Annotated in this window: 212 protein-coding genes, 4 tRNA genes, 2 pseudogenes and 1 riboswitch (2 of these 219 only partly in view); of the genes and pseudogenes, 109 read left to right on the top strand and 109 right to left on the bottom strand. The window is 75.6% G+C overall.

The window, feature by feature from the left end:
* The 7 genes from K5O09_RS16305 to cydC all read left to right on the top strand — a co-directional run.
* On the top strand, window positions 1-847 hold the 3' portion of the coding sequence (locus K5O09_RS16305; RefSeq protein ID WP_222170495.1) for a hemin ABC transporter substrate-binding protein. The gene continues 299 nt to the left of window position 1, outside the view; the window shows 847 of its 1,146 coding nt (coding positions 300-1,146); its start codon lies beyond the left edge, outside the window; the stop codon is at window positions 845-847.
* A 5-nt stretch (window positions 848-852) separates the two neighbouring features.
* The gene (locus K5O09_RS16300; RefSeq protein ID WP_222170493.1) at window positions 853-1,944 is read left to right on the top strand and encodes an iron ABC transporter permease; all 1,092 of its coding nucleotides are present in this window, start codon (window positions 853-855) and stop codon (window positions 1,942-1,944) included.
* Between the two features lie 80 nt (window positions 1,945-2,024).
* Window positions 2,025-2,810 carry a heme ABC transporter ATP-binding protein gene (locus K5O09_RS16295; RefSeq protein ID WP_370635582.1) on the top strand — a complete coding sequence of 262 codons (786 nt, stop codon included), beginning with the start codon at window positions 2,025-2,027 and terminating at the stop codon, window positions 2,808-2,810.
* Window positions 2,807-3,679 (top strand): hypothetical protein, encoded by an 873-nt coding sequence (locus K5O09_RS16290; protein WP_222170492.1) that lies wholly within the window; start codon window positions 2,807-2,809, stop codon window positions 3,677-3,679. The genes K5O09_RS16295 and K5O09_RS16290 overlap by 4 nt, the downstream gene beginning before the upstream one ends.
* 104 nt (window positions 3,680-3,783) lie before the next feature.
* Entirely contained in the window at window positions 3,784-6,516 is a 2,733-nt protein-coding gene (locus K5O09_RS16285; protein ID WP_222170491.1) for an HtaA domain-containing protein, read from the top strand.
* A gap of 398 nt (window positions 6,517-6,914) precedes the next feature.
* Window positions 6,915-8,696: an ABC transporter ATP-binding protein/permease gene (locus K5O09_RS16280; protein WP_222170490.1), complete on the top strand. Its 1,782-nt coding sequence runs from the start codon at window positions 6,915-6,917 to the stop codon at window positions 8,694-8,696.
* On the top strand, window positions 8,693-10,432 hold the full coding sequence (cydC, locus tag K5O09_RS16275) for a thiol reductant ABC exporter subunit CydC (RefSeq protein ID WP_222170489.1): 1,740 nt from the start codon (window positions 8,693-8,695) through the stop codon (window positions 10,430-10,432). Before K5O09_RS16280 ends, cydC begins: the two co-directional genes overlap by 4 nt.
* Window positions 10,433-10,448: 16 nt before the next feature.
* Here cydC and trmB read toward each other — a convergent pair whose 3' ends face one another.
* From trmB to K5O09_RS16250, 5 genes are all read right to left on the bottom strand, one after another.
* The gene (gene trmB / locus K5O09_RS16270) at window positions 10,449-11,234 is read right to left on the bottom strand and encodes a tRNA (guanosine(46)-N7)-methyltransferase TrmB (protein WP_222170488.1); all 786 of its coding nucleotides are present in this window, start codon (window positions 11,232-11,234) and stop codon (window positions 10,449-10,451) included.
* Window positions 11,235-11,288: 54 nt separating this feature from the next.
* Window positions 11,289-12,068, bottom strand: a complete 780-nt coding sequence (locus tag K5O09_RS16265; RefSeq protein WP_222170487.1) for a VOC family protein — start codon at window positions 12,066-12,068, stop codon at window positions 11,289-11,291.
* A 150-nt stretch (window positions 12,069-12,218) separates the two neighbouring features.
* Window positions 12,219-13,484 (bottom strand): UDP-glucose/GDP-mannose dehydrogenase family protein, encoded by a 1,266-nt coding sequence (locus K5O09_RS16260; protein WP_370635581.1) that lies wholly within the window; start codon window positions 13,482-13,484, stop codon window positions 12,219-12,221.
* Window positions 13,485-13,678: 194 nt separating this feature from the next.
* Complete coding sequence (locus K5O09_RS16255; protein ID WP_222170485.1) at window positions 13,679-15,469, bottom strand: glycoside hydrolase family 26 protein; 1,791 nt, start codon at window positions 15,467-15,469, stop codon at window positions 13,679-13,681.
* Window positions 15,462-17,114, bottom strand: a complete 1,653-nt coding sequence (locus K5O09_RS16250) for a glycosyltransferase family 2 protein (protein ID WP_222170484.1) — start codon at window positions 17,112-17,114, stop codon at window positions 15,462-15,464. Before K5O09_RS16250 ends, K5O09_RS16255 begins: the two co-directional genes overlap by 8 nt.
* Before the next feature lie 664 nt (window positions 17,115-17,778).
* On the opposite strand from K5O09_RS16250, the gene clpB reads away from it, so the two are divergent.
* Window positions 17,779-20,379: an ATP-dependent chaperone ClpB gene (clpB, locus tag K5O09_RS16245; RefSeq protein ID WP_222170483.1), complete on the top strand. Its 2,601-nt coding sequence runs from the start codon at window positions 17,779-17,781 to the stop codon at window positions 20,377-20,379.
* Between the two features lie 95 nt (window positions 20,380-20,474).
* Window positions 20,475-21,143 (top strand): DedA family protein, encoded by a 669-nt coding sequence (locus tag K5O09_RS16240; protein ID WP_222170482.1) that lies wholly within the window; start codon window positions 20,475-20,477, stop codon window positions 21,141-21,143.
* Between the two features lie 22 nt (window positions 21,144-21,165).
* Here the strand turns inward: K5O09_RS16240 and K5O09_RS16235 are convergent, their stop codons facing one another.
* Complete coding sequence (locus tag K5O09_RS16235) at window positions 21,166-22,257, bottom strand: FAD-dependent oxidoreductase (RefSeq protein ID WP_222170480.1); 1,092 nt, start codon at window positions 22,255-22,257, stop codon at window positions 21,166-21,168.
* Window positions 22,258-22,485: 228 nt separating this feature from the next.
* Here K5O09_RS16235 and K5O09_RS16230 point away from each other — a divergent pair, with 228 nt between their 5' ends.
* Window positions 22,486-23,085, top strand: a complete 600-nt coding sequence (locus tag K5O09_RS16230) for a TetR/AcrR family transcriptional regulator (protein ID WP_222170478.1) — start codon at window positions 22,486-22,488, stop codon at window positions 23,083-23,085.
* Window positions 23,086-23,108: 23 nt separating this feature from the next.
* Here K5O09_RS16230 and K5O09_RS16225 read toward each other — a convergent pair whose 3' ends face one another.
* The 3 genes from K5O09_RS16225 to K5O09_RS16215 form a co-directional block, all read right to left on the bottom strand.
* Window positions 23,109-23,759, bottom strand: a complete 651-nt coding sequence (locus K5O09_RS16225) for a DUF4190 domain-containing protein (protein ID WP_255595801.1) — start codon at window positions 23,757-23,759, stop codon at window positions 23,109-23,111.
* Window position 23,760: 1 nt separating this feature from the next.
* Window positions 23,761-24,522 (bottom strand): DUF4190 domain-containing protein, encoded by a 762-nt coding sequence (locus K5O09_RS16220; protein WP_222170477.1) that lies wholly within the window; start codon window positions 24,520-24,522, stop codon window positions 23,761-23,763.
* Window positions 24,523-24,634: 112 nt separating this feature from the next.
* A complete protein-coding gene (locus K5O09_RS16215; RefSeq protein ID WP_222170476.1) occupies window positions 24,635-25,432 on the bottom strand; it encodes an exodeoxyribonuclease III in 798 nt (265 codons plus the stop codon).
* A 94-nt stretch (window positions 25,433-25,526) separates the two neighbouring features.
* On the opposite strand from K5O09_RS16215, the gene K5O09_RS16210 reads away from it, so the two are divergent.
* Both K5O09_RS16210 and pyrE read left to right on the top strand, forming a co-directional pair.
* Window positions 25,527-26,294: an SDR family oxidoreductase gene (locus K5O09_RS16210; protein WP_222170474.1), complete on the top strand. Its 768-nt coding sequence runs from the start codon at window positions 25,527-25,529 to the stop codon at window positions 26,292-26,294.
* A 76-nt stretch (window positions 26,295-26,370) separates the two neighbouring features.
* Window positions 26,371-26,934, top strand: a complete 564-nt coding sequence (gene pyrE, locus K5O09_RS16205) for an orotate phosphoribosyltransferase (protein ID WP_222172858.1) — start codon at window positions 26,371-26,373, stop codon at window positions 26,932-26,934.
* Window positions 26,935-26,958: 24 nt separating this feature from the next.
* Here the strand turns inward: pyrE and K5O09_RS16200 are convergent, their stop codons facing one another.
* From K5O09_RS16200 to K5O09_RS16190, 3 genes are read right to left on the bottom strand one after another with little or no spacing between them, the layout of a single operon-like run.
* A complete protein-coding gene (locus K5O09_RS16200) occupies window positions 26,959-27,768 on the bottom strand; it encodes a YwiC-like family protein (protein ID WP_255595799.1) in 810 nt (269 codons plus the stop codon).
* Between the two features lie 13 nt (window positions 27,769-27,781).
* The gene (locus tag K5O09_RS16195) at window positions 27,782-28,579 is read right to left on the bottom strand and encodes an HAD-IIA family hydrolase (protein WP_222170473.1); all 798 of its coding nucleotides are present in this window, start codon (window positions 28,577-28,579) and stop codon (window positions 27,782-27,784) included.
* On the bottom strand, window positions 28,576-29,331 hold the full coding sequence (locus K5O09_RS16190; protein WP_222170472.1) for a VTT domain-containing protein: 756 nt from the start codon (window positions 29,329-29,331) through the stop codon (window positions 28,576-28,578). Before K5O09_RS16190 ends, K5O09_RS16195 begins: the two co-directional genes overlap by 4 nt.
* A 104-nt stretch (window positions 29,332-29,435) precedes the next feature.
* On the opposite strand from K5O09_RS16190, the gene purT reads away from it, so the two are divergent.
* On the top strand, window positions 29,436-30,668 hold the full coding sequence (purT, locus tag K5O09_RS16185) for a formate-dependent phosphoribosylglycinamide formyltransferase (protein WP_255595797.1): 1,233 nt from the start codon (window positions 29,436-29,438) through the stop codon (window positions 30,666-30,668).
* Here purT and K5O09_RS16180 read toward each other — a convergent pair.
* Entirely contained in the window at window positions 30,655-31,482 is an 828-nt protein-coding gene (locus K5O09_RS16180) for a hypothetical protein (RefSeq protein WP_222170469.1), read from the bottom strand. The two genes, purT and K5O09_RS16180, sit on opposite strands and share 14 nt — an antisense overlap.
* A 63-nt stretch (window positions 31,483-31,545) precedes the next feature.
* Between K5O09_RS16180 and K5O09_RS16175 the strand changes: the two genes are divergently transcribed.
* A complete protein-coding gene (locus tag K5O09_RS16175) occupies window positions 31,546-32,286 on the top strand; it encodes a TrmH family RNA methyltransferase (RefSeq protein WP_222170468.1) in 741 nt (246 codons plus the stop codon).
* 28 nt (window positions 32,287-32,314) lie between these two features.
* Here the strand turns inward: K5O09_RS16175 and K5O09_RS16170 are convergent, their stop codons facing one another.
* From K5O09_RS16170 to K5O09_RS16140, 7 genes are all read right to left on the bottom strand, one after another.
* Entirely contained in the window at window positions 32,315-34,675 is a 2,361-nt protein-coding gene (locus K5O09_RS16170; protein ID WP_222170467.1) for a glycoside hydrolase family 3 N-terminal domain-containing protein, read from the bottom strand.
* A gap of 18 nt (window positions 34,676-34,693) precedes the next feature.
* The gene (locus K5O09_RS16165; protein ID WP_222170466.1) at window positions 34,694-35,719 is read right to left on the bottom strand and encodes a hypothetical protein; all 1,026 of its coding nucleotides are present in this window, start codon (window positions 35,717-35,719) and stop codon (window positions 34,694-34,696) included.
* Window positions 35,716-37,017: a hypothetical protein gene (locus tag K5O09_RS16160; RefSeq protein WP_222170464.1), complete on the bottom strand. Its 1,302-nt coding sequence runs from the start codon at window positions 37,015-37,017 to the stop codon at window positions 35,716-35,718. Before K5O09_RS16160 ends, K5O09_RS16165 begins: the two co-directional genes overlap by 4 nt.
* A gap of 87 nt (window positions 37,018-37,104) precedes the next feature.
* Complete coding sequence (locus K5O09_RS16155) at window positions 37,105-37,929, bottom strand: 6-phosphogluconolactonase (protein ID WP_222170463.1); 825 nt, start codon at window positions 37,927-37,929, stop codon at window positions 37,105-37,107.
* Window positions 37,930-37,994: 65 nt separating this feature from the next.
* The gene (locus tag K5O09_RS16150; protein WP_222170462.1) at window positions 37,995-38,804 is read right to left on the bottom strand and encodes a carbohydrate ABC transporter permease; all 810 of its coding nucleotides are present in this window, start codon (window positions 38,802-38,804) and stop codon (window positions 37,995-37,997) included.
* A 10-nt stretch (window positions 38,805-38,814) separates the two neighbouring features.
* Window positions 38,815-39,777: a carbohydrate ABC transporter permease gene (locus tag K5O09_RS16145; RefSeq protein ID WP_255595796.1), complete on the bottom strand. Its 963-nt coding sequence runs from the start codon at window positions 39,775-39,777 to the stop codon at window positions 38,815-38,817.
* Window positions 39,774-41,129 (bottom strand): ABC transporter substrate-binding protein, encoded by a 1,356-nt coding sequence (locus tag K5O09_RS16140; RefSeq protein ID WP_222170461.1) that lies wholly within the window; start codon window positions 41,127-41,129, stop codon window positions 39,774-39,776. The genes K5O09_RS16145 and K5O09_RS16140 overlap by 4 nt, the downstream gene beginning before the upstream one ends.
* 169 nt (window positions 41,130-41,298) lie before the next feature.
* Here K5O09_RS16140 and K5O09_RS16135 point away from each other — a divergent pair, with 169 nt between their 5' ends.
* Together K5O09_RS16135 and fbaA are read left to right on the top strand one after the other, a co-directional pair.
* Window positions 41,299-42,021 carry a GntR family transcriptional regulator gene (locus tag K5O09_RS16135; RefSeq protein WP_222170460.1) on the top strand — a complete coding sequence of 241 codons (723 nt, stop codon included), beginning with the start codon at window positions 41,299-41,301 and terminating at the stop codon, window positions 42,019-42,021.
* 127 nt (window positions 42,022-42,148) lie between these two features.
* Window positions 42,149-43,171 (top strand): class II fructose-bisphosphate aldolase, encoded by a 1,023-nt coding sequence (gene fbaA, locus K5O09_RS16130; protein ID WP_222170459.1) that lies wholly within the window; start codon window positions 42,149-42,151, stop codon window positions 43,169-43,171.
* Between the two features lie 98 nt (window positions 43,172-43,269).
* Here the strand turns inward: fbaA and K5O09_RS16125 are convergent, their stop codons facing one another.
* Window positions 43,270-43,689 carry an STAS domain-containing protein gene (locus K5O09_RS16125; protein WP_222170456.1) on the bottom strand — a complete coding sequence of 140 codons (420 nt, stop codon included), beginning with the start codon at window positions 43,687-43,689 and terminating at the stop codon, window positions 43,270-43,272.
* A gap of 107 nt (window positions 43,690-43,796) precedes the next feature.
* Here K5O09_RS16125 and K5O09_RS16120 point away from each other — a divergent pair, with 107 nt between their 5' ends.
* Window positions 43,797-45,998, top strand: a complete 2,202-nt coding sequence (locus tag K5O09_RS16120; protein ID WP_255595795.1) for a SpoIIE family protein phosphatase — start codon at window positions 43,797-43,799, stop codon at window positions 45,996-45,998.
* Between the two features lie 85 nt (window positions 45,999-46,083).
* Entirely contained in the window at window positions 46,084-46,257 is a 174-nt protein-coding gene (locus tag K5O09_RS16115; protein WP_255595794.1) for a hypothetical protein, read from the top strand.
* A 202-nt stretch (window positions 46,258-46,459) separates the two neighbouring features.
* Here K5O09_RS16115 and K5O09_RS16110 read toward each other — a convergent pair whose 3' ends face one another.
* The gene (locus K5O09_RS16110) at window positions 46,460-46,822 is read right to left on the bottom strand and encodes an STAS domain-containing protein (protein ID WP_222170453.1); all 363 of its coding nucleotides are present in this window, start codon (window positions 46,820-46,822) and stop codon (window positions 46,460-46,462) included.
* Window positions 46,823-46,915: 93 nt separating this feature from the next.
* On the opposite strand from K5O09_RS16110, the gene K5O09_RS16105 reads away from it, so the two are divergent.
* The 8 genes from K5O09_RS16105 (at window position 46,916) to K5O09_RS16070 (ending at window position 55,439) form a co-directional block, all read left to right on the top strand.
* Entirely contained in the window at window positions 46,916-47,338 is a 423-nt protein-coding gene (locus tag K5O09_RS16105) for a DUF3151 domain-containing protein (RefSeq protein WP_222170451.1), read from the top strand.
* Between the two features lie 280 nt (window positions 47,339-47,618).
* Window positions 47,619-48,905: an adenylosuccinate synthase gene (locus tag K5O09_RS16100; protein WP_222172854.1), complete on the top strand. Its 1,287-nt coding sequence runs from the start codon at window positions 47,619-47,621 to the stop codon at window positions 48,903-48,905.
* Between the two features lie 121 nt (window positions 48,906-49,026).
* Window positions 49,027-50,289 carry a phosphoribosylamine--glycine ligase gene (purD, locus tag K5O09_RS16095; RefSeq protein ID WP_222170450.1) on the top strand — a complete coding sequence of 421 codons (1,263 nt, stop codon included), beginning with the start codon at window positions 49,027-49,029 and terminating at the stop codon, window positions 50,287-50,289.
* A gap of 48 nt (window positions 50,290-50,337) precedes the next feature.
* A complete protein-coding gene (locus K5O09_RS16090; protein ID WP_222170449.1) occupies window positions 50,338-51,261 on the top strand; it encodes a phosphoribosylaminoimidazolesuccinocarboxamide synthase in 924 nt (307 codons plus the stop codon).
* A gap of 108 nt (window positions 51,262-51,369) precedes the next feature.
* Window positions 51,370-52,446 carry an iron-siderophore ABC transporter substrate-binding protein gene (locus K5O09_RS16085; RefSeq protein WP_222170448.1) on the top strand — a complete coding sequence of 359 codons (1,077 nt, stop codon included), beginning with the start codon at window positions 51,370-51,372 and terminating at the stop codon, window positions 52,444-52,446.
* A gap of 43 nt (window positions 52,447-52,489) precedes the next feature.
* Window positions 52,490-53,539, top strand: coding sequence for an iron ABC transporter permease (locus K5O09_RS16080; RefSeq protein WP_222170447.1), 1,050 nt, complete (start codon window positions 52,490-52,492; stop codon window positions 53,537-53,539).
* Window positions 53,536-54,615: an iron chelate uptake ABC transporter family permease subunit gene (locus K5O09_RS16075; protein ID WP_222170446.1), complete on the top strand. Its 1,080-nt coding sequence runs from the start codon at window positions 53,536-53,538 to the stop codon at window positions 54,613-54,615. The genes K5O09_RS16080 and K5O09_RS16075 overlap by 4 nt, the downstream gene beginning before the upstream one ends.
* Window positions 54,612-55,439 carry an ABC transporter ATP-binding protein gene (locus K5O09_RS16070; protein WP_222170445.1) on the top strand — a complete coding sequence of 276 codons (828 nt, stop codon included), beginning with the start codon at window positions 54,612-54,614 and terminating at the stop codon, window positions 55,437-55,439. Before K5O09_RS16075 ends, K5O09_RS16070 begins: the two co-directional genes overlap by 4 nt.
* Before the next feature lie 50 nt (window positions 55,440-55,489).
* Here K5O09_RS16070 and K5O09_RS16065 read toward each other — a convergent pair whose 3' ends face one another.
* The 11 genes from K5O09_RS16065 to K5O09_RS16015 form a co-directional block, all read right to left on the bottom strand.
* Window positions 55,490-56,491: an anti-sigma factor gene (locus K5O09_RS16065; protein WP_222170444.1), complete on the bottom strand. Its 1,002-nt coding sequence runs from the start codon at window positions 56,489-56,491 to the stop codon at window positions 55,490-55,492.
* The gene (sigK, locus tag K5O09_RS16060; protein ID WP_255595792.1) at window positions 56,488-57,063 is read right to left on the bottom strand and encodes an ECF RNA polymerase sigma factor SigK; all 576 of its coding nucleotides are present in this window, start codon (window positions 57,061-57,063) and stop codon (window positions 56,488-56,490) included. Before sigK ends, K5O09_RS16065 begins: the two co-directional genes overlap by 4 nt.
* 104 nt (window positions 57,064-57,167) lie before the next feature.
* On the bottom strand, window positions 57,168-58,478 hold the full coding sequence (locus K5O09_RS16055) for a hypothetical protein (protein WP_222170443.1): 1,311 nt from the start codon (window positions 58,476-58,478) through the stop codon (window positions 57,168-57,170).
* A 110-nt stretch (window positions 58,479-58,588) separates the two neighbouring features.
* The gene (locus tag K5O09_RS16050; RefSeq protein WP_222170442.1) at window positions 58,589-58,780 is read right to left on the bottom strand and encodes a hypothetical protein; all 192 of its coding nucleotides are present in this window, start codon (window positions 58,778-58,780) and stop codon (window positions 58,589-58,591) included.
* A 254-nt stretch (window positions 58,781-59,034) separates the two neighbouring features.
* Complete coding sequence (locus tag K5O09_RS16045) at window positions 59,035-60,687, bottom strand: ABC transporter ATP-binding protein (RefSeq protein ID WP_222170441.1); 1,653 nt, start codon at window positions 60,685-60,687, stop codon at window positions 59,035-59,037.
* Complete coding sequence (locus K5O09_RS16040; RefSeq protein ID WP_222170440.1) at window positions 60,684-61,316, bottom strand: GbsR/MarR family transcriptional regulator; 633 nt, start codon at window positions 61,314-61,316, stop codon at window positions 60,684-60,686. The genes K5O09_RS16045 and K5O09_RS16040 overlap by 4 nt, the downstream gene beginning before the upstream one ends.
* A complete protein-coding gene (locus K5O09_RS16035; protein ID WP_222170439.1) occupies window positions 61,313-62,761 on the bottom strand; it encodes a serine hydrolase in 1,449 nt (482 codons plus the stop codon). Before K5O09_RS16035 ends, K5O09_RS16040 begins: the two co-directional genes overlap by 4 nt.
* 75 nt (window positions 62,762-62,836) lie before the next feature.
* Window positions 62,837-63,742: an ABC transporter permease gene (locus K5O09_RS16030; protein ID WP_222170438.1), complete on the bottom strand. Its 906-nt coding sequence runs from the start codon at window positions 63,740-63,742 to the stop codon at window positions 62,837-62,839.
* Window positions 63,735-64,661: an ABC transporter permease gene (locus K5O09_RS16025; protein WP_222170437.1), complete on the bottom strand. Its 927-nt coding sequence runs from the start codon at window positions 64,659-64,661 to the stop codon at window positions 63,735-63,737. The genes K5O09_RS16030 and K5O09_RS16025 overlap by 8 nt, the downstream gene beginning before the upstream one ends.
* Window positions 64,658-66,097 (bottom strand): M14 family zinc carboxypeptidase, encoded by a 1,440-nt coding sequence (locus K5O09_RS16020; RefSeq protein ID WP_222170436.1) that lies wholly within the window; start codon window positions 66,095-66,097, stop codon window positions 64,658-64,660. The genes K5O09_RS16025 and K5O09_RS16020 overlap by 4 nt, the downstream gene beginning before the upstream one ends.
* Window positions 66,094-67,707, bottom strand: coding sequence for an ABC transporter substrate-binding protein (locus tag K5O09_RS16015; RefSeq protein WP_255595778.1), 1,614 nt, complete (start codon window positions 67,705-67,707; stop codon window positions 66,094-66,096). The genes K5O09_RS16020 and K5O09_RS16015 overlap by 4 nt, the downstream gene beginning before the upstream one ends.
* A gap of 160 nt (window positions 67,708-67,867) precedes the next feature.
* On the opposite strand from K5O09_RS16015, the gene K5O09_RS16010 reads away from it, so the two are divergent.
* The 6 genes from K5O09_RS16010 (at window position 67,868) to K5O09_RS15985 (ending at window position 72,644) form a co-directional block, all read left to right on the top strand.
* Entirely contained in the window at window positions 67,868-68,671 is an 804-nt protein-coding gene (locus K5O09_RS16010; RefSeq protein WP_222170434.1) for an FMN-binding negative transcriptional regulator, read from the top strand.
* Between the two features lie 40 nt (window positions 68,672-68,711).
* The gene (locus tag K5O09_RS16005) at window positions 68,712-70,193 is read left to right on the top strand and encodes an amidohydrolase (protein WP_222170433.1); all 1,482 of its coding nucleotides are present in this window, start codon (window positions 68,712-68,714) and stop codon (window positions 70,191-70,193) included.
* Window positions 70,194-70,342: 149 nt separating this feature from the next.
* Window positions 70,343-70,780: a hypothetical protein gene (locus K5O09_RS16000; RefSeq protein ID WP_222170432.1), complete on the top strand. Its 438-nt coding sequence runs from the start codon at window positions 70,343-70,345 to the stop codon at window positions 70,778-70,780.
* A 123-nt stretch (window positions 70,781-70,903) separates the two neighbouring features.
* Entirely contained in the window at window positions 70,904-71,191 is a 288-nt protein-coding gene (gene purS / locus K5O09_RS15995; protein WP_222170431.1) for a phosphoribosylformylglycinamidine synthase subunit PurS, read from the top strand.
* Window positions 71,191-71,886: a phosphoribosylformylglycinamidine synthase subunit PurQ gene (gene purQ, locus K5O09_RS15990; RefSeq protein WP_222170430.1), complete on the top strand. Its 696-nt coding sequence runs from the start codon at window positions 71,191-71,193 to the stop codon at window positions 71,884-71,886. Before purS ends, purQ begins: the two co-directional genes overlap by 1 nt.
* A gap of 215 nt (window positions 71,887-72,101) precedes the next feature.
* On the top strand, window positions 72,102-72,644 hold the full coding sequence (locus tag K5O09_RS15985) for a hypothetical protein (protein WP_222170429.1): 543 nt from the start codon (window positions 72,102-72,104) through the stop codon (window positions 72,642-72,644).
* A gap of 15 nt (window positions 72,645-72,659) precedes the next feature.
* Here K5O09_RS15985 and K5O09_RS15980 read toward each other — a convergent pair whose 3' ends face one another.
* Genes K5O09_RS15980 through K5O09_RS15970 form a run of 3 tightly spaced genes read right to left on the bottom strand, consistent with a single transcriptional unit; the run spans window position 72,660 to window position 74,541 of the window.
* Window positions 72,660-73,913 carry an O-succinylhomoserine sulfhydrylase gene (locus tag K5O09_RS15980; RefSeq protein ID WP_255595774.1) on the bottom strand — a complete coding sequence of 418 codons (1,254 nt, stop codon included), beginning with the start codon at window positions 73,911-73,913 and terminating at the stop codon, window positions 72,660-72,662.
* Window positions 73,910-74,341 carry a rhodanese-like domain-containing protein gene (locus K5O09_RS15975; RefSeq protein ID WP_222170427.1) on the bottom strand — a complete coding sequence of 144 codons (432 nt, stop codon included), beginning with the start codon at window positions 74,339-74,341 and terminating at the stop codon, window positions 73,910-73,912. Before K5O09_RS15975 ends, K5O09_RS15980 begins: the two co-directional genes overlap by 4 nt.
* Entirely contained in the window at window positions 74,338-74,541 is a 204-nt protein-coding gene (locus K5O09_RS15970) for a DUF1737 domain-containing protein (protein WP_222170426.1), read from the bottom strand. Before K5O09_RS15970 ends, K5O09_RS15975 begins: the two co-directional genes overlap by 4 nt.
* A gap of 216 nt (window positions 74,542-74,757) precedes the next feature.
* Window positions 74,758-74,873: riboswitch (SAM riboswitch) on the top strand.
* A 49-nt stretch (window positions 74,874-74,922) separates the two neighbouring features.
* Here K5O09_RS15970 and K5O09_RS15965 point away from each other — a divergent pair.
* The gene (locus tag K5O09_RS15965) at window positions 74,923-76,296 is read left to right on the top strand and encodes an aminotransferase class V-fold PLP-dependent enzyme (RefSeq protein ID WP_222170425.1); all 1,374 of its coding nucleotides are present in this window, start codon (window positions 74,923-74,925) and stop codon (window positions 76,294-76,296) included.
* A 151-nt stretch (window positions 76,297-76,447) separates the two neighbouring features.
* Here K5O09_RS15965 and K5O09_RS19455 read toward each other — a convergent pair whose 3' ends face one another.
* The 4 genes from K5O09_RS19455 to K5O09_RS15945 all read right to left on the bottom strand — a co-directional run bounded on the left by K5O09_RS19455 (window position 76,448) and on the right by K5O09_RS15945 (window position 81,367).
* Window positions 76,448-77,071: a pentapeptide repeat-containing protein gene (locus K5O09_RS19455; protein ID WP_222170424.1), complete on the bottom strand. Its 624-nt coding sequence runs from the start codon at window positions 77,069-77,071 to the stop codon at window positions 76,448-76,450.
* A 572-nt stretch (window positions 77,072-77,643) separates the two neighbouring features.
* Window positions 77,644-78,663 (bottom strand): MaoC/PaaZ C-terminal domain-containing protein, encoded by a 1,020-nt coding sequence (locus K5O09_RS15955; protein WP_255595769.1) that lies wholly within the window; start codon window positions 78,661-78,663, stop codon window positions 77,644-77,646.
* On the bottom strand, window positions 78,660-80,024 hold the full coding sequence (locus K5O09_RS15950; RefSeq protein WP_222170423.1) for a 3-oxoacyl-ACP reductase: 1,365 nt from the start codon (window positions 80,022-80,024) through the stop codon (window positions 78,660-78,662). Before K5O09_RS15950 ends, K5O09_RS15955 begins: the two co-directional genes overlap by 4 nt.
* A complete protein-coding gene (locus K5O09_RS15945) occupies window positions 80,024-81,367 on the bottom strand; it encodes an acetyl-CoA C-acetyltransferase (RefSeq protein ID WP_222170422.1) in 1,344 nt (447 codons plus the stop codon). The genes K5O09_RS15950 and K5O09_RS15945 overlap by 1 nt, the downstream gene beginning before the upstream one ends.
* A 114-nt stretch (window positions 81,368-81,481) precedes the next feature.
* Here K5O09_RS15945 and K5O09_RS15940 point away from each other — a divergent pair, with 114 nt between their 5' ends.
* The 9 genes from K5O09_RS15940 (at window position 81,482) to K5O09_RS15900 (ending at window position 89,661) form a co-directional block, all read left to right on the top strand.
* Window positions 81,482-82,354 carry a TetR/AcrR family transcriptional regulator gene (locus K5O09_RS15940; protein WP_222170421.1) on the top strand — a complete coding sequence of 291 codons (873 nt, stop codon included), beginning with the start codon at window positions 81,482-81,484 and terminating at the stop codon, window positions 82,352-82,354.
* Window positions 82,351-84,474, top strand: coding sequence for an acyl-CoA dehydrogenase (locus K5O09_RS15935; RefSeq protein WP_222170420.1), 2,124 nt, complete (start codon window positions 82,351-82,353; stop codon window positions 84,472-84,474). The genes K5O09_RS15940 and K5O09_RS15935 overlap by 4 nt, the downstream gene beginning before the upstream one ends.
* Window positions 84,475-84,525: 51 nt before the next feature.
* Window positions 84,526-85,029 carry a chloride channel protein gene (locus K5O09_RS19610; protein WP_370635480.1) on the top strand — a complete coding sequence of 168 codons (504 nt, stop codon included), beginning with the start codon at window positions 84,526-84,528 and terminating at the stop codon, window positions 85,027-85,029.
* Between the two features lie 154 nt (window positions 85,030-85,183).
* Window positions 85,184-85,579 (top strand): hypothetical protein, encoded by a 396-nt coding sequence (locus K5O09_RS15925; RefSeq protein WP_222170418.1) that lies wholly within the window; start codon window positions 85,184-85,186, stop codon window positions 85,577-85,579.
* Window positions 85,579-86,157 (top strand): hypothetical protein, encoded by a 579-nt coding sequence (locus K5O09_RS15920; protein ID WP_222170417.1) that lies wholly within the window; start codon window positions 85,579-85,581, stop codon window positions 86,155-86,157. Before K5O09_RS15925 ends, K5O09_RS15920 begins: the two co-directional genes overlap by 1 nt.
* Window positions 86,154-87,206, top strand: a complete 1,053-nt coding sequence (locus K5O09_RS15915) for a peptidoglycan-binding protein (protein ID WP_222170416.1) — start codon at window positions 86,154-86,156, stop codon at window positions 87,204-87,206. Before K5O09_RS15920 ends, K5O09_RS15915 begins: the two co-directional genes overlap by 4 nt.
* On the top strand, window positions 87,191-87,847 hold the full coding sequence (locus K5O09_RS15910) for an ABC transporter ATP-binding protein (protein ID WP_255595764.1): 657 nt from the start codon (window positions 87,191-87,193) through the stop codon (window positions 87,845-87,847). Before K5O09_RS15915 ends, K5O09_RS15910 begins: the two co-directional genes overlap by 16 nt.
* The gene (locus K5O09_RS15905; RefSeq protein ID WP_222170415.1) at window positions 87,834-88,892 is read left to right on the top strand and encodes an FtsX-like permease family protein; all 1,059 of its coding nucleotides are present in this window, start codon (window positions 87,834-87,836) and stop codon (window positions 88,890-88,892) included. Before K5O09_RS15910 ends, K5O09_RS15905 begins: the two co-directional genes overlap by 14 nt.
* 193 nt (window positions 88,893-89,085) lie before the next feature.
* Complete coding sequence (locus tag K5O09_RS15900) at window positions 89,086-89,661, top strand: alpha/beta hydrolase (protein ID WP_222170414.1); 576 nt, start codon at window positions 89,086-89,088, stop codon at window positions 89,659-89,661.
* 200 nt (window positions 89,662-89,861) lie between these two features.
* On the opposite strand, the gene K5O09_RS15895 is transcribed toward K5O09_RS15900, so the two are convergent.
* The 7 genes and pseudogenes from K5O09_RS15895 to K5O09_RS15870 form a co-directional block, all read right to left on the bottom strand.
* Complete coding sequence (locus K5O09_RS15895; RefSeq protein ID WP_222170413.1) at window positions 89,862-90,620, bottom strand: ABC transporter ATP-binding protein; 759 nt, start codon at window positions 90,618-90,620, stop codon at window positions 89,862-89,864.
* Window positions 90,617-91,513 carry an ABC transporter ATP-binding protein gene (locus tag K5O09_RS15890; RefSeq protein WP_222170412.1) on the bottom strand — a complete coding sequence of 299 codons (897 nt, stop codon included), beginning with the start codon at window positions 91,511-91,513 and terminating at the stop codon, window positions 90,617-90,619. Before K5O09_RS15890 ends, K5O09_RS15895 begins: the two co-directional genes overlap by 4 nt.
* Window positions 91,510-92,400 carry an ABC transporter permease gene (locus K5O09_RS15885; RefSeq protein ID WP_222170411.1) on the bottom strand — a complete coding sequence of 297 codons (891 nt, stop codon included), beginning with the start codon at window positions 92,398-92,400 and terminating at the stop codon, window positions 91,510-91,512. The genes K5O09_RS15890 and K5O09_RS15885 overlap by 4 nt, the downstream gene beginning before the upstream one ends.
* Window positions 92,397-93,065 carry an ABC transporter permease gene (locus K5O09_RS15880; protein ID WP_370635580.1) on the bottom strand — a complete coding sequence of 223 codons (669 nt, stop codon included), beginning with the start codon at window positions 93,063-93,065 and terminating at the stop codon, window positions 92,397-92,399. The genes K5O09_RS15885 and K5O09_RS15880 overlap by 4 nt, the downstream gene beginning before the upstream one ends.
* Window positions 93,066-93,068: 3 nt before the next feature.
* Window positions 93,069-93,356: pseudogene (locus tag K5O09_RS19605) on the bottom strand (ABC transporter permease); the annotation flags it as partial.
* Window positions 93,357-93,360: 4 nt separating this feature from the next.
* Entirely contained in the window at window positions 93,361-94,887 is a 1,527-nt protein-coding gene (locus K5O09_RS15875) for an ABC transporter substrate-binding protein (protein ID WP_222170409.1), read from the bottom strand.
* A 597-nt stretch (window positions 94,888-95,484) separates the two neighbouring features.
* On the bottom strand, window positions 95,485-96,345 hold the full coding sequence (locus tag K5O09_RS15870) for a DUF2599 domain-containing protein (RefSeq protein ID WP_222170408.1): 861 nt from the start codon (window positions 96,343-96,345) through the stop codon (window positions 95,485-95,487).
* Between the two features lie 182 nt (window positions 96,346-96,527).
* On the opposite strand from K5O09_RS15870, the gene purL reads away from it, so the two are divergent.
* From purL to K5O09_RS15855, 3 genes are all read left to right on the top strand, one after another.
* Complete coding sequence (gene purL / locus K5O09_RS15865; protein WP_222170407.1) at window positions 96,528-98,960, top strand: phosphoribosylformylglycinamidine synthase subunit PurL; 2,433 nt, start codon at window positions 96,528-96,530, stop codon at window positions 98,958-98,960.
* 433 nt (window positions 98,961-99,393) lie between these two features.
* Window positions 99,394-100,518: a ribosome small subunit-dependent GTPase A gene (gene rsgA / locus K5O09_RS15860; protein WP_222170406.1), complete on the top strand. Its 1,125-nt coding sequence runs from the start codon at window positions 99,394-99,396 to the stop codon at window positions 100,516-100,518.
* Between the two features lie 226 nt (window positions 100,519-100,744).
* A complete protein-coding gene (locus K5O09_RS15855; RefSeq protein WP_222170405.1) occupies window positions 100,745-101,116 on the top strand; it encodes a sterol carrier family protein in 372 nt (123 codons plus the stop codon).
* Between the two features lie 287 nt (window positions 101,117-101,403).
* On the opposite strand, the gene K5O09_RS15850 is transcribed toward K5O09_RS15855, so the two are convergent.
* The gene (locus K5O09_RS15850; RefSeq protein ID WP_222170404.1) at window positions 101,404-102,063 is read right to left on the bottom strand and encodes a YigZ family protein; all 660 of its coding nucleotides are present in this window, start codon (window positions 102,061-102,063) and stop codon (window positions 101,404-101,406) included.
* A gap of 44 nt (window positions 102,064-102,107) precedes the next feature.
* On the opposite strand from K5O09_RS15850, the gene K5O09_RS15845 reads away from it, so the two are divergent.
* The 3 genes from K5O09_RS15845 to purM all read left to right on the top strand — a co-directional run bounded on the left by K5O09_RS15845 (window position 102,108) and on the right by purM (window position 105,495).
* On the top strand, window positions 102,108-102,725 hold the full coding sequence (locus tag K5O09_RS15845) for a hypothetical protein (RefSeq protein WP_222170403.1): 618 nt from the start codon (window positions 102,108-102,110) through the stop codon (window positions 102,723-102,725).
* A gap of 101 nt (window positions 102,726-102,826) precedes the next feature.
* Window positions 102,827-104,377, top strand: a complete 1,551-nt coding sequence (purF, locus tag K5O09_RS15840; protein ID WP_222170402.1) for an amidophosphoribosyltransferase — start codon at window positions 102,827-102,829, stop codon at window positions 104,375-104,377.
* Window positions 104,374-105,495, top strand: a complete 1,122-nt coding sequence (purM, locus tag K5O09_RS15835) for a phosphoribosylformylglycinamidine cyclo-ligase (RefSeq protein WP_222170401.1) — start codon at window positions 104,374-104,376, stop codon at window positions 105,493-105,495. The genes purF and purM overlap by 4 nt, the downstream gene beginning before the upstream one ends.
* A gap of 270 nt (window positions 105,496-105,765) precedes the next feature.
* On the opposite strand, the gene K5O09_RS15830 is transcribed toward purM, so the two are convergent.
* On the bottom strand, window positions 105,766-105,954 hold the full coding sequence (locus K5O09_RS15830; RefSeq protein ID WP_222170400.1) for a DUF3073 domain-containing protein: 189 nt from the start codon (window positions 105,952-105,954) through the stop codon (window positions 105,766-105,768).
* Window positions 105,955-106,659: 705 nt separating this feature from the next.
* On the opposite strand from K5O09_RS15830, the gene K5O09_RS15825 reads away from it, so the two are divergent.
* From K5O09_RS15825 to K5O09_RS15815, 3 genes are all read left to right on the top strand, one after another.
* Entirely contained in the window at window positions 106,660-106,869 is a 210-nt protein-coding gene (locus tag K5O09_RS15825; RefSeq protein ID WP_222170399.1) for a BldC family transcriptional regulator, read from the top strand.
* A 103-nt stretch (window positions 106,870-106,972) separates the two neighbouring features.
* A complete protein-coding gene (locus K5O09_RS19600; RefSeq protein WP_222170398.1) occupies window positions 106,973-108,610 on the top strand; it encodes a DNA-3-methyladenine glycosylase 2 family protein in 1,638 nt (545 codons plus the stop codon).
* 49 nt (window positions 108,611-108,659) lie between these two features.
* A complete protein-coding gene (locus K5O09_RS15815) occupies window positions 108,660-109,277 on the top strand; it encodes a methylated-DNA--[protein]-cysteine S-methyltransferase (RefSeq protein WP_255595755.1) in 618 nt (205 codons plus the stop codon).
* 67 nt (window positions 109,278-109,344) lie between these two features.
* On the opposite strand, the gene K5O09_RS15810 is transcribed toward K5O09_RS15815, so the two are convergent.
* From K5O09_RS15810 to K5O09_RS15800, 3 genes are all read right to left on the bottom strand, one after another.
* Entirely contained in the window at window positions 109,345-109,620 is a 276-nt protein-coding gene (locus K5O09_RS15810; RefSeq protein ID WP_222170397.1) for a DUF3618 domain-containing protein, read from the bottom strand.
* Entirely contained in the window at window positions 109,617-110,045 is a 429-nt protein-coding gene (locus K5O09_RS15805) for a phage holin family protein (protein ID WP_222170396.1), read from the bottom strand. Before K5O09_RS15805 ends, K5O09_RS15810 begins: the two co-directional genes overlap by 4 nt.
* Window positions 110,046-110,133: 88 nt before the next feature.
* A complete protein-coding gene (locus tag K5O09_RS15800) occupies window positions 110,134-110,571 on the bottom strand; it encodes a phage holin family protein (RefSeq protein WP_222170395.1) in 438 nt (145 codons plus the stop codon).
* A gap of 79 nt (window positions 110,572-110,650) precedes the next feature.
* On the opposite strand from K5O09_RS15800, the gene K5O09_RS15795 reads away from it, so the two are divergent.
* The 3 genes from K5O09_RS15795 (at window position 110,651) to K5O09_RS15785 (ending at window position 113,974) form a co-directional block, all read left to right on the top strand.
* Window positions 110,651-111,235, top strand: coding sequence for a CrcB family protein (locus K5O09_RS15795; protein ID WP_255595752.1), 585 nt, complete (start codon window positions 110,651-110,653; stop codon window positions 111,233-111,235).
* Window positions 111,232-111,609 carry a fluoride efflux transporter CrcB gene (crcB, locus tag K5O09_RS15790; RefSeq protein WP_222170393.1) on the top strand — a complete coding sequence of 126 codons (378 nt, stop codon included), beginning with the start codon at window positions 111,232-111,234 and terminating at the stop codon, window positions 111,607-111,609. The genes K5O09_RS15795 and crcB overlap by 4 nt, the downstream gene beginning before the upstream one ends.
* 106 nt (window positions 111,610-111,715) lie before the next feature.
* Entirely contained in the window at window positions 111,716-113,974 is a 2,259-nt protein-coding gene (locus tag K5O09_RS15785) for a SpoIIE family protein phosphatase (protein ID WP_255595749.1), read from the top strand.
* 49 nt (window positions 113,975-114,023) lie between these two features.
* Here the strand turns inward: K5O09_RS15785 and K5O09_RS15780 are convergent, their stop codons facing one another.
* Window positions 114,024-114,644 (bottom strand): FMN reductase, encoded by a 621-nt coding sequence (locus K5O09_RS15780; RefSeq protein ID WP_222170391.1) that lies wholly within the window; start codon window positions 114,642-114,644, stop codon window positions 114,024-114,026.
* Window positions 114,645-114,776: 132 nt separating this feature from the next.
* Entirely contained in the window at window positions 114,777-115,976 is a 1,200-nt protein-coding gene (locus tag K5O09_RS15775; RefSeq protein WP_222170390.1) for an LLM class flavin-dependent oxidoreductase, read from the bottom strand.
* 194 nt (window positions 115,977-116,170) lie between these two features.
* On the opposite strand from K5O09_RS15775, the gene K5O09_RS15770 reads away from it, so the two are divergent.
* Entirely contained in the window at window positions 116,171-116,614 is a 444-nt protein-coding gene (locus K5O09_RS15770; RefSeq protein WP_255595746.1) for a helix-turn-helix transcriptional regulator, read from the top strand.
* Window positions 116,615-116,624: 10 nt separating this feature from the next.
* On the opposite strand, the gene K5O09_RS15765 is transcribed toward K5O09_RS15770, so the two are convergent.
* Window positions 116,625-117,248, bottom strand: coding sequence for a D-alanyl-D-alanine carboxypeptidase family protein (locus K5O09_RS15765; RefSeq protein WP_255595743.1), 624 nt, complete (start codon window positions 117,246-117,248; stop codon window positions 116,625-116,627).
* Window positions 117,249-117,405: 157 nt separating this feature from the next.
* Between K5O09_RS15765 and K5O09_RS15760 the strand changes: the two genes are divergently transcribed.
* Window positions 117,406-117,567 (top strand): hypothetical protein, encoded by a 162-nt coding sequence (locus K5O09_RS15760; RefSeq protein WP_222170388.1) that lies wholly within the window; start codon window positions 117,406-117,408, stop codon window positions 117,565-117,567.
* Between the two features lie 43 nt (window positions 117,568-117,610).
* On the opposite strand, the gene K5O09_RS15755 is transcribed toward K5O09_RS15760, so the two are convergent.
* A complete protein-coding gene (locus tag K5O09_RS15755; protein WP_222170387.1) occupies window positions 117,611-119,980 on the bottom strand; it encodes a transglycosylase domain-containing protein in 2,370 nt (789 codons plus the stop codon).
* Window positions 119,981-120,073: 93 nt separating this feature from the next.
* On the opposite strand from K5O09_RS15755, the gene K5O09_RS15750 reads away from it, so the two are divergent.
* On the top strand, window positions 120,074-120,460 hold the full coding sequence (locus K5O09_RS15750) for a DUF2087 domain-containing protein (RefSeq protein WP_255595742.1): 387 nt from the start codon (window positions 120,074-120,076) through the stop codon (window positions 120,458-120,460).
* Window positions 120,461-120,517: 57 nt separating this feature from the next.
* On the opposite strand, the gene K5O09_RS15745 is transcribed toward K5O09_RS15750, so the two are convergent.
* From K5O09_RS15745 to K5O09_RS15735, 3 genes are all read right to left on the bottom strand, one after another.
* A tRNA-Phe gene (locus tag K5O09_RS15745) sits at window positions 120,518-120,593 on the bottom strand.
* A 41-nt stretch (window positions 120,594-120,634) separates the two neighbouring features.
* Window positions 120,635-120,708: transfer RNA gene (locus K5O09_RS15740), tRNA-Asp, on the bottom strand.
* 37 nt (window positions 120,709-120,745) lie between these two features.
* A tRNA-Glu gene (locus tag K5O09_RS15735) sits at window positions 120,746-120,818 on the bottom strand.
* 79 nt (window positions 120,819-120,897) lie between these two features.
* On the opposite strand from K5O09_RS15735, the gene K5O09_RS15730 reads away from it, so the two are divergent.
* Together K5O09_RS15730 and K5O09_RS15725 are read left to right on the top strand one after the other, a co-directional pair.
* A complete protein-coding gene (locus tag K5O09_RS15730; RefSeq protein ID WP_222170386.1) occupies window positions 120,898-121,260 on the top strand; it encodes a metallopeptidase family protein in 363 nt (120 codons plus the stop codon).
* Between the two features lie 42 nt (window positions 121,261-121,302).
* A complete protein-coding gene (locus K5O09_RS15725; protein ID WP_222170385.1) occupies window positions 121,303-122,220 on the top strand; it encodes an LLM class flavin-dependent oxidoreductase in 918 nt (305 codons plus the stop codon).
* 31 nt (window positions 122,221-122,251) lie between these two features.
* On the opposite strand, the gene galE is transcribed toward K5O09_RS15725, so the two are convergent.
* Window positions 122,252-123,211, bottom strand: a complete 960-nt coding sequence (gene galE, locus K5O09_RS15720; protein WP_222170384.1) for a UDP-glucose 4-epimerase GalE — start codon at window positions 123,209-123,211, stop codon at window positions 122,252-122,254.
* A gap of 194 nt (window positions 123,212-123,405) precedes the next feature.
* On the opposite strand from galE, the gene K5O09_RS15715 reads away from it, so the two are divergent.
* From K5O09_RS15715 to K5O09_RS15690, 6 genes are read left to right on the top strand one after another with little or no spacing between them, the layout of a single operon-like run.
* Window positions 123,406-124,608, top strand: a complete 1,203-nt coding sequence (locus K5O09_RS15715; RefSeq protein ID WP_222170383.1) for a polyprenyl synthetase family protein — start codon at window positions 123,406-123,408, stop codon at window positions 124,606-124,608.
* Entirely contained in the window at window positions 124,605-125,594 is a 990-nt protein-coding gene (locus K5O09_RS15710) for a phytoene/squalene synthase family protein (protein ID WP_222170382.1), read from the top strand. The genes K5O09_RS15715 and K5O09_RS15710 overlap by 4 nt, the downstream gene beginning before the upstream one ends.
* Complete coding sequence (gene crtI, locus K5O09_RS15705) at window positions 125,591-127,303, top strand: phytoene desaturase family protein (RefSeq protein WP_222170381.1); 1,713 nt, start codon at window positions 125,591-125,593, stop codon at window positions 127,301-127,303. The genes K5O09_RS15710 and crtI overlap by 4 nt, the downstream gene beginning before the upstream one ends.
* Window positions 127,300-127,656, top strand: a complete 357-nt coding sequence (locus tag K5O09_RS15700) for a lycopene cyclase domain-containing protein (RefSeq protein WP_255595734.1) — start codon at window positions 127,300-127,302, stop codon at window positions 127,654-127,656. Before crtI ends, K5O09_RS15700 begins: the two co-directional genes overlap by 4 nt.
* Entirely contained in the window at window positions 127,653-127,988 is a 336-nt protein-coding gene (locus K5O09_RS15695; RefSeq protein ID WP_222170379.1) for a lycopene cyclase domain-containing protein, read from the top strand. Before K5O09_RS15700 ends, K5O09_RS15695 begins: the two co-directional genes overlap by 4 nt.
* Entirely contained in the window at window positions 127,985-128,857 is an 873-nt protein-coding gene (locus K5O09_RS15690) for a prenyltransferase (protein ID WP_222170378.1), read from the top strand. The genes K5O09_RS15695 and K5O09_RS15690 overlap by 4 nt, the downstream gene beginning before the upstream one ends.
* Here the strand turns inward: K5O09_RS15690 and surE are convergent.
* Window positions 128,847-129,641 (bottom strand): 5'/3'-nucleotidase SurE, encoded by a 795-nt coding sequence (gene surE, locus K5O09_RS15685; protein ID WP_222170377.1) that lies wholly within the window; start codon window positions 129,639-129,641, stop codon window positions 128,847-128,849. The two genes, K5O09_RS15690 and surE, sit on opposite strands and share 11 nt — an antisense overlap.
* Before the next feature lie 13 nt (window positions 129,642-129,654).
* Window positions 129,655-130,641 carry a PfkB family carbohydrate kinase gene (locus K5O09_RS15680; RefSeq protein WP_255595731.1) on the bottom strand — a complete coding sequence of 329 codons (987 nt, stop codon included), beginning with the start codon at window positions 130,639-130,641 and terminating at the stop codon, window positions 129,655-129,657.
* Between the two features lie 184 nt (window positions 130,642-130,825).
* On the opposite strand from K5O09_RS15680, the gene K5O09_RS15675 reads away from it, so the two are divergent.
* Both K5O09_RS15675 and K5O09_RS15670 read left to right on the top strand, forming a co-directional pair.
* Window positions 130,826-132,691, top strand: a complete 1,866-nt coding sequence (locus K5O09_RS15675; protein ID WP_222172911.1) for a mechanosensitive ion channel domain-containing protein — start codon at window positions 130,826-130,828, stop codon at window positions 132,689-132,691.
* Between the two features lie 382 nt (window positions 132,692-133,073).
* Window positions 133,074-133,358, top strand: coding sequence for an adhesin (locus K5O09_RS15670; protein ID WP_222170375.1), 285 nt, complete (start codon window positions 133,074-133,076; stop codon window positions 133,356-133,358).
* A 174-nt stretch (window positions 133,359-133,532) separates the two neighbouring features.
* Here K5O09_RS15670 and K5O09_RS15665 read toward each other — a convergent pair whose 3' ends face one another.
* Window positions 133,533-133,802, bottom strand: a complete 270-nt coding sequence (locus tag K5O09_RS15665; RefSeq protein WP_222170374.1) for a GlsB/YeaQ/YmgE family stress response membrane protein — start codon at window positions 133,800-133,802, stop codon at window positions 133,533-133,535.
* A gap of 100 nt (window positions 133,803-133,902) precedes the next feature.
* The gene (locus tag K5O09_RS15660) at window positions 133,903-134,250 is read right to left on the bottom strand and encodes a VOC family protein (RefSeq protein ID WP_222170373.1); all 348 of its coding nucleotides are present in this window, start codon (window positions 134,248-134,250) and stop codon (window positions 133,903-133,905) included.
* A gap of 188 nt (window positions 134,251-134,438) precedes the next feature.
* Between K5O09_RS15660 and K5O09_RS15655 the strand changes: the two genes are divergently transcribed.
* Window positions 134,439-135,029 (top strand): TetR/AcrR family transcriptional regulator, encoded by a 591-nt coding sequence (locus tag K5O09_RS15655; RefSeq protein WP_222170372.1) that lies wholly within the window; start codon window positions 134,439-134,441, stop codon window positions 135,027-135,029.
* A gap of 192 nt (window positions 135,030-135,221) precedes the next feature.
* On the opposite strand, the gene K5O09_RS15650 is transcribed toward K5O09_RS15655, so the two are convergent.
* The gene (locus K5O09_RS15650; RefSeq protein WP_222170371.1) at window positions 135,222-135,677 is read right to left on the bottom strand and encodes a DUF4383 domain-containing protein; all 456 of its coding nucleotides are present in this window, start codon (window positions 135,675-135,677) and stop codon (window positions 135,222-135,224) included.
* Between the two features lie 244 nt (window positions 135,678-135,921).
* Between K5O09_RS15650 and K5O09_RS15645 the strand changes: the two genes are divergently transcribed.
* Window positions 135,922-136,521, top strand: a complete 600-nt coding sequence (locus K5O09_RS15645; protein ID WP_222170370.1) for a DUF2231 domain-containing protein — start codon at window positions 135,922-135,924, stop codon at window positions 136,519-136,521.
* 39 nt (window positions 136,522-136,560) lie between these two features.
* On the opposite strand, the gene K5O09_RS15640 is transcribed toward K5O09_RS15645, so the two are convergent.
* A complete protein-coding gene (locus tag K5O09_RS15640; RefSeq protein WP_222170369.1) occupies window positions 136,561-137,127 on the bottom strand; it encodes a TetR/AcrR family transcriptional regulator in 567 nt (188 codons plus the stop codon).
* 93 nt (window positions 137,128-137,220) lie between these two features.
* Here K5O09_RS15640 and K5O09_RS15635 point away from each other — a divergent pair, with 93 nt between their 5' ends.
* The gene (locus K5O09_RS15635) at window positions 137,221-138,099 is read left to right on the top strand and encodes an SDR family oxidoreductase (protein ID WP_222170368.1); all 879 of its coding nucleotides are present in this window, start codon (window positions 137,221-137,223) and stop codon (window positions 138,097-138,099) included.
* A 60-nt stretch (window positions 138,100-138,159) separates the two neighbouring features.
* On the opposite strand, the gene K5O09_RS15630 is transcribed toward K5O09_RS15635, so the two are convergent.
* Complete coding sequence (locus tag K5O09_RS15630) at window positions 138,160-138,819, bottom strand: TetR/AcrR family transcriptional regulator (protein ID WP_222170367.1); 660 nt, start codon at window positions 138,817-138,819, stop codon at window positions 138,160-138,162.
* Between the two features lie 77 nt (window positions 138,820-138,896).
* Between K5O09_RS15630 and K5O09_RS15625 the strand changes: the two genes are divergently transcribed.
* Entirely contained in the window at window positions 138,897-139,820 is a 924-nt protein-coding gene (locus K5O09_RS15625) for an ABC transporter ATP-binding protein (protein WP_222170366.1), read from the top strand.
* 1 nt (window position 139,821) lies between these two features.
* Window positions 139,822-140,577 (top strand): ABC transporter permease, encoded by a 756-nt coding sequence (locus K5O09_RS15620; RefSeq protein ID WP_222170365.1) that lies wholly within the window; start codon window positions 139,822-139,824, stop codon window positions 140,575-140,577.
* Between the two features lie 72 nt (window positions 140,578-140,649).
* Here the strand turns inward: K5O09_RS15620 and K5O09_RS15615 are convergent, their stop codons facing one another.
* From K5O09_RS15615 to K5O09_RS15540, 16 genes are all read right to left on the bottom strand, one after another.
* The gene (locus K5O09_RS15615; RefSeq protein ID WP_222170364.1) at window positions 140,650-141,891 is read right to left on the bottom strand and encodes a type II toxin-antitoxin system HipA family toxin; all 1,242 of its coding nucleotides are present in this window, start codon (window positions 141,889-141,891) and stop codon (window positions 140,650-140,652) included.
* Window positions 141,888-142,175 (bottom strand): helix-turn-helix domain-containing protein, encoded by a 288-nt coding sequence (locus K5O09_RS15610; protein WP_222170363.1) that lies wholly within the window; start codon window positions 142,173-142,175, stop codon window positions 141,888-141,890. The genes K5O09_RS15615 and K5O09_RS15610 overlap by 4 nt, the downstream gene beginning before the upstream one ends.
* 68 nt (window positions 142,176-142,243) lie before the next feature.
* A complete protein-coding gene (locus tag K5O09_RS15605) occupies window positions 142,244-142,939 on the bottom strand; it encodes an ABC transporter ATP-binding protein (protein WP_370635477.1) in 696 nt (231 codons plus the stop codon).
* On the bottom strand, window positions 142,936-143,862 hold the full coding sequence (locus K5O09_RS15600; protein WP_222170362.1) for an ABC transporter ATP-binding protein: 927 nt from the start codon (window positions 143,860-143,862) through the stop codon (window positions 142,936-142,938). Before K5O09_RS15600 ends, K5O09_RS15605 begins: the two co-directional genes overlap by 4 nt.
* The gene (locus tag K5O09_RS15595; RefSeq protein ID WP_222170361.1) at window positions 143,859-146,519 is read right to left on the bottom strand and encodes a hypothetical protein; all 2,661 of its coding nucleotides are present in this window, start codon (window positions 146,517-146,519) and stop codon (window positions 143,859-143,861) included. Before K5O09_RS15595 ends, K5O09_RS15600 begins: the two co-directional genes overlap by 4 nt.
* On the bottom strand, window positions 146,516-149,572 hold the full coding sequence (locus tag K5O09_RS15590; protein ID WP_222170360.1) for a hypothetical protein: 3,057 nt from the start codon (window positions 149,570-149,572) through the stop codon (window positions 146,516-146,518). Before K5O09_RS15590 ends, K5O09_RS15595 begins: the two co-directional genes overlap by 4 nt.
* A 166-nt stretch (window positions 149,573-149,738) precedes the next feature.
* Window positions 149,739-149,933, bottom strand: coding sequence for a hypothetical protein (locus tag K5O09_RS15585; RefSeq protein ID WP_222170359.1), 195 nt, complete (start codon window positions 149,931-149,933; stop codon window positions 149,739-149,741).
* A 239-nt stretch (window positions 149,934-150,172) separates the two neighbouring features.
* Complete coding sequence (locus K5O09_RS15580) at window positions 150,173-150,358, bottom strand: hypothetical protein (protein WP_222170358.1); 186 nt, start codon at window positions 150,356-150,358, stop codon at window positions 150,173-150,175.
* A 1-nt stretch (window position 150,359) separates the two neighbouring features.
* Complete coding sequence (locus K5O09_RS15575; RefSeq protein ID WP_222170357.1) at window positions 150,360-150,962, bottom strand: RHS repeat-associated core domain-containing protein; 603 nt, start codon at window positions 150,960-150,962, stop codon at window positions 150,360-150,362.
* A gap of 225 nt (window positions 150,963-151,187) precedes the next feature.
* Window positions 151,188-151,260: transfer RNA gene (locus tag K5O09_RS15570), tRNA-Lys, on the bottom strand.
* 309 nt (window positions 151,261-151,569) lie between these two features.
* Complete coding sequence (locus K5O09_RS15565) at window positions 151,570-152,688, bottom strand: hypothetical protein (RefSeq protein WP_222170356.1); 1,119 nt, start codon at window positions 152,686-152,688, stop codon at window positions 151,570-151,572.
* Window positions 152,685-153,317: an ABC transporter ATP-binding protein gene (locus K5O09_RS15560; RefSeq protein WP_222170355.1), complete on the bottom strand. Its 633-nt coding sequence runs from the start codon at window positions 153,315-153,317 to the stop codon at window positions 152,685-152,687. The genes K5O09_RS15565 and K5O09_RS15560 overlap by 4 nt, the downstream gene beginning before the upstream one ends.
* Window positions 153,305-154,336 (bottom strand): peptidoglycan-binding protein, encoded by a 1,032-nt coding sequence (locus K5O09_RS15555; protein WP_222170354.1) that lies wholly within the window; start codon window positions 154,334-154,336, stop codon window positions 153,305-153,307. The genes K5O09_RS15560 and K5O09_RS15555 overlap by 13 nt, the downstream gene beginning before the upstream one ends.
* A complete protein-coding gene (locus tag K5O09_RS15550; protein WP_222170353.1) occupies window positions 154,336-154,647 on the bottom strand; it encodes a hypothetical protein in 312 nt (103 codons plus the stop codon). The genes K5O09_RS15555 and K5O09_RS15550 overlap by 1 nt, the downstream gene beginning before the upstream one ends.
* Window positions 154,644-155,159: a hypothetical protein gene (locus K5O09_RS15545; RefSeq protein WP_222170352.1), complete on the bottom strand. Its 516-nt coding sequence runs from the start codon at window positions 155,157-155,159 to the stop codon at window positions 154,644-154,646. The genes K5O09_RS15550 and K5O09_RS15545 overlap by 4 nt, the downstream gene beginning before the upstream one ends.
* A 98-nt stretch (window positions 155,160-155,257) precedes the next feature.
* Window positions 155,258-155,416, bottom strand: a complete 159-nt coding sequence (locus K5O09_RS15540) for a hypothetical protein (RefSeq protein ID WP_222170351.1) — start codon at window positions 155,414-155,416, stop codon at window positions 155,258-155,260.
* 308 nt (window positions 155,417-155,724) lie between these two features.
* Here K5O09_RS15540 and K5O09_RS15535 point away from each other — a divergent pair, with 308 nt between their 5' ends.
* From K5O09_RS15535 to K5O09_RS15510, 6 genes are all read left to right on the top strand, one after another.
* Window positions 155,725-155,883, top strand: coding sequence for a transposase (locus tag K5O09_RS15535; RefSeq protein WP_222170350.1), 159 nt, complete (start codon window positions 155,725-155,727; stop codon window positions 155,881-155,883).
* A 17-nt stretch (window positions 155,884-155,900) separates the two neighbouring features.
* Entirely contained in the window at window positions 155,901-156,089 is a 189-nt protein-coding gene (locus K5O09_RS15530; RefSeq protein WP_222170349.1) for a hypothetical protein, read from the top strand.
* A gap of 92 nt (window positions 156,090-156,181) precedes the next feature.
* Window positions 156,182-156,562 (top strand): helix-turn-helix transcriptional regulator, encoded by a 381-nt coding sequence (locus K5O09_RS15525; protein WP_255595721.1) that lies wholly within the window; start codon window positions 156,182-156,184, stop codon window positions 156,560-156,562.
* Complete coding sequence (locus tag K5O09_RS15520; protein ID WP_222170348.1) at window positions 156,559-157,497, top strand: cation diffusion facilitator family transporter; 939 nt, start codon at window positions 156,559-156,561, stop codon at window positions 157,495-157,497. Before K5O09_RS15525 ends, K5O09_RS15520 begins: the two co-directional genes overlap by 4 nt.
* On the top strand, window positions 157,494-157,991 hold the full coding sequence (locus K5O09_RS15515) for an isoprenylcysteine carboxylmethyltransferase family protein (RefSeq protein ID WP_222170347.1): 498 nt from the start codon (window positions 157,494-157,496) through the stop codon (window positions 157,989-157,991). The genes K5O09_RS15520 and K5O09_RS15515 overlap by 4 nt, the downstream gene beginning before the upstream one ends.
* A 206-nt stretch (window positions 157,992-158,197) precedes the next feature.
* Window positions 158,198-160,153, top strand: a complete 1,956-nt coding sequence (locus K5O09_RS15510) for a BCCT family transporter (RefSeq protein ID WP_255595718.1) — start codon at window positions 158,198-158,200, stop codon at window positions 160,151-160,153.
* A 28-nt stretch (window positions 160,154-160,181) separates the two neighbouring features.
* On the opposite strand, the gene K5O09_RS15505 is transcribed toward K5O09_RS15510, so the two are convergent.
* Window positions 160,182-160,994, bottom strand: a complete 813-nt coding sequence (locus K5O09_RS15505) for a MerR family transcriptional regulator (RefSeq protein ID WP_222170346.1) — start codon at window positions 160,992-160,994, stop codon at window positions 160,182-160,184.
* A gap of 78 nt (window positions 160,995-161,072) precedes the next feature.
* On the opposite strand from K5O09_RS15505, the gene K5O09_RS15500 reads away from it, so the two are divergent.
* The gene (locus tag K5O09_RS15500; RefSeq protein WP_222170345.1) at window positions 161,073-161,426 is read left to right on the top strand and encodes a nuclear transport factor 2 family protein; all 354 of its coding nucleotides are present in this window, start codon (window positions 161,073-161,075) and stop codon (window positions 161,424-161,426) included.
* A 7-nt stretch (window positions 161,427-161,433) separates the two neighbouring features.
* On the opposite strand, the gene K5O09_RS15495 is transcribed toward K5O09_RS15500, so the two are convergent.
* From K5O09_RS15495 to K5O09_RS15480, 4 genes are read right to left on the bottom strand one after another with little or no spacing between them, the layout of a single operon-like run.
* Window positions 161,434-162,234, bottom strand: coding sequence for an ABC transporter ATP-binding protein (locus tag K5O09_RS15495; RefSeq protein ID WP_255595715.1), 801 nt, complete (start codon window positions 162,232-162,234; stop codon window positions 161,434-161,436).
* A complete protein-coding gene (locus K5O09_RS15490) occupies window positions 162,231-163,268 on the bottom strand; it encodes an iron ABC transporter permease (RefSeq protein WP_222170344.1) in 1,038 nt (345 codons plus the stop codon). Before K5O09_RS15490 ends, K5O09_RS15495 begins: the two co-directional genes overlap by 4 nt.
* Window positions 163,240-164,004 (bottom strand): trans-aconitate 2-methyltransferase, encoded by a 765-nt coding sequence (locus tag K5O09_RS15485; RefSeq protein ID WP_222170343.1) that lies wholly within the window; start codon window positions 164,002-164,004, stop codon window positions 163,240-163,242. Before K5O09_RS15485 ends, K5O09_RS15490 begins: the two co-directional genes overlap by 29 nt.
* Window positions 164,001-165,026 carry an ABC transporter substrate-binding protein gene (locus tag K5O09_RS15480; RefSeq protein ID WP_222170342.1) on the bottom strand — a complete coding sequence of 342 codons (1,026 nt, stop codon included), beginning with the start codon at window positions 165,024-165,026 and terminating at the stop codon, window positions 164,001-164,003. The genes K5O09_RS15485 and K5O09_RS15480 overlap by 4 nt, the downstream gene beginning before the upstream one ends.
* Before the next feature lie 75 nt (window positions 165,027-165,101).
* Between K5O09_RS15480 and K5O09_RS15475 the strand changes: the two genes are divergently transcribed.
* Entirely contained in the window at window positions 165,102-165,677 is a 576-nt protein-coding gene (locus tag K5O09_RS15475; RefSeq protein WP_222170341.1) for a helix-turn-helix domain-containing protein, read from the top strand.
* A gap of 6 nt (window positions 165,678-165,683) precedes the next feature.
* Here K5O09_RS15475 and K5O09_RS15470 read toward each other — a convergent pair whose 3' ends face one another.
* Window positions 165,684-166,394 carry a DUF1028 domain-containing protein gene (locus K5O09_RS15470; protein ID WP_255596397.1) on the bottom strand — a complete coding sequence of 237 codons (711 nt, stop codon included), beginning with the start codon at window positions 166,392-166,394 and terminating at the stop codon, window positions 165,684-165,686.
* Between the two features lie 169 nt (window positions 166,395-166,563).
* Between K5O09_RS15470 and K5O09_RS15465 the strand changes: the two genes are divergently transcribed.
* Genes K5O09_RS15465 through K5O09_RS15450 form a run of 4 tightly spaced genes read left to right on the top strand, consistent with a single transcriptional unit; the run spans window position 166,564 to window position 171,704 of the window.
* A complete protein-coding gene (locus K5O09_RS15465) occupies window positions 166,564-168,129 on the top strand; it encodes an ABC transporter substrate-binding protein (RefSeq protein WP_222170340.1) in 1,566 nt (521 codons plus the stop codon).
* Between the two features lie 31 nt (window positions 168,130-168,160).
* Complete coding sequence (locus tag K5O09_RS15460) at window positions 168,161-169,120, top strand: ABC transporter permease (protein WP_255595712.1); 960 nt, start codon at window positions 168,161-168,163, stop codon at window positions 169,118-169,120.
* Complete coding sequence (locus tag K5O09_RS15455; RefSeq protein ID WP_222170339.1) at window positions 169,117-170,058, top strand: ABC transporter permease; 942 nt, start codon at window positions 169,117-169,119, stop codon at window positions 170,056-170,058. The genes K5O09_RS15460 and K5O09_RS15455 overlap by 4 nt, the downstream gene beginning before the upstream one ends.
* Complete coding sequence (locus tag K5O09_RS15450) at window positions 170,055-171,704, top strand: ABC transporter ATP-binding protein (protein WP_222170338.1); 1,650 nt, start codon at window positions 170,055-170,057, stop codon at window positions 171,702-171,704. The genes K5O09_RS15455 and K5O09_RS15450 overlap by 4 nt, the downstream gene beginning before the upstream one ends.
* A 7-nt stretch (window positions 171,705-171,711) precedes the next feature.
* Here the strand turns inward: K5O09_RS15450 and K5O09_RS15445 are convergent, their stop codons facing one another.
* Entirely contained in the window at window positions 171,712-172,548 is an 837-nt protein-coding gene (locus K5O09_RS15445; protein WP_222170337.1) for an HAD hydrolase family protein, read from the bottom strand.
* A gap of 180 nt (window positions 172,549-172,728) precedes the next feature.
* Between K5O09_RS15445 and K5O09_RS15440 the strand changes: the two genes are divergently transcribed.
* Window positions 172,729-173,877, top strand: coding sequence for a GNAT family N-acetyltransferase (locus tag K5O09_RS15440; RefSeq protein WP_222170336.1), 1,149 nt, complete (start codon window positions 172,729-172,731; stop codon window positions 173,875-173,877).
* 38 nt (window positions 173,878-173,915) lie between these two features.
* Window positions 173,916-174,338 carry a hypothetical protein gene (locus K5O09_RS15435; protein WP_222170335.1) on the top strand — a complete coding sequence of 141 codons (423 nt, stop codon included), beginning with the start codon at window positions 173,916-173,918 and terminating at the stop codon, window positions 174,336-174,338.
* Between the two features lie 43 nt (window positions 174,339-174,381).
* On the opposite strand, the gene K5O09_RS15430 is transcribed toward K5O09_RS15435, so the two are convergent.
* Window positions 174,382-175,515: a helix-turn-helix transcriptional regulator gene (locus tag K5O09_RS15430; protein WP_255595709.1), complete on the bottom strand. Its 1,134-nt coding sequence runs from the start codon at window positions 175,513-175,515 to the stop codon at window positions 174,382-174,384.
* A 137-nt stretch (window positions 175,516-175,652) separates the two neighbouring features.
* Between K5O09_RS15430 and K5O09_RS15425 the strand changes: the two genes are divergently transcribed.
* The 6 genes from K5O09_RS15425 (at window position 175,653) to K5O09_RS15400 (ending at window position 182,268) form a co-directional block, all read left to right on the top strand.
* On the top strand, window positions 175,653-177,047 hold the full coding sequence (locus tag K5O09_RS15425; RefSeq protein ID WP_222170333.1) for an FAD-binding oxidoreductase: 1,395 nt from the start codon (window positions 175,653-175,655) through the stop codon (window positions 177,045-177,047).
* 220 nt (window positions 177,048-177,267) lie between these two features.
* Window positions 177,268-177,537, top strand: a complete 270-nt coding sequence (locus tag K5O09_RS15420) for an acylphosphatase (protein ID WP_222170332.1) — start codon at window positions 177,268-177,270, stop codon at window positions 177,535-177,537.
* A 254-nt stretch (window positions 177,538-177,791) separates the two neighbouring features.
* Complete coding sequence (locus K5O09_RS15415; RefSeq protein WP_222170331.1) at window positions 177,792-178,526, top strand: alpha/beta fold hydrolase; 735 nt, start codon at window positions 177,792-177,794, stop codon at window positions 178,524-178,526.
* Between the two features lie 70 nt (window positions 178,527-178,596).
* Window positions 178,597-180,024 (top strand): ATP-binding protein, encoded by a 1,428-nt coding sequence (locus K5O09_RS15410; RefSeq protein ID WP_222170330.1) that lies wholly within the window; start codon window positions 178,597-178,599, stop codon window positions 180,022-180,024.
* A gap of 178 nt (window positions 180,025-180,202) precedes the next feature.
* Window positions 180,203-180,916, top strand: a complete 714-nt coding sequence (locus K5O09_RS15405) for a LytTR family DNA-binding domain-containing protein (RefSeq protein WP_222170329.1) — start codon at window positions 180,203-180,205, stop codon at window positions 180,914-180,916.
* Window positions 180,917-180,918: 2 nt separating this feature from the next.
* Window positions 180,919-182,268: an ATP-binding protein gene (locus tag K5O09_RS15400; protein WP_222170328.1), complete on the top strand. Its 1,350-nt coding sequence runs from the start codon at window positions 180,919-180,921 to the stop codon at window positions 182,266-182,268.
* 10 nt (window positions 182,269-182,278) lie between these two features.
* Here K5O09_RS15400 and glf read toward each other — a convergent pair whose 3' ends face one another.
* Window positions 182,279-183,427 (bottom strand): UDP-galactopyranose mutase, encoded by a 1,149-nt coding sequence (glf, locus tag K5O09_RS15395; RefSeq protein WP_222170327.1) that lies wholly within the window; start codon window positions 183,425-183,427, stop codon window positions 182,279-182,281.
* A gap of 371 nt (window positions 183,428-183,798) precedes the next feature.
* Here glf and K5O09_RS15390 point away from each other — a divergent pair, with 371 nt between their 5' ends.
* The 6 genes from K5O09_RS15390 (at window position 183,799) to K5O09_RS15365 (ending at window position 194,377) form a co-directional block, all read left to right on the top strand.
* Entirely contained in the window at window positions 183,799-186,177 is a 2,379-nt protein-coding gene (locus K5O09_RS15390) for a glycoside hydrolase family 3 N-terminal domain-containing protein (protein WP_222170326.1), read from the top strand.
* 101 nt (window positions 186,178-186,278) lie between these two features.
* Window positions 186,279-186,698, top strand: coding sequence for a hypothetical protein (locus tag K5O09_RS15385; protein WP_222170325.1), 420 nt, complete (start codon window positions 186,279-186,281; stop codon window positions 186,696-186,698).
* A gap of 164 nt (window positions 186,699-186,862) precedes the next feature.
* Window positions 186,863-189,859: a glycoside hydrolase family 3 C-terminal domain-containing protein gene (locus tag K5O09_RS15380; protein WP_255595704.1), complete on the top strand. Its 2,997-nt coding sequence runs from the start codon at window positions 186,863-186,865 to the stop codon at window positions 189,857-189,859.
* Window positions 189,860-190,210: 351 nt separating this feature from the next.
* Window positions 190,211-192,679, top strand: a complete 2,469-nt coding sequence (locus K5O09_RS15375; protein WP_255595702.1) for a glycoside hydrolase family 3 C-terminal domain-containing protein — start codon at window positions 190,211-190,213, stop codon at window positions 192,677-192,679.
* A gap of 37 nt (window positions 192,680-192,716) precedes the next feature.
* Window positions 192,717-193,361, top strand: a complete 645-nt coding sequence (locus K5O09_RS15370; RefSeq protein WP_222170324.1) for a hypothetical protein — start codon at window positions 192,717-192,719, stop codon at window positions 193,359-193,361.
* Complete coding sequence (locus K5O09_RS15365; RefSeq protein ID WP_222170323.1) at window positions 193,358-194,377, top strand: glycosyltransferase family 2 protein; 1,020 nt, start codon at window positions 193,358-193,360, stop codon at window positions 194,375-194,377. The genes K5O09_RS15370 and K5O09_RS15365 overlap by 4 nt, the downstream gene beginning before the upstream one ends.
* Here the strand turns inward: K5O09_RS15365 and K5O09_RS15360 are convergent.
* The 6 genes and pseudogenes from K5O09_RS15360 to K5O09_RS15335 all read right to left on the bottom strand — a co-directional run.
* A pseudogene (locus K5O09_RS15360) lies at window positions 194,374-194,823 on the bottom strand (transposase); the annotation flags it as partial. The gene K5O09_RS15365 and the pseudogene K5O09_RS15360 sit on opposite strands and share 4 nt — an antisense overlap.
* A gap of 702 nt (window positions 194,824-195,525) precedes the next feature.
* Entirely contained in the window at window positions 195,526-196,401 is an 876-nt protein-coding gene (locus K5O09_RS15355) for a phosphoribosyltransferase (RefSeq protein WP_222170321.1), read from the bottom strand.
* A gap of 270 nt (window positions 196,402-196,671) precedes the next feature.
* Window positions 196,672-196,950, bottom strand: a complete 279-nt coding sequence (locus tag K5O09_RS15350) for a hypothetical protein (protein ID WP_222170320.1) — start codon at window positions 196,948-196,950, stop codon at window positions 196,672-196,674.
* Window positions 196,931-197,668 (bottom strand): signal peptidase I, encoded by a 738-nt coding sequence (locus K5O09_RS15345; RefSeq protein WP_222170319.1) that lies wholly within the window; start codon window positions 197,666-197,668, stop codon window positions 196,931-196,933. The genes K5O09_RS15350 and K5O09_RS15345 overlap by 20 nt, the downstream gene beginning before the upstream one ends.
* Window positions 197,669-197,693: 25 nt before the next feature.
* On the bottom strand, window positions 197,694-198,329 hold the full coding sequence (locus tag K5O09_RS15340) for a M73 family metallopeptidase (protein ID WP_222170318.1): 636 nt from the start codon (window positions 198,327-198,329) through the stop codon (window positions 197,694-197,696).
* A gap of 83 nt (window positions 198,330-198,412) precedes the next feature.
* Window positions 198,413-200,317, bottom strand: coding sequence for a bifunctional diguanylate cyclase/phosphodiesterase (locus K5O09_RS15335; protein WP_222170317.1), 1,905 nt, complete (start codon window positions 200,315-200,317; stop codon window positions 198,413-198,415).
* Window positions 200,318-200,648: 331 nt separating this feature from the next.
* Here K5O09_RS15335 and K5O09_RS15330 point away from each other — a divergent pair, with 331 nt between their 5' ends.
* The 4 genes from K5O09_RS15330 (at window position 200,649) to K5O09_RS15315 (ending at window position 204,689) form a co-directional block, all read left to right on the top strand.
* Complete coding sequence (locus K5O09_RS15330) at window positions 200,649-201,296, top strand: PilZ domain-containing protein (RefSeq protein WP_222170316.1); 648 nt, start codon at window positions 200,649-200,651, stop codon at window positions 201,294-201,296.
* 76 nt (window positions 201,297-201,372) lie between these two features.
* A complete protein-coding gene (locus K5O09_RS15325; RefSeq protein WP_222170315.1) occupies window positions 201,373-203,037 on the top strand; it encodes a DEAD/DEAH box helicase in 1,665 nt (554 codons plus the stop codon).
* 218 nt (window positions 203,038-203,255) lie between these two features.
* The gene (msrB, locus tag K5O09_RS15320) at window positions 203,256-203,672 is read left to right on the top strand and encodes a peptide-methionine (R)-S-oxide reductase MsrB (RefSeq protein ID WP_222170314.1); all 417 of its coding nucleotides are present in this window, start codon (window positions 203,256-203,258) and stop codon (window positions 203,670-203,672) included.
* A 66-nt stretch (window positions 203,673-203,738) separates the two neighbouring features.
* Window positions 203,739-204,689, top strand: a complete 951-nt coding sequence (locus tag K5O09_RS15315; protein WP_222170313.1) for an NERD domain-containing protein — start codon at window positions 203,739-203,741, stop codon at window positions 204,687-204,689.
* A 45-nt stretch (window positions 204,690-204,734) separates the two neighbouring features.
* Here the strand turns inward: K5O09_RS15315 and K5O09_RS15310 are convergent, their stop codons facing one another.
* The 7 genes from K5O09_RS15310 to K5O09_RS15280 form a co-directional block, all read right to left on the bottom strand.
* Entirely contained in the window at window positions 204,735-205,199 is a 465-nt protein-coding gene (locus K5O09_RS15310; protein WP_222170312.1) for a MarR family winged helix-turn-helix transcriptional regulator, read from the bottom strand.
* 88 nt (window positions 205,200-205,287) lie between these two features.
* Window positions 205,288-207,012 carry an MFS transporter gene (locus K5O09_RS15305; RefSeq protein ID WP_222170311.1) on the bottom strand — a complete coding sequence of 575 codons (1,725 nt, stop codon included), beginning with the start codon at window positions 207,010-207,012 and terminating at the stop codon, window positions 205,288-205,290.
* A gap of 122 nt (window positions 207,013-207,134) precedes the next feature.
* Window positions 207,135-207,641: a MarR family winged helix-turn-helix transcriptional regulator gene (locus K5O09_RS15300; RefSeq protein ID WP_222170310.1), complete on the bottom strand. Its 507-nt coding sequence runs from the start codon at window positions 207,639-207,641 to the stop codon at window positions 207,135-207,137.
* Between the two features lie 266 nt (window positions 207,642-207,907).
* Complete coding sequence (locus tag K5O09_RS15295) at window positions 207,908-209,737, bottom strand: gamma-glutamyltransferase family protein (RefSeq protein ID WP_222172840.1); 1,830 nt, start codon at window positions 209,735-209,737, stop codon at window positions 207,908-207,910.
* A 267-nt stretch (window positions 209,738-210,004) separates the two neighbouring features.
* Entirely contained in the window at window positions 210,005-210,523 is a 519-nt protein-coding gene (locus K5O09_RS15290; RefSeq protein WP_222170309.1) for a hypothetical protein, read from the bottom strand.
* Between the two features lie 78 nt (window positions 210,524-210,601).
* Window positions 210,602-212,122 (bottom strand): amino acid permease, encoded by a 1,521-nt coding sequence (locus tag K5O09_RS15285; protein WP_222170308.1) that lies wholly within the window; start codon window positions 212,120-212,122, stop codon window positions 210,602-210,604.
* A gap of 105 nt (window positions 212,123-212,227) precedes the next feature.
* A complete protein-coding gene (locus K5O09_RS15280; protein WP_222170307.1) occupies window positions 212,228-212,692 on the bottom strand; it encodes a tRNA (cytidine(34)-2'-O)-methyltransferase in 465 nt (154 codons plus the stop codon).
* A 97-nt stretch (window positions 212,693-212,789) separates the two neighbouring features.
* Between K5O09_RS15280 and mgrA the strand changes: the two genes are divergently transcribed.
* Together mgrA and K5O09_RS15270 are read left to right on the top strand one after the other, a co-directional pair.
* Complete coding sequence (gene mgrA / locus K5O09_RS15275) at window positions 212,790-213,830, top strand: L-glyceraldehyde 3-phosphate reductase (protein ID WP_222170306.1); 1,041 nt, start codon at window positions 212,790-212,792, stop codon at window positions 213,828-213,830.
* The gene (locus K5O09_RS15270) at window positions 213,827-214,747 is read left to right on the top strand and encodes an alpha/beta fold hydrolase (RefSeq protein WP_222170305.1); all 921 of its coding nucleotides are present in this window, start codon (window positions 213,827-213,829) and stop codon (window positions 214,745-214,747) included. Before mgrA ends, K5O09_RS15270 begins: the two co-directional genes overlap by 4 nt.
* 237 nt (window positions 214,748-214,984) lie before the next feature.
* Here K5O09_RS15270 and recQ read toward each other — a convergent pair whose 3' ends face one another.
* Complete coding sequence (gene recQ, locus K5O09_RS15265) at window positions 214,985-217,081, bottom strand: DNA helicase RecQ (protein WP_370635468.1); 2,097 nt, start codon at window positions 217,079-217,081, stop codon at window positions 214,985-214,987.
* Between the two features lie 71 nt (window positions 217,082-217,152).
* On the opposite strand from recQ, the gene K5O09_RS15260 reads away from it, so the two are divergent.
* From K5O09_RS15260 to K5O09_RS15250, 3 genes are all read left to right on the top strand, one after another.
* Complete coding sequence (locus tag K5O09_RS15260) at window positions 217,153-217,938, top strand: IclR family transcriptional regulator (RefSeq protein WP_222170304.1); 786 nt, start codon at window positions 217,153-217,155, stop codon at window positions 217,936-217,938.
* Window positions 217,939-218,391: 453 nt separating this feature from the next.
* On the top strand, window positions 218,392-219,027 hold the full coding sequence (eda, locus tag K5O09_RS15255) for a bifunctional 4-hydroxy-2-oxoglutarate aldolase/2-dehydro-3-deoxy-phosphogluconate aldolase (RefSeq protein ID WP_222170303.1): 636 nt from the start codon (window positions 218,392-218,394) through the stop codon (window positions 219,025-219,027).
* A 187-nt stretch (window positions 219,028-219,214) separates the two neighbouring features.
* On the top strand, window positions 219,215-220,315 hold the full coding sequence (locus K5O09_RS15250; RefSeq protein WP_222170302.1) for a sugar kinase: 1,101 nt from the start codon (window positions 219,215-219,217) through the stop codon (window positions 220,313-220,315).
* A gap of 66 nt (window positions 220,316-220,381) precedes the next feature.
* Here K5O09_RS15250 and glpK read toward each other — a convergent pair whose 3' ends face one another.
* From glpK to K5O09_RS15235, 3 genes are all read right to left on the bottom strand, one after another.
* Window positions 220,382-221,902: a glycerol kinase GlpK gene (gene glpK, locus K5O09_RS15245; protein ID WP_222170301.1), complete on the bottom strand. Its 1,521-nt coding sequence runs from the start codon at window positions 221,900-221,902 to the stop codon at window positions 220,382-220,384.
* A 185-nt stretch (window positions 221,903-222,087) separates the two neighbouring features.
* The gene (locus tag K5O09_RS15240; RefSeq protein WP_370635579.1) at window positions 222,088-222,807 is read right to left on the bottom strand and encodes an MIP/aquaporin family protein; all 720 of its coding nucleotides are present in this window, start codon (window positions 222,805-222,807) and stop codon (window positions 222,088-222,090) included.
* 127 nt (window positions 222,808-222,934) lie between these two features.
* A complete protein-coding gene (locus K5O09_RS15235; RefSeq protein ID WP_222170300.1) occupies window positions 222,935-224,752 on the bottom strand; it encodes a glycerol-3-phosphate dehydrogenase/oxidase in 1,818 nt (605 codons plus the stop codon).
* 169 nt (window positions 224,753-224,921) lie between these two features.
* Here K5O09_RS15235 and K5O09_RS15230 point away from each other — a divergent pair, with 169 nt between their 5' ends.
* Together K5O09_RS15230 and K5O09_RS15225 are read left to right on the top strand one after the other, a co-directional pair.
* Window positions 224,922-225,872: a sugar-binding transcriptional regulator gene (locus K5O09_RS15230; RefSeq protein ID WP_222170299.1), complete on the top strand. Its 951-nt coding sequence runs from the start codon at window positions 224,922-224,924 to the stop codon at window positions 225,870-225,872.
* Between the two features lie 69 nt (window positions 225,873-225,941).
* Window positions 225,942-226,093, top strand: partial view of an amino-acid N-acetyltransferase gene (locus K5O09_RS15225; RefSeq protein WP_222170298.1) — the beginning only. 406 nt of this gene lie beyond the right edge of the window; only the first 152 of its 558 coding nucleotides appear in the window; it begins with the start codon at window positions 225,942-225,944; its stop codon lies off the right edge, out of view.

Here is a 226,093-nt window from a genome sequence, read left to right as displayed (position 1 = left end):
CGCCCAGGGCACCGAGGTCACGGTCACCGACACCAGCCGGGTGCTGGCGCTCGACCTGTACGGCTCGACGTCGCGGATCCTGTTCGAGCTGGGGCTCGGGGGCAGCGTCGTCGGGCGGGACGCGTCCTCGGACTTCCCGGAGGCCGGGGGCCTGCCCCTCGTGACGCGGGACGGCCACGACCTCAACGGCGAGGCGATCCTGGACCTCGCGCCGACGCTCATCATCACCGACACCACGCTCGGCCCGTGGGACACCGTGCTCCAGATGCGGGACGCGGGGATCCCGGTGGTCGTCGTCGACTCCCGGCGCGACCTGGAGTCGGTGGACGACCTCATCACCTCCGTCGCCGCCGCCGTCGGGCTGCCGCGGGAGGGTGAGGCGCTCGCCGCGCGGACGCAGGCGGAGATCGACGCGGTGGTCGCCGACATCGAGCGGCTCGCGCCCGACGACCCCGCGGACCGGCTGCGCGTCGCGTTCCTCTACCTGCGCGGGCAGGCCGGGGTCTTCTACCTGTTCGGCGAGGGCTCCGGCGCGGAGGCGCTCGTCACCGCGCTGGGGGGCGTGGACGTCGCCGCGGAGATCGGGTGGCAGGGCATGCGCCCGGTCACGGACGAGGCCCTGGTCGCCGCCGCGCCCGACCTCCTGCTGGTCATGACCGCCGGTCTCGAGTCGGTCGGGGGCGTCGACGGGCTGCTCGAGCAGCTCCCCGCCGTGGCGCAGACCCCCGCCGGAGAGCACCGGCGCGTCGTGGACATGGCGGACTCCCAGGTGCTGTCGTTCGGCCCGACGTCCGCGCAGACGCTCGACGCCCTGGCCCGCGCGTTCTACGCGCCCGACGCGTCGTGACGGCGGTGGGCACGCGGCCCGCGGCCACCGCGCGCGCGACCGCCCCGGCGGCCCCACCGGCCCGCCGCAGCCGGGTCGCGCTCCTGGCGGCGGGGCTCGCGGTCGCGCTGGCGGTGCTGGTGGTCGTCGCCGCGGGGACCGGGCAGCTGCGCATCCCGCCCGGTGAGGTGCTCGGCTCCGTGCTGCACCGGCTCGGCGTCGACGCCGGCCCGCTCCCGACGCACCCGAACGGCGACGCCGCCCTGTGGACCATCCGGTTCCCGCGGGTCGCGATGGCGGTGCTCGCCGGTGCCGCGCTCGCCGCCGCCGGCGCCGTGATGCAGGGCGTGTTCGGCAACCCCCTGGCCGACCCCGGCGTGGTCGGGGTGTCGTCGGGTGCGGCGCTCGCGGCGTGCACCGGGATCGTCCTCGGGCTCGGGTTCCTCGGGCCGTTCACGTCCGCCGCGCTGGCCTTCGCGGGCGGGCTCGTCACGACGCTGGTCGTGTACCTGCTCGCGCGGTCCGGCGGGCGGACGGAGGTCGTCACGCTCGTGCTCACCGGCGTGGCGGTGAACGCCGTGTGCGGCGCGGGCATCGCGTTCCTCACGTTCCTGGCCGACACCCAGGCGCGCGAGCAGATCGTGTTCTGGCAGCTCGGCAGCCTCAACGGCACGCGCTGGCAGTACGTCGCGGTGGTCGCGCCGTTCGTGGCCGCGGGGCTCGCGGTCGCCCTGCTCGTGGCCCGCCGCCTGGACCTGCTCGCCCTCGGGGAGCGCGCGGCGCGGCACGTCGGGGTGGACGTCGAGCGGCTGCGGGTCGTGAGCATCGTCGCCGTCGCGCTGCTGACCGCCGCGGCCGTCGCGTTCTGCGGGATCATCGCGTTCGTCGGGCTGGTCGTCCCGCACCTGGTGCGGATGGCCGTCGGTCCCGGGCACCGCGCGCTCGTGCCGCTCAGCGCGCTCGGCGGCGCGGTGCTGCTGCTCGCGGCCGATCTGGTCGCGCGGACTGCCGTCGCCTCGGCGGACCTCCCGATCGGCATGCTGACCGCCCTGGTCGGCGGGCCGTTCTTCTTCTGGCTCATCCGCCGGACCCGGCGCCAGGCGGGGGGCTGGGCGTGACCGCCCGCACGGGAGCCGGGCCCGCCGCCCCGGTCGCCCCCGCCGCCCCCGTCGACCCTGTGCCGCCGGGCGGGGCCGCGGTGGCGGTGCGGCTCGAGGCGGCGGGCTACGACGTCGACGGGGTCACGCTGCTCGACGCGGTGGACCTGGAGGTGCGCCGGCACGAGCTGCTCGCCGTCGTCGGGCCCAACGGCGCGGGCAAGTCCACCTTGCTCGGCCTGCTCGCGGGCGACCTGCGTCCGACGCGCGGCAGCGTCACGGACGACGGCGCGCCCGTCGCGTCGCTGCGCCCGGCCGAGCTCGCGCGGCGCCGCGCCGTCCTGCTCCAGGAGCACCGGCTCAGCTTCCCGTTCACGGTCGCGGACGTCGTGCGCATGGGGCGTGCGCCCTGGCGCGGGACGGCCGCCGAGGACGACGACGACCGGGTGGTCGCGGAGGCTGCCGCCGCCGGCGAGGTCGTGCACCTGGGCGACCGCCGGTTCCCGACGCTCTCCGGCGGCGAGAGGGCCCGCACCGCCTACGCGCGCGCCCGGGCCCAGGCCACGCCGCTGCTGCTGCTCGACGAGCCGACCGCGGCCCTCGACATCCGGCACCAGGAGATGGTGCTGGCGCAGGCCCGGGACCTCGCGCGGCGCGGGCACGCCGTCGTGGCCGTCCTGCACGACCTCAGCCTCGCCGCCGCGTACGCCGACCGCGTGCTGCTGCTCGGCGACGGCCGCCCCCGGGCGCTCGGCACGCCCGCCGACGTGCTGCGGCCCGACCTGCTCGGCGACGTCTACCGGCACCCCGTCGAGGTGCTCGTCCACCCCCGCACCGGCGACCTCGTCGTGCTGCCCGACCGCACCACCCCGGAGGACTCCCGATGACCCCGCCCCCGGCGCTCCGGCGCCTGACGGCCGCCGCAGCACTCGCGTGCGTGACCACGCTCGGCGCCGCCGGCCCCGCTCTCGCGGCGTCGCAGGTCGACGTCGCGGACCAGGACGGCGGGCCGGCGGTGCTCGACCCCGCCGCCGCGACGACCCTGCGGGTCTCGGGCACCGGGTTCCAGTCGGTCCCCGGCGGGTTCGGCGGCCTGTACGTGCTGTTCGGCTGGGTCGACCCGGCGGCCGGTGACGGCTGGCGTCCCAGCGCGGGCGGGGCGTCGGGCGTCCAGTACCGCTACGCCGTCGACGCGCAGAGCCAGGAGAACGCCGGGTACCAGCGCTTCGTCGCGTTCCCCGGGTCGCGGACGTCGGCCGAGGCCAACGGCGGCCAGCTCGCCGAGGACGGCACCTGGGCCACCGAGCTGACCGTCCCCGGGCCGGTGCTCGAGACGCTCGGCGCGGACGGCGGGACCGTCGAGGTGGACTGCCGCGAGGTGACGTGCGGCGTGATCACGATCGGGGCGCACGGCGTCGCGAACGCGACGAACGAGACGTTCACGCCGGTGCCGTCCGCCGCGTCCGGCGCGGCGGCGACCACCGGCGCGGACGCCGTGGCGCCGGCCGACCCGGCGGCAGCGCCGACCGCGACAGCGCCGGCCCCGACGCCCGGCCACGGGTCCACCACCCCGAGCGCCGACGCCGTCGCGGCACCGGAGCCGTCCGACCCGGGGGCGGCGGTCCCGTGGCCGGCCGTCGTCGCCGGGGGGCTCGCCGCCGTGGCCGCCGTCGGGCTCGTGGCCCTGCGGCGGCGTGCGTCCGGGCGGACGGCCACCGACGACGTCGGCGACGGCGACGCACCCGACCAGCACTGACAGGGGAGGACCGCGACCCACCCGGTCGCGGTCCGACGAGAGCCCGGGCAGCCGGGCCGGAGAGGGAGACGATGCACCGAGGAACGAGGACCCGCGCGTGGCGCGTGGTCACCAGCGCGGTCGTCGCGCTGGTCGTGGGGGCGGGCACGACGCTCGCCGCCGGGACGGCCGGGGCCGCCGAAGCCGACGACCCCGCGGGCGGTGCGCCGAGCTGCGTCGGCATCGCCGGTGCGACGTTCGAGTGGGGGGTGAAGGAGTCCTTCCGGACGTACATCTCCGGCCCGATCGCGCACGGCTCCGTCACCCCGGCCGACGTCACCGGGACGGGGCCGTGGACGTGGTCCGGCGGCACGGGTGAGATCGGCGAGGACGGCCTCGCGGCGGCCTCGTGGGGGAGCGGGTCGGTGCGCTTCGAGGGGCACGACGGCGCGCTCGACCTGACGTTCTCGGCGCCGGAGGTCACGGTCACGGGTGCCACGACGGCGACCCTCACGACGACCGTCGACCCCGGGACGGCCGAGCCCTCGCGGGTGGAGCTCGCGACGCTCGACCTCGCGGGCGGCACGTCGTCGACGGACGCGACGCAGGTCGCCTGGTCCGGGGTGCCCGCCACTCTGACGGAGGCCGGCGCGGTCGCGTTCGCCGGGTTCTACGGCGCGGGGACGGCGCTCGACCCGGTGGCGTTCACGCTGCCCGCGGGCGCCGCGCTCGACGGGTGCGGGACGCCCCCGGTCGACCCGGAGCCCGAGCCGGAGCCGGAGCCCGAGCCGGAACCCGAGCCGGAGCCGGCCACGCCGACGCTGCGCGTGTCGCAGACCGAGGGCCTCGACCCCGACGGGGCGACGATCACCGTCACCGGCGAGGGCTACGACACCAGCGCCCTGGGCACCCACCCGCCGGTGCTGAACCAGCCCGCCGGCGTGTACGCGCAGATCGGGTGGCTCGCCGAGTCGTGGCGGCCGTCGGAGGGCGCGCCGTCCGCCGCGCGGAGCGGCGCCTACACCCGCTGGGTGCAGGGGGTGAACGACACCCCGCCGTACCTGCGGTGGACCGTGCAGCCCGACGGCACGGCGGACTTCACGTGGACCGTCGAGGTGGACCAGGCGACGCTGGACGAGAAGCGGATCGAGGGCGGCACGCTGGCGGTGTTCACCGTGGGAGCCTCCGTCGCGCAGGCCGCGAACGAGCAGGCCGTCGCGATCGCCTTCGCCGGCTCCGGTGGTGACACCGGTGGCGGCGACACGGGCGGTGGTGACACCGGTGGCGGTGACACGGGTGGCGGTGACACGGGTGGCGGTGACAACGGCGGCGGGACGCCGGCCCCGACGTGCGTCGCCGTGACGGGCGGCACCCTGGACTGGGGCGTGCGCGCGTCCTTCCGCACCTACATCACCGGCCCGGTCGCGGGCGGCACCGTCTCCGCCACCGGCGTGACGGGAACCGGCCCGTGGACCTGGTCCGCGGGCTCCGGGCAGGTCGACGAGGACGGGCTGGCGACGGCCGCCTGGTCCGGCGGCGTGCGCTTCGTGGGGCACGGCGGTGAGCTCGACCTGACCTTCGCCAGCCCGGAGGTCCGCGTCACCGGTGCCGGCACGGCCGACCTGCGGGTGACCGTCACCACCCCGGACGGCTCGCAGCGGGTCCGGCTGGCGACGCTCGACCTGGCCGCGGGCACGGCCGCGTCCGACGCCTCCCGCCTCGCGTGGGCGGGCGTCCCCGCCACGCTGACCGCCGCGGGCAGCGAGGCGTTCGCCGGGTTCTACCCGGCCGGCGCGGCGCTCGACCCCGTGTCGTTCACGCTCCCGCTGGGTGCTGCGACGTCCTGCGGCACCCCGGGCGTGCCGACCACGCCGACGGTCCCCGTCACGCCGGTGACCCCCACGCCCCCGGGTGAGGTCACGCCGGTGCGCGAGGTCCAGGGTCTGTCCGCCGCCGGCTCGGTCGTCGCGGGCGGTGCCGTCACGGTGACCGCGAACGGCTTCGGGGCGGGCGAGACGGGTATCCGCCTCGAGCTGCACTCCGACCCGGTGCTCCTCGCGGGCGGCCTGGTGGCGGACGCCGCCGGGTCGGTCACGGTCACGGCGACCATCCCCGCCTCGACGCCGGCCGGGCCGCACACGCTCGTCCTCGTCGGCGCCGGGCAGACGCTGGAGCTCCCGATCACGGTCGAGGCCGCGGCGCCGGTGTGCGTCGCGCGGGCCGTCTCGGGAGCCACGCTGACGTGGGGCGTGCGGGAGTCGTTCCGCAGCTACGTCACCGGCCCGATCGCCCAGGGCTCGGTCACCGCGGACGGCGTCTCCGGCACCGGTCCGTGGACGTGGTCCGGCGGGACCGGCCGCTACAACGCGGACGCCGGTCTCGGTGCCGCCTCGTGGTCCGGGGGCGTGCACTTCACGGGGCACGGCGGGCAGCTCGACCTGACGTTCTCCGACCCGCAGGTGCGGCTCACGGGCGCCACGTCGGCCACGTTGACCCTCACGGTCGCCGGGCCGTCCGGGTCGTCCCGCGTCGCGGTGGCCACGCTCGACCTCGGCGCCGGCACCGCGTCCCGCGGGGCCGCACAGGTGGCCTGGTCCGGCGTGCCCGCCACGCTGACCGCGGCCGGCGCCGGCGTGTTCGAGGGGTTCTACCAGGCGGGCGAGGCGCTCGACCCGGTGGCCTTCACGCTGCCGCTCGGTGCCGAGGTCGAGTGCGACGCGACCTCCGGCAGCCTCGCCACCACGGGTGCCGAGCCCGGTGACGCGGTCGGCTACGCCGTCGCGCTGCTGCTGTTCGGCGGCCTGCTGACGGCGGCGGTCCGCCGTGGTCGACGCCGGGCCCACGGCCTGACGGCCTGACGGCTCGCGGGGGTGGGGCGGCGCGCGCCGCCCTACCCCCGCCTCACTCCCCGGACCCCATCTCCGCCACCACGCCGCACGGTGTCGCGCACGGCGTCGCCGCGTGGCACCGTGTGCGGCGCACCCCTGTCCCTGCCGTCCCCGAGGACCACCGCATGACCTCCCCGCACCCGGGCCCCGCCACCGGCCGGCCCGGTCACCGTCCCGCCGGCCGCCCCGGTCCCTCCGGAACCCCCGCGGGCGGGCACCCCCGCCCCGGCCGCGGAGCCGGTGGGCCTGCCGCCGGCCGCCCGGGCGGTCACCCCGGCGGGCACCCGGGTCCCCGTCCCGCCGGTCCGCCGGTCGAGCGCCCCGCCGGTGCCCCGAGCACCCCCGACGCGCCCCGCGCGGTCGTGCTCGTGCCGGCCCTCCTGACGTGGGTGGCCGCCGCCGCCACGACCGCGGCCTACCTCGCGCTCGGCGCCGTGCTGGACGCGGCGCGCACCGGTGACGGCGTGCCCGGCGCCGCCGTGGCGGTGCTCGTGGCCGCGGTCGTCGTCCTCGGGGTGGCCGCGTTCGCCGGCCCGCGGACCAGCCTCGCCGCGGTCGGCCCGCGGGAGTCGGTGCGCCGGGACGTGCTGCTCGACCAGGCGCTGCGGCTCGGTGTCGCGTTCCGCACGCAGGAGCGCTCCGGCCGGTTCGTGTCGACCGCCACCGACGGCGTCGAGCGGGCTGCGTCCCACGAGGTGACGTTCCGCTACCCGATCATCGCGTCGATGACGGTCCCGGTGGTCGCGCTGCTGCTGCTCGGGGCGGCCGTCGACTGGGTGGTCGCGGGCTGGCTCGCGCTCGCCCTGCCCGCGATCCCGCTGGTGGTCGGCGGCTTCCAGCGGGCGTTCCGCGGCGTCTCCGTGCAGTACCGGATGACCGCGCGCCGGTTCGCGGGGCAGTTCCTCGACGCGATCCAGGGGCTGCCCACGTCGACCGCGTTCAACCGCGCGGCCGCCAAGGGTGCGGAGCTCGCCCGCTCCGCCGAGCAGCTGCGCCGCATGGTGATGCGCCTGCTCACGCGCAACCAGCTGGTGCTGCTGGTCATCGACTCCTCCTTCTCGCTGGTGATGGTGACGGCCGCGGCGGCGCTGGCGGTGCTGCGGCTGCGGGACGGCGCGATCACCCCGGGGCAGGCCGTGGCGGTGGTGCTCGTCTCCACGGTGCTGCTGGAGCCGCTCGACCGGGTCGGCCAGTTCTTCTACGTCGGGCTCGGCGGGCGGGCCGCGGTGCGCGAGATCGAGTCGGTGCTCGACCAGGTGCCGGCGGCGCTCGACGCCCCCGGCGTGCAGGCGCCGGCCGGCTGGGCGACGCCCGCCACGGCGCCGGACCCCGACCCGGGCACGGAGGTCCCGGAGGCGCTCGCGCTCGAGCACGTCTCGTTCGCGTACCCCGGCGGGTCCCCGGTGCTGGACGACGTGTCGTTCACCGTCCCGCGGGGCGCGCGCGTCGCGCTCATCGGCCCGTCCGGGTCGGGCAAGAGCACGGTGGCCGCCCTCCTGCAGGCGCACCTGCGCCCCGGCAGCGGCGTGGTGCGGGTGGGCGGGCACGACGCGACGGTCGTGCCGCTCGCGTGGGTGCGCGCGCAGACCGCCGTGGTCGCGCAGTCGACGTACCTGTTCACCGGAACCCTCGCGGACAACCTGCGCCTCGCCGACGCCGACGCGGACGACGAGGCGCTGTGGCACGCGCTCGCGCAGGCCAACCTGGCCGACGAGGTCCGGCGGTTCCCGGACGGGCTCGCGACCCGGGTCGGGGAGCGGGGCCTGTCGCTGTCCGGCGGCCAGGCGCAGCGGCTCGCGGTGGCGCGCGCCCTGCTCAAGGACGCCCCCGTGCTGCTGCTCGACGAGCCGACCAGCCAGGTGGACGCCGCCTCGGAATCCGCCCTGGTGGAGGCGCTCGACCGCGCCGGCGAGGGGCGCACCGTGCTGGTCGTCGCGCACCGGCTGAGCACGGTCCGCGGCGCGGACGAGGTGCTGGTGCTCGCCGAGGGGCGGGTGGTCGAGCAGGGACCGCCGGACCGGCTCGGCGGCATCGACTCGTACTACGCCCGCGCGATGGACCTGTCCGGCCTGGCCGGGACGCCCGGCACGACCGGCCCGACCGGCACGACCGGAACCGCCCGCGCCGACGCCACGGAGGCGACCCGATGAGCACCGTGCTCGACCCCGCCGCGGCCCCCGCGCCCGCCCCGCTGTCCCGGGCCGCGATCTCCCGCCGGCTGGTCCGGTTCGGCCGCCCCGTGCTGCCGCCGCTCGCGGCGTCGCTGGTCTGCCGGGTGGTCGGCCAGCTGCTCGGCATCGCCCTGCTCGCGGTGGCGGCGGCCGGGGCCGCCCGGGTGGCGGACGACCCCGCTGCCCCGCTCGCCCCGACGGTGTGGACGCTCGTCGCGCTGTCGCTGCTCAAGGGCGTGCTCCGCTACCTGGAGCAGCTGACCGGCCACGCCGTGGCGTTCCGGGCGCTCGCGATGCTGCGCGTCGACTTCTACGACCGGCTCGCGCCGCAGGCTCCCGCCGGCGTCCTGTCGCGCCGCACCGGCGACCTGGTCAACCGCGCGACCAAGGACGTCGACCGCGTCGAGGTGTTCTTCGCGCACACGCTCGTGCCCGCGGTGAGCGCCGTCGTCGTGCCGGTGGTCGTCCTGGTGGTGCTGGCCGTCCGGTACGACCCGGTGCTCGCGCTCGTGCTGCTGCCGTTCCTCGTGCTCGTCGGGGCGGTCGTCCCGGCGTGGGGCCGCGAGCCCAGCGCCGTCGCGGCGACGCGCGTGCGGGCCGCCCGGGGGCGGATCGCCCAGCTCGTCACCGAGTCGCTCCAGGGCGTCCGCGAGGTGCTGGCGTTCGGGGCGGAGACGCGGCGGCGGGCCCAGGCGCGCGCGCTCGCGGACGACGTCGGGCTGGGCCTCGACGGGCTGGCGGCCTGGACGGCCCGCCGTCGCGCGGCGAACGCGGTGCTGCTGGTCGCGGCGGTCGCGACGGTGGCGCTCGTCGGGGCGGCGCGCGTGTCCTCCGGCGCGCTGACCTGGGCGGACTACGCCGTCGCGGTCGTGCTGGCGCTCGCGGTCTTCACGCCCGTGCTCGCCGTGGAGGACGTGGCGCCGGACCTCGAGCAGGCGTTCGCCGCCGCGCGCCGCATCTGGCGGGTCACCGACGCGCCGCCGGCCACCACCTCGCCCGCCCACCCGGTGCCGCTGCCGGACGGGCCGCTCGACGTGCGGTTCGAGGGCGTGACGTTCGCCTACCCCGCGTCGCAGGACGACGACGCCGACGGTGTCCCACAGGCGCCGCGGCGCCGGGTGCTCGACGGCGTGGACCTGCACGTGCCCGCCGGCGCCACCACGGCCGTCGTCGGGTCGTCGGGCTCCGGCAAGTCGACGCTGGTCAACCTGCTCACCCGCGCGTGGGACCCGGACGAGGGGCGGGTGCTGCTCGGCGGGGTCGACGTGCGGGACGTCGCGCTGGAGGACCTGCGGCGGCACGTCGCCGTCGTCGGGCAGAGCACCTACCTGTTCAACGACACCCTCGCGGCCAACCTCCGGCTCGCGGCGCCCGACGCCACCGATGAGCAGCTCGAGGACGCGTGCCGCCGGGCGGCGCTGCACGACGCGATCGTCGCGATGCCCGACGGCTACGCCACCCGGGTCGGCGAGATGGGCGAGCGGCTGTCCGGTGGGCAGCGCCAGCGCGTGGCGATCGCCCGCGCGCTGCTGCTCGACGCGCCCGTGCTGGTGCTGGACGAGGCGACCAGCCAGCTGGACGTGGCCACGGAGGCGGAGATCCAGGACGCGCTCGCCGAGGCGGCTCGGGGCCGCACCGTGCTCGTGATCGCGCACCGCCCGGGGGCGGTCCGCACCGCGGACCGCGTCGTCCACCTGGGGCGGCCCGGCACCTGAGGCCGGCCGGCCGCGCTCAGGACGTGCGCGTCGCGACCACGTCCCGCGGGGTCCGCCCGGCCGCGAGGGCCCGCCGCTCGAACCGCGTGACCGGGCGGTGCTCCGGCCGCGGGGCGTAGCCGCCGAGCTCGTTGGTCAGGCCCGGGTCGGCGGCGACGACGTCCAGCATCTGCTCCGCGTACGGCTCCCAGTCGGTCGCGCAGTGCAGCACGCCGCCGATCGCCAGCCGGCTCCGCAGCAGCGCGACGTGCTCGGGCGCGACGATCCGGCGCTTGTGGTGCCGGGCCTTCGGCCACGGGTCGGGGAAGAACACGTGCACCGCGGCGAGCGACCCGGGCGCGACGACCCGGCGTACCAGGTCGAGAGCGTCGCCGTGCGCCACCCGGACGTTGGTGAGGCCCTGCTCCTCCAGCAGCACGAGCAGGTTCGCGACCCCGGGCAGGTGCACCTCGACGGCGAGGTAGTCGCGGTCGGGGTCGGCGGCCGCCATCGCGGCCGTGGCGTCGCCCATGCCGGAGCCGATCTCCAGGACCAGCGGGGCGGTGCGGCCGAACAGCGCGGGGGCGTCGAGGGCCCCCGCGGCCGTCGTGGGCGGCAGGCCGAGCACCGGGTCGTGCACGGAGACGCCGTACCGGGGCCAGAGCCGCTCGAGCGCGTCCGCGCGCCGCTCCCCGAGCGTCGCCCGGCGGGGGTGGAACGTGCGCACGGGCTGCCCGGCGACCTTCTTCGCCTGCCGGAACGCGTCGGCCGCCCGGTCCGCGGCGGGCGGCCCGGCGGAGGACGGGGTCGGATCGGTCGGCACGGCGTCGAGGGTAGCCGCGCCCGCCGGACGTGGCGTCCCGCGGGTCGGCGGCCCTCACGCGGCGGGCGCGCTGGGCTCCTCGTCGGTCGACATGAGCCAGAACCGCTCCCCGAACGGTCCCGTGACCCCGGCGAGCCGCCCGTACGGCGTGTCCGAGGCCGGGGACACGACGGCGCCGCCGAGCCGCACGGCCCGCTCGGTCGCCGCGTCCGTGTCCGTCACGGCGAAGTACACCTCCCAGGACGCGGCGTCGGCGCCGCCCCCGATGCCGCCGACGGCGCGGCCGTCGACCTCGACGGTCGTGTAGCCGAAGCCGGGCGCGCCCATGTCGGTGACCCCGTAGCCGAACACCGCCCGGTAGAACGCGCGGGCCTCGGCGGGGCGCGCCGACAGGTGCTCGTTCCAGATCATCGCGCCGGGTTCGTTCACGACGGTCGCCCCGAGGGTCCGGCCGGCCTGCCAGAGCGCGACGGTCGCCCCCGCGGGGTCCGTCAGCACCGCCATCGAGCCGAAGTCCATGACGGGCGCCACCGGCACCTGCACCCGGGCGCCCGCCGCCACGGCCCGCTCCTGGGTGGCGGCGGCGTCCGCCGCCGCGAGGAAGGTCAGCCACGCGACCGGCTCGTCCTCGCCGCCCGGCATGACGCCGCCCAGCGCCGCCGCGGGCCGTCCGCCCACGAGGCCCTGGCTGTAGAAGCCCGTCCCGGCCGGGCCGACGTCGAACGTCCAGCCGAGCAGGTCGCCGTAGAACCGGCGCCCCGCCTCGAGGTCGGGGACCGTCAGCTGCGCCCAGCAGGGGGTGCCGTCCGCCCAGGGCCGCTCGTGCACGCTCATGTCGTCCTCCGCGAGGCTCGGGGGCGGCGCGGCGTCGCCCCGACGGGACCATCGAAGCAGCCGGCGCCCACACGCGCGACGGGCGCCCCGGCGGCCCGGCGCGCCCTCCCGCGCCGCGGCCGCCGGGGCGCCCCCGCCGGACCCCGCCCGTCAGGCGGCGGTCCGCCCGAGGCCGGCGAACTCCCAGCCGGCACCGCGCCACCGCGCGGGGTCGAGCTTGCCGCGGGCGTCGATGACGCGCGGCGTCGAGGTGAGCCCGGCGAGGTGCCCGGCGTCGGCCTGCACGAACTGGTCCCACTCGGTGAGCACCAGCACGACGTCCGTGCCCTCGACGGCCTCGTCCACCGAGGTGGCGTAGGACAGCGTCGGGAACGACCGCCGGGCGGTGTCCCCGGCCTCCGGGTCGTACACGGTGACCTGGGCGCCGCGCAGGTGCAGCGCCGCCGCGACGTTGAGGGCGGGCGAGTCCCGCACGTCGTCGGTGTGGGGCTTGAACGCCGCGCCCAGCACGCCGATCCGGCGGTTGAGGACGGAGCCGCCGCAGGCCTGCACGGTCATGTCCAGCACCCGCTCGCGCTGGCCCATGTTGATCTCGTCGACCTGCTGCAGCAGGGCGGACGCCCGGTACGCCCCGAGCTCGTTCGCCCGGTGCATGAGGGCGCGGATGTCCTTCGGCAGGCAGCCGCCGCCGAACCCGAGCCCGGCGTCGAGGAACTGGCGGCCGATGCGCACGTCGTGGCCGAGCGCGTCCGCCAGCACGGTGACGTCGGCCCCCGCCGCCTCGCACACGGAGGAGATCGCGTTGATGAACGAGATCTTGGTGGCGAGGAACGCGTTCGCGCTGACCTTCACGAGCTCCGCGGTCGGCAGGTCCGTGACGACGACGGGCGTGCCCTCGGCGACCGGCCCGGCGTAGACCTGCCGCAGCGTGGCCTCGGCCCGGGCGGACGGCCCGCCGAGCACGATGCGGTCCGGGTGCAGCGTGTCCTCGACGGCCTTGCCCTCGCGCAGGAACTCCGGGTTCCACACCAGCTCGACCGGCACACCGGCGGGGGCCTCCTCGGACACGAGCGTGCGCAGCCGGGCGGCGGTGCCGACCGGGACGGTCGACTTGCCGACGATCAGCGCCGGGCGCGTGAGGTTGCGGGCGATCGTCGTGGCGGCGGACTCCACGTAGGCGAGGTTCGCCGCGTGGCTGGTGCGCATCTGCGGGGTGCCGACGCAGATGAAGTGCACGTCGCCCCACGCCGCGGCGGCGGCCAGGTCGGTGGTGAACCGCAGGCGCCCGGTCGCAAGGTGCTTCTCGAGCAGCGGGTCGAGCCCGGGCTCGTAGAACGGCACCTTGCCGGCGGCCAGCGCCTCGACCTTGCCGGGGTCGGTGTCGGCGCCCAGCACCTCGAACCCGAGCTCGGCCATGGCGACCGCGTGGGTGGCACCGAGGTACCCGGTGCCGAAGACGCTGATGCGCAGCGGGGAGTCGCCGGCGGGCTCGGCGGGCAGGCCGTCGGCGTCGGTGGCGGCGGAGAGGGCGGCGGCGGAGAGGGCGGACTCGTGCATGGCGGTGCTCCTCACGGTGGGGCGCTGCGGGCGGGTGCGGGCGGTGCGGCGGGTCACGGGGTCGCCGCCGGGGCGGGCGTGCTGCTGGGCGTGGGCTCCGGTGCCGGCTCGGGCCCGGGGGTCGGCGCAGGCCCGGTGGTCGGCTCGGGCCGGGTGGTCGGCTCCGGGGTGGGGCCGGGCTCCGGCTCCGCGGTCGGCGAGGGCGTCGCCGCCGGCTCCGCGGTCGCGGTCCGGGGTGGTGCGTCGGGTGACGCCGTGGCGGACGCCGCCGCGGCGGTCGGTTCGCCGCCGAACCGGCGCGCCGGGTCGGCGATCCCGGTCCGGAACGCCTCGAGGCTGTTGGCCCGGGAGTCCACGCGCCAGTCGTTCGTCGCGAGCTGGCCGTCCACGTACGTGGTGACGGCGAGGTTGAACCAGGCGAAGCCGATCACGTCGTCGTTGCGCCCGGGGTCGAACCCCTCGAAGAACGACCGCACCCACGCGGGCTTGGTGCCGCCGATCTCGGAGGCGCCGACCTCGGCGAGCAGGATCTTCTTGTCGGTGATCGAGCGGAGCTGGTCGAGCGTCCGGTCGAACGTGTAGGAGAACGTCGAGTCGTTCTCGTCCTTGTAGGGCGGTCGCTGGTAGCCGGAGACGCCGACCCAGTCGACGTAGTCGTCGCCGGGGTACAGGGCCTCGAGGAACGCCGCGGACTGGTTCGCGGTGGGGAGGTTGTTGACGATGTTCGGCGCCCACACCCAGATCACGTAGTCGTTGGCGCCGTTGGCCTCGAAGATGTCGTGCACGTGCTGCCACATGCGCACGTAGTCCCCGACGCCGTTGCCGTTGATCGGCGCCCCGGACCCGGTCTGCTCGGACCACGGGTACCAGACGCCGTTCATCTCGTGGTCGAGGCGGATCGCCAGCGGCAACCCGGTGGCCGCGACGTCGCGGGCGTACTGCGTGAGGTAGGCGTCGAAGCCGCCGTCGATGATCGTCGGCAGGCTGTACTCCGGCTCCTCGACCACGTCGTTCTTCGACCCGATCGGCCGGGACTCCCACGTGAGCATCGGCAGCATCCCGCGCTCCCAGGCGCGGGTCACCGCGTTGGCGCGGAAGTCCTCGTCCCAGCCCCCGAAGTACCCGACCATGTCCTGCGTACGGCCGATGTCCTGCGCGGCGTCGTCGAACGTCGCCCAGTTGAACGGCGCCTGCTCGGTGTACATCCCGACGTAGCGCTCGTCCGGGTCGAGCAGCGCGGCACGGCTCGGGGCGGTCGGCTTGGTGGGCTTCTCCGGCGGAGCGGCGGGGTTCTCCGGCCGGGGTGCCGCGGGGTTGGCGGGCTGCTCGCCCGCGGGCCCGGAGGCCGGCGCGGCCGCGGCCCCGCCGGCTGCTGCGCTCCCGCCGGAGCGACCCGACGAGCCGGACGACCCCGACGACCCCGACGACCCGGAGCGCGACGAGCCCCCCGAGCCGGAGCCGCCGTCGGCGGAGTCGCCCTGGGCGTCCCGCTCGGCCTGGGCGGCGGCGCGGTCCTGCTCGCCCTTCTTGCGGGCGGCCTGCTCGTCGGACAGCACGTCGCGCAGGGCGTCGGACTGCGAGCGGCTGGTCTCGAGCTGCGCCTCGAGCTCGGCGTTGCGCCGCTGGAGCGCGAGCTCGGCGGCGGTGGGCTCGGCGGCGTCCGACTCGTCGGCGCCCACGAGCGAGGACACGGCGGGCGTGTTCCACACCACGAGCGTCACGGCGAGCAGGCCGGCGACGACGGCCGCGGTGGCGAGGCGGGCGCGGACGGTCATCCGGCCCATGGTCGGTGCCCACCAGGCGGCGCCCGAGGACGCGGCGGGGGTGGTCGGTGCGTCAGACATAGAGCAGCGCCTCCAGGGCGAACAGGACCACGGCGATGCCGTACGGGATCGCCGCGAGCGGGTTGAGCCGCCGGCGGGCGGGTGCGGGCGGGGTGGCACGTGCCTCGCGCCGGCCGGCCGCGACCGGCGCGGCCGTGGGCGCCGCCGACGGGGCGGCGTGCCGTGCGGGTGCCGGTGCGGCGACGGCGGTGAGCGGGGTCGTCGCGTCGGCCTCGGCGAGCAGACCGCCGTGACCGGCGACGGCGGGCACCGGGGCGCCCGGACCGGAACCGTGGTCGCGCTGGGTGGGCAGCCCGCCCCGGTCCACCACGTCGACGGGCGCCGGCTGCGACATCAGGCCGAGCTCCGCCTCGAGCGACGGGCGGTGGTCGCCGTCGTCCTCGGCGGTACCGGGGTCGCCGCCGGCGTAGGCACCGGCACGCGTGCCCCACCCGGACGCGTGCGCCATGCGCAGGAACCCGAGCAGCCGCACCGGCATGAGGAAGAACGTCGAGACGATGATGAAGACCGGGAGCCGGAAGAAGTCGCTCGGGACCTCCTGCAGGTGCCGGATCTGCCGGATCGCCATGGACAGCACCGACGACACGACCATCAGGGCGATGACCCAGAACCAGCCCGCCTGCGCGCCGTAGGTCTCCAGCATGGCCTCGTAGAGGTTGACCCCGGTGCCGCTGACGGCCCGGTAGACCCAGCCCGCGATGGTGCCGACCAGGAGGAACGGCAGCACGATGTCCGCCAGGAAGAACACGGCGAGCACCGGGGCGTGCCCGAGCATCCACGGCAGCATCCGCAGGGTGTTGTACTGGCTGCCGCGCGCCCAGCGGAGCTGCTGCTTGAACAGCTTCTTCACCTGGAGCGGGGCGTCGGTGTAGACGAGGCTGGTGTGCTGGTAGACCGTCCGGTAGCCCTGCTTGAGCGTGAGGTTGGTCAGCGTGCGGTCGTCGGACACCTCCAGGAACACGCCCATGAACCGCTGGGTCATGAAGTCGTGCATGACCTCCATGAGGATGTGCCGGCGGAACGCGATGGTGCGACCGGGCAGGCAGCCGACCTGGCCGAGGACGGACTGCGCGGGCATCGAGTAGAGCGAGCGCGAGTTCTCGAGCCAGTCGGCCCAGCGGGTGATCCAGGAGCGCGTGGGTTCGAGGATGCGCTGCCGCGTCGTCACGCCTCCGACGTTGGGGTCGGCGAAGGGCTTGAGCAGCTCCGACAGCGTGCCGGGCGTCCAGACCGTGTCCGAGTCGAGCAGGACGGTGACGTCGTGGCGCGAGAGCTCGGTGCCGATCTTCACGGCGTTGCGCTTGCCCGGGATCGGGGTGTGGACCCACCGGACGAGCGGTGCGAACTCCTCGCAGACCTGCTCGAGACCGGGGTTGGGCCTGCCGTTGATGACGACGATGACCTCGTCGGGGTGCTGCTCGGTCACGCGCGTCAGCACGTCCCGGAACAGGTCGAGCGGCTCGTCGACGACGGGGACGACGACGCTGGTGGTCTCGTGGTGCTCCGCGAACCACGGGCGGTACCGACGGGACAGGCCGACCTTGAGCAGCCAGAGCGCCCACACCAGGGCGGAGAACACGGTGAAGAGGTACAGCTCGGCCTGGTCGTCGAGCATGTGCCGGATCTGCAGGATGAAGATGAACATCGCTCACCTCGGCGCTGGAGGGTGTGGAGCCAGCGGCGACGGTGACGCGGCGGAGGGACGGGGGCAGCGGGGGCGGGGAGGCCTCGGCTGTGACTGGGGACGGCGGCTGGGCGTGACGGGAGTCACCCGTTCGGACGGGTGGCGACGTGGCGTCGGGGTCGTTCCGTGAGTCGGAGGGTGCCCCTCGGGGCGTGGAACCAGCCTGTGGCGCTGCGGCGGCCGAACGCAACTCGCGCGACCGCATTCGGCCCTCGAATGTGATGTGGATCACGCATCGATCGGCCGGTATGTCCCGAAATGCGCAGATCAGAGGTCCGGCAGATCCGACATCGCGGATCTTCCGGACGACCGGTGGACGTCCTGGTCGCGACCGGTGGCGACCGCGTCGGCCGGACGACCCGCGGACGACCGTGGCGTGAACGTCGTCACAACGTCCTCTGACGGCTGTCAGCGTCATGACATGAGATGACAGGGGTCACGAGACGCCGCGCCGCCGGTGCCGCCGCGCCCGTGCCGGGTCCGGTGCAGGCCTGCGCCGGGCGTCGGTGACCGCTCGACGCACAGAGTTGAGCGGAATAGGCTCAACTTCATCCGGGTTGCACCGGACGGATCTGCACGCGGCGACCTGCCCGGGTCGTCCGGACGCCACGCACGGAGGGGAACGTTGGACGCGAAGCTCACCACCAAGTCGCAGGAGGCCATCGGCGACGCCATCCAGCAGGCGTCCGCCGCGGGGAACCCCCAGCTCGAGCCGGCCCACCTGCTGAACGCGCTGCTCGCCCAGGAGGGCGGGGTCGCGAACGGGCTGCTCGACGCGGTCGGTGCCGACCGCCAGGCGCTCGGCCGCGCCGTGCGCGCGATCCTCGTCGGCCTGCCCGCCGCGAGCGGGTCCTCGGTCGCGCAGCCGACCGCCTCCCGCGCCACCGCGACCGCGATCGAGGCCGCCTCCGCCGAGGCCCGCACGCTCGGGGACGACTACGTGTCCACCGAGCACCTGCTGCTCGGCCTGGCCGCCGGGCAGACCGGCGTGGCCGACGCCCTGCGCGCCCAGGGGGCCTCCCGCGACGCGCTGGCCGCCGCGCTGCCCTCGGTCCGCGGGTCGGCGCGCGTGACGAGCCCGAACCCCGAGGGGACGTACAAGGCGCTCGAGCAGTACGGCGTCGACCTGACGCAGCGCGCCCGCGACGGCAAGCTCGACCCGGTCATCGGCCGCGACGCCGAGATCCGCCGTGTCATCCAGGTGCTGTCCCGCCGGACCAAGAACAACCCGGTGCTGATCGGCGAGCCCGGCGTCGGCAAGACGGCCGTCGTCGAGGGCCTCGCCCAGCGCATCGTGGCCGGCGACGTGCCGGAGTCGCTGCGCGGCAAGCGCCTGGTCTCGCTCGACCTCGCGGCGATGGTCGCCGGGGCGAAGTACCGCGGCGAGTTCGAGGAGCGGCTCAAGGCCGTCCTGGAGGAGATCACGTCGTCCGAGGGCGAGGTCGTCACCTTCATCGACGAGCTGCACACCGTCGTCGGCGCGGGCGCCGGGGGCGAGGGCGCGATGGACGCGGGCAACATGCTCAAGCCGATGCTGGCCCGCGGCGAGCTGCGCCTCGTCGGCGCCACGACGCTCGACGAGTACCGCGAGCGGATCGAGAAGGACCCCGCCCTGGAGCGCCGGTTCCAGCAGGTGTTCGTCGGCGAGCCGTCCGTGGAGGACACGGTCGCGATCCTGCGCGGCCTCAAGGAGCGCTACGAGGCGCACCACAAGGTGACGATCTCCGACGCCGCCCTGGTCGCCGCCGCGGCGCTGTCCGACCGCTACATCACGGGCCGGCAGCTCCCCGACAAGGCCATCGACCTGGTGGACGAGGCCGCGTCCCGCCTCCGCATGGAGCTCGACTCGTCCCCCGTCGAGATCGACGAGCTGCAGCGCGCCGTCACGCGCCTGGAGATGGAGGAGGTCGTGCTGTCCGAGGCGGACGACCCGGCCTCCCGCGAGCGGCTCGAGAAGCTGCGCGCCGACCTGGCGGACCGCCGCGAGGAGCTCGCCGGGCTGACCGCGCGCTGGGAGAAGGAGAAGGCCGGCCACAACCTGGTCGGTGACCTCAAGGCCCGCCTGGACGAGCTGCGCTCGACCGCGGACCGCCTGCTGCGCGAGGGCGACCTCGCCGGGGCCGCCCGGCTCCAGTACGGCGAGATCCCGGCCGTCGAGCAGGAGATCGCCGCCGCCGAGGAGCGGGAGCGCGCCGAGGGGACCGGTGGCGTCGAGGCACCGATGATCGCGGACAAGGTCGGCCCGGACGAGATCGCCGAGGTCGTCGCCGCGTGGACCGGCATCCCCGCCGGGCGCCTGCTGGAGGGCGAGACCGCCAAGCTCCTGCGCATGGAGGAGGTCATCGGCGAGCGCCTCATCGGCCAGCGTGCCGCGGTGGCGGCCGTCTCCGACGCCGTCCGCCGGTCCCGCGCGGGCATCGCCGACCCCGACCGGCCCACCGGGTCGTTCCTGTTCCTCGGCCCGACGGGCGTCGGCAAGACCGAGCTCGCCAAGGCGCTCGCGGACTTCCTGTTCGACGACGAGCGCGCCATGGTCCGGATCGACATGTCCGAGTACGCCGAGCGGCACTCCGTCGCGCGCCTCATCGGTGCGCCCCCGGGGTACGTCGGCTACGAGGAGGGCGGCCAGCTCACCGAGGCCGTCCGGCGGCGCCCCTACTCGGTGCTGCTGCTCGACGAGGTCGAGAAGGCGCACCCCGAGGTGTTCGACATCCTGCTCCAGGTGCTCGACGACGGCCGCCTCACGGACGGCCAGGGCCGCACGGTCGACTTCCGGAACGTCATCCTCGTGCTGACGTCGAACCTCGGCTCGCAGCACCTCGTCGACCCGCTGCTCGACCCGGAGCAGCGGCGGGCGGGCGTGATGGAGGCCGTGCGGGCCGCGTTCAAGCCGGAGTTCCTCAACCGGCTCGACGACATCGTCCTGTTCGACCCGCTGTCGCTGGAGGAGATCGGGCGGATCGTCGACCTCCAGGTGGCGTCCCTCGCGGCGCGGCTGCGGGACCGCCGCCTCGTGCTGGACGTCGACCCGGCGGCACGCGAGTGGCTGGCGATCGAGGGCTTCGACCCGGCGTACGGCGCACGACCGCTGCGCCGCCTCGTGCAGCGCGAGATCGGCGACAAGCTGGCCCGGCTGCTGCTCGCGGGTGAGGTGCACGACGGCGACACGGTCCGGGTGACGCGCGCCCCGGACGACGCGGCGGGGCTGGTCCTCACGCGCGGCTGAGGCGTGTGCGGGTGCTGTGCACGACCGGTGCACAGCACCCGCACACCGGCCCGCCCGCGGGCCGGTGACGGCTCCGCGTGCGACCATCGGGGGCCATGGACACCGCCCTCGCCCTGGCCGTCGGCGCGCCCGCGGCCGCGCCCGAGCTGACCGGGCTCGCCGGCTGGGTCGTCGACGTGGTCGACGCGCTCGGCCCCGCCGGAGTCGGGCTGCTGGTCGCGCTGGAGAACCTGTTCCCGCCGATCCCGTCCGAGGTCGTGCTGCCGGTCGCGGGGTACGTGGCCAGCCAGGGCGACATGCACGTCGGCTGGGCGGTGGTCGGGGCGACCGTGGGTGCGGTCGCCGGCGCCTGGGTGCTGTACGGCCTGGGGGTCTGGTTCGGGCGTGCACGTCTGCGCCGGTGGCTGGAGCGGATCCCGCTGATGGAGGTCGAGGACCTCGACCGCGCCGAGTCGTGGTTCGTCCGGCACGGCGGCGCGGCGGTGCTGATCGGCCGCTGCGTCCCGGTCGTCCGGTCGCTGGTGTCCGTCCCGGCCGGTCTGGAGCGGATGCCGCAGGCGCGGTTCCTCGCGTACACCGCGGTGGGCAGCGCCGTGTGGAACTCGGCGCTCGTCCTCGCGGGGTACGTGCTGGGCGAGCAGTGGGAGGACGTCGGCCACTACTCGGACTACATCAACTACGCCGTGTACGCCGCGATCGTGGTCGTCGTGGTGCGCTTCGTCTGGACCCGCCTGCGCCGCCGCAGGCTCGCCGCGCGGGGCTGACCCCCGCGCGGCGGCCCCGTCGTCAGCCGAACAGCTCGGCCATCGCCGACGAGTACAGGTCGGCGCCCTTGATGCGGCTCGTCTCCTCCGCCCCGAGGATGCGGTGCGCACCGGTCTCGTCGACGACCTGGGACGCGCCGCCCGCCCGCCCGAGCGGCAGCACGATCCGCTCCGGCGCGGGGGCGTAGGTGGCCGCGGGCGCGCCGCCCTCGACGAGCGCCCGGATGTTCGCCGCGACCACCGCGGCGTGGTCGCGCGCCGCGGAGGCCCGCTTGGACTCGCGCATGTCGGTGATGTCGCCCACCGCGAAGACCGTCGGGAACCCGGTCAGCGCGAGGGTGTCGTCCACCCGCACCTCGCCGAGCCCGTTGCGGACGCCCGCCAGGTCCCCCGCCAGGTAGTCGCTCGCGGGCAGGTTGCCGTAGCACCGGAACCACATCTGCGCCTCGACCCGCTCGCCGGCCTCGGTGTCGACGACGAACGGCTCGTGCACCCCGACGTCCACCGGCGGCAGGTACCCGAGCCGGGACCCGAACAGGAACTGCACGCGGCCGTCCAGCTGGTCCCGGACGGCGGCGCGCAGCTCCGGCAGGTAGTCCTCGGAGGTGAGCGCGTCGTCGGCCTGGTCCACGACCGTGACCGCCAGGTGCGGGTAGGCGTCCAGCAGCTCGCCCACCAGCTCGAGCCCGACCGCGCCGGCGCCCACGACGAGGACGCGCTCGGCCCGCGCGAGGCCGTCGCGCATCCGGGCGAGGCGCGCCCGCGCGACGCCGGTCTCCGACTCGATGAACTTCGCGGGGAAGGGGTACGAGGTGCCCGTGGCGAGCACCAGGTAGTCGGCGTCGAGGCTCGTGCCGTCCCCGAGCTGCACCCCGCTGGACGTGGCGCGCTCGACGCGCTGCTGCACGACGTGCCCGCGCTGGAGCAGCCGGTCGTAGCCGAAGAACACCCGCGACTCCCACACCGGGTCCACCGCCGCCCGCAGCGCCGCGGAGGCGTGCACGAACGCGTCCTTGGGCTCCACCAGGACGACGTCCGCCACCTCGTCCAGCAGGGACGCGACCCGCGCCCCGCCGTACCCGCCCCCGACCACGACGACCCGTGGTGCTGCCATGTCCGTGCCTCCGTCTCGCCCGTGCCCGGCGGCGCGCCCCGCGCCGCCGGGCACCAGCGTGCCACCCGCCCCGGAGGGCCGACCGGGACGGACGGCCCTGCCCGCCTGCGCGGACATCGGGCCCCGCACGTGACCCCGCCACCCGCCGGGCGTGACCGGCGCCTGTGAGACGCTGGCCCTGGGCGGGGCCCAGCGGCGGGACCCGGCGGGACGCGGGGGGAGCGGCAGATGGTGGTCGACGTGGGACGCGGCTACGCCAAGGGCCGTGCCAAGCGGCGGGAGATCATCGACAGGGCGATGACCCTGTTCGGCGAGGTGGGCTACCGCGGGGCGTCCCTGCGTGAGATCGCCGCCCGGTGCGGCATCTCCCACCCCGGGTTGCTGCACCACTTCCCGACCAAGGAGTCGCTCCTCCTGGCGGTGCTCGAGCACCGCGACGAGGTGGACGGCGTGTGGGGGGTCGCCGAGGACGACGACCCTGTCGACGGCATGCGGCGCCTGGTCGAGGTGGTGGAGCGCAACGTCGGGCGGCGCCCGATCGTCGAGCTCTACGCCGTGCTCTCCGCCGAGGCGACGTCCGCGGACCACCCCGCGCACGACTACTTCCAGGACCGGTACCGCCGGACGCTCGCCGCGGTGCAGGTGGCCTACGAGCGGGCGCGCGAGGGCGGAGCCCTCCGGGCGGACGTCGACCCGGCCACGGCGGCACGGCAGCTCGTCGCCCTCATGGACGGGCTGCAGGTGCAGTGGCTGCTCGACGACGGCGCGACGGACATGGTCGGCGCGGTCCGCGACCTGGTGGGCTCCCAGCTCGTCCGGCCGCTCTGACGCGGCCGGGCGAGCCGGGAGGGCTAGCGCGCGGCGTCGAGCGCCGAGCCCGTCTCCGGGGACGGCGGCACGAGCACGCACAGCCCGGTGCGGTCACCGCGCGCCCACGACGTCTCGCTCGGGGACCAGGCGACCATCCGGTAGCCGGCGGCCTCCTCCGCGCCGGTCAGCGCGCACGCCGCCGACACCCGCGCGGCGGCCGTGTCCCGCCCGGGCCAGGACGCGTCCCGGCCGAAGTCGTACGTCGTCACCACCTGCGCGGCGTGCACGTCGGCGCACGGCACCACGCGCACCCGGTCCACCGGGCCGTCCGCCGGGAGCTCCGCGAGGCAGCTGCCGGTCACGAGCTGCACGGCCCGCGCGTCCACCGGCTCCGCGACGTCCGCGGGCAGCGGCCGCGTGGCCAGGGCGGTGCCGACGCCGAGCGCCAGGAGCGCCGCCCACGCGAGCGTGCCGACGGCCCCGAGCGCGGTACCCGCGACCGCGAGCCCCCGCCCGCGGCGCGCCCCGCCGCGCGTGCGCCGCAGCCCGAGCACCCCGAGCACCAGCGCCGCCGGTCCCACCCCCAGCACCCCGGTGACGAGCGACGCCACCGAGACCCCGTCGGTGGCCGCCGGCGGCGGACCCCAGCCGGGCGCGTAGTACGGCTCGGCGTAGGCGTACGGGTCCGCCACGTCAGTAGCCGGAGCCGTACGGGTCGACGGCGAACTGCGAGAACGCGAACACCATGAGCACCACCCACGCGAGCAGGAACGCCGTGATGACCGCACCCACGACGATCGCCGCGATCGCGAGCCCGCGGCCCTGCGCGCCCGTGCGGCGGGTGCGGCGCAGCGCGGCGATGCCCATGCCGAGGCCCACCGGGGCCGTCAGCCCGACGAGGAACCCCGCGCAGCTGAGGATGAGCGCGGCGATCGCCAGCCCGTCCGTCGCGGGGACGGGGGTGACCCAGGACGGCTGGCCGTACGGGCCGGCGGCGTACGGCCCCGCGGGGTACGGGGCCTGGGCGTACGGGCCCTGGGCGTACGGACCGGCGGCGTAGGGGGTGGCCGTGTAGGGGGCGCTCGCGACCGGGGACGGCGAGCTGCCGTACGGGGCGCCCGCGTACGGGGAGCCCGCGTACGGGTCTCCCGCGTACGGGTCAGCCGCCTGCGGTGCTCCCGGGTACGAGGTGCCCGGGTACGAGCCCCCCGGGTACGGGTCGCCCGCGGACGGCGGGGCCGTGGCGTACGGGTCGGCGCCGGAGCCCCCGACCGCGTACGGGTCCCCGGCTGCGGGGCCGGCGTCCTGCGGCCCGGGCGTCCAGCCGCCCGCGACCGGCGGCGCCTCGGGTGCGCCGTACGGAGAGGCGGGCGTCCACCCCGTCGCCTCGGGCGTCGGGGGCGTGGCGGGAGGCTCGGAGCCGGGCGCGGGCGTGCCGGGGTCGGGCGTCGTCATGCGCAGAACCTAGCGGAGACGCGCGCCGTGCCGGGTCCGCTCCGGGCACCTCCACCCGCACGGTCGCCGGATCGCCCCAGGCGCCCCCGTCGTACCGGCGCCGGGGCCGCCGTCACGCCGCGTCGACGATGTCCAGCACCACGGGCACGTGGTCGGACGGGGCCTTGCCCTTGCGCTCGACGCGCTCGATGCTGGCGCCGGTGACGCGCACCGCCAGCGCGGGGGACGCCCACGTGAAGTCGATGCGCATGCCCTCGTTCCGCGGGAACCGGAGCTGCTGGTAGTCCCAGTACGTGTAGGTGTGCTCGGCCGGCAGGTGCTCGCGCGACACCTCGGTGTAGCCCGCGGCGGCGAACGCGGCGAAGGCGTCCCGCTCGGCGGGCGTGACGTGCGTCCGCCCGGCGAACAGCGAGATGTCCCACACGTCGGTGTCGAGCGGGGCGACGTTCCAGTCGCCGACGAGCGCCACCGGCAGCGCGGGGTCCGCCTCGATCCAGCGCCCGGCCTCCTGCTGCAGGGCCGCGAGCCAGCGCAGCTTGTAGTCGAAGTGCGGGTCGCCCACCTCGCGCCCGTTCGGCACGTAGAGGCTCCACACCCGCACGCCGCCGCAGCTGGCGCCGAGCGCACGGGCCTCGGTGACCGGGTCCTCGCCCCAGCCCGGCTGGCCGGCGAAGGCGTGCTCGACGTCCGTGATGCCGACGCGCGACGCGATCGCGACGCCGTTCCACTGGCTGAACCCGCTCGTCACGACCTCGTACCCGGCGGCCTCGAACGCCTCGCGGGGGAACTGCTCGTCCTTGCACTTCGTCTCCTGCATCGCCAGCACGTCGGTGCCGGTGCGCTCCAGGAACGCGACGACGCGGTCGACGCGGGTCCGGACGGAGTTCACGTTCCAGGTGGCGAGGCGCATGTCCCGCACGCTACCGGCCGCCGCCGACACCCCGTCACCCGGCCGGCCGCGGCAGCCGGAGACAACCGCACGGCGCGCTCCGTAGGGTGGCGGCATGGGAACCGCACTCATCACCGGCGCGAGCGCCGGACTGGGACTCGAGTTCGCGTGGCAGCTCGCCACCGCCCGGCACGACGTGGTCCTGGTGGCCCGGGACACCGAGCGGCTGGAGCGGCTCGCGTCGCAGCTCCGCGCGGCCGCGGGCGTCCACGCCGAGGTGCTGACGGCCGACCTCACCGACCGCGCGGACGTGGAGCGCGTCGCGGAGCGGCTGCGGGCGACCGAGCGGCCCGTGGGGCTGCTCGTGAACAACGCGGGGCTGGGCATCGGGCAGCGGTTCGTCGGCGGCGACCTGGCGCGCGAGGAGGCGGCGCTCGACCTCATGGTGCGCGCCGTGCTCGTGCTGTCCCACGCCGCCGCGGGGGCGATGACGGAGCGCGGTCGCGGCGCGATCCTCAACGTGGCGTCCGTGGCGGCGCTCACCGCGGGCGGCACGTACGCCGCGGCGAAGGCGTGGGTGCGCACCTTCACGGAGGGCCTGGCCGTCGAGCTCGAGGGCACGGGCGTCACGGCCACGGCGCTGTGCCCCGGCCTGACGCGCACCGAGTTCCACGACCGCGCCGGCCTGCGCGCCGCCGAGACCTACCCGGAGATCGCGTGGCTGTCCGCCGACCGGGTGGTCGCGACCGCGCTCGCGGACGTGCGGCGCGGCGCGGTCATCTCGACGCCGAGCCTGCGCTACCAGGTGGCGTCGGGCCTGCTGCGGGCCATGCCGCGCTCGGTGGTGCGCCGCCTGGGCGACGTCCGGCCGGACCGCGACTGAGCCGGTACGACCCGCGGACGGCCCGCCGGTCCGCCCCGGCCGCGTCGGTACCCTGGCGGGCGTGACGAACTCCCCGATGTCCCCGACCCCGCGCGAGCAGCTGCGCGACCTGATCGTCGAGCTCGCGGTCGTGCGCGGCGCGGTCACGCTGTCCTCCGGCCGCCAGGCCGACTACTACGTCGACCTGCGGCGCGTGACGCTGCACCACCGGGCGGCGCCGCTGGTCGGCCACGTGCTGCTGGACCGGCTGGAGGAGGTCGGGCTGGGCACGGCGGAGGTCGAGGCGGTCGGCGGCCTGACGCTCGGCGCCGACCCGGTCGCCACGGCCCTGCTGCACGCGGCCGCGTCGCGGGGGCAGGACCTCGACGCGTTCGTGGTGCGCAAGGAGGCCAAGGCGCACGGCATGCAGCGTCGCATCGAGGGCCCGGACATCGCGGGTCGCCCGGTGGTCGTGCTCGAGGACACGTCGACGACGGGCGCCTCGCCGATCGCCGCGGTGGAGGCCGCCCGGGAGGCCGGTGCGGACGTCCGCGGCGTCGCGGTGATCGTCGACCGCGCGACCGGCGCCCGCGAGAAGATCGAGGGGCTCGGCGTGCCGTACCACTTCCTGTTCGACCTGTCGGACCTCGGCCTGGCCTGAGGCGCCCGCTCGCGACCGGCCCGGTCAGACCGCGGCGAGCGTCACGGCCGTCACCGCCAGCGTCGCGACCACCTCGCCGGCGCCGACCACCGCGGGCCGCACGCGCCCGCGCCGGGGGAGATGCACCGCGCGGGCGAGCAGCCCGACGGCGACGACCACGAGCGCGACCCCGGCGGCGCCCCCCGGCCGGCCGGCCGCCGCCAGCACGACCGCGCCCGCGAGCAGCGCCGCGTGGTACCCGGCGGACAGGCGGGCGGTCGCCGGCCGGTCCCGCTCCCGGATCATCGACTTCACGTACGGCACGGTGCCGACCAGGTAGGCCGCGAGCAGGCCGGTCGCCGCCCAGGCGCGCGGGTCGTCCGCCCCGGGCGGCCACCAGCCCTCCGGCCGGTCCAGGAGGCCGGACGCGACCACCGTCATCAGTGAGGCCGCCGCGATCGTCACGAGGTCGTTGCCGTACGACCGGTCGGCCCGCCGCGCCGCGTACCGCAGGCTCGCCCCCAGCAGCAGCGCGAACGCGGGTGCCCAGCGCAGCAGCGCGGGCTGGGCGGCGACGAGCGGCAGGCCCAGCACCGCGGTCGCGGCGCCGTACCCGAGCACGGGGTCCCGGTAGCGGCGCCGGCGGCCCGACCGCAGCCACTGCGTGAGCGCGAAGTACGCGCAGTACGCCGCGAGCCACGCGGCCAGCAGCAGCGCGTGCACCCCGTGGGGGCCGGCCAGCAGGGCGCCGACCACCGGCGGGGCGACGACCATCGCCCAGGCGCCGTGCTGGTTCGGGACCCAGGCGCGCGGCACCCGGCGGCGGGGTGCGCGAGGGCGCTCGGTGGTCGTCACCGGGCGGTCGCGGTCAGATGCCGGCGACGGCCCACTCGGGCACCCGGGGGACCAGGTCCGCGACCGAGTCGAGCACCCGCGTGGGGCGGAACGGGTAGCGGCCCACGTCCTCCGCGCGGGTGGAGCCGGTGAGCACCAGGAACGTCCGCAGCCCGGCCTCGATGCCCGCGACCACGTCGGTGTCCATGCGGTCGCCGATCATCGCGGTGGTCTCGGAGTGCGCGTCGATGCGGTTGAGCGCGGAGCGGATCATCATCGGGTTCGGCTTGCCGACGAAGTACGGCTGCCGGCCCGTGGCGGCGGTGATCATGGCCGCGACCGCGCCGGTGGCGGGCAGGTCACCCTCCGCGCTCGGGCCCGTGACGTCGGGGTTCGTCGCGATGAACCGCGCGCCGCCCTGCACCAGGCGGATCGCCCGGGTGATCGCCTCGAACGAGTAGGTGCGGGTCTCGCCGAGCACCACGAAGTCCGGCTCCGCGGAGGTCAGCGTGTAGCCGGCCTCGTACAGGGCGGTCGTCAGGCCCGCCTCGCCGATGACGTACGCCGAGCCGCCCGGAACCTGGTCGGTGAGGAACTGCGCCGTCGCCAGCGCGGACGTCCACAGCGACTCCTCGGCCAGGTCGATGCCGGACGCGGCGAGCCGGGCGCGCAGGTCCCGCGGCGTGAAGATCGAGTTGTTCGTCAGCACGAGGAACCGGTGGTCGCCGTCGCGCAGCGCCCGCACGAAGTCCGCCGCGCCGGGCAGCGCCACGCCCTCGTGCACCAGCACGCCGTCCATGTCGGACAGCCAGGACGCGATGGGCCGGGTCACTGCTCGAACACCTTGCGCTCGACGGCCGCGCGCTCCTCCGGCTCGTCGTAGCGGGGGTCGCGGCCGCCGGTGGCAGCGAGGCGGCGCGCCTGCCGGCGCCCGCGCAGCACCTCGACGCCGATCGGGATCACCGACACGAGCACGATGAGGACCAGCAGCACCTCGATGTTGTCCTTGACGAACGCGACGTTGCCGAGCACGTAGCCGAGCAGCGTGACGCCCACGCCCCACAGCAGCGCCCCGATGACGTTGAACGACACGAAGTGGCGGTAGCTCATCTTCCCGACGCCCGCGGCGACCGGGGCGTACGTGCGCACGATCGGGACGAAGCGGGCGACGATGATGGTCCGGCCGCCGTACCTGTCGAAGTACGTGTACGTCTGGTCGATGTACTGCTGCTTGAAGATCTTCGAGTCCGGCCGGCTGAACAGCCGCGGGCCGGCCTTGTGCCCGATGAAGTACGCGAGCTGGTCGCCGAGGAACGCCGCCCCGAACAGCAGCAGGCACAGCAGCCACAGCGGGAAGTCGAGCTCCTGGTGCGCGACGAGCATGCCCGCCGTGAACAGCAGCGAGTCGCCCGGCAGGAACGGGAACAGCAGCCCCGTCTCGATGAACACGACGATGACGATGCCGACCAGCGCGTACGACCCGAACGAGGAGATCAGGTTCTCGGCGTCCAGCCAGTCCGGCAGCAGGGCGGGCTGGGGTCCGAGGGCGGGCAGCATGGCCGCGAGCGCGGTCGACACAGGCATGGCCCCCAGCGTACGGCCGCCGGTGCGGGACCCGCGGGCGTGCGGTGTGCAGTTCCTGTGCGGGTCCCGGCGCGCCACGGGGCGGCTGCGGGAGGATGGCGGCCGTGACGACCCCCGACGCGCCCGCTGCGCCCGCCGCCCCCGTGACCCTCGGCACGCCCCTGACGCCCGGCGCGACGCGCGCGCTGCTGCTGGGCGCCGGCGAGCTCGGCAAGGAGGTCGCGATCGAGCTGCAGCGCCTCGGCGTCGAGGTGGTGGCCGTCGACCGCTACCCCCACGCGCCGGCGATGCAGGTCGCCCACCGGTCGCACGTGGTCGACATGCTCGACCCGGACGCGCTGCGGGCGGTCCTCGACGCGGAGCGGCCGCACGTCGTGGTGCCGGAGATCGAGGCGATCGCGACGCAGGTGCTCGCCGACGTGGAGGCGACGGGCGTCCGGGTGGTGCCCACGGCGCGCGCGACGCGGCTGACGATGGACCGCGAGGGGATCCGGCGGCTCGCCGCCGAGGAGCTGGGGCTGCCGACGTCGCCCTACCGGTTCGTCGACGACCTGGACGCCCTGCGCGCGGCGGTCGGCGAGGTCGGACTGCCGTGCGTGGTGAAGCCGGTCATGTCGTCCTCGGGCAAGGGCCAGTCCGTGGTGCGCACGGCCGAGGACGTCGAGGCCGCGTGGCGCGCCGCGCAGACCGGGGGCCGGGCGACCGCCGCCGACGGCGCCGCGGTGCGGGTGGTCGTCGAGGGTTTCGTCGCGTTCGACTCCGAGATCACGCTGCTGACGGTGCGGCACGCCGGGGGCACGACGTTCTGCGAGCCCGTCGGGCACGTGCAGGTGGACGGCGACTACCGCGAGTCCTGGCAGCCGGCGCCGCTGCCGCCCGGCACGCTCGCGGAGGCGCAGCGGGTCGCGGCTGCGGTCACGGAGGCGCTCGGCGGCTGGGGGCTGTTCGGCGTCGAGCTGTTCGTGGTCGGCGACCGGGTGCTGTTCTCCGAGGTCTCGCCCCGCCCGCACGACACCGGGCTGGTCACGCTCGCGTCCCAGGACCTGTCGGAGTTCGCGCTGCACGCCCGGGCGGTGCTGGGGCTGCCGGCCGGCGACGTGCTGGCGCTCGGGCCGTCGGCGTCGTGCGCGGTGCTCGCCGAGGGCACGGGCGTCCCGGTGTTCGCCGGCGTCGACGCGGCGCTCGCGGTGCCCACCGCGCAGGTCCGGCTGTTCGGCAAGCCGTCGGTCGCGGGACGCCGGCGCGTCGCGGTCACGGTGGCCCGCGGCGCGGACGTGGCCGAGGCCCGCCACCGGGCGCGCACGGCCGCGGCGGCCCTGACCGTCACGCTGGGCTGAGACCCGCCAGGACCCGGTCCGCGAACCCGCGCCACCCGGCGTCCACCAGGTCGCGCACCGCCTCGGCGCCGCCCGCCTCCTCCGCGTCGCCGAACGCCAGCATCCCGGCGACGCACGCGTACTTCTCCCAGAACCCGTCGGCGGCGTCGGCCCGGCGCAGCCACGCGGCCTGCGCGCGGTCACCGGTGGCGCGCCGCGCCTCCGCCAGCTCCGCGAGCGCCTGCCGCTGCCGCGCGTCCCGCCCGTCGGCACCGGGCGCCACCAGCGGGTGCGTGCCCATGCCCACGTGGTGCGCGAGTCCCTCGTCCCACACCACCCGGTCCAGGCGGTCGGCGTACGGGGCGCCGGCCGGCAGCGGGTCGCGCGCGGCGAGGACGACGTGGGCGAGCTCGTGGTCGAGCAGCCCCTGCGCGGCGTCGGGGACGGCCCCGGGCTCCCCGGCGGCCGCGAGCAGCCGAACGAGGTCGAGCACGATCACCGGCCGCCCGCGCGGGTCGTGCCGGACGCCGGCGTCGTACGGCGCCGGCCAGCCGACCACCAGCGCGACGCGGGCCGACCCGAGCGCGTCCCGCCAGCGGGGGAGCGCGGTGTCCCACAGCGCGGCGCGCGCCGGGCGGAACGGGTGCAGCGCCCCGCGGACGGCGTCGAGCGCCGCGCGGACCTGCGGCGCCAGCCCCGCGTCGGGCTCCTCGGCGGGCACGGTGGGCTCGTCGTCGCCCGCCGCCACGCGCAGCGGCCACGCGCCGGCGGCGTCCGGGGCCGGGAGCCGGCCCGTGCGCAGCCAGGCGTCGGTCACGGCGGTGTCCAGGTGCACGGCGCCCGATCGTCCTCGCGGTCCGGTGGCCTGGTCAAACGCCGTCCGCGGCAGGATGGGCGGGTGACCGCGCAGCCGCCCGCCGATCCCGACCCCGCCGATCCCGACCCCGCCGCTCCCGACCCCGCCGATCCCGCGGACCTCGATCCCGGCCGGAGGCCCGACGACGCGGACCTGCCCGGCGTCGGTCCGTGGCCCGGCGGTGCCGCGGCCTGGCCCGACGACCCGCGCTACGACCCGGAGCTGCTCGCGCACGGGGACCGCCGCAACGTCGTCGACCGCTACCGCTACTGGACGGTGGAGGCGGTCGTGGCCGACCTCGACACCCGGCGGCACCCGCTGCACGTGGCCATCGAGAACTGGGCGCACGACCTCAACATCGGGTCGGTGGTGCGCACCGCCAACGCGTTCAACGTCGCGGGGGTGCACGTGGTCGGCCGGCGGCGCTGGAACCGCCGGGGCGCGATGGTGACGGACCGGTACCTGCACGTGCACCACCACCCGGACGTCGAGCACCTGATGGCGTGGGCCGCCACGGCCGGGGACGACGGGGCGGCGCTGCCGGTGCTCGGGGTCGACAACGTGCCGGGCTCGGTGCCGCTGGACGGGTACCCGCTGCCGCGCGCGTGCGTGCTGCTGTTCGGCCAGGAGTCCGCCGGGTTGTCCCCGGAGGCGCGCGCGGGTGCGGAAGCGGTGCTGCACATCGACCAGTACGGGTCCACGCGGTCGATGAACGCCGGCGCCGCGGCCGCCATCGCGATGCACGCGTGGGCGGTGCGGCACGCAGGACCGCCGCCGGGGTGAGGGCGCTGCGTCGCCCCCGCCCCGGCGGTCAGGCGGCGGGACCGGCGTGCCCCGCCGTGAACCGGCTCGACGGCGGACCGTCGAGCGCGGAGTCCGGGACCAGCGGCGGCAGGTCCGGGTCGTCGGGCAGGTCGAGCGCGGCGGTCGCGCGGATGTCCCGGGAGGACGCGCCGACCTCGACGACGAACCGGCCGCCCTCGCGCCGCCACGCCCCGGCGACCTGGTCGAACCACGCGAAGTCGCGCCCCTCCAGCTCCAGGCGCACGCGCCGCGACTCGCCGGGGTCGAGCGTGACCTTGGTGAACCCGCGCAGCTCGCGCGGCGGGCGGTGCACGGCCGCCTCCGGGTCGCCGACGTAGAGCTGCACCACCTCGTGCCCGGCGCGCTCCCCGGTGTTGGTCACCGTGATCGAGACGGCGACCCGGCCGGCCGCGGCGTCGAGCACCTCGACCGCGAGGTCCGTGTACGCGAAGGTCGTGTACGACAGGCCGTGCCCGAACGGGTAGCGGACGTCCCGGGCCAGCGCGTCGTACCAGCGGTAGCCGACGAAGACGCCCTCGCCGTAGACGACGCGGCCGCGCTCGCCGGGGAACGTGACGAACCCCGGGGTGTCGGCCAGCGCCAGCGGGAACGTCTCGGCGGTGCGGCCGCCCGGGTCCGCGCGCCCCAGCAGCACGTCGACGAGCGCGCCCGCGCCCGCCTGCCCCGCGAGCCAGGTGTCCAGCACGGCCGCGACCCGGTCGTCCCACGGGTCGGTCGTCACCGCGGAGCCGGCGGAGAGCACGACCACCACCGGCGCCCCGAGTTCGGCGAGGCGCTCGAGCAGCAGCACCTGGTCCGGCGGGAGGGCCAGGGTGCGGCGGTCGGCGGCCTCGACCTCGTGCGACAGCGGGAGGCCGACGAACGCGAGCACGACGTCCGCCCCGCGGGCCGTCGCGACGGCCTCGTCGACGAGGCGCCCGGTGCCGACGCCCCCGGGCGGGGCCGGGTCGCCGGCGGTCCCGGCGAGCGCCGCGTGGTCGGCAGCCGCGTGGTCGGCAGTCGCATCGTCCGCAGCCGTGCCGCCGGCCGGCCCGCCGTCGGCCCCGTCGCCCGCGGCACGCTCCCGCGCCGCCCGCTCCGCCCGCGGCCGGTCCGCGTCCGGCCCGTCGACGCCCTGGAACTCACCCGGCACGTCCTGGTACGCGTTCAGCGGTGCGTGCCGGTAGCCGTCGGCGTAGCGCAGCCGGTCCCCGTAGGCGGCGCGCAGCAGGTCGAGCGGGGCGTCCACGCGCGTCGGGTCGACCCCGGCGGAGCCGCCGCCCTGGAGCCGCGGGGACCGGGCGTACGCCCCGACGACGGCCACGGTGCCGCGGGAGGGGTCGAGCGGCAGCACGCCGTCGTTGCGCAGCAGGGTGAGCGCGCCGGCCGCGGCCTCCCGGGCGAGGGCGTGGTGCCGGTCCACGAGCGCGGCGTCCAGCCGTCCGCCCGGCGGCACCTCGTCGGGCGGGCCGCCGTCCGCCCAGGCGGGGCGTGCCGCGGGCCGGGCGCGCCGGGCGAGCGCCGCCACCCGGCCGGCGGCGGCGTCGACCGCCCCCTGGTCGAGCGCGCCGGACGCCACGGCCTCCAGGAGCCGGCGCACGGTCGTCGCGCGGTCCGCGCCGGGCATCTGCAGGTCCAGCCCGGCGCGCACCGCGGCGACCGGGTCGCGCACGGCGTCCCAGTCCGAGACCACCACGCCGTCGAAGCCCCACTCCTCGCGCAGCACCGTGGTGAGCAGCCGGTGGTGCTCGGTCAGCGGCACCCCGCCGAGCCGGTTGTACGCGGCCATGACCGTCCAGGGCGCCGCCTGCGTGACGACGCGCTCGAACGCCGGCAGGTAGATCTCGCGCAGGGTGCGCTCGTCCGCCTCGACGGAGATCCGGGTGCGGGCGGTCTCCTGGTTGTTCGCCGCGAAGTGCTTGACGCACGCGCCGACGCCCTCGGACTGCACGCCCCGCACGTACGCGACGCCGAGCTCGCCGGCCAGCCGCGGGTCCTCCGAGAAGTACTCGAAGTTCCGCCCGCACAGCGGGGTGCGCTTGATGTTCACGCCCGGGCCCAGCAGCACGCCGACGCCCAGCGCCGCGGCCTCCCGCCCGAGCGCCGCCCCGACCCGCTGCACCAGGTCGGTGTCCCAGGTGGCGGCCAGGGCCGAGCCGGTGGGGAAGCAGGTGGCGGGTTCCCACACCATGGGGCGGCCGGTCTCGCGGCGCAGGCCGTGCGGGCCGTCGCCGAGCTCGACCGACGGCACACCGGCCTCCGGCACGGCGCGGGTCCAGAAGTCCCCGTCGCCGACGAGCAGCCCGGCGCGCTGCGCGGGGGTCGGCGGGGCGGCCCCCTCGGGCGCCCCCGTGGCGTCGGTGGTCATGCGGTCTCCTCCCGGAGGTCAGGTGTGCAGGAACTCGGGCGGGTGCGCGACCCGGCCGAGCAGCGCGGGGCCCGCGGCGACGCCGCCCTCCGCCAGCGCGTCGAGCACCACGCCCGTCAGCGGGGGCGCGGTGGCGACGGCCACCGTGGCCGCCGGGGCCGCCTCGGCGAGCCCCGCGAGCAGCGCGTCCCGCATCGCGGGGTGCTCCGAGGTGACGACGGACCCGTTGAGCAGCACCGGCAGCTCCCCGGAGGCGAGGTCCACCCCGACGCGCCGCGCGGTCCACTGCGCGTAGCCGACGAACGCCCGCGCCTGAGCGGCGACGATGTCCGCGGCCACCGGGTCGCCGTCGGACGCGGCCGCGAGCACGACGCGTGCCGCCCGCCACGTCTCGGTGTCGGGCAGCGCGCCGAACCGCCGGGTGAAGCGGTGCCGCAGGTCGTGCCCGTCCGCCGCCCCGTACAGCTCGAGCAGCGCCGGGGTGAGAGCCGTCTGCGGCCCGAGCCCCATCCACGCGAGGTGGACGGCCGTGAGACCGCTGTTGCCCAGCCCGGCCCCGCCGAGGTCGTGGAACACGAACATCCCCGAGCACTCCTCGGTGCCGTCGGGAGCGCGGGCGGCCAGGGCCGGCCCGGTCCCGACCGTGATGCTGAGCCCGACGCCGGTGCCGTCGATCAGCCGGAGCGACGCGAAGCCGTCGTTCTTGATCGAGCGCGCGCCCAGGCCGGGCAGCCCCGCGGTGAGCCGCTCGTCCCACAGCGCGGCGTCCTCCGGCCAGTCCACGCCGGCCAGCCGGAACGCCGACGCGCGCAGGTCCCCCGGCGCGACGCGGGCCTCCGCGAGGGCGGCCCGCACGGCGCCGAGCACCGCGTCGACCGCCTCGGGCACCGTCGGCGCCCCGTAGATGTCGCCGCGCCCGCCGCGGCCGCGGCCGAGGACGCGCCCGCCGGCGTCCACGACCACGGCGAGCGTCTTGGAGTTGCCGCCGTCCACCGCGAGGAACGCTGTCCCCGCGGCGGCCGCGGCGGGCACAGCGGCGGTCACCGCAGCAGCCGCTCGGGCAGGTACGCCCGGTGCGCCCACGCCATCTCGTCGTACAGCTCCTCCGCGACCGCGAGCGTCGGGACTAGCGGGTTGGCCGCCAGCGCCCGCACGCCGTCGGCGCGGGTGCCCTGCCACGCGGCCTCCGCCGCCAGGTACTGGTACTCCGCGAGCTGCTGGACGAGGCCGCGCACGGCGTGCGGCAGCGGTCGCTGCGGCTCCGGGTGGACCCCGCCGGCGTCGACCGTGCACCACATCTCGACCACCACGTCGTCGTCGAAGCCCGGCAGCGCCCCGCCCGTGTTCGGCAGGTTCACCGGCAGCCGCGCGCCCGTGTCGTTGTAGAAGGCGCTCATGACGTCGATGGCCAGCTCGAGCTCGTGGATGCCGCCGCGCGACCGCGCCGGGTCCAGGTCCGGCACCTCGGCCTCCGCCTGCTCGGCGTAGTGCTCCCAGTACCCGGGCAGCGCCGCGAGCAGGTCCTCGGCGCGGGTGGTGCGGGCGCCCTGGAGCTCCCGCAGCACCTCCTCCTTGTAGTAGTAGTACTGGAAGTAGTCGGCCGGCAGGGACCGCATCGCGACCGCCAGGCGCAGCATCCGCTTCTCGAACGTGGGCAGCGTCGGGTCGTCCCTCCGCTCCGCCCACGCGGCGTCGAGCAGGGGCATCACGTCCTGGCCGTCGTACAGGTGCTCGGTCGACCAGCAGTTGTGGTTGACGCCGGCCATCGTGACCTGCGCGCGGGCGGGGTCGAGGCCCGCGGCACGCAGCACGGTGCCGGGGAACGTGATCGGCCCCTCGCACATCGACCAGATCGGCACGTCGGTGAACCGCGACACCGCCTGCGAGACGATGTTCACCGGGTTCGTGTAGTTGAACAGCACCGCCCGCGGCGCGACCGCCCGGATGTCCTCGACGATCCCCTGGAACTCGGTGATCGAGCGCAGCGCCATGAAGAACCCGCCCGGCCCCTGCGTCTCCTGGCCGATCACGCCGTGCTTGAGCGGGATCCGCTCGTCGAGCGCCCGGGCGGCGAAGTCGCCGGGCCGGAAGCTCGACAGCACGGCGTCGGCGTCCGTGAGCGCGGCACGGCGGTCCGTGGTCGAGGAGATCGTGATGTCCAGGCCCTGCGCCTCGGCGATGCGGCGCGCGATGCGCTCGACCACGGCCAGCCGGTCCGCGTCGAGGTCCTGGAGCACCACGTGGGAGCCGGCGAACTCCTTGCCGTGCCAGAGGAACGAGGCCATGGTCCCCGCGGCGCGCGAGGACCCTCCGCCGATGTACACGAGCTTGATCGCAGCCATGTCCGTCCTTGTCGGGAGGGGTGCCCGGCCGGGTGGCCGGGCGGGGTCGGGGGTCGGGGGTCGGGGAGTGCGCGGGGGCGCGCGGCGTCAGACCGCGCCGGGCAGCGCGGCCTCCGCGGGCAGGGAGGCGGCCGCGGCGTCCGCGACCATCGACGCCCGCGGGCACTCGGTCAGCACGGTCGCGGGCCACTGCGGGTCGTAGGCGTCGGCGGCCACGAGGCGGCGGAACGTGTCCCGCTTGTGCTCGCCGGTCACGATCATCACCACCTCGCGGGACAGGTCCGCGATGGTCCCCACGCCCACCGTGATGCCGAGGCGGGGGACCAGGTCGAGGGACACGAACTCGGGGAACGTCCCCATGTTGTCCTGCCGGGTGGCGTCGCCGAGCCGGGCGACGTGGGTCCGCGCGGTCCGTGGCGTGCCGGGCTGGTTGAGGGCGATGTGGCCGTCGCTCGCCCCGGACGCCAGCAGGAACAGGTCGATGCCACCGGCCTCCGCGATGCGCGTGTCGTAGGCGTCCGGGTCGGACGGGTCGGGGATCCACAGCTCGCGCGGGCCGGGGGTGCCGGCGGCGCGGGCGGCGGCGGCGAGCGGCTCGTGGATCTCCCGGCGCGCGTACCCGAGGCAGCTGTACGACAGCGCGGGGTCGACGCGCTCCAGGCGGCCGTCGGCGGTCTCGACCACGTAGTCGTCCATCATCACGACGACCAACCGGGACAGGTCGACGTCGCCGCGCTCGCGGACCAGCTCGGGCAGGGTGCGGTAGGCCGGCTCCGCGGAGCGCCCGCTCGGGCAGCCCAGCAGGAACGGGCGGTCGTCGTCGGGCGCCGCGGCGAGGCGGTCCAGGACGAGCTCGGCGACGTGCCGCCCGACGGCGGCGGCGTCCGGCAGGACGAGGGGGGTGGTCGACACTTCGGCTCCGTGGGGTCGTGCGGACGGGGGTGCGGCTGGGTGGCGGGGCGGCCCGGGCGGTGCGCTCACTCCTTGAGCGCGCCGGCGAGCATCCCGGAGATGAACTTGCGCTGGAAGAAGACGTAGAGCACGAGCACCGGCGCGGCGACGAGCAGGCCGCCGGCGGCCATGAGGTTGATCTCGGTGACGTGCTTGCCCTGGAACACGCCGAGTGCGACCGTCGCGGTCTGGTTGTCGCCGTGCAGGAACACCAGCGACAGGAAGTAGTCGTTCCACGTCCACATGAAGCTGAGCAGCACGAGCGTGTAGACGGCCGGGCGGATCAGCGGCAGGGCGACGCGCGAGAGCATCCGCAGCGGCCCGGCACCGTCCAGCTCGGCGGACTCGAAGAGCGACCGCGGCAGCGCCCGGAACGCGGCGCGCATCCAGAAGACGCCGAACGGCACGCCGGTGCCCAGGTGGATGAGGACGATCCCGGGGATCGAGTTGGTCAGGCCGAGGGGCCGGAACTGGTAGTACAGCGGGACGATGATCGCCTCGAGCGAGATCATCATGCCGAGCAGCACGACCGGGAACAGGGCCCGCTCGCCGGCGACGCCGAGCACCCCGAACCCGTAGCCGCCGAGCAGCGCGAGCAGCACCCCGACCACGACGACGACCACGGTGATCGTCAGCGACACCGTCATGGAGCGGGAGAAGTCGGCGCTCTGCCAGGCCGTGGCGAAGTTCTCCCAGCGCAGGTCGCCGAGAGCGGGGCGGCCGGCGCGGTCGGGGCTGACGGCCGCGAGGACGAAGTAGCCGACGGGCACCAGCACGGCCGCGGCGAGCACGACCAGGACGGTGTAGTTGACCACGCGTTCGGTGCGGGAGATCACGGTGGGCACCTCAGTCCTTCTCCGACAGCCGGGTGATGGTCAGGGCGATGAGCAGGCACAGCAGCGCCATGACCACGCCGATCGCGGCGGCCTGCCCGACCTGGGGGTTCTGGAACGCGGCCCGGTAGAGCGCGACCGCGGGCGTCAGCGTCGACGTCCCGGGGCCGCCGCGGGTGGTGATCCAGACGAGGTCGAACGTGCGCAGCGCGCCGGTGATCGTGAGCGTCAGGGCGACCGCGAGCTGGCCGCGCAGCCCGGGCAGCGTCACCGCGAAGAACTCCCGCACCGGCCCGGCGCCGTCCATGCGGGCGGCCTCGTACAGCTCCGGCGGGATCGAGGACGCCCCCGAGATGAACAGCACCATGCAGAACCCGAAGCCGGCCCAGGTGCCGATCATGCCGAGCGACGGCAGCGCCCACGTGAAGTCCCCGAGCCAGCTCCGGGCCAGCGACCCGAGCCCGACGGCCCGCAGCGCCTCGTTGAGCGGGCCCTCGGGTGCGTAGATGCGCTTGAACACCAGCGCGATGACGATGCTGGTCATCACCTGCGGCAGGAAGTAGATCCACCGGAACGCGGCCATGCCGGGCAGCCGGGTCCGCGTGAGCAGGGCGGCGGACAGCAGGCCGAGCGCGATCGGCAGCAGGGAGAAGAACCCGACGAGCACGAGGACGTGCCCGAACGTCGAGCGCAGCTCCGGGTCCGTGAGGAACCGCGTGTAGTTCTCGAGCCCGACCCAGACCGCCTGCGTCACGCCGTCCCAGCGGAAGAACGAGTACTGGACGGACTGGAGCAGCGGCACCAGCACCACGTACCCGTACAGCAGGAGGCCGGGGGCGGCGAACCCGAGCCCGATCCAGCGGTTGCGCCGGCGGCGGGCGGAGGTCCGGCGCGGGGCCCCCGCCCGGCCGGCGCGCGCCGGCCGGGACGGGGTGCCGGGCAGGCGCGCGGGCGGGCGCGTCCCGGTGGCGGTCACGAGTCCTGCCCGAGCTCCTCGAGGAAGGCCGTCCGGTCCGCCTCGACCGCCTCGGTCAGCTGCTCCGGCGTCACCTTCCCGGCGTACAGGAGCTGCATGTTCTGGGTGATGGTGTCGAGCAGCGTCGGGCTGGCCCAGTCGATGTACGGCACGTAGCCGTCGTCCGCGTCGAGCGTCTGGGTGGCCGTGGCCTCGCCCTGCAGGCTCAGCGCGTCGTCGGGCAGCGTCACGTCGGTGTTGAGCATCGGCACCAGGCCGATGTCGACGGCCGTCTGGCTGCCCTCGGCGGACATCAGGTGGTCCAGGAACGCCGCCGCGACGTCGGGGTGCTCGCACGAGCTGGAGATCACCATGGCACCCGGGGCGGCACCGACGCCGACCGTGCTGCCGGAGTCCTGGGCGAGCTGGACGTAGCCGAACTGGTTCAGCTGGTCCCCTGCCAGTCCGAGGGAGCCGGTGTACTCGAAGCGGAAGACGCCCTGGCCGTCGAGGAAGTTCGCGACCGCCGTCTGGTAGTCGATGCCCTCGTACGACGGCGTGAACCAGCCGGCGTCCGCCCAGGCCTTGATGGTGGTGGCGGCCTCGGTGAGGGCGGTGTCGGCCGCGCTGACGTCGGGGTCGTCGTAGATGAAGTCGTTGAGGGCGTCCTTGTCGGCCAGCATCGCCTGGACGCCGAGCAGCACCGCGGTGCCGCCGTCCACGCTGCCGTAGGCGAACGGGATCTCGCCCGCGTCCGCGGCGGCGGTGGCGGCCGCCTCCAGGTCGTCGAGCGTCTGCGGCGGCTCGAGCCCGAGCGCGTCGAGCTTCTCGACGTTGTAGTACAGCCCGATGAGCGACCCGCGGGCCAGCGGCGTCGCGAACCAGGACCCGCTGCCGATCGTCGTGAAGTCGGTCGTGAACTGGTTCTGCCGGGCGATGGTGGTGGGCACCTCGTCGTCCCAGCCGTACAGCTCGGCGTAGTCGTCGAGGTTGCGGACGAGGTTGCCGCGGGCCAGCGTCCCGAGGGACTGCCAGCCGTTGTTGGCCGAGGCGATGTCGGGCCCGTCGGGGTCCTGCAGCTGCAGGTTGAGGGTCGAGGTCAGCTGGCCCCAGTCCTCGGTGGTGCGGTCGATCGTCACGTTCGGGTACTCGGACTCGAACTGCTCGATCATCGCGTCGATCCACTCGCCCTCGGCCGAGCCCCAGAAGTCGCTGAGCCGCAGGGTCACGTCGCCGGCGGCGGCCACGTCGTCCGAGACGGCGGACGAGGAGTCGTCGGTCGTGGTGCTACCGCCGGGGGTGCAGCCCGCGACGGCGAGCAGGCTCAGGACAGCGGTCGTGCCGAGGACCAACCGGGCACGGTGCTCCTTCATGTGTCACTCCGATGTGCGCTGCGGGGGCCGTGGACCGGGCTGGTGCCCGGGTGGCGTCGTCGCCGGAGGCCCGTGCCGACGACGCTAGCAGCGAGCGGACCAGTTGGTCCAGCAATAGACCAAAAGTCCTGACTGGTCTGAAACTCGGTGTGACTGGTAGCGTGCCCGCATGATCACCCAGGGGGCCGTCCAGGCGGTGCACGAGAGGCTCACGGAGGACCTGCGCGTCGGCCGCTACGCGCCCGGCTCGCGGCTGCCCGGCGAGCGCGAGCTGTCCACCCGGCTCGGCGTCAGCCGGACCACGCTGCGCCAGGCGCTCGCGGCGCTCGAGGAGGACGGGGCTCTCGAGCGCTCCGCGCAGCGCGGCTGGTTCGTGCCGCGCCAGGTCATCGGCGAGCCGCCGAGCACGCTGCAGTCGTTCACGGAGATGGCGCGCTCCCGCGGCCTGCGGCCCAGCTCACGCGTGCTGCGCCAGGAGGTGCGCCCCGCCACGTTCGAGGAGGCCGACCGGCTCGCCGTCGCCCCCGCCTCCCCGGTGCTGCAGCTCGACCGGCTCCGCGGCATGGACGGCGTCCCCGTCTGCTACGACGTCGTCGTCGTCCCGCGCGACCGCGCCGCCGCCCTGGTGGACGCCGACCTGACCGACCGCTCGCTCTACGAGGAGCTGCGCACCCGGTGCGGGATCGCCATCCACAGGTCCGCGTACTCCGTGCAGGCGGACGCCGCCGACGACCGCCTCGCCGCCCTCCTCGGCACGGCCGTCGGGGCGCCCGTGCTGGTGGGGCGCGAAGTCGCCTACACCGCCGACGGCGCCCCCGTGCTCGTCGGCGTCAACCACTACCGCGGGGACGCGTACCGGTTCGAGGCCGACCTCTACCGCCCCGGTCCCTGACCGGCCCCCGGGGGCCGGGGCGCCCGCCCCGTGGGCGTCCTGTGGGCAGGACGTCCCGGACGGGCGAGCCCGGGGACGTGCCAGACTTGGTGCGATAGCGAACCCCACTTTCTTTGGAGCTGCTGCGATGGCCATCGCCACCCCCGAGGTGTACGCCGAGATGATCGACCGGGCGAAGGCGGGCAAGTTCGCCTACCCGGCCGTCAACGTCACCTCCTCCCAGACCGTCACCGCCGCGCTGCAGGGCTTCGCCGAGGCGGAGTCGGACGGCATCCTCCAGGTGTCGGTCGGCGGCGCCGAGTACGCGTCGGGCTCCACCGTGAAGGACCGCGTCTCCGGCACCCGCGCGCTCGCCGCCTACGCCACCGAGGTCGCCAAGGGCTACGGCATCACGGTCGCCCTGCACACCGACCACTGCGTCAAGAAGAACCTGGACTCCTGGGTCCGCCCGCTCCTGGCCCTCGAGGCCGAGGAGGTCAAGGCCGGCAAGAACCCGACGTTCCAGTCGCACATGTTCGACGGCTCCGACATCCCGCTCGACGAGAACCTCGTCATCGCGGCCGAGCTGCTCGAGCTGTCGCAGGCCGCGCGCACCATCCTCGAGATCGAGGTCGGCGTCGTGGGCGGCGAGGAGGACGGCCACGAGGCCGAGATCAACGAGAAGCTCTACACCACGGCCGAGGACGGCCTGGCGACGGTCCGCGCCCTCGGCGCAGGCGAGAAGGGCCGCTACCTGACGGCGCTGACCTTCGGCAACGTGCACGGCGTGTACAAGCCGGGTGCCGTCAAGCTGCGGCCGTCGATCCTCGCGGACATCCAGAAGGCCGTCGGCGCGGAGATCGGCAAGGAGAACCCGTTCGACCTCGTGTTCCACGGCGGCTCGGGCTCCACGGCCGCGGAGATCGCCGAGGCGGTCGACAACGGCGTCATCAAGATGAACATCGACACCGACACCCAGTACGCGTTCACGCGCCCGGTCGTCGCGCACATGTTCACGAACTACGACGGCGTCCTCAAGGTCGACGGCGAGGTGGGCAACAAGAAGGCCTACGACCCGCGCGCCTGGGGCAAGCTGGCCGAGGCCGGCATGGCCGCCCGCATCGTCGAGGCCGCGCAGCAGCTGCGCTCCGCGGGCCAGCGGATGCGCTGAGGCTGGCGCCTCACCGCGCGTCCCGGCGCGACGACGAGGGCCCGGTCACCGTCACGGTGACCGGGCCCTCGTGCGTCGTGGGCGGGGGGCGGGCGTGCTCAGCCGGCCGGCGGCGCGTCGTCGACGACGTCGAGCAGCTCGCCGATGCGCGTCACCTCGAGCAGGAACTGCACCGTCGGCGGCACGTGCAGCAGCCGGACCCGGTGCGGGGTGCGCATCGCGAGCCGCGCCAGGAACGCCACGCCCGAGGAGTCCATGAACGTCACGTGGTGGGCGTCGACCTCGATCGGCACACCGGCCTGCTCCGCGTCCGTGCCCGCCTGCGCGAGGTCCGCACCGAGGTCGGCGTCGACCTCGCCGGACAGCACGATCGTGGTCCGGTCGGGGGACAGGATGACGTGCACGGAGCCGGGCTCCCCGGCGGCGTCCCGTCCGGCAGGTACGGTCGGTGCCGGTGTGTCCTGCGAGGCCTCGTCCCCGGCGAGCCCGCCCGGCGGTGTGCTGTTACCGTCGCGCACGATGCTCCCTTCCTTCCGGATGGCGGTCGTCGGACCGTGCCGGTGTCGGCTCGTCCCGGTGGGTGGCTTCGCCGGAACCTGTGCGGAACGCTAGACGATCGGAGGCGGTGGTGGTCAACTCCGCGCCCCGGGAGCCGACCGAGGAGGCCGGGGAGGCGCTCGGCCGGTCCCTCGGCCAGGCGCTGGGGGTGCCCGTCCTCGTCGCGGCCGCGGAGCCGCCGCTCTGGCCCGTCGTGTGGGTGAACCCGGCGTTCACCGAGGTCACGGGCCTGACGACGGCGGACGTCGCCGGCCCTGCGGCGCGGGTCGTCTCGCTCACGGCCGAGGACTCCGCGGGCCTGCGCCAGCTCCGGGAGGCGGTGCTGGCCGTGCGGCCGACCTCGGCCCTGCTGCGGCTCCGGCGCGCGGGCGGGGACTGGTTCTGGGCGCGGACCGTCGTCAGCCCGGTGCTCGGGGAGGGCGGGGACCCGACGCACTGGGTGGCCGCGCTCGTGGACGTCACCGCCGAGGCCGACCGGGACGCCGCGGTGGCCGCCGAGGTGGAGGTGGTGCGGCAGGAGAGCGAGGACCTCGCGCTCATCGGCACGGTGTCGGACCTGGTCATGGACCTCGACGACCCGTACGGCCTGCGGGCCATCGCCGAGCTGCTCTCCGCACGGGTCGTCGCATGGGCGGGCTTCTACGTGGACGACGACGGCCTGCACGCGGCGGACGGCGTCGACACGACGCGGGTGCCCTGGGTGCAGCGCCGCCAGCCGACCGGAGCGCCGGGGCCGTTCGTGCCGCGCCGCGGGGAGCGCTCGGCGGTGCCGGACGCGGTGCAGCGGCTGCTGGACGGCGAGGGCGAGGGCGCCGCCGCGATCGACTTCGACGTCTCGGCCGCCTACCCCCCGCGCACGGCGTCGGCGTGGCTCGCGGCCGACCTGCAGGCCCGCGTCCCCGGCGGCGCGGAGCTCGAGCACGTCGCGGTGCTGGCCCTGCCGGGCAGGAACCGGGTGCTGGGCCTGCTCGCCGCGGTGCCGCGCGGTGCCGGACCGGAGCAGGACGGCGCCGCGTCGGGACGTGCCGGGGTGGACGAGCGCACCCGCACGATCCTGTCGCTGACCGGCCGGCGCGTCGGCCTCGCCATGGAGAACGTCCGGCTCTACGCGCGCGAGCACCGGGTCGCGGAGACCCTCCAGCGCGCGATGCTGCCCGAGCAGGCGGAGGTCGACGGGCTCGACGTCTGGTCGTACTACGCGCCGAACGTCGTCTACGCCCAGGTCGGCGGGGACTGGTACGACGTCGTGCAGATCGCCCCGGACGTGGTCGGCGTCGTCATCGGGGACGTCGTCGGCCACGACGTCGAGGCGGCCGCCGCGATGGGCCAGCTCCGGTCGGTGGTCCGCGCGTACGCGTTCGAGGTGACCGAGCCCGGTCCGGTGCTCGAGCGGGTGGACACGCTGGTCGGCGGCATGCGGATCCCGCGGTCGGCCGGCCTGGTGCTCACCACGCTCACCCGCAGCGGCGGTGCGGACGGCGACTGCCCGTCGTGGTCGCTCGCCTACTCGCGCGCCGGGCACCTGCCGGCGCTGCTGGTCCGCGACCGCGAGGTCGTGCTGCTCGACGGTGGGGGCGGCCCGCTGATCGGGTTCGGGCACGGGCCGCGCGGCACCGCGCGGGCCGACCTGCTGCCCGGGGACGTCCTGGTCTTCTACACCGACGGTCTCATCGAGCGCCGCGACCGCGCGCTGCTCGACGGGCTCGCGGCGTTGCGCGAGGTCGCCGCCGGTGCCACTGCGGTCGACGCGGCCGGCATCGGCGAGGAGCTGCTCGCCCGGCTCGCGGACAGCCCCGAGGACGACGTCGCAGTCGTGGTGGTGCGCATCCCGGACCTCACGGACACGTCGGGTCACGGCGGCAACGTCCGCAGCCGGCGGTGGCAGCTCCCCAGCGAGCCCGCGTCGATCGGCCGGGCGCGCCACGCCGTGCTGCGCACCTGCCACGCGTGGGAGCTCGGCGACGCGGCGAACGCCGAGCTCGTCGTGTCGGAGCTGGTCGCCAACGCCGTGCTGCACGGGTGGGGGCGCGTCACGCTGCGGCTGCACGACACCGGCGAGGGCCTGCGCATCGAGGTCGAGGACTCCAACCCCACGCCGCCGGTCGCCACCGAGGGGCACCCGGGGCGGATCGGCGGGTTCGGGATGCGGATCGTCGAGCGGCTGGCCGACTGGGGCTGGCGGCCGTCGGGCAGCGGCAAGGTGGTGTGGGCACGCGTCCGGCCGTCCGGGCCCGCCGGCGCCGACGCCCCCGCGGGGGCGACGGTATGACCGGGGTCGTACTCGCCGTACGACGGCGCTCTCCATCCCGGACCACGAGGCGGCGCGCATCGACGCGAGCGCGCGGCGTCACGGGATGACGCGGTCGGCGTGCTACCGCCGCGCCGCGGGGCGGTACGCCGATGGGCTCGGCTCGCAGGACCTGACGTCGCGCACCGACGACGCGATCGCGGGCGCGGGGCGACCCGGAGCCGGCACGGAGGACTTCCGTCGCGCAGCTGCCGACGTCGTCACCGAGGCTGACCGGTGATCGAGCGCGGCGACGTCTGCCGGGTGGACGTCCTCGTCCCGCAGGGGGGCGTCCGGTCTCCCGAAGGACTCCGTCGCGAACGTCTCGCAGGTCACCGTCGTCTCCCGCGAGGACGTGGACCGGCCCGTCCGGGCGCTCCCCAGCGGCCTCGTGCACCAGCTCGACGCCGGTCTGCGGACCGTGCCGGCGCTCTGAGGCGCGGTCAGGCGGGCGAGGACGCGTCCTCGGTCGCGCTGGTCGTCTCGTCGCCCGCGCAGCGGTGCTCGGCGTCGATGCGGAACAGCTCCAGCGCCCCGCAGATCTCCAGCACGAACAGGTCCCGCGGGTCCGCACCGCGCAGCACCGTGGCCCCGCCGCGCTTGCGGCTGGCGTCGGCCAGCGAGATGAGGAACGCCGCGCCCGTCGAGTCCATGAACGTCACGCCGCACATGTCGATGACCAGCAGCTGGCGCCGCAGCCCCACCACGCGGGCCGCGATCTCGGGGAACTGGTCGCGCTCGGCGAGGTCGAGGTCGCCGGCGATGACGAGGGTGGTCGTCGCCGCCGAGGTGGCGATCTCGATCATGGGGGACCTCCGTGGGGCCGGCAGGGGCGGGACGACTGTAACCACCCGCGCCCCGGGACCGCATGCGGAGCGGGTGCCTGCGACACTGGGCCCATGACCGGTCCGAACCTCCTCGAGCCCGAGCCCACCCGCCTGCCCGAGGGTCCCGACGCCGACGCGCGCGCGGTGCTCGACCGGGGTGGAGACCCCCGCGACGCCGCCCGTGAGGTGCCGACGTCGTCGCTCGCCTGGGCGCTGCTCGCCGAGCGCGCGCTGGCCGACGAGGGCGACCCGGTTGCGGCGTACGCCTACGCGCGCACCGGCTACCACCGCGGGCTCGACGCCCTGCGCCGGGCCGGCTGGCGCGGGCGCGGGCCCGTCCCCGCCGACCACGAGCCGAACCAGGGGTTCCTGCGGGCGCTGCTCGCGCTCGCGGAGGCCGCCGACGCCATCGACGAGGAGGACGAGGCCGACCGCTGCGCCCAGCTCCTGGTGGACTCCGGCACCTCCCCGGAGGAGATCAGCGCCCTCCGCTGACCCCCTCCCTCCCCTCCCTCTCCTCCCGTCGGAGGCTCCGAACGTGCTCGGAGGGTGGCGCGCGTCATCGAGGTGGTCCGCAGAGCACCTCGATGACATGTAGGAGGCTCCGACGGGGCTGGTGCGGGGCGTGCGCGGTGGCACGCCGCCGGACGTCGCCCGGGCGGCTCCGGTAGCCTTTCGGAGGTACTGGGTCGCCTGCCGCCCGGTGCCGGGAGCTCCCCGGACGTCGAGACCGCCGGGAGACGCCGCCGCCGGGCAGGGTGGGAGTGTGATCGACATGCCGGCCGTCGTGGTGCTCGGGACCCAGTGGGGCGACGAGGGCAAGGGCAAGGCGACCGACCAGCTCGGCTCGCGGATCGACTACGTCGTGAAGTTCAACGGCGGCAACAACGCCGGGCACACGGTCGTCGTCGGGGGCGAGAAGTACGCCCTGCACCTGCTGCCGTCCGGCATCCTGTCGCCCGGCGTCACACCGGTGATCGGCAACGGCGTGGTCATCGACCTCGAGGTGCTGTTCTCGGAGATCGACGCGCTCGAGGCCCGCGGGGTGTCCGCGGAGCGGCTGCTCGTGTCGTCCGCCGCGCACGTCATCGCCCCGTACCACCGCACGATCGACAAGGTCACCGAGCGGTTCCTCGGCAAGCGGAAGATCGGCACCACCGGCCGCGGCATCGGCCCGGCGTACGCCGACAAGATCAACCGCGTCGGCATCCGCATCCAGGACCTGTTCGACGAGAAGATCCTGCGGCAGAAGGTCGAGGGCGCGCTCGACCAGAAGAACCACCTGCTGGTGAAGGTCTACAACCGCCGGGCGATCACGGTCGACGAGACCGTCGAGGACCTGCTGCGCTTCGCCGAGCGGCTCCACCCGTACGTCGCGGACACCCCGCTGCTGCTGAACCGGGCGCTCGACGACGGCAGGACGCTCGTGTTCGAGGCGGGCCAGGCGACCATGCTCGACGTCGACCACGGCACGTACCCGTTCGTCACGTCGTCGTCCGCGACGGCCGGCGGCGCGTGCACCGGCTCGGGGATCGGCCCGACGCGCATCGACCGGGTCGTCGGCGTCGCGAAGGCGTACACCACCCGCGTCGGCGAGGGCCCGTACCCCACGGAGCTGTTCGACGAGGACGGCGAGTGGCTGCGCCGCACCGGCGGGGAGTACGGCACCACCACGGGCCGCCCGCGCCGGACCGGCTGGTACGACGCGGTCGTCGCGCGGTACTCCTCGCGCATCAACGGCCTGACGGACCTGGTCGTCACGAAGCTCGACGTGCTCACCGGGCGGGAGAAGATCCCGGTGGCGGTGGCGTACGACGTGGACGGCCGCCGGTTCGACGAGATGCCGGACGACCAGAGCGACTACCACCACGCGAAGCCGGTCTACGAGTACCTGGACGGCTGGTCCGAGGACATCACGGGCGCCCGCGAGCTCGACGACCTGCCGCAGGCCGCGCAGCGCTACCTGGCGCGGCTCGAGGAGATCTCGGGCTGCCGGATCTCGGCGGTCGGCGTCGGCCCGGGTCGTGAGGCGACGGTCGGCATCCACGACCTGCTGGGCTGACGGGCAGCGTGGCGGGGGCCGTCCCCGTCCCGCGGGCCCGGGCCGGGGCCCCTCTCCCGCGCGCGTCCCAGGGCGCGGTCCGCGCGCCCGGGGGCGCGCGGCGGCTCGGTAGGGTCGGCCCGTGAAGATCCTCGTCGTCGGGACCGGCGCCCGCGAGCACGCCCTCGCCCTCGCCCTGTCCCAGGACCCGGCCGTCACCGAGCTGCACGCCGCCCCCGGCAACCCCGGCATCGGCGCCCTCGCCGTGCTGCACCCCGTCGACCCGCTCGACGGGGACGCCGTGGCGGCGCTCGCGACGTCGCTCGGCGTGGACCTCGTCGTCGTGGGGCCGGAGGCGCCGCTGGTGGCGGGGGTGGCCGACGCGGTGCGGGCCGCCGGGGTGCCCGTGTTCGGCCCGGGCGCGGAGGCGGCGCGCCTTGAGGGGTCGAAGGCGTTCGCGAAGGAGGTCATGGCCGCCGCGGGCGTGCCGACCGCCGACCCGGTGGTCGTCACGGACCCGGAGCGCGCGGCCGCGGCGCTCGACACGTTCGGTGCCCCGTACGTCGTGAAGGACGACGGCCTCGCGGCCGGCAAGGGCGTCGTCGTCACCGAGGACCGCGCGGCGGCGCTGGCGCACGCGCTCGCGTGCCTCGCGAAGCCGGGCGGCCGGGTCGTGGTCGAGGACTACCTGGACGGCCCCGAGGTCTCGCTGTTCGTGCTGTCCGACGGCACGCACGTGGTCCCGCTGGTGCCGGCGCAGGACTTCAAGCGCGTCGGCGACGCGGACACCGGCCCCAACACCGGCGGCATGGGCGCGTACTCCCCGCTGCCGTGGGCGCCCGCGGGGCTGGTCGAGGAGGTCGTGGCGCAGGTGGCGCAGCCGACCGTGGACGAGATGGCTCGCCGCGGCACCCCGTTCGCTGGCGTCCTGTACTGCGGGCTGGCGCTGACGAGCCGCGGCACCCGGGTGGTCGAGTTCAACGCGCGCTTCGGCGACCCGGAGACGCAGGTGGTGCTCGCGCGCCTCGCGACGCCGCTGGCGGGCGTGCTGCTGGCGGCCGCGACGGGCCGGCTCACGGAGCTGCCGCCGCTGGAGTGGCGCGAGGACGCCGCGGTGACCGTGGTCGTCGCCTCGTCCGGCTACCCGGAGGCGCCGCGCACGGGCGACGTCATCGAGGGGCTCGCCGACGCGGCCGCGCTGCCGGGCGTGGACGTGCTGCACGCCGGCACCGCGGCCGGCGCGGACGGGGCGGTGCTGTCCGCCGGGGGCCGGGTGCTGTCCGTCGTCGGCACCGGGCGCGACCTCGCGGCGGCACGGGCGGCGGCCTACGCGGGCGTCGAGCGCATCCGGCTGGACGGCTCCCACCACCGCACGGACATCGCGCGGGCGGCCGCCGGGGCCTGACGCCGGACGCCGGCGCCGCACCCCGACGGCCTGCGGCAGGATGGACGCATGACCGCTCCCGCGCTGCCCGGCTGGACGCACACGTACTCCGGCAAGGTCCGCGACCTCTACGTCCCCGACACCACGCAGGACGCCGGGGCGGGCGTCGCGGAGCGGCACGGCGACGTCGTGCTGGTCGTGGCCAGCGACAGGGTGAGCGCCTACGACCACGTGCTCGAGCCCGGCATCCCCGGCAAGGGCGTCGTGCTCACGCAGCTCAGCCTGTGGTGGTTCGAGCAGCTCGCCGACCTGGTCCCGCACCACGTCGTCACCGCCGACGCGCCGGACGTCCCGGAGCCGGTTCTCGGACGGGCGATGCTGTGCCGCCGCCTCGACATGGTGCCGGTCGAGTGCGTCGCACGCGGCTACCTCACGGGGTCGGGCCTCGCGGAGTACCGGGAGTCGGGCTCCGTGACGGGCATCCCGCTGCCCGCGGGGCTGGTGGACGGCTCGCGGCTCACGGAGCCGGTGTTCACGCCCGCGACCAAGGCCGAGCTCGGGGAGCACGACGAGAACGTCACCCTCGACCAGGTGGCCGCGACCGTCGGGCGGGAGCTCGCCGAGCGGCTGCGCGACCTCACGCTGGCCGTGTACGCACGGGCGGAGGGCATCGCGCGCGAGCGCGGGGTCGTCCTGGCGGACACCAAGCTGGAGTTCGGGAGGGACCTGGTCACCGGGGAGCTGACGCTCGGGGACGAGGTGCTGACGCCGGACTCGTCGCGGTTCTGGCCCGCGGACGCGTGGGAGCCCGGCCGAGCGCAGCCGAGCTTCGACAAGCAGTTCGTGCGCGACTGGCTGACGTCGCCGGCGTCGGGGTGGGACCGCGCGTCGGACGTGCCGCCGCCCCCGCTGCCGGCCGACGTCGTGGCGCGCACCCGGGACCGGTACCTGGAGGCGTACGAGCGCCTCACCGGGCGGCCGCTCACCCTCTGAGCCTTGGCCCGAGGGGCGCCCGAAGGTAGGTTAGGCTCGCCTCATCGTCGCGGCGCCGACGACGCCGCGGTGGTGGCGCGGGCGCCCCTCCCCGGATCGGAGCCCCTCGTGCACGCTCGCACGTCCCGCCCGCGCCCGGCCGCCCGCCGCGGCCTGACCGCCGTCGCCGTGCTCGGCGTCGCCACGCTCGCCCTGACCGCCTGCTCAGGTGACGACAGCGGGTCCGCGGAGGACGCCGGCGCCCCGGACGACACCGCCGCGGCCGACGGCGCGTACCCGGTCACGATCGAGTCCTCGCTCGGCGAGGCGACCATCGCGGAGCGGCCCGAGCGGGTCGTGGCCCTCGGGTGGGGCGCAGCCGACATCGCGTTCTCGCTCGGCACCACGCCCGTCGGCATCGAGTCCGACGACTGGGCCGGCGACGAGGACGGGTACCAGCCGTGGTTCCGCGAAGCGGTCGAGGACGCCGGCGAGGAGCTGCCCGAGACCATCAGGATGTACCCGGAGCTCGACGTCGAGGCCGTCATCGCCCTCGAGCCCGACCTGATCCTCGCGACGCAGTCCGGCATCGACCAGGCCACGTTCGACCAGCTCTCCGACTTCGCGCCCGTCGTCGCCTACCCGGGCGACGCGTGGGCGACGTCCGTCGAGGACCAGATCGCGATCGCGGCGCAGGCGCTGGGCGTCCCGGAGCGTGGCGACGAGCTGGTCGACGGCATCCAGGCCGCGTACGACGAGGTCGCGCAGGCGCACCCCGAGTGGGCGGACGTGACCTACGCGTACGTCTACGGCGGCGACCAGGCGGGTGCGCTCGGCGTCTACATGCCCGGGGACACCCGCGTCGCGCTGCTGTCGAGCCTCGGGCTGCAGCTCGCGCCGTCGGCGTCCGCGCTGGAGCCCGACCCCGGCTCGTTCTACGCCACCCTGGGCCTGGAGAACGCGGACCGGCTCGACGACGTGGACGTGCTGTTCACCTGGTTCAACGACGAGGACGAGCAGGCGGCCACGGAGGCGCAGCCGCTGTGGCAGCAGATGCCGGCGTTCGCCTCCGGCGCGTACCTGCCGATGATCGACCGGCAGCTCGGCATGGCCGTCACGGTCGCCGACCCGCTGAGCGTGCCGTACGCCCTCGACGCGTACGTCCCGCAGATCGAGGAGGTCGTCGCGAAGGTGACCGGGAGCTGAGCACCTGCCGACCCGGCCCGGACGAGCACCCCGGCGCCCGCGCGTGACCACCGGCGTCACCGCCCCGCGAGCCCCGCGCAGCACCGCGCGGGGCTCGCGGTCGCGTACCTGGGCGCTGGCCGCGGGGCTGGTGGTCGCGGCCGGGCTGCTGCTGCTCGCGTGCGGGCTCAGCGTCGCCGTCGGGTCCAAGCCGGTGCCGCTCGGCGAGGTGTGGTCGGCGTGGCTGCGCCCCGACGACGGGTACACCTCCGCCGTCGTGCAGTCGCGGCTGTCCCGCACCGCGCTCGGACTGCTCGCGGGCGCGGCCCTCGCGGTGTCCGGCGCCGTCATCCAGGGCCTGACCCGCAACCCGCTCGGCGACCCGGGCCTGCTCGGCGTGAACGCCGGGGCGTCGGCCTCCGTGGTGGTCGTGACGGCGCTCGCCGGAGGAACCGCCGGGCGCTCGGTCTGGGCGGCGCTCCCCGGCGCCGTGCTGGCGACCGTCGCGGTGTACGTCATCGGGTCCGGCGGGCCGGGCGGCCGGGCGACGCCGGTGCGGCTCGTGCTCGCGGGGTCGGCCGTCGGGGCGGTGCTGCTCGCGCTGGTGCAGGCGATCACGCTGGCCGACACCGACGTCTTCACGACGTACCGGTTCTGGGTCATCGGCTCGCTGGCCGGGCGGCCGGACGGCACCGTGGGGCTGGTGCTGCCGTACGTCGTCGCCGGGCTCGTGCTGGCGCTGCTGCTCGCGCGGCCCCTGAACGCCCTGGCGCTGGGGGACGAGACGGCGACGGCGCTCGGGCTCAGCGCCGGGCGGACGCGCCTCCTCGCGGGGGCTGCCGCCACGGTGCTCGCGGCGGCGTCGGTGGCCGCCGTCGGGCCCGTGGCGTTCGTCGGGCTCGCGGTCCCGCTGACCGTGCGGACGGTCACCGGCGCCGACCACCGGTGGCTGCTGCCGTACGCGGCGCTGCTCGGCCCGGTCCTGCTGCTCGGGGCCGACGTGGTGGGACGGGTCGTCGCGCGTCCCGGCGAGCTGATGGTCGGCGTGGTGACCGCGTTCCTGGGGGCGCCGTTCCTCGTGGCGGCCGTGCGGCGGGGGAGGGTCGGGCTGTGACCAGGACCGCGGGAGCGCCGGCCGCGCCCGGGACGCCTGCCGTCGTCCGCGCCGGGGCCGGTCGCAGCGGGCACGGGGTCGCCGTCCGCGTGAACCGCCGCCCGGTCGTCGTGTGCGCGGCCGCGCTGCTCGTCGTGCTCGTGCTCGCGGTCGTGACGGTCTGGCTCGGCGAGCTCGGCATCAGCCCCGCGGAGCTGCCCGCCGTGCTGGCCGGCCAGGGGTCCCGCGCGCAGGAGTGGGTCCTGTGGTCCAACCGTGCGCCGCGGCTCGGCGTCGCGGTGGGCGCCGGGGCCGCGTTCGGTGTGGCCGGTTCCGTGTTCCAGAGCGTCACCCGCAACCCGCTCGGCAGCCCCGACGTGATCGGCCTCGGCGCGGGCGCGGCGGCGGGCGCGGCCGCGGCGACGCTCGTGTGGCCCGGGGTGCTGCCCGGCCCGGTGGGCGCCCTGCTCGGTGCCGGTCTGGCGGTCGGCGTGGTGCTGCTCGGCGCCGGACGCGGCGTGCGGGCGCCGCTGCGGATGGTCGTCGTCGGCATCGCGGTCGGCGCGATGAGCCTGGCCTTCGTGCAGCTCGCCCTCGCCCGCGCCACGGCCGAGGAGGCGCAGACGGTCGCGGCGTGGCTGAACGGCAGCCTGCTGTCCCGCCGCGCCGAGCACGTCGCGACGATCGGGATCGCGCTCGCGGTGCTGCTGCCCTGCGCGCTCGCGCTGACCCGGCGCCTCCAGCTCGTCGAGATGGGGGACGACGCCGCCACCGCGCTCGGCGTGGACCCGGGACGCACGCGCGCCCTGGCGATCGCGGTGGGCGTCGCGCTGACCGCCGCCGCCGTCAGCGTGTGCGGGCCCGTGTCGTTCATCGCGCTGACCGCCCCGCAGATCGCCCGCCGGCTCACGCGCTCCACCGGGCCCGGCATGGTCGCCGCCGCGTGCACCGGCGCCACCCTGCTCGTCGCCGCGGACCTGCTCGCGCAGCACGCGCCGTGGGGCGTGCAGTACCCGGTCGGTGTGCTCACCGCGCTGCTCGGGGGCTCGTACCTCGCGTACCTCCTGGTGCGCGAGTGGAGGAAGGGGACCGCATGACCGGCACTCCCGCCGCGCCGCCGCTCGCGACGGACGCCGTGACGCTCGCGTACGACCGGCTGGTGGTCGCGCGCGACCTCACCGTCGCCGTGCCCGCGGGGTCGTTCACCGTCATCATCGGGCCGAACGGCTGCGGCAAGTCGACCCTGCTGCGGGCGCTCGCGCGCACGCTCCGGCCCCGTGCGGGCCGGGTGCTGCTGGACGGCACGCCGATGGGCTCGCTGCGCAGCCGCGCGATCGCCCGCCGGCTCGCGCTGCTCCCGCAGGGGCCCATCGCGCCCGAGGGCATCACCGTCGGCGACCTCGTCGCCCGCGGGCGGTACCCGCACCAGGGTCTGCTGCGCCAGTGGTCCGCCGACGACGCCCGCGCCGTCGACGCCGCGATGGCCGCCACCGAGGTCACGGAGCTGCGGGTCCGCGACGTCGCGGACCTCTCCGGCGGCCAGCGGCAGCGCGCGTGGCTGGCGATGGCCCTCGCGCAGGAGACCGACCTGCTGCTGCTCGACGAGCCGACGACGTTCCTCGACATCGCCCACCAGTACGAGGTCATGGACCTGTGCGCCCGGCTGCACGAGGAGGGGCGCACGCTCGTCGCCGTGCTGCACGACCTCAACCAGGCGGCCCGGTACGGCACGCACGTGATCGCGATGCAGGACGGCCGCGTCGTGGCGGAGGGCGCGCCCGGCGAGGTCATCACGGCCGAGCTGGTGCGGGACGTCTTCGGGCTGGCCTCGCGCGTGGTGCCCGACCCGGAGACCGGCACGCCGATGGTCGTCCCCCGCCGCCGGGACGCCCACGTCCGCCACGCCACCGACCGCCCCTGACCACCCGCGCCCGGCACCCGCCCGCGGGCCGAACGGGCGGGCGCGCCGGGTCAGGTGGCGGCCAGGACCACGACCGGTTCCGAGGTCGGAGCCTCCGAACCGCCGGCGGGCTCGACCGTCAGCGCCAGGGCGTCGCCCGGTCGCCACACGTCCGTGCGGACCTGGAACGTCCCGCCGGGTGCGGCGGACGTCGCGTCGGGGAGAGGCTCGCCGTCGCGCATCACCCAGAGCTGGTAGACCCGCCCGTCACCCGGCTGCTCGACGCCCGTGGCGGTGAGCAGCGCGCCGTCGGCGGTGAGGACCGCCACCGCCGTGCCGCCCGTGGTCAGCTCGGCGCCGGCCACCTGGGCCCCGGGCACCGCCAGCGCGGCGGCGATCCGGTCGGCCCGGGCCTCGGCCTCGGCCGCCCGCTGCGACTCCCGCCAGGCGATGGTGCTCGGGACCGCGACCAGCGCCAGCACCGCGAGCGCGGTGACCAGGCTGCGCCAGCGGCGGCGGGCCCCGGGTCGTGCCGTCGCCCCGGGGCGGACGGCCCGGTCCGGGCGGCCCGGGGGCCGGGTCGACCCGGCGGCGCGGCCCGGAGGGGCGGGAGCCGCGGATCCGCCGGCTGCACCGGAGGTCGCCGGGGGTCGGTGAGCAGCTGCCTCCGCGTCGGGTCCGGGGGTGGCGGCCGCGCCCGCGACGGTGCCCGTGCGTCGTGCGGACCCGTGCGCGGTCCCCTCCGCCGCACCGGCCGCCGTGCCCGTCTCCGCACCGGTCCGGGTGCCGGTGTCCGCGCCCCCGTCCTGCGGGGTCGCCGCGGCGAGCGCGAGCGTCGCGGCACGGACCGCGTCGGGTGCCGGGGCCGCGACCGCGCCACCGAGCCGGGCCGCGGTCTCCCGGAGCGAGCGCCCCTCGCGGGCGGCGTCCGGGTCCCGGGCCATGAGGTCCTCGACGGCGGCCCGCTCCGCGTCGGTGACGGCGTCCAGCGCCCAGGCGCCGAGCAGCTCGCGGGAGGCGGCGTCGTCGGGGCGGCGGTCGCCCGGCCGCGGCGGGACCGGCGGGGTGCTCACGCGGCCACCCCCAGGCAGTCGCGCAGCCGCACGAGGCCGTCGCGGATCCGGGACTTCACCGTGGGCAGCGGGGCGTCCAGGTGCTCGGCGACCTCGCGGTAGGTGCGGCCGTCGTAGTAGGCGAGCACGACGGCCTCGCGCTGGGTGTCGGTCAGGCCGCCGAGGCAGTGCCGGACGCGCTGCGCCTCGAGGTGCTCCTCGGCCTGCTCCGCGACGACGTCGAACTCCCGGGGCCGGTCCGCGTCCAGGACGGCCTGGTCGCGGTCGCGCTGCGCCTGCACGGACCGCACGCGGTCCACCGCCCGGCGGTGCGCCATCGTCGTCGCCCAGGAGCGTGCCGACCCGCGGCGGGCGTCCCACCGGGCTGCGGTGCGCCAGATCTCCACCATGACCTCCTGCGTGACCTCGGCCGCGTGGTCCGGGTCCCGGAGCACGGCGAGGGCCGTGCCGTGCACGGCGGGGGACAGCATGTCGTACAGCGACGCGAACGCGTCGAGGTCGCCGGCGGCGACGCGCGCGAGGGCCTGGTCGGCGGCCTGGCGCGCGGAGGTGCGGGCGTCGGGGCTGGACACCCGGGACAGTGTGCCGCACCCGGGCGCGCGCGGCCCGGCGGACGTGCCGCCGGCCCCGGCGGGGACCGGGACCGGCGGCACGGTTCGGGGAGCCGTCGCGGGCGTCAGGCGACGAGCGTCGCGGCGAGGGAGTCGATCGCGCCGGCGAGCGTCGACACGTGCATGCCGAGACCGGCCGCCACGTCGTCCGCCGGCAGCTCGCCGCCGCTGACCTCCTCGAAGAACGCCCCGGCCTGCGGGCGGTAGCCGTCGAGGTCGGTGAGCGCCTGCTGACGGCCGTCCTCGTCGCCGGTCGCGTCGGCGACCGCGTAGTCGACGAAGAACCCGATGTGCTCACGCCACAGGTTCAGGAACTCCGCGCCCTTCTCCTCGCCCGCCAGGGACGTGACGGCGTCCGACAGCGCGACCGAGTTCGCGTCGAGCGTCGCCGCCGCGCTGGTGAAGGCGTCGGACTCCACGCCGCCGTCCGCGGTGTACGCGGTGAAGACCGCGAACGACGCGAGGTAGACGTGCTCCTGGAGCAGCGCCGTCAACGTCGAGCGCAGCGTCGAGGCGTCGTCCATGGCGTCCCCGGGCAGGCCGGCACCGGTGGCGAGGCCCGCGGCGATCGTCGCGGCGCCCTCGCCGACGTGCTGGGCGGCCGCGCGCAGGGCGTCGGACGCGCCCGGGTCGCCGGCGGCCATCGCGTCGATCGCGGCGGTCAGCGTGGTCACGTGCATCGCGAGCGACTCGGCGACCGCGGCGGCGGGCAGGTTGCCGTCGCTGATCTGCTCGAAGAACGTGCCGGCCTCGGTGGTGTAGCCGTCGAGCTCGGCGCGCGCCGCGTCGGCGGCAGCCTGGTCACCGCCCTGCACGGCCACGGCGTAGTCGACGAAGTACCCGATGTGGGTCTCCCAGAGCTGCTGGAACGCGTCGCCCTGCTCCTCGCCGGCGATCGAGCCGATCGCGTCGGTCAGGTCCTGCGTGTTGCCGTCCAGCGCGGCCTTCGCCGCGGCGAACTCCTCGGAGTCGGCGCCCGCCGTGTAGGCGGTCGCGACACCGATGCCGGTCAGGTAGACGTGCTCCTGCAGCATCGCCGTGAGGCCTGCGCGCAGGGCGGCGGCCTCGGAGTCGACCTCGCCGGCGGTGCCGGTCGCGGCGGCCAGGCCGGTGGCGAGCGTCAGCCCCGTCTCGGGCATGTGCGCGGCGGCGGTGCGGGCGTCGGCGAACGGGTCGCCCGTGCTGACGGGCATCACCTCGTCCGTGTCGGACGTGCCGGACATGTCGTCGTGGTCCATCCCGTCGGTGCTGGACGAGGCGGCGGGCATGGACCCGGTGTCGCCGCCGTCGCCGTCGCTGCACGCGGCGAGCGTGAGGCTCAGCGCGAGTCCGGCGGACAGGACGGAGACGGCGTAGGTGCTGCGTGTGCGTCGCATGGTGACTCCTCGATCGCGGGTGCTGTCGAGGAGGGTTCGGAGCCGGTGGCGCCCCGGATGGGTCGGTCTCGAGGAGCGGGCGCGGGTCAGGGCCGCGGCAGCGCGACGGGTCAGGCGGCGCCGTGGTGCGCGAGGGCCAGCAGGACGTCCTCGGGGCGGGGCGCGTGCTCGGGGGGCGGTCCGCCGGTGAAGCAGCGGCAGGCGCCGTCGCGGTGCACGAGGTTGGCGTGCGGGCGCGCGACGCAGGGCGCGGGCCGGCCGGCGGGGTCGAGCGCCCCGGGGTTCTCGAGGACGAGGGTCATGCGGGTACTACCTCCGTGCGGTGGACCGCGGACGGTCCGTGACGGCGCGGGGGAGATCCGCGCCGTGGTCGCCGGGCCGCCTGGGCGTCCCGGTGGTGATGTGTCCATCGGACGGTCGCACAGGTTCCTGCGACGTCAGGCACGCCGGAGCGCTCACGGACGGGTGAAACCGTCGCCAGGTGGTCGGGATCACGCCGGCCGGGCGCGGACGCGGGCCCTCGGTCCCGGGCACGGACGACCCGCGCGCGGGCGCGTCAGCCCGCGAGCCGCGCCGCCCGCCGCTCCGCCTGCGCCGCGGGGTCGGGCACCGGGGCCGCCGCGAGCAGCCGGCGCGTGTAGTCGTCCTGCGGCGCACCGAGCACCGTGCTGCGCTCGCCGACCTCCACGAGCCGCCCGCGGTGCATCACGGCGACGCGGTCGGCGAGCTCGTCCACGACGGCCAGGTCGTGGCTGATGAACAGGCACGCGAACCGCAGCCGCTGCTGGATCGACCGGAACAGCTCCAGCACGGTCGCCTGCACGGAGACGTCGAGCGCGGAGGTCGGCTCGTCGGCGATGAGCAGCTCCGGGTCGAGCGAGACGGCGCGCGCGATCGACACCCGCTGCCGCTGGCCGCCGGACAGCTCGTGCGGGTACCGGGACGCCCAGGCGGCGGGCAGCTCGACGCTCTCGAGCAGCTCGGCGACCCGCGCGTCGAGGACCGCCCCCCGCAGCCCGGCGTGCACGCGCAGCGGCTCGGCGACCGACTCCCCGACGGTGTAGCGGGGGTTGAGCGACGCGGCGGGGTTCTGGAACACGACGCCGATGCGGGTGCGCGCGGCGCGCACGGCGCGCGGGGTGTCGGTGCCGAGCCGGGTGCCGACCACCTCGACCGTCCCGGACGTGAGCGGCGCGAGGCCGAGCGCGCACCGGCCGAGCGTGGACTTGCCGGACCCGGACTCGCCGACCAGCGCGACCATCTCGCCGGGCTGCACCCGCAGCGTCACGTCGTCGACGGCCCGCACGACACGCCCCCGACGGTTGCGGTACTCCACGACGAGCCGCTCGACGTTGAGGGCCGGGCGCTCGCGGTCGTCGGCGGCGCTGTCCCGGGCGGGCGCGCCGATGCGCGGCACGGCGGCCAGCAGCGTGCGGGTGTACGCGGCGGCGGGCGCGGCGAACAGGGCGGCGACGTCGGCGGTCTCGACCACCTCGCCGTCGCGCATGACCACGACGCGGTCGGCCAGGTCGGCCACCACGCCCATGTCGTGCGTGATGAGGACGATCGCGGCGGACGTGCGCTCCCGCAGCCGGCGCAGCACGTCCAGCACCTCCTGCTGCACGGTCACGTCCAGCGCGGTGGTCGGCTCGTCCGCGACCAGGATCTCCGGGTCGCAGGCCAGGGCCATCGCGATCATGACGCGCTGCGCCTGCCCGCCCGAGAGCTGGTGCGGGTAGAACCGCAGCCGCTCCTCGGGGTCGGGCAGCTCGACCATGCGCAGCAGCTCGACCGCGCGGGCCGTCCGCTGCGCGCGCGTCAGGCCGGGGACGTGCCGGCGCAGCATCTCGCGGAGCTGGTAGCCGACCGTGAACACCGGGTCCAGCGCGTTGCCCGGGTCCTGGAAGATCATCGCGATGCGCCGGCCGCGGACCTCGGACAGGGCACGGCGGTCGAGTCCCACGAGCTCCTGGTCGCCGAGGCGCGCGCTGCCGGTGACGCGGGCGGTGCCGGGCAGCAGGCCGAGCAGCGCGAGCGACGACACGGACTTGCCGGACCCGGACTCGCCGACCACCGCGAGGACCTCGCCCGGCAGCAGGTCGTACGACACGCCGCGCACCGCGTGGACGTCCGGGGACCGGCCGCCGTCGACGCGGAACGTCACGGTCAGGTCGCGCACCCGCAGCACGGGCTCGGTCGTGGCGCTCACGGTGCTCCAGGGGGTTCGTCCCCGCCGAGTTCGGTACTCCCGGTCGAGGTCGGCAGCTCGGACTGCCGACCTCGCACCGGAGGTGCCGAACTCGCGGGAGGGGTGGGGGCGGGGGTGGCGGCGGTGTCCGCCGCGGCCAGGGCGTCGCGGTGGGCCTCCCAGTCCGCGAGCATCTGACGGTGGTAGCCGGCGAGCCACTCGAAGTAGTTGCGGGCGTTGAGCAGGCGCCGTCGCGGGCCGGGGTCGGTCTCCGAGACGGCCATCAGCCCGGAGTCGATGACCCGCTGGAGCCGCGGCAGGTAGGTGCGCTCGCTCGCGAGCCAGGACCCCCAGATGTCGTCCTCGGCGCGGAAGTAGTGGTTGCGGTCGCCGGGGATGGAGTGCCGCAGGATGAAGCCGATCTCGACGAGGTGCCGCGTGGCGGTCGACACGGCCCCGGCCGACGCCTGCAGCAGCGTGGCGATCTGCTGGGACGACAGGTAGGGGCGGTCGATGATCATGAGCAGGCCCACGACGCGCCCCTCCATGCGCGAGCTGTTCGCGTTGTCCCAGGTGGACGCGAACTGCTCGATCCACTCGAGGGCGTCGTCGTCGAGGGTCGGCTCGGCCGGGTCCGGGGCGGTCGTCATGCGCTCACCGTAGGGGCGGGCAGGGCGCCGGGACGGCGGACCGTCATCGCGCTGCGGCGGGCCCGGAACTCCGCGACGGGCCACGAGGTCATCGCCGCGCGGACGCTGGTCACGGAGCCGTCGGCGTCGCGCTCGTAGGTGAGCCGCTCGCCGACGGTGCCGAACCCGGGGCCGCGGTGGATCTGCAGCGCGTCCGGACCGGCGACGGTGAGCTCCTCGTAGGCGGCGACCGGGTCCGGGGCGGCGGGGCGCAGCAGGACCAGCCGGCCGCCGAGCTCGGCCACGTCCATGACGCCCCAGAGGTTCGCGAACCGGCCGGTGTAGTCCGCGAGCGGGCGCGGGCCGGGCGCCGGCTCGGCGGGCTCCTCGGCCGCTCCGGGCGCCTTCAGGGCCAGGTCGATCAGCTTGATCAGGCCGACGGCGATCGGGTCGGCGGGGCCGTCCACCGCGTTCGTCAGCACGCTGACCACGAGGCCGTCCTCCGGGTCGACGTACGTGCGCGTGATGTGCCCCGGGTAGCCGCCGGAGTGCCCGACCACCTCCCGGTCGCCGATCGTGTTCCGGTCCATGCCGACGCCGTACCGGCCGATCTCGGTGCCGTACGCGGTGACCACCGACTCGAGCCGCTGCATCACGCGCTTGGACGCGTCGGTGAGCAGCCGCTCGTCGCCGAGCACGTGCGCGGAGCCGTAGGCGGACAGCTCGCTCGCGGTCGAGAAGAAGCCGGTCGCCGCGGCCATCGCCCGGGTGTCGACGTGCTCGATGCGCTCGCGGCGGTCGTCGGCGTCCAGCAGCCCGGTGTGGCCGGCGGCGTACTCGGACGCGCGCGCGGGGTCGTACTCGGCACCGGTGCGCGTGAGCCCGAGCGGCTCGACGACGGCGCGGTGCAGGTGCTCCGCGTAGGACAGCCCCGTGACCTCCTCGATGACGAGGCCGAGCAGCGAGTAGCCGACGTTCGAGTACTTGAAGTGCTCGTTCGGGCCGTAGACCTCGCCGTGGGCGAGCACGTCGGCCAGCAGCGCCTCCCGGTCGGGGAACGGGCCGTCGAGCTGCCAGAAGTCCGCGCGGTCGCCGTCACGCACCACCCCCGCCTGGTGGCCGAGCACCTCGCGCAGCGTCCGGGACGCCAGCGGGGAGCCGGCCAGCTCGGGGACGTACGCGCCCAGCGTGTCGTCCAGCCGCAGCCGGCCCTGCTCCGCGAGCTGCATCACGGCCGTCGCGGTGAACGTCTTGGAGTGCGACGCGATCCGGAACAGGTGGTCGGTGGTGAGCGGCTCGCCGGTGGTCACGTCGGCCACGCCCCACGCGGCGTCCAGCAGCAGCTCGCCGTCCACCCGGACGGCCACCTGGACGCCGGTCGCGCGGCGGTAGGAGGCCTGCTGCTCCACCCAGGACCACAGGTAGGGGGCGGCGGCTCGGACGGTCTGGGCGGTGCGGTGGGACATCGGGTGGTGCCTCTCGGTCGGCGGGGGCCCGCGGTCGGCGGGCCCGGTCGGCTGGGTCGGTCCGGCGTCGCGCGGTCAGCGCGACCTCGGGTCCAGGGTGTCGCGCAGCACGTCACCCAGGGTGATCATCGCGAGCACGGTCACGGTGAGGAACAGGCTCGGGAACACGAGCATGTGCGGGGAGGTCTGGAAGTACGCCTGCGCGCTCGACAGCTGCAGGCCCCAGGAGATCGACGGCGCGCGCAGCCCGAGCCCCAGGAACGTCAGGGTGGACTCCGAGACGATGACGCCGCCGACCATCGTGGTCGCGACGGCGAGCACCGGCCCGATGGAGTTCGGCAGCACGTAGCGCGCGATGATCCGCCGGTCCCGCAGGCCCATCGCGCGGGCTGCCTCCACGTACGGCGCGTCCCGCACCGCGCGCACCGACGACCGCACGAGCCGCGCCATCGTCGGCCAGGAGAACAGGGCGAGCACCAGCGCGACGGTGACGGCGGAGCGGGTGCCGATCGACGTCAGCACCACGACGGCCCCGAGGAGGAACGGGAAGCCGAGGAACACGTCGGTGAGCCGGGCGATCAGTCGGTCCGCGAACCCGCCGTAGAACCCGGCCGCCGTCCCCAGCACGAGCGCGACGAGCAGCGCGATCACGGTGCACAGCACGCCCACGGTCAGCGACGCGCGGGTGCCGTGGACGACGTTCGCGAACACGTCGCAGCCCTGCACGTCGGTGCCGAACACGTGGTCCCCGCCGGGCGGCCGGGCGCTCGCGGACAGGTCGCACGCGCGCGGGTCCGGCTGGCCGAACAGCCCGGCGAACGCCTGCGGGGCGACCGCGACCAGCGCGAGGAGCGCGAGCACGACGGTGCAGACCCAGAACAGGGGCCGGCGCCGCAGCGTGCGCCACACCCCGCGCGGTGCGGCGGGCCCCACGGCGGGTGCGCCCGGCTCGAGCGCGGCGGCGGCGATCGTCTCACTCATGGCGGATCCTCGGGTCGAGCACGGACGACAGCAGGTCCACGACGAGGTTCGTCAGCAGGAACACGATGATCAGCGCCGTGGAGACGCCCACCACCGTCGGGCCCTCGTGGGTGCGGATCGCCTGGAACAGCAGGTTCCCGACGCCCGGCAGGTTGAACACGCCCTCGACGACGACGGTCCCGCCGAGCAGGTAGCCGAGGTCGATCGCGAGGAACGTCAGCACCGGGATGGCGGAGTTGCGCATCACGTGGACGCCGACGACCTCCCGCCGCCGCAGGCCCTTGGCCCACAGCGTCCGCACGAAGTCGGACTGGAGGGTGTCGACGACGCTGCCGCGCATCAGCCGGGTCACGGACGCCAGGCCGAACACCGCGATGACGAGGGCGGGCAGCAGGTACGAGGTCGGCCAGCCGGCGGTCGTGCCGGCGACCGGGAACCAGCCGAGCCGCACGCCGAACAGGAGCTGGGCGGACACCGCGACGACGAACACCGGGATGCTGGTCGCGAGGATCGTCCCGGCCAGCACGAGCCGGTCCGCGGTGCGCCCGCGCCGCAGGCCCGCGAGCAGGCCGAGCAGGACGCCGAGCACGACCTCGATGCCCCAGGCGGTCAGTGCCAGGGTGATGGTGACCGGCCAGCGCAGCGACATGCGCTCGCCGACCGACTGGCCCTGGAAGTTCGTCCCCAGGTCGCCCTGCACCAGGCCGCCGAGGTAGCGGGCGTACTGCTGGAGCACCGGCTCGTCGAGGTGGTAGCGCTCGCGGAGCTCCGCCACGACGTTCGGGGGCAGCGGGCGGTCGCCGCCGAGCGCCTGGATCGGGTCGCCCGGCAGGGCGAACACCATGAGGTAGATGATGAGCGTGACGCCGAGGAACACCAGGACGAGCTCGGCGACGCGCCGGACGAGGTAGCGGCTCACCGGCCACCGCCCGCGCCGCCGGCCGCCGTGCCGGCCGGGACGGCGCCGGCCGCCCGGTCCGCCAGGCCCCGCACGGTCGCCAGCGCCGCGCCGTACTGCACGCCCACCAGCTTCTCGACCGGCAGCACCTGCACGCCGGTGACGCCCTCGGCCTCCGCGACCCACTCCTCGTACAGCGCGCGCCCGCGGTCCAGCACCCGGCGCACCCGCGCCGTGGCGATGCCCGCCGACACCTCGGCGTCGAGCGCGCGCAGCAGCATCCCGCCGAACCGCAGCCGGAAGCACCGCACGACGTCCTCGGTGCTGAACACCTCGGCGGCGGTGGCCGGGCGTGACGTCCCGGGCTGCGCGGCGCGCGCGATCTCGGTGCGGCCGGACGTCGACATCATCGGGACGAACGCCTCGCTGGCCCGCAGGAAGGGCGTGCGCACCGTCAGGTCCGGCCGGGCCTCGTCCAGCAGCCCGGCGAGTGCGGCGCCGAGCCCGACCAGCGCCTCGCCCTTGGCCCGCACGACGTCCGCGTAGTCGGCCGAGGTCGGGGTGTCGTCCTCGGCCAGCGGGTGCGACCAGTAGGGCAGCTCCGCGACCAGGCTGACCGTCCCGTACCGCGCGGCGTAGGCGGCGGAGGACTCCCCGCCGACCATCGACGCCGCGTCCAGGCCGAGGGACTCGAGGTACTCGTACTCGTCGCGCGTCGACATCGCCCAGTAGACCGCCGGTGCCATGCGGCGCAGCGAGGGCGACTCGGGCTCGCCGGTGTCGAGCGGCAGGCCCAGCGCCCGGGGCACCGCGTGCAGGGCGGGCACGACGCCGGGCACGTCCTCGCTGAGGTAGTAGTAGACGCCGCCCATCTCCGCGTTGTGCAGCGACATCATGAGCTCGGGCCGCACGTCGTCGATGAGCCGCATCAGCGCCTGCGTCTCGGGGATCACGGCGTCGAACCAGGCGTCGCGGTGCGCGAACGGGAACGACCACTCGACCTGCTCGTCCGGGGCCGGGCGGTAGAACCGGCGCGCGTACGTGGTGCGGTCGCCCGGCTCACCGAACCAGCCCTCGTTCAGGCGGGTGCCGTCCGGGTCGATGCACGGCACGAGGTGCCAGGTCGACGCGCTCGCCTCCCGCAGCTCCTCGTCGGCCACCAGCTCGGCGGCCAGGTGCTGCAGCGTGCGGAACCCGATCGGCTCGTTGGGGTGCACGCCGGCGAACAGCAGCTGGCGGCGCGGGCCGTGGCCGACGGCGTACGACCACAGCGGCTCGCCGAGCCGGGACGTCCCGATGCGGCGGCGCCGCACCAGCCCGGGGTGGTCGTCCGCCAGGGTGTCGAACCACGCGAGCAGCGCGTCGACGCCGGGGAAGTCGTGCAGGGGAGGGACGCGGCGGACCCGCTCGAGGACGTCCTCGAGCGAGCCCGCCGCGCCGGTGGTGCGCCGGCTCATGCGCCCTCGGCCAGCGTCACGGCGGCGTACGTCGGGTTGCCGACGGCCGACGTCGGCAGGTCCGCGACGCGCTCCGACGTCACGTAGGAGTAGGTCTCGAAGAACAGCGGCGGGGCCGGGAAGTCCTCCATGATCCGCTCCTGCACCGCGGCGTAGGCGTCGGCCGCGTCCGCGGCGTCGACCTGGGCGTCGGCCGTCGCGATGAGCTCGGCGACCTCGGGCTCGTAGTACGGGATGCAGTTGGCGCAGCCGCCGTCCTCGACGTAGAACGCCCGCAGCGTGTTCTGCTGGCTGGGGTACAGCGCGCCCCAGCGGGAGAAGAACGGCCCGTCGACGTCGCCGTTCAGGCGGGTCTCGTAGAACTCCGCCCAGTCGGTGCTGGGCGTGGCGACCGACTCGACGCCGAGGTTCTGCCGCAGCTGGTTGGCGATCGCGGTGTACAGCTCGTCCAGGCCGATGCCGCCGGGGTAGTAGATGTCGATGGTGCCGTCGAACCCGCCGGCCTCGTCGAGCAGGGCCTTCGCGGCGTCGGGGTCGTACTCGCACAGCTCGCCGCAGATCCCCTCCGGCGTGCCCGCCTCGACGGCCGGGGTCAGCGCGGTGGCGGGCGTGAAGGTGCCGCCGTAGATGACCTCGTCGATGGTCTCCCGGTCGATCGCCATCGAGATCGCCTGGCGCACCCGGATGTCGGAGTAGCGCTCGTCCCACAGCGGCAGGCCGAGGTAGGAGATCCCCGGGGCCTCGAACGAGTACAGCCGGTCGCCGAAGTCCGCGGGCGCCTGCTGGAGGCGGGACGCCGGCACGCCGACCACGTCGAGGTTGCCGGCCTGCACGTCGGTGTAGGCGGTCGTGGTGTCGGCGTAGGGCACGAAGCTGATCCGGTCCACCGACGGCGCGGGGCCCTGGTAGTCCTCGTACCGCTCGACCACCAGGGGCTCGTTCTCGACGTAGTCGTCCGTCAGCGCGAACGGACCGTTGCCCACAGGGTGCCGGTTGTACGCCTCGAAGTCGTCGGCGGCGGAGGCCGGCATCGGGTACATCGCGGTCTGGCCCTGGCTGAGCTGCAGGGGGAACTGCCCGTCGGGGCCGGTGAGCTCGACGGTGAACGTGAGGTCGTCCACCACCGTCAGGCCCGACATCTCGGTGGTCGTCGGCTCGCCCTCGGCGGGGTTGAGGTCGGCGTAGCCCACGATGTTCGCGAGCTGGCCGGTGTTCTCGAACGCGTTCGGGCCGTACGCCACGGCGTTCCAGGAGTCGACGTAGTCCTGGGCGGTCACCGGGGCGCCGTCGTGGAACGTCCAGCCGTCCTCGAGCGTGATGGTCCAGGTCGTCGCGTCGTCGGACTCCACCGACTCGGCGGCCAGCATCGTCAGCTCGCCCGCGTCGTCCGCCCAGGTCAGCGACGACCACACGGCCATGCTGAAGTCGTAGGCGACGGTCTGGCGGCCGGGGATGATCTGCGCCGGGTCGGTGACGCCCACGCTGATCGCGCCACCGCCGCCGGCCGCGGTGGAGGCGTCGTCGTCGGACCCGCCGCCGCCGCTGCACGCGGCCAGGGTCAGGGAGAGCGCGAGGGCTCCGGCCAGCAGCCGGGGTCGCGTCGAGTTCATGGGGAGCCTCCACATCCGGGGGTGCCTCGGGGGTGGCTCAGTCGACCCTGGGGACCGACGACCCGTCAATAGGGTGAGTGCTGAAAGTTCAGTAGGAAATGAATCTTTAACGTGTCCGACACGCGACGGTGCTGCCGCCCGGGCCGGTCGCGGTGGTTGCATGGGGCACGTGATCCACACCCAGGACTACGTGCTGACCGACGAGGCGCGCGTGCGGGACCTCGTGCGGGAGCACGGCTGGGCGACCCTGGTGTCGGCGACCGCCGACGGGCCGGTCGCGTCGCACGTGCCGATCCTGCTGGAGGAGGGGGCTCCGGGGGAAGACCCGGGTGCGCGGAGGGACGCCGCGGCCGACGGGGTCGAGCCGGCCGAGCCGGCCGACCCGGCCGACCCGCAGCCCGCCGCCCCGCGCCGGTCCGGACGGCACGCGCGTGCCCTGCCGGACCGGTTCACCGTCCCCGCGGCGCCGCTGAGCGTGCTGAGCCACCTCGGGCGCCCGGACGAGCAGCTGCACGAGGTCGACGGCACCCGGGAGCACCTGCTCGTGGTCGAGGGCCCGTACGGCTACGTCTCCCCGGGCTGGTACGGCTACGCCCCCGCGGTGCCCACCTGGAACTACGTGGCCGTGCACCTCTACGGGACGCTCGAGCTGCTCGGCCCCGAGGAGTCGTACGCCGTCATGGGCGCGACCGTCGACCGGTACGAGGCGCCGATGCCCGACCCCGTCCGGATGCCCGACGTCGAGGGGTACGCGCGCCGGATCGCGCCCGGCGCCGTGGGGTTCCGGATGCGTGTCACCCGCTGGCAGGGCAAGGCGAAGCTCAGCCAGGACAAGCCGCGCGAGGTCGCCGAGCGCGTCGCCGCCGCGCTCGAGGACGACCCGCACTACGCCAACCCGGGGCTCGCCGCCGCGATGCGTGCGGAGCTCGGCCGCCGACCATCCCGCCGACCCGACCAGGGTTGACGCCCCGCGGGCGCCCGCCCGCCGCACCGAACGGAGTCCCATGTCCCGACCGCTCGTCCTCACCCGTGCGCGCCTGCTCGGCGCCGCCCGCACCGTCGACGTGCTGCTGCGCGACGGGCGGGTGCACGCCGTGGGGCCGGACGTCGCCCGCACGGCCGGAGCCGGCGTCGAGCAGGTCGACCTGGACGGGCGCACCGTCGTACCGGGGCTCTGGGACCAGCACACCCACCTGACGCAGTGGGCGCTCGCCCGCCAGCGCCTCGACGTCTCGGCCGCCACGTCCGCCGCGCACGCGGTCCGCCTGGTCACCGACCGCCTCGCCGCGACCGTGATGCTGCCCGGCACCGCGCTGGTGGGCTACGGGTTCCGCGACGGGCTGTGGCCGGACGAGCCGACGTCCGCGCTGCTGGACGAGGCTGTCGGGGACACCCCCGTGATCCTCGTGTCCGCCGACCTGCACTGCGCCTGGTTCAGCACCGCCGGGCTGCGGTACGCGGGCGTGCCGGCGCACCCCACCGGCCTGCTGCGCGAGTCGGAGTGGCTGCCGCTGACCGCCGTCGTCGACCAGGTGCCCGACGAGGTGGCGGACGCCTGGGTCGCCGACGCGGCGCGCGCGGCCGCCCGGCGCGGCGTGGTCGGGGTGGTCGACTACGAGATCACCGAGAACCTCGGGCCGTGGCGGCGCCGCACGGCGGGCGGGTTCGACTCCCTGCGCGTCCGCGCCGGGGTCTGGGAGCCGTTCCTCGACCGCGTGCTCGCCGAGGAGCTGCGCACGGGCGACGTCGTCGTCGGCACCGGCGGCCTGCTGCAGCAGGGGCCGCTCAAGGTCGTCACGGACGGCTCGCTCAACACCCGCACCGCCTACTGCCACGACCCCTACCCGGGGCTCAGCGGGCCGGACGCCCACGGCGTGCTGTCCGTGCCGCCGGAGCACCTCGTCCCCCTCATGACGCACGCCCACCGCAAGGGCCTCACGTGCGCGATCCACGCGATCGGGGACCACGCGAACACCCTCGCCCTCGACGCGTTCGAGGCCTCCGGCGCGCGCGGCTCGGTGGAGCACGCCCAGCTGCTGGTCGACGACGACGTCGCCCGCTTCGTCGCGCTCGACGTCGTCGCGTCCGTCCAGCCCGAGCACGCCGTGGACGACCGGGACGTCGCCGACCGCCACTGGGCCGGCCGGACGCACCGCGCCTTCCCGTTCGCCACCCTGGCCGCCGCCGGGGTGCGGCTCGCGCTCGGCTCGGACGCCCCCGTGTCGCCGCTCGACCCGTGGATCGCGGTGGCGGCGGCGGTGGAGCGCACCCGCGACGGACGCGAGCCGTGGCACCCGGAGCAGCGGCTCGACCTGCTGACCGCCCTGCGCGCGTCCACCGACGGGCAGCCGCTGACGCTCGCCGTCGGGGCGCCCGCCGACCTGGCGGTGCTCGACGTCGACCCGCTCTCCACGTCGACCGGGCTGCGGGAGCTGCCGGTCGCCGGGACGCTGCTCGCGGGGCGCTGGACGCACCGGGAGCTGTGACGGCGTCGCCGGGCCGCCGGGCCGCGGGCGCGCGGGGGAGCCGTCGGCGAGGCCTGCGCCCGCCGTCGTGCGTCGATCTCCTGCCGACGGGTGGCAGCACCCAGACGGCCCGGCACGTGGCCCGGGACCCGGACGTAGCGTCGGGAGCGATGCCTCCCCACCACCCTGTCTGCCAGGCCCGCGGTGTCGCCGCGCGCACCACCCTCGGCCTGCACCCCCGCGACGGCCGCCCGGTCGCCTGCTGGGTGGTGCACCCCGCCGACGCGGACCCCGCTGCGCGCGCCCCGATCACGCGCCTCGTCGCCGCGCTCGGCCTCGGCACGCCGGCCGACCCGAGCCTGACGGAGGTCGCGGGGCACCGGGCGTCGCTCACCGCGGCAGGCGGGTGGGCCACCCTGTGGGTCGGGGACGGTGACGAGCTGGTCGCCGAGCACGACGACGACTGGCGCGACGCCCTGCTCGACCGCGGCTGGGCCGTCGTGGTGGTCGGCTACTCGCCGGACCTGGGCGACGGCCGCACCAGCACCGTCCGGGAGTACCTCAGCAGCGGGGCCGAGGCGCACGTCGGCGTGGTGCGGACGGCCTGACCGCCCCGCGACCGCGCGGTGTGCGGGAGCCCCCGCCCGCCTGCCGGTCGCGCGGACCGGAGCGGCCCCGGCGGTCGGTAGGCTGGGGTCCACCCCCACCGCCGCGAACCAGGGAGCTCACCCGTGGGACGAGTCGTCGTCGATGTGATGCCCAAGCCGGAGATCCTCGACCCGCAGGGCAAGGCCGTCGCCGGGGCGCTGCCGCGGCTCGGGTTCGGGCAGTTCACCTCCGTCCGGCAGGGCAAGCGGTTCGAGCTGGAGGTCGACGGCCCCGTCACCCCCGAGGTGCTCGCCGCCGCGGCCGCCGCCGCCGAGCAGGTGCTGTCCAACCCGGTGATCGAGGACGTGGTGCGGGTCGCCGACTCCGAGGCCGACGCCGCCGCGACCGTCGCGTCGGAGGGTCTGGCCTGATGACGCGCATCGGCGTCGTCACCTTCCCGGGGACGCTCGACGACCGGGACGCCGCGCGGGCCGTGCGCCTCGCCGGCGCCGAGCCCGTCGCCCTCTGGCACGCGGACGCCGACCTGCACGGCGTCGACGCGGTCGTGCTGCCCGGCGGGTTCTCCTACGGCGACTACCTGCGCGCCGGGGCCATCAGCCGCTTCGCTCCCGTCATGGGCGAGGTCGTCGAGGCCGCCGGCAAGGGCATGCCCGTGCTCGGCATCTGCAACGGGTTCCAGGTCCTCACCGAGGCGCACCTGCTGCCCGGCTCGATGATCAAGAACGACCACCTGCACTTCGTCTGCCGCGAGCAGGTGCTGTCGGTGCAGTCCACGGACACGGCCTGGACGGGCGAGTACCGCCAGGGCGAGCGGATCACCATCCCGCTCAAGAACCAGGACGGGCAGTACGTGGCCGACGAGCGCACGCTCGACGAGCTCGAGGGCGAGGGCCGCGTGGTCTTCCGCTACGAGGACCACAACCCCAACGGGTCGCGCCGCGGCATCGCCGGGATCAGCAACGCCCGCGGCAACGTCGTCGGCCTCATGCCGCACCCCGAGCACGCGGTCGAGGCGGGCTTCGGGCCCGACGGCGCGCGCGGTCCCCGCAGCGGGACGGACGGGCTGCGGTTCTTCACGTCGGTGATGCGGGCGCTCGTCTCCTGACGGCCGGACCGGCCGGTCGGGGCGGACCCCGCGCCGGCGGCCGACGTCCACCGGTGCCCGCCATGTGGACGTGCCGTGGACCCGTCCCGAGGGGCCGGGCTACCGTGCGTGCGTGTTCCTGAGCCGGGTGTGTTGTCGCTGAGCTGACGACCTCGCGCGCCCGCGGCCCGACGGCCCTCGCCGCGCACCCCGCCTCACCTCCCGAGGACACCCCCATGGCTCAGTCCGTGCTGCTGCACCGCCCGCCCGCGGTCGCCACCCGTCTGCCCGGCACCACCACCGTCGCCGGCCCCGACATCCACGTCGGCACCCCCGACTACGGCGTCCACGCCGTGGAGTCCCGCCCCGGCTCCGAGACCGCCATCGCGCTCGCCGCCGCCCGCGCCGACGTCATCCGCCTCGAGTTCTCCGTGGCCGTGCCGACCGTCGGGGCGCTCGCCCGGGTGGTCGGGCTCGTCGAGGAGGCCGTGGCCGACGCCGGCCGCGACCGCGCCGAGGTGCGGGTCGTGCTGGACCTCGAGGTCGTGCTCGCCGCCGACGAGCGGACCGCCCGCCGCAAGCGCTCGCACCTGGAGCACCTCGACGCCCTCTCCGGCCTGGGCTGGTCGCCCGCCGCGACCCGGGTCGTCACCACTCCGGCGCTGCTGGCCGCCGAGGTCCGCGAGCTCGGTCGCCGTGCCGGCGTCGACGGCGTGGTCCTGCTGCCCCTCGCGGGCGGCCCGGCGGCCGAGGACGAGCTCCGCGCCCTGGTCGCCTGACCCCGGCGTCGCGGGTCAGGCCGGGAGGGTCGCCAGGGCCTGGGCGAGGTCGTCGCGCAGGTCCGCCACGTCCTCGAGGCCCACGGACAGCCGCACCGTGGACTCAGCGATGCCGACCGCCGCGCGCCCGGCCGGGCCGAGCTTGCGGTGCGTGGTGGTCGCGGGGTGGGTGACCAGGGACTTCGCGTCGCCCAGGTTGTTCGAGATGTCGATGACCCGCAGCGCGTCGAGCACCGCGAACGTCGCGCGCTTGGCCTCGTCCGGCCCCGCCCCCTCCGGCACCCGCAGCCCGAACGTCACGACCGTCCCGCCGCCCTCCTGCTGGGCGAGCGCGAGGGCGTGCTGCGGGTGGGACGGCAGGTACGGGTAGCGGACGCCGGACACGGCGGGGTGCTCCTCCAGCCAGCCGGCCAGCGCGAGGGCGGACGCCGTCTGGTGCCGGACCCGCAGCGACAGCGTCTCGAGGCCCTTGAGCAGCACCCACGCGTTGAACGCCGACAGCGACGGCCCGGTGTTGCGGATCAGCGTCTGCACCGGCCCGTGCACGTACGCGTCGGTGCCGAGGATCGCCCCGCCGAGCACCCGCCCCTGCCCGTCGATGTGCTTGGTCGCCGAGTAGACGACCACGTCCGCGCCGAGCTCCAGCGGCCGTGACAGCACCGGGGTGGCGAACACGTTGTCGACGACGACGACCGCCCCGGCGGCGTGCGCGAGCCGGCTGACGGTGGCGATGTCGACGAGGTCCTGCATCGGGTTCGACGGGGTCTCGAAGAACACCACGTCGGCGGGGGTCGCGAGCGCCGCCTCCCACTGCTCCGGGACGTGCCCGTCCACGTAGTCGGTGCGCACGCCCCAGCCCGCGAGGATCTCGTCGAAGACGACCACGGACGACCCGAACAGCGCCCGGGCGGCGACGACGCGCGACCCCGAGCGGACCAGGGCGGCGAGCGCCGTGAACACCGCGGACATGCCCGACGCGCTGGCGTAGCAGGCCTCGGCGCCCTCGAGCAGCCGCAGCCGCTCCTCGAACGTCGACACCGTCGGGTTGCCGTAGCGGGAGTACAGGAACCGGTCGACCTCGCCCGCGAACGCCGCCTCGGCGTCGGCGGCGCTCTCGTAGACGTAGCCCTGCGTGAGGAACAGCGCCTCGGACGTCTCGCGGAACCCGGACCGGACGGTGCCGCCGCGGACCGCGAGCGTGTCGGGGCGCAGCGACGCCCGGGGGAGCCGCTCGTCGCGCCAGTCGCCGGGTCCGGGCGCGGCCGTCACGCGTCCCGCCACGGCAGGCCCGCGGCGCGCCAGCCGGTGTGCCCGCGGCGCCCGTCCGGGCCGACGTCGCCCTCGAAGCCGGTGAGCACGTTGTAGGCCGGGCCGAGTCCCGCGGCGGTCGCCGTCGTCGCGGCAGCCACCGACCGGACGCCCGAGCGGCACAGGAACACCACCGGGCGCGGCTCGCCCGCGACGACCCCCGCGGCGGCGAGCCCGTCGAGGAACGCCGGGTTCGGGCGGCCGGACCCGTCGGTCCACTCGACGAACGCGGTGCGCTCGTCGCCGTCGGCCAGGTCCGCGGTGTCCGGGACGCCGATCGTCTGCCACTCGCCCTCCGTGCGGACGTCCACGAGGACGGCGCGCGGATCGGACGCCAGCAGGTCCCAGGCCTCCTGCGGGGTGAGGTCACCCGCGTACGGCGCGCTCACAGCGGCCGCACCTGCGCACGTGCCGCGTCGGGCAGCACCACCGCCTGGGCGACCACCACCCGTTCGCCGTCGAACGTCGCGGCGGGGCCGCCGTGCAGCACGTAGCCCTCGTCGAGGGCGGCGCTGACCCGCTCGCAGAACGTGCGGTCGTCCGGGCCGGTCAGCAGCCGGTAGCGCAGGCGGTCGTCGGTCGTCGTCATGCTCTCCTCCATCGGACCTGGCGGAAGCACCCTCGGCCGGCCCGTGCTCGTGGGAGCCCCGGACCGCGGGTTGCTGCGGCGTCGACGAGCCAGATCTCTCGGCCGCTCTGGATGGTGCCGCGATGCTACGCCATGCGCCGGACCCGTGCGGCGGGTGAGGTCGCACTGTGGACGACGGTTGACACCCGCGCGGACCTCCCCGCATCCTCGGGCGTAGGTCATGAGCGCCAGCGCGAAGCCCCGGCTCGCTGGCCGGCAACCCTCCCACCGCGGCGGGGTGCCCCGGGTGACGACCTGGCCGTCCACCGACCGGTGGCCGGCAAGCGCGGGGTCGCCCGGTCGGTGACCGGGCCCCCACCGAGATCCACCGGGGGTCCTCCCATGTCCGTCAGCACCCTGTCCTGCGCCACCGCCCTGCTGCCCGTGGTCGGCGGCGACACGCCCGTCCCGCTGGTCGACGGCCGCTCCGTGCCGTACGCGAACCTCGACTACGCCGCCTCCGCCCCGGCGCTGGAGGCGGTGGCGGCCCGGGTCGTCGAGGTGCTGCCCCTGTACGCGTCGGTGCACCGCGGCGCCGGGTACCTGTCGCAGGTGTCGACCGCTTTGTACGAGGCGTCCCGCGCGGCGGTCGCCCGGTTCGCCGGCGCCCGGCCCGACGACGTCGCCGTCGTCACCCGGAACACCACCGACGCGCTGAACCTGCTGGCGGGCTGCGTCCCGGAGGGCGGGCGGGTGCTCGTGCTGGACGTCGAGCACCACGCGAACCTGCTGCCGTGGGTGCGCTCGGTGCGTGGCTCGGGCCGGGTCGCGACCATCCTGCCGGTGGCGCCGACCGTCGCGGAGACGCTCGCGTCGGTCCGCGCGGAGCTCGCCCGGCAGCCGTACGCGCTCGTCACGGTGACCGGTGCCTCGAACGTCACGGGGGAGGCGCTGCCGCTGGCGTCCGTCGTCGCGCTCGCGCAGGAGGGCGGGGCCCGGGTCGCGGTCGACGGGGCGCAGCTGCTGCCGCACCGGGCGTTCTCGCTGGCGGAGTCGGGGGTCGACTACGTGGCGTTCTCGGGGCACAAGACGTACGCCCCGTTCGGTGCCGGCGCGCTCGTCGGCCGGCGCGACTGGCTGGACGCCGGCACGCCGTACCTCGCGGGCGGCGGTGCGGTCCGGGACGTGCGCACGGACCGCACGCTGTGGCAGCCCGCGCCCGCCCGGCACGAGGGCGGGTCCCCGAACGTGCTCGGGGCGGTGGCGCTCGCGGAGGCGTGCGACGCCCTGTCCGCACTGCCGGACGGCGCGCTCGCCGCGCACGAGACCGCGCTGCGGGACGGGCTGCTCGACGGCCTCGCGACCGTCCCCGGCGTGCGGGTGCTGCGGCTGTGGCCGGACTCCGCCGACCCCGTCGGTGTCGTGTCGTTCACCGTCGGGGAGCACGACCCGGGCCTGGTGGCGGCGTACCTGTCCGCCGAGCACGGCGTGGGTGTGCGCGACGGCCGGTTCTGCGCGCACCCGCTGCTGGCGCGCGTCGGTGTGACGGGAGGCGCCGTCCGCGCGTCCGTCGGGGTCGGGACGACGGCCGCTGTCGTCGACCGGCTGGTCGACGGCCTGCGCGCGTTCGTCGAGCAGGGCCCGCGCGCCCGGTACGAGGTGGTCGAGGGCTGCTGGGCGGTCGCCGGCGACCCGCGCCCACGGCCGGCCGTGACGGGCATCGAGGGCATCGCGGCGACGGCCGCCGCGGCGTGCGGCCCGGCCGTGGAGGACTGAGGACTGTCGGCCCCTTGCCGAGGTGGTCGGCGCGCAGGTCGGAGAGCCCGAGCGGCAGCAGCTCGCCGGAGGCTGCGCGCGGTCGGGCCACCAGGCGGTCGGCGAGCAGGCCGGCCAGCCCCGGACGGCTCGCGGCGGCGCCCGCGCGCCCTCAGCCCACCGTGACGCCGAGGTGGTCGGCGAGGACCTCGGACAGGTCGTGGAGCTGCTCCCGGCTGATCGTCGCGCCTCGTAGGCCGGCGATGCCGTCGAGGCCGGCGAGCTCCGCGCCCCGCAGGTCGGCGTCGCGGAGCTGCGCCCGGGTGACGTCGAGCCGGCCGACGCGGCAGTCCGTGAAGGTCACGCGGGTGGCGCGCACGCCCACGAGGTCCAGGTCGCCGATCGTGCAGCCGGAGAACCGCAGGTCCTGCAGCCGCGAGTCCCGCAGGTTGAGGTAGTCGATCTTGCCGCCCTCGACCGTCACCCGGTCCCAGCTCCCGCCGAACGCCTCGACGGCACCGAACCGGCAGCCGCGCAGCACCACGTCCCGCCACGACCCGCCGCGGGCCCGCAGCGCGCCCGCCCGGCAGTCCGCCAGCGTGGTGTCGACCAGGCGCGCGTGGTCGAGAGCCGCCCCGTCCAGGTCGCACCCCCGCAGCAGGCACTCGATCAGCCGGGCGCCCTCCGCGTCGGCGCCGGTGAGGTCGAGGCCGTCCAGCAGCAGCCGGTCGTAGTCGCCCTCCGGTTCCCAGACCCCGGTCCAGGGCTCGAGCGCGTCCTCGCGGGGGGTCGTCATGCGCCCACCCTCCCACCCGCCGCCCACACCCCCGCACCCGCACTCCCGCACTCCCGCGCCCCCGCACCCCCGCACTCCCGCGCTCCCGCGCTCCCCTCACGCCGAGAAGCCAGGACACGCCCGGGATCCGGCCCGCGGGGCCCGCGTGTCCTGGACTCTCGGCGCAGCGCTCGCGCACGGGAGACAGCGCCCGCGCGCTCAGGCCCGCGCGCGCTCAGGCCCGCGCGCTCGTGCTCGTGCCCGCGCGCTCAGATCCGCACGCCGAGATGCCAGGACACGCCCGGGGTTTCGGCCGCGGCGCCCGCGTGTCCTGGACTCTCGGCGCAGCGCTCGCGCACGGAGGGAAGCACCCGCGCGCTCAGGCCCGCGCGCGCTCAGGCCCGCGCGCTCGTGCTCGTGCCCGCGCGCTCAGGCACGCGCGCCCAGGCCCTCACGCCGAGATGCCAGGACACGCCCGGGATCCGGACTGCGGGGCCCGCGTGTCCTGGACTCTCGGCGCAGCGCTCGCGCACGGGGCGCAGCGCTCGCGCACGCAGCGGGCGCGCGCGGCGTCCGCGCCCTGGGCAGGGCGGTCAGGCGAGGGGGTGGATCCGCGCGACGAGGTGCAGCTTGCCCCGCTTCGCGTCCCAGGCGGTCACGGTCCAGCCCCCGTCCGCGGGCGCGACCCGCACCGACGGCGACGACGGCAGCAGCACCGGCGCGGCGAACTCCACGTCCCAGGCGTACGCCGACCCGCGGCGCGCCCCGACCGCGGCGAGCGCGCGGGCGGCGGTGTCCATGCCGTGGGCGATCGCCCGGGGGAACCCGAGCGCCTTCGCGGTGAGCGGGGAGAGGTGGATGGGGTTCGCGTCGCCGGAGACCGCGGCGTAGCGGCGACCGGTGTCCGCGCCGAGCGCCCAGCGGCCCGTGGGGACGGGCGGCTCGAACGGCGGTCGTGGCTCCTCGTCGGGGGCCCCGCCCGCGGCCCGGGACCCGACGGCGAGGTAGGTCGAGACGCCGCGCCACACGGGCGGGTCGGCGTCGGATCCGCCGGACGGCCGCACCTCGGTCACCAGGTCGACCTGCGCCCCGCGGCGGTGCGGCCGCAGGTCCTGCGCCCAGGCCCGGACGTCGAGCGCGTCCCCGACACGCAGCGGCTCGCGCTGCACGACGCGGTTCGCCAGGTGCACCATGCCGAGCGCGGGCAGCGGGAAGTCCGGCCGGACGATGAGGGCGGTGGCCACGGGGAACGCCAGCACGTGCACGTACCCGGCAGGCAGCTCGTCCGTCGCAGGCTCGCCCACGTGGTGCTGGTACGCCGTGAGGCGGTCCGCGTCCGGCTGGACGCCGCGCAGCCGGTGCTCGACGGCGGGCAGCGCGGCGACGTCCCCCGGCGCGCCCCGGCTCCCCGGCGCGTCCCGGCTCCCCGACGCGCCCCGGCCCACGGACGCGCCCCGTCCTCCCGACGCGCCCGCGCCCCCGGACGCGCGCCCGCCCCCGGAGAGCCGCCCCCGCACCGCCGACGCCCCGGCCCGGGCGTACAGCGCCCCCAGCCGGGGCGCGGCGCCGAGCTCGACCACGCGCCGCGTGCCGGCGGTGGTGCCCGCCGTCACCGGCCCACCATGCTCTGCCCGCACACCCGCAGTACCTGCCCCACGACGCCCCCGGCCGGCGGCGACGCGAGGAACGCGACCGCCTCGGCGACGTCGACGGGTAGCCCGCCCTGCTGCAGCGAGGACAGCCGCCGCGCGACCTGCCGCGTGAGGGCGGGCATCCGGGCGGTCATGTCGGTCTCGATGAACCCGGGCGCGACCGCGTTGGCTGTGCCGCCGAACGCCGCCAGCAGCGGCGCGGTGGCCTGCACCATGCCGATGACCCCGCCCTTGGACGCGGCGTAGTTGGACTGGCCGCGGTTGCCGGCGATGCCGGAGGTGGACGCGAGGGACACGATCCGCGGGGCGTCGGCGAAGTCGCCGGAGGTCAGCAGCGCCTCGTTGATGCGGAGCTGCGCGGCGATGTTCACGGCGATGACGGACTCCCAGCGGTCGGGCGTCATGTTGGCGAGCAGCTTGTCCCGCGTGATCCCGGCGTTGTGGACCACGATGTCGAGCCGGCCGTGCCGGGCCAGCGCGTGCTCGAGGATCCGCGCGCCCGCGTCCTCGGCGGTGACGTCGAGCTGCAGCGCCGTGCCGCGCACACGGTTGGCGACGGCCGCGAGGGCCTCGCCGGCGGCCGGGACGTCCACCGCCACGACGGTCGCGCCGTCCCGGGCGAGCGTCGTCGCGATGGCCTCGCCGATGCCCCGGGCGGCACCGGTGACGACCGCGACGCGCCCGGCGAGCGGCTGGTCCCAGTCGGCGGGCACCGACCCGGCGTCCGAGTCGACCGCGAGGAGCTGGCCGTCGACGTACGCCGAGCGCGCGGACAGCAGGAACCGGAGGGCACCGAGCGCGGCCGGGGCGGTGACGGGCACGCCGTCCGCCACCACCACGCCGTTGGCGGTCGCACCGGCGCGCAGCTCCTTGGCCACCGAGCGCAGCGCGCCGTCGACGCCCTGCCGGGCGGCGGCGACCGCCGGCGCCTGGTCGGGGGAGGCCGGCCGGGACACCGTGACGACGCGGCCGTGCGGGGTGAGCGTCCGCAGCACGGGCGCCAGGTCGAGCAGCGGGCCGGCGAGCCCCTCGGGGTGGGTGACCTCGGTGAGCGCCAGCACGACCGCCCCGAACCGGGTGCCCTCCGTGGCGTGGCGCCGCACGTCGAGGTCCCAGCCCTTGTGGTCGGCCGACGTCCCGGCGAGCAGGCGGGCGAGCGCGTCGGCGTCCGCCCCCTCGCCGAGCACCAGCACCGGGCCGTCGACGAGCGGGGCCCCGGGGCGGTACCGGTGCAGGCGCGCGGGACGCGGCAGGCCGAGCTGCTTCGCGAGCTTCGCGGTCAGGCCGTCGTTGACGAGGTCGAGGTAGCGGTCGGTCGTCATCACACCGCCTCCAGGATCGCGGCGACGCCGAGGCCGCCGGCCGCGCACACCGACACCAGCGCCCGCACCGGCCGGTCCTCGCCGGCGGCCAGCAGCTCGGCGCGGCGGCGGTGGAGCTGCTGGGCGATCGTGGCGACGATCCGTCCGCCGGTGGCGGCGAAGGGGTGCCCGGCCGCGAGCGAGGAGCCGTGCACGTTCAGCCGGTCGCGGTCGACGGACCCCAGCGCGTCGTCCAGGCCGAGGCGCGTCAGGCAGAACTCCTTGTCCTCCCACGCGGCGAGGGTGCTGAGCACGGTGGCCGCGAAGGCCTCGTGGATCTCCACGTAGTCGAGGTCGGAGAGCGTCAGGCCCTGCCGGGCGAGCAGCCGCGGCACCGCGAACACCGGCGCCATGAGCAGCCCGTCCTCGCCGTGCACGAAGTCGACCGCGGCGGTCTCGGCGTCGACGACGGCGGCCAGCGGCGTCAGCCCGCGCTCGCGGGCCCAGTCCTCGGAGGCCAGCAGCACGGTCGACGCGCCGTCGGTGAGCGGGGTCGAGTTGCCGGCCGTCATCGTCGCGGGGGTGTCGAGCCGGGTGCCGAACACCGGCGTGAGCGACCCGAGCTTCTCGAGCGACGTGTCGGGCCGCAGGTTCTGGTCGCGGACCAGCCCGCGGTAGGGCGTGACGAGGTCGTCGAAGAACCCGGCGTCGTAGGCCGCCGCGAGCCGATGGTGGCTGGCGAGCGCGAGCTCGTCCTGCGCGGCGCGGGTGATGCCCCACTGCGCCGTCGTGAGCGCCTGGTGCTCGCCCATCGACAGGCCGGTGCGCGGCTCGTCGGTGCGCGGGGTGACGGGCTTGAGGTCCCCGGGACGCAGCGCGGCGGCGGCCTTGAGGCGCTGGGGCACCGACCGGGCCCGGGCGAGCGTCAGCAGCGTGCGGCGCAGCCCCTCGCTGACGGTGATCGGCACGTCGGACGCGGTGTCGACGCCGCCCGCGACGCCGGACTCGACCTGCCCGAGCCGGATCTTGTTCGCCACCGACACGACGGCCTCGAGGCCGGTCGCGCACGCCTGCTGCAGGTCGTACGCGGGCGTGCGGGCCGACAGGGGCGACCCGAGCACCGCCTCGCGGGTGAGGTTGAAGTCGCGGCTGTGCTTGAGGACGGCGCCGGCGACGACCTCCCCGAGCACCTCGTCCTGGAGGCCGTAGCGCGCGACCAGCCCGTCGAGCGCCGCGGTGAGCATGTCGAGGTTGCCGACCCGTGCGTACCGCCCGCCGGAGCGGGCGAACGGGATCCGGTTGCCGCCGACCACCACGGCGCGGCGCGTGGCCGGCGTCGGGGTCGTGCTGGGCGTGGCTGCCATGTGGGGGTCCTCCCGCATCGTCGTCGATGTCGTGCTGCCGGAAACGCCGTCGGAACGGGACTTCGGTCCCTTGCGTCGTGCCCGAAACTCACAGTACCTGATACCGTCGGTTCTGTGAGCCCCATCACACGGGACCCGTCGACGACGACGGGCACGCGGCCCGCCACGGACCGGCCCCCGCACCGGTCCGGCGCGGACGCCGGACCCGTCCCTGTGCGTTCCGACGACGGCCGGTCGACCCGCTGGGAGGACCACCGCGAGGCCCGGCGCGCCGAGCTGGTGCGCGTCGCCCGCCGGGTCGTCCACCACACCGGGCCGGACGTGTCGATGGAGGACATCGCGTCGGCGGCAGGGACGTCCAAGTCGATCGTCTACCGCTACTTCACCGACAAGGACGGCCTGCAGCTCGCCGTCGCCGCGGCCGTGGTCGCGGACATCCGCGCCGCCCTCGACGCCGTGGCCGCCGACGCGTCCACCCCCCGCGACGCCCTGCGCGGCATGGTCGACACCTACCTCGCGATGATCGAGGGCTCGCCGCACGTGTACGCGTTCGTCACCCGCGGCGGGTCGGTCGGGGCGTTCCTCGACTCCGTGACCGAGCTGGTGGCCGCGCCGTTCGTGCGCGCACTCGGTGGTGACGACGGTGCTGCCGCGCCCGACGCCGCCTGGGCGCGGCTGTGGGCGTCCGGCGCCGTCGGGTTCGTGCGGGGCGCCGGGGAGAGCTGGCTCGCCTCCCGCGAGGCCGCGGTCCCGCGTGCCGACGACGCGGCGGACCCTGGCGACGCGACGGACCCTGCCGACACGACCGACGCCCCCGCACCCGCCGACCGCCAGGAGGTCGCCGCCCGCGTCGCCGCGTGGCTGTGGGCCGGCCCGGTCGGCGTCCTGACCCGCACCGCCCGCGCCACCGCACCGGGTGCCGCACCCGGCACCGCCGACCCGTCCCGCGTCGACGACGACGCACCGACACCAGGGGAGCACCGATGACCACCACCGCGCCCCGGCCCACGGCCGGACCCGCGACCCGCCCCACCCTCACCGTCCGCCCGTCCGGCGCCGGCCACGCGCCGTCCCCGGAGGGCAGCGACGCGCACGTGGACGCCGCCCAGCTCACCGACGTGCTGCTCGGCCGCTACGCCGACCTGCGCCGCGGTGCCCGGGCGGTGGTCGCCGACCCGCGGTTCCAGCGCGTCGAGGGGCTCCCCGTCGCGGAGCACCGCGCCCGCGTGCTCGAGCAGCTGCGCCTGCTCGCGTCGGAGGGGGACGTGCTGCGGGCGTTCCCGACGGCGCTCGGGGGGGCGGACGACCACGGCGGCTCGCTGGCCCGGTTCGAGGAGCTGGTCGCGGCCGACCCGTCGCTGCAGATCAAGGCCGGCGTGCAGTGGGGGCTGTACGCGTCCGCGGTCCTGCACCTCGGCACGCAGCGCCACCACGAGCGGCTGCTGCCCGGGGCGATGTCGGTCGACGTGCCCGGGGCGTTCGCGATGACGGAGACCGGCCACGGCTCGGACGTCGCGAGCATCGCCACCACCGCCACGTACGACCCGGCGACGCAGGAGTTCGTCCTGCACACCCCGTACCGCGCGGCGTGGAAGGACTACCTCGGCAACGCCGGGCAGCACGGCACCGCGGCCGTCGTGTTCGCGCACCTCGTCTCCCAGGGGCCGGCGGACCCGCGCCCGGTCGACCACGGCGTGCACGCGTTCCACGTGCCGATCCGCGACGCCGCGACCGGAGAGTTCCTGCCGGGCGTCGGCGGGGAGGACGACGGCCTCAAGGGCGGCCTCAACGGCATCGACAACGGCCGCCTCTGGTTCGACCACGTCCGCGTGCCGCGCGAGGACCTGCTCGACCGGTACGGCGCGGTGGCCGAGGACGGGACGTACACCTCCCCGATCGCCAGCCCGGGCCGGCGGTTCTTCACGATGCTCGGGACGCTGGTGCAGGGCCGGGTGTCGCTGGACGGCGCGGCCGTCAACGCCGCGAAGCTCGGGCTGGTCGTGGCGGTGACGTACGGCAACCAGCGCCGGCAGTTCGCCGGGGCGTCGCCGACCGACGAGGTGGTGCTGCTGGACTACGCCGAGCACCGCCGCCGGCTGCTCCCGCTGCTCGCCGAGACGTACGCCGCGACGTTCGCGCACGAGCACCTGCTCGCCGCGTTCGACGACGTGTTCTCCGGCCGCGACGACACCCCGGACTCCCGCGAGGAGCTCGAGACGCTGGCGGCCGCCCTCAAGCCGACGTCGACGTGGCACGCGCTGCGGACCCTCCAGACCTGCCGGGAGGCGTGCGGCGGCGCGGGGTTCCTCACGGCCAACCGGCTGACGTCGCTGCGGGCCGACCTCGACGTGTACGTGACCTTCGAGGGCGACAACACCGTGCTGTACCAGCTCGTCGGCAAGCGGCTGCTCGCCCGGTACGGCCAGCAGGTCGGCGGCGACCCGGCCGTGCTCGCCCGCCTCGTCGCCGGCAAGGCGGCCGACGCCGCGCTGCACCGGATGCCCCTGGCGCGCGCCGCGCAGACCCTCGTCGACGCCGGCGACGCGCGCCGCTCCGCGGGGCAGCTGCGGGACCCGCACACCCAGCGGTCCCTGCTCGCCGACCGGGTCGCCACGATGGTCGCGGAGCTCGCGCAGGCGCTGCGCCCCGCCCGGCGGGCCGCCCCCGAGGTCGCCGCGCAGCTGTTCGACGCCCACCAGCACGAGCTCGTCGAGGCGGCGCGCGCCCACGCGGAGCTGCTCCAGTGGGAGGCGTTCACCCGCGCGCTCGACACCGTGCCGGACGCCGGCACCCGCCAGGTGCTCACGTGGCTGCGCGACCTGTTCGGCCTGACGGTGATCGAGCGGAACCTCGCCTGGTACCTCGTGAACGGCCGGCTGTCCGCCGGGCGCGCCCGCACGGTCACGTCCTACATCGAGCGGCTGCTGCTCCGGCTGCGGCCCCACGCGCAGGACCTGGTCGACGCGTTCGGGTACGGCCCCGAGCACGTCCGGGCCGAGATCGCGTCCGGCGCCGAGGCGGCGCGGCAGGCCGAGGCCCGCGAGGCCCAGCGCGCGGCGCGGGCGGCCGGGACGGAGCCGGTGCCGGAGCCCAAGCCGGCGCGCTGAGGCGCGGGCCTCCGGCCGAGGACGTCGATCGGCCACGACCCGGGGGTCGGGGTGAGCGGGCGGGCCCGCGGTGGCAGCCTGCTCAGGCACGACGTCGCGGTCGTGGCCTCGGCGCGCACTGGCCGTCGGGTGCTGCGGCGCCCCGGGCGGCGTCGGCGCCGGTCAGAGAGGATCGTCGTGCGGCCGGCCCTGTGCCGCCGGGACGCCGCTCTGCGGCGGACGACCGGGCTGGCGGTGGTCGTCGGGCTCGTCGCTGGGGCGTTTGTCGTGGCGTACCGCAGCCGCAGCCGCGGCACGGAGCGGGGCCACCTCGTGTCCGTCGGCGCGTCCGCGGGGCTCGCCGCGGCGTTCAACGGGCCGCTGTCGGGGGCGGCCTTCGCGCTCGAGGAGCTGCAACGAGGTGTTCGTGCTGCGGCCCGTGCTGGACCTCGGGGCCCCGGGCGTGCTCCCGCTCACGCAGTGCCCGTGGTTGCTGCTGCTCGGTCCGGTGACGGGGGTGTTCATGCCTTTGCTCGCGATCGGCGCGCTGACGGGCGCCCTCGTCGGGCCTGCTGACCGGCCGCACTTGGGCAGTGCGACCGCTTGTGTTGCACCAGTCCCCAATCGCTCAGCGAAACGCCCACGTGGAAGTGCAGAGCGTTGTAGCGTTGCAAAAAGCGGAGGGATGCGCCGGCCGCTGACCACGATGTGTGTCGCCAGGGGGCCATTCATGAGTCGCGTCACCACTCGTCTCCGTTCCAGCATCGCTGCACTCGTCCGCGCCGCCGCGACAGTGTTCGTCGCCGCCTCGCCGGCTTCGGCCGCGCTGCCGTCCGGCTGTGCGCTCTACCCTTCGGCGCCCTACACGAGCGGCACGCGGATCTACTTCTCGGCGACCGCCACTTGCGGCGCGTCGAACCCGGTGATCTCCAGGGTTGAGGCTGCGCTTCAGCGCAGCGGCACCACTGTCGCCAACGTGATCCAGACAAGCAGCGGTACCACCACCCTCCGCGCCTCGGGGTCCTCCGGGAGCCCTGCCGGCACGTACCGGACATATGCCTGGGCGAATGACAAGAACACGAACGCCACTGAAGGGGGCTCCGCGTACAAGTCTCTGTCCTGCTGATGCCGACCTCGCGCGCGCCCCGGGGTCGCGCTCCACGGACCACCGGGTGGGGCCTCGCGGCCGCCCTCGTCCTGCTCGCCGGCTGCTCAGGCACCGCAGTTCCGGACGGTCCTGCTCCTGGCCCGTCCTACTCCGCGGGCCCCATCACGGAGGCGCAGTACGTCGCGATCGTCCGTGCGGTCTACGCCTGCATGGTGGACAAGGGCTACGACGTCGAGGATGTGAGCCGGCGGACGGACGGCGTGACCTACGGGTTCCAGTTCTCGGGGTCCGGTACGGGGAGCGGGTCGCTCTCCGGGCAGCAGGACCTGGTGGAGTGCGAAGAGCGCTACGGCCTCATGGCGGCGGAGATCGCGTTCCAGGACCAGGTGGCGTTGTCGGGCGCGGAGCGGGAAGCGGTCTACGGGCAGCTCATCGCCTGCCTCGACGCCGCGGGTGTCACCGGGATCACGTCGGCCTCGACGGCGCTCGACGTGGGCGCGGCGATCGAGTCGCTCGAGCGGTCCGGTGCCGACGTCTCCGCCGCGACCACCTGCTGGACCCAGTACTCGACCCAGCTCTTCGGGTCCCTGGGGTGAGGCGGGCCCGCGCCTACGAGGTCGCCGTCGTCGTGCTCGTGGCAGCGGCCGTCCTCGCTGTGTGGCTGCTGACCCGCGGGGCCTCGCAGGCGCTCGCCGAGCTCGACCCCGACCCGGTACCGGTGGCCGCCCCGGTGACGTCCGCGGATCTCGACTTCGCCGCGGACGGCACGCTCACCGCGACGCTCGGTCCCGGCCCGGACGTCCTCGCCTCGGCGCTCGCGGGGACGGTGACGTCGGTGTCCGCGGCGCCGGGGTCCGAGCTGGCAGCGGGCGCTCCCGTGTACGCGGTCGACGGTGTGCCGGTCGTCGGCTACGCGGGAGAGACCGTGCTGTACCGAGCCCTGCGGATCGGTGACGAGGGTGACGACGTGCGGGTCGCGCAGGGTCTGCTCGCGTCGCTGACCGGACGGGAGACGGGGCAGGACGGCCGGTTCGGTGCGAGCACCGCCGCGGCGGTCCGGGCGTACGAGCGCTCGCTCGGGGTCGCCGAACCCACCGGGGAGCTGCGGCCGGAGTGGTTCACGCGCCTGCCTGTCGTCCCCTTCGTGGTCGACGCCGTCGCGGTGCAGCCCGGCCAACCCGCCCCCGCCGCCGGCGAGCCCGTCGCGACGGCGGCCGCCACCGCGACCGCGTACGAGGTCGACTCAGGGGCCTCGGGGCCGCCAGGTGACTACGTCTTCGTCACCCCGACCGGTGAGGTCCCGGTGATCCGGGCGGAGGACGGGAGCTGGTCGGTCGCGGACGACGCGGCCGCCTTGCGCCTGGTGCTGGCGAGCCCCGCCACCGGCGGCGCCGTGACCGTCAGCGGCCGGGTCCGCCTCACGACGGCGGAGCCGGGGCAGTCCGTCCCGGGGGCGGCTGTCGTCACCGACGCGTCGGGCGCCACGTGCGTGGTCGACGCGACGGCGGAGGCGGCCGTGCCCGTGGTGGTCGTCGGCGCGGGGGTCGACGGGACCGCGCGCATCCGGCCCACGCTCGACGCCGACGCCACGGTGCTGGTGAACCCGTCGGTGGTCGTGGGGGACGTCACGTGTCCCTCCGGCTGACGCGGATCGGCGTGACCTACCCGGGGACCAGCCGCCCCGTCCTCGTCGATCTCGACCTCGACGTCCCGACCGGCACCTCGCTCGCGCTCATGGGGCCCTCGGGGACGGGCAAGTCCACCGCGCTCGCGGTCGCGGGTCTGCTGCTCGCGCCGAGCACGGGCGAGGTGCGGATCAACGGGCGGACGCGCACCGTCCGGGACGCGCCGGAGGTCCTGCGCCGCGAGGTCGCGTGGGTGCTCCAGACGGTGAACCTGCTGCCGCGCCGCACTGCGGTCGACAACGTCGTGCTGCCCGCTCTCGCCGCCGGTCGCCGCCGGGCCGACGCCTACGGCGAGGCGGTCGCCCTGCTGCACCGCGTCGGCGTCGAGGACCCGGGCCAGGTGGCCCGGACGCTGTCCGGGGGGCAGGCGCAGCGGGTCGGGGTCGCTCGCGCGCTCGCGGCCCGGCCGAGCGTGATCGTCGCCGACGAGCCGACGGCCAACCTCGACGCCGCGACGGGGCGGGACGTCGCCCGGGCGTTGCTGGACGCCGCCGCGGGCACGACGGTGCTGCTCGCCACGCACGACCGGGCCGTCGCCGCGATGGCGGACGCCGTCGTCGAGCTCGAGCCGCCCGAGGAGGCACGGCGTGTGGCGTCCTGACGAGCTGGCGGTCGAGGCGCGACGCAACCTCGGGCCGACGCACGCCGTGCTCGGCGTGCTCAGCACCCTCGTGACGGGGGCGGTGGTCGCGCTGCTGCTGATCCAGGGCAGCGCGGCCCTCGACCAGGAGTCGGCGCGCCGGGCGGCGGGTGCGTCGGTGTGGACCGCGACAGCGGCGGACCCGGCGACCCCACTCGACGGTGCCGCGTGCACCCGGCTCTCGGGCCTGGCCGGCGTCGCGGTGTCGGGCGGTGTGGCCGCCGAGCCGCCGACGGACCTGCGGGCGTTCCCCGGGGGGTCGCCGCTCCCGGTGACCGGTCTCACGGGCGGTGCGGCGCAGGTCTTCGTCCCGTCCGCCCCGTGGGCGGAGTCGACCGTCGGCGACGAGCTGGCCGCGCTCGGCGAGGTCGGCCCGGGCAGCTGGTTGGTCGACGCCTCGGGGGAGCGGGTGGTGCAGGTGACGGCTGTGCTCGGTGACGCCCCGGCCAGCTCCCTGTCCTCCGGGCTGACGGTGCCGGTGGCCTCGGACGCCCCGTTGGCCGCGTGCTGGGTGCGGATGGTGCCCGGGGCGGCGGGTCTTGGGGGTGACGTCCTGACCGGGGCGTACCCCGGTGGCGTCGCCGCCGTCGCGCCGTACCTCCGTGAGCAGCCCGGCGTCCTGACGCCGGTCGAACGGTGGCGCTCGACCGTCGGCACGCAGCCCTGGGCGGTCGGTGGGGCGGTCATCGCGGTGACGGCGCTGCTCGCGCTGTGGGCCCGACGCGCGGAGCTCGCCGTGTACCGGGCCTTCGGCACGCCGCGCGGTGTGGTCGTGGCGCTCGCCGCTGCGGAGGTCGTGCTCGTCCTGCTGCCGGCGACAGCCGCAGGCGTGGTGCTCGGTGCCCTGGCGCAGGCGGTGGTCGCCGGGGCCGGGGCGTCGTGGGAGCTCGCGGGGACGGCCGTCGCCCAGGCGTGCGCGGCGACGCTCGCGGGACTCGTGCTCACCGTGCTGCTCGCGCCGCTGACCGTGCGGCAGGGACTGACGGACACGCTGCGGGACCGGTGACGCGACAGTCCGGGCGGGGCCGGCCCGAGCAGGTCGGCCTGGGCGGATCGCCCCGGGCGGGAGCAGCGTGGACGCTCGTCGCCCACCGAGCCGGTGGCCGTCGACGCGGTCGGCGCCCGGGTCGGTGCGACACGGGCGTCCGCCATGTGGGTCGGGGGTGCGACCGGGCGCTCGTCGGGGTGACCATCGCCGGGTGACCTCACCGCGTGTCGTCGTGCTGCACGGCTACCAGGCCGACCCGGACGCCCACTGGTTCGGCTGGCTCGCCGCGGACCTCGCCCCGCACGGCGTCGAGGTGAGCGTGCCCGCGCTTCCCGACCCGCACGCGCCCGACCCGGACGCCTGGGTCGCCGCCGCGCGCACCGCGATCGGCACGCCGGACGAGCGGACCGTCGTGGTCGGGCACAGCCTCGGGTGCGTCACGGCCCTGCACGCCCTGTCCGCGACACCGGGCGCGTGGCGGCTGGGCGGGCTGGTTCTCGCCTCGGGGTTCGACGCGCCGCCGCCAGCCGTCCCGGAGGTGGCGGCGTTCACGACGACGGCGCCTGACCACGCCCGCCTCGTCGCGTCGACGGCCGCGCGGCACGTCGTCGGGTCCGACGACGACGTGATCGTCGACCCGGCGCTCACCCGGGCGCTCGCGCAGCGGCTGGACGCCACATACGACGTCGTCCCGGGTGGCGGGCACCTGCTGGCGCGCGAGGGGTTCACGAGCCTGCCGGTGGTGCGGGACCGGGTTCGCGCCGCGCTGGGTCTGCCCGTGCGCTGACCCGGATCGCGCGCTCGGCCTCGCCGCGCACACCGCCTGCGCACGCTCCGCTGACGCCCCCGCGCTCGCTGCCCACGCGTCCCCTGCGCGCCCACCGCGAGGGGGTCCGCAACCGGGGGTGCGGGCGCCCCGGGGACCACCGCCTGCTGGCCTGTCGCCGTGCGCTCGCGGGGTCGTGGACGTGCGCTCGTGCGCCTGCGTCAGGCCGGGAGCTGCGGCACCGCGGCGAGCAGGCGTCGGGTGTACGCCTCGCGCGGGTCCGCCAGCACCGACGCCGTCGCGCCCTGCTCGACCACCCGGCCGTGGTGCAGCACGACGGTCTGCTCGCACAGCCGCCCGACGATCGCGATGTCGTGCGACACCAGCACCAGCGTCAGCCCCTGCTGGACGGCGAGCTGCCGCAGCAGGTCGACGACCTGGCCGCGCACCGACACGTCGAGCGCCGACACCGGCTCGTCCGCGACCAGCACCGACGGTGACGGGGCGAGCGCCCGGGCGATCGCGATCCGCTGCCGCTGGCCGCCGGAGAACTGCGCCGGGTACCGCGACACGACGTCGGGGTCGAGCCCGACCGCCGCGAGCACCTCCGCGACGCGCGCCCGGTGGTCGCCGGGGACGCGCAGCGAGCGCAGCGGCTCGGCGACGACGGCCCCGATCCGCATCCGCGGGTCGAGCGAGGAGCGCGGGTCCTGGAACACCGGCTGGACGTCGGCGCGCAGCCGGCGCAGCAGCGCCCGGTCGCGGCGGTCGAGGGACTCGCCCCGGTAGCGCACGACCCCGGAGGTCGGGGAGTCCAGGCCGAGCAGCTGCCGCAGCAGCGTCGACTTGCCGGAGCCGGACTCGCCGACGATGCCGATGCTGCGACCCGCCTCGACGCGCACGGACACGCCGTCCAGCGCGCGGGTGTTCCCGCCGAACACGCGGGTGACGTCGGCGGCCTCGAGCAGCGGGGCGGTCACGGGGTGCTCCTGTCGCGGCCGGTGTCGTCGGCGGACTCGGCGGACTCGGTGGGCCCGGCGGCCTCGGTGTGCGTGGCGGCGCCCGACCCCGGCAGCCCCGTCACCGCACGGGCGGCGGCCACCAGCTCCCGCGTGTACGCGGCCTCCCCGCCGGCGAGCGCCGCGGCGACCGACGTGTGCTCGACCACCCGGCCGTCGCGCATGACGACGAGGTCCCGGGCGACGCGGGCGACCACGGGCAGGTCGTGCGAGACGAGCACCAGCGCCACGCCGGTGCGGTCCACCAGGTCGTCCAGCAGGTCGAGCACCTCGGCCTGCACGGTGACGTCGAGCGCGGTGGTCGGCTCGTCGGCCAGCAGCACGCGCGGCTCGCAGGCCAGCGCCGTCGCGAGCGCGACGCGCTGCCGCTGCCCGCCGGAGAGCTGCCAGGGGTAGGAGCCGAGGATCCGCTCGGTGTCCGTGAGGTGCACGAGGCGGGCCAGCCGGGCGGCCTCCTCGCGCGCCGCGGCGCCGCGCAGGCCGCGGTGCAGCCGCAGCGGCCCGGTGATCTGGCGGCCGACCGTCATCAAGGGGTCGAGCGCGGTCAGCGGCTCCTGGAACACCATCGCCACCTGGGCGCCCCGCACCCGCGCGAGCCGCCGCGGCGGCAGCGCGAGCAGGTCCTCGCCGTCCAGCAGCACGCGGCCCGTGGCGCGCATGCCGTCGGGCAGCAGGCCGAGCACCGCCAGGGCGGTCAGCGACTTGCCCGAGCCGGACTCGCCGACCACGCCGAGCCGGCCGCCGGCGGGCAGCGACCAGGTCACGCCGTCGAGCAGGCGGCGGCCCGTCGACGTGGTGACGGTGAGGTCCTCGACGGAGAGCAGGGGCGCGGGCGCGGCGTGGGGCGTCGTCACCGGTCACCTCGAAGGCTCGGGTCGGTGCGTTCCCGGATGCCGTCGCCCAGCAGGTTCAGGCCGAGCACGGTCACCACGATCGCGACGCCGGGCAGGATCGCGCCCCACGGTTGCACGAGCATCGTGGACTGCGCCTCGTGCAGCAGCCGCCCCCAGGACGCGTTCGGCGGCGGGGCGCCGAGCCCGAGGTACGACAACGACGCCTCCGCGAGCACCGCTCCGCCGCCGAGCAGCATGAGCTGGACGAGCAGCGTCGGCCAGACGTTCGGCACGACGTGCCGGCCCACGGTGCCCCACCAGCCGGTGCCGGCGGCGTGCGCGGCGGTGACGTAGTCCTCGCGCAGCACGCGCGCGACGTTGACCCGGGTGACCCGCGCGATGACGGCGGACCCGGAGATGCCGATCGCCCAGATCGCCGACGACAGGGACGCGCCCCGCACGGTGACGATGAGCATCGCCAGCAGCAGGGTCGGGAAGGCGATGAGCAGGTCGACGCCGGCCAGCAGGGTGACGTCGACCCAGCGCCGGGTCGCACCGGCGAGGACGCCGACGGTCACGCCGAGCACCCCGGCGACCAGCATCGACGCGGCGGCGACGACCAGGGCGTTGCCCGCGCCGGTCATGAGCTGGCTGAGCAGGTCGCGGCCCAGGCGGTCGGTGCCGCCCCAGTGCGCCGCGCTCGGTCCGGCGAGGCGCTCGCCCGTGCCCGTGTCGTCGAGCGCGTACGGCGTCCAGACCAGGGAGACCAGGCCGACGACGGCGACGAGGCCCACGAGGACGGCGCCGGCCACGAGGGACGGCGGGAGCCGGCGCGCGCGCCGGGGTGCCGGGTCGGCGACGGCACCGGGCGCAGGCGCGCCGGTCGTCGGGGTCGCGAGCTCGGTCACGCCGCCACCTGCTTCGCCAGGCGCAGCCGCGGGTCGATCGCCCGCTGCCCCAGGTCGACCAGGGTGTTCGTCACCAGCACCACCGCGGTGAGCAGCAGCACCAGCGCCTGCACGACCGGCAGGTCGCGCGACGTCACGGAGTCCAGCAGCAGCGTGCCGAGCCCGGGCAGCGCGAACACGTTCTCGATGACGACCGCCCCGAGCAGCGAGGTCGCGAGCTCGATGCCGAGGATCGCCACCACGGGCACCGCGGCGTTCCGCAGGCCGTGCCGGGCGAGCGCGTGCCACCGGCCGTAGCCGAGCGCGCGGGCGGTGCGCAGGTAGTCCTGGTCGAGGACGTCGAGCGTGGCCGAGCGCACGTACCGGACCATGACCGCCGACATCGCGATCGCGACGGTCACGACGGGCAGCACGAGCGCCCGCACCGCGGCGGCCGGGTCGTCCCAGCCGGTCCGCGGGAAGCCCCCGGCCGGCAGCACGCCGAGACGCAGGGCGAACACCAGCACCAGCAGCACGCCGACCCAGAACACCGGGACGGCCACGCCGAGCTGGGACACCGCCGACACCGCGACCCCGACGGGCCCGTGCCGGTGCACCGCGGCGATCACGCCGAGGGGCACCGACACGAGCACCGCGAGGACGAACGCCGCGACGCTGAGCGGCACGGTGATGGGCAGCTTCTGCGTGATCAGGTCGGCCACGGGGAGCCGCGACACGAAGGACGTGCCGAGGTCCCCGCGGACGACCTGGCCGAGCCACTGCACGTACTGCGTCACCACCGGCTGGTCCGTCCCGAGCTCCGACCGGAGCTGGTCGAGCTGGTCCGTGGTGGTGCCCACGCCCAGGGCGGCGCCCGCGGCGTCGCCCGGCAGCAGCCGCAGCACGACGAACACGAGGACGCTCGCGAGGACGAGGGAGATCAGCAGGGCGCCGATCCGCAGCAGTGCAGCGCGCACGGTCTCAGGACCCCCGGACGATGTCGGCGACGTAGAACGACTCGGTCACCTGGTCGACGGGGAACCCGGTGATGTCGGCCCGGGCGACGCGGATCTGCGGGTCCAGGTACAGCCAGGCGGACGCCGCCTCCTCGCCGATGGTCTCGTTGACCTGCGTCAGCAGGTCGACCTGCTCGGCCTCGGTGGCCGCCTCGTCGGCCTGGGCGACCCACTCCTGGACCTGCGGGTTGTCGTAGCCCCAGTAGAAGTCGGGGTTCGCGTACCAGAGCACGTCGCGCGGGTTCACGTGGCCCATGAGGGTCGTCTGGAAGTCGTGGTCCGTGTAGACCTTCTGGTACCAGGTGGCGTCGTCGATGGGGTTCGGCGTCAGGGTGACGCCCACGGCGGCGAGGTTCTTGGTGAGCAGCGCGAGGATCGCCTCGGTGGTGTCGTCCGGGATGTAGTCCACGGAGATCTCCAGGTCGCTCACGCCCGCCTCGGCCAGCAGCGCCTCGGCGGCGTCCGGGTCGTACGCGTGCACGTCGGCCTGGTCGACGAACCACGGGTCGGTCGGCGGGACCATCGAGCCGATGACCTGGCCGTAGCCGTCCCACACAGCCGACAGGATCGCCTCACGGTCGATGGCCTTGTAGAGCGCCTGACGCACGCGGACGTCGCTGAACGGCGCCTCGCGGTCGTTGAACGCCCACAGCTGCTTGGTGGTCGAGGTGCCCTCGGTGATCGTGAAGTCCGGGTTGTCCTCGAACTGCACGAGCTGGTCCGGGGAGTCCTCCGCGATGACGAGGTCCAGGTCGCCGGTGAGCAGCGCGTTGTTCAGCGCCGTCGTGTCCTGGAAGAACCGGAACGTCACGCCGGCGTTCTTCGCGGGCTCGCCCCAGTAGCCGTCGAACGTCTCGATGGTGAGGTGGTCGCCCTGCACCCACTCGACGAACCGGTAGGGGCCGGTGCCGTTGTCGCTGGTCAGCTCGGTGTCGCCGTCCTTCACGATCGTGACGGAAGCCAGGTAGAACGTCAGGCCCTGCGACGGGCGGGACAGGTCGAGCTCGACGGTGGCGTCGTCGACCGCGGTGGCCTGCTGGATGACGAGCAGGTCGCTCTTGCGGGCGGACTTCGACTCCGGGCCGATGGCCTCGGAGATGCTCCACACCACGTCGTCCGCGGTCAGCGGGGTGCCGTCGTGGAACGTGACGCCCGGCTGCAGGTGGAACGTGTACGTCAGGCCGTCGTCGGACACGTCCCAGGACTCGGCGAGCGTCGGGACGACCTGGCCGTCGACGTCCACCGAGGTGAGGCCCTCGAAGACGTTCCGGGTCATGGTCTGGGAGACGCCCGACGAGCCGCCGACGTTGCGGACCAGGCCGGTGGGCTCGTTGGTCGAGCCGATGACGATCTCGGCGGACGCGTCCGGGGTGCCGGTGCCGGCGCCGGCGGTCGAGCCGCCCGAGCCGGAGCCGCAGGCGGCCAGCGCCAGGGCGGCGACGACGGCCAGGGCGGCGCCCAGCGGGGCGCGGCGGGATCGGCGGGTGCTCACGGGTGGTGGTCCTTCCGGGAGGGGCGCGGCGGGCTGCCGGGCACGGGGGTGGTGCGGGGTGGTGCGGTGTCCTGCGGGGGGTGGTGCGGGCGTCGGGCCGGGGGCTCGGGTGCTGCGGCCCGACCCTTCGGATCCGTCCGGACGGACTCGCCGGGCGCGCCGGGTCGTTCGGATCCGTCCGGGTGCCTGGCCGGGATGGTGCCCCGCGCTTCCGATCCATCCGGACGGCCGGACCGCTCGCGGGTTCGGATCCGTCCGGACGGACACGCCGGGCGCGTGGGGTCGTTCGGATCCGATCCGCCGGGTGCGCGGCGGCCGGTGCCGGAGGCGGGCGACCCGAGCGGCGTGGTCCGATCGCGCCGGGTGGGCCGGAGCGGCGTCCGGCTCAGGTGCGGCTCGCGGGGTCGGCGGCGGTGCGCGGACCCGGGGAGCTCAGCGGGAGCGGCTCAGCGACGACAGCAGCACGCGGCGGCCGAAATGGCTCGACAGGCGCGGGTGCGTGCGGGGGAGGTCGTCTGGCGCATGATGTTGAAGACTGTAGCAACAACGGTGTCGTGCGGCGACGAGGCGTCCGTCACGCAGGCCCGTGCGACGTCGTCACTCCGGGTTGCACCGCGCGGCGAGTGTGGCCAGCAGACCGACGTCCGGCCGCCAGGGCTCGAGGTTCCACGACTCCTTGTCCGGCGCGCCGATCGTGTGGCAGGTGAGCTGGTCGCGCACGCCGGTGGTGCCGGCCTCCGGCACCTGGGCGACGAGCTGCGCCCACAGCGCCTCCTCCGCCGCGAGCCCACCGGTGCGCGCCCACGCCGCGGGGACGACCGCGAGGCTCAGCCCGCCCTCGTCGTCGCGGTCCGCCCAGGTGGCGCTGCGCAGCGCGGACGCCGCCACCACGGCGGTCACCGTGCCGGCGGGCGAGGGATCCGCGTCGACCGTGCCGTCGGTCAGCACGGGCCGGACGACGGACCAGGAGAGCGTGCCGTCGTCCCGGGCGGCGACCTGCAGGTCCAGGCCCGCGCCCACGGCGTCGCCGCCGAGCACCGGCACCCCGAGCGCCGCGAGGACGCCGCCGTCGTCGCCGCGCACCAGGGCGGAGTCGTCCCCGAGCACCTCCAGCGTCGCGCCGGGCGGCGGGACGAGCGTCGCGACGGGCAGGACCGACGCGGTGGCGTCCTCGATCTGCGGCAGCGGCACGGTCAGCGCCACGGCGCCGTCCTCGTCCGGTGGTCCGACGACGACCCCGACCGACGGCCACGCCGTCAGCGTCACGTCGCCGGACACCACGGCGGTGCCGGTCGCCCGCAGGGAGTCCGGGTCGGTGAGAGCCGCCACCGCGGAGGACGTCGGGGACGGAGGCCCGTCGGGCGTCTCGGTGCCGGCACCGGCGCCGGTGCATCCGGCCAGGGCGGCGACCGCGAGGAGCACCACCGCTGACCGGGCGGTGCCGCGCGAGGAGATCACGGACCCAGTCTGTCAGGGCGACTGCCGGGCGCTGCGTGCCGGGTGCCGGCGGGGTGTCCGGGGCTGCCGCGGGCGCCGGTAGCCTGTGCGGTGTCTGCCGACGCCCGCCCGGCCGGGCGCGTCACGGCCGTCCACCCACGGACGCCGCTGCGCGCCGCCGGCCCACCAGCCCGAGGGATTCGATGACCAGCGCGCCCACCTCGCAGCAGCCCACCGAGCCCGCGGAGCAGCCCGCCGGCCCCACGCCGGGCCACGTGTCCGACACGGTGGAGCACGCCGCGGCCACGCCCGACCTCGAGCAGCCGTTCGCGGAGCTCGGCCTCAAGCCCGACGAGTACCAGCGCATCCGCGACATCCTGGACCGCCGCCCCACGGCAGCCGAGCTCGCCATGTACTCCGTCATGTGGTCCGAGCACTGCTCCTACAAGTCGAGCAAGACGCACCTGCGGAAGTTCGGCGAGCGCGTCACGCCCGAGATGACCGAGCACCTGCTGGTCGGCATCGGCGAGAACGCGGGCGTCGTCGACATCGGCGACGGCTGGGCCGTCACGTTCAAGGTCGAGTCGCACAACCACCCGTCGTACGTCGAGCCGTACCAGGGTGCCGCGACCGGCGTCGGCGGCATCGTCCGCGACATCATCTCGATGGGCGCCCGGCCGGTGGCCGTGATGGACCAGCTGCGGTTCGGCGCGGTCGACCACCCGGACACCGCGCGCGTCGTGCACGGCGTCGTGTCCGGCGTCGGCGGCTACGGCAACTCCCTCGGCCTGCCGAACATCGGCGGCGAGCTCGTGTTCGACGCCTCCTACCAGGGCAACCCGCTGGTCAACGCGCTGTGCCTCGGCGTGCTGCGCCACGAGGACATCCACCTGGCCAACGCGTCGGGGGTCGGCAACAAGGTCGTGCTGTTCGGCGCGCGCACCGGCGGCGACGGCATCGGCGGCGCGTCGATCCTCGCGTCCGAGACCTTCGACGACACCAAGCCGTCCAAGCGCCCGTCGGTGCAGGTCGGCGACCCGTTCATGGAGAAGGTGCTCATCGAGTGCTGCCTGGAGCTCTACGCGGCCCGCGTGGTCGAGGGCATCCAGGACCTCGGCGCGGCCGGCATCTCCTGCGCGACCTCCGAGCTCGCGTCCAACGGCGACGGCGGCATGCACGTCGACCTCGAGAACGTGCTGCTGCGCGACCCCACGCTGACTGCCGGCGAGATCCTCATGTCGGAGTCGCAGGAGCGGATGATGGCGGTCGTCACGCCCGAGAAGCTCGACGAGTTCCTGGCGATCACCGGGAAGTGGGACGTCGAGACCGCCGTCATCGGCGAGGTCACCGGCACCGGCCGCCTCACCATCGACCACCACGGGCAGCGGATCGTCGACGTCGACCCGAAGACCGTCGCGCACGAGGGCCCCGTCTACGACCGCCCGTACTCGCGCCCCGAGTGGCAGGACGCCCTCGTCGCCGACTCGGTCAGCACCCCCGAGGGCGTGCAGCGGTACGCACGGCCGTCGACCCCGGCGGAGCTCCGGGCCACCGTGCTCGACCTGCTGGGCTCGCCGAACCTCGCGTCGAAGTCCTGGGTGACCGACCAGTACGACCGCTTCGTGCAGGGCAACACCGCGCTCGCGCAGCCCGACGACGCCGGCGTGGTCCGCGTCGACGAGACGACGGGCCTCGGGGTCGCGCTCGCCACGGACGCGAACGGCCGCTACGCCAAGCTCGACCCGTACACCGGCGCGCAGCTCGCGCTCGCGGAGGCGTACCGCAACGTCGCCGCGTCCGGCGCCCGGCCGATGGCCGTCACCGACTGCCTCAACTTCGGCAGCCCCGAGGACCCGGCATCGATGTGGCAGCTCGTCCAGGCGATCGAGGGCCTCGCCGACGCGTGCGCGGTGCTCGGCACGCCGGTGACCGGCGGCAACGTGTCGCTGTACAACGGCACCGGCGAGCCCGGGAAGATCGACTCCGCCATCCACCCGACGCCCGTCGTCGGCGTGCTGGGCGTCATCGACGACGTCGCCGAGGCCACCCCGTCCGGCTGGACCACGGCGGGGGAGACCGTCTACCTGCTCGGCACCACGCGGCCCGAGCTCGACGGCTCCGCGTGGGCGGACGTCGCGCACGGGCACCTCGGCGGGGTGCCGCCGCGGGTCGACCTGGACGCGGAGCGCCGGCTCGCGACCGTGCTGGTCCGCGCGTCGCGGGACGGTCTGGCCGACGCCGCGCACGACCTGTCCGAGGGCGGTCTCGCGCAGGCGCTCGTCGAGTCGTCGCTGCGGTACGGCGTGGGCGTCCAGGTGGACCTCGCCGGGCTGTGCGAGCGGGACGGCGTCACCCCGTTCGAGGCGCTGTTCAGCGAGTCGACCGCACGGGCCCTCGTCGCCGTGCCGCGGTCCGAGGCCGTGCGGTTCGAGGACCTGTGCACCGCGCAGGGCGTCCCGGCGCTGCGGCTCGGCGTCACGGCCGAGACGTGCAGCCCGGGAGCCGGCGCCCCGACGGCCGACCTGCCCGAGGACCACGTGCACGCCCCGGCCGTCGAGGTGAACGGCCTGTTCACGCTCCCGCTCCCCGAGGCCCGCGCGGTCTCGGAGGCGACCCTCCCGCGCTACTTCGGCTGACCGGCCCGACCCGTCGGCTCTCCCCGAGCCGATCCGCGCCCGGGCCGACCCGCCCTTCCCCCCCCCCCGGATCCGACCGGCCCGCCCTCCCTGGGTTGATCCGCAGCCCGCCTCCCCGCCGAGAGTCCAGGACACGCCCGGGATCACGCCCACCCGTCGGCGCGTCCTGGACTCTCGACGGGGACCGCGCCCCGGGCGCGCGCGGCCCCGGTCCGGCCCGGGCGTCGAGAATCCAGGACACGCCCGGGATCGCGCGCGCCCGCCGGCGTGTCCTGGGTTCTCGGCGTAGAGCGCGGGCTCGGACGAGGCGGGTCCGGAGTGCGTGGGGCTGGTCGAGGCGGGCCGGAGGATGCAAGGCGGGCTCTCGGGGTGGGCTGTGCGCGGTGCGGGAAATGGCTCGCGCGCGGTCCGGGGTGGTTCCTACGGTCGGGGTATGTCTGTTCCGGAACCCGGTGGGTCCGCCTCGGGGCGCGTCGTGCGCGTCGACCGCGGGGCGGTGCTCGTGCTGCCCGAGGACGCCGCCGGGTCGGAGGACGGCGGACCGGCGGACGCCGACGGGTCCGCGGGCGTCAGCGCGGGCCCGGACGCCGGCGGGCGCCATGCCGTCCGGGTCGTCCTGCCGGGCGACGGCCTGGTGCCGGTGCTGGACGCGGACGGAGCGCCGGGTGAGCTCGTGCCGCCCGCCGTCGGGGACGAGGTGCTGCTCGGGGCCGAGGGTGAGGACGCCACCCTGCGGGTGGTGGCTGTCCTCCCGCGGCGGACCGCGGTCGTGCGTGACGGGCCGGACCGCACCTCCCGGGCGCAGGTGCTCGCCGCGAACGTCGACGTGGTGCTGGTGGTCGAGCACCTGGACCCGGACCCGAGTCCCGGACGGGTGGAGCGGCTGCTGACGCTCGCCTGGCGGTCCGGGGCGCAGCCGGTGGTCGTGCTGACCAAGGCGGACCTGGTGCCGGACCCCGAGGGGATGGCGGACGAGGTCCGGGCGGTCGCGATCGGCGCGGACGTGCACACGGTGAGCGTCACGGCCGGGACGGGGCTGGAGCCGCTGCGGGCGCTGCTCCGCCCGGGGTGGACGCTGGTCGTCGTCGGACCGTCGGGGGCCGGCAAGTCGACGCTCGTCAACGCCCTCGCGGGGGCTGAGGTCATGGCGACGGGTGACCGGCGGGCCGACGGCCGCGGGCGCCACACCACGGTGCACCGCGAGCTCGTGCCCCTGCCGGGCGGCGCGAACCTGATCGACACGCCGGGGCTGCGGGGCGTCGGGCTGGTGGCGGACTCCGCGGCGCTCGAGACGACGTTCGCCGATATCACGGCGCTCGCGGGCGACTGCCGGTTCGCCGACTGCGCGCACCGGAGCGAACCGGGGTGCGCGGTGCTGGCGGCCGTCGACGACGGATCGCTCAGCGAACGGCGGCTCGACTCCTGGCGCCGGCTGGCGCGGGAGGCTGCCTACCAGGAGCGGCGCTCGGACTCCGCGCTCGCGGCCGCCGAGCGCCACCGCTCCCGCCGTGCCACGGCGGCGTACCACCGGTTCCAGCGGTCCCGGCCGCCGCGCTAGCGAGGAGCCGGCTGCGGGTGACCGGGTGTCAGCCCGCGCGCACCGCCGGCGCGACCACGGTGCCGGCCTCGGCGAGCCCGGCGGCCGCAGCGGCGAGGGTGCCCCACAGCCCGGCCCGGGTGGCGCCGGCCGGGCCCGGCCGGCGTCACGGCCTGCGGGCTGCTGCACTTGACGTCATGGCCGCACCAGCGGCGCGGACCGGCCCGCGGGCCGGGAGAATGGCGGCATGCCTCCTCGTCGCCGCACCGAGCCCGCTGCGGGCCGCTCCGCCGTCGCCGCGTGGCGCGCCGATCCCGCCGACGTCCGGGCGCGGCGGACCGCGGTGCGGTTCACCCTCGAGGAGCTGGCCGACGTCGCGCCGGGGCACACCGTCGAGGTCCGGGTGCCGCCGGACGGCGCCGTCCAGGCCGTCGAGGGGCCGCGGCACACGCGCGGCACGCCCCCGAACGTCGTGGAGACGGACCCGCAGACGTGGCTCGAGCTCGCGACGGGCGCGCTCACGTGGGACGAGGCTGTCGGAGCCGGACGGGTGCACGCGTCCGGCGAGCGCGCGGACCTGTCGGGCTGGCTGCCGCTGCAGGCGACGCGTCACCGCTGACGACGCCGCGCGCGGGACCGCCGCCCTCCGTACTGCGCCGCACCGGACCGCGCAGCACCGGACGGCACCGGACCGCGCCGGACAGCGCCGCACCACGCCGGACAGCGCCGCGCCGGGCAGCGCCGCGCCGGGCAGCGCCGCGCCGGGCAGCGCCGCGCCGGGCAGCGCCGCGCCGGGCAGCGCCGCGCCGGGCAGCGCCGCGCCGCACCGCACCGCACCGCACCGGGCAGCGCCGCGCCGGGCAGCGCGGCACCGCACCGCGCCGGACAGTGCCGCGCCGCGCCGGGTCAGCGCGACAGCACCTCGGTGCCGCCACGCTCCGGCTGCACGGAGCCGGACGTCGCCGCCGCGACGGCCGCGTCGAGCGCGTCCAGCTCCGCAGGCGGCACCAGCAGGGTGAACCGGGCCGCCGCGCCGTACGCCACGTCCGCCAGCCCGGCGTCGTGGCTGCCCACCCAGTCGCGCAGCACGCCGTGCAGCCGGCCGGCGTCGGCGTGCGGCACGTCCACCGTGACGCGTGTCGCGGCGCTGCGCCGGACGAGCCGCGCGAGGTCCAGCGCCTCGGACGTCGCCGTGGAGTAGGCGCGGACCAGGCCGCCCGCGCCGAGCAGGATGCCCCCGAAGTACCGCGTGACGACCGCGACCACGTCCGTGAGCTCGCGGCGGCGCAGCACCTCGAGCATGGGGACGCCGGCGGTGCCGGACGGCTCGCCGTCGTCGGTCGACCGCTGCTGCTCCGCGTGCGGGCCGACGACCAGCGCGACGCAGTGGTGCCGCGCGTCCCACGAGCGCTTGCGGACGGCGGCGACGACCTCGTCGGCCTCGGGCACGCTCGACACCGGGTGGACCAGGGCGAGGAACCGCGACTTCTTCACGACCAGCTCGTGCTCCACGGGGGCGGCGATGGTCGACGGGTAGCGCGGCGCGGCGGCGTCGGCGGCTCCCATGCCGTCGAGCCTAGGGCCGGTGCGCGTCGACCTAGGATTCCGGGGTGACCGCAGAGAGCAGCCCGGCCCGACGGCCCGACGACCCGCAGCCCGCGGACGGGCCCGTGCCCGGACGCGGCCCCGACGCGGTGGCACCGGCTGCCCCCGGCGAGGCTTTCGCGCCCGGCGAGGCGTACGCGCCCGCGCCCGGCGAGGCGCCCGCGCCCGCCGACCGGACCGAGCCCGCCGACCGGACCGAGCCCGCCGTCGCCCCCGCGCCGACTGCGCCGGACGCCGACCGGACCGCGCCCGCCGTCGCGCCCGCGCTGCCCGCGCCGGACGCCGCCCCCGCCCCGCTCGACGAGGCCGCCCTCGCCCGCGTGGCGGTGCCGGCGCGCGTGCGTCACGCGCCGAAGGTCGGTGCCTTCATCACCGCCGGGGTGCTGCTGGGCGCGCTGCTCGGCCTGCTGGCGGCGCTCGTCGCGGGCCCGTCGAGCGACGTGGTGTCCGACGGCACGGCGTTCATCAGCCTCCTCGAGGGGCAGGGCGGCGCGCGGTTGGTCTCGGCGGTGATCGGTGCCGTCGTCGGGGCGTTCGTCGGCGCGGGCCTGGCCGTGCTGGCCGAGCGGCGCAGCGTGCGGCGCGCGGCCGACGACGACGCGGGCGGCGCGCGGCCCCGCTGACCGACCGCCCACCGGCCCCGCCCCCCGGCCCCCCCCCCCCCCCCCCCGCCCACCACCCGCCCGGTTCCGGCGCCCGCCCGGGGGTGTGACACCATGGGCGCGTGGCCCCCCGCGGAGACGGACTGCTGAACCACGACCTCCTGCCGAACGAGAAGGGACCCCAGGACGCGTGCGGCGTCTTCGGGGTCTGGGCTCCCGGTGAGGAGGTCGCGAAGCTCACCTACTTCGGGCTGTACGCCCTGCAGCACCGCGGGCAGGAGTCCGCGGGCATCGCGACGTCCAACGGTGAGCAGCTGCTCGTCTACAAGGACATGGGCCTGGTCTCGCAGGTCTTCGACGAGACGGCGCTGAACGCGCTGCACGGCCACATCGCCGTCGGGCACGCGCGCTACTCCACGACCGGCGGCAGCACGTGGGAGAACGCGCAGCCGACTCTCGGCCCGACGGCCGGCGGCACGGTCGCCCTGGCCCACAACGGGAACCTGACGAACACCGCCGAGCTCGTCGACCTGGTCGCGGAGCGCTACGGCAGCCAGCGCCGCGGGGAGCTCGCGCGCGGCAACACCACCGACACCGCCCTGGTGACGGCTCTGTTCGCCGGGGACCCCGACCACACGCTCGAGGCCACCGCGCTGGAGGTGCTGCCGCGGCTGCGCGGGGCGTTCAGCCTGGTGTGGATGGACGAGCACACGCTGTACGCGGCGCGCGACCCGCAGGGCGTGCGGCCGCTGGTGCTCGGCCGTCTGGAGCGCGGCTGGGTCGTGGCGTCCGAGACGCCGGCGCTCGACATCGTCGGCGCGTCGTTCGTCCGGGAGATCGAGCCGGGCGAGCTGGTCGCGATCGACGCCGACGGCCTGCGCACGCAGCGGTTCACGGAGAGGCAGCAGCGCGCGGGCTGCGTGTTCGAGTACGTCTACCTGGCCCGGCCCGACACCACGATCGCGGGCCGGTCCGTGCACGCGGCGCGCGTCGAGATGGGCCGCCGGCTGGCGCGGGAGCACCCGGTCGAGGCCGATCTCGTCATCCCGGTCCCGGAGTCCGGCACCCCCGCGGCGGTCGGCTACGCCCAGGCGTCGGGCATCCCCTTCGGCCAGGGCCTCACGAAGAACGCCTACGTGGGCCGCACGTTCATCCAGCCCTCGCAGACGCTGCGGCAGCTCGGCATCCGGCTCAAGCTCAACCCGCTGCGGGAGGTCATCCGCGGCAAGCGGCTCGTGGTCGTGGACGACTCGATCGTGCGCGGCAACACGCAGCGGGCGCTGGTGCGGATGCTGCGCGAGGCCGGCGCCGCCGAGGTGCACGTGCGGATCAGCAGCCCGCCGGTGAAGTGGCCCTGCTTCTACGGCATCGACTTCGCGTCCCGTGCCGAGCTGATCGCCAACGGTCTGGCCGTGGAGGAGATCGGCGCGTCGCTCGGGGCCGACTCGCTCGGGTACATCTCGATGGACGGCATGATCGCCGCGACGGAGCAGCCGGCTGCGCAGCTGTGCACCGCCTGCTTCTCCGGGCGGTACCCCATCGAGCTGCCGTCGCAGGACCGCCTCGGCAAGCACCTGCTGGAGCAGAACGAGCTGCCGCTCGGCCCGCCCGAGGACGGACTCGCCACCCTGGTCCAGGGGACCGGTGGCTCGACAGCGCTGGAGCACCCGTGACCGAGAGCATCACCTACGCCGCCGCCGGGGTCGACACCGAGGCCGGCGACAAGGCCGTCGAGCTGATGAAGGACGCGGTGCGCGCGACCCACGGGCCGCAGGTGCTGGGCGGGGTGGGCGGGTTCGCCGGCCTGTTCGACGCATCGGCGCTGGTGGGCTACCGCCGTCCGCTGCTGGCGACGTCCACGGACGGCGTGGGCACCAAGGTCGCGATCGCGCAGGCGATGGACGTGCACGACACCATCGGGTTCGACCTGGTCGGCATGGTCGTCGACGACATCGTCGTCGTGGGCGCGAAGCCGCTGTTCATGACCGACTACATCGCGTGCGGCCGGGTCGTCCCCGAGCGGATCGCCGACGTCGTGCGCGGCATCGCGGCGGCCTGCTCGGTGGCCGGCACGGCGCTCGTCGGCGGGGAGACCGCCGAGCACCCCGGGTTGCTCGGCCCGGACGAGTACGACGTCGCGGGTGCGGCGACCGGTGTGGTCGAGGCGGACGGCCTGCTCGGGCCGGACCGGGTGCGCGCCGGCGACGTGCTGGTCGCCCTCGGATCCTCCGGACTGCACTCGAACGGGTACTCCCTGGTGCGGCGCGTCGTCGAGGTCGCCGGCTGGTCGCTGGACCGCGACGTCCCGGAGCTCGGGCGCACCCTGGGGGCGGAGCTCCTCGAGCCGACCCGTGTGTACGCGGCCGACTGCCTGGCTCTCGTGGAGCGCGCCGCGGGCGGCGTGCACGCGTTCAGCCACGTCACCGGGGGCGGGCTGGCGGCCAACGTGGCCCGCGTGCTGCCGGCCGGTCTCGTGGCCGACGTGGCGCGCGGGTCGTGGACGCTCCCGCCGGTGTTCTCGCTGGTGCAGGCCGCCGGCGGGGTGCCGTGGACGGACCTGGAGCGCACGCTGAACCTGGGCGTCGGCATGGTGGCGGTGGTCGACGCCGCGGGCGCCGACGGCGTGCTGGCCCACGCTGCCGAGCTCGGCCTGGCCGCCTGGCCCCTGGGCGAGGTGCGCGCGCTCGACCCGGAGCGCGACACCGCCGCGCTGGGTGCGGACCTGGTGGCCGGCACCAAGGGCGTGCAGGGCGGTGCCGTCCGGCTCAGCGGCGGCTACCGCACGGTCTAGCCGACGCGGACGGGTGGCCGCCGAGCGGCGGGACCGCGCGCGCTGCATGCGCGGCACCCCGGAGCGGCCCGTCGTCGCGTCGCGGCGTGCGCAGGCTGCGACGACCGGTCAGCTCAGACGCACGGCGTCCGGTCGCCGCCCGCGGTCAGCTCGTGCACGCGCGGCGCGGGCAGCCGGCGTCGTCGACGCGTCGGCCGGCAGCGCGGGCCGCGGGAGACGACCCGTGGCGGGGCCGGAGGTCGCGCGGGAGCGCGGCGTCCGGCCGACGATTCAGCGCTCGTCCGGCCAGCGAGAGTAGTCGTCACCCTCGTCGTCGGAGTCCTGTCGGCTGTCGGTGACGAGGTCGCCGCGGCGCCCGTTGAGCTCCTGCTCGAGGGCCCGGTAGTTGGTGTCCGGGCTGAAGTACTTCAGCTCCCGGGCGACCTTCGTCTGCTTAGCCTTCTGACGGCCGCGCCCCATGGCATCGACCCCCTCTAACGTGGAAGCGGGGCGGCTCCGTGCTCACACGTGCGGCCCCGGGGTGCTGAATCGTCTGTTCGTGTCGCAACGGTACATGGTCGTCCGGCATTCCGACCACTCGCCTCCGGAGTGATGCGGGTCGCACCGGCGGGGGCCCGGCGTCCGCGTCCGACGGGTCGGGAGGGGTCCTCGTGGCGGGGTCCGGCGTGCCGGCCGGCCGGCGGCCGGGTGGCGGCCGTCCCGGGTGGTGGGCGGAGTGTCCGGCATGTGACCTCCACCACGACCCGCGCCGGGACCTTGGTCGCGCTCTGCGGTGCGCCCGCCGGCGCGCTGCGGCACGGTCGGAGCGAAACCCGTGGTCAGACGCGAGTCACAGACCGACCGTCCTCCAGCAGGGCCGTACGGGTGAACCTGTCACGACGAGGACCGCCCGTTCGGGCCACCGTGTCGACGCGCAGTCATGTCCGGAACGACCTACAGTGTCCCAATAGTTACCGCTTGTCCGGAGATGGGACGTTGGTACTAGTTGTGTGGAGTTCGACGTGACAGAGTGGTCGCGGCGGGGGCGCTAGGGGGGTACGCACATGAGGTCGTCGAAGACGCCCTGTCCGGGCATGGGTCCGGCAGTGGCACCGGCCCTGGCCGGGAACCTGACAGCACGGACGACGGGTGTGACAACCAGTCGTCGTCACGAGGAGGTCTGACGTGTCCGCCCCCCACACCGAGAACGAGATCCTGCTGACCCCGTCCGAGGTCGCGACGCTGTTCCGCGTCGACCCCAAGACGGTCACCCGCTGGGCGAAGTCCGGCAAGCTGTCCTCGATCCGCACGCTCGGCGGGCACCGCCGCTACCGCGAGACCGAGGTGCGCGAGCTGCTCGGGGGCATCCCGGGTCAGCGCGACAGCGACTCCTGACGGCGCGCCGCCCTCCGTCGACGGCGACGGAGGGCGGGCACCGCCCCACCGCCGTGTCCGGTGACCGCCAGAATGGGGGTCCGCGACGGACGAGGGTGGTGCGGTGACCACGACACTCCCGCAGGACGACCTGCCTGCCTGGATCGACCGTGACGTGGCGTACCGGGCCGTGAGCGGCCGGGACCCGCGCTACGACGGCAGGCTGTACCTGGGCGTCACCTCCACCGGCGTCTACTGCCGGCCCTCGTGCCCGGCGCGGACCCCGCGTCCGGACAACTGCCGCTACTACCGCTCGGCGGCGGCCGCGGTCGCCGCCGGCTTCCGCGCGTGCCGGCGCTGCAGGCCCGACGCCCTCCCCGGCAGCAGGGAGTGGGACGCGCGCGCCGACCTCGCCGCGCAGGCGGTCCGCGCGATCGCGTCGGGTGTGGTCGACGAGGTCGGCGTCGAGGGCCTCGCGGAGCGCCTGCACGTCAGCGCGCGGCACCTGCAGCGCGTGGTCGTCGCGGAGATGGGCGCGGGTCCGGCGCAGATCGCCCGGAGCCGGCGGGCGCAGCTCGCGCGGCACCTGCTGGACGAGACGCGCCTGCCGATGGCCGACGTCGCGTTCGCGGCGGGGTTCGCGAGCGTCCGCCAGTTCAACGACGTCATGCGGGCGACGTTCGGCGCGGCCCCCCGCGAGCTGCGAGCCCGACGCCGGACGCCCGCACCGCCGGTCGGCGCGGCGGCGACCGGCAGTCCGGGCAGCCCCACCGCGCAACCCGGAGCAGTGGCGTCGCGGCGCGCGGCCGGGAAGCCGCTCGACCGCGGGGTGCCGGTCTCCGCGCCCCGGTCTCCCGTCGACGCCGCCCACCTCACCCTCCACCTGCGCCACCGGCCGCCGTACGACGCCCGCGCGTGGTTCGCCCACGTCGAGCGGCGCGCCGTGCCCGGGCTCGAGGTCGCGGACGGGTCCGGCGCCGCGTTCACCGTCCGGCGCCTCGTGCCCGCCGCGCACGGCCCCGCCGTGGCGACCGTGCGGTTGGCGCGCGACGGCTCGCGCGTCGACCTGGAGCTGGAGCTCGCCTCGCTGGGCGACCTGGCGCCGGTGGTGGGGCGGGTCCGGCGCTGGCTGGACCTCGACGCCGACCCGTCGCTGGTCGCGGCGGTGCTCGCCGAGGACGACGCTCTCGCGCCGCTCGTGGCGGCGCGTCCGGGGCTGCGCGTCCCCGGGACGGTCGACGGGTACGAGCTCGCCGTCCGCGCGGTCCTGGGGCAGCAGGTCTCGGTGGAGGCCGCCCGGACCCTCACGGCCCGGGTCGTCGCGGCGTACGGCTCGCCGGGTCCTGGCGGCCTGCTCGTCTTCCCGGCTGCGGAGCGCCTCGCCGCCGTGCCCGTGGCGGAGCTCCGCGCCGCCGGCCTGACGGGGTCCCGTGCGGCGACCGTGCTCGCGCTGGCGGGTGCCGTGGCGGGCGGGCTGCGCCTCGACCCGGCTGCCGACCGGGTCGCGACGCGGCGCGCACTGCTGGCGCTGCCCGGCGTCGGGCCGTGGACGGCGGAGTACGTCGCGCTGCGGTCGCTGGCCGACCCGGACGCCTTCCCGGAGGGCGACCTGGTGCTCCGCCGCGCCGCCGGACGCCACCTGGGCGGGGGGACCGCGGTCCCCGCGCCGGCCCTGCGTGAGCGTGCCTCCCGCTGGCGCCCGTGGCGGGGGTACGCCGCGCAGCACCTCTGGACCGCCGCGGCGGCGGACGGCGGACCGTGATGTCCGAGGACCGCCAGAACGCACCGGGCCGACCACGCAGGATGGAGCCATGACCACCACCGAGCTCGGGACGACCGGGCACCTCACGCCCGCGCCCCCGGTGCCGCCCGCCGCCGAGGCGGCCGTCGCCCCGGCGGGCACCGGACCGCTCCTCGCCGCGACGCTCGCGACCCCCGCGGGCGACCTCGCCGTGCTGCTGACCCCCGAGGGTGTGGTGCGCGCGGCCGGCTTCGCACCCGTGGCGGCGATGGCGGCGCGCCTGCCGGCGGCCGTCGCGGTGCGCGGCCACCGACTCGTGGCCGCGCAGGACCTGTCCCGCGAGGGAGACGGCCCGGCGCGGGTGGCGGACGCGGTGGCCCGCTACGCCGCGGGGGAGCCGACCGCTCTCGACGCCGTGCCCGTCGAGCAGGCCGGCGGGCCGTTCCAGCAGCGGGCGTGGCAGGCGATGCGCGCGATCCCCCCGGGCCGGACGGTCACGTACGCGGAGCTCGCGCTCGCCGCGGGCAGCCCGACGGCGGTCAGGGCGGCGGGGTCGGCGTGCGCGCGGAACCTCGTCGCGCCCTTCGTGCCCTGCCACCGGGTGCTCCGCACGGGAGGGACGCTCGGCGGCTACTACTACGGTCTCGAGGTCAAGCGCGCGCTGCTCGCGCTCGAGGCGCGGGGCTGAGGCGGGGGCGCCGGCCGCGCGGTCGACGCCCGGCCGGTGCGTCCGGTGCCGCCGGCGGGTCCGGACGTCAGCGGCGGACCGCCAGCACCACCAGCAGGGCGAGGCCCCCCACGCCTGCGGCGAGCACGGCGCGCGCGCGTCCACGGTTCGCGGGGTCGGCGGCCGGGTCCGTGCCGACCGCGTCCCGGAGCAGCTTCTCCGCACCCGCGCGGGCGTCGGCCACCTGCCGCTTCGGGCTCAGCCTCGCGGCGAGGGCGTCGGCGGTCCCGGCGAGCTCCGCGCGGGTCAGCGCGATCTCGCTCTCGAGGTCCGTGATGGACGGCTTGGGCGTGGAGTCGCTCATCGGCGCAGGCCCTCCTTGACGGACCGGGACACCGTCTCGGCGTCCTCCTTGATGCCGGCCACGGCCTTCTCCGGGGCGGGCGGCGTGCTCTTCTGCAGGCTCTTGACGCCCAGCAGGCCCAGCACGGCCGTGCCGACGGCGAGCACCACCAGCACGATGAGCGCGGCGAGCCACGGGGGCACCGCCTCGCTCAGGGCGAGGATCACGGTGGTCAGCAGCACCACGAACGTGAAGAAGCCGAGGAAGGCGGCCCCCGCGAGCAGCCCCGCGCCGATGCCTGCCGCCTTGGCCTTCTGGGCGAGCTCGGCCTTCGCGAGGTCGATCTCGGCACGCACGAGCCGGGCGGACTGCTCGGCGAGGCGGCTGATGAGCTGGCCGATCGACTGCTGGTCCGGGCCGGACCCGCTGCCCGATGTCGTCGTCATCCGGTGCTCCTTCGTGGACGGGTGGCGTTCCGCCTAGTCTGGCGCGTCCTGCGGATCGGCGCAGGTGGGCGGCGCACGGGAGCCGCCGTCAGTCCGTCCACGGGTGCACGAGCTCCTCCGCGTCGGGCGCGGGCCCGGGCCCGGCCGGCGCGACGCGGACGGGCTGAGGCAGCTTGCTGCGGCCCCATGCGGCGCAGCCGGCGGCGACGAGGACCAGCAGCACGCCGGCCAGCAGCGCGGACAGCCACAGCGGCAGCACGAGGGCGAGCGCGACGACGCCGGCGGTCACGAGGAGGGCGAGCCCGAAGACGGTCAGCAGCAGCGCGACGGCGAACGCGATGGCGCTGGGACGCACCTGCACGGCCCGCGCCCGCACCGAGCGGCTGACCGCGTCGATCTCCGACTGGATGGAGCGCCGCACGCGGTCCTCGACGTGCTCGATGCGCTCGCGGGTGCGCTCCGCGAGCGGCTCGGCGAGCCTGCTGAACAGCCCGGGCCGACGGGTCTCGTCCTCGGCCTTGCCCACGGTGTCCTCCCTCGGCCAGCGTCTCCGCCCAACCCTAGTCACCAGGGGGGCGGCGACGCACTGCGGGGCGCGGTGCGTCGTGGTGCGGGCGCGCGCCCGGGTGCGTCAGGATGGCTCCGTCCCGGGCGGTGCTGCGCCCGTCCCGCCGTCGTCCGCCCCGCAGGAGCCCGCCACGTCCCGTCCGTCCGCCGTCCCCGCCGCCGCGGGCGATCCCTCCGCGTCCTCCCGGCCCGCGCCGGCCGGGCGCCCGGCGCACCGCCGCGCGGGTCTCGCGCTGCTGGTCGCGGTGGGCGGCGCAGCCGGCTCGCTCGGACGCCTCGGCCTCGCGCAGGCCCTGCCGGTGCAGCACGGCTGGCCGGTGGCCACCCTCACGGCGAACCTCGTCGGCGCGTTCCTGCTCGGCGCGCTCCTCGAGGCGCTGGGCCGGCGCGGCCCCGAGACGCCGGGCGTGCTGCGGGCACGGCTCGCGCTCGGTACGGGGGTGCTCGGCGGTTTCACCACGTTCTCCTCGCTGGCGCTCGAGACGGAACGGCTGCTGGCCGACGGGGCCGCGGGCACGGCGCTCGCCTACGCGGGCGCGACCCTGGTGGGCGGCGTCGTGTGCGCGGCAGCGGGCGTGGCCGCGGTCGGCCTGGCAGCCCGGGGCCGTGGGGGGCGGACGTGACGGGCGCCCTGCTCGTCGCCTTCGCCGGAGGGGCGGGCGCCGCGGCGCGGTTCTGGGTGGACGGCACCATCCGGGCGCGGGGCCGGACGGTGCTGCCGGTCGCGACGGTGACCGTCAACGTGACCGGCTCGTTCCTCATCGGCCTGGTGGCGGGCGCGCACGTCTACCTCGGGCTGCCCGCGACGTGGCAGCTCCTGCTCGCGACCGGGTTCTGCGGCGGCTACACGACGTTCTCCGCCGCCGCGGTCGAGACGGTGCGGCTCGTGCAGGCGGGCGAGCGGGGCCGGGCGGTGGCCAACCTGCTCGGCACCGCCGTGCTGACGGTCGCGGCGGCCGCCGCCGGCACCGCGGTGATGGCGCTCGCGGGCCGGTGACCGCCGCACTTGCGACGGGACGACCCGTTTGCGAGGGTCGGCGGTGGCCTCGTCGTCGGGTGCCGGGATGACGCCCGGCCGCGCCGGGCCCGCGAGAGGGGGGTGGGTGACGGAGTACACCCTCGTCCCTCCCGGGGAACCGATCGACCTCGACAACTGCGCGCGCGAGCCCATCCACATCCCCGGCTCGGTGCAGCCGCGCGGCTACCTGCTGGTGGTGCGCGAGGCCGGCGCCGTCGTCCTCCAGTGCTCCGCGAACGCGACGGCGCTGCTCGGCCCGGGCGTCGACGGGGTGCTCGGCCGGTCGCTCCCGGAGGTGCTGGGGGAGCCCGCCGCGCGTGTGGTGCTGGAGCAGGTCGCCGCGCTCGCGGACCACCGCACCCGCAACCCCGGTCTGGTGCAGGTCGGCGCCGGCGACCGCGCGGTGGTCATGGACGTCGTGGTGCACCGACCGCCGCCCGCCACGGCCGCCGACCCGGGACCGGTGTTCGTCGTCGAGCTCGAGCCCGCGGACGGCCCGCGGCCCCTGACGTACGGGAGCACGTACGAGCTGGTCCGGGACGCGATCGCCGACCTGAACCGGACCGGCACGCTCGACGGGCTGTACGACCAGGCCGCCCGGCACGTGCGGCGGCTGACGGGCTTCGACCGCGTGATGGTCTACCGGTTCGACGCGGAGTACAACGGCGAGGTGGTCGCCGAGGCCCGCCGGGACGACCTCGAGCCGTTCCTGGGCCTGCACTACCCGGCCTCCGACATCCCGCCGCAGGCGCGCGCGATGTACGAGAAGAGCTGGATCCGGCTGATCTCGGACGTCGACTACGCGCCCGTCCCGGTGGTGCCCACCGACGAGCCGCTGAGCGGGCGCCCGCTGGACCTGACGTACGCGACGCTGCGCAGCGTCTCGCCGATCCACTGCGAGTACCTCCGGACCATGGGCGTGCGCGCGTCGATGTCGATCTCCCTGCTGCGGGACGGCCGGCTGTGGGGCATGGTCGCCTGCCACCACTACGCCGGCCCGCACGCGCCGTCGTACGGCGTCAGGGCAGCCTCCGAGTTCCTCGGCGTGGCGCTGTCCGCGCGCCTGGTGGCGCAGGTCGAGCAGGACCTGCTCGCGGAGTCCCGCCGCGCGTCGGGCGTGCTGGCGCGCCTGGTGGCCGCGAGCCGGGACGAGGACGTCCGGCTCGCGCAGGCGCTGACCCGCACCGGCGACCTGCTCGACCTGGTGCCTGCGGACGGCGTCGTCGTGTGCGCCGGGGGAGATCTCGCGACGCGCGGCCGCGTCCCCGACGAGGCGTCCTGCCACCGGCTCGCGTCCTGGGGCAGCGCCCTCGGCGACGGCGTCGTGGCGACGGACCGGCTCGCGGAGGAGCCGGGTGCGCCGCAGGTGCCCGGCGTCGCCGGGGTGGTCGCGTTCGCGCTGCCGGACGGCGGGACGGTGGTCTGGGTGCGCGACGAGGTCGTGCGGACGGTCGACTGGGGCGGCGACCCGCACGGCAAGGTCGAGGTCCGGGAGGAGGGAGGCGTGCGGCTGGGCCCGCGGACGTCCTTCGCCCTGTGGCGGGAGCACGTGCGCGGCCGGTCGCAGCCGTGGGACGACCGCCACGCGGGCAACGCGGCCGACCTGCGCAGCCACCTCGTCGAGGCGCTGTTCCGGCGGGGGCAGGTCGAGGTCGGCGCCGCCCGTGCCCTGCAGCGGACCCTGCTGCCGCCGACGCTGCCCGCGGTGCCCGGCTGGGCGGTGGACGCCCGGTACGAGCCGGCGGGCACCGGCCAGGTGGGCGGCGACTGGTACGACGGCCTGGTGCTCGCGGACGGACGGCTGGCGCTGGCCGTCGGCGACGTGACCGGGCACGGGCTGCCCGCGGCCGCGGCCATGGGGCAGCTCCGCAACGCCGTCCGCGCGTACCTGCTGGACTCGGCGCCCCCGGCGGTGGTGCTCGGTCGTGTCGGCCGGCTGGCGCGCTGGATCCTGCCGGGTCAGATGGCCACGCTGGCGCTCGCCGTGCTCGACCCGGCGACCGGCGTCGTCGAGCACGCGTCGGCCGGGCACCTGCCGCCGCTGGTGGTGCGCGCGGACGGGACCGCGGCCTGGCGCCGGCCGCTGGGCTCGCCGCTGGTGGGCCTGCTGGAGGGCGACCCGCGGTCGGAGACGCTGGTGCTCGAGCCGGGCGACGCGCTGCTGCTGCTGACCGACGGCCTGATCGAGCGGCGGGGTGAGTCGCTCCGCGTCGCGATGGAGCGCGCCGTCGAGCGCGTCGGCCGCCCGTGCGCCGGAGGGCTCGCGGACCTCGCCCTCCGGCTGCGCGGCCCGGGCCCGGGTTCGGACGACGACGCGACGCTGCTGCTGCTGACGCGGGCCTGACGCGCTCCCGGTCGGCCGACCGGGGCCGGCGTCGTGCTGACCTCCCGGCTCAGCCGCCGAGGAGGTCCGCGAAGCTCGGCGCGCCGGCGAACGGGTCCTGCGGCCCGCGCGGCCCGCGGGCGGCGACCGTGGCGGCGAGCTCGGCTCCCGCGCGGCGGATGCGCGCCGGCAGCGGGTTCGGCTCGCCGGCGGTCGAGCCCGACGCCCAGTCGTCGGTCGCGGCGAACACCGACGTGGTCGCGACGTCGGCCCGCAGGTAGGTGAACAGCGGGCGGATCGAGTACTCGAGCGCCAGCGAGTGCCGGGCGGTGCCGCCGGTCGCGCCGAGCAGCACCGGCATCCCGACGAGCGCGTCCTTGTCGAGCACGTCGACGAACGACTTGAACAGGCCGGAGTACGTCGTGGTGAACAGCGGTGTCACGGCGATGACCGCGTCCGCGCCGGTGACGGCCTCGATCACCCCGGCGAGCGCGGGCGGCGGGAAGCCGGTGAGCATCGCGTCGACGATCTCGTGGGCGTGGTCGCGCAGCTCGACGACGCGGACCTCCGCGAGGTCGCCGCGGTCCGCGAGCCCGGTCGCGGTCGCCTCGGCGAGCCGGTCGGCGAGCAGGCGGGTGGACGACGGGCGGCCGAGTCCGGCCGACAGCGCGACGATCGTGCGCTGGGTCATGGGGGTGGCTCCTTGGTGCCGTGACGGCGGTGCGGGTGCCGGGCGGGAGGCGGTGCGGGGTGCCCCGGAGGGCGCCCACTGCGTCGAACCTCCCGCCCGGCGGGGGTGTTCCCGGCTGTCCGGGATGCGGGATCAGAGGCCGAAGGCGGCACCGGGGCGGGCGGTCACCGCGTCCGCGGCGGCGGCGTCGTCCTCGGCGGTCCTGCCGGTCCAGTGGTCGGCGGCCGCGACGGGCTGGGCGTGCACCTCGCCGGCCGCGCGGGCGGCCGCGACGCGCTCGGCGTGGCTCGGCGGGTCGGACGGCACGTGCGCGGGGCGGTCGGACTCCATCTCCTTGCGGAGCACCGGCACGACCTCGCCGCCGAGGATGTCGAGCTGCTCGAGCACCGTCTTCAGCGGCAGGCCCGCGTGGTCGATGAGGAACAGCTGCCGCTGGTAGGCGCCGACCTCGTGCCGCATGGCGGCGTAGCGGTCGATGACCTGCTGCGGCGAGCCGACGGTGAGCGGGGTCTGGGCGGAGAAGTCCTCCAGGGACGGCCCGTGGCCGTACACCGGCGCGTTGTCGAAGTACGGCCGGAACTCGTCGACGGCGTCCTGCGAGTTCTTCCGCATGAACACCTGGCCGCCGAGGCCCACGATCGCCTGGTCCGCCCGGCCGTGGCCGTAGTGCTCGAACCGCTGCCGGTAGAACTGGACCATCTGCTTCGTGTGGCTCATCGGCCAGAAGATGTTGTTGTGGAAGAACCCGTCGCCGTAGTAGGCGGCCTGCTCCGCGATCTCGGGGCTGCGGATCGAGCCGTGCCACACGAACGGCGGGACGCCGTCCAGCGGGCGCGGGGTCGAGGTGAAGCCCTGGAGCGGGGTGCGGAACTTGCCCTCCCAGTCCACGACGTCCTCCTCCCAGAGGCGGCGCAGCAGGGCGTAGTTCTCGATGGCCAGCGGGATGCCCTGGCGGATGTCCTGGCCGAACCACGGGTAGACGGGGCCGGTGTTGCCGCGGCCCATCATGAGGTCCATCCGGCCGTCGGAGACGACCTGGAGCATCGCGTACTCCTCGGCCAGGCGGACCGGGTCGTTGGTGGTGATCAGCGTGGTCGCGGTGGACAGCACGATGCGCTGCGTGCGGGCGGCCAGGTAGCCGAGCAGGGTGGTGGGGGACGACGCGACGAACGGCGGGTTGTGGTGCTCGCCGGTCGCGAAGACGTCGAGGCCGACCTCCTCCGCGTGCTCCGCGATCGCGAGGATCGAGCGGACACGCTCGGTGTCGTCGGGCGTGCGGCCCGTCGTGGGGTCAGGCGTGATGTCGCTGACCGTGAAGACTCCGAACTGCATCTCGCGCTCCTCAAACTCGATGCGTTTGCATGTACATGGCGCTGCAACCGGGCGCGTCGTCGATCTATTCCGTCCACCGGGACGAAGGTCCCGCGAGGTGCGAGCGCCACTCGTCCGCAACCGGGCGGTTGACCACCGGCGGGCGTGCGTGGCAGCCTCGCGGACGACCCGCACCGGCCGTCGGAGGAGGATCCGTGCCCGGCGACGACCGGCTCTCCCAGGTGTTCGCGGCGCTCGCGGACCCGCTGCGCCGCGACGTCGTCGCCCGGCTCGCGTCCGGCGACGCGACGGTGGGCGAGCTCGCGGCCCCGTACGACGTCACCACCCAGGCGGTGTCGAAGCACCTGCGCGTGCTCGAGGACGCCGGGCTCGTCAGCAGGCGCCGCGAGGCGCAGCGCCGGTGGGTGCACCTGGAGACCGAGGTGTTCGACCTCATGACGCTCTGGATCGAGCGGTACCGGCGCCAGGCGGAGTTCCGCTACCGGCCGCTGGAGGACGTGCTGCTCGGCGAGGGCACGCCCGTCGACGACGCGCCGCGCGTCCGCACCGAGCCCGCACCGCGGGTGCGCACCGAGCGGGAGCGGGAGTTCCAGCCGTGGGACCTCGGCGCCCGCGCCGTCCGGCGGGACGACGCCTGACCCGTCCGGCTCAGGCTTGGTACGCCCAGTGCCACGGCTCGCGCGGGGTGTCCTCGACGAAGCCGTAGCGGCCGGCGTTCGCCCGCATCCAGGACTGGGCTGCGTCGTCGAGGTCCAGGTCGACCGCCATGCCCCAGCCGTGGTCGCTCGTGCCCGGCACCGCCGCCAGGCCGCCCTGCGAGTACAGGCCCTTGCGCGCCGCGACGTCCACCTGCGCCTCGTAGGACCGGTACGAGTCGGTGATCCCGACGGTCACGCCCGCGCGGGCGGCGTCGGCGCGCAGGCGCTCCAGGGCGTCCGCCGCGGGGGCCCACAGCCGGTGCCCGGTGCCGTCGACCTCGGCGAGGGCCGCCGCCGGGATGCGGCCGTTGCCGTACGCCGCGAGCTCCGTGGGCACCCCGTCGGCGGTGAGCGTGCCGGACGCCCCGGAGGGCCCGGGCACCGCGCCCGCTCCGGCGGCCGGCCCGGCACCGGTGCCCGCGACGGCGAGCTCGAGGGCGCGCGCGAAGTCGGTGCCCGACGTGGTCGACGTGGTCGCCGCCGTCGTGGTGGTGGTCGCCGGCGCGAACGACCCGAGGGTCGCCTGGATGGCCGCGATGCGCTGGCCGATCGCCGCGATGCCGTCCACGCCCATGCCGGCCGTACTCCTTCCCCCGAGGTGCTCCTGGTCCCCATCGGCCGCGGGTCCCGCGTCCTGAGCGGAGCGGGCGCACCGCGTCGTCGTGCGGCAGATCGCGACACGCGGGGGTCGCAGTGCGGTCGTGTCGGTGGTCGTGCGTACCGTCGTGCACATGGACGAGCGGCACGTGTGCACCTGGTTCGACGACGCGGACGGCGTCGAGCTCCTGTGCGTCTGCGGCACCCGGGCGGTGGTCGTCGTGGACGACGCGACCGGTGACGACCTGGTGGTCGTGCTGGCGGACGAGCCCGCGCCCCTGGCCGCGACGGCCTGAGCGCCGCGACGGCCCGAACCGGCCGGGCCTCGGCGCCTCGGCGTCAGGGTGTCGGTGGGGCCGGCTGAGCCGGTCCGGGGCCCGCGGGAGGCCCGGGCGCCGGACCCGCGGACGGTGACAGCGTCACGGTCGACCCTGCCGTCGCCGAGCCCGACCGGCTCTGCTGCGCCACGCGGCCCGGAGCGAGGTCGGACGGCACCGGCGGCCCCGTCACGACGCGGAACCCGGCGGCCACGAGCGCCGCGCGCGCGCCCGCCTCGTCCCGGCCCACGACCCAGGGGACCGGCACCTGCCGGCCGAGCAGCTCGTCCTGGCCCGCGGGGGCGAAGCCCGGGACGGGAACCCCCTCGAGCGTCCGCGTCATGAAGCCCGTCCAGATGGGCACCGCGACGGACGACCCGTACACGTTGCGGATGTAGCGGCCGTTGATGACGACGTCCTGCATCGGGACGGTCCCCTCGGCGTGCCCGACCCACACGGCGGTGGCCCGCAGGGGTGTGTAGCCGACGAACCACGTGTGCTCGTTGTGGGAGGTCGTGCCCGTCTTGCCGGCGGCCGGGAACGGCGGCGCGGCCGTGTTCGCCGTGCCGCTCCAGACGTTCTGCAGCGCGTGGTTGACGGCGTTCGCGATCCGCGGTTCGAGCGCGGGCGTGCAGGTGGACGGCGTGACCGGCAGCTCCTCGCCGCGCGCGTCGACCACGGAGGCGATCGCGACGGGCGTGCAGGTCGTGCCGCCGGTGGCGAAGCCGGCGAAGGCGGTCGCCATCGACAGCGGGGCGACGGACTGGCTGCCCAGCACGTTCGCCGGCAGCGGGTCGAACGGCCCGGCGCCCGACCGCCCGCCGGCCTTGTGGATGCCGAGCGAGGTCGCCGTGTCCATGATCCCGCAGAGGTCGAGCTGCGAGGCCATGGCGATGTACCCGGAGTTCACGGAGTTCCGGGTGGCGTCGAGCACCGACATCACGCCGCCGGAGCCCTCGGCGTTGCCGAACCGGTACTCGGTGCTGGGCTCGAGCACGGTGCAGGGCGCGGAGAACTCGCTGAACCGGTAGGAGAACCGGGTCGCGTTCACGGTCTCGGACAGGCTGTGACCCTGCTTCAGCCACTGCGCGAGGGTGAACGGCTTGAACGTCGAGCCGGGCGGGAACCCGCTGCCGCCGCCGTAGCGGAAGTCCGTGGAGTAGTTGACGGCGGTCTCGCGGTCGCCGTGCTCCTCGGTGTTGTTGTAGACGCGGTTCTGGGCCATCGACGTGATCCGCCCGGTGCCGGGCTCGACCGTCACCAGGGCCGTGGCGACGCCGGACGGGTCGTCGACGGGCACGCCGGCGCGCACCTGCTCGTCCGCGATCGCCTGCTCGCGCGGGTCGAGCGTGGTGGTGATGGTGAGGCCGCCGCGGTACAGCAGGTCGACGCGGTCGGACTCGGTCTCGCCGAACGCCGGGTCGTCGCGGATGAGCTTGGTGACGTAGTCGCAGAAGAACCCGGAGCCCGGCACCGCGGCCCCCGCCGCCATGCAGCCGACGACGGGGTCGGTGGGACGCAGGGTGTCCTCCAGGGTGGTGGCGGTGCCCTCGGTGTACTCCGCCTGGCTGATGTACCCCTGCTGCCGCATCAGCCGCAGCACGACGTCCCGGCGGTCCCGGGCGGCCTCGGGGTTGCGGAGCGGGTCGGTCGCCGTGGGGCTCTGCGTGATGCCCGCGATCGTCGCGGCCTCGAGGTACGTCAGCTCCGACGCCGGCTTGGAGAAGTACCGCTCCGCCGCGGCCTGCACCCCGTAGGTGTTGACCCCGAACTGGGCGATGTTGAGGTACGCCTCGAGGATCTGGTCCTTGGTCAGCTCCTTCTCGAGCGCGATCGCGAGCTTCGCCTCGCGGAGCTTGCGGGCGTAGCCCTCGGCGCCGCTCGCCTCCCGGGCGGCGTCGGCGGCGGCGAGGTCGCCCTCCCGCACCGCCCGTTCGACGAGGACGTTCTTGATGTACTGCTGCGTGAGCGTCGACGCGCCCTCGGTGCGCTGCGGGTGCTGCAGGTTCCGCACGAACGCGCGCAGCATGCCCTCGGGGTCGATGCCGCCGTGGCGGTAGAACCGCTTGTCCTCCGTCGCGACGACGGCGTCGCGCATCGGCTCGGCGATCGCGTCGAGCGGGACGACCTCGCGGTTCTCCGCCCAGAACACGGCGAGCTGCGTGCCGTCCGCGGCGTGCAGCGTCGACCGCTGCGACAGCGGCGGGCGTTCGAGCTCGGTCGGCAGGTCCTCGAACGCCTCGATCGCGAGGTCGGTCGTCCCGTCCGCGACCGCGACGGTGGGCAGCACGAGCGCGGCGGTCAGCAGACCGCCCGCCCCGGCCACGAGCACGTACGCGACCAGCAGCGCGACGGCCCGGACGATGGACATGCGCCGCGGCCCCCCTGCCATGCCGCCACGCTAGGCCAGGTGGGGGCGGGTGCGCCCGCCGAACGGCACGGTCCGTCTCAGGTCGGCCCGGCTCCCCGCGCCTATCCTGCGGGGGTGGACGTGACCTCCGCGACGACCGGACCCGACGTGCCGGACCCCGTCGCCCGCGCGGCCCGGTTCCTGGTGCGCGGCCGCCTGGAGCAGCTCCCGCGCCGTCGTGCGGACCGGGACCTGGTGCTGGGGTGGCTGGCGCACGGTGCCCTGCCGGGTCTCGGCGACCCGCTCCCGGAGCGCGAGCTCACGGCGCGGCTCGCGGAGGTCGGCCGTGACCCGGTCGGGCTGCGGCGGGAGCTCGTCGAGGCGGGCCTCGTCGCGCGCACCCGCGACGGCGCGGAGTACTGGCGTACGCGCGTCACCGAGTTCGACGACCCGTCGTCGACCGTCGACCGGCCCGGAGCCGGCCCGGCCCCGTCGGCCGGGCGTCTCCGCGCGGGCGGGTGAGACCCGGGCCCGGGCACGACGAAGCCCCGTCCGCCGTGAGGCGAACGGGGCTTCGGGTGGTGGCTCCGACCGGCGTCGATCCGGTGACCTTTCGATTTTCAGTCGAACGCTCTACCAACTGAGCTACAGAGCCTCGGACGACGACGCCGGCCCTGGTGGACCGGCGCTGTCGAGCGACCCCGACGGGACTTGAACCCGCGACCTCCGCCGTGACAGGGCGGCGCGCTAACCAACTGCGCTACGGGGCCTCGTAGTGAGACCTATTCTTCCACATGCACCGGCTCGTACCCCCAACGGGATTCGAACCCGTGCTACCGCCGTGAAAGGGCGGGGTCCTGGGCCGCTAGACGATGGGGGCTTGCGCCCCTGACGTCGAGGCGTCTTCAGACCGGTGACGATCATACGGGTACGAACGCCGATCGCCAAAGTCGGCCAGGATGGACCCCGTGGTGGACATGTCGAGGGAGGACTTCGAGGACGCCGTGCGGGACGGCCTGGACCTGATCCCGGAGGAGCTCGCGGCCCGGATGGACAACGTCGTCGTGCTGGTCGAGGACGACCCGCCGGCGGACGACCCGGAGCTGCTCGGGCTGTACGAGGGCGTCCCGCTGACCGAGCGCGGGGAGTTCTGGGCGGCCGGGTCGCTGCCGGACCGCATCACGATCTACCGGAACCCGACCCTGGCGCTGTGCGCGGACCGGGACGAGGTCGTCGAGGAGGTCGCCGTCACCGTGGTGCACGAGGTGGCGCACCACTTCGGCATCGACGACCGCCGGCTGCACGAGCTCGGCTGGGGCTGACGGGCCGGCAGGGCTGTCGGGGGCCGTGGCTACGCTGCCGGGGTGACCGACGTCAGCCCCGCCCGCACGCGCCTCGGCGTCGTGATCCTCCCGCAGCAGCGCTGGGCGCAGGCCCGGCACACCTGGCGCCGCGCCGAGGAGTACGGGTTCGACCACGCATGGACCTACGACCACCTGGCATGGCGGTCGCTGGCGGACGAGCCGTGGTTCGCGACGGTGCCCCTGCTCGCGGCGGCCGCCGCCGTCACCGAGCGGATCCGGCTCGGCACGTGGGTCGCGTCGCCGAACTTCCGGCACCCGGTGCCGTTCGCGAAGGACGTCATGGGCCTCGACGACGTCGCGGGCGGGCGGTTCCTGCTCGGGCTCGGGGCCGGCGGTGAGGGGTTCGACGCGGGCGTGCTCGGGCCGGCGCCGACGCGCGGCGAGCGCACCCGCCGGTTCGAGGAGTTCGTCGAGCTGCTGGACCGGCTGCTGACCCACCCCGAGACGGAGCACGAGGGCACGTTCTACGCCGCCCACGGCGCCCGGATGCACCCGGGCACGATCGCGCGGCCGCGCACGCCGTTCGTCGTCGCGGCGAACGGCCCGCGCACCATGGCGCTGGCGGCGCGGTTCGGTCAGGGGTGGGCGACGTACGGCCCGTCGTTCGCGCCGGAGGACGTGACGGGCCCGGTGTCCGCCGCGCAGGAGGCGTGGTGGGCCGGGCTGGCCGGGATGGTGGACCAGATCCGCGAGGTCGCCGCGCGGGAGGCCCCGGGCGGGCGCGCGCCCGACCTGTACCTCAGCCTCGACGGCGCGCCGGTGTACTCGCTGGAGTCGCCGGAGGTCCTCGTGGAGGGCGTCGAGCGGGCAGCGGCCCTCGGGTTCTCGGACGTCGTGGTGCACTGGCCCCGTGAGCAGGGGATCTACGCCGGCTCGGAGGACGTCATGGCCGAGGCGCTGTCCCGGCTGGGTCGCTGACCCCGGCGCGGCCGGCCCGTGGGCCGTGGCCTCACGGCTGCGCCTGGCGGGCCTCCCACGCGCTGGCGACCATCTCCGTCAGCGTGTGCCGCATGACCCAGTCGAGGTCGCGCGCCGCCGCCTCGCCCGACGCCACGATCCGGGCGGGGTCACCCGGGCGGCGGGGGGCCACCTCGGGCTCGAACGCGATGCCGGTGCCCTGCGCCATGGCGGTCATGATCTCCCGCACGGAGACGCCGTCCCCCGAGCCGAGGTTGTAGACCGGCTGGAGCGGCCGGTCCTCGGCCAGGGCGCGGGCGGCGGCCACGTGCGAGACGGCGAGGTCCGCGACGTGGACGTAGTCGCGGACGCAGGTGCCGTCCGGCGTCGGGTAGTCGTCGCCGTTGATCCGGGGCGTGCGGCCCGCGGCGAGCGCGTCGAGCACCAGGGGGAACAGGTTGTGCGGGCTGGTGTCGGACAGCTCGGGGCTGCCCGAGCCCACGACGTTGAAGTAGCGCAGGGAGGTGTGGCGGAGCTCGACGGCGCGCGCCTGGTCCCGCAGCAGCCACTCGCCGATGAGCTTCGACTCGCCGTACGGGGACTCGGGGGCGGTCGGGGTCTGCTCGGTCACCAGGTCGACGTCCGGCGTGCCGTACACGGCGGCGCTGGACGAGAAGACGATGCGGCGCACGTCCGCGGCGGCCATCGCCTCGAGCAGGTGGGCCGTCCCGGTGACGTTCTGCTCGTACGTGTGCAGCGGTCGCTGGACGGAGACCCCGGCGTACTTGAAGCCGGCGAGGTGCACCACGCCGGTGACCTCGTGGGCGCGCAGCGCCTCCGTGACGAGGGCGGTGTCGAGGACCGAACCCTCGACGAGCGGCACGTCCTCGGGGACGAACCGCCGGTGCCCGGACGAGAGGTCGTCCAGGACCACGGCGGGGATGCCCACCTGACCGAGAGCCCGCACCACGTGCGACCCGATGTACCCCGCGCCTCCGGTGACCATCCACATGGGTGACAGCCTAGCGCGCGGGTGGTGCTTTCTGCTCGGATCCGGTGGTTCGTGTCCGTTTCGTACCCGGCAGGCCGCCTGCTGCGGGATCCGGCGCGGCCGAAGCGGCCGACGTGCACGTGGAGAGCTGCCCGATGAGGCAGAGTGCGGGGCAGAAGCGCGCACCGTCGGTGGTGCGGGGGCAGGTGCTCAGTATGCTGAGCATCTCGCTCGAGCCCAGGGGAGGACGCGTGCGCAGGACACGCAGTACGGCTGACGGCACGCACGCGCCCGCGCGCGTCGGGCTGGCCCCGGACGCCCCGGCGACGCGGCTCGTCCTGCCCGCGACCGCCGGCGCCGACGACCTGGCCGACCGCGTCGAGCAGGGCCTGGCCGAGGTGCGGCTGCTGCTGGTCGACGAGGTCGAACGGCGCCGGTCCCGTGCCCGCGAGCTGGCGGCCGAGCACGCGGCGCTCTGGCGGGCGGTGGGCGACCAGATCGGCGGACGGCTCATGCGCCCGCGTCTGACGCTGGCTGCCTACCTGGGTCTCGGCGGCACGGACGTGGCCGCCGCGACGCCCGTCGCGGCGGCGCAGGAGATGCTGCACACGGCCATGCTCGTGCACGACGACGTGCTCGATCACGACGACACCCGCCGTGGACGCCCCAACGTGACCGGCAGCGCGCGGCGGCGGCTCGCGGCGAACGGCGTCACCGGCCCGGCCGCGGAGGCCCCGGTGCTCGCCGCCGGCCTGCTGGGCGGCGACGTCGCGCTCGCTGCCGCGTTCGAGCTCGTCGCCGCCGCGCCCGCGCCCGCGGAGGTGCGCCTGCGGGTCGTGCAGGACCTCGCCCGCGCGGTCGACACGACGGTGGCCGGGGAGCTCCTCGACGTGACCGGCAGCCTGCACGGCCCGACCGCGGTGGACGCGCTGCGGGTCGCCGAGCTCAAGACCGCCGTGTACTCCTGCTGCACACCGCTCGCCGCCGGGGCGCTCCTCGCGGGGGCGGACGACAGCGTGCTCGGTGTGCTCGACCGGTTCGGCACCGCGTTCGGGGTGGCCTTCCAGCTGCTGGACGACGAGCTCGGCGTGTTCGGGGACCCGGCTGTCACGGGCAAGTCGACCCTCTCCGACCTGCGCGAGGGCAAGCGCACCGAGCTGCTGCGCCTCGCCTACCTCCGCGCGGACGCCGCCGACCGCGCGGTGCTGGACGCCACCGTCGGCCGGCCGGACCTCACCGACGCGGAGGCCCGCCGCGTCCGCGAGGTCATGGTGCGGTCCGGTGCCCTGGACGAGGCGCGACTGGTCCGCGCCGACGCGCTGCGGACCGCCACCACGACCGCCGACGAGGGGCTCCCGGGGGCGCTCGCCGCGTACCTCGGGTCGCTCGTGGCGGTCGTCGCGGGGACGACCCCGTGACCGCGACGCCGGGTGCCGGCGTCCGTGCGGAGTCGGCCGCGCTCTACGACCGCACCGCCGCGCGGGCCAGCCGTGCCGTGCTCGCCGGCTACTCGACGTCGTTCGGCCTCGGCACGCGGCTGCTCGGCCCGCGCGCCCGCCGGGACATCGAGGCGGTGTACGCGCTGGTGCGCATCGCCGACGAGGTCGTCGACACCCGGGGCGGCCCGGACGCCGCGGCCCTGCTGGACGAGCTGGAGGCGCAGACCGGCCGGGCCCTCGGGTCCGGGTGGTCGACGAACCTCGTCGTGCACGCGTTCGCCCGCACCGCGCGCCGCGTCGGCATCGGGCACGCCGAGGTCGACCCCTTCTTCGCGTCCATGCGCGCCGACCTCACCGTGCGGGTGCACGACCGCGCGTCCTACGAGCGGTACGTGTACGGCTCCGCCGAGGTCGTCGGGCTCATGTGCCTGCAGGTGTTCCTCAACACCGACCGGCGTCCCGGAGAGGCGGTCCGCCGTCCCGACGACGCGACCGTGGCCGGCGCCCGGGCGCTGGGCGCGGCGTTCCAGAAGATCAACTTCCTGCGCGACCTCGGGGCCGACGCCGGCGAGCTCGGCCGGTGCTACTTCCCGGGCGTCCCGGCGACCGGCCCCACCGACGCGCAGCTCGGGGAGATCCTCGAGGAGATCGGCGACGACCTGGTGCGCGCCCGCGCGGCGCTGCCGCGCCTGCCGCGCCGGCCCCGGGCGGCCGTCGCCGCGACGCTCGCGCTGTACGACCGGCTGCTCGCCGAGCTCGCCGCGACCCCGCCCGAGCGGGTGCTGGCGTCGCGGGTGCGGGTGAGCACGCCGCGCAAGGTCGCGGTGCTGGTGCGGACGCTCGCGGCGCAGGCGGCGGACGCGGTACCGGGCCGGGGGACCGCCTCGGCGGGGACCGCGCCCGCGGACGGGACGACGACGGGCGCACCCGCGCCTGCGGCGAGGGACGACGGAGGTGCGGCGTGACGGGTCGGGTGGTCGTGGTCGGCGGCGGGATCGGCGGCCTGGCCGCCGCGGCCCTGCTCGCCCGGGGCGGGGCGCAGGTGACGCTGCTCGAGCGCCACGACCGGGTCGGGGGCCGCACGGGCACGCGGGAGGTCGACGGCTTCCGGTTCGACACCGGCCCGTCGTGGTACTTCATGCCCGAGGTGTTCGCGCACTTCTTCGCCCTGCTCGGCGAGCGCGTCGAGGACCACGTCGACCTGGTCCGGCTGGACCCGGCGTACCGGCTGTTCCCCGAGCCCGACCCGGCGCTCGGCCCGGACGCGCCGTCCGAGCCGTTCGAGGTCACCGCCGACCCCGAGCAGAACTGGGCCACCTTCGATCGGCTCGAGCCCGGCGCCGGCGACGCCCTGCGCCGGTACACGGAGCAGTCGACCGAGGCGTACCGGACCGCGCTGGACCACTTCCTCTACACGACGTTCGAGCGGCCGGACCGCGCGGTCACGGCGGACGTCGCCCGGCGCGCGGGCACGCTCGCCTCGCTGCTGACCCAGTCGCTCGCGCAGAAGGTCGCGCGCACCACCGACCACCCCGTGCTGCGGCAGGTGCTCGGCTACCACGCGGTGTTCCTGGGCTCGTCGCCGTACCGGGTACCGGCGCTGTACTCCCTCATGAGCCACCTCGACCTCGTCGACGGCGTGCAGTACCCGCGCGGCGGCATGTACACCGTCATCGAGGCGATAGAGCGGCTCGCGGTCGCGCAGGGCGTCACCATCCGCACCGGCGCGGAGGTCGTCGGGGTCGAGGTCGACCCGGCGGCGCGCAGCGTCCGGCACCCCCGCCGCACCGGCACGGCACGCGGCGTCCGGCTCGCGGACGGGGAGCTCGTGCCCGCCGACGTCGTGGTGTCCGGGGCGGACCTGTTCCACACCGAGACGGCGCTGCTGCCGCCCGAGCACCGCACGCTGCCGGAGTCCTGGTGGGAGGACCGCGCGCCGGGGATCTCCTCCCTGCTGGTGATGGCCGGCGTCCGGGGCGAGCTCCCGGAGCTCGCGCACCACTCGCTGTTCTTCACGCGCGACTGGCCCGGGAACTTCGACGCCATCCTCGGGCCGACGGTGCGGCCCGTGCCGGTGGACCGGCTCCACGTCCCGGAGACGGCGTCGCTGTACGTGTCGCGGACCACGGCGACCGACCCCGGTGCCGCCCCGCCCGGGCACGAGAACCTCTTCGTGCTGGTGCCCTTCCCCGCGGACCCGTCGATCGGCGCGGGCCCGGACGGGCCGGCGGAGCTCGACGCGTACGCGGACCGGTTCCTGGACCAGGTCGCGCGCTGGGCGGGCATCCCCGGCCTGCGGGACCGCGTGGTGACCCGGCGCGTCGTCGGGCCCGCGGACTTCGCGCGCGACTTCTCCGCCTGGCGCGGGACGGCCCTCGGCATGGAACACACCCTGGGTCAGAGCGCGATGTTCCGCCCCGGGGACCGCTCCCCGCGGGTGCCCAACCTGCTGCACGTCGGGGGCGGTACCGTGCCCGGCGTGGGGCTCCCGATGTGCCTGATCAGCGCCGAGCTGGTCGCCAAGCGCCTGCTCGGCGAGACCTCCCCGCGCCCGCTGCCCACCCCGCTGCGCCGGGGCTTCCTCGCCGCGGCCCGACCGCGCGGCACGTGGGCGGCCGTGCTCGCGGGCGAGGAGCCCGAGCCGGACGGATGCGAGCCGGCGGGGGCCCGGTGACCGTCCTCACCGGGTTCGCCTACCTCGGCGCGCTGCTCCTGTCGCTCGGTGGGCTCGCGCTGATCGACCGGAGGTTCCGGCTCGCGTTCTGGTCGCATCCGCGCCGCACCGCGCTCTGCCTCGCGGCCGGGGTCGCGGGGTTCCTGCTGTGGGACGTCGCCGGGCTGCTGCTCGGCATCTTCTCCCGGGGCGAGAGCCCCCACATGACCGGGCTGCTGCTCGCCCCGGACCTGCCCGTCGAGGAGGCCGTGTTCCTCACGCTGCTCTGCTACGTCGCCCTCCTGGGGTGGCGCTGGCTCGACCGGCAGTCCGCGCTGCGCGAGCGGTTCCGGGGCGAGGAGGCCGCTCCGTGACCAACATCGTGCTCAACGTCCTCGTGCTGCTGACGCTCGCGGCGGTGTCCTGGCGCGTGCTGCGGCGCATGCGCACGGGCGCGCTGGTCTGGACGGCCCTGCACCTGTGCCTGCTGACCATGGTGTTCGACACCGTGATGATCGCGGCCGACCTCTACGTCTTCGACGAGGACAAGATCCTCGGCGTGTACCTCTGGGGAGCGCCGCTGGAGGACTTCGCGTACGCGATCGCGGCGGCGCTGGCGATGCCGGTGCTGTGGACCGTGCTCGAGGGCCGGGAGGCGCGGCGGGTCGGCGCGGGTCCGACCGCGGCGCCGGGGGAGGGCGCGTGAGGGAGGTGCTCGCGGCCTCGCGGCCGTTCTCGTGGGTCAACACCGCGTACCCGTTCGCGGCCGGCTACCTGCTGGCGACCGGGGGCCGCGTCGACGCGACGTTCGTCGTCGGCACGCTGTTCTTCCTCGTCCCGTACAACCTGCTGATGTACGGCGTGAACGACGTCTTCGACTACGCCTCCGACCTGCGCAACCCGCGCAAGGGCGGCATCGAGGGCGCCCTGGTCGACCCGGCGGCCGCCCGGGCGGTGCACCGCCGGATCCTGTGGGCGTCCGGGCTGTCGGTGCTGCCGTTCCTCGTCTGGCTGCTGGCCGTCGGCTCCGTGGCCGCCGCCGTGACCCTGCTGGTCGTGGTCTTCCTGGTCGTCGCCTACTCCGCGCCGGTGCTGCGGTTCAAGGAGCGCCCGGTGCTGGACTCGGCGACCTCCGCGATGCACTTCGTCGGGCCGCTGCTGTACGCGCTCGTGCTGGTGGGCGCCGACCTCGGGTCGCGCTCGGTGTGGCCCGTGCTGGCGGCGTTCGTGCTGTGGGGCATGGCGTCGCACGCGTTCGGGGCGGTGCAGGACGTGCGGGCGGACCGCGAGGGCGGCATCGGGTCCGTCGCCACCGTGCTCGGGGCGCACGCGACGGTCGTCGGGGCGACGGCGGCGTACGTGCTGGCGGCGGCCGTGCTGCTCGCGCTGCCGTGGCCCGGCTGGCTCGCCGCCGTGCTGCCGCTGCCCTACGCGGCCAACGCGGCGCGGTTCTGGGCGGTGCGGGACGACGACTGCGAGCGGGCGAACGCCGGCTGGCGGGTGTTCCTCTGGCTCAACCTCGTGGTCGGGTTCCTCGTGACGATGCTGCTGATCGCGGTGGCGCTCACGGGCTGACGGCGTCGGTCACGCCCGGCAACGGGCCCGGGGACTCGGGCAGGTCCGCCTCCGCGTCGAACGCCGGCGCGTGCAGCAGCGTCACCGTGGCCCAGCCGCGCAGCAGCAGGCCGGCGTCCGTGTCCTGCTCCCGCGAGGCCTGGTGCTCCGAGAACGTCAGCATCAGGTTGCCGTGCTCCACCTCGTGCACCCGCGCCTGGACGGCGCCGAACGCCGCCAGGGGTGCCCGGCGCAGACCGCGGACCTCGCCGGCGGGGCGGTCGGGCACGTTGAGGTTGACCACCCGGTCGGGCAGGTGCGGGCGGTCCCGCATCCACTCCAGCACGTGGCGCGCGTACAGGCCGGCGGTGCTCCAGTGCTGCGGCCGGGCGTCCGCCAGGGAGACGGCCATCCCGCGGATGCCGTGCGTGGCGGCGGACAGGGCCGCCCCCACCGTCCCGGAGTGCAGCACGGCGTGCCCGGTGTTCGCGCCGCGGTTGACCCCGGACAGCACCAGGTCGGGCTTCGGGCCGAAGCCGCCGTGCGCCGCGACGAACGCGATCATCCCCGGGGCCGCGCGCACCGCGAACGACGCCACCCCGCCCGGCAGGCCGGGGGCGTCCTGCCGGTCCACCACGAGCCGGCCGTCCCGCTCGGCGCCCAGCAGCGCCGCGCTCGCGCCGCTCGAGTCCCGCGCGGGTGCCGCGACCACCACCTCGTCCGCCCCGGCGTCCAGCGCGACCCGCGCCAGCACGGCCAGCCCCGGGGACTCGATCCCGTCGTCGTTCGTCACCAGCACCCGCACGGCCGCTCCCTCCTCAGTCGATCTCGCGGACCGTGATCTGCTCCGCGAACCGCTCGATCTGCTCCCGGTGGCCCGTCCCCAGCCCGCGCCGTGTGACGTTCAGGGCCCCCGCCGCAGCGCCGAGCCGGGCGGCCTCCGTGAGCCGCAGCCCGCGTCCGACACCGACGGCCGTGCCCGCGGTCATCGAGTCGCCCGCCCCGCGGTGGTCCACGGTGGTGACCGACGGGGGCACGATCTCCGCGACGCCCTCCGGCGTCACCAGCAACGCCGGCTCCGCGGCGCGCGACACCAGCATCGCGCCGACCTGCCCGGCCGGCACGCCGTCCGCGTCGTGGCCGTCCGGGGGTGCCGGTGCCTCGCGCAGCAGCCGCCGGGCGCCCGCGCGCAGCGACGCCACGGAGTCGTCCACGGCGAGCCCCGCCTCGACCAGCTCCTCGTGCGACATCTTCAGCACGTCGGCCCCGGCCTCCGCCGCGGCGACGGCGGCCTTCCCGGACAGGTCCGCCACCGTGCGCACCCCCGCCGCCCGCAGGTCCCCGACCAGCCGGCCGAAGAACGACGGGGGCAGCAGCGGCGTCGGGTAGGCGCCGGTGACGACGCACACGTCCGCGTCGAGCGCCTCCACCAGGACGGTGCCGTAGAGGTCGTCGAGCTCGTGGCGGTCCAGGCGGGCCGGCGGCATGAACGCCAGCTCGGCGCGCTCGCCACCGCGGCGGTCGTGCAGGTACGCGCCGTTCCCGCCGGCGTACGAGACCCGGCGCACCCGCAGGTTCTCGACCTCCGCCAGGTGGCCCAGGACGGTGCCGACCTCGCCGCCGAACGGCCCGCAGACCACCACGTCGGCACCCAGCGAGTACGCCATCCTCGCCACCCAGAGGCCCTGGCCGCCCGGGTGCACGTGGATCTCGGGTGTGGCGTCGTCGGAGCCGTTCTCGAGCGTGACGGTGAGGATCGGCGTGGGTGCGAGCACGCACACGCGCGGGTTGCGGCTGGTCGGCACGGCACTCCTCCGGGCGTCCTGGGGATCCCATGCTGACGTGCGCGGACACGGCCCGCACGTCCGGGACGCGCCCCCACGGGTGGCTGCTGCGGGCCCCGCTGGGGTGTGCAGGTCGTGCGCAGGCTCCGCGCCGGCCGCCCGCTGCGGTGGAGGGCCCCGGGGTGAGCGTGGTCGGATGGGCGCCGTGATCCCTGCAGCCGTCGAGTCCGAGACCGCCGACACCGCCCGCGACGTCCTCGTCCCGGTGCTGTCCGTCGCCGGCGCCGTCGTCGCCGCCCTGCTGGTGGCCGTCGTCATCGGCGCCCTGGTGCGCTCCGTCGCCAAGAAGTCCGTCATCGCCGCCGACCTGGCCCGGCGGTCCAAGCACGCCCTGCGGGCCGTGCTCGTCGTGATCGCGACCTGGATCGCCCTGCGGGTGTCCGTGCCGGACGGCACCTGGGAGTCCTCCGGCTGGATGCGGCTCACCGGGCACGTCCTGCTCATCGCGCTGATCGTCGCCGTCACCTGGCTGGTCGGCACCCTCGCGTTCGTCGTCGAGGACGCCGCGCTGTCCCGCTACCGGGTCGACGTGAAGGACAACCGCCACGCCCGCCGCGTCCGCACGCAGATCCAGCTGCTGCGCCGCATCACCGTCGCGGTGCTCGTCATCGTCGCGACCGCGGCCGTGCTGCTCACGTTCCCGGGGGTGTCCGCGTTCGGGGCGAGCCTGCTGGCGTCCGCCGGGGTGCTGTCGATCGTCGCGGGCCTCGCGGCGCAGAGCAGCCTCGCGAACGTGTTCGCCGGCCTGCAGCTCGCCTTCACCGACGCGATCCGGGTCGACGACGTCGTGATCGTCGAGGACGAGTGGGGCCGCATCGAGGAGATCACGCTGACCTACGTCGTCGTGCACGTCTGGGACGACCGCCGGCTGATCCTGCCGTCGACCTACTTCACGCAGACCCCGTTCGAGAACTGGACCCGCCGCGCGGCCGAGCTGCTGGGGACCGTCGAGATCGACGTCGACTGGCAGGTGCCCGTCGACGACCTGCGCGCCGAGCTCAACCGCCTGCTGGCCGCGACCGACCTGTGGGACCACCGCGTCGGCGTGCTGCAGGTCACCGACGCCGTCAACGGGGTGGTGCGGTTGCGGGCGCTGGCCAGCGCCGCCGACGCCCCGACGCTGTTCGACCTGCGCTGCTACCTGCGCGAGGGGCTCGTGGCGTACCTGCAGCGGTCCGCCCCGCAGGGCCTGCCCCGCACCCGCATCGAGACGACCCGTGGTGCCGAGGTGCCCGTCGGCGACCGGCCGCGCGCGCAGCTCGAGGAGGGCCCGGGTCCCCTCGCCGCGGCTCCCGAGGGCGGTCAGCAGGACGCCCGCCTGTTCACCGGGAGCGTCGAGGCGCTGGAGCGTTCGCGGTCGTTCGCCGGCCCCGGGCAGGACGTGATCGCCGAGCGGGAGGAGCACGCCGCCGAGGCGCGCGCGCAGGAGGAGGCGCCCGCGGGGCGGACGTCCGGCGGCAGGACCGTGGGCGTCGTCGCGGCGCCCGGGACGGCGGCGGTGCCCGCCGCGACTCCGCCGGCCGGGGACGTGCCGGACGGGTCGGACGACCGCGCACCGCAGGCACCGGCGGGCACGGTCCCGGAGGCCGTGGAGCCTGCCCGTTCGGAGGCTCCGACGGGGTCGGGCGCTCCGGCCGGCGCCGTGGCGCGCGACGAGGAGCCGGTCCGTTCGGAGGCTCCGACGGGGTCGGGCGCGCTGACCGGCGCGGCCGTGGACGACGCCGCCCGGCCCGCGCCCCCGCCCGCGTCGGGCTCCCGTGCGGAGGCGGGCGCGGACGCGCCGGACCCGTCGGCGACACCGGCAGACGCCCGGGAGCCGGGCACGGAGGTCCGCGTGCCGCGGACGGACGAGACCCAGCTCATCGACCCGGCTGGGCCAGGCACGATGGTGCTGCCGGCCGTCGGGGAGGACGCACCCGGACCGGCCGACCAGGACCGGTCGGCCGGTGAGGGCGCCGCCCAGCCCCCGACCCGACGGTCGGTCCGCAGCGCCCCGCGCGACCCGCGCTGACGCCCTCCGCGGCCTCGCGGGCCGTGACCGAGAGTCCAGGACACGCCGGGGCGCGGCCGGGAACCCGGGCGAGTCCTGGACTCTCGGCGGGCATGCGGGGCTGTGGGCGCGCATGCGGGGTTGTGGGCGCGGGCTTGCGCGCGCGGGCGCGGGCTTGGGTGCGTGGGTGGGGCTTGGGTGCGCGGGCGGGGCTGGGGTGCGTGGGCGCGTAGCATCCCTGCCGGTCGCGCCGCTGTCCACCGGGCTCCGCGCAGCGGACACCCGTGGTCTTGCCCAGCGGACGCCGGGTTGCAGCGGGTCCGGATCCTGTCGACGGTGGATGGGACCGATGGCCGGTTCGCCCCTGGTGTCCCGGCCGCCACCGGCAACGAGAGGAGCCCCTGTGCTCACCTTGACCGACAACGCCAGCACCGCCGTCCGCGACCTGACCACCCGTGCCGGGCTGCCCGACTCGGGTGGCCTGCGGATCGCCGAGTCGCAGCAGCAGCTCGGATCGTTCGAGCTGGCCCTCGTCCCGGAGGCCGTGCCGGGGGACGAGGTCATCGCCTCCGACGGTGCCACCGTGTTCGTCCCGCCGGAGACGGCGACCGCGCTCGCGGACCTCACGCTCGACGCGGACCCCTCCGCGGCCGGCAGCCCGGGTTTCACGCTGGCGCCGCAGGCCTGAAGCCCCCCGGACGGCGACGAGGGCTCGCGCAGCCGCTGGTGCGGATGTGCGAGCCCTCGTCGTGCCGGGTGCCGTGCCGTGCGGTGTCCCACCGTGCGGCCGGTGCCCGGCACGGCCCGGCGGTGGTCTCCCACCAGCGCCGGGCCGGGTCGGTGCCCCCTGGGGGGCGGACGCTCAGGCGCGAGCGCCCCGGCGTCCGGTCAGGGCGCCGTAGATCAGCAGGACGATGATCGAACCGCCGATCGCGAGGAGCCAGGTCTGCAGGGACCAGAACTCCTCGAGCGGGGCGTCGAACAGGACGCTGCCGAGCCAGCCGCCCAGCAGGGCGCCGACGACGCCGAGCAGCAGCGTGACGAACCACCCTCCGGCCTGACGGCCCGGGAGGATCGCCTTGGCGATCGCGCCGGCGATCAAGCCGAGCAGCAGAAATGCGAAGAATCCCATCGGACACCTCCAGGTGACGTGGTGCGGTCGGAGACGACCGTCGCACGCCTGGCGGCGTCCCGCATCCGGAAGCGCTGCTCAGCTGCAGGTGGGGGGAGCGTCAGGCGGCCGGAACCAGGTCGAAGGCGTTGCCCTCCGGGTCGGTCAGGCTGACCCACCGGGCCGTCCCGCCGACGGTGCCGACCCGCCGGGCGCCGAGGCGTACGAGACGCTCCGACTCGCGCTCGAGGTCGGTGGTGACGAGGTCGAGGTGCAGGGTGTTGCGGACGACGCCGCCGGGCTGGACGCGCTCGAAGGCGAGCCGGGGCGCGCCGGTGTCGGCGGTCACCTCGGCGCGCTCGGGGCTGGCGCCGGGCGCGACGTCCCGGCCGAGGGCGGCGGCCCAGAACAGCGCGACGGCGTGCGCGTCGTAGGCGTCGAAGGTGAGTCCGCGGAAGGTGCTGGCCATGGGGTGCCTCCATCGAGCGGGGCGGTCGTGTGGGTCCGGGGCGCGGCGGCTGCCGCGGGCCGGGGCGGGGTCGCGCGGCGTCGACGCATCGGCGGGGGCGGCGTACCCTGGGATAGAAACGGAGGGACCTCTCGTTTCCTCCGGAACCTTAACCGGAGGGCCCTCCGGTTCGCAAGAGGGGATTCGCCGTGACCACCGCACCCGCCGCCAAGCCGCTGCGCGCCGACGCCGCGCGCAACCGCGCCCGGCTGCTCGCCGTCGCGGCGGAGGCGCTCGCGGAGGACCCGGACACGCCGCTCGAGTCGATCGCCCAGCGCGCCGGCGTCGGCATCGGCACGCTGTACCGCCACTTCCCGGAGCGGGGCGCGCTGGTCGAGGCCGCGTACCGCCAGGAGGTCACCGCGCTGTGCGACGCGGCGCCCGCGCTGCTCGGGCAGGACCGCCCCGCCGCGGACGCCCTGCGCGAGTGGATGGCGAGGTTCGTGCGCTACGCGGCGACCAAGCGGGGGATGGGCGCCGCACTGCGCACCGCGGTCGGGTCGGACTCGTCGCTGTTCGCCGAGACGCGGACACGCATCATCGCGGCGCTCGACGTGCTGCTCGACGCGGGTCGCGCGGACGGCTCCGTCCGCGGGGACGTCGACGGCGAGCAGGTGATGCTCGCGATGGGCTGCGTGTGGAACGTCCCCGACTCCGACCGGTGGGCCGAGCGCGTGCGCGGCCTGCTGGACCTCGTGGTCGACGGCCTGCGCTACGGCGCGGGGGACGCCGCGCGCTGAGGGCGCGCCACCCCGCCGACGCCGACCACCGGCCACCCCGCTGCGGGCGCCGGAGGTGCACCCGACCCGGGTGGTGGCGTCAGCCGCCCGCGGCGCGGACGACGACGGCGAGGACCGCGCCGGCGGCGTCCGCCACCCACGCGGTCCTCGTGGTCCGGTGCCGGCCGGCCCCCGGACGTCGTCCGGTCCCGATCAGGCGCGGGCCGGTCCGGTGGTGCGGTCGCGGTCGCGGCGCGGCCACAGGGCGATCGCGAGCCCGGCGAGCGCCGACACCACGTGCAGGCCGTTGTCGGCGCCGTTGATGTTGAGGATGTTCGCGTCGGGGTTGTTCGCGACGATCAGCCCGTAGACGAACGTCGCGCCGTAGCCGACGAACAGCAGCCAGCCGTAGGTCCGTGCGCGGGACGCGGTGGACCACAGGGCGATGCCGGCCAGGCCGATGATGATGTGCACGATGTTGTGCAGCGGGTTGACCGCGAAGCCGACGAGCGTCTGCGAGTGGTCGTGCTCGGTGAAGCCGTCGAACCCGGTGACGAGGAACCCGGCGAGGCCGACCACCAGGTACACGATGCCGATCACCAGCGCGAGCCACTGGTGCGGTTGGCGCTCGGCGGTCGCTGCGGTGCCGGCCGGGGAGGATGCAGTCATGTCGGACTCCTTCGCGCGTCCCGGCGGCGCGGCTGGCCGGCGTCGTCGAGGATCGCGTGCAGTGTCGGGGCGCCTGGTCTCGACGCGGATCGAGCTGGTCCAGCATCACCCGGGCCCCGGGGGGTCGCATCCCGACGGACCCGGGACCCGGGCGCGGGGGTGGGGCCGCTCGCCGTGCGGACGGCGCCCGGCCGGGTGATGCTCGACGGCGACGCCCCTGACGCCAACCACCCCGGGAGCCGCGATGTCCTCCGACGAGAGCCCCGCCCTGCGTGCCGTCCGCCGGCTGGAGCAGGCGACCGGCGTGGACGCCGCCGTCGACCGGCTGCAGCCTGCCGTCCTGTCCGCGCTGCGCGCGGCCCCCGGGGTCGCGCGCCTGCTGCACGGCGTGCCGCTCGGCCACGCGGCGCACCCGCTGCTGACGGACCTGCCGATCGGGTTCTGGGTGAGCTCGACGGTGCTGGACCTGGCGGGCGGCCGGGGGTTGCACCGCGCCGCGGACCGGCTGCTCGGGCTCGGTGTCCTGTCCGCCGTGCCCGCATCGGTCACGGGTGTCGCGGACTGGGCCGTCTCGGACCGGCGCGCGCAGCGGGTCGGCGCCGCGCACGCCGCGCTGAACAACGTCGCCCTCGGGCTGTACGGCGCCTCGTGGCTCCTCCGGCGGCGGGGGCGCCGCGGGCTGGGCGTCGCGGTGGCGCTCGGGGCGGGTGGGGTGCTGGGCGCCTCCGGCTACCTGGGCGGGCACATGGTGTCCCGGCTCGGAGCGCCGCCGCGCACCGCGTCGGGTCCCGCGGAGCCGGCGACCGACAGGGTCCTGGGCGGGCTGCGCGCCGTGGAGGACTGACCAGGGTCGGACACCGCGCGTCCCTCGCGGGCCGCGCGGTCAGGTGGGGCGGCCGATCCCGTCCGCCGCCGCCAGCGTGCGGGCGAGCACGGCGGTGAGCGTCCCCGGTGCGCCGGCTCGCGCCCAGTCGCGCAGCGCGACGGCGAGGCCCGTGAGCGCGAGCGCGGCGGCGAGCTCGGCGGTCGCGTCGGGCGTCCCGCGCTCTCGCAGCGCCCGGACGACCGCGGCGGTCAGCCCGGCGTTCTTGGCCAGGTCCCGCTCCTGGAGCTCCGGGTGGGACGCGATCACCCGCTGCCGCCGGACGACGCCGTCGGGGTTCTCCTGGATCCGGGCAGCGGCGGCGTGGGCGGCCGCCGCGGCGGCGTCCCACGGCGTCGCGCCCGGTGGCGCCCCGGCGACGGCGGCCGCGAGCAGCTCCTGGTACTCCGGGCCGCCGCCGAACAGCACCTCGCGCTTGTCGGTGAAGTGCCGGAAGAACGTCCGCTCGGTGAGCCCGGCGGCCTCGGCGATCTGCGCGGTCGTCGTCTGCTCGTAGCCGTGGCTGTCGAACAGCTCCAGGGCGGCGCGCGCCAGTCTCCCGCGCGCGTCCGGCTCCCAGCGTCCCACCGGTGCAGCATACGCGATGACAGTCGCTGACATCAGGGAGTACGGTGACGGCAGTCGCTGACATCACTCGGCGACCTCACCCAGGAGGACCCCATGAAGATCTTCGTCACCGGCGCCTCGGGCCACATCGGCTCCGCCGTCGTCCCGCTGCTCCAGGCCGCCGGGCACGAGGTGCTCGGCCTCGCGCGCTCCGACGCCTCGGCCGCCGTGCTCGAGGCGCGCGGTGTCGACGTGCTGCGCGCCGGCCTCGCCGACCTCGACGCCCTGCGGGGTGCCGCGGCCGGGTCGGACGGCGTGGTGCACCTCGCCTTCGTCCACGACTTCGCCGACTTCGACGGCGCGGTGGTCACCGACCGGGCCGCCGTCGAGGCCATGTCCTCGGTGCTGGTCGGCACCGGGCGCCCGTTCGTCTCCGCCGCGGGGACGCCGGTCGTCCCCGGCCGGGTCGCCACGGAGGGGGACCTCCCGGCCGTCGGCGGCGCGCTCGGGGCCCGTGCCGAGACAGGGCGCGCGCTGCTCGCGCTGGCCGACCAGGGCGTGCGCAGCTCGCTGGTCGGCCTGCCGCGGACTGTCCACGACGACCACGGGAACGGCGGGTTCGCCGCCGGTCTCGCCGCGATCGCCCGGCAGGCCGGCGTCTCCGGCTACGTCGGCGACGGGTCCGCGCGCTGGCCCGCCGTGCACGTGGACGACGCGGCGGCCGTCTTCGTGCTCGCCCTCGAGCAGGCGCCGGGCGGCAGCGTGCTGCACGCCGTGGGGGAGGAGGGTGTCACCCTGCTCGACACCGCCACCGCCATCGGCCGGGCGCTGGACGTGCCGGTGGAGTCCGTCGAGCCGGAGCGGCTCGGGTTCCTCGGGGCGCTCGCCGGGATCGACCAGCCCGCGTCGGCGGCCCTCACGCGGGAGCGTTACGGGTGGGAGCCGACCGGGCTCGGGCTGCTGGCGTCGCTGGCGGGTCTCGCGCGGGCCTGACGCCGCCGGCCGGGCGGTCGCTGCGGGTGGGGCGCCGCGGACGACCGCCCGGCCCGCCGGTCAGCGGGAGGAGTCGCTCCGCGCCGCGTAGGCCCGGAGGAACGCCTCCGCCCCGTCCGTCATGATCCGCTCCACGTGGGCGGCGTCCGCGCGCCGGCGCGGGGGCTCGTTCAGCACCCGCAGGATCGTGAGCGCCTGGAAGTGGGCGGCGGCGAGCAGCGGGTCGTCCGTGTCGAGCAGGCCGCGGCCGGCGAGCCGGCCGAGCGCCTCGGCGAGCACCTGGTCGTGCGCCTGCTCGAGCGGGTGGTCCACGAGCTCGGGCAGCAGCGGCTCGTTCTCGGCGATCAGCCGCGCGGCCGCGAGGTAGTCGGTGGACTGCAGCAGGCCGCGGCCGAGCGCCACCGCGAGCCCCTCCGTCGCCACGCGCAGGTCGGCCGGCGTCGTGACGGCGTCGTCGGCGAGGTGCCGGTCCACCAGCTCGCGCAGCGTCGCGAGCGCGGACTCGCCGGCGTCCTCGATGACGCCGAGCAGCAGCCGGTGCTTGTCGCCGTAGTAGTCGTAGACCGTCCGCTTGGACACCCCGGCGCGCGCGGCGACGGCGTCCATGCTCGTGCGCTCGACGCCGGACTCCACGAACAGCGACCGCGCCGCGGTGAGGATCGCCGCCCGCTTGTGCGCCTGCCCCGCGCGCAGCGGCTTGCGCTCCTGCAGCTCCGTCACCGGTCCTCCTCGCTCTCTGCCTCGCGATGCTACACCGCCCCGTGCAGCAACTACACCACACGGTGTAGTGTGGCGACATGCCAGCCGCGACCCCGCCCCTGCTCCAGGCCCACGCGCTCGTGAAGCGCTACGGGGCCGTCACCGCCGTCGACGGGCTGTCCTTCGAGGTCAGGCCCGGCGTCGTCACCGGGTTCCTCGGGCCCAACGGCGCCGGCAAGTCCACGACGCTCCGCATGTTCCTGGGCCTGGACCGCCCGACCAGCGGCGCGGCGACCGTCGGCGGTCTGCGGCTGGCCGAGACGCCGCACCCGATGCGCGTCGTCGGCGCCATGCTCGACGCCCGGGCCGTCCACCCCCGCCGCACGGCCGCCGACCACCTCGCGTCCGTCGCCCGCGCCGGCGACGTGCCCCGCCGGCGCGTCGCCGAGACCCTCGAGCTCGTCGGGCTCACCGGGGCCGCGCACCGCGCCGCCGGCGACTTCTCCCTCGGGATGAAGCAGCGCCTCGGCATCGCGGCCGCCCTGATCGGGGACCCCGGCGTCGTCATCTTCGACGAGCCGCTCAACGGCCTCGACCCCGAGGGCATCCGCTGGGCCCGCTCGCTCATGCGCGACCTCGCCGCGGAGGGACGCACCGTCCTGTTCTCCAGCCACCTCATGGGGGAGATGGAGCTCACCGCGGACCACCTCGTCGTCATCCACCACGGGCGCCTGCTCGCGGACCAGCGGCTCGCGGCGTTCATCGCCGACCACACCACCGAGCGCGTCCGCGTCCGCACCCCGCAGTGGGACGCGCTGCGGACGGCGCTCACCCGCGTGGGGCTGGACGCCACCGCCCACCCCGACGCCCCGGACCGCCTGGAGGTCCCCGGGGTGACCACCGACCGCGTCGGGCAGGTCGCCGCCGCCGCGGGGATCGGGCTGTCCGAGCTCACCGACGTCCGCGACTCCCTCGAGGACGTCTTCCTCACCATGACCGCCCCCGGGAACGAGGCCGCCTGACATGAACCTGCTCGCCTCCGAGTGGATCAAGACCCGCACCGTCCGCAGCACCTGGGTGCTCGCCGCCGCCACCGTCGTGACCACGCTCGTCGTCAGCCTGCTCGGCATCAGCGGGCTGCTCGCGGACTGGCAGACCGACCTGCCCGCCGACTTCGACCCCGTCGCGGTCGGACTCAAGGGCATCCTCGTCGGGCAGATCCTCGTCGCCACCCTCGGCGCCCAGACGATGACCAGCGAGTACGCCACCGGGCAGATCACCGCCAGCCTCACGATCGCGCCGCGGCGCGGCCTGCTGCTCGCGTCGAAGGCGGCCGTGACCGTGCTGGTCGCGCTCGCCACCGCCGTCGTCACCGTCGCCGTGAGCGTCGGGGCGAGCCAGGGTGCGCTCGCGGCCGCCGGCCTGCCGACCGCCGACCTCACCGACGCCGCGGCGCTGCGGGCGCTCGCCTGCGCCGTCGGCTACCTGGTGCTCACCGCGGTGCTCGGCCTGGCGTTCGGGACGATCACGCGCAGCTCGTCGGGCGCCCTCGCGATCGTCGTCGCCGTCGCGCTGCTCGTCCCGGCGCTCGCCCCCGGGCTGCCGGGCGTGCTCGGCGACCTCGCGGGGACGTACTGGCCGACCACCGCCGGCCAGGCGTCGTACACGCTCGACGGGGTCGGGTCGGTCACGCCGCTCGTCGGGATCGGCGTCATGGCGGTGTTCACGGTGTGGACGACGCTCGCCGCGCACCTGACGCTGCGGACCCGGGACGCCTGACGCGGTGCGCGGCGCCTCCCGACGCCCGCCGACCCGCGGCGGCCGCGGCCGGGTCGTGCGGACCGGGAGCGCTCAGCCGCCGCGTGCAGCCCGGGCCACCGAGGCCAGCCGGGGCTCGATCGACTCGGCCATGAGGGCGACCTCCCGGTCGGCCACGTGGTTCCGGCGGGCGGCGTCACGCCAGCCGGACAGTGCGTCGGCGACGCGCCCGAGCCGGTCGCGGGCCCGGGCTGCGGACAGGCTGCACTCGCCGGCCAGCGCGAGCAGCCCCTCCGCCTCGTCCGGGGGTGCGTCGGCTCCCATGATCGACGTGGAGCGGCGTCGGAACGGGTCGGGGGTGGGGTTCACGTCGAAGGCCGGGCTGAGCGTCCAGGACCCGTGGTCGGCGAGGAAGCCGTGGTTCCGCAGGTGGTCGTCCGTGTTCCCGAGCGCGACGCTCACGGCGACCCGGTCGAACAGCTCGTGGTGGTCCGCCCGGAGCGCGAACGACAGGTCGCGCATGGCCGCGGCGATGTCGGCGTAGTCCCGCTGCTCGCCGTCGAGGGAGCCGGTGGCCGTCATCGCGCTGATGTACCCGACGCGGTCGCCGGACCCCGTGCGGTCGAACCGGCGGAGCAGCAGGACGCTCCGGCCTCCCACACGGGTGAGCCGGCGCGGTGGCGTGCGGACCCCTGCGCTCTCGAGGAGGTCGAGCGCGGTCGCCTCCCACGCCATGACGTCCCACTGGTCGGAATCGTGCGGGAACTTCGCGATGGCGAGGCTGCCGTCGTCGAGGCGGACCGAGGCCTTCGGGCGGGCCCCGCCGAGTCCGGTGGTCCCCGTGTCGAGGAGCTGCTTGACGGCGGACGCGGGGTCGTCGTCCGAGGAGAGCTCGTCGGCGGCGCGCAGCAGCGTCGGCAGCGAGATGAGCCGGGGCACGGTCGCCGGCTTCCCCAGGAACTCCTGGTGCCCGGGGAGGCGGAAGCGCAGGGCGCCCTGGCGGGTGTCGTCGCTCACGCCGAGCAGGAAGTCCAGGTCGTCCAGCGTCCGGGGCGCGCGGCCCTCGTCCCGGGCCCGAGCTCGCTCGGCCTTCATGACGAGGTTGCGTCCCCAGCGGTCGGGGGCGCTGTCGGCGAAGGCCCGCACGAGCCCGGTCTGGTGCTGGGCGCCGGACACCAGTGGCAGAGCGGGGTCGATCGGAGTCCCGTCGCCGGAGAGGTAGGCCGGGTCGTAGAGGAACGTCGTCGAGAGCCGACCGGCGCTCCGCGTGACGTGCGCCTGCCCGACCGGTCGCGGGCCGTGCGCGCCGTCGACCAGGACCTCGACGGTGGTCACCGCGCGCGCTGCTTCGTCAGGCGATCCGCGCGCAGGCGCCCGAGGTCGCTGCCGAGCGGGTCGATCGCGTCCACCGCCTGGTCGAGCACGCCGAGAGCGCGGAGGACCTGCGCGACGTTGCCGAACCCGACGGTGGGATCGCCGCTCTCCACCTTCCGCAGCGTGTCACGGGTGATGCCCGCGCGCTCCGACACCTGCTGGGCCGTGAGGCCGAGGACCAGGCGCCACCCCCGGACGTGCGCGCCGAAGTCGGCGAGCTGTCGATCGATCCTGTAGGCCGACATGGTGCCCCTCTCCGGCGACCACAGTAGCCGTTACGGGGTCTAGCGGCGAGCAGAGCCGTCGTAGTGGCTCACGCCAGCACGCCGGAGCGCAGCTCCAGGACGCGGTCCGCGCGCTCCGCGATCAGGGGGTCGTGCGTCGTGAGCACGGCGACGGTCCGGCGCTCGCGGACGTGCGCGAGCAGCACGTCCATGACCGTGAGAGCCGTCTCGGAGTCGAGCTGGGCGGTGGGCTCGTCGGCGAGCAGCAGGGCCGGCCGGGCGACGAGGGCCCGGGCCACCGCGACGCGCTGCTGCTGGCCGCCGGACAGCTCGTCCGGGCGCTGGCGTGCGTGCGCCGTCAGCCCGACGGCGTCCAGGGCGGCCGCCACCCGCTCGGCGCGCTCGGGACCGGGCACGTCCGCCAGGCGCAGCGGGACCTCGACGTTCTCGGCCGCCGAGAGCACGGGCAGCAGCCCGAAGGACTGGAACACGAACGCCGCGCGCTCGCGGCGCAGGCGCAGCAGCTCGTGCTCCGGCAGGGCGCTGACCTCGGTCGCGCCCAGGTGGACCGTGCCGGCGTCCAGGCGCTCGAGGCCGCCGAGCGCGTGCAGCAGGGTCGTCTTGCCCGATCCTGACCGGCCGCGGATCACGACGAGCTCGCCGGGTCGCGCCACCAAGTCCACGCCGCGCAGGGCGTGGACGGCGCGCGGGCCGCTGCCGTACGTCCGCACCAGCCCGGAGGCGCGCAGCCCGTCCGCGGTGACGTCCTGGGCGGGGGCGCTCACCGGTCCTCCTCGTCGCGCCCGCGGCCGCCCTGCGGGGCCGGGCGGTCGTGCGGCGAGACGCGCACGTGGTCGGGCTCCAGGCCCAGGCGCACCCGCTCGCGCAGGTCGAGCGCCTCGACGAACTCCCGCGGCAGCTGCAGGCGGCCGACCTTGTCGATCACGGCGAACTCCTCGTGCAGGTGGTGCTCGCGGCCGTGCTCGTCGACGGCGGTCCGGCGCAGCGTCTCCGTCGCGGTGCGCCCGTCGCGGATGCGGACGGTGCGGCGCACGTGCGAGGCGACCGCGGGGTCGTGCGTGACGATCAGCGTGGTCATGTCCAGCTCGGCGGTCACGTGGCGGATCGCCTCGAGGACGTCGGCGCTGGTCGCCTCGTCGAGCTCGCCCGTCGGCTCGTCCGCGAGCAGCACCCGCGGGGAGTTGGCGACGGCCGTGGCGATCGCGACCCGCTGCTGCTCGCCGCCGGACAGCTCGGCCGGGCGGTGGTCGGCCACGTGCGCGACCCCGAGGACCTCCAGCAGCTCGGCGGTCCGCGCGTGGCGCCCGGCACGCGAGCCGCGGCGGTGGGTGAGCTCCATCGGCAGGGCGACGTTCTCCGCGGCCGTGAGGTACGGCAGCAGGTTGCGCGCGGTCTGCTGCCAGACGAAGCCGACGGTGTCGCGGCGGTACACCTGCCGCTCGCGGGCGGACATCGCGGCCAGGTCGTGCCCCGCGACGGCGGCGCTGCCGGCAGTGGGCCGGTCCAACCCGGACAGGATGGTCAGCAGGGTGGACTTGCCCGAGCCGGACGCGCCCACCAGGGCCACCAGGTCACCGCGCTCGACGGACAGGTTGAGGCCCTGGAGCGCCTGCACCTCGACGCCCTCGGCCGTGAAGATCCGCACGACGTCCTCGCACAGGATCTCCGGCGCCGTCATGGTCGTCATCCTCCCGCTCCTTCCCGCAGCACACCGACAGGTGACACCCGCCGTGCGGTCGCGGCCGCCACGACGACACCGATCCCCACCACGACCGCCAGGCCCGCGCCGGTCGCGAGCAGGAGGCCCGCGTCGAGGGCGACCGGCGGCCGCTCGACCGCGCCGGTGAACGGCCGCAGGTCCGCCACGCGCAGCACCGACGACGGCAGCACCAGGCCGGTGACGACCCCGGCGATGCCCGCGACCACCACCGGGCCGAGCACCTCCGCGACCACGAGGCGCCGGTGGACGCGCGCCGGGGCGCCCAGCGTCGCGAGCAGCGCGGCCGTGCGGCCCCGCGCCGGGGCGTCCGCCACCAGCAGCAGGACGAGGCCGAGCGCGACCAGCGCCAGGCTCGCGGCCGCGACCAGCAGCATCGCGGTCCGCACGCCGGTGACGAGCACCCCGTCGGCGATCTCGGCGACGGCCTGGGCGCGGCTGGTCGCCGTGAGCCGGGCGCCGGTCGCCTCCCCGACGGCCGCGGCGACCTCGTCGGCGTCGGCCCCGGGTTCGAGGCGCACCAGCAGCCGGTCGGCCGTCGGAGTCCCGCCCGCGTCCGCCCAGGTCACGGCGTCGACGACCGCCCACCCGGTGCCGGAGGTCACGCCGGGGACCTGCTCGGACGCCACCGCCGCGAGGTCGAGCCGCCCCGCGGGCGCGTCGAGCGTCACACCGCCGGCCGGGACACCGGGGGAGACCAGCAGCCGGTCCGAGCCGGGGGTCAGGTCGACCCGGTCGCCGGGCAGACCGTCCTGCACCGCGGCGAGGGCGTCGGCGTCGACCACGGCCAGGTCCACGGTGGTGCGCGTGCGGTCGTGCCGCACGGTCACGGTCCCGACGTCGGCGACGGTGGCGAGCGCCGCGACCCCGGGCACGTCGCGGGCCGCCTCGACGCGCTGCTCGCCCAGTCCCAGCCCGTCGGCGGACCACGCGACGTCCAGGCGCAGGTCCGCGCCCACGTACTGCACCGCACTGCCCGCCGTGGCCTGCGTCATGGTCGCGACCGCGGTGGTCGCGAGTCCCGCGGTGGCGACGCCGAGCGTCAGGGCGAGCACCGGCACCAGGCCGGCCGCGGGCACCCGGGCGGCGCGCGCCACCCCGAGGAACGCGCCGAGGTCCCCGCGGCGGGCGACGAGACGCAGCGCGAGCCGGGCCGGCCACCGGTAGACCCGGCGCACCAGCAGCGCGGCCGACAGCCCGACCAGCACGGGCAGCACCGCGACGAGCGGGTCGGAGGCCGACGTGACGCCCAGCGCGACCCCGGTCGCGCCGAGCACGAGCAGCTCGGCCACCCGGGCCCAGCGCCCGCCCCGCCCGCCCCGCGCGCGCCGGCCGCCGTGCACCCCGGCCGCGGCCCCGACCATGAGCGCGACCGCGGCCACGGTCAGCACCGACGGCAGCACGAGGTCCGCCGGGTCCGTCCTGCCGGGCACCAGCAGGCCCAGCGCCAGCCCGGCCGCGGCACCGGGCAGGGCCGCGACGAGCGCCTGGGCGCCCACCAGCGCGCCGAGCCGGAGCGAGGACGCGCCACGGGCCCGCAGCAGGACCAGGGCGGCGCGCCGACGCTCCACCGCGAGCGTCGCGACCAGCCACAGCACGCTCGCGGCGACCCCGACCAGGCCGGCGACCAGCGTCCCGAGCAGCGTCGTGGCCGTGTGCTCGCGGCCGTCGGCGGCGGCCAGCACCCCCGACAGCCCGGTGCGCAGCTCCTGGGAGGCGCGCACCCCGTCCAGCTCGGCGGCGAGCGCGTCCCGGTCCACCTCGGCCACCGCCGCCGGGTCGACGGGGTACCAGGAGTCGACGCGGACCCCGCGGGGGTACATCAGGGCGCCGACGGCGCTCGGGTCGACGTAGCCGATGCCGTGGACCGTCCAGCCGCGGGCGTCGTCGCGGTCGACCGCGGGGTCCAGGACGCCGGGGAGGTGGTCCCAGGTCCCCGCGTCGGGGTCGACGGCCTCGACCAGCCCGGTCAGCCGCACCCGGAACGGCGCGTTGGCCGCGTCGACGGAGGTGCGGGTCTCGCCGACCCGCCATCCCATCCACTCGGCCGTCGCCGGGGTGAGCACCACGTCGAGGTCGAGCTGCGGGACGGTGCCCGCCGAGCGTGGCGCGTCCACCCAGTCCTGCGCGTCGGAGCCGACGGTGTCCACCCACGGCTGCACCGCGGGCGGGCCCGGCCAGCTCCCCTCGACCAGGCGCAGGTCGTCGTCGCGCGTCCCCGGCGAGAGCGCGAGGTCCATGGCGGAGATCCCGCTCGAGTGCGGCCCGAGGTCGACGACGAACGGCGGCCGGGTGAGCTCGAGCTCCGGCTCCCGCAGCACCGCGGCCAGGGCCGGGCCCACGTCGGCGACCCGATCGGTCACCTGCTGCTCGACGGCCGCCAGGCCCGCGAGCGCCTCCTCGCCGGTGGGCGGGGGCACGACCATCGCCTCGTCCGGGACGGTCGGCACCAGGTCGCGCTGCGTCGTGGGCAGCGCCTGCGCGCGGGCCGCGAGGTCGTCGCGCAGCAGCCGGTCCAGGGCCCGCGGCCAGCCGACGGTCAGCGCGACGAGCCCGGCGACCACCAGCGCGAGCACCACCAGCGACCACGCGCCGCCGGCGAGCTGGCGGCGCAGCACCCGGATCACGCGGCCACCTCCGCCCGCGGCGAGGCGGTGCGTGCACGCCGGGCGGTGTCGCGGGCTGACGCCGCGACCACGAGCGCCACGGCCAGCGCCGTCGCGCCGAGCCAGGTCGCGAGCGCCACGACGTCCAGGCCCGGCTCGACCGGCAGCGGCAGGGTGCCGCCGTCCAGGGCGTCGACGAGGGGTTGCGCGACCAGCAGGGCGAGCCCGGCGCCACCGACCGCCCCGGCGAGGGCGGCGGGCACCAGCACCCGCACCTGCTCGGCGACCCGCAGCGCGGCCTGCGTGCGGCCCGGCACGCCGACGCCGCGCAGCGCGCCGGTCTCGGGCCGGCGCGCCCGGGCCGACGCGCGGGCGGCCGCCAGCACGCCGCCGGCGGCGAGGGCCACGGTCGCCCAGGTGGCGACCCGGAACGCCGTGAGCGCCGGGTCGAGCAGGGGCGTCGCCCGCGGCTCGGCGCGCACCACGTCCGCGGCGATGCCGGCCCGCTCCAGCGCCGCCGGGAGCGCCGTGTCCGACGGGCCGTCGGCGGGCCACGCCCAGACCTCGCCGGGCGCGTCGACCGTCGACCCCGTCCAGAGCTGGGCGCCCGACCAGGCGTCGAGGTCGGCCAGCAGCGCGACCGGGTCCGCGGAGCCGGGCACCGCCGCGACCACCTCGGCGACCTCGACCTCGACGCGGTGGCCCGGCACGACGAGGGTCGTCGTGTCGCCGACCGACAGGGACAGCGCCGCCGCCAGCTCCTCGCCGGCGACCACCGGCAGCGGCCCGCCGGGCACGGCGGCGAGCCGGACCGTCGTGCCGGGGGCCACGTCCCCGGCGGGGACGTGCGCGACGGCGCCCGCGTCGTCGGGGCCCGCGGGGAGCGGGTTCGCCTCACGGCCCACGAGCAGGCTGCGCCAGGTGGCCGCGCCCAACGGGCCGGCGTCGGTGGCCAGGCCGGTCACCTCCACGCGGTGGTCGGCGGCGGCGTCGACGTGGACGTCGACCGCGGCGAGCGCCGTGGCGCCGGCCGGCAGGGGGGCGGACCACGTCGTCGCGTCCGCGTGGCCGGGGGCGTCGGGGTCGGGATGGAGCGTGAGGTCGACCGGCACGAGCGTGCCCGGCGCGGTGCGGACCCACGCGGCGACGCCCGGGCGGCCCAGTAGCTGGCCGGTCGCGGAGGTGTCCGTGACGGTCACGGTGGCCGTCAGCGTCGTGGCGCCCGGGGGCAGGGGGAGCCCGGTGTCCCCGGCCGCTGCGGGGTCCGCGCCGGGGCCCGCGGTGCCCGGCACCTCGTCCTGAGGCGCGCGGTGCAGCCGCGGCCAGGCGTCGCGTGGCACGGCGACCAGGTCCGCGGTCACCGCGCCCAGCGTCACGCGCGTGGTCGCGGCGCTGACGACCGTCGCCCCGGGGTCGGCGGTCGTGGCGGCCGCGAGCGCGGCGGTGACGTCGGCGGGGTCGTCGGGCGTCACGCGCAGGTCGGCGCCGGTCTCCACGGCGGCGCGGTCGGCCTGGAGCAGCGCCCAGGACCCGAGGAAGCCCGAGACGACGACGGCGGTGGCGACCGCGAGGCCCGTCAGAGCGGCTGTCGCGGCGTGCGCGGTGGGCCGCCGCGCCACCTGCTGCACCGCCAGCACCCCCAGGCCCGGCCGCCGGGCGGCCCACCGTCCCGTCGTCCGCGCGACGGCGGGGACCAGGGCGGCGGCGAGCAGCGCGATCGCGAGCAGCGACAGTGCGAGGGCGGCGCCGGCCAGCGGGTCCGGAGCCGCGCGGCCCCCGACGGTCCGCACCGGCGTGCCCATCGACAGCAGCCGCCACAGCCCCAGGCCGGCGGCCGCGAGAACCAGCGCCAGGACGCCCAGCAGGGCCGACCCGCGCAGCGGCCGGTCCGCGCGCTCCTCGCGCAGCGGCCCGCGCACCCGCACCCACGTCGCGCCGGCGAACACCAGGGCCACCCCGGCGGCCACCCCGGCCGGCGCCCCCACGGCGAGCTCGGAGGAGACGACGCCCAGCCCGCGCAGCCCGGCCACGGCGAGCGCACCGCCCACGGCCGACCCCACCACCCCGACGACCGCGCCCTCGACGACGGCCGCGCCCACGACCCGCCCCCGCGAGGCGCCCCGGGAGCGCAGCAGCACGAGCTCGCCGCGCCGCACCTCCGTCAGCAGGGCGGCGAGCTGCCCGAGCACGACCGCCCCCACCAGCGCCGCGAGCAGGGTGGCGGGTAGCGACAGGGCCCGCACCGTGCTCAGCGTCCGGTCGACGTCAGCCAACGTCGTGTCCAGGCCGTCCGTGCCCAGCACACCGAGCTCGTCGACCGCGTCGTCGGCCTTCAGCCCCGCCAGCGTCGCCGCGAGCGCGCGGCGCAGCTCGGGGACCCGGCCGGGCGCGAGACCGTCGTCCGGCACGAGGGTCCACCGCACCCGGACCGTCGCGGGCACCCCGTCCAGGGCGGTCTCGTCGACCCACACGGCTCCGTCGGCCTCGCCGAACCAGCGCGGGTCGCCCGGGTCGGTCGGCTCCCAGACGGCCGCGACCTCCACCTCGAGCGGGGTCGAGGACTCGCTCGCGCCCAGCAGCGTGAGCCGGTCGCCGGGCGCGACGCCGAGCATCGCCGCGGTGGCGCGGGACAGCGTGGCCGGGACGGGCGCGGCGGCTGTGGCGGTTCCGCCCTCCGGGGGCATCACGCCCTCGACGACGCCGACCTGCGCGGCCAGCCCGGGCTCGGCCGCGACCACCACGCCGGCACCGCCACCGTCGACCGTGAGCTCCGTCGACCGGTGGCTGCGCTGCACCACCACCGGCATCCCGTGCAGCGTGCGGGCCAGCACCTCCTCGCCGGCGGCGACCTGCGCGGCCGCGTCGTGCCGGGACCGCGGCGTCGCGACCTGCATCGCCGCACCGGTCGGCCCCGCGTCGTGCAGCGCCGCCGTCAGCCCCGCCTGCGCGGACAGCGCGACGTACCCGAGCACCGCGACCAGCGTGGCGCTCACCAGCGCCGCGATCACACCCACCAGCGCGAGCAGGCCCAGCTGGGCGCGCGCTCGGCGGCGCAGCAGGCGGGCGAACGTCACGGGCACTCCGGTGGGGTGGGCGGCCCGGGGCGGCGCGCCTCTGTGCGGGGGAGCCTATGACGCCGCGGGCGGTGACGGGTCCGGATGGGTCTCCAGGTTCCGGAACGCCCGTCCGCCAATCCCGGCGCTGGGGACTGAGCCGAACCCGCGGTGTCGCACGGCGTTGTCAGTCGGTTGGCGCGAATGCCGCTGTACCGACGCCCGCAACCATGATGATCAATCCCGTGGCAGCAGCGGCGCGGACGGCTCTGCCCCTCGGGGACTTCGGGTCCAGGTTCCTCGACAGGAAGGCGTAGCCGACGAGCCCGAAACCGATCAGGCCTGCGGTGATCGCAACAAGTGTTGCAGCGGTCTTGAGCACCTAGCACCCCGATCCACATGTCACAGCTGGACAGCACCAAACCCGGGACTGCCCTCGATGCCCGGCTGCCGCCAGGATGCCGCCCGCAAGGATTGCCCCAGCACCGGCTGCGCCAAGCCGAAGGAGTCTACCCGCCGTGGCCGCGGTGCTGACGGCGGTCATGGTGAAGGCCGCGATGCCGCATGCCATGACCTCTCCGACGGGTACGTACTGCCGACGCGCCCGCGCTCCAAGCGCGGTCACAAGGAGACGAACCACACGATCAGCGCCGCCAACGCGATGACGAATGCAGTCAGACCTCCGGCTCGCAGGCTTCGCCACCGCGGCGTGGTCGGGTCCACCCGACCCCAGAGCAACATGGCCAGGATCGTCAGCGAGACCAAGATCGACGCGCCGAAGATGAGACCGGCAGCAAGCGAGGTCATGTCAGCACCTTCCCACGGCCCCGAGCACCGTGAGGATGGCGCCCGCAGGGGCTACGGAGAACCCCGCCGCGGCCGCCACCCCTCCAGCGATCGCAGAGCCTTCGCTGATCGCTCCCGCGGTCATGCCAGCGGCGAGTACGCCGAAGCCGACGCCCGTAGCTGCCAGCGCGACGGCGTCGATTCCCAGACCTACCCAGGCGCAGGCGCTGATCGTTCCGGTCGGGTCGGTGAAGTTGACCGGGTTGTTCGCTGCGTAGGCGTACCGGTTCGCGTTCGCAGGGTCGAGAGATGCGTCGAGCGTGTCCATCTGCGTCCAGCGACCCTCGTGGGCGTCGTAGTACCGGGCGCCGTTGAGGGTCCAGGTGGTCGTCCGGTCGTTGAGGCCACCCGTGTAGAGGAAGGGCGTGAAGGTGACGCCGACTCCGGCGCCGTCCTCGAGGACTTCGGGGACGCCGTGGGGTCGAACTCCACGACGGGCTCGGTGGTGTTGTCGTCGGCGATGAGTGCCAGCGGTGAGCCGAGGTTGTCGTAGACGTACAGCCCGGTCTCGGCCGACTCGGTCCGCAGGGACAGCGGCGTGCCGAGCGCGTCGTGCTCGATGCACGCGGTCTCGCCTCCGTGGCGGACCTGTTCGATGAGCGGCTGGCCGAGCTGGTCGGTGCCCCCGAGGGTGTGTAGTCGTAGCTCTGAGCGGCCCCCCGCCGTTGCTGGCGGTCACGTCAGCACTGATGACGCGGTTGCCGTCGTCGTGGCGCGGATTCGGCCCCACGGACGGCTGACGCGGTCTCGCGATGCACGCCCTTCCGCTGGTCAAAGACCGAGAAAAAGGTGGGCCCCGTGGGGATCGAACCCACAACCCGCGGATTAAAAGTCCGCTGCTCTGCCAGTTGAGCTAGAGGCCCGGGTGATGAGGGGCTTCATTCGTGGAAGCCGAGGTACAACACCCGTGTCATCCGCGGGTGCCCGGTGAGGGTGCTGCGGGTGACGGATCGACGGTACAGGCTGGTCAGGCTCCGCCACCCTCGACTTGCTGACGGAGCTCGGCTGCGACTCCGCCCAGGGCTGGGCGCTCGGACGTCCCGTGCCGCCCGACCGGTTCACCCGCGACCTCCTCGGGGACGCAGAGGGCGTGCGGGCGGAGCCGCCCCCGCAGCAGCCGGGCGCACTGCCGGGAGCCCGAGCGACCCGCGACGTGTCGAACGGCGTCCCGGTCAGCGGTCCTTGAGGTCGGCGAGTGTGTCGCGGCGCGGGAGGGCGAACCACGCGAGGCTCGTCAGCACCGCCGAGGCCGCGCCGATGGCCGTGCTGGTGGCTGCGGCTCGCAGTGCGACCGGATCCGCGCGATCCACGACCACGAGGTACAGGAGCGTGGCGGCCCATGCCGCGACGGCGCCCAGCCCGAGAACGGCCAGCCATTCGCAGCCGCGCATGGTGAGCCGGTCGGTGGCGGTGGCGCCGAGCGTCCGGTACAGCCCGTCCTCCCCGCGGCGGTACCAGCTCACGACGAGCCACATCACCGCGACGACGACTCCCCCGAGGGGTGGTAGGAGGCGGGTGGTGCGCTCGTCGAACTCCTGGGAGTAGTCGCGGGAGAACCGCCCCCCGACGAGCCGGTCGGCGACCACCACCGGTTCGTCGGGCGTGGCCAGCACGGCGGGCAGGGCCGCGCGGATCGTATTCAGGTCGGCCGGTCGCGCCCGTACGTAGCAGCGGTCGACCGTGCCTGCTGTCGGTTGGGGGACCAGGACGACGTAGGCGTACTCGTCACCGAGTACGCCGGTGTCCACGCGGTCGCTGATCCGAACGGTGCCCACGGGTCCGCCCGGTGACGCCGGCCCCGCTGCGGACGGTGCGCTGGGGTCGACCTGCGCGGTGACCGGTGGCAGCAGTGTCAGGGCAGGCCCGGATCCGGTGTCCTGCTGCACGCGTGATGCGAGGAGCGCACCGCCGGCCTGCGCGTGCAGGAACCCGTACATCCCTGACGTGGCGGAGGCGACGGCCACGCGGGCGTCAGGCGCGGCCGCAGTGCCGGCACCGCCGGGGTGGCGTGTGACGCCGAAGGCGGCCTCGACGCCGGCCATCGCCGCCACGGCCTCACAGCGGCGTGCATCGAGCTGGGCACCGTCCGCGCTCGCGATCAGCACGGTGCCGCCGGAGTCGATCCACGCTGCCTCCTCGGTGACCAGGGTGGACACCTGTGTCGCGTCGAGCACTGCGGGCACGGCGAGGCCCGCGGCGACGACCGCCACCAGCGCGGCGCCGACCGCGCCGCTGGCCGCGAGCGAGCGCAGCCCCTCCTGTACGGCTTCTCGCCGGCGCCACCCCGTCACGACGGCACGAGCCGTCCGTCGTCCAGGCGCAGGACGCGATTGCACATCGACGCGACCTCCATGTCGTGGGTGACGACCACGAGTCCCCGGTCGCGGGTCGAGGAGAGCATCGTGTCCATGACGGCGCGCGTGGTCGATCTGTCCAGCTGGCCGGTGGGTTCGTCGGCCAGCACGAACGGGTAGGTCCCCACGAGCGCCCGGGCCAGGACGGTGCGTTGCAGCTCACCGCCTGACAGCGATCGTGCCGGGCGCTGAGCCAGGTGTGCGATGCCGACGTGGGGGAGCTGGTCGTGGGCCCGTGCCAGCGCCTCACCCCAGGCGAGACCGTCGTTCAAGGCGCCCAGGGCGACGTTGTCGATGACGGTGCGGCGAGGCAGTGCGTTGACGGTCTGCAGCACGAACGCTGCGTGGCCCGACGCGGACGTGCGCGTGCCGTCATCGTGCTCGATCCCGGCGAAGCCCGCCGACGGTGTCACCAAGCCGCCGAGCATCGCCAGCAGCGTGGTCTTCCCCGATCCTGACGGCCCGGTGACAGCGACCGACTCTCCGGGAGCCACCGACAGGTCCACGTCGTGCACGACCAGGCGCCGGGCGTACTGCCGGCCGACGCTGTCGGCTACGAGTCGCAAGTGAGGGCCTCGCGCACGTCTGCCGGGTTCACCAGGACCCGCTCGAGCGGCGTGTCGCGGTCCAGGAACACCACCCCGGCAGCGCTTCCAACGGGGTCGACGAGCGTGGGCTCCGCTTCGGCCCCCGGGTACACGCAGATGCGACCGTCCGTGTCGGTGACCACCGCTGTCGCCGGGACGACGGCGACGTCCTGCGGTTCAGCCGCCACGACCTGGCCCGCCCCCTCGTCCCCGCGCAGCGCCTCCACCAGCGCGCGTGCCTGCTCCGGGTCGGTGATCATCCCCGACCCGGCTGCGTAGGGGACCGATACGTCGCCCACCTCGACCATCAGGTCCGAGGCCGCCAGCCCGCCGGCCGGCTCGTCCACACTCACCCCCAGGAGCATCGCGGGCCCGACCGCCATCGCCTGCCCCGGAGCCACGACGTCGCCGACGTCGACCTGGAGGCTCTCCAGAGGGAAGGACTCCAGACCGATCCACACGACGGAGGCGGGGTCGAACACCTCTCCGCGTCGCCCGTGCTCGTCGTTCCACGCCCGGACCGCGCGGGCGGTGGAGGCGCCGAACGCGCCGTCCGGCTCGGCATCGAGGTAGCCGGTGGCCGCGAGGAACTGCTGCAGCCGCGTGACGTCCGGGCCCTTCTGCCCCGCCGACAACGCCCGGAACGGCGGCGCGCTGCCCGACATGGCCACGACGGGGATGTCGTCCACGCTCGCCACGGTCTCACCAGCCGCGACCACCGCGCCGGCCGCAATCTCCAGAGACGTCACCGTCCCGCCGACGGCGAACACCAGCTGCCTGCCCTCACCTCGACGCGCGGCCAGACCGACGACGCCGGACTCGGTGCGTGCCTGGCGGACGACGTCGGCGAGGACCGGCTCGGGCTCGGCGTCCCCGGCGAGCGGGCTCGAGTCCTGCCGCAGCACGACGACGGTCGCCGCGGCGGCCGCGAGCAGAGCGCACGCCAGCGCCCAGACCACGATCCACCCGCCGCGGCGACCGTCGCGTGCCCGAGCCATCAGTAGCCCGTGGCTTCGTGGAACACGACGACCGGGTTGTTCGCCGTCGTGTAGGACGACCCCGCGCCGCCCTTCCACGCCGTCCAGTAGTTGTTCGCACTCCACACCGGGTCGTAGTAGTGCCGGACCCCGATGTACGAGCAGTCACCCATCTTGTCCACGCGCGCCGAGTAGTCGCCGACGGTCCGGCTGTACCAGCCGCAGTCACCAGCACTCGCCGCGCCGACCGGGACGACCAACGCGAGGACCAACGCCGCTGCCGCGCTCGCCCCCGCAATCCGGAGCTTCTTGTCCATGATCGTGCCTCTCATCCCGTGAATCCCGATTCCGCGATGCAGTGCGGTCCGCCACGACCGACCACCGCCGCTGTGTGCATCTCCAGCACGCTGCGCGGCGCCGACGCGTCGACGTCCTCGCCGTTCTCCTCCAGGCACGTCACGACGGCCTGGCGGTACGGCTCGAAACGCTCGTCCACGACCTCCTGCACCTGAGGGGTGGACCGGTACAACCCCTCGATGAACTGCGAGTGCGTCCTGATGCACTCCTGGGAGATCGCGTCCGTCTCGGCGTCCGTCCGGCCGGTGGACGACGCGGCGTACGAGTAGTTGATCTCCGGGTAACCGCTGGCGTCCGTCACTGTGTCGCCGACAACGTCGATGCCCGCAGCCCGCAGGCACTCGACCGTCCGACCGACCGCTGCCTCGTACTGCTGGAACGTGACATCTCCGCTCTCGAGCACAGCCAGCTGGTCGTCGGATGCCCCCTGCTTGCGGGCGACCTCGACCGTCGCGTCGACCACCTCCCCCCAGCTGGGCGGGGTCATCTGGGACCCCGCAGCACCCGAGGAGCCGTTCGAGCACGCCGCGGCGAGCAACGCGACGGCGACGAGTCCGATGACGAGCCCAGGGCGCCGTCGTCCGCTCACGACGCCTGGGTGGAGTGCTTGATGTACACCGGCGTGTCAGGGGTGTAGTACGTGTGCCCCATCACCTGGCCGCCGTGCCAAGCCGTCCAGTAGTTGTTCGCGCTCCACACCGGGTCGTAGTAGTGCCGGACCGCGACGGCCTGGCACTGACTCATCCCCATCACCCACGCCGAGTCCCCGGCGGTCTTGCCGCTACGGACGTCGCACGAAGACGCCGACGCGGACTGCGTCCCGACCATCGCCACGCTGGCGGCGATTCCCAACGCGGCCAACACGGACATGACTTTGCTCATCACGAACCCCCTGCTCGATTCCGGCGTCGCCTTTGACGCCGTTCTTGCACAGTAACGGATCATCGAAGCGAACGTGGCCCGTTTCGCCGTCCGCCAGGTGGTCGAGTACATCGGCGCCCTGAACCGCCCCGGGTTCCGTGGAGGCTCCCAATCCACGGAGGATGAGGGTCATGGCTGCACCGAGGAAGTACTCGGACGAGCTGCGTGAGCGCGCGGTCCGGCTCGTGCTGGACGCGAAGAAGGACCCGGTGACGCGCCCGGCTGCGTGCCGACGGATCGGGGAGCAGGTCGGGATCAACCCCGAGACGCTGCGCCGGTTCTTCGTCTGATGACAGAATGCGAAGCCATGCGGGTGCTCGCCCTGATCCTCTGCATCAGCGCCTTTGTCGTGCTGTTCGCGATTCTCGGCGCCCGGTTCGTCCCGGCGCTGAGGCCCACCGGCAAGCCGATCTCGCGGAGGGCGGGGCTCGTCGCTCTCGGCTACTTCGTGCTCGCCCTGCTCGGTGGCGTCGCGCTCGTCGTGGCAACAGCATGAGGGTGGTCGCCGCTCCCTGCGGTCCTCAGGTCCGTACGCGAGTCCACCCTCAACCTGGACAAGCCGTCTGACCGTCGCGCTATCATCGCCACATGACGATGACAGCGCCCAGTATCGATCATGAGAACGACTCCCGTCCCGCCGACGACGCCGCCCTCACCGCCCCGACCGCCGCGCTGTTCCGCGCCCTCGGCGAGCCCGCCCGCCTCACCCTCCTGCGCCACCTCTTCACCGGCGAGCACTCCGTCCGCGAGCTGACCGACCACCTCGGGCTCGCGCAGAGCACGGTCAGCGCGCACCTCGCGTGCCTGCGGGACTGCGGGCTGGTGACCGTGCGGCAGCGTGGCCGGTCGTCGATCTACGCGATCGGCGACCCGGGGCGGCTCGCGACGCTGGTCGGCGCGGCGGAGGACCTGCTGCGCGGCGGCCCGCACCCGGAGGAGTGCACGCACCTCGCGGAGGACCTGTCGTGAGCCACGACCACGACCACGGCCACGCGTCCGCCGGCGGTGCGAGGCAGCCGGCGGACCACCGGCGCCGGCTCGCGATCGCGTTCGGGTTGACCACGACGGTGCTGGTCGCGCAGGCCGTCGGGGCGCTGGTGACGGGCAGCCTGGCGCTGCTGGTCGACACCGCGCACATGCTGACGGACGCCGCGGGGCTGGCGATGGCGCTGGTCGCCGCGCACCTGTCGCTGAAGCCGGCGACGTCGCGGTGGACGTGGGGGTATCGGCGGGCCGAGGTGCTCGGCGCCCTCGCGCAGGCCGCGGTGCTGCTGGCCGTCGGCGGCTACGTGCTGGTCGAGGGCGTGCGCCGGCTGGCCGAGCCGCCGGAGGTGCCGTCGACGGAGCTGGTCGTGTTCGGCGTCATCGGCCTGGTGGCGAACGTGATCGCCATGGCGGTGCTCGCCGGTGGCCGGTCGGCGAGCTTCAACCTGCGCGCGGCGTTCCTGGAGGTGCTGAACGACGCGCTCGGCTCGGTCGGGGTGATCGTCGCGGCGGTGGTGATCGCGACGACCGGCTGGCAGCAGGCGGACGCGGTGGCGGGTCTGCTGATCGGCGCGCTGATCGTGCCGCGGGCGATCCGGCTGCTGCGCGAGACCGGCGCGGTGCTGCTGGAGTCCACGCCGGCGGGGCTCGACCTCGACGCGGTCCGCGAGCACCTGCTGGGGGTGGAGCACGTGCGGGCGGTGCACGACCTGCACGCGAGCCTCGTCGCGACCGGGCTGCCCGTGGTCACGGCGCACGTCACGGTGGACGACGAGTGCTTCTCCGACGGCCACACGGCCCGCATCCTCGACCAGCTCCAGGAGTGCCTGTCCACGCACTTCCCGATCTCGGTGGAGCACTCGACGTTCCAGATCGAGCCCGCGTCGCACCGCACGCACGAGCGGCTGGGGCACGCGTGAGCGGCCGGGGCTCGACGGCCGTGCCGCCGGCGGTGCTCGCCGCTGCGGCCGGCGCCGCGCAGGTCGTGCTCGCGCGCCGCGCCCGGCCGACCGCGGCGTCGCTGCTGGCGGCGGCACCCGTCGCGGCCGCCGGGCTGGCGCTGGCGGGCGACGCGCTGCTGCGGTTCCGCCGGACGCGGACGACGATCGACCCCGTGGCGCCCGCGAAGGCGAGCACCCTCGTGGTGGCGGGTGCGAACCGGGTCACCCGCAACCCGATGTACGTGGGGCTGGCGGCCGTGCTGGTCGCGCACGCCACCGCCCGGCGGTCGTTCGCGGCGCTGCTGCCGGTCGCCGGGTTCGTCGCGGCGATGACGGCCGGGCAGATCCGGGCGGAGGAGCGGGTGCTCGCCGAGCGGTTCGGCGAGCCGTACGCCCGCTACCGCGAGGCGGTGCCGCGCTGGGCGGACGCCCGCTCGGCGCGGGAGGCCGTCCGGCTGGTCACGGCTCGCTGACGCCCGGACCGTGCTGCCGTCGTGCGGTGCCGCGGGCACTGCCGTACGCCGGCCGTACGACGTGGTACGTCTCGTGAACGACGGACCGGCGATCGCCCCCGGGGTGACCCGCGGCGGTCGGTCGGGCTCGTCCTCAGCGTGCGCGATCGCGGCAGACCCCTTACAGTCCTTGACCGGTTCTTGACCCCGGACGAAGGACGCACCCTGTGGGACGCCAGCACCGCACCGGACCCGACGGCGGAGGCCCTGGTCATCAGGGCGACCGCCCGACCACCCCGCAGCGCGCCGCGCGCATCATCCGGGAGGTCACCTCGCCGGGGACCCTCGACGGGCCGCACCCGGCGCTGCTCCCCGGGATCGGCGTCGAGCAGACGCACCGGAGGTTCCGCGTCGACACCGTGGTGTTCGCCGTCGCTGCCGCGGTGGTCGTCGGCGTCATCGCGTGGGGCGTGCTGTCGCCGGCGGGGCTCGCGGACTTCGCGGCGGCCGGGTTCGCGTTCGTGACGGTGGACTTCGGGTGGTTCTTCGGGATCCTCACGGTCGTCGTGTTCCTGTTCATGATGTGGCTCGGCTTCGGCCGCCACCGGGCCGTGCGGCTGGGGCAGGACGACGAGAAGCCGGAGTTCTCGACCGTGTCGTGGGTGGCGATGCTGTTCTCCGCCGGCATCGGCATCGGCCTGCTGTTCTACGGGCCGCTGGAGCCCATGTCGTTCTTCCTCGACGTGCCGCCGGCGTTCGCGGGCACCGAGGCGGGCAGCGACCGCGCGATGCACGTGGCGCTCGCGCAGACCCTGTTCCACTGGGGCCCGGTGGCGTGGGCGTACTACGCGATGGTTGGCGGGGCGGTCGCGTACGCCGCGTACCGCAAGGGCCGTACGCCGCTGATGTCCGCGCTGCTGGAGCCGATCTTCGGGCAGCGCAGCCACGGTGTGCTCGGCAAGGTCGTCGACGTGTTCGCGATCGTCGTGACGCTGTTCGGCACGGCGGTGTCGCTGGGCATCGGCGCGCTGCAGATCGGCCGGGGTGTCGAGATCGTCGCTGGGGTGGGACCGCTCGGCAACGCCGTCATCGTCGGGATCATCGCGGTGCTCGCCGTGGCGTTCATCCTGTCCGCGGTGTCTGGGCTGAAGCGCGGCATCCGGGCGCTGTCGAACATCAACATGGGGCTCGCCGGCCTGCTCGGGGTGTTCATCCTCGTGGTCGGGCCGACCGTGCTGCTGCTGAACCTCGTGCCCGGCGTGCTCATGACGTTCGTGGGCGAGCTGCCGACGCTGATGGGCCAGTCCGCGGCGACGGCGCCGGACGCGCAGGAGTTCATGAGCGCCTGGACCACCTACTACTGGGCGTGGTGGGTGTCGTGGACGCCGTTCGTCGGCATGTTCATCGCGAAGATCAGCCGCGGCCGGACACTGCGGGAGTTCGTGACCACGGTGATCGTGGTGCCGAGCGCGGTGTGCCTGGTGTGGTTCACGGTGGTCGGTGGCACGACGATGTGGCTGGAGCAGACCGGGTCGGCGATCAGCGAGGCGCAGTCGGGCCAGGACATGCTGTTCACGGTGCTCGGCGAGCTGCCGTTCGGCGCCGTGACGTCGGTGCTGGCGATGATCTCGATCGTCATCTTCTTCGTGACGAGCGCCGACTCGGCCTCGATCGTCATGGCGAGCCTGTCCGAGCAGGGCAACCCCGAGCCGCGGCGCTGGACCACGGTCGCGTGGGGCGTCGCGCTCGCGGCGATCGCTGCCGTGCTGCTGGTCGGCGGCGGCCAGGTCGCGCTGACCGGGCTGCAGAGCCTCATGATCGTGTCGGCGCTGCCGTTCGCGGTGGTCGTGATCCTCGTGATGGTGGCCTGGGCCAAGGACCTGGCGCGGGACCCGCTGACGCTGCGGCGCCGGTACGCGCGCGAGGCGCTCGACCAGGGCGTGCGCGCCGGCATCGAGGAGCACGGCGACGACTTCGTGCTCGGCGTCGTCGCCACGCCCCCGGACGAGGGCGCCGGCGCGTGGCTGGACACCGGGGACCCGGCCCTCACCGACTGGTACCGGCCGGAGGGCGACGGGGAGGCGGAGCCGCGGCCTGCCGTCGCGGCGTCCCCGGTCGTCGGCGACGAGCCGTCCGCCCGCGACGGGGACGACTCGCCGGTCGGCGCGGGGGACCGGCTGTGACGCGCGCGGCCCGGACGGCACCGCGCCGTCAGCGCGGCGGCGTCGCGAGGCGGAACACCGGCCACCCGATCTCGGTCCGCCACGCGGCCGGGTCGGGGGTGTCGCGCGGCCCGACGAGGTAGGTCTCCCGCACGGGCCCGGCGACCACGAGGGCGTTGGCGACCACCCACGCGCCGAGCTCGCCGTAGGTGACGTCGATGTCGTCGTGCTCGCCGGCGTGCGTGGTGACGGCCAGCTCGACGGCCGGCAGCGTCACCGGGTGCACGCGGCCGACCCGCGGCGGGCGGGCGGCGGGCCGGTGGACGACGACGTGCCCGCGGCCGTCCTCGAACAGCGCGTTGTCGTACGACCCGCCCGGGACGCCCGCGGGCTCCCCGGCGGCGTCGAGCGCGGCGTCGAGCTCGGCCATCGCGCCGGCGTACCAGGCGAGCACCTCGTCGTGCGCGACGTCGCCCTCGACGGCGGCGACCACGACCTCCGGGACGGCGCGCAGCTCGACCGGGAGCGGTGCCGGACCGGGGCGCAGCAGCCGGCGCAGCGACGCGACGGCGGCGCGGGTGCGGTCCAGCTCGGCCTCCAGCCGGCGCAGGTGGTCGGAGACCAGCGCGGCCCGGTGGTCCGGGTCGTCGGTGCCGAGGATCCGCCGCACGTCCGCCAGGGGGACGTCGAGCTCGCGCAGCCGGTGCACGACCTGCGCGACGCCGATCTGGTCCGGGTCGTAGGACCGGTAGCCGGTCACGGGGTCCACGTGCGCCGGCTCGAGCAGCCCGGCCTCGTGGTAGCGGCGCAGCGTCCGGATGCTCAGGTGGGTCAGGCGCGAGAACTCCCCGATGGCCAGCACGCCGTCATCGTGCACCCTCCCCCGGGGGGAGGGTCCAGCCGTTGACCCTCCCGCGGCGGCGGCGTGCACGCTGCAGCCATGACCACTCCCACCAGCACCCGCCCCGAGGACCTGCCCGCCGCCGTCCGCGCCTTCCTCGCCGCCCAGTCCGCCTGCGACGCCGAGGCGGCCGTCCGGGTCTCGACCCCCGGTGCCGTCGTCGTCGACGACGGCACCACGTACCGGGGGAGCGACGGTGTCCGCCGCTTCCTCACCCGGGCCGGGTCGGAGTTCACGTACACGACCACGCTCGTCGGCGCGGAGCGCGTGGACGACGCGCGCTGGGTCGTCACGCACCGCCTGGAGGGCGACTTCCCCGGTGGCGTGGTGGACCTGCGCTACCGGTTCGCCCTCGAGGGAGGGCTGGTGGCGGAGCTCGTCATCGCCCCCTGACCGCGCGTCACCCGCCCGCCGGTCCGAGCACCTCCACGCGCAGCCCCGCGTCGTCCCGCCGGACGTCGGCCCGGACGCCGAACACGTCGCGCAGCGTCCCGGCGGTGAGCGCGTCGGCGGTCGGGCCGGCGGCGTGCACCCGCCCGGCGCGCAGGACCACCAGCCGGTCGCAGTACCGCGCGGCCAGCGCGAGGTCGTGCAGCACGACGACCACGGTCGGCCCGGACGCGGCCAGGCCGGTGAGCAGCGCGAGCAGCTCGTGCTGGTGCTGGACGTCCAGGTGGTTCGTCGGCTCGTCGAGCAGCAGGACCTGCGGCTCCTGGGCGAGCGCGCGGGCGGCGTGCACGCGCTGGCGCTCGCCGCCGGACAGCGTGCGCCAGCGGCGCCGCCCGGTCCCGGACATGCCGACGAGGTCCAGGGCGTGGGCGCACGCGGCCTCGTCCTGCGGCGTGGGCGGGGCGAGCCGCCCGCGGTGGGGCAGCCGCGCCAGGGCGACCACGTCGGCGACCGTCAGGTCGGTGTCGGTGTCGCCGGACTGCTCCATGACGGCCAGGGTGCGGGCGCGCTCCCGGCGGGGCACGTCCGCGAGCGCCCGCCCGCCGACCCGCACCTGGCCGCGTCCGGGTGCGATCGCGCCGGACAGGGTGTGCAGCAGGGTCGTCTTGCCCGAGCCGTTGGGGCCGATCAGGCCGGTCACCCGGCTGGGCGGCGCGTCGACGTCGACGTCGTCGAGGACCGGCGCGGAGCGCCCCCGGACGCGGACGGTGAGACCGCGGCCGGAGATCCCGACCGGCCCGCCGGGGGTCACCCGCGCTCCCGGCGTCGGAGCACGACGAGGAACGCGGGGACGCCGAGCAGCGCGGTGACGACGCCGGCGGGGATCTGCCGGGGTGCGAGGGCCGTGCGCGCGACGGTGTCGGCGAGCACGAGGAACAGCGCGCCCCCGGCAGCGCTCAGCGGCAGGAGCCGGCGGTGCAGCGGTCCGGCGAGCGCGCGCACGGCGTGCGGGACGATCAGGCCGACGAAGCCGATCGCGCCGACGCTCGACACGACGACGGCGGTCACGGCGGCTGTCGTCACCAGCGCCACGGTCCGGACCGTGGCGACCGGGACGCCGAGCGCCGCCGCGGACCGGGCGCCGAAGGCGAACGCGTCGAGGTCGGAGGCGATCAGGCGCAGGACCAGCAGCGCCACCGCGGTCACGACGGCGCACAGCAGCACGGCGGGCCACCGCGCGGCGGCGAGCGACCCGGTGAGCCAGGCCGTCATCCCCCGTGCGGCGTCCGCGTCGCCCCACCCGAGCAGCACGAGGGTGGTGAGCGCGGCGAAGAGCTGGCCGACCACCACGCCCGTGAGGACGAGGCGCCCGGTGCTGGACGCGCTGCGCCCGAGCAGCAGCATGACGAGCGCGAACGCGGCCAGCCCGCCGACGAGCGCCCCGCCGGCCAGCGACACCACGCCGCCGCCGACCCCGGCCACGAGCACCAGCACCGCGCCCGTGGACGCGCCGGAGGAGATCCCGAGCAGGTACGGGTCGGCCAGCGCGTTGCGGGTCACCGCCTGGAGCACCGCCCCGCAGGTGGCGAGCCCCGCCCCCGCGACGCCCGCGAGGAGGACCCGCGGCAGGCGCAGGTCCCACACGACGGAGTCCGCGAGCGGGGCCAGCGGCTCGACGGGCAGGCCCAGGTGCGCGCCGAGCGACCGCGCGGTCTCGGCCCACGTGAGCTCGCCGCCGCCCACGGCCACGGCCGCGACCGCGACGGCCGCGAGCAGCAGCGCCGCCCCGGCCGTCGCGGCCGCCGTCCTCGCGGGCTCAGCGCTGCGCGAGGACGACGTAGTCATCGAGGTGCTGCCACACGGGGCCCGCCTCGCGGAACCCGCCGGCCCGCAGCGCGGCGACGTGGAACGCGAGCCCGAGGTCCGGGTTCGGCGGCCGGCCGGCGAACCGGCGCTCCCGCTCGGCGGCCAGGGGCGCGAGGTGCGGGTGCGCCGCGAGGGCCGAGAACCACTCGTCCCAGCTCAGCGCCCCCGCGGCGCGGTCGCGAGCCTGGGTGGCGGCGTCGTCGCGCCGGGCGAGCTCCTCGAACAGCGGGCGGCCGCCGGGCTGGCGCAGGTGGTCGGCGTTGAGCAGCACGCCCCCGGGCTCGAGCACCTCCGCGACGTCCCGGTACACCCGGGTGAGGACGTCCGCGGGCAGCCAGTGCAGCGCCGTCGAGGACAGCACGGCGTGCGGGCGCCGCCCGTCGAGCACCCGGGTCCACGTGGGGTCCCAGAGGTCCGCCTCCCGGAACGCGACGCGGTCGCCGTGGCCGGCGAGCGCCAGCCGGCCGAGCTCGAGCAGCATCGGGTCGTAGTCGACCGCGACGCACGTCACGCCGGGGAACCGGTCCAGCACCCGCGCGGAGACCGAGCCCGGTCCGCACGCCAGGTCGACCACGAGCGCGCCGGGCGGCACGGTCTCGGCCAGCACGTCGAGCATGACGGTGAACCGGTCCTCGCGGCGGTTGATGTACGCGGCCTGCTGGCGGTCCCACGCGGCGAGGTGCTCCCCGGCCCAGGCGGTCGTCGGGGCGCTCACGCGTCCGCCCCCGCGTCCGCCCCCGCGAACCCGACGAGCGCGTCCGACAGCGTCGCGAGCGCGTCCACGCTGCGGACCGACGGGTCCATCTCCGTGGCCGGGATCGCGACGAGCCGGTCGGCCCGGACCGCGGACAGCTCGGCGGTGACGGTGTCGTCGCGCAGCATCGCGGTCTTGTCGGCGGCGCTGTCCCCGGCGAGCCCGCGGGACAGGTCGGCGAGCACCAGGACGTCCGGGTCGCGCTGGGCGATCTCGTCCCAGCTCGTCTCGGCCCACTGCGCGTCGAGGTCGGCGAACGCGTTGCGGCCGCCGGCGAGCTCCGTGAGCGTCTGCGGCAGCCCGGTGCCGCCGGCCACGATGGGTGCGCCGTCGATCGTCGAGTACAGCCAGGCGACGTCGAGGTCGCCGGCGTCGGCCGCGGACGCGGTCACGGCGTCGAGCACCTCCTGCTGCTCGCGGACCAGCTCCGCTCCGCGGTCCTCGACGCCGAAGACGGCGGCCAGGTCCGTGACCTCGGCGAAGATCCGGTCGAAGCCGGTGTCCCCGGTGACGAGCGACGGGTCCTCGCAGTCGTTCGCGGACAGGTACGCGGGCACCCCCAGGTCGGCGAGCTCCGCGCGGGCGCCGACGGCGTCCGGGCCGAACGCCGAGGCGCGCATCGAGTAGACGAAGTCCGGGTCCGCCGCGCGGAGCTGCTCGGCGGTCGGGTACTGGGCGGCCAGCACCGGCACCGCGGCGTAGGCGTCGGCGTACTCGGGCGCGACGGCGTCGGTGAGGTAGCTCGTGCCGACCATCCGGTCCTCGAGCCCGAGCGCGAGCAGCAGCTCGGTGGCGCCCTGCTCGAGGGTGACGGCGCGCTGCGGCGGGGCGGGAACCGTGACGTCGAGGCCGCAGCTCGTGAGGGTCACGGCGCCGGCCCCTGCGGAGGGCGCGTCGCCGGCCCCGGCGGCGGACGACGGGGAGGGCGCGCACCCGACGAGCACGGCGAGCAGCGCCGTGACAGGAATGAGAATCGTTCGCATAAACGGGGATCGTACGCGACCGCGGACCCGTCCCGCGCCCCCCGCGCGACGTCGCCGCTCGCTAGTGTCGCCAGGGTGCCGGACGACGAGAAGCTCGAGATCGCCGCGCTGGGCGCCGCCCTCAAGGTGGAGCGCCAGCGCCAGCGGCTGTCCGTGAAGACGCTCAGCGAGCTGTCCGGCGTGAGCTTCGGCCTCATCAGCGAGCTGGAGCGCGGCAAGGGCAACCCGAGCTTCGTCTCCCTGCACCGGCTGGCGGCCGCGCTGCAGGTGACGCTGCCCAAGCTGCTGTCGGGCCTCGGCGGGGACGAGATGGTGGTGCGCGCGGACGAGCGGCACCGGCTGCCGGAGACGCCGGGCGTGGCGGCGCCGCCCGTGCGGGAGCTGCTCACACCCCGCATGCAGTCGAACCTGCAGCTCATCCGCTCGACGCTGCCGGCCGGCTTCACCAACGAGGGCCGGCCGTTCCGGCACCTCGGCACGGAGTCGGTGCTCGTGGAGGAGGGGCGGCTGCTGGTCGTGCACGGCGAGCGGCGGGTGGAGCTCGGTCCCGGGGACGCGATGACCTACGGCTGCTCGACGCCGCACTGGTGGGCGAACGCGCACGACGGCGTCACCGTGGTGCTCGGCGCCGTCTCGCCGACGGAGAGCTGAGCCGGCTCACGCGGCCGGCGACGACGCCCCGGGCAGCGCGAGCAGCCGCCCGAGCTCGTCGACGGGGTGCTCGCCGTCGTCCACCCGCAGGTCGACGGCGAGCTGCGGGGGCCAGATCCGCTCGGACGCGGTGCGCGCCACCTGGATCGCGGCGCTCTGGCGCCCGCGCCGGTCGCCGCCGGCGGCCTCCCCGGCCCGCAGCGCGGCGGCGAGGCGGTGCGCGAGCGCGAGCGCCGGGTCGACCGGCGACACCACGGGCGCGTCGAACGTCTCGGTGAGCGCCTCGGCGAGCTCGGGCTCGAGCGGCGGCGCCTGCTCCGGGACCCCGGCGCCGGAGGTCCAGGCGTCGAGCATCGCGTCGAGCACCTCGGGCCCCGTGAGCAGGTTGCCGACCACGACGACGCCCGGCGCCACGAGCCCGCCCGCCCAGGCCGTGCAGGACGCGCCGGTGCGGTGGGCGCCGCGGCCGTCCGGGGTCAGGGCGGCCACCTGGCGCAGCTCGGGCTCCTCGTCCCACTCGGGCACGCGGGCGACGGCGGCGGCGGGGGCCTCGCCGTCGGCGAGCGCGCCGAGCAGCAGGCCGCGCAGCCGACGGTTCGTCCAGGCCTGGCTGACCGTGACGCCGACGTGGGGCGCGACGGCGAGCACGGCGTTGCCCGCGGCCAGCGAGCGGCTGGCGGTCGCGGCGCCGAGCAGGCCGGGCTGGGCGACGAGGATCGTGTAGGTCAGGGCGGGCTCCGTGTGTTGCGGTCGTGTTTCGACTCGGCCGAGCGACTTGTCCGATTGTGGGGTGAGGGGTCAGGCTGATGCAACGATCAACATGGTGATGCATCCGCGGGTCCCCCCACCGCCGCGGCCGCGCACCCCGAGCCCACCCGGAGACCTCATGCGACGACCCCCCGCCCGCAGGGCCCTCACCGCCGGCGTCGCCGGCGCCGCCGCCGGGATGCTGCTGCTCTCCGCCTGCTCCGCGGGCGAGTCCGTGGACCTCGACGGCTCCGACGGCGGAGCCACCGGCGCCTCCGACCTGCCGGTGCTCCGGGCCGCGATCGCCGGCGAGCCCGACCAGCTCGACCCGCAGTCGACGTCCTCCTACTTCGCGTTCCAGGTGCTCGAGAACGTGTTCGACACGCTCGTCGAGCCGGACGAGAACCTCGAGATGCAGCCGGCGCTCGCGGAGTCCTGGGAGGTCAGCGACGACCAGCTCACCTGGACGTTCCACCTGCGCGACGGCGTGACGTTCCACGACGGCAGCGACTTCACCGCCGAGGACGTCGTCTACTCCTACGACCGGATCATCGACGAGGAGCTGTCGAACGCCTGGAAGTTCGCGTCCGTGACCGACGTCGAGGCCGTGGACGACCTCACGGTCGACATCACGGTGTCGCAGCCCACGCCGAACCTGCTGTCCAACCTGGGCGGGTTCAAGGGCATGGCGATCGTCGAGCAGGCGAACGTCGAGTCCGGCGACATCACGACGGCCCCGGTCGGCACGGGGCCGTTCTCGCTCGCGTCGTACTCGCCCGGCGAGTCGATCGACCTCGTGGCGAACCCCGACTACTGGGGCGGTGAGCCCGGCGTCGGCGGCGTGCACTTCACCTTCGTCTCCGAGGGCAGCACCGCGATCGCCGCGCTCCAGAACGGCGAGATCGACTGGACGGACTCCATCCCCGCGCAGCAGCTCGAGCAGCTCCAGGGCGCCGACGGCGTCGAGGTCGGCACCTCGCCGTCGAACGACTACTGGTACCTCGCGCTGAACGAGGCGCACGCGCCGTGGGACAGCGTCGCCGCGCGGCAGGCCGTCGCGTACGCGATCGACCGCGAGTCCATCCTCCAGGCCGTGTCCTACGGCACCGCGCAGGAGAACCAGCTCGCGATCCCCGAGGACTCGGTCTGGTACACGGAGTACGACGAGTACGACCTGGACCTCGACCGGGCGCGGGAGCTGCTCGCCGAGGCCGGCGTCACCACGCCGCTGACGCTCAACTTCCTGGCGACCTCCGACTACCCGGAGACCGTCACGGCGGCGCAGATCATCGCCAGCAACCTCGAGCCGCTCGGCATCACGGTCGACATCCGCACGGTGGACTTCGCCACCTGGCTGGACGAGCAGAACACCGGCAGCTTCGACCTGCTGATGATGGGCTGGCTCGGCAACATCGACCCGGACGACTTCTACTACGCCCAGCACCACAGCGACGGCGGGTCCAACGCGCAGGGCTACTCCAACCCCGAGGTGGACGCGCTGCTCGACGCCGGCCGGGTCGAGACCGACACCGACGCGCGCCAGGAGCTCTACGCGCAGGCGGCGACGACCATCGCGGACGAGGCGAGCTACATCTACCTCTACAACCCGTCGGTCATCCAGGCGTGGAGCACGGACCTCCAGGACTACACGGCGCGCTCCGACCGGGCGATCCGGTTCCGGGACGTGACCCTGGCCGGCTCGTGACGCACCCCTCGCGGGGGACGGGAGCGCGCCCGTGACGGGGTCGGGCGCGCTCCGGTTCCTGGCGCGCCGGGTGCTGCACTCGGCCGTCGTGCTGCTCGGCGTGATGGTCGTGGTGTTCGCCCTGGTGCACCTGGTGCCGGGCGACCCCGTGCGCATCGCGCTCGGCACGCGCTACACCGAGGAGTCGTACCAGGCGCTGCGGGCCGCGAGCGGGCTGGACCGGCCGCTGCTCGAGCAGTTCGTGTCGTACGTCGGGCACGCGCTCACCGGCGACCTCGGCGTGAGCTTCCGGTCGGGAGAACCCGTGACGACGACGCTGCTCCAGCGGCTGCCGGCCACGGTGTCCCTCGCCGTCGTGGGGCTGCTGATCGCCCTGGCGATCTCGTTGCCCGCCGGCATCTGGTCGGGGCTGCACGAGGGGCGGGTGTCCGACGCGGTCGTCCGGGTGACCAGCCAGGCGGGCGTCTCGGTGCCGGACTTCTGGCTCGGCCAGATGCTCATCCTGGTGGTCGCGATGACGCTCGGGCTGCTGCCGACGTCCGGCTACGTGGCGCTGTCCCAGGACCCCGCCGGGTGGGCGCGGCACGTGCTGCTGCCCGGGCTGACCGTGGGCCTGGTGGCCGCCGCCATCATGACCCGCTACATCCGCACCGCCGTGCTGGAGGTCGCGCACGCCGGCCACGTCCGCACCGCGCGGTCCAAGGGCCTGTCCCCGCGGGTCGTCACCGGCCGGCACGTGGTGCGCAACGCGATGATCCCCATCCTCACGATCACGGGCATCCAGCTCGCGACGATCCTCGGCGGCGTCATCGTCGTCGAGGTCGTGTTCGCCTGGCCCGGGCTGGGGCGCCTGGTGTTCGACGCGGTCGCCGCGCGCGACTACGCGCTGGTGCAGGGCGCGGTGCTGCTGATCGCGGTGCTGTTCCTGGTGGTGAACCTGGTGGTGGACGTCCTGTACTCCGTCGTCGACCCGAGGATCCGGCTCTCATGACGACCGACGCCCGGCAGGACCCCGTGACGCCCGGCCCCCCGCTGGCGGGGTCCACCACGGCCGCCGCCCCGGTGGCCCGCTGGCGGCTGCTGCTCGGGAACCCGGTGAACCTGGTGAGCGCCCTCGTGCTGCTCGTCGTGCTCGTCGTCGCCGTGCTCGGCGCCCGCGTCGCGCCGTACGGCGTGAACGCGGTCGACGTCCCCGCCGCCCTCCAGGGGCCGTCGGGGGACCACCTGTTCGGCACCGACGACCTGGGGCGCGACGTGTTCTCGCGCGTCCTGGTGGCCACGGGCGTCTCGCTGCAGGTGGCGCTCGCGGCGGTGGCGTTCGCGCTCGTCGTGGGCGTCGGCCTCGGCGTGGTGTCCGGGTACGCGGGCGGCCGGCTCGACACGGTGCTGATGCGCGTCGTCGACGTGATGTTCGCGTTCCCCGTCATGCTGCTGGCGCTCGCGATCGTGGCCGTGCTCGGCCCGGGCCTGACGACCACGCAGCTGGCCATCGGCATCGTCTACACGCCGATCTTCGCCCGCGTCGCCCGCGCCGCCGCGCTGTCCGTGCGGGTGGAGCCGTACGTGCAGGTGTCGCGCACCATGGGCACCGGGCACGTCGAGATCCTGCGGCGGCACGTGCTGCCCGGCGTGAGCGGCCCGGTGATCGTGCAGACGTCGCTGTCGGTCGCGTTCGCGATCCTCTCGGAGGCCGCGCTGTCGTTCCTCGGGCTCGGCGTGCAGCCGCCGCAGCCGTCGTGGGGGCGGATGCTCTACGACGCCCAGGGGTTCCTGGGGACCGCGTGGTGGATGGCGCTGTTCCCCGGCCTGGCGATCTTCGTGACCGTGCTCGCGCTCAACCTGCTCGGCGACGGGCTGCGGGACGTGCTCGACCCGCGGCAGCGCACCCTGCTGCAGACCCGACGCCTCGTCAGGAGGAGCCGCCGATGAACCCCGTCCTCGAGGTGACGGACCTGCGGGTCGCGATCGGCCCGACGCCGATCGTCCGCGGCGTGTCGCTCTCCGTGGAACCCGGGCAGACCCTGGGCATCGTCGGGGAGTCCGGCTCCGGCAAGTCGATGACCGTGCTCGCCGCGACCGGGCTGCTGGACGCGCCCGGGGCGCGGGTGTCGGGCAGCAGCGTGCTCGGCGCGCCGGTGGGTGGCGGGGCCGGCGGCGCGGGCGGGACGACGCAGCTCGTCGGCGCCTCCGCCCGCACGCTGCGGTCCGTCCACGGCGACCGCATCGGGTTCGTGTTCCAGGACCCGTCGACGTCGCTCAACCCGATCCTCACGCTCGAGCGGCAGATCACCGAGAGCCTGGAGGCGCACCGCGGCCTGACCGGCCGGGCCGCGCGCGCCCGGGCGCTGGAGCTGCTGGAGGCCGTCGGCATCCCCGACCCGGAGCGCAGGCTCGCGTCGTACCCGCACCAGCTCTCGGGAGGTCAGCGGCAGCGGGTGATGATCGCCGTGGCGCTGGCGTGCGACCCGGCCCTGCTCATCGCCGACGAGCCCACGACGGCCCTCGACGTCACCACGCAGGCGCAGGTGGTGGACCTGGTGCGCGACCTCCAGCACCGGTTCGGCACGGCGGTCGTGTGGATCAGCCACGACCTCGGGCTCATCGGCCAGGTCGCCGACGACGTCACGGTGCTCCGGGACGGCGTGCAGCTCGAGACGCAGCCGGTGATCGACCTGGTGGACCGGCCGCGCGACCCGTACACCCGCGAGCTGCTCGCCGCCCGCCCGCTGCTCGGGCAGTCCCGCCCGGCGCCCGGGCCGGCGGACGCCGAGGTGCTGCTCGCCGTCGAGGGCCTCGACGTGCGCTTCGACGTCCGCGGCCCCGCCGGGCGTGCGCAGGTGCACGCGGTCGACGACGTCTCGTTCCAGGTCCGGCGCGGTCACACGCTCGGCATCGTGGGGGAGTCGGGGTCGGGCAAGTCGACGATCGCCGGCGTCCTCACCGGGCTGACCAGCCCGCGCGCCGGCACGGCGGAGCTCGACGGGGTCGACGTGCTGCACCAGCGGGGTGCTGCCCTGAAGGCGCTGCGCCGGCGGATCGCGATGGTGTTCCAGGACCCGTACTCGTCGCTGAACGGCCGGTCGACGGTCGGGACGTCCGTCGCCGAGCCGCTGCGGGTCCACGGGCTGGCCCGGGGGCGGGAGGCGACGGCCCGACGGGTGGGCGAGCTGCTGGAGCTGGTGGACCTGCCGGCGTCGTGGGCGTCCCGCTACCCGCACGAGCTGTCCGGCGGGCAGCGGCAGCGGGTGTCGATCGCGCGGGCGCTCGCGCTCGAGCCGGACCTGGTGATCCTCGACGAGTCGACCGCCTCGCTGGACGTGTCGATCCAGGCCCGCGTGCTGGAGCTCCTCGCCCGGCTGCAGGCGGAGCTCGGGCTGACGTACCTGTTCATCGCGCACGACCTCGCCGTGGTCGAGCGGGTCAGCCACGACGTGCTGGTGCTCAGGGAGGGGCGCACGGTGGAGCACCGCCCGGCGGCCGAGCTGTTCGCGGACCCGCGGCACGACTACACCCGCGCGCTGCTCGCGGCTGTCCCGCCGGTGCGGCCGCGGGTGGGCCGGGCCGCGGCGGGGTAGCGGCGGCTCAGACCAGGCCGAGCTCCGCGAACGCCGACGCCAGGCCCTCGGCCGCCGGCCCGGCGGCCACGTGGTCCGCCAGGGCCAGCAGGCGCGGGTCGGCGCCGGCGATCGCGACGGACGTGCCGGCGTACTCGAGCATCTCCAGGTCGTTCGGCCCGTCGCCGAACGCCACGACGTCCTCGCGGTCGGCGCCGAGGTGGTCGAGCACCGTCTGGATGCCGAGCGCCTTGTGGACGCCGGCGAGCTGGATCTCCCCGGCGGTCTCGCCGAGCCCGGTGATGGAGGAGGGCAGCAGGTCGAGACCCTCGCCGAGGGCGTCCGCCACGACGCGCCACGGGGACGCGGCGCCGACGTACGTGACCTTGGCGAAGGAGCACTCCTCGAGGCGCGCCGGTACGCGCAGCGCCTCGAGGAGGGCGCTCTGCCCGTCCGCCGCGGTGTCCGGGTCGCGCAGGTGCCCGCCGAGCAGCTCGCCGAGCCGCCGCCGGACGTCGGGCCGCCCGTACAGCGCCTCGGGGGCCTCCAGCACGTAGGCGGCGTCGTGGGCGTCGAGCACGGTGATGACGCGCTCCGCGAGGTCCCGCGGGAAGCGCTGGTCGCGCAGCACCTCGCCGCCGACCTCGACGTAGCCGCCGGCGGACGCGACCATCCCGTCGAACCCCGCGGCGAGGATGTGCCGGGTCAGCATCGAGCGCGGCCTGCCCGTGCACAGCAGGACGCGGTTCCCGGCGGCACGTGCGGCGGCCACGGCCCGGACGTGCCCCGGCGGGACGACGCCGCGGTCGGCGTAGGTGCCGTCGATGTCGAGGAACACGATGCGGGGCCGTGCGCGGGGAGCCATGCCCCCAGCCTCCCCCACCCGGCGCTGGGCCGTCCGGGTGACCCTCGGTCGGGTGGTGGCACCGGGCTCCGAGCGGGACGTGGGCCCGGAGCACGCGCTTCACCCGCTCACTCACCCAAAAGGGGACGAAACGGACACTAGCGTTCCTGTGCCGCGGCCGTCGCGACCAGGAGGGGCACCATGCACCTGAGGCTCATCCCGCTGTCCGACGTGACACCCGCCGACGTGGAGGCGTGGCACCGCCTCGCCGACCACGCGGTGTGGCCGAACATGTACCTCGACCCGCGCTTCCTCGTGCCCGCCCGGCACCGCGGCGAGGACGCGTCCGACGTCCGCGTCGTCGTCGTCCAGGAGGGCGGCGAGTGGCTCGCCGCCCTCGCCGTCAGCACCAAGCCGGTCGCGCGGCGTGTGCCCGTGCTCGCCGCGACCACCGGTGGCGCGTTCACCACCGTGCACTCCGACCGGCACCACCCGCTGCTGCTGCGCGGCCGCGAGGCCGAGGCGCTGGAGGCGCTGCTGCGCGGCCTGACGTCGGTCGGGCTGCCGGGGCTGGTGCAGCTGCGGCGCTTCCCCGGTCAGGGGCCGCTGGCCGACACGCTGGCCGAGGTGCTGCGGCGCACGCCGATGCGCGCGTGGGAGCGGCGGCGCGACACCGGCGCGTTCGCCCCGCGGGAGGCGCTGACGGTCCCGGAGCTCCCGCCGCTCACCGACGGCGTGCTGGTCGACCCGCCGCTCGCCACCGACCACATGGCGACCGACGAGCGCCGCAACATGCGCCGGGGCGTGCGTGGCCTGGTCCGTGAGACCGGCGGGCCCCTGGAGCTGCACGACGTGTCCGCCGACCCGGGTGCCGAGGACGCGTTCGTCGAGCTGCAGGCCGCCGGCTGGAAGGGCGACGTCGCGCTGGGCGGTTCGGCGCTGCGGCTGGACCCGCGGGCCGAGCGGTGGTTCCGCGAGGTGGTCGCGCTGTTCCGGCGGGACGGAGACGCCACGGTCCTGCGCCTCACCGCCGGGGGCCAGACGCTCTGGCACGGGTACGCGCTGCGGTCCGGCGGGGCGTACTTCGGGTTCCTGGACGCCTACGCGGAGCAGCACCGGCGGTACAGCCCCGGCGCGATCGGGCGGATCGCCAACCTCACGTACCTGTTCGCCACCACGGACGCGCCGTTCTTCGACCCGGGGTTCGACTCCCGCTACGCGGCGGGCGCGCGCCTGTTCCCGGAGTCCCGACCTGTGGTGGACGTGCTGGTCTCGACCCGGGGCCTCACCGCGCGCACCGTCCTGCGCGCGGCACCGGCCGCCCGCCGGCTGGGGCTGCTGGCCTCCTGAGTCCCGCGCGGTGGAGCCACGGGTGGCAGGCTGTGCCCGTGAGGTCCCGCCACCCCCGCGTCACCGCCGACGTCGGCCCCGGCTTCCCCGTCGCGGAGGCCCGCGCGCTGCAGACCGCCCTCGAGGGCGCGCTGACCGCGGTCGAGCGGGCCGCCGGCCGGCCCGTCCCGGTGGAGCTGCAGTTCGAGCCGGGAGCGGGCGACGGCGTCGTGGTCGTCTGCCGGAACCGGGTCGTGGGGTTCGTGCCGCCCGGGCGTGCGTCCGGGCTGCGCGGCCAGCTCGCGGACGCCGGGCGCCGCGCCCACCTGGTGGCCCCCGGCGTGCTGCACCGGCAGGACGGGCTGTGGCGCGCGTGGGCCGGCGCCGAGCCCGAGGGCGGCGTGCCTCCCGTTCCCGACGGCCTCGACACGATGGCCGCGCCCGACCCCGCGATCCTGGGCATCCCGCTGCGGCGGACCTGAGCCCGGCGTCGCGGCGGCCCCGGGCGGTGCGACGGGGCCGGCGTCAGGCGTACCAGCCGGACGGCGTGAGCTCAGCGGCGTACCGCGGCGCGTAGTGGTCGAAGTAGACCCGCGCGACGAGCTCCCGCCGGCTGCCGACCCCGGCCTTGTCGAACACGGCCTTCAGGTGGTCCTGCACGGTCCACGGCGACAGGTGCAGGGCCCGGCCGATCTCCTGCGTGCTGTCGCCGTGCAGCACGCCGGCGACGACGTCGCGCTCGCGGCCGGTCAGCCCGAACGCCGCGACCACCAGCGGCACGATCTCCGGCGGCCGGGCCTCCTCCAGCGTCACGACCACCTGCCGCCGGCCGCCGTCGCGCGCCGCGAGCGGCGCCGCGTGCACGACGAGCCACTGGCCCGCCGGCGTGCGCACGCGCAGCCGGGGGACGGTCCGGAGGCGGCCGTCGCCCAGGGCCCGCGCGGCGGACGTGATGGCGGCGACCGGCGTCGGGAGCGAGTCCCAGCGCGTGCCGCCGAGCTCGGCGACGCGGGCCTCCGCGGCCGGGGTCGTCTGGCAGACCGTGTTGTCGGCGTCGACCACGAGCACGGCGGGTCCGGCGACCCGGCCCCCCGCCCCGGAGGCGCCGTCGTCCGCGAGCCGGCTCGCGGCAGCCGTGACGAGTCCCGCCCGCACGCCCACCGCGAGCGTGCCGGCCACCCGCGCGAGGAAGTCGGCCTCCGCGGGGGAGAACCCGCTGGACCCGCCGGACCGGTACAGCGCGACCGCGGCCCACGGGGTGCCGTCCGTCCGGGCGGACGCCCGCATCTCGTGGTCGAGCGACCAGTGCGGCACGAACATCTCCCGGTGCCGGCTGCTGCTGCGGGGGTCGCCGCCGGTGTCGTCGGCGAGGATGCCCACGGGGTTCGCCTGCCGGGCGAGCGACCGGAACAGGTTCACGTGGTCGGTGACGTACTCGTGCTCGAGGAACTCCGCGTCGCGGTCGTCGCCGATGTTGCGCTTGACCGACCCGGTCAGCAGCCCGGTGTCCGGGTCGACGGGCCCGATGCAGGCCGCGTCGTGGGGGATCGCCGCGCCGAGCAGGTCGATCGCGCCGCGCGCGAACGCGCGCCAGTCGAGGCCCGCCCGCGCGAGACCGTCGAGCCCGGCGCGGACGGGCTCGGTCCGCAGAGTCGCCATGCTCCGATGGTCCCGCTGTCCGGTTCGTCCCGGTACCCCCATGTTTGTGGGGATCTCTGCGGCCCGGGTCGCGGCGCCCGCACGACCCAGGTTCCTGGGATACCGCGCGCCCCGCGGCCCGGAGCACGCTCGGCGGCATGACCACGGACCTGGCGGCCGGAGCGCCGCTCGACACCTCTGCCCTCGACGAGCTGCGCGCGGCGCTGACCGGCACGCTCGTCGCACCCGGCGACCCCGCGTGGGACGCCGCACGCCTGCCCTGGAACGTGCTGGTCGACCAGCGCCCGCTCGCCGTCGTCCAGGCGGCCGACGCGCACGACGTCGCGGTGACCGTCCGCTGGGCCGCCGCGCACCACGTCCCTGTCACGGCCCAGCCCAACGGCCACGGCGCCAGCCGCCTGCTCGACGGCGCGGTCCTCGTCCGCACCACCGCGCTCGACGACATCTGGGTGGACGCCGACGCCCGCGTCGCCCGCGTCGGGGCCGGGGTGCGGTGGGGCGACCTGCAGGTCGCGCTGGACGGCACCGGCCTGACCGGGCTCGTGGGCTCGAACCCCGACGTCACGGTGGTCGGGTACTGCCTCGGCGGCGGTCTGTCCTGGTTCAGCCGCGCCCATGGCACGGGAGCCGGGTCGGTCCGCGCGGTCGAGGTGGTCGACGCCACCGGGACGCACCGCTGGGTCCGGGGCGACGACCCTGCCGACGCCGACCTGCTGTGGGCCCTGCGCGGCGGCGGCGGCGACTTCGCCCTCGTGACCGCCGTCGAGCTGGACCTGTTCCCCGCCCCGCAGGTGTACGGCGGCCTGCTGGCCTTCCCGGCGGAGGCGGCGCCCGCGGTGCTCCGCGCGTTCCGGCAGATCACGCGGGACGCTCCCGAGGCGCTCACCACCTGGGCCGCCGTGCTGCACCTGCCGGACGCGCCCGTGGTGCCCGAGCCGATGCGCGGGCTGTCCCTGGCGCTGCTGCTCGCCACCTACCTCGGCGACCCGGGGGAGGCGGAGCGGCTGCTCGCCCCTGCGCGGGCCGCCGGTCCCGTGCTCCGCGACACGTTCCGCCCGCTCGCGCCCGGCGAGGTCGGGCTGCTCGCCGAGGAGCCCGTCGACCCGAGCCCCGCCGTGCTCGCCGGCACGCGGCTGCACACCTTCGACGAGGCAGCCGCCGCCCGGCTGCTCGAGGTCGCCGGCGCCGGCTCCGGGACGCCGCTCATGCAGGTGCAGGTCCGGCACGTCGGCGGCGCCCTCGCACGCGAGCGGGTGCCGTCCGCCGCCGGGACGGCCGACGAGCCGTACCTGCTCTCGGGCCTGGCGATCGTCCCCGTGCCCGAGGCGTACGGCCCCGTGACCGGCGCGCTCGACGGGCTGTTCGCGGCGATGGACCCGTGGAGCACCGGGACGGCGCCGCTGACGTTCCTCGACCGGGACGAGACGGTCGCGCGGGCGTACCCGCCGGCGACGGTCGACCGGCTGCGCGCGGTCAAGGCCGCGGTGGACCCGGCAGGACTGTTCCGCAGCAACCGCCCGGTCAACCCCTGACCCCCCGGGGCGGCCGGGGCCCTCGCAGGGGCAGGTCCCCGGCCACCCCGCCCACCCAGCCCGCCCACCCCCACCCGCCGAGTTCGGCACTCCGCGTGCGAGGTCGGCATCCGCACCTGCCGAACTCGCCTGGGACTGCCGAACTCGCGGGGATGGGGCCCGGGCTCGCGGGACGGGGGCCGGTCTGGCGGCGCGCCGTCCGGCCGCGCAGACTGGCCGGGTGGCCGCCCGGACCGTCGTCGTGCACGGGGTCGTCCAGGGTGTCGGGTTCCGCGCGTCGATGGCGGCGGAGGCCCGGCACCTGGGCGTGACCGGGCACGTCCGGAACCGCCCCGACGGCACCGTCGAGGCGCACGTCGAGGGCCCGCAGGACGCGGTCGCGGCGCTGGTGGACTGGGCTCGCCGCGGGCCCCGGTTCGCCGAGGTGACGCACGTCGACGTGCGCGACGCCGTGCCCTCGGGCGCCGAGACCTTCGTCGTCGAGCGCTGAGGCCGGGACGGCCCGCCGCGGCGGACCTGATCCCGCGGCCCCGCCCGCCCCGCCTACCCCGTCCGCCCCGCCTACCCCGTCCGTCCCGCCCGCCCCGCCTGGCGCCGCCGCGAGTTCGGCACTGCGGGTGCGAGTTCGGCATCTGTGACTGCCGAACTCGCCTGGGAGTGCCGAACTCGCGGGTTCCGGGGCCGTCCGCGCACACCCGGCACCCGCCCGGCGCGCGTGTCGGGGGTCGCGGCTACCGTCGGTGCATGGACGTCATCCTCATCCCCGGGTTCTGGCTCGACGCGTCCTCCTGGGCGCCGGTCTCCGCGGCCCTGGAGGCCGCCGGGCACACCCCGCACCCCGTCACCCCGCTGGGTTCGGGCGGCGCGGCGGACGAGGTCGCCGGCATCACGCTGGCCGACCAGGCGGCCGCGGTCGTCGAGCTGGTCGACCGCCTCACCGGCCCCGTGGTCGTCGTCGGTCACAGCGGCGGCGGGGCGGTGGCGCACGCGGTCGCCGACGCCCGGCCGGACCGCGTCGAGCAGGTGGTCTACGTCGACAGCGGCCCGCTCGCGGACGGCGGGGTCGTCAACGACGAGCTGCCCGTGGTGGACGGCGTCGTGCCGCTGCCGGACTGGGGCGCGTTCGAGGACGAGGAGCTCGAGGGGCTGTCCGAGCAGGTCCGGGCGGACTTCCGCGCGCGGGCGCTCACCGTCCCGCCGCTGGTCGCGGCCGGCCCGCAGGTGCTGCACGACGAGCGCCGGTACGACGTCCCCGTCACGGTCATCGCCTCGACGATGCCCGAGGCCCTCCTGCGCGAGCTCATGGCGAAGGGCCACCCCTACGTGCAGGAGCTCGCGCGTGTGCGCGACGTGACGATCGTGGAGCTGCCGACCGGGCACTGGCCGCAGCTCAGCCGCCCGGACGACCTGGCCGCCGCGGTGGTGCGCGCGGTGTCCGGCGAGGCCGACGCGGAGGAGGCCATGGCCGTCCCGACCTGAGTTAACTCCACTCCACTATAGTTTACTCGACTATAGTAAACGTCGGTGGAGTAAAGAGGGGTGGACCAAGGTGTTCGTCGGACGATCGCGCGAGCTGGCCGCCCTCGAGCGGCAGATGGATGTCGTCCGTGAGGGCCGCAGGGCCGACGCCGGAGTGGCGGTGCTGCTGCGCGGACGCAGGCGGGTCGGCAAGTCACGCCTGGTGGGCGAGCTCGTCCGACGCCTGGGCGTGCCGACGGTGACCTTCCAGGCCGCCCGAGGCGCGCCGCTCGGTCAGGAGCTGGCGCTGCTCGCGCAGGCGGTCGCCGACTCGGACCTGCCGGCCGCCGACGTGGCGCGGGACTCGACCCCCTCGACGCTGACCGCCGCGCTGACGCTGCTCGCGGCCGCGCTCCCGGACGACACGCCGTCCGTCGTGGTCCTCGACGAGGTCCCCTGGCTGCTCGAGCAGGCGCCCGGCGCGGCCGGCGAGCTCCAGCGGGTGTGGGACGCCAGGCTCTCCCGCAAGCCGGTGCTCCTGCTGCTCCTGGGGTCCGACTTCGCGACGATGGAACGTCTCACGGGCCAGGACCAGCCGTTCCACGCGCGCGCCACCGAGATGGTCCTCGACCCGCTGTCCCCGGTGGAGATCGGCGCCATGTGCGGGGTCAGTGCCTTCGACGCCGTGGACGCCTACCTCGTCACCGGGGGCCTGCCGCTCGTCGCCCAGGAGTGGCAGCCCGGCGCGCCGCTCGAGCAGTTCCTCGAGTCGTCGTTCGCGACGTCCACGAGCGCCCTGGTCGTGTCCGGGAGCCGGGTGCTCGACGCCGAGTTCGGCGAGGGGACGATCGCGCGGCAGGTCCTCACCGCCATCGGGGGGCGGGGCGAGCGCACGTTCTCCGGCATCCAGGGTGCTGCGCGGGGTGAGCCGCTCAACGCGACGACGCTGACCGGCATGCTGAGCACGCTCATCCGCAAGCGGGTCGTCGCGACGGACGAGCCGATCTCGACCCGGGCGGTGCCGCGCAACCGGCGGTACCGGGTCGCCGACCCGTCGCTGCGCTTCTGGCTCGCGTTCGTCGAACCCGCGCTCGGGGAGGTCGACCGGGGGCGCCCGGACCTGGCGCTGGCGCGTGTGCAGCGGGGTTTCGCCGCCTGGCGGGGCCGCGCGGTGGAGCCCGTCGTCCGGAGTGCCCTGGAGAGGCTGCTGCCCGACGAGCGGTTCCCCGAGGTCACCCGGGTCGGCGGGTGGTGGCCGCGCAGCAACCAGCCGGAGATCGACCTCGTCGGGACAGCCGGCGCACCGGGGCCCGTCCACCTGGTCGGAACCGTGAAGTGGCGTGCCGCCGCACCGGTGCGGGCGGACGAGGTCCGCGCGCTCGCCGCTGACGCCGTCGCGGTGCCCGGGGTCACGGCGGACACCTCCCTGGTGGCGGTGTGCCCCGGGGGCGCGGAGCCCGGCCTGCCGCTCGCGGCCACGTGGGGCGCGGAGGACCTGCTGGCCGCGTGGCCGCGCTGACCCCGGTCCGCCGCGGGCCTCCCGCCTGCGTGGATGACATGTCAGGCGCGCCTCGCCTACCATCGGCGCGACTCGCCGGAGCCTCCTGCGCGAGGGGGCGTCACGCAGGCTCGACCGGGCTCCGGCCGGCCGGCGCGCCCCCACCGGTGCGCGCCGCAGAACCCCCGGGAACGGCACTGTGATCAGGATCGGCATCGTCGAGGACGACCCCGCGAGCGCGGCGCTGCTCGTCGAGCACCTGCGCCGCTACGAGCGCGAGCACGGCGAGGAGTTCCGGGTCTCGGCGTTCCCCGACGGCGCGGACATCGTCGCGGCGTACCGGCCGGACTTCGACATCCTGCTGCTGGACGTCGAGATGCCGCGGCTCGACGGGTTCAGCGCCGCGTCGCAGATCCGGCTCGTGGACCCGGACGTCGTCATCATCTTCATCACCAACATGACGCAGCACGCCATCAAGGGCTACGAGGTCGACGCGCTGAGCTACGTCCTGAAGCCGGTGCCGTACTTCGCGTTCGCGCAGGAGATCAAGCGGTCCGTGGCCCGGCTGCGGCGCCGCTCCGCCGACTACCTGCTGCTCACCGTGGACGGCGGCCTGGTGCGGGTCGCGACCGACGACATCGTGTTCCTCGAGTCCGCGAAGCACCGCACGACCGTGCACACCGTCGACGGCCGGTACTCGGTGGTCGGGCCGCTGAAGGCGCTGGAGGCGCAGCTCGAGGGCAAGAGCTTCTTCCGCAGCAACAGCGGCTACCTGGTGAACCTGCGGCACGTGCTCGGCGTGCACGGCAGCAGCTGCCTCATGGTCGGGGGCCACGACCTGCTCGTGAGCCGGTCCCGCAAGAAGGCGTTCCTCGCGGCGCTCACCGACTACCTCGGGGCGCGGCACACGTGATCATGGAGACGCTGCCCGACATCCCGCGGGCGCTGACCGGGATCGCGGAGTGGCTGGCGTGCCTGGTGTACATCCTGCTGCGTCGGCAGCGGCTGCCCCGGGCCCGGTTCGTGGCGCTGGCCGCCGTGGCACTGGTGGTGCAGGTCGGCGTGCAGGAGCTGGCGGACCGGCTGCCCCTGCAGCTGTGGACGGTCGGCATGGCCGCCGCCGTGGCCGTGATGTACGGGTTCATCCTCGGCGCGACGCGCGTGTCCGCCCGGGACGCCGGCTACTTCGCGGCACGCGCGCTGGTCCTCGCGGAGCTGGTCGCGGCGCTGCACTGGCAGATGCACTGCTTCTTCTTCCTGCCGGCGGACCGCCCGGGGCTGGCGTGGCAGGCGGCGTTCTTCGTGCTGGTGTACGCCGTGGCGTTCGTGGGGGTCTTCTTCGTCGAGGCGCGGCACTTCCGCCCGGCGCAGGCCCTCGACGTCACGCCGGGGGAGCTGGCCTCCGCGGTCGCGATCGCCCTGGTCACGTTCTTCATGAGCAACATCAGCTTCCTCAACGCGAACACCCCGTTCAGCGGGCGGCTGGGGCTCGAGATCTTCTACATCCGCACGCTGGTGGACCTGTGCGGGTTCGTGGCGCTGTACGCGCAGCAGGGGCAGCGCCTGCAGCACCGCGCCCGGGCGGAGGTGCGGGCGATCGACGAGATGCTGCGCCGCCAGCACGAGCAGTACCTGCAGTCCAAGCGCAGCATCGAGATCGTCAACCGCAAGTACCACGACCTCAAGCACCAGATCGGCGTGATCCGGGCGGAGGGCGACCCGGGCCGCCGGGCGTCGTACCTGGACGACCTGGAGGCGAGCGTGTCGGGCTACGCCACCCAGGCGGACACCGGCAACGGCGTGCTCGACGTCATCCTCACGACGAAGAGCATGGAGTGCGCGGAGCGGGGGATCGACCTGACGTACGTGGTGGACGGGGCGGTGCTCGACTTCATGTCCGCGATGGACGTCGCCGCGGTGTTCGGCAACGCGCTGGACAACGCGATCGACGGCGCGCGGGCGGTGCCGGAGCCGGAGCAGCGCCTCATCAAGGTCGCCGTGTACGCCCGGGACCGGTTCGCGCTGCTGACGGTCGAGAACTGGTTCACGGGCGAGCTCCGCACGGAGGACGGCCACATCGTCACCCGGCGGGCGGACCGGACCCGGCACGGCTACGGCCTGAAGTCCATCCGGTACACCGCGGAGAAGTACGGCGGCTCCATGACGGTGAACGTCGAGGACCAGTGGTTCGTGCTGCGGGTGCTGCTGCCGCTGCCGCAGGGCCGGCCGGCCGCGGAGACCCCGGTCGCCGAGCCGGCCCGCTGACCGGCGCCCGTCACCGTCCGGCGGTGACCGCCCCGGAGTCCCACAGCGACAGCGCCGACGCGATCGCCATGTGCATGTCGAGGTACAGGTAGGACCCGAGCCGCCCGCCGAGGTGCACGCCCGGCTCGTCGGCGGCGAGCTCCCGGTACACCCGCAGGCGCTCGCGGTCCTGGGCGGTCGCGACGGGGTAGTACGGCTCGTCGTCGGGCCCCGCGAACCGGGACCGCTCGCGCATGATCACGGTGCGGTCCGGCGCGTGGCGGTCCTCCCGCTCGGGGTGGAAGTGCCGGAACTCGTGGATGCGGGTCCACGGCACGTCCAGGTCGGCGTAGTTCATGACGCTCGTGCCCTGGAAGTCGGGCACGGGCAGCGTCTCGGTCTCCAGGTCGAGCGTCCGCCACCCGAGCGGCCCGGCGTGGTGGTCGAAGTACCGGTCGACCGGTCCCGTGTACACGACGGGCACCTGCCCGCGCACGGCCGCGCGGGACAGCGGCTGGGTGTCGTCGAGGAAGTCGGTCCCGAGGTGCACGTCGATGCGCGGGTGGGACGCCATCGCCTCGAACCAGGCCCCGTAGCCGTGGGTCGGCAGGCCCTCGTAGCGGTCCGAGAAGTACCGGTTGTCGTACGTGTAGCGCACGGGGAGCCGGGCGATGACGGACGCCGGCAGCTCGCGCGGGTCGGTCTGCCACTGCTTGGCGGTGTAGTCCCGGACGAACGCCTCGTACAGCGGCCGGCCGATCAGCGAGATCGCCTTGTCCTCGAGGTTCGCGGCGCCCGCGGCGTCGACCTCGGCGGCCTGCCGGGCCACCAGCGCGCGGGCCTCGGCCGGCCCCATCGCGGCGGAGAAGAACTGGTTGAGCGTCCCCAGGTTGATGGGCAGCGGGTAGACCGTGCCGGCGTGCGTCGAGTACACGCGGTGCCGGTAGTCGGTGAACCCGGTGAACCGCCGCACGTACTGCCACACGCGCTCGTTCGAGGTGTGGAAGATGTGCGAGCCGTAGCGGTGCACCTCGATGCCGGTGCCCGGGTCGACGCTGCTCCAGGCGTTGCCGCCGAGGTGCTCGCGCCGCTCGACGACGGCGACCCGCAGACCGGCCTCGGCGGCGCGCTCGGCGACCGTCAGCCCGAACAGGCCGGCCCCGACGACGAGCAGGTCCATGCGGGCGGCCTTCCGGTGCGGGGGAGCGCCCGGCGTCCGCGGGCGCGCGTCGAGTGTAGGGCGGCGCGCGCAGCCCCCTGCGCCGGGCCTCCCGCAGGTCACGACGGTGACCGGACGCCGTGACCGGGCCGTGACCTCGCCGTGATCTCGCGGACTGTTCGTGGACGCAAAGCGACCGTCCGTGCACCGGCGCCCCTGCGCGTGCGGGCCGGTTCCTAGCGTGACGCTCGCGGGACCGAGGACCAGGACGTCCGGGGACCGCGATCGGTTCGCACAGTGCGCTGTGTCGCGCACGTGCCGCCCGGACCGCCCCGACGACGGAGCGGACCGGTCGGGCGCGGACAGGGCCGACAGACGACAAGGGAAGGTCGATGAAGACAACGAGAACGGCTTACGTCAAGGGAGCGGCGGTCGTCGCAGGGGTCGCCCTGTTCGCCCTCACGGCGTGCTCGCCCAGCTCCTCGGACGAGGACAGCTCGGCCGGCAGCTCCTTCACCACCCGTGAGGTCTCCGACGGCACGACGGACTTCGTCGTCGTCACCAACCCGGGCGACGGCCCCGTCCTGTCGTACGGCAAGGACAGCGGCATCGAGCTGCTCACCGAGGAGGTGGACGGCCAGGAGCTCGCGTTCAAGGACATGAACGGCAACGGCGAGCTGGACACGTGGGAGGACTGGCGGGAGTCCGCGCAGGACCGCGCGGCCGACCTCGCCGAGGACCTGTCGGTCGAGCAGATCGCGGGCCTCATGCTCTTCAGCTCCCACGAGCGCTCACCCGCGGACGGCCTGACGGACGCGCAGAAGGAGTACATGGAGCAGTCGCGGCTGCGCAACGTGCTCAACGCGGGCCCGAACGACGTCGAGGCCAACGTCACGTGGTCCAACGAGCTCCAGGCGTACGCCGAGTCGCTGGCGACCGAGGACGAGCCGTACGTCCCGGTGAACTTCAGCTCCGACCCGCGCTCCACCGCGGAGAGCGGCGGGAACTACAACGCGTCCGGCGACATCTCGCGCTGGCCGTCGAACCTGGGCCTGGCGGCGACGTTCGACACCGAGACGATGACGGCGTTCGCGCAGACCGTGTCGGCCGAGTACCGCGCGCTGGGCATCGGCACCGCGCTCAGCCCGCAGATCGACCTGGCGACCGAGCCGCGCTGGCTGCGCGTCGACGGCACGTTCGGCGAGAACGTCGAGCTCGCGAGCGAGATGGCGAAGGCCTACGTGGACGGCTTCCAGACGACGCCGGGTGCGGACGGCTGGGGCTCCGAGTCGGTCAACGCGATGATCAAGCACTGGGCCGGTGACGGCCCGGGCGAGGGCGGGCGCGAGTCGCACACCGAGGCCGGCAAGTACGGCGTCTACCCGGGCGACAACTTCGACGCGCACGCCGAGGTGTTCCTCGGTGCGATGGACTCCGCCGCGGTCATGACGGCGTACTCGATCGCGCTCGACGCGGACGGCCAGCCGCTGGGCGGCGGCGACCGCATGGGCAGCGCGTACGACTCGTACCGCACCGGCCTGCTGCGGGAGAACTTCACCGGCGTGGTCGTGACCGACTGGGCCGTGACGGCCGGCGGCACCACCGACCCCGACGCGTTCATCGGCACCTCCTGGGGCGCCGACGACATGACGGTCGAGGAGCGCCACTACGCGATCCTGCAGAACGGCGTCGACATGTTCGGCGGCAACAACGCGGTCGAGCCGGTGCTCGCGGCGTACGACATGTGGCAGGCCGACTTCGAGGCCGGCGAGAACGACGTCGACGCCGACACCCGGTTCCAGGAGTCCGGCACCCGCATCCTCACGATGCTGTTCCAGCCCGGCCTGTACGAGAACCCGTACCTCGACCTCGAGCACTCGAAGGAGGTCGTGGCCAGCCAGGACAAGCTGGACGCCGGCTACGAGGCGCAGCTCGACTCCGTCGTGATGCTGAAGAACGACGCCGACACGATCGCCGCCGCCGAGGCGGGCGACTGGGCCGACAAGACGGTCTACATCCCGCGGAACTTCGACACCGGCCAGGCCGGCCTGTTCGGCCCGGGCGAGTACAGCGAGGGTCCCGGCCTGACGGTCGAGGTCGCCGAGGAGTACTTCGCCGAGGTCGTCACGGACGAGGCCGTCGAGGACGCGGACGGCAAGGTGACGGGCTACACCGCCCCCGACCTGTCCGACGTGGACCTGGTGCTGGTCGGCATGGACAGCCCGAGCAGCGGCGCGGTGTTCGCGAACTCCGGCCACGACACCGAGACCGGTGAGTGGTACCCGCTGTCGCTCCAGTACCGCCCCTACACGGCGGACGGCGAGAACGTCCGGAAGGTCTCGATCTCCGGCGACGTCCTCGCGGACGGCACGCAGGAGAACCGGTCCTACTTCGGCAACACGTCGCGCACCTCGAACGAGTCGGACCTCGACGCGTTCGAGCGGGCCGTGGCCGCCGTCGAGGCGTCCGGCAAGGACATCCCGGTCATCACCGTCCTCAAGGCCAAGAACCCGACCGTCCCGGCCGAGTTCGAGGCGAAGTCCGACGCGATCCTCGTGGGCTTCGGCGTCAGCGACCAGGCGCTCATCGAGACCGCGATCGGCCTCCACGAGCCGCAGGGCCGCCTGCCGATCGGCTTCCCGGCGTCCATGGACGCGGTCGAGAAGCAGCTCGAGGACGTCCAGGAGGACACGGAGCCGTACGTCGACTCGGCGGGCAACGCCTACGAGTTCGGCTTCGGCCTGACCTACGCGGGTCCGGTCACGGACTGACCCGTCCCACCTCCCCGGGGCGGTCGGCGCACGCCGGCCGCCCCGGGGAGGACCGGCCGCGGGGTGGGCCCGCGGCCAGCACTCACCAAGGAGCGAACGACGTGAAGCGCAACAAGGCCCTGACGACCGGCCTCTCCCTCGTGGTCGCCCTGACGGGCGTCTTCGGCCTGGCCGCGTGCGGCAGCGACGACAGCGGCAGCACCGGCGGCACCACCTCCGAGGAGCAGGCGGCGTCGGAGTCCGACATCGCGGAGGACCTGGAGAACGCCCGGAAGGCCGTCGCCGACGCCCTGGCCGAGGACGACTCCTGGGCCCAGATCATGCTGGCGAGCGACGTGCAGGCGCCGACCGTGAAGTACGGCCTGCTGGTCGTGCCCTACACCTACTCGGACGCCGCGTCCCGCATCCAGGGGACCGTCAACATCGACGGCGGGAAGTACACGATCGACGGCGACTCCGCCGCGACCGGCCAGACCTGGCAGATCGACCAGGACGGCACCATCACCGAGGTCACCGAGTAGCGGACGGTCCCGGCCGACCGTCGCGCGCGTGCGCCCGCCCGAGGGGGCCGGCGCACGCGCACGGCGACGGTCCGTGCCGCAGAACCGACCGATCGTCCGGCCCGTCCGGACGGCCCGGACCCCGCACCTAACCTGATCGCCGGCCGCACTCGAGGAGGACTGCAGTGAACGCCAGGGCGAAGAACGCCAAGAAGCGGATGTCGAACAAGAAGTTCCTGGGGATCTGGGTCCCCGTGCTCGCCCTGCTCACCGTGGTGACGGTCGTGGCGAACGTGGCGCTCGTCGTCGCGGGCGGCTGGGTCGCGTCCCAGCTCGGCTCCGGGACGTACGAGTTCACCAACTCCGCCGAGTCGGCGGACTGGGACACGGAGTACTACAGCTCGGACTTCGACGGGATCGACGAGGTCGACGAGGCAGCGAAGGCGCTGGTCGAGGAGATCTCGGGCGCCGGCATCGTCCTGGCGAAGAACGAGCAGGCCGCGCTGCCGCTGGCCGCGGGCGCGAAGGTCACCATGCTGGGCCGCGCGGCCGCAGACCCGGTGTTCGGCGGCGCGGGCTCCGGCTCGGTCGACACCACGACGGCGGTCGACGCCCGCCAGGGGCTCGAGAACGCCGGCTTCGAGGTCAACGACGCGGTCTACACGGCCATCGAGGCGTACGCGGCCGAGAACCCGCGCGGGCACATCGAGATGGACAACCCCGCGGCGTCCTCGTACACGATCGGCGAGATGCCGGTGGACGGCTACGAGGCGCAGTCGGCCTCGTTCGCGGACTACTCCGACGCCGCCGTGGTGTACCTCGGCCGGCCCGGCGGTGAGGGCGGCGACCTGACCCGCGACATGACGGACTGGGACGACAACGCCGAGCCGGGCCAGCACCAGCTGGAGCTGAACAAGGACGAGAAGGACCTGATCGCGCTCGCGACGTCGAGCTTCGACACGGTCGTCGTGGTCGTCAACGCGTCCACCACGATGGAGATGGGGCTGCTGCAGGAGGACGCCGGCGTCGACGCGATCCTGCTGGCCGGCTCGCCGGGCGCCACGGGCTTCAACGCCCTGGGCGGCATCCTGTCCGGTGACGTGAACCCGTCCGGTCGCACCGCGGACGTGTGGGCGGCGGACTTCACCGCCGACCCGACGTTCCAGAACTTCGGCGGCTTCGTCTACGACAACCTCGACGTGTCCTACCCGGTGTCGTCGATCGAGACCGCGACGTCGAACGCGACGGTGACCGACGAGGCGCCGTTCGTGAACTACGCCGAGGGCATCTACATCGGCTACCGCTACTACGAGACCGCGGCGGTCGAGGGGTTCCTCGACTACGACGAGGCCGTGGTGTACCCGTTCGGGTACGGCCTGTCCTACACGGACTTCTCCTGGGAGGTCACCGACACCCAGGCGGGCGACGTGGACGGCACGATCGCCGTGACGGTCGAGGTCACCAACACCGGTGACGTGGCCGGGCGCGACGTGGTCGAGCTCTACTACTCCGCGCCATACACCCCGGGCGGCATCGAGAAGCCCGAGGTGGTCCTGGGCGGCTTCGACAAGACCGGCGTCATCGAGCCGGGCGCGAGCGAGTCCGTCACGATCGAGATCGCGGTCGAGGACATGGCGTCGTACGACCACCTGGGCGAGAAGGCGTACGTGCTGGAGGCCGGCGACTACGAGCTGACCGTCCGCACCGACTCGCACACGGTCGCCGCGGGCACCGAGCCGATCGGGTACACGGTCGACTCCGACGTCGTGTACTCCGGCGAGAACCACCGCGCGAGCGACGCCGCCGAGGTCACCAACCAGTTCGACGACGTGTCGGCGCAGTTCGTGTCCGAGCCGACCGACGGCAAGATCCTGTCGATGTCCCGCGCGGACTTCGCCGGCACCTTCCCCACGGCGCCGACCGCCGACCAGCTCGTCGCGGACGAGGCGGTGGCCGCAGGCTTCGCCGCCTGGGACCACGAGGCCGCCGCCGAGGCGTTCGAGGGCGACATGCCCACGACCGGCGCGAGCACCGACCTGTCGCTGATCGACCTCCGCGGCCTGCCGTTCGACGACCCGATGTGGGACGAGCTGCTCGACTCCCTGACGGTCGGCGAGATGACCGACATGCAGCTCAACGGCGCCTACCAGACGCCGGCGATCGGCTCGATCGGCAAGCCGGCGACCACCGAGCTCGACGGCCCGGCCGGGTTCTCCTCGTTCATCAACGCGTCGGTGAACGGCGTGGCCTACCCGTCGGAGTTCCTCATCGCGCAGACGTGGGACGTCGACCTGGGCCACGCCATGGGCCAGATGATCGGCAACGAGGCGCTCGCGAAGAACGTCCAGGGTTGGTACGCCCCCGCGGCGAACCTGCACCGCTCGCCGTTCGCGGGCCGCAACTTCGAGTACTACTCGGAGGACCCGCTGCTGTCGGGCGCGATGATGACGGCGGTCTCCAACGGCGCGGCGACCAAGGGCGTGTACACGACGCTCAAGCACTTCGCGCTGAACGACCAGGAGACCAACCGCGTCAACAACGGCATCGCCACCTGGGCCACCGAGCAGACGATCCGCGAGCTCTACCTCAAGCCGTTCGAGATGGCCGTCAAGGGCGTCACCATGGACGTGTCGTACCTGTCGGACGCCGAGGGCACGCGCTCGACCACCACGGTCGGCTCGACAGCGGTGATGAGCTCGTTCAACCGGATCGGCGCCACGTGGGCCGGCGGCTCCGAGGCGCTCATGACGAACGTGCTGCGCGGGGAGTGGGGCTTCGAGGGCTTCGCCATCACGGACTTCAACCTGTACCCGTACATGAACCCGAACCAGGCGATCAGCGCGGGCACGGACCTGACCCTGACGTTCCAGCCGTCGAAGTCCTACGCGGACACGTCCTCGGCGAAGGCGGTCACGGACATCCGGACGGCGACGCACCACATCCTGTTCACGGTCGCGAACTCCAACGCGATGAACGGGCTGGCTCCGGGGGCCACGGTGTCCTACACGCCGCCGACCTGGGTGTACATCCAGATCATCGCGACGGTCGTGATGGGCCTGCTGCTGCTGGCCGGTGCGTTCCTGGTGACGCGGCGCGTGCTGCGGCAGCGGAAGGCGGGCGAGCCCGCCGCCGCGGACGAGCCGGCGGTCGCCGGCGCCGGCCGCGGGGCCGACGGCCGGTAGCAGGCCGACCCGGGCGGGTCCCGGGGTGCGCTGCCCCGCACCCCGGGACGACCCCGACCACGCTCCCCGTCAGGCCGGCGGCGCCCACCACCGCCGGCCTGACGGGGGAGCCCACCGCACGGACCCCGCCGCGCCGTGCCTGCCGCCGGGGCGGTGCGCGCTGCCCCGCACCGGACCGGACGGGCCGGTGACCTCGGGCGATGACCATTCATGCGCGGGTGACGACGGTTCGTGCACCCGGGCCCCGCACCGCCGGACGACGGCGGCAGCCTTCAACCGGGGGCGCGTCGACGCACCCCCGGTGAGCAGTCAGGGACGACGACGTCGCCCTCCAGCAACCAAGGAGACACCGTGCGACTCCACGGCGAGGACGCCGCCACCACCTCGGGGGGCGCGACCCAGGACGTGACGACCGAGAGCCTGACGCTGCTGGAGAAGGCGGCGCTGCTGACCGGCAAGACGGTCTGGGAGACCCGGGACCTGCCGCGGCACGGCGTGCGGTCGCTGTGGCTGGCCGACGGCCCGCACGGCGTGCGCAAGCAGCTCGGTGCGGCCGACCACCTCGGCATCGCCGCCTCGCAGCCGGCCACCTGCTTCCCGACGGCCGCCGCGGTCGCGAACACCTGGGACGTGACGCTGGCCGAGCGGATCGGCGCGGCGCTGGGCGCCGAGGCCGCCGCGCAGGGCGTGGACGTGCTGCTCGGCCCGGGCCTGAACATCAAGCGCTCCCCGCTCGGCGGGCGCAACTTCGAGTACTTCTCCGAGGACCCCCTCCTGGCCGGGCGCCTGGCCGCCGGGTACGTGCGCGGCATCCAGGCCCAGGGGGTCGCGGCGTGCCCGAAGCACTACGCCGTGAACTCCCAGGAGCTGCGGCGCATGGTCTCGGACTCCGTGGTGGACGAGCGGACGCTGCGCGAGATCTACCTCAGCGCGTTCGGGATCGTGGTGACCGAGGCGCGGCCGCGCTCGATCATGTCGTCGTACAACCTCGTCAACGGGGTGTACGCCCACGAGGACCCGTTCCTGCTCGGCACGGTGCTGCGCGAGGAGTGGGGCTTCGACGGGGCCGTCATCTCCGACTGGGGCGGCTCGAACGACGTGGTCGCCGCCGTCGCCGCCGGCGGCACCCTCGAGATGCCCGCCGCCGGCCTGGACTCGGCCCGCCAGATCGTCGACGCGGTGCGCGCCGGCCGGATCGCGCAGGCCGACGTCGACGCCCGCGCCGCGGAGGTGCTGCGCCTGGTCGCCGACGCCCGCCGGGCCCCCGCCCCCGAGGTCGACCCGCTCGAGCAGCACGCCCTCGCCCGCGAGGTCGCCGCGCGCTCGGCGGTGCTGCTGAAGAACGACGACGGGCTCCTGCCCCTCGCGCCCGCGACCCGCGTGGCGGTGGTGGGCGACTTCGCCCGCGCGCCCCGGTACCAGGGCGCGGGTTCCTCGGCGGTGAACCCCACCCGGCTGGACTCCGTGCTCGACGTGATCAGCCGGTCCGGGCTGGAGATGACGGCGTTCGCGGCCGGGTTCCGCCGCGACGGCACCCCCGACGCTGCTCTGCGGGCCGAGGCGGTCGAGGCGGCCCGCGGCGCGGACGTCACGCTGCTGTTCCTGGGGCTCGACGAGATCGCGGAGTCCGAGGGCCTGGACCGCTCCACGCTCGCGCTGCACGCCGCGCAGGTCGAGGTGCTGCGGGCGGTCGCCGAGGTCAACCCCCGCACGGTCGTCGTGCTGGCCGGTGGCGGGGTCGTGGAGGTGCCGTGGCTCGCCTCCGCGCAGGCACTCGTGCACGGGTTCCTCGCCGGGCAGGCGGGCGCGGGCGGTCTGCTCGACGTCCTCACGGGCGTGGTCAACCCGTCCGGGCACCTCGCGGAGACCGTGCCGGTGACGCTCGCCGACACCCCCACCGCCGGCACGTTCCCCGCGCAGGGGCGCACCGCCGAGTACCGGGAGGGGCTGTACGTCGGCTACCGGTACTACGCGACGGCCGGCGTGCCGGTGGCGTTCCCGTTCGGCTACGGCCTGTCGTACACGACGTTCGCGCACTCCGGTCTGACGGCGACGGCCGACGCCGCGACGGTGACGGTCACCAACACCGGCCCGGTCGCGGGCGCCGACGTGGTGCAGGTGTACGTGTCGCGGGTGTCGCCCGGCGTGCACCGGCCGGCGCGGACGCTCGCGGGGTTCGCACGGGTCGAGCTCGAGCCGGGGGAGTCCGCCACGGTGACCGTCCCGCTCGGCGACGCCGCGTTCCGGCACTGGGACGTCGCGACGGGGGCGTGGCAGGTGGAGCGGGGCACGTGGCGCGTCCTGGCCGGCGCGCACGTCGACGACCTGCCCCTGTCGGCGGAGGTCGAGGTCCCGGGCACCGTCCCGCCGCGCACGGAGGACCTGCCGGAGCGGTACCGCACCGGCGACATCCGGGACGTGCCGGACGCCGACTTCTCGGCGCTGCTCGGACGACCGCTGCCGTCGTCCGCGTGGTCGCGCCCGCTCACGGTGAACGACCCGCTGTCCGCGATGGCCGGCGCCCGCTCCCCCCTCGCCCGTCTCGCGTACCGCGTGCTGGCGTGGCGCCGGGACGTGGCGGACCGCCGCGGGAAGCCGGACCTCAACATCCTGTTCCTGCTCAACATGCCCTTCCGGGCCATCGGGAAGATGACCAACGGCATGGTCGACGCCGCGACGGTGGACGGCATCGTCCGCATCGTCAACGGCCGCTTCCTCTCCGGCGTCGCCGCCACGGTGCGCGCCTTCCTCCGCAACCGCCGCGCCAACCGGCGCACCGCCCGCGAGCTCGCCGGCGACGCCCCCGGCCGCAGCGCCTGACCCTGCCTGCGCCCCGCCCGAACGAGAGAGACCTGCGATGATCACCCGCCTCCGCGACGCCTGGCGTCGGTTCGCCGAGAAGCGCCCCGGCGTCGCCCAGTTCGTCGTGTTCTTCCTGCTGAGCAACGGCATCACGGTGCTGCAGCTCGCGCTGATGCCGCTGATCAAGTGGCTGTTCGGGATGACGTCGCTGGTCGACACCGCGTTCCAGGTGTGGCCCGTGGGGTCGAACCCGGACGGGTCGCAGTACTTCGTGTTCGACTACGCCGCGGGCGCCCTGCCGGCGGGCGGGGGCGGGCTGGCATACTTCCTGGCCGTGCAGATCACCCTGCTGGTGGCGCAGGTGATCAACTTCTTCGCCCAGCGGAACATCACGTTCAAGTCGAACTCGTCGGTCGGCAAGGCGGCGGCGTGGTACGCCATCGCGTACGTCGCCATCACCATCCTCGCGGCCGCCGCGCAGGGGCTGTACAAGACCCCGATCTACGACCTGTTCATCGACAGCTGGGGCCTGGGCGGCACCGGCGAGACCCTCGCGGACTTCGTCACGATGATCATCAACGCCGCGATCTCGTTCTGGGTGTTCTTCCCGATCTTCAAGGTCATCTTCAAGCAGGTCCCCGAGACCGCCGCCGACGCGGCCGCTGCCGACGCGGACGCGGGGGAGGTGCGGGCGTCGTGAACCCGCTGCTCACGGTCGTCGTCCCCGCGTACGACGCCGAGGCCTACCTCGCCCGCGCGCTGGACTCCCTGGTCGGGTTCGGCCCGGACCTCGAGGTGATCGTCGTCGACGACGGCTCCTCGGACGGCACCGCGGTGCTCGCCCACGAGTACGTCGACCGGTTCCCGGGCCTGGTGCGGCTCCTGCGCAAGCCGAACGGCGGGCACGGGTCCGCGATCAACGCCGGCCTCGACCACGCCCGCGGGGACTACCTCAAGGTCGTGGACGCCGACGACTGGCTGGACCGCGAGGCCCTGGCCGAGGTCCTGGCGACCCTGCGCGGGTTCCGGGCCGGCGAGCAGGAGGTCGACCTGCTGGTGGCCAACTTCGTCTACGAGAAGGTCGGCAAGCGCACCAAGACCGCCGTGCGGTACGCCGGGGCTCTGCCGCGCGGGCGGGTCATCACCTGGGACCGCACGCGCACGTTCGCCAAGCGGCAGTACCTCATGATGCACGCGCTGACCTACCGCACCGCGGTGCTGCGCGAGGCCGGGCTGCGGCTGCCCGAGCACACGTTCTACGTCGACAACCTCTACGCGCTGGTCCCGCTGCACCGGGTGCGGACCCTGTACTACCTGGACGTCGACCTGTACCGGTACTTCATCGGGCGGGCCGACCAGTCCGTGCAGGAGTCCGTCATGCTGCGCCGTCTGGACCAGCAGCTGCGCGTGAACTGGCTGATGCTGGAGCACGTCTCGCGCACCCCGGTGGCCGACCGCCGCCTGCGCCGCTACCTGCTGCACTACGTCGAGATCATCTGCGCGGTGTCCTCGATCCTGCTGATCCGCGCCGGCACCGCCGAGTCCCTCGCGGAGAAGGACCGCCTGTGGGAGCGCCTGCGCGCCGCCGACCCCTGGCTCTACCGCCGGGTGCGGTGGTCCGCCCTCGGGCAGATCTCGAACCTCCCCGGGGCGGCCGGGCGCCGGGTGTCGGTGCTGGCCTACCGCGTCGCGCAGCGCGCCATCGGCTTCAGCTAGGGCGTGTCTCTTAACCGTCTGAGGCAGAGGAGGATCGCGCGTAGGACGGCTGCTCCGCGGTAGGTCACGGCGTGCTTGTCGTAGCGGGTCGCGAGCCCGCGCCACTGCTTGAGGTGGGCGAAGGCGCGTTCGACGACGTTGCGTCCGCGGTAGTCGACCGGGTCGAAGGCCGGCGGGCGACCGCCTGCGGCTCCTCGCCTCTTGCGGTTGCGGATCTGGTCTGAGGGTTCGGGGATGACCGCGCCGATCCCGCGGGCGCGCAGCAGGGCCCGGTGGGCGCGAGCGGAGTACGCCTTGTCCGCCCGCACCCGGTCCGGACGGGTGCGCGGCCGACCCGGACCAAGGCGCGCGACGCGCAGGTGCTCGAGCAGGACCGGGAACATCGGTGAGTCGTTGCTCTGGCCCGCGCCGACGAGCACGACCATCGGCAAGCCGCCGCCGACGACGCTCGGCACGAAGCTCGGGGCAGCGAAGATCGGACCCTGGGTCGGCTACGCGTGTGGTGCGCTCGGCATCGACAAGGTCATCTCGACTGTCTCGTCGCTGCCGTCTCTGGCGTCCTCGTACTACACGAAGGCGTGCTACCAGGCTCGCATCCCTGCAACCTCCCCGGCGTGGAAGTCTGTTGACTCCTCGCAGTGCCAGCCGCTCGACAAGTCCTTCACTTGGTGATCCGATGACCGGCATGGGTGATGCTCCCGCCGCAAGGCCTGTCCACGCCGACGTCGTGCCCGACCGTGGTCATGGCGCGCGGACCTGGGGTGTCCAGTGGCTCGCGTTCATCGCGGGGGGCGTGGCGGTTGCGGTCTCGAGGATCGTGTTCGACTCACGCTGGTGGATCGCGTTCGTTGCTGCGACTGCGGTCGCTGTTGTAATCGACCTGTTCCGAAGGCGTGCGGTCGACCGCCGGGCGCGGATGCGTCCGTGATGTGATCCAGTTTCGGTGTAGGCGTTGCCATCCGGTTCATCGGGTGGCGACGCCTACACCGTTCTGTGACGGGTGTTGCCTCAGTGAGCCGCGACGGCTGCGTGAGCTCGTGTGCAGCCCGGGAGCGGGACCGGCGGTGCGGTCGGGCGCGGGTGGCGGTCAGTGCTGGCCAGCGGCGCTCGATGCGCCCGCCGGCCGGCTGGCCACGGCCGGGCTGAGGTCAGTCCTCGTCGGGGAGCATGATCGTGATGACGGGTTCGGCGGCGCCGCCTGGGCCGCCGGGGGGCGACCATGCCGACCTGGCTCGGGTGGCGGGTGCCGGGCTGGTTCGGGAAGCAGCGCACGGTGAAACCGATGCGGTCGGCGGCGGTGGTGAACTAGACGGGCCGGACCGGCGGACCCCGCGCACCCGGGCGGCGTCGAGCACCCGGCGGACCTCCGCGTCGGGCGTGGCGGCGAAGTCGCGGTACTCCTGGCCGACCGCCGCGAACACCGCCGGCTCGCGCAGGCACACCAGCCCGTCGGCCTCCGCGGCGAGCAGCCGTGCCGTGTCCGGCGGGCACACCGGCAGCGCGACGACCACCCGCCCCGCGCCCTGCCGTCGCAGCGCCGCCACCGCGGCCCGGACGCTGGCGCCGGTCGCGGCCCCGTCGTCGACCACCAGCACCGTGCGGCCGGCGACGGCCCGGGCGGCGCGGTCCCCGCGGTAGGCGGCTTCGCGCCGGCGGAGCTCCGCCGCCTCCGCGGCCCGGACCTCCGCGAACGCGGCCGGGCTCACCCCCGCGGCGCGCAGCACGGCGTCGTTGCGGACCTCCACCACGTCCCCCGCGATCCCGGCCAGCGCGCCCATGGCGAGCTCGGGGTGCCCGGGGAGGCCCAGCTTGCGGACGACCAGGACGTCGAGCGGCGCACCGAGCGCCGCGGCGACCGGGCCGGCCACCGGGACCCCGCCGCGCGGCAGCGCGAGCACGACGGCGTCCGCCAGACGGGGGTCGCCCGTCAGCGCCCGCGCGAGCGCGGCTCCGGCCTGCGCGCGGTCCGCGAACGGCTCCCCGCGCCTCGTCCGCCCGTCCCGCGCGGTCCCGGCGCCCGCCATGCCGCCGACGCTACTCCGGATGCGACGGTGCGGGACGGGCGCGAGCCTGGGACCCGTCGGCCGGCTCCCGGCCGGTCGGGTCGACGCAGGGGCGCGACCCGACGGCACCGGGGCCGGCCGGCTGCGCGACGGCCCGCCCCGGTGCCGTCGACGGGCGGCGGGGGTCCCCGGCGGCGGGGCCCCAGGCGGCAGGGCCGCAGGCGGCAGGGCCGCAGGCGGCAGGGCCCCCGGCGGCAGGGCCCCCGGGGCGGCCGGCCGCGGTGCTCGCCGTCAGGGGGCGGTCGTCGCAGACCCTGTGGCGTCCGGCGTCGCGGCCGTGGGGGTCGTGGTCGGCCCCGCCGTCGGGTCGGCTGCCGGGGCGGTCCGGGTCACCGTGATGGAGATCGTCACGCCGTCCGCGGCACCGAACCGGGCGGACGCGATCCCCACGGCGGGCCCCACGACGGCCACGCCGACCAGGACGGCCGTGAGCAGGGCACGCGAGCGCCGGCCGAGCACGGGCTCGCGCAGCCGGGCGGGGCGCCGCGGCTCAGCCGAGGAGGAGGGCATCGTCACGGCGTTCCCGGGCGGCCGCGGCGCGGCGGTCTCCCGCGGCGCGACGGGCGCGCCGGTCGTCGAGCAGGGACAGCAGCTCCAGGGTCCCGAGCGCGGCGAGCGGCGGCACCAGCATCGCGGCGCGACCCTGCGCCGAGCCGGCCCACGCCAGCACCCAGCCCCAGCGGGGGTGGACGTCGAGGATGATGCCGCGTACCTGCGACAGCGGCGTGGCGTCCGGGTCCGGCTCGGCGTTCGCGTCGCCCTTGGTGAAGATGTACGGCCGGGTCAGCGGCTCGCCGGTCACCGGGTCGTCCTGCTGGACCATCCGGCCGGTCGCCTCGTCCTGCCGCAGCACGGGCAGGTTCTTCAGCGCGATGATCCGGTGGGTCACCAGCTGGTCCGACCCCGCCGGCCAGAAGGTGGCGACCTGCCCGATGCGGAGCTGGGACGGGTCCGTGATGCGCCGCATGACCACGGCGTCGCCCGCGTCGAACGACCCCTGCTCCGGCCCGGACATCGAGCCGGACGTGACGATCAGCAGGCGCTGGCCGTTGGCCTGGAACCACAGCGGCACGGCCAGCGAGGTGGCGTAGGCGAGGCCGCACAGCACGATGACGGTCCACAACCCGGCGCGCAGGGCGCGTCGTCCCGCCGGAACCGGGGTCGCGCGGCGCGGCCGGTCCGGGTGCGGTGCCCGGCGCTCGACGGCCGGGCGCGGCCTCCTGGTCATCGCTCCTCGGGTCGTGGGCCCGCGGTCACAGGTGCGGGTTCTCCGGGTCCTGCTGGGCGTCGAACGTCAGCTCGAGGTCGGTCGTCGCGTCCTGGAAGCCGTCGCCGAGCGACTCGGGCACGGTGACCTGGACGCACAGCGCCTCGGCGGAGCCCGCGATGATCCGGCGCTCCACCGGGACGACCTGCTGCGGCGCGGTGGAGAGGGTATCGACCTGGGCGAGCACCTCGCGTCCGGCGACGCCGGCGGCGGTGCACGTCGGCGCGGCGTACAGCGTGAGCCCGAGCTGCCCGGCCAGCGCCTTCCCGTCCGGGTCGGTCGCGGTGTAGGTGACGCCGTAGACCAGCGCGAGCGAGCCGTCGTTCTCGACCGTGACGGCGCTGAAGATGTCGTCGCCGGGCGCCAGCAGCCCGGGAGGCAGCGTGAACACGGCGTCCTCGCCGGCGGCGATGTCGACGGTCCCGGTGGTGATGCCGGTGCGCCCGGCGTCGTCGCTGTCGGTGAAGATCGCGGAGGTCACGAGCGACGTCATGCCGAGACCGGCCATGCCGAGGATCGCGACGGTGGTCACCAGGCGCCGGCGGCGAGCGGGATCGCGCCGCGGGGCCGGCGGGGTGATCATCTCGCGGAGCAGCTCGTCCATCCGGGTGGTCATCCTCACGGGTGAGTTCGAAACGGTCGTACCGGGTCCTATCGGTCAGATCGTCGCGCACCTTGAGCCCGGATGTCCGGTTCTCGGGTGAGTCATGTGACCGCGTGTCGCGGGTCCGCGTCACGCGGCAGGTCCTCGGCGCGCAGCCGGTCGGGCGGCACCGCGGGGGAGTACAGGTAGCCCTGGGCCTGGTCGACGGTCAGTCGGCGCAGCACCTCGGCGGTCCGGACGTCCTCGACGCCCTCGGCCACGACCTGCAGGCCGAACGAGTGGGCGAGGTCGACCATGGCCTTGACGACCACCTCGGACCCCTCGCGGCCCGTGGCCGACAGGTCCGCGACGAACAGCCGGTCGATCTTGAGCCCGTGCACGGGCAGGTCGCGCAGCTGGGAGATCGACGTGTTGCCGATGCCGAAGTCGTCGATGGACACGCGGACGCCCGCGTCGGCGAGCCGCTGCAGGACGGGGACCACGCGGGACGGGTCGCTGACCAGCGCGGTCTCGGTGATCTCGACCTCCAGCAGGTCCGGTCCCACGTCGTGCGTCGCCAGCAGGTGCTCGATCACCTCCGCCACGGTCGCGGACGTGACGTCGTGCGCGGAGAGGTTGACCGCCACCGGCACCGGCTCGCCCCGTTCCCGCCACACCGCGAGCTGCTCGACGCACGCACGCAGGGCGTAGCGCGTCAGGTCGTGGATCAGCCCCGACTGCTCGGCGAGCGGCACGAACAGGTCCGGCGGCAGCATGCCCCGGGTCGGGTGGCGCCAGCGCATCAGCGCCTCGAGGCCGACGGTGCGGCCGGTGCGCAGGTCGATCTTCGGCTGGTAGTGCAGCTCGAGCTCGTCCGCGACGCCGAGGGCGCGGTGCAGGTCCCCGAGCAGCACCAGCCGGGCCGGGGAGGAGTCGTCCTCCTCGGGCGAGTACACGGACACGCCCAGCCGGTGGGTCTTGGCGGTGTACATCGCCACGTCGGCCATCCGCATGAGGGAGGACGCGTCGTCGGCCTGGTCGGGCAGGCAGGCGACCCCGATCGAGGTGTCGACGTGCAGCGCGAGGTCGCCGAGCATGAACGGCGGGACGAAGAGCTGCCGCACCCGGCGGGCCGCGGCGTCGGCGTCGGCCACGGACTGGATGTCCGGCAGCAGGATCGCGAACTCGTCGCCGCCGAGCCGGGCGACCACGTCGTCCTCGCGCAGCGCCCCCCGCAGGCGCGCGGCGACCTGCTCCAGGAGCTCGTCGCCGCGGTCGTGGCCGAGGGAGTCGTTGATGTCCTTGAACCGGTCGATGTCCAGCAGCGCGAGGCCGACGGTGCCACCGGTCGCCGTGGACTCCTCGATCGCCCGGGCGAGCCGGTTCGCGAGCATGCGCCGGTTGGGCAGCCCGGTCAGGGAGTCCAGCAGGGCGAGCCGGGCGTTCTCCAGGGCGGACGCCTGCAGCCGGCGCGACGCGTTGCGCACGGTCCGGAACAGCAGGACCCACAGCACGGCCAGCCCGCCGGCCACGACGAGCGTGACCGTGCGCACGGCCGACGACACGGCGTCGGCCGTGCCCTGGTAGTCGAGCATGACCTCGGCGGCGCCGACGACCACGCGTCCCTGCTGCACCGGGACGTAGACGTCGAGCAGGGTGGTCTCGGTGCCGCCGACCTGCTCGCCGCGCACCACGGTGACGACCTGTGCGACGGGCTCGCGCTCGCGGGTGGCGGTGTCCAGGCGCTCGCCGTCCGGGAACCCGGTGGAGTCCGCGTGCGAGTCGTACAGCAGGGTGCCGTCCACGGTCCAGAGGCGCAGGCGCCGCAGCTCGCGGAACCCGGTGACCTGCTCGGTGACGCGCTGGGCGTCGCCGGGCGCGAGCACCCCGATGGTGAAGGCCTCCTCGGGGACCCCGGCGGAGGCGTAGGACTCGATGGAGCGGGCGAGTGCGATGCCGTGGCGCTGTGCCTGCTGCTGCATGACGTCGGCGGTGACGAGCACGAGGGCGACACCGAGCGCGAGCATGGCGACGACGCTGACGACGGCGAAGTACCGGGTCAGCGGCCAGCGGCGGTGTGCGGTTGCCAGCGGACGGCCTCGGGTCTCGCAGGGACGGCCACGAGGGTGTGCGCGGCCGGTCCCGAGACTAGGTGTGGTCCGCCGGAATTGGCGAGAAGATCCGTGTTGCGGCGTTTCGCCACAAATGCCCGGTCCGTTGCTCGAGGCCGCCGAGCACCCCGGCGCCGCGCGGCCGGTCGCAGCGCCACGACGTCGGCACCCGTTCGGGTCACGCCCGCCCGCGCGCCGGAGGGGTAAAGTCCAGCCGCCCCCCTCCTGCGTACCCCGGAGCGTCCCGATGCACGAGCTCGCCCTGTGCTCCGTCGAGCACGACGGCCGCACCGTGCTGTCCGGGTACGTGCGGACCTACGACGACGGCGTCCTCTGGGCGGGCACCGAGGGCATCGTGCGCGGCGTCGCGGAGGGCGAGCTCTACACCCTGCGGGTGCTCGACGACGTGCGCGGCGAGTGCGTCTACGTGGGGGCTGCCGCCCGCATCACGGCCGACACCGTCGCGTTCGCCGACGTCGAGCTGCTGTCCACGCTCCAGAAACGCGCGGTCGCCCGCGTCGCCGTCAGCGTGGAGTGCGAGGGGTTCGCGACACCGGCCGGCACCCCGCACGAGGAGGGCGCGGCGCCCGCCGCGGACGAGGCGCCCGAGGGCGGGGAACGACCCGTGCAGTTCACCGTGCTCGACGTCTCCGCGCACGGGATGCGTATGATGAGTCAGACCGCGCTGCCCCCCGGCAGCACGGTGAGGTTCGTCTTCCCCGAGCTGTCGGACGCGTTCTGGCTGCAGGCGGTCGTCGTCCGTGCCCAGCCCTCGCGCTCCGGGACGCACTACGGCTGCCGGTTCGTGGAGACCTCCCCGCGGGAGACGGACGCGCTCTTCCGCTACGTCCTGCGCACGCAGGGCGCCCAGCGCCGCCAGCAGACGCTCGCCTGACCGAGCCGCCGGCGCCGGTCGCCGCCCCGCGCGCACGGACCTGCGGACCCGATCCGACGCCGGAAAGACCTCACCCATGCCTTCCTTCACCGATCTCGGTGTCCCGGCCGCCCTCGCGGCCTCCCTCGCCCAGCGCGGCATCACCGACCCGTTCCCGATCCAGACCGCGACGCTGCCCGACACCCTCGCCGGGCGCGACGTGCTCGGCCGCGGCCGCACCGGCTCCGGCAAGACGCTCGCGTTCGCGCTGCCCGTCGTCACCCGGCTCGCCGCGTCACGCACCCGGCGGGCCCCCGCCCGGCCGCGGGCCCTCGTGCTCGCCCCCACCCGGGAGCTGGCCACGCAGATCCACGCGACCGTCGAGCCGCTCGCCGCGGCCAGCGGTCTGACGTCCACGACCGTGTTCGGCGGTGTCGCGCAGAGCCGTCAGGTGACCGCGCTGAACGCCGGCACGGACGTCCTCGTCGCCTGCCCCGGCCGGCTCGAGGACCTCATCCGCCAGGGCCTGTGCTCGCTCGAGGCCGTCGAGGTCACCGTCCTCGACGAGGCGGACCACATGGCCGACCTCGGCTTCCTGCCCGTGGTCAAGCGGCTGCTCGACCGCACCCCCCGGGGCGGTCAGCGTCTGCTGTTCTCCGCCACGCTGGACAACGGCGTCGACGCGCTGGTGTCCCGCTACCTGGACCGCCCGACCACGCACTCGGTGGACCCCGAGGTGGCGCCGGTGTCCACGATGACCCACCACGTGCTCGCTGTCGCCGACGCGGACGCCAAGAAGGACGTCGTCCGGGAGCTGGCCTCCGGCACCGGCCGCCGCATGCTGTTCACCCGCACCAAGCACCAGGCCAAGAAGCTCGCGAAGCAGCTCACCGCGGACGGGATCCCCGCCGTGGACCTGCAGGGCAACCTCGGCCAGGGCGCCCGGGAGCGGAACCTCGCCGCGTTCACGAGCGGCGACGTCCGCGTCCTCGTCGCGACGGACATCGCGGCGCGCGGCATCCACGTCGACGACGTCGAGCTCGTGGTGCACGTCGACCCGCCGGCCGAGCACAAGGCCTACCTGCACCGCTCGGGGCGCACCGCGCGTGCCGGGTCCGGCGGTGACGTGGTCACCGTCATGCTGCCCGAGCAGGCCGGCGACGTCCGGGACCTGACCCGCAAGGCGCGCATCACGGTGACCCCGCAGCGGGTCGCGCCGGGGTCCGCCGTCGTCGCCGGGCTGGTCGGGGACGTCGCCGAGCGCGTGGCTCCGGTGGCTCCCGCCGCTCCGGCGCCGCGCGCCGCGACCGGGACCGGCTCCCGCCGCGGGGGCCGGGGCGGTCGCGGCACCGGCCGGGGCGGCCCGGGCGACGCGACCCGCGGCGCCGGGAGCACCGCCGGAGCGGCCGCCGAGCGCAGTGCCCGTGGGCGCGGCGTCGGGGGCGACCGCCCCGCGGGCCGGACGTCGTCCGACACCCGCGCCGCGTCCGGCTCGGCGGGTGGCGGCCGCGCGGCCGCCACCGGTGCCGCCGGGCACGGCCGGAGCGGTGCGGCGGGTGGCGGGGCCGGGCGGTCGCGCCGCGCCGGCCGGCCGCAGGGCGCCCCGGTCGGCGGCTCGACCGTCCGCTGGAGCTCCGGGGGAGACGCCCCGTCCGGGCAGCCGGCCGGGGGCGCCGCCCGCTCCGCCGAGGGCACGGGCGGGGGACGGCGCCGCAGCCGCGGAGGCCGCGGCCGCGCCGGCGGACCTCGCACCGGGGCCTAGCGGCGCCGCGGTCACCCCGGCGGTCGGCGCGCGGCGCCACCCCGCGGCCCGGGCGGCGCCGTCCGGCCGTGGCGGCGCCGCCCGGTGGCGCCGGCGGCGCGGACGCGTCACCCTCGTGCGGGGCGCCCGGGAACACGGCGTCCGGCAGCCGTGTTCTGCTGCCGCGGGTGCGCTGCGGCCGACCCGGCCGCGCGGCCCGCGGGCGAGAGGAGGACCAGGTGACGGAGCAGAAGGCCTACGAGGTCCAGAAGGACGAGGCGCAGTGGCGCGTCGAGCTCGACCCGGCGGAGTTCCAGGTGCTGCGGCTCGCGGGGACCGAGCGGCCGTGGACGGGCGCACTGCTCGACGAGGAGCGCCAGGGCGTCTACCGGTGTCGTGCGTGCGGGAACGAGCTGTTCCGGTCCGACACCAAGTTCGACTCGCACTGCGGGTGGCCGAGCTTCTTCTCGCCGCTCGCGGGTGACCGCGTCGAGCTGATCGAGGACCGCAGCCTGGGCATGGTGCGCACCGAGGTGCGCTGCGCCCGCTGCGGGTCGCACCTGGGGCACGTCTTCGACGACGCCCCGCAGACCCCGACCGGCGACCGCTACTGCATGAACTCGGTCAGCCTGACGTTCGAGCCCACGGTCGGCTGACGGCCGTCCGGGGGAGTGCATCGACCGACGCTTCAGGGCCTGCGCCCGCGTGCCGATACCGGTGACGTGGAGCAGGCCCTGATCGTCCGACGGTGGCGTCGCTACGGCGCCGACCGGCTGTACGTGACGGCCGACACCGGTGCCCCGCTGGGCAGCGTCGACCTCACGACCGGGCAGGTCGCGTCCGCCCGGCCGGAGGGCCCCGGCCTCGGCGGCGCCGTCCTGGACGGCGCGGGCCTGGAGGCCGTGGGCCTCGAGGACGTCGTGCGGGGGGCCGCGCAGGCGTACCTGCGCGCCGACCTGCCGGAGCTCGTCGTGCCCGCCTCCGCGGTCCTGCCGTCGCCGCCCGCGTCTCCGGTGACGCCGCAGCGTCCCCACGGTCGCCGCGCCGCGGGCGAGCCGTCCGCCGCACCGGCCGCGCCCGCGGCGTCGGTCCCCTCGCTGCCGTCGGTCGCGTCCGGCACGCCGGCGGGGGGCCGGCACCGCGCCGCGGACCTCGTGCAGCCGCACCCCGCCGGCGACGAGCAGCCCGCCGGCGAGTCGCTCGCGGAGCGGCTGGACCGGCTCGTGCTCGCCGGGTGGCACGTGCTGCCGGCCGTCCCCGTGGGACGCCAGGGCTCCGTGGTGCCCTACCTGCTGGTCGGCCCGACCGGGGCGTTCGCCGTCGCGGAGCGCCCGGCCGGCGGACCGGGTGGCGAGCAGCTCGTGCTGGACGGCCGGCACCTGTCAGCCGGCGGGCACGGGGTCCCCGACCTGCGCGACATCCGGCTGACGGCGGCGCGCGCGGGCTCGCTGCTGCGCGCGGCCGTGGGGTCACCCGTGGGCGTACGCGGCGTCCTCGTCGTGCACGGACCGGTGACCGTGCGGAGCCCGGCGGCCGTCGACGCCCTGGTGGTCGGGCTCGAGGAGGTGCCCGGCGCGCTCGAGGACCTCCCGGTGCGCTGGACCCGCGGTCGCGTGGACGCGGTCGCGGCGGTCGCGCGGCGCCGCAGCACCTGGGCGCTCACCTGGGCGTGACGCGACGCCGGGCCTCTGCCCGGTGCGGCGCGGTCGACGGCGGTCTCAGGGAGCCGGCGGCGTGCGGGGGGTCGCCGCGAGGTCCTCGTTCAGCCGGTGGAGCTGGTCGGCGAGCTGCGCGCGCTCCGCGGCGGTCCAGCCGTCGAGCACCTGGCCGAGGTAGCGGCGGCGGGCGACCCGCGCCGCGTCGACCCGGCGTGCGCCCTCCGCGGTGACGCGGATGAGCTGACCGCGCGAGTCACCGGGGTCCGGCCGCCGCTCGATCAGGCCGAGCTGCTCGATCCTCCCGAGCTGGCGCGACATGGTGCCGCGGCCCACGCCGATGTGCTCCGCGAGCTCGCTGGCACGCACGTCCGGCTCCCGCTCGATGCGCGCCAGCAGCGGGTAGGCGGACGGCTCGAGGTCCGGGTGGACCTCGCGCGCGAGCCGTTCCGCCGACGCCCGGGCGCGCCGGAGCAGCAGCCCGAGCTCGGCCTCGAGGCGCACGACGGGGTCGGTCGAGGTGTCCACCCGGTCATTGTGGCCGACCGGCGGTCAGGACGGCACGAGGCGCCCGGCCGGGTCGGCCGGGCGCCTCGCGTCGAGCTGTGGAGCGGGGTCAGGCGCGCCGGGCCGTCGCCGTCCCTGCGCGGGCCTCGACGTCGGCCTCCTGCTCGGCCTCCTGCTCCGCCTCCGCCTGGCGGCCGACGGCCTGCTGCGCGCCAGGCGTCCCCGCCTCGGCGACGACCGCCTCACCGGTCTGCTCCTGGTCGAGCAGCTGCTCGACGCCGGAGCGGCGGCCGAGCGGCACCTCCGTGAGGAACAGCACGGCCGCCAGGGCGACGAGGCCCAGCGGGGCGGCGATGAGGAACAGGTCCGCGATGCCCTCGCCGTACGCCGACTCGACGACCGTGCGGACCGGGCCGGGCAGGGTCGACACGTCCGGGACCGCGCCGGTGCCGCCGCCGAGCGCGCTCACGTCGATGCCGAGCGCCGCGAGGCCCTCGGTGATGAGCGAGACGACCCGGTTGCCGAGCACCGCGCCGAGCGCGGACACGCCGATCGCGCCGCCCAGGCTGCGGAAGAACGCCACGGTCGCGGTTCCGGAGCCGACCTCGGAGACGTCGAGCGTGTTCTGCACGGCGAGCACGAGGTTCTGCATGAGCATGCCCAGCCCGGCACCCATGACGAACATGTACAGCCCGACCAGCACGAAGCTCGTGTCGTAGCGGATCGTCCCCATCAGGGCGAGACCGACGGTCAGCGTGATCGAGCCGGCGACCATGAAGCCCTTGTAGCGCCCGTACTTCGTGATGAGCCGCCCGGTGATGGTCGACGCCGTGAACAGGCCCAGGATCATCGGGATGGTCAGCAGGCCGGACTGCGTCGGCGTCTTGCCGCGCGCGACCTGCATGTACTGGCTGAGGAACACCGAGGTGCCGAACATCGCCACGCCGACCGCGACGGACGCGATGACGGAGAGCACCAGCGTCCGGTTGCGGAACAGGTGCATCGGGATGATCGGGTCGGCGACCTTCGTCTCGACGACGCAGGCGACGGCCAGCACGACGAGCGAGCCGAGCACCATGACAGCCGTCTGCCAGGACATCCAGTCGTAGCTGTTGCCGGCGAACGTCACCCACAGCAGCAGCGTGGCGATGCCGACGGAGATCAGCGCGGCACCCCAGTAGTCGATGCGCACGACCTTGCGGGCGAGCTGCGGCAGGTGCAGCGTGCGCTGCAGCACGATGATCGCGGCGATCGCGAACGGCAGGCCGACGAAGAAGTTCCAGCGCCACGAGATCGCGTCGGTGATGACGCCGCCGAGCAGCGGGCCGCCGACCATGCCGACGCCCATGATGCCGCCCATCAGGCCCATGTACCGGCCGCGCTCGCGGGGGCTGAGGATGTCCGCCAGCAGCACGGTGGCCAGCGCCGTGAGGCCGCCGGCGCCGATGCCCTGCAGCGCGCGCATCCCGATGAGGGTGCCGACGTTCTGCGAGAACCCGGCTGCGGCCGAGGACAGCACCGAGATGGCGAGCGCGAGCTGGATCAGCAGCTTGCGGTTCACGAGGTCCGCGAGCTTGCCCCAGATCGGCGTGGTGATCGTCGTGGTCAGCAGGGTCGCGGTGACGACCCACGTGTAGGAGGACTGCGAGCCCTGGAGGCTGGTGACGATCTTCGGCAGGCTGCTCGACACGACGCTCGTGGCCAGGACGGACACGAACATGCCGAGCAGGATGCCGGAGAGCGCCTCCATGACCTGCCGGTGGTTCATCGCGGGTGCGGACCCGGCGCTGCTCGCGACCGGGGTGGGGCTCTCGGCCCGGGTGGTGCTGGTCATCGGTGCCTTCGCTTTCGCCAGTGGTGCGGTGCCCGGCGTCGTCGACGGACGGTGTGCGTGGTGGTGCGGCGCGCCCGGGGGGACGCGGGGTCGGGGCCCGGCGCGGACGCCGGGGGCCGGGATCAGGTGGCCGCGGCGACCGGTTCGACCGCGGGTGCGGCGTCGCCGGCGGTCGCGGGGAGGGGGCTCAGGCCGGCGATCGTGTCGGCGACGCGCTCGATCTGGGCGGTCGCGGACAGCAGGTCGTCGAGTGCCCAGCCGCTGAAGACCGCCGCGGCGCGCGCATCGAGCTCCTGCTTGGTCCGCGCGGTGAACGCCTGGCCGAGCGCGGTGAGCCGGACGGTGCGCACGCGACGGTCGGTGCCCGGGGCGTCCGGCGTGCTGCGCTCGGCGTAGCCGGCGTCGACCAGCGTGGTGATCTGCCGGCTGGCCACCGAGATGTCGACGTGCAGGTGCTGCGCGATGTCACCGGTGCCCATCTCGCCGCGCTTGTCGAGCAGCCACAGCAGGCTGAGTGCCGCGCGCGGGCAGTCGAGGTCGCGCGCCAGCTCGGTCGCCGTCTCGCGCTGGACGCGCTGGAGGCGCGCGACGGCGTCGATCAGCGCGCGGTACGCGGGGGTGGCGGGCACGTGGGGCTCCTCGAGGTCCTTGGTTGCAGCAGGCAACCTATCACAACGGTTGCGTCGGGCAACTTCTTCCCGTCGAGAGGTGTCCGCCGCCACGCCCCCTCCACCGTCCCGTCGGAGGCTCCGACGGTGCTCGGAGGGGCCCGCGCGTCGTCGTGGTGCTCCCCGGGCACCTCCGATGGCGCGCGGGCACCTCCCTCGCCGTTGGGAGCCTCCGACGGGGGAAGGTGGGCGTGCGGCCCGGGCGGAGGTCGGGGCGGGGCGGGGCGTCAGCGGCCGGCCGCGTACCCCTGCATCCCCTGCGGGTTCGCCGCCGCGTGCAGCAGACCGTCCGGCCGCACACCCGCCGCGCTGACCCGCCCCAGCGACCACGGTCCCGCGTCGTGCACGGCGTGGCCCCGGCGCGCGAGCGCGTCCAGCACGTCGGCGCCCAGCCGGGACTCCGCCTCGACCCCGCGGCGGACGCTCGTGCGGGGGTGGAACGACGACGGCACGTGCGTGGAGTGCCACACCGGCGCGTCGATCGCCGCCTGCAGATCGAGACCGCCCAGCAGGTGGTGCAGCAGGAACGGCAGCGTCCACTGGTCCTGCTGGTCGCCGCCGGGCGTCCCGAACGCGAACCCGCCGCCGTCCCGCAGCACCAGCCCGGGGCTGAGCGTCGTGCGCGGTCGGCGGCCGGGGACCAGCGACGACGGCAGCCCCGGCTCGAGCCAGAACATCTGCGCCCGCGTCGGCAACCCGAACCCGAGACCGGGCACCACGGGGCTGCTCTGCAGCCAGCCGCCCGACGGCGTCGCGGACACGAGGTTGCCCCAGCGGTCCACGACGTCGACGTGGCAGGTGTCGCCGCGCGTCACGCCGGCCGGGGTCACGTCCAGCGCGGGGCCGTCGACCGCCGCGTCGCCGGGTCCGCGCGTCGGCTCGCCGGAGCCCGCCGTGGCCACCGTGCCGCTCGCCCCGGCCGTGCCCGCGTCCTCGTACCGCCCCGGCCAGACGCCGTCGGCCGGCACGCCGAACACCCGGGCCAGCCGCGGCTGCCGGCCGTCCGGGGAACCCGGGCGCAGGCCGTCCGCCGCGTCGGCGCCGACGAGCCGGGCGCGGTCCGCCGCGTACCCGGCGGACAGCAGCGCGTCGAGCGGCACGTCGCCGTCCACCGGGTCCCCGTACCAGGCCTCCCGGTCCGCGAACGCGAGCGTCGTGACCTCCAGGGCCGTGTGCACCAGGTCGGCGGACCCGAGCCCGGCGTCCTCGACGCCGAGCGCCTCGAGCATCCGCAGCTGCTGCAGCAGCACCGGGCCCTGGCCCCACGCGGCGGTCTTGTGCACCTCGACCCCCGCGAACGGGACCGACACCGTCGGCTCCTCCGTGGCTCGCCACCCCGCGAGGTCGTCGGCCGTCAGCAGCCCGGCGTGCGCCTCGCCGGACGAGTCCAGCACGGGCTCCCGCACGAACGCCGCCACCGCCTCGGCCACGAACCCCTCGTAGAACGCCCGCCGCGCCGCCTCGATCTGCGTGAGACGGTCCGCGCCGGCGGCCTGCGCCTCAGCGAGCACCCGCGTGTAGGTCGCGGCGAGGTCCGGGTTGCGGAACCGCGCGCCCGGCTCCGGCGGGCGTCCACCGGGGAGGTAGACCGCAGCGGACGTGGGCCAGTGCTCCGCGAACAGCCGCTCGACGGTCCCGATCGTCCGGACCGCCGCGGGCACCAGCGGGTAGCCGTCGCGGGCGTACCCGATCGCCGGGCCGAGCACGTCCGCCAGGGGCAGCGTCCCGTAGCGCGCCAGCAGGTCGAGCCACGCCCCGAACGCCCCGGGCACCACGGCGGCGAGGTGCCCGGTGCCCGGCACGACGTCCAGGCCGAGGTCCGTGTACGCCTCGATCGTCGCGGCTGCCGGCGCGGTGCCCTGGCCGCACACGACGAACGTGTGCCCGTCCGACGCCCGGTGCCCGATGATCGGCGCGTCACCGCCGGGCCCGTTGAGGTGCGGCTCGACGACCTGCAGCGTGAAGCCGGCCGCCGCTGCCGCGTCGAACGCGTTGCCCCCGGCCTCCAGCACCGCCATCCCGACGGCGCTGGCCAGCCAGTGCGTCGAGGCGACCATGCCGTGCGTGCCGACGAGCTCGGGGCGGGTGGTGAACACGGGCGGCTCCTCGGGTCGGTCGGACGCCCCGCCACCGTACGCCGCCCGATCCCACCTCGACCTCGTCGGAGGCTCCGAACGGCGAGGGAGGTGTCCACGTGCCATCGGAGGTGTCCGGGGACCACCACGATGGCGCGCGGACCTCTCCGAGCACGGGCGGAGGCTCCGACGGGAGCGCGGGCGTGCGGGGCGTGGGACCGCGGACCCGGGCGCGGGCGCGGGCGCGGGTCAGCCGCCGAGGACCGTGGCGGACCAGGCGCCGGTGCGGTCCGCGACGCCCGGGGTCATCCGGACGCCGACGGCGTCGGGCACCGCGAGAGGCGCGGACGTCTCGTCCGGGCCGCACGGGACGTCGGGGAACTCCGCGCTGCGCTCCGAGCTCGCGCCGTCCTCGTCCGTCGTGACGTGGACCGTGAAGTCGAGCGTGCCGTCGCCCAGGCACGCGAGGTGCACCCGCTCGATGCGCACCGGCTGGACGAAGCTCACCATGACGCCGGCGTCGGCCGGCTGCTCAGCCGGGTCCTGGGGGCTGATGCCGCCGGACCCCGCGCCCAGGACGGCGTCCGGGTCGACATCGGCCGGCGGGCCGTCGTGCGACGCCAGCCACGCCGAGACCTCCTCCTGGGTCGCGCCGGGCACGGGATCGTCGGTGCACGCGGTCAGGACGAGGCAGGCCGCGGCACCGGCCACGGCTGCGCAGACCCGGAGCGGGCCGGACGTGCGGGCGGGGGCGGGGCTGAGCGGCATCCGCCGACCGTAGCGGCCGGGGACCGCCCGGCGGGGCCGTTCCGGAGTCCGGCCGACCGCCGCGGGCACCAGGCCCGGTCAGTGCCCCGCGGAGGGCGCCGGCACGTCGCCGGTCTCCGGGGCCTCGCCGCGCCCGACGCGCGAGTGCCGGTACGAGTACGCCGCGTACACGACCATGCCGAGCGCCAGCCACGCCGCGAACCGCAGCCACGTCAGCGTCGTCAGGTTCGTCATGAGCCAGAGGCACGCCACGCCGGAGACGATCGGCAGCACCGGCGACCACGGCACCCGGAACCCGCGCTGCAGGTCCGGGCGGGTGCGCCGCAGGATCGGGATGCCGAAGCTCACCAGCACGAACGCCGAGAGCGTGCCGATGTTGATCATCTCCTCCAGCAGCTCCACGCGGGACAGCCCGGCGATGGCCGCGACGACGATGCCGGTGCCGATCTGCAGCCGGACGGGCGTGCGGTAGCGGGGCGACGTGCGGGAGATGCCGCGGGGCAGCAGGCCGTCGCGGCTCATCGCGAAGACGATGCGGGTGAGGCCGAGCAGCAGCACCATGATCACCGAGGTCAGCCCGACGAGGATCCCGATCGAGATGACCTTGCCCGCCCAGTCGGCGCCCACGAGCACGAACGCCGTCGTCAGCGAGGGCGAGTCGGAGGCGGCGAGGTCGGTGTACGGCACCATGCCGGTGACGACGACCGTCACCAGCACGTACAGCACGGTGACGATGGCGAGACCGCCGAGCACGCCCCGCGGGACGGCCCGCTGCGGGTTCTTGGTCTCCTCGGCGGTGGTCGCGACGACGTCGAACCCGATGAACGCGAAGAACACGAGCGCGGCCCCGGACAGGATGCCGACGACGCCGTACGTCGAGGGCTCCAGGCCGGACAGGAACGCGAACAGCGACTGGTGCAGGCCGGAGCTCGACTCGGCGGGCTGCGACGGCGGCACGAACGGCGTGTAGTTGTCGGCGCGCACGTAGAAGAACCCGGCGACGATGACGAACAGCGTGATGCCGACCTTGATGATCGTGAAGACGCTGTTAACGCGGGTGCTCAGCTTGGTGCCGACGGCGAGCAGCGTCGTGAACACCCCGACGACGAGCACGGGGCCCCACTCGAGGTCCACCGGCCCGAGGTGCAGCGTCGTCGGCAGGTCGACGCCGAAGAGCCCGAACGCGTCGGCCAGGTAGACGCCCCAGAACTTCGCGATGACGGCCGCCGCGAGCAGCATCTCGAGGATCAGGTCCCAGCCGATGATCCACGCGACCAGCTCACCGGCCGTCGCGTAGGAGAACGTGTAGGCGGAGCCGGCCACCGGCAGCGTCGAGGCGAACTCGGCGTAGCACATGATGGCGAGCGCGCAGACGGTCGACGCGATGAGGAACGAGACGATGACGCTCGGACCGGCGTAGTCCGCGGCGGCGGTCGCCCCGACGGAGAAGATGCCGGCGCCGACGGCGACGGCGACGCCCAGGACGGCCAGGTCCCAGGCGGTGAGGTCGCGGCGGAGCGAGCGCTCCGGGTCGTCGACCCCGGCGAGCGAGTCCTCGACGGACTTGCGGCGCAGGACGCTGCGGTGGGTGGTGGACACCGGGGAGCTCCCTCGGTCGACGGCTGCTGTGCCGCGCGAGCATCGCGGAGCGCGGGCGCCGGCGCACGCGGAAGTCCGCCATGTGGGACCGGAGAACGCAGGGCGTCAGAATCCGCCGGGGAAATCGAGCTGCCGCCACGCCTCGTACAGGGCGACGGCTGCCGCGTTGGTGAGGTTGAGCGAGCGGCGTCCGGGCAGCATCGGGATCCGCAGCCGGTCCGTCACGGCTGGGTGCTCGAGCGCCTCGGGCGGCAGCCCGGTGGGCTCCGGGCCGAACAGCAGGGCGTCGCCGTCTCGGAACGCGACGTCGGTGAACCTCGTCGAGGTGTGCGTGGTGAACGCGAACACCCGCCCGGGGGCGACCGCTGCCATCGCCGCGTCGAGGTCCGGGTGCACCACGACGTGCGCGAGGTCGTGGTAGTCGAGCCCGGCCCGCTTCAGCCGCGGCTCGTCCATCACGAAGCCCAGCGGCTCCACCAGGTGGAGGGTGGCGCCCGTCGCCGCGGCGAGCCGGATGGCGTTGCCGGTGTTGCCGGGGATGCGGGGCTCGAAGAACACGACGTGCAGCACCGGGCGATCCTCTCACCGGCCCGCACCCGCCGCCGTCAGCGGGCGCTAGCGTGAGGTGCGGGTCCGTGGACCCGCCCGCCACCACGAGAGGACACCGATGCCCACCCTGCCGCCGTACCGTGCCGCCGACGACCGGTACGAGAGCATCCCGTACCGGCGGACCGGCCGGAGCGGGCTCGACCTGCCCGCGCTGTCCCTCGGCCTGTGGCACAACTTCGGGGACGTCAACCCGCTCGAGACGCAGCGCGCGGTGCTGCGGCGTGCGTTCGACCTCGGCGTCACGCACTTCGACCTCGCGAACAACTACGGGCCGCCGTACGGCTCCGCCGAGGCCAACTTCGGCCGGCACCTCGCGCAGGACCTGCGGCCGTACCGCGACGAGCTCGTCATCTCCTCGAAGGCCGGCTACGACATGTGGCCCGGGCCGTACGGCGACGGCGGCTCGCGCAAGTACCTGCTCGCGTCGCTCGACCAGTCGCTGCAGCGCACCGGCCTGGACTACGTCGACATCTTCTACTCCCACCGCCCGGACCCGTCGGTGCCGCTGGAGGAGACGATGGGCGCTCTGCACACGGCCGTCACCAGCGGGCGGGCGCTGTACGCCGGGATCTCGAACTACTCGCCGTCCCGCACCCGGGAGGCCGCGCGGATCCTCGCCGACCTGGGCACGCCGCTGCTCATCCACCAGCCGAGCTACTCGATGTTCAACCGGCACGTCGAGCAGGTCGCCGAGGGCGAGAGCGAGACGCTGCTCGACGTGGTCGGGGACCTGGGCATCGGGATGATCGTGTTCTCCCCGCTGCAGCAGGGGCTGCTCACCGGGCGGTACCTGTCCGGCGAGGTGCCGGCCGGCTCGCGCGCCGCGACCAGCCGGTTCCTGTCGGCCGACTCGATCTCCGGCACCTACCTCGAGCGCGCCCGGGCCCTCGACGAGATCGCCCGCGGCCGGGGCCAGTCGCTCGCGCAGCTCGCCCTCACCTGGGTGCTGCGGGACCCGCGCGTCACGTCCGCGCTGATCGGCGCGTCCTCGGTCGCCCAGCTCGAGGACAACGTGGCCGCGCTCACCGCCCCGCCGCTCACCGACGAGGAGATCGCCGCGATCGAGCCGCACGCCGTCGACGGGACGGCACGCCGGTGACCGCCGGGGGCGGCCGGGTGCCGGTGGTGCTGCTGCACGGGCTCACCGACTCCTCCGCCTGCTGGCCGACGGTCCGGCACCGCTACGACCGGGACGGCCGCGTGGTCGTCGCGCTGGACGCGCGCGGGCACGGCGGCGTGCCGCTGCCCGACGAGCCGTTCACGATCGCGGCGCTCGCGGCGGACGCGGCCCGGGCGCTGCGCGCGCTCGGCACCGGCCCGGCGCTCGTCGTCGGGCACTCGATGGGGGGTGTCACCGCGGAGGAGCTCGCACTGACCGCGCCCGAGCTCGTCGCCGCGCTCGTCCTCGAGGACCCGGCGTGGCACGACGGTGGAGTCCTCGGCGCGGCCGAGGACGCGGACGTCGTGGGACTTGGGAGCGCGGACGCCGACGCTCCCGGTCGCCCGGCCGCGCGGCCGGCAACCGGCGTCGGCTCCCCGGCACCCGCGACCGGAGGTGTGTCGGGCGGCGGGTCGGGGGGCAAGCCGGCCTGGCTCGGCGCGTCGATCGCCGCGCTCGCGGGCCGCACCGTCGAGCAGATCGCGGCGCGCGGGCAGCTCGAGAACCCGACGTGGTCGCCGGAGGAGGTCCGCGGCTGGGCCGAGGCGAAGACGGGCATCGACCCGCGGCTCGCCGAGGTGCCGCACGACTGGGTCGCGCGTGACTGGGTGGAGGCGCTCGCCGACGTGCACGTGCCGGTGACGCTGCTGACGGCGGAGCCGGGCCGGGGGGTGGTCACGCCCCGGCAGGCCGCGCAGGCCGCCGAGGTCCTGGGATCCGCGCCCGAGGGGCTGCTGACGCACGTGGCGGTCGCCGGCGCGGGGCACAGCATCCGGCGGGAGGCACCGGAGGCGTACCTCGAGGCGCTCGACGCCGCGGTGGCGGCTGCGGATGCGCGGGCGGCGGCTCGCGGCTGAGGGCTGAGGGCTGCGAGCGGCCGGCCGGGCCGCGACCGGCGGGCGACGACGCGGGAGCACGGGCCGCGCAGCCACACGCGGCGTCGGCGGGGGAGTCGGGCGCGGGTGGCGAGGCGCGGGTGGTGCGGGCCCGGGTGGCGAGGCGCGGGTGGTGCGGGCGCGGGTGGCGAGGCGCGGGTGGTGCGGGCCCGGGTGGTGCGATGCGGGGCGTGCGCGGCGACGCCGTTGCCGGCGGCTCTAGTCCGTCGAGGCCGGCGCGCCGAGCGGGAGCGTCGTGTCGTCGTCCTCCGGTGCCCCGTCGTCGCCCGGAGCGTCGTCGCCCCGCAGCGTCGCCAGCACGCCGGGCCCGTAGCGCTCGAGCTTCGCCGCGCCGACGCCGGAGATGCCGCCGAGAGCGGTGAGGTCGCCCGGCGCGGCGACGGCGATCTCGCGCAGCGTCGCGTCGTGGAACACCACGTAGGCGGGGACGCCCTGCTCCTTGGCGGTGGCGGCGCGCCACGCGCGGAGCCGCTCGAACACCCCCGCCGGGCCGTCGCCGAGCTCCGCGGCTGCCGCGGCGGGCGTGCGCCGACCGCCTCCGGACCGCGTGGAGCGGCCCGCGGGTCGGGCGTCGTGACGCAGCGGGACGGTGCGGTCGCCGCGCAGCACGGCCGCGCTCTCCTCCGTGAGGCGCAGGGTGCCGTACCCGTCGGCGTCGACGCCGAGCAGCCCCTGCGCGAGGAGCTGGCGCACGACGCCCCGCCACTGCGCGTCGCTGAGGTCGGTCCCCACGCCGAACGTCGACAGCGCGGTGTGCCCGAGCTGCTCGACCCGCGGCGTGCGCTTGCCGAGCAGGATGTCCACGAGGTGCCCGGCGCCGTAGTGCTGGTTCCGCTCCCGCTCCAGGCGGACGACGGTCGACATCAGCTTCTGCGCGGGCACCGTGCCGTCCCACGTCTGCGGCGGCGAGAGGCACGTGTCGCAGTTCCCGCACGGCTCGGTGTCCTGCCCGAAGTAGGCGAGGAGCTGCACCCGCCGGCACGTGACGGTCTCGCAGAGCGCCAGCATCGCGTCGAGGTGCGCGGACAGCCGGCGCCGGTGCTGGGCGTCGCCCTCCGAGGTGTCGATCATGCGGCGCTGCTGCACGACGTCCTGCAGGCCGTACGCGAGCCACGCGGTGGACGGCAGGCCGTCGCGTCCCGCCCGGCCGGTCTCCTGGTAGTAGCCCTCGACGGACTTCGGCAGGTCGAGGTGCGCGACGAACCGCACGTCCGGCTTGTCGATGCCCATGCCGAACGCGATGGTCGCCACCATCACGAGGCCGTCCTCGCGGAGGAACCGCGCCTGGTTGCGCGCCCGGACCTGCCGGTCGAGGCCCGCGTGGTACGGCAGCGCCGTGACGCCCTGGGCGCTGAGCATCTCGGCGGTCTGCTCGACGGACGACCGCGACAGGCAGTACACGATCCCGGAGTCGCCGTCGTGCTCGGCCCGGATCAGGTCGAGGAGCTGCTGGCGCGGGCTCGCCTTGGGGACGATCCGGTACTGGATGTTGGGCCGGTCGAACGACGCGACGAACTGCCGTGCCCCCGTGAGGTCGAGCCGCTCGGCGATCTCCGCCCGGGTGGCGGCCGTCGCCGTCGCGGTGAGCGCCACCCGCGGGACGCCCGGCCAGCGCTCGTGCAGCACGGACAGCCCGAGGTAGTCGGGCCGGAAGTCGTGGCCCCACTGGGAGACGCAGTGGGCCTCGTCGATGGCGAACAGGCTGATCTCGCACCGGTCCAGCAGCGCGAGCGTCTCGGGGACGCGCAGCCGCTCGGGGGCGAGGTAGAGCAGGTCGAGCTCCCCGTCGAGCAGCGCCTGCTCGACGGCGCGGCGCTGCGGCGGGTCCTGCGTGGAGTTGAGGAACCCGGCGCGCACGCCGACGGCGGACAGCGCGTCGACCTGGTCCTGCATGAGGGCGATGAGAGGGGAGACGACGACACCGGTGCCGGACCGCACGAGCGCCGGGACCTGGTAGCACAGCGACTTGCCGCCGCCGGTGGGCATGAGCACGAGCGCGTCGCCGCCGGCGACGACCGTGTCGATGATCTCCGCCTGCTCGCCGCGGAACGCGTCGTAGCCCCAGACCTGCTGCAGCACCTCGAGGGGCGTCCGGCCGGTCGTGCTGTCGTGGGCGGGCCGCGCGACGGGGTGCGGCTCGCCGGGGACGCCGAGGCGGTCCTCGCCAGGCGCGCCGGGCCCACCTCGTCGGCCGCTCCCGTCACGCCCGGCGGGCGGCTCGTACGCGGGCTCCTCGGCCGGGTCGTACGGCGGCTCGTCGGGGAGCGGCCACTCGTCGTCCCATGCCTGCGTCACGCCGTCCACCCTAACCGCGGGCCCCGACGCGACCGGCGTCGTCCACAGGGCCGTCGCCGTAGGGTGGGCCCGTGCAGGAGGAGACGGCCGGCGCGGGCACCGCGCCGCTGGAGAGCGTCGACCGGGCCCTGCGCACCCTCGACGCCGTCGCCGCGGCCGGCCCCGAGGGGTCGACGCTCGCCGACCTCTCCGCCGCCCTCGGCGTGCACAAGACGACGGTGCACCGTTCGCTCGCGGCGCTGCGTCACCGCGACTTCGTCGCCCAGGACCCCGTCAGCGGGCGGTATGCCCTCGGACCGGCGGCGGTCCGGCTGGCCGACCGGTACTTCGCCGAGGACGACCTGCCCGCCCGGCTGCACGGCGCCCTGGTGGCCCTGTGCGCCGCGACCGACGAGCTCGTGCACCTCGGCGTGCTGAGCGGCGTGCAGGTCGTCTACCTCGACAAGGTCGAGCCCGAGCGCGCGGTGCGGGTCTGGTCCGCGGTCGGACGCCGCAACTGGGCCGCGACGACCGCGCTCGGCCGGGCGATGCTCGCGTTCCGCGACACGTCCCGCGCCACGCTCGACGGCTACGTCCGGGCGGTCGAACCCGCCGGCCGTGTGGACGCCGGCCACGTCGCGGACGAGCTCCACCGCGCTCGTGGGCGCGGGTACGCCGTCGAGCAGCAGGAGAACGAGCCGGGCATCGCGTGCCTCGCCGTGCCGCTCCTGCGCGGTACCCGCCCGGTGGCCGCGCTGAGCATCACCGCGCCCGCCGAGCGCATGACGGCGCAGCGGATGGCGGAGCTCCACACGAGCATCCGCGAGGTCGTCCCCCCGCTGCTGCCCGCCGGGCTCGCGCTCCCCGCGCCCCGCTGACCCGCCCCACCCGCGCCCCGCCCCCGCACTCCGCCCCCGCCCCTGCGCTCCGCGCCCCGCCGGCCCACCCCGCCAGCTCGCCCCGCCAGCTCGCCCCGCCAGCGCGCCCCGCCAGCGCGCCCCGCCAGCGCGCCCCGCCAGCGCGCCCCGCCCGTCCTCCGCGGCGCGACCGGATCGCCGGAGGTGCTGCTGGGCGAGCCCTGGACCCCGCACCGACCCGGACGCCGACGTCAGCGGGAGCGTGGGCCTGGACGGACTGGACGGCCTGGACGGCCTCGGCCGCCGGTTGGGCCGGGCCGCGCGGGCGAGCGGCTGGCGCGGGCGAGCGGGTGGTGGGCGCGGGCGAGCGGCTGGTGGGCGCGGGCGCAGCGAGCGTTGTCGGGACGAGCCGCACGTGGCATCCTGCATTCCAGAGGACGCAACAGGCGTTGCGCACAGTGAAACGAGGTCCGCGTGAACGACATCCTGTCCCAGCTCGCCGCGCACCGGCTCGTCCCGGTCGTCGTGCTCGACGACGCGCGCGACGCCGGGCCGCTCGCCGGCGCGCTGGTGGGCGGCGGTCTGCCCGTCGCCGAGGTCACCTTCCGCACCGCCGCGGCGGCCGACGCGATCCGGGCGATCGCCGATCGGGGCGACGTCCTGGTCGGCGCCGGGACGATCGTCACGGCGGCCCAGGTCGACCAGGCCGTCGCGGCGGGCGCGCGCTACCTCGTGTCGCCGGGCACGTCGCGGGCGGTCGTCGAGCGCGCGCAGGAGCACGACGTCCCGGTGCTGCCGGGTGCCGTCACCGCGTCCGAGGTGCAGGCTGCGCTCGGGCTCGGGCTGGACACCGTGAAGTTCTTCCCCGCCGGCACGTCGGGCGGCAGCGCGGCCATCGCCGCCCTGGCCGCGCCGTTCGGCGGGGTCCGGTTCGTGCCGACCGGGGGCGTCGGACCCGGGAACCTCGACGAGTACCTCGCGCTGCCCTGCGTCGCGGCCGTCGGCGGATCGTGGATGGTGCCCCGCGACCGGGTGCGCGACGGCGACCTCGCGGGCGTCCGGTCGCTCGTCGCGGACGCCGTGGCGCTCGCCACCCGGCTGCGCCCCTGAGCCACCCGCGGGCAGCGCGGCACGCCCCGCGACGACCTCAGCCCGTCGAGCCGCGGTCCGCCGGTCCGCCCGCCGCCCCGCGCCGCTGCCGACCCGTCCACCTGGCCGAACCCGCACCCCCGTCAGCCCACCCCCGACCCCGCCGACCCCGGCGCCTCGCACACCCGCCCCACCGGAGGACCCGACCATGCCCCTGACGATCCGTCCCGCTGCCGACACCCGCTACGACGCCGTCTCGCTGGGCGAGGTCATGCTGCGCCTCGACCCCGGCGAGGGCCGCATCCGCACGGCCCGGCAGTTCCGCGCGTGGGAGGGCGGCGGGGAGTACAACGTGACCCGGGGCCTGCGCCGGGCCTTCGGCCTGCGCGGTGCCGTCGTGACCGCGCTGGCCGACAACGAGGTCGGGCGCCTCCTGGAGGACTGCATCCTCCAGGGCGGCGTCGACACGTCGTTCATCCGGTGGGTGCCGTACGACGGCATCGGCCGCGACGTGCGGAACGGCCTGAACTTCACCGAGCGGGGCTTCGGCGTCCGCGGCGCGGTGGGCGTCAGCGACCGCGGCCGCACCGCTGCGAGCCTGCTCGCCCCGGACGACGTGGACTGGGACCACCTGTTCGGCGAGCTGGGCGTCCGCTGGCTGCACACCGGCGGCATCTACGCGGCCCTCTCCGAGACCGCCGCCGAGACGGTGGTCGCGGCGGTGACGGCCGCCAAGCGGCACGGCACCGTCGTGTCCTACGACCTCAACTACCGGCCGAGCCTGTGGAAGGCGGTCGGCGGGCAGGCCCGCGCCCGGGAGGTCAACCGGGAGATCGCCCGGCACATCGACGTGATGATCGGCAACGAGGAGGACTTCACGGCCGCCCTGGGCTTCGAGGTCGAGGGCGTCGACGAGAACATCTCCGCGATCGAGGTCGGCTCCTTCGCGGCGATGATCGACCGGGTGGCCGCCGAGTTCGGCAACTTCCAGGTCATCGCGACCACGCTGCGCACGGTGCGGTCGGCCACCGTCAACGACTGGGGCGCCATCGCGTGGTCGCGCGAGTCCGGCCTGGTGCAGGCGACCCACCGGCCCGGCCTCGAGATCCTCGACCGGGTGGGCGGTGGCGACTCGTTCGCGTCCGGGTTGATCTACGGCCTGCTGGACGGGCAGCCGCTGCAGACGGCCGTCGAGTACGGCGCGGCGCACGGCGCGCTGGCGATGACGACGCCGGGTGACACGACCATGGCGTCGAAGGCGGAGGTCCTCAAGCTGGCGGCCGGCGGCGGGGCCCGCGTCGACCGCTGACCCCGGGCGCGGACCGGCCCCGCCGCCCGCTCGCGCGGGGGACGGGGCCGGTCGCGTGCTGCGAGGTCAGCGCACGTCGTCGTCGACCCAGTCGAAGGTCTTCGTGACGGCCTTCTTCCACAGCCGGTACTGCCGGTCGCGCTCGTCGGCCTCGATGTTCGGGGTCCAGCGGCGGTCCTCGGCCCAGTTGTCGATGACGTCCTGCTCGCCCTCCCAGAACCCGACGGCGATCCCCGCGGCGTACGCGGCGCCGAGCGCGGTGGTCTCCGCGACCTTCGGCCGCACGACGGGCACGTCGAGGATGTCCGCCTGGAACTGCATGAGCAGGGTGTTGGCGGTCATGCCGCCGTCCACCTTCAGCTCCGTGAGCGCGACGCCGGAGTCCGCGTTCATCGCGTCCAGCACCTCGCGGGTCTGGAAGGCGGTGGCCTCCAGGGCTGCCCGCGCGATGTGGTTGCGGTTGACGTAGCGCGTCAGGCCGACGAGGGCACCGCGGGCGTCCGAGCGCCAGTACGGCGCGAACAGGCCGGAGAACGCCGGCACGAAGTACGCCCCGCCGTTGTCGTCGACCTTGGAGGCCAGGTACTCGATGTCCGGGGCGTCGGTGAACATGCCGAGGTTGTCACGCAGCCACTGGACGAGCGACCCGGTGACGGCGATCGAGCCCTCGAGCGCGTAGACCTGCGGCTTGTCGCCGATCTTGTAGGCGACGGTGGTCAGCAGGCCGTTCTTGGACGGGACGGGCTCGGTGCCGGTGTTCAGCAGCATGAAGTTGCCGGTGCCGTACGTGTTCTTGGCCGTGCCGACCTCGAAGCACGCCTGCCCGAACGTCGCCGCCTGCTGGTCGCCGAGGATGCCGGCGATCGGCACGCCCGGCACGAGGCCGCCCTGGCGTCCGTGGCCGTACACCTCGGAGGAGGACCGGATCTCGGGGAGCATCGACAGCGGCACGCCCATCTCCGCCGCGATCTCCTCGTTCCAGGTGAGCGAGTCGACGTTCATGAGCATGGTGCGCGACGCGTTCGTGACGTCGGTGACGTGCACACCGCCCTCGACGCCACCGGTCATGTTCCACAGCACCCACGCGTCGGTGTTGCCGAACGCGAGCTCGCCGCGCTCGGCCTTCTCGCGCGCCCCCTCGACGTTGTCGAGGATCCAGCGGATCTTGGGGCCCGAGAAGTAGGTCGCCAGCGGCAGGCCGACCCGGTCCTTGTAGCGGTCGGCGCCGCCGCCCAGGGCCGCGAGGTCGTCGCAGATCTTCTGCGTGCGGGTGTCCTGCCAGACGATCGCGTTGTACACCGGCTGGCCGGTGGTCCGGTCCCAGACCACCGCGGTCTCCCGCTGGTTGGTGATGCCGATCGCGGCGATGTCGGAGTACGTCTTGTTGGCCCGCGACAGCGCCAGGCCGACGACCTCGCGGGTGTTGGTCCAGATCTCGTTCGGGTCGTGCTCCACCCAGCCGGCGCGCGGGAAGATCTGCTGGTGCTCGGTCTGACCGACGGACACGATCTGCCCGCTGTGGTTGAAGAGGATCGCCCGGGTCGAGGTGGTGCCCTGGTCGATCGCCATGACGAACTGCTCGGACATCTGACTTCCTTCGCGTCGAGTGAGCCCGCCCCGCGGGCGGGTGCGGCGCCGCGGGGGCGACGTCGCCGGATTCGGGTCGTGCTGTGCGGCGGGGGCCGCCGGTTGTCAGGGGTGCTGCGGGTCCGGGTGCCCGCCCCGGCAGGGGCGTGGGGCGGGCACCCGGGTCTCCGCGGGGGTGCGGACGGTCAGAACACCCAGCCCACGGCCAGCGCGAGCAGACCGCCGAGGATGCCGCCGACCGCGGGGCCGAGCACCGGCACCCAGGAGTAGCCCCAGTCCGACGCGCCCTTGCCCTTGATGGGCAGCAGCGCGTGGGCGATGCGCGGGCCGAGGTCACGCGCCGGGTTGATGGCGTACCCGGTCGGGCCACCGAGGCTGGCGCCGATCGCGACCACGACGAGCGCGACGCCCAGCGGGCCGATCTGCGCCGGCGTGTTGCCGGAGATGACGACCCAGAACACGAGCACGAAGGTGCCCACGACCTCGGTGACGAAGTTCCAGCCGTAGGACCGCAGCTCGGGTCCGGTGGAGAACACCGCGAGCTTGATGCCCGGGTCGGCGTCCTCGTCGAAGTGCTTCTTGTAGGCGAGGTAGGCGAGCGCGGAGCCGACCGCGGCGCCGGCGAACTGCGCAGCGATGTACAGGAAGCCGTTGGCCGCGTTCACCTCGATGCCCGGGGCGAACTCGTCCTTGCCCGCGGCCCAGAGGCCGAGGGTGACTGCCGGGTTGAGGTGGGCCCCGGACTTGAAGGCCACGTACACGCCGGTGAAGACCGCGAGGCCCCACCCGAAGTTGATCAGCAGCCAGCCGCCGCCGAACCCCTTCGTCTTCGGCAGGATCACGTTGGCGACCACGCCTGCACCCAGGAGGAGCAGGATCGCGGTGCCGAGGAACTCGGAGAGCATCGCTTCTCCGATCGAGATGGACTCCACAGTCGACCTCTTTCATTGACGGACGTCGTTGTCTCGTAGGGCTCCGGCGGACCGGAGTGCGGCCGGGGGACCGCGGGGGTGGTGCCCCCGTGCTACCCGATCATGTCCCTGCCGGAGCGTTGGCGGCAGGGGTCTCCGCGGGCGAACCGGGCTTGTGACCGGGTCGGACGGGGGCACTGTCGAGGGGGACCAGCGGCGCGAGGTCCTCGGCGGCGTCCCGGGCGGCCTGCGCGGCGGCGTCGTCGGGCTGCTGCGCGGCGGCGTGCTCGGCCTCGGCGCGGGCGCGGTAGGCGGCGATCTCCCGCTCGCGGGTCGCGTCGTCCCAGCCCAGGCGGGGCGCGACGATGTCGGCGATCTCGTCGAGCGCGCCGACGCCCTTGTCCGCCTGCTCGTAGTTGAGCCGGGTGCGGTGCATCATCACGTCGTCCAGGTGCAGGGCGCCCTCGTGGCTGACCGCGTACGCGACCTCCGCGCCGATGTAGGCCGGTGCGTGCTCCAGCGGCCGTCCGAGGGCGGGCTCGGCGTCGACGAGCTCGAGCAGCTCCCCGAGCAGCGAGCCGTAGCGGTGCAGCAGGTGGTCCATGCGTCCGCGGTCCCAGCCGTAGCGGTTGCCGATCTCGCGCGACTGGCGCTGCAGCACCTGCAGGCCCTCGGCGCCGACGAGCGGCACCTTGTGCGTGATCGACGGCAGCGTGGTCGCGCGGGAGCCGATCGCGAAGTCGACGGCGTCCTTCGCCATGACGCGGTAGGTCGTGAGCTTGCCGCCGGCGATCACCGTGAGGCCGGGCGTCGGCGACGCGACGGTGTGCTCGCGCGAGACCTTGGCGGAGGACGTGCCCTCCTTGGTGCCGGGCTGCAGCAGCGGCCGCAGGCCCGCCCAGGTGCCGATGACGTCCTCGCGGGTGATCGGGCGGGACAGCACGGTGTTGGCGTGCTCGATGACGTAGTCGATGTCGGTGCTCGTGGCGACGGGGTGCGTGAGCTCCTGCTCCCAGGGGGTGTCGGTCGTGCCGATCACCCAGTAGCGGGACCACGGGATGATGAACAGCACCGACTTCTCGGTCTGCAGGATCAGGCCGGTGTTGCCGGCGATGCGGTCGCGGGGCACGACGATGTGGATGCCCTTGGACGCGAGCACCCGCAGGCCGCCCTCGGTGCCGGCGAGCGCCTCGGTCTGCTCCGTCCAGACGCCGGTCGCGTTGATGACGTGCCGGGCTCGGACGGTGAACGTCCCGCCCGACTCCAGGTCGACGAGCTCGGCACCGGTGACGGCGCCCCCGGACGTCGTGGTGAGCCCGACGACCTGGGTCCGGGAGGCCGCGTGGGCGCCGTAGGAGACGGCGGTCCGGATCAGGGTCGAGACCAGGCGGGCGTCGTCCACGCTCGCGTCCCAGTAGCGGACCGCGCCGATCGCGGCGTCGTGCCGCAGGTCGGGGAACAGCCGCTCCATGCCCTTGCGGGTGAGGTGGCGGTGGATCGGCATGGCGCGGTGGCGGCCGTTGACGCTGGCGAGGGTGTCGTACAGGGCGACGCCGGCCCCGACGTACGCGCGCTCCCAGACCCGGTTCTCCAGCGGGTAGAGGAACGACACCGGCTTGACCAGGTGCGGGGCGATGTCCTGGATGAGCAGGTCGCGCTCGGTGAGCGCCTCCCGCACCAGGTGGAAGTCGAGCATCTGCAGGTAGCGCAGACCGCCGTGGACGAGCTTGCTCGACCGGCTGGACGTGCCGGACGCCCAGTCCTGCGCGTCGATGACGGCGGTCGAGAGGCCACGGGTGACGGCGTCGAGCGCGATGCCCGCGCCGGTGACGCCGCCGCCGATGACGAGGACGTCGAGCTCGGGCCCGCCCTCGGTGGTCGCTCGCAGGGTCGCCAGCGCGTCCTCACGCAGGCGGGGGGTCAGTGCTGCGGTCCTCATGTCCCACTCCATCGCGGTCTTGCTCCGGCCGGCCCCTGCCCCGGGGCGCGGAACGCCCCGCAGACTGGGACTTCGGTCCTGTCTGTCCGCTATCGTCACCACGACACGAACAGACGCGCAACCGCTGTGCACGAACGTGCACGGATCACTCGGACGAGGAGGTCCGGCGATGCCCGATCGGGAGCAGGACGTGCTGCGCGCGGCGTCGATGTACTACCTCCAGGACGTGAAGATGGAGGTCATCGCCCGGCACCTCGGCACCTCGCGGTCCACGGTGTCGCGGCTGCTCAAGCGTGCGCGGGAGACCGGCCTCGTGGAGATCACGCTGCGTCCGTCCAGCACGCGCGCGCCGAGCCTCGGCCGGTCCATCTCCGCCGCGTTCGGGATCGACACCTACGTCGTCCCCGTGCCGGACTCGGGCGAGCAGCTCGACACGCTCGACCAGGTGGCGCGCGCGACCGCCCGGCTGCTCGCGTCCTGGTTCGACTCCGACATGATCCTCGGGGTCGCCTGGGGCACCACCCTGGCCGCCGTCTCGCGCCGCCTCCAGCCCAAGGCCACCCACGGCAGCGTGGTCGTGCAGCTCAACGGCGCGGCGAACACCCGCACGTCGGGCATCGAGTACGCGAGCGACCTCATCGCCTCGTTCGGGACCGCGTTCGGCGCGACGGTGCACCACTTCCCCGTGCCGGCGTTCTTCGACTACCCGGAGACCAAGCAGGCGATGTGGCGCGAGCGGTCCGTGCGGCGCGTCCTGGACGAGCAGCGCCGTGCGGACATCGCGCTGTTCTCGGTCGGTTCGGTCGCCGGCTCGGTGCCCAGCCACGTGTACTCGGCCGGGTACCTCGACGAGGACGACGTCGCGCTGCTGCACGACCAGGCCGTGGTCGGCGACGTGTGCACGGTGTTCCTGCGCGCCGACGGGTCGTGGAAGGACGTGCCGCTCAACGCCCGGGCGACAGGGCCGTCACCCGAGCAGCTGCGCCGTATCCCGCGGCGGCTGTGCGCGGTCGCCGGGGACAACAAGGCGGTGCCGCTGCTCGCCGCGCTGCGCGCCGGCACGATGACCGACCTGGTCGTGGACGAGCGCACGGCCGTGCGGCTGCTCGAGATCACCTGACGGGCCCGGTGGCGCGCCCGTCGCGGACGGCCGGGCGGCCGACGCGGCGGGCGACGTAGGTTGGCCCCCGTGACCGCCCAGACGCCTGCCTTCCGGGTCCGCCCCGCTCTGCCCGCCGACGTCCGCGGCATCCGCGAGCTCGTCCAGCCGTACGCGCAGGAGCGGATCCTGCTCGCGAAGGAGTGGGTCGGGTACTACGAGGCCGTGCAGGAGTTCCACGT

This window comes from Cellulomonas sp. C5510, assembly GCF_019797765.1.
In the GTDB taxonomy this organism is placed as follows: Bacteria; Actinomycetota; Actinomycetes; order Actinomycetales; family Cellulomonadaceae; genus Cellulomonas.
Note: the sequence above shows the minus strand (reverse complement) of the source record. Positions and strands in the feature narration are given on the sequence as shown.

What these genes read in the sequence shown, in the direction of transcription:
- K5O09_RS16290 (WP_222170492.1), top strand. Translation starts at nt 2,807, where the DNA reads ATGACCCCGCCCCCGGCGCTCCGGCGCCTGACGGCCGCCGCAGCACTC.
- cydC (WP_222170489.1), top strand. Translation starts at nt 8,693, where the DNA reads ATGAGCACCGTGCTCGACCCCGCCGCGGCCCCCGCGCCCGCCCCGCTG.
- K5O09_RS16265 (WP_222170487.1), bottom strand. Translation starts at nt 12,068, where the DNA reads ATGAGCGTGCACGAGCGGCCCTGGGCGGACGGCACCCCCTGCTGGGCG.
- K5O09_RS16260 (WP_370635581.1), bottom strand. Translation starts at nt 13,484, where the DNA reads ATGGCCGAGCTCGGGTTCGAGGTGCTGGGCGCCGACACCGACCCCGGC.
- K5O09_RS16255 (WP_222170485.1), bottom strand. Translation starts at nt 15,469, where the DNA reads ATGTCTGACGCACCGACCACCCCCGCCGCGTCCTCGGGCGCCGCCTGG.
- K5O09_RS16250 (WP_222170484.1), bottom strand. Translation starts at nt 17,114, where the DNA reads ATGTTCATCTTCATCCTGCAGATCCGGCACATGCTCGACGACCAGGCC.
- K5O09_RS16240 (WP_222170482.1), top strand. Translation starts at nt 20,475, where the DNA reads ATGGACACCGCCCTCGCCCTGGCCGTCGGCGCGCCCGCGGCCGCGCCC.
- K5O09_RS16235 (WP_222170480.1), bottom strand. Translation starts at nt 22,257, where the DNA reads ATGGCAGCACCACGGGTCGTCGTGGTCGGGGGCGGGTACGGCGGGGCG.
- K5O09_RS16230 (WP_222170478.1), top strand. Translation starts at nt 22,486, where the DNA reads ATGGTGGTCGACGTGGGACGCGGCTACGCCAAGGGCCGTGCCAAGCGG.
- K5O09_RS16220 (WP_222170477.1), bottom strand. Translation starts at nt 24,522, where the DNA reads ATGACGACGCCCGACCCCGGCACGCCCGCGCCCGGCTCCGAGCCTCCC.
- K5O09_RS16215 (WP_222170476.1), bottom strand. Translation starts at nt 25,432, where the DNA reads ATGCGCCTCGCCACCTGGAACGTGAACTCCGTCCGGACCCGCGTCGAC.
- K5O09_RS16210 (WP_222170474.1), top strand. Translation starts at nt 25,527, where the DNA reads ATGGGAACCGCACTCATCACCGGCGCGAGCGCCGGACTGGGACTCGAG.
- pyrE (WP_222172858.1), top strand. Translation starts at nt 26,371, where the DNA reads ATGTCCCCGACCCCGCGCGAGCAGCTGCGCGACCTGATCGTCGAGCTC.
- K5O09_RS16190 (WP_222170472.1), bottom strand. Translation starts at nt 29,331, where the DNA reads ATGCCTGTGTCGACCGCGCTCGCGGCCATGCTGCCCGCCCTCGGACCC.
- K5O09_RS16170 (WP_222170467.1), bottom strand. Translation starts at nt 34,675, where the DNA reads ATGACCACCGACGCCACGGGGGCGCCCGAGGGGGCCGCCCCGCCGACC.
- K5O09_RS16160 (WP_222170464.1), bottom strand. Translation starts at nt 37,017, where the DNA reads ATGGCTGCGATCAAGCTCGTGTACATCGGCGGAGGGTCCTCGCGCGCC.
- K5O09_RS16140 (WP_222170461.1), bottom strand. Translation starts at nt 41,129, where the DNA reads ATGAAGGAGCACCGTGCCCGGTTGGTCCTCGGCACGACCGCTGTCCTG.
- K5O09_RS16135 (WP_222170460.1), top strand. Translation starts at nt 41,299, where the DNA reads ATGATCACCCAGGGGGCCGTCCAGGCGGTGCACGAGAGGCTCACGGAG.
- fbaA (WP_222170459.1), top strand. Translation starts at nt 42,149, where the DNA reads ATGGCCATCGCCACCCCCGAGGTGTACGCCGAGATGATCGACCGGGCG.
- K5O09_RS16115 (WP_255595794.1), top strand. Translation starts at nt 46,084, where the DNA reads ATGACGCGGTCGGCGTGCTACCGCCGCGCCGCGGGGCGGTACGCCGAT.
- K5O09_RS16110 (WP_222170453.1), bottom strand. Translation starts at nt 46,822, where the DNA reads ATGATCGAGATCGCCACCTCGGCGGCGACGACCACCCTCGTCATCGCC.
- K5O09_RS16105 (WP_222170451.1), top strand. Translation starts at nt 46,916, where the DNA reads ATGACCGGTCCGAACCTCCTCGAGCCCGAGCCCACCCGCCTGCCCGAG.
- K5O09_RS16100 (WP_222172854.1), top strand. Translation starts at nt 47,619, where the DNA reads ATGCCGGCCGTCGTGGTGCTCGGGACCCAGTGGGGCGACGAGGGCAAG.
- K5O09_RS16090 (WP_222170449.1), top strand. Translation starts at nt 50,338, where the DNA reads ATGACCGCTCCCGCGCTGCCCGGCTGGACGCACACGTACTCCGGCAAG.
- K5O09_RS16070 (WP_222170445.1), top strand. Translation starts at nt 54,612, where the DNA reads ATGACCGGCACTCCCGCCGCGCCGCCGCTCGCGACGGACGCCGTGACG.
- K5O09_RS16055 (WP_222170443.1), bottom strand. Translation starts at nt 58,478, where the DNA reads ATGCGACGCACACGCAGCACCTACGCCGTCTCCGTCCTGTCCGCCGGA.
- K5O09_RS16050 (WP_222170442.1), bottom strand. Translation starts at nt 58,780, where the DNA reads ATGACCCTCGTCCTCGAGAACCCCGGGGCGCTCGACCCCGCCGGCCGG.
- K5O09_RS16040 (WP_222170440.1), bottom strand. Translation starts at nt 61,316, where the DNA reads ATGACGACCGCCCCGGACCCGGCCGAGCCGACCCTCGACGACGACGCC.
- K5O09_RS16035 (WP_222170439.1), bottom strand. Translation starts at nt 62,761, where the DNA reads ATGTCCCACCGCACCGCCCAGACCGTCCGAGCCGCCGCCCCCTACCTG.
- K5O09_RS16030 (WP_222170438.1), bottom strand. Translation starts at nt 63,742, where the DNA reads ATGAGTGAGACGATCGCCGCCGCCGCGCTCGAGCCGGGCGCACCCGCC.
- K5O09_RS16020 (WP_222170436.1), bottom strand. Translation starts at nt 66,097, where the DNA reads ATGAGCCGGCGCACCACCGGCGCGGCGGGCTCGCTCGAGGACGTCCTC.
- K5O09_RS16015 (WP_255595778.1), bottom strand. Translation starts at nt 67,707, where the DNA reads ATGAACTCGACGCGACCCCGGCTGCTGGCCGGAGCCCTCGCGCTCTCC.
- K5O09_RS16010 (WP_222170434.1), top strand. Translation starts at nt 67,868, where the DNA reads ATGGGGCACGTGATCCACACCCAGGACTACGTGCTGACCGACGAGGCG.
- K5O09_RS16005 (WP_222170433.1), top strand. Translation starts at nt 68,712, where the DNA reads ATGTCCCGACCGCTCGTCCTCACCCGTGCGCGCCTGCTCGGCGCCGCC.
- K5O09_RS16000 (WP_222170432.1), top strand. Translation starts at nt 70,343, where the DNA reads ATGCCTCCCCACCACCCTGTCTGCCAGGCCCGCGGTGTCGCCGCGCGC.
- purQ (WP_222170430.1), top strand. Translation starts at nt 71,191, where the DNA reads ATGACGCGCATCGGCGTCGTCACCTTCCCGGGGACGCTCGACGACCGG.
- K5O09_RS15985 (WP_222170429.1), top strand. Translation starts at nt 72,102, where the DNA reads ATGGCTCAGTCCGTGCTGCTGCACCGCCCGCCCGCGGTCGCCACCCGT.
- K5O09_RS15970 (WP_222170426.1), bottom strand. Translation starts at nt 74,541, where the DNA reads ATGACGACGACCGACGACCGCCTGCGCTACCGGCTGCTGACCGGCCCG.
- K5O09_RS15965 (WP_222170425.1), top strand. Translation starts at nt 74,923, where the DNA reads ATGTCCGTCAGCACCCTGTCCTGCGCCACCGCCCTGCTGCCCGTGGTC.
- K5O09_RS19455 (WP_222170424.1), bottom strand. Translation starts at nt 77,071, where the DNA reads ATGACGACCCCCCGCGAGGACGCGCTCGAGCCCTGGACCGGGGTCTGG.
- K5O09_RS15950 (WP_222170423.1), bottom strand. Translation starts at nt 80,024, where the DNA reads ATGACGACCGACCGCTACCTCGACCTCGTCAACGACGGCCTGACCGCG.
- K5O09_RS15945 (WP_222170422.1), bottom strand. Translation starts at nt 81,367, where the DNA reads ATGGCAGCCACGCCCAGCACGACCCCGACGCCGGCCACGCGCCGCGCC.
- K5O09_RS15935 (WP_222170420.1), top strand. Translation starts at nt 82,351, where the DNA reads ATGACCACCACCGCGCCCCGGCCCACGGCCGGACCCGCGACCCGCCCC.
- K5O09_RS15925 (WP_222170418.1), top strand. Translation starts at nt 85,184, where the DNA reads ATGAGTCGCGTCACCACTCGTCTCCGTTCCAGCATCGCTGCACTCGTC.
- K5O09_RS15920 (WP_222170417.1), top strand. Translation starts at nt 85,579, where the DNA reads ATGCCGACCTCGCGCGCGCCCCGGGGTCGCGCTCCACGGACCACCGGG.
- purL (WP_222170407.1), top strand. Translation starts at nt 96,528, where the DNA reads ATGACCAGCGCGCCCACCTCGCAGCAGCCCACCGAGCCCGCGGAGCAG.
- rsgA (WP_222170406.1), top strand. Translation starts at nt 99,394, where the DNA reads ATGTCTGTTCCGGAACCCGGTGGGTCCGCCTCGGGGCGCGTCGTGCGC.
- K5O09_RS15855 (WP_222170405.1), top strand. Translation starts at nt 100,745, where the DNA reads ATGCCTCCTCGTCGCCGCACCGAGCCCGCTGCGGGCCGCTCCGCCGTC.
- K5O09_RS15850 (WP_222170404.1), bottom strand. Translation starts at nt 102,063, where the DNA reads ATGGGAGCCGCCGACGCCGCCGCGCCGCGCTACCCGTCGACCATCGCC.
- K5O09_RS15830 (WP_222170400.1), bottom strand. Translation starts at nt 105,954, where the DNA reads ATGGGGCGCGGCCGTCAGAAGGCTAAGCAGACGAAGGTCGCCCGGGAG.
- K5O09_RS15815 (WP_255595755.1), top strand. Translation starts at nt 108,660, where the DNA reads ATGACCACCACCGAGCTCGGGACGACCGGGCACCTCACGCCCGCGCCC.
- K5O09_RS15810 (WP_222170397.1), bottom strand. Translation starts at nt 109,620, where the DNA reads ATGAGCGACTCCACGCCCAAGCCGTCCATCACGGACCTCGAGAGCGAG.
- K5O09_RS15805 (WP_222170396.1), bottom strand. Translation starts at nt 110,045, where the DNA reads ATGACGACGACATCGGGCAGCGGGTCCGGCCCGGACCAGCAGTCGATC.
- K5O09_RS15780 (WP_222170391.1), bottom strand. Translation starts at nt 114,644, where the DNA reads ATGACCCAGCGCACGATCGTCGCGCTGTCGGCCGGACTCGGCCGCCCG.
- K5O09_RS15775 (WP_222170390.1), bottom strand. Translation starts at nt 115,976, where the DNA reads ATGCAGTTCGGAGTCTTCACGGTCAGCGACATCACGCCTGACCCCACG.
- K5O09_RS15765 (WP_255595743.1), bottom strand. Translation starts at nt 117,248, where the DNA reads ATGGGCGTGGACGGCATCGCGGCGATCGGCCAGCGCATCGCGGCCATC.
- K5O09_RS15760 (WP_222170388.1), top strand. Translation starts at nt 117,406, where the DNA reads ATGGACGAGCGGCACGTGTGCACCTGGTTCGACGACGCGGACGGCGTC.
- K5O09_RS15755 (WP_222170387.1), bottom strand. Translation starts at nt 119,980, where the DNA reads ATGGCAGGGGGGCCGCGGCGCATGTCCATCGTCCGGGCCGTCGCGCTG.
- K5O09_RS15730 (WP_222170386.1), top strand. Translation starts at nt 120,898, where the DNA reads ATGGACCCCGTGGTGGACATGTCGAGGGAGGACTTCGAGGACGCCGTG.
- galE (WP_222170384.1), bottom strand. Translation starts at nt 123,211, where the DNA reads ATGTGGATGGTCACCGGAGGCGCGGGGTACATCGGGTCGCACGTGGTG.
- K5O09_RS15715 (WP_222170383.1), top strand. Translation starts at nt 123,406, where the DNA reads ATGCTGAGCATCTCGCTCGAGCCCAGGGGAGGACGCGTGCGCAGGACA.
- K5O09_RS15665 (WP_222170374.1), bottom strand. Translation starts at nt 133,802, where the DNA reads ATGGGATTCTTCGCATTTCTGCTGCTCGGCTTGATCGCCGGCGCGATC.
- K5O09_RS15660 (WP_222170373.1), bottom strand. Translation starts at nt 134,250, where the DNA reads ATGGCCAGCACCTTCCGCGGACTCACCTTCGACGCCTACGACGCGCAC.
- K5O09_RS15650 (WP_222170371.1), bottom strand. Translation starts at nt 135,677, where the DNA reads ATGACTGCATCCTCCCCGGCCGGCACCGCAGCGACCGCCGAGCGCCAA.
- K5O09_RS15645 (WP_222170370.1), top strand. Translation starts at nt 135,922, where the DNA reads ATGTCCTCCGACGAGAGCCCCGCCCTGCGTGCCGTCCGCCGGCTGGAG.
- K5O09_RS15635 (WP_222170368.1), top strand. Translation starts at nt 137,221, where the DNA reads ATGAAGATCTTCGTCACCGGCGCCTCGGGCCACATCGGCTCCGCCGTC.
- K5O09_RS15625 (WP_222170366.1), top strand. Translation starts at nt 138,897, where the DNA reads ATGCCAGCCGCGACCCCGCCCCTGCTCCAGGCCCACGCGCTCGTGAAG.
- K5O09_RS15620 (WP_222170365.1), top strand. Translation starts at nt 139,822, where the DNA reads ATGAACCTGCTCGCCTCCGAGTGGATCAAGACCCGCACCGTCCGCAGC.
- K5O09_RS15610 (WP_222170363.1), bottom strand. Translation starts at nt 142,175, where the DNA reads ATGTCGGCCTACAGGATCGATCGACAGCTCGCCGACTTCGGCGCGCAC.
- K5O09_RS15600 (WP_222170362.1), bottom strand. Translation starts at nt 143,862, where the DNA reads ATGACGACCATGACGGCGCCGGAGATCCTGTGCGAGGACGTCGTGCGG.
- K5O09_RS15580 (WP_222170358.1), bottom strand. Translation starts at nt 150,358, where the DNA reads ATGACCTCGCTTGCTGCCGGTCTCATCTTCGGCGCGTCGATCTTGGTC.
- K5O09_RS15555 (WP_222170354.1), bottom strand. Translation starts at nt 154,336, where the DNA reads ATGGCTCGGGCACGCGACGGTCGCCGCGGCGGGTGGATCGTGGTCTGG.
- K5O09_RS15550 (WP_222170353.1), bottom strand. Translation starts at nt 154,647, where the DNA reads ATGAGAGGCACGATCATGGACAAGAAGCTCCGGATTGCGGGGGCGAGC.
- K5O09_RS15545 (WP_222170352.1), bottom strand. Translation starts at nt 155,159, where the DNA reads ATGACCCCGCCCAGCTGGGGGGAGGTGGTCGACGCGACGGTCGAGGTC.
- K5O09_RS15540 (WP_222170351.1), bottom strand. Translation starts at nt 155,416, where the DNA reads ATGAGTCAGTGCCAGGCCGTCGCGGTCCGGCACTACTACGACCCGGTG.
- K5O09_RS15535 (WP_222170350.1), top strand. Translation starts at nt 155,725, where the DNA reads ATGGCTGCACCGAGGAAGTACTCGGACGAGCTGCGTGAGCGCGCGGTC.
- K5O09_RS15530 (WP_222170349.1), top strand. Translation starts at nt 155,901, where the DNA reads ATGCGGGTGCTCGCCCTGATCCTCTGCATCAGCGCCTTTGTCGTGCTG.
- K5O09_RS15525 (WP_255595721.1), top strand. Translation starts at nt 156,182, where the DNA reads ATGACGATGACAGCGCCCAGTATCGATCATGAGAACGACTCCCGTCCC.
- K5O09_RS15500 (WP_222170345.1), top strand. Translation starts at nt 161,073, where the DNA reads ATGACCACTCCCACCAGCACCCGCCCCGAGGACCTGCCCGCCGCCGTC.
- K5O09_RS15490 (WP_222170344.1), bottom strand. Translation starts at nt 163,268, where the DNA reads ATGACTACGTCGTCCTCGCGCAGCGCTGAGCCCGCGAGGACGGCGGCC.
- K5O09_RS15480 (WP_222170342.1), bottom strand. Translation starts at nt 165,026, where the DNA reads ATGCGAACGATTCTCATTCCTGTCACGGCGCTGCTCGCCGTGCTCGTC.
- K5O09_RS15465 (WP_222170340.1), top strand. Translation starts at nt 166,564, where the DNA reads ATGCGACGACCCCCCGCCCGCAGGGCCCTCACCGCCGGCGTCGCCGGC.
- K5O09_RS15455 (WP_222170339.1), top strand. Translation starts at nt 169,117, where the DNA reads ATGACGACCGACGCCCGGCAGGACCCCGTGACGCCCGGCCCCCCGCTG.
- K5O09_RS15450 (WP_222170338.1), top strand. Translation starts at nt 170,055, where the DNA reads ATGAACCCCGTCCTCGAGGTGACGGACCTGCGGGTCGCGATCGGCCCG.
- K5O09_RS15445 (WP_222170337.1), bottom strand. Translation starts at nt 172,548, where the DNA reads ATGGCTCCCCGCGCACGGCCCCGCATCGTGTTCCTCGACATCGACGGC.
- K5O09_RS15440 (WP_222170336.1), top strand. Translation starts at nt 172,729, where the DNA reads ATGCACCTGAGGCTCATCCCGCTGTCCGACGTGACACCCGCCGACGTG.
- K5O09_RS15430 (WP_255595709.1), bottom strand. Translation starts at nt 175,515, where the DNA reads ATGGCGACTCTGCGGACCGAGCCCGTCCGCGCCGGGCTCGACGGTCTC.
- K5O09_RS15425 (WP_222170333.1), top strand. Translation starts at nt 175,653, where the DNA reads ATGACCACGGACCTGGCGGCCGGAGCGCCGCTCGACACCTCTGCCCTC.
- K5O09_RS15415 (WP_222170331.1), top strand. Translation starts at nt 177,792, where the DNA reads ATGGACGTCATCCTCATCCCCGGGTTCTGGCTCGACGCGTCCTCCTGG.
- K5O09_RS15400 (WP_222170328.1), top strand. Translation starts at nt 180,919, where the DNA reads ATGGAGACGCTGCCCGACATCCCGCGGGCGCTGACCGGGATCGCGGAG.
- glf (WP_222170327.1), bottom strand. Translation starts at nt 183,427, where the DNA reads ATGGACCTGCTCGTCGTCGGGGCCGGCCTGTTCGGGCTGACGGTCGCC.
- K5O09_RS15390 (WP_222170326.1), top strand. Translation starts at nt 183,799, where the DNA reads ATGAAGACAACGAGAACGGCTTACGTCAAGGGAGCGGCGGTCGTCGCA.
- K5O09_RS15370 (WP_222170324.1), top strand. Translation starts at nt 192,717, where the DNA reads ATGATCACCCGCCTCCGCGACGCCTGGCGTCGGTTCGCCGAGAAGCGC.
- K5O09_RS15355 (WP_222170321.1), bottom strand. Translation starts at nt 196,401, where the DNA reads ATGGCGGGCGCCGGGACCGCGCGGGACGGGCGGACGAGGCGCGGGGAG.
- K5O09_RS15350 (WP_222170320.1), bottom strand. Translation starts at nt 196,950, where the DNA reads ATGCCCTCCTCCTCGGCTGAGCCGCGGCGCCCCGCCCGGCTGCGCGAG.
- K5O09_RS15345 (WP_222170319.1), bottom strand. Translation starts at nt 197,668, where the DNA reads ATGACCAGGAGGCCGCGCCCGGCCGTCGAGCGCCGGGCACCGCACCCG.
- K5O09_RS15335 (WP_222170317.1), bottom strand. Translation starts at nt 200,317, where the DNA reads ATGCTCGCGCTCGGTGTCGCCCTCGTGCTCGTCACCGCCGACGTCATG.
- K5O09_RS15330 (WP_222170316.1), top strand. Translation starts at nt 200,649, where the DNA reads ATGCACGAGCTCGCCCTGTGCTCCGTCGAGCACGACGGCCGCACCGTG.
- K5O09_RS15325 (WP_222170315.1), top strand. Translation starts at nt 201,373, where the DNA reads ATGCCTTCCTTCACCGATCTCGGTGTCCCGGCCGCCCTCGCGGCCTCC.
- K5O09_RS15305 (WP_222170311.1), bottom strand. Translation starts at nt 207,012, where the DNA reads ATGACCAGCACCACCCGGGCCGAGAGCCCCACCCCGGTCGCGAGCAGC.
- K5O09_RS15295 (WP_222172840.1), bottom strand. Translation starts at nt 209,737, where the DNA reads ATGGTCGCCTCGACGCACTGGCTGGCCAGCGCCGTCGGGATGGCGGTG.
- K5O09_RS15290 (WP_222170309.1), bottom strand. Translation starts at nt 210,523, where the DNA reads ATGCCGCTCAGCCCCGCCCCCGCCCGCACGTCCGGCCCGCTCCGGGTC.
- mgrA (WP_222170306.1), top strand. Translation starts at nt 212,790, where the DNA reads ATGCCCACCCTGCCGCCGTACCGTGCCGCCGACGACCGGTACGAGAGC.
- K5O09_RS15250 (WP_222170302.1), top strand. Translation starts at nt 219,215, where the DNA reads ATGCCCCTGACGATCCGTCCCGCTGCCGACACCCGCTACGACGCCGTC.
- glpK (WP_222170301.1), bottom strand. Translation starts at nt 221,902, where the DNA reads ATGTCCGAGCAGTTCGTCATGGCGATCGACCAGGGCACCACCTCGACC.
- K5O09_RS15240 (WP_370635579.1), bottom strand. Translation starts at nt 222,807, where the DNA reads ATGCTCTCCGAGTTCCTCGGCACCGCGATCCTGCTCCTCCTGGGTGCA.
- K5O09_RS15235 (WP_222170300.1), bottom strand. Translation starts at nt 224,752, where the DNA reads ATGAGGACCGCAGCACTGACCCCCCGCCTGCGTGAGGACGCGCTGGCG.
- K5O09_RS15230 (WP_222170299.1), top strand. Translation starts at nt 224,922, where the DNA reads ATGCCCGATCGGGAGCAGGACGTGCTGCGCGCGGCGTCGATGTACTAC.